General features: G+C 61.8%; 227 protein-coding genes, 1 tRNA gene and 5 pseudogenes (2 of these 233 only partly in view). 135 read left to right on the top strand and 98 right to left on the bottom strand.

Annotated elements, in window-relative coordinates; translation table 11 throughout:
• Positions 1–1,371, bottom strand: the 5' portion of a protein-coding gene (locus tag ACVILL_RS37440) for a LuxR C-terminal-related transcriptional regulator (protein WP_456733611.1). It extends 1,380 nt beyond the left edge of the window; the window shows 1,371 of its 2,751 coding nt (coding positions 1–1,371); it begins with the start codon at positions 1,369–1,371; its stop codon lies off the left edge, out of view.
• 259 nt (positions 1,372–1,630) lie between these two features.
• On the opposite strand from ACVILL_RS37440, the gene ACVILL_RS37435 reads away from it, so the two are divergent.
• The 17 genes and pseudogenes from ACVILL_RS37435 to ACVILL_RS37355 all read left to right on the top strand — a co-directional run bounded on the left by ACVILL_RS37435 (position 1,631) and on the right by ACVILL_RS37355 (position 20,286).
• Complete coding sequence (locus ACVILL_RS37435) at positions 1,631–2,689, top strand: ATP-binding protein (protein ID WP_456733610.1); 1,059 nt, start codon at positions 1,631–1,633, stop codon at positions 2,687–2,689.
• Positions 2,619–4,499 carry an ATP-binding protein gene (locus ACVILL_RS37430; RefSeq protein ID WP_456733609.1) on the top strand — a complete coding sequence of 627 codons (1,881 nt, stop codon included), beginning with the start codon at positions 2,619–2,621 and terminating at the stop codon, positions 4,497–4,499. Before ACVILL_RS37435 ends, ACVILL_RS37430 begins: the two co-directional genes overlap by 71 nt.
• A gap of 128 nt (positions 4,500–4,627) precedes the next feature.
• Positions 4,628–4,825, top strand: a complete 198-nt coding sequence (locus ACVILL_RS37425) for a thiamine pyrophosphate-binding protein (RefSeq protein WP_456733608.1) — start codon at positions 4,628–4,630, stop codon at positions 4,823–4,825.
• Positions 4,753–6,339: a thiamine pyrophosphate-dependent enzyme gene (locus ACVILL_RS37420; RefSeq protein WP_456733607.1), complete on the top strand. Its 1,587-nt coding sequence runs from the start codon at positions 4,753–4,755 to the stop codon at positions 6,337–6,339. The genes ACVILL_RS37425 and ACVILL_RS37420 overlap by 73 nt, the downstream gene beginning before the upstream one ends.
• Before the next feature lie 855 nt (positions 6,340–7,194).
• Positions 7,195–8,350, top strand: a pseudogene (locus ACVILL_RS37415) (OpgC domain-containing protein).
• A gap of 455 nt (positions 8,351–8,805) precedes the next feature.
• Entirely contained in the window at positions 8,806–10,458 is a 1,653-nt protein-coding gene (locus tag ACVILL_RS37410) for a fatty acid--CoA ligase (RefSeq protein ID WP_456733606.1), read from the top strand.
• A 38-nt stretch (positions 10,459–10,496) separates the two neighbouring features.
• A complete protein-coding gene (locus ACVILL_RS37405; protein WP_456733605.1) occupies positions 10,497–10,973 on the top strand; it encodes a MaoC family dehydratase in 477 nt (158 codons plus the stop codon).
• Entirely contained in the window at positions 10,970–12,670 is a 1,701-nt protein-coding gene (locus ACVILL_RS37400; protein WP_456733604.1) for an alpha/beta fold hydrolase, read from the top strand. Before ACVILL_RS37405 ends, ACVILL_RS37400 begins: the two co-directional genes overlap by 4 nt.
• Positions 12,636–13,619 (top strand): poly(3-hydroxyalkanoate) depolymerase, encoded by a 984-nt coding sequence (gene phaZ, locus ACVILL_RS37395; protein WP_456733603.1) that lies wholly within the window; start codon positions 12,636–12,638, stop codon positions 13,617–13,619. Before ACVILL_RS37400 ends, phaZ begins: the two co-directional genes overlap by 35 nt.
• Positions 13,616–14,833, top strand: coding sequence for an acyl-CoA dehydrogenase family protein (locus ACVILL_RS37390; RefSeq protein ID WP_456733602.1), 1,218 nt, complete (start codon positions 13,616–13,618; stop codon positions 14,831–14,833). The genes phaZ and ACVILL_RS37390 overlap by 4 nt, the downstream gene beginning before the upstream one ends.
• Before the next feature lie 140 nt (positions 14,834–14,973).
• The gene (locus ACVILL_RS37385) at positions 14,974–16,047 is read left to right on the top strand and encodes an alkene reductase (protein WP_456733601.1); all 1,074 of its coding nucleotides are present in this window, start codon (positions 14,974–14,976) and stop codon (positions 16,045–16,047) included.
• A 49-nt stretch (positions 16,048–16,096) separates the two neighbouring features.
• Complete coding sequence (locus tag ACVILL_RS37380) at positions 16,097–16,945, top strand: NAD(P)H-binding protein (protein WP_456733600.1); 849 nt, start codon at positions 16,097–16,099, stop codon at positions 16,943–16,945.
• Positions 16,946–16,963: 18 nt separating this feature from the next.
• Positions 16,964–17,329 carry a nuclear transport factor 2 family protein gene (locus tag ACVILL_RS37375; protein ID WP_456733599.1) on the top strand — a complete coding sequence of 122 codons (366 nt, stop codon included), beginning with the start codon at positions 16,964–16,966 and terminating at the stop codon, positions 17,327–17,329.
• A 286-nt stretch (positions 17,330–17,615) separates the two neighbouring features.
• On the top strand, positions 17,616–18,014 hold the full coding sequence (locus ACVILL_RS37370) for a DoxX family protein (RefSeq protein WP_456733598.1): 399 nt from the start codon (positions 17,616–17,618) through the stop codon (positions 18,012–18,014).
• 41 nt (positions 18,015–18,055) lie between these two features.
• The gene (locus ACVILL_RS37365; RefSeq protein WP_456733597.1) at positions 18,056–18,928 is read left to right on the top strand and encodes a pirin family protein; all 873 of its coding nucleotides are present in this window, start codon (positions 18,056–18,058) and stop codon (positions 18,926–18,928) included.
• Positions 18,929–19,043: 115 nt separating this feature from the next.
• Entirely contained in the window at positions 19,044–19,211 is a 168-nt protein-coding gene (locus ACVILL_RS37360; protein ID WP_456733596.1) for a hypothetical protein, read from the top strand.
• 115 nt (positions 19,212–19,326) lie between these two features.
• Entirely contained in the window at positions 19,327–20,286 is a 960-nt protein-coding gene (locus ACVILL_RS37355) for a LysR family transcriptional regulator (RefSeq protein ID WP_456733595.1), read from the top strand.
• Between the two features lie 31 nt (positions 20,287–20,317).
• On the opposite strand, the gene ACVILL_RS37350 is transcribed toward ACVILL_RS37355, so the two are convergent.
• Positions 20,318–20,719, bottom strand: a complete 402-nt coding sequence (locus ACVILL_RS37350; RefSeq protein ID WP_456733594.1) for a DoxX family protein — start codon at positions 20,717–20,719, stop codon at positions 20,318–20,320.
• Between the two features lie 182 nt (positions 20,720–20,901).
• Here ACVILL_RS37350 and ACVILL_RS37345 point away from each other — a divergent pair, with 182 nt between their 5' ends.
• From ACVILL_RS37345 to ACVILL_RS37315, 7 genes are all read left to right on the top strand, one after another.
• Positions 20,902–22,647, top strand: coding sequence for a CocE/NonD family hydrolase (locus ACVILL_RS37345; protein ID WP_456733593.1), 1,746 nt, complete (start codon positions 20,902–20,904; stop codon positions 22,645–22,647).
• 26 nt (positions 22,648–22,673) lie between these two features.
• Positions 22,674–23,462, top strand: coding sequence for an enoyl-CoA hydratase/isomerase family protein (locus ACVILL_RS37340; protein ID WP_456734449.1), 789 nt, complete (start codon positions 22,674–22,676; stop codon positions 23,460–23,462).
• Between the two features lie 57 nt (positions 23,463–23,519).
• Complete coding sequence (locus tag ACVILL_RS37335; RefSeq protein WP_456733592.1) at positions 23,520–25,208, top strand: AMP-binding protein; 1,689 nt, start codon at positions 23,520–23,522, stop codon at positions 25,206–25,208.
• A gap of 315 nt (positions 25,209–25,523) precedes the next feature.
• Positions 25,524–26,207: a TetR/AcrR family transcriptional regulator gene (locus ACVILL_RS37330; protein ID WP_456733591.1), complete on the top strand. Its 684-nt coding sequence runs from the start codon at positions 25,524–25,526 to the stop codon at positions 26,205–26,207.
• Between the two features lie 894 nt (positions 26,208–27,101).
• Entirely contained in the window at positions 27,102–30,404 is a 3,303-nt protein-coding gene (locus ACVILL_RS37325; RefSeq protein WP_456733590.1) for a hypothetical protein, read from the top strand.
• A 232-nt stretch (positions 30,405–30,636) separates the two neighbouring features.
• On the top strand, positions 30,637–30,927 hold the full coding sequence (locus tag ACVILL_RS37320; RefSeq protein ID WP_456733589.1) for a helix-turn-helix domain-containing protein: 291 nt from the start codon (positions 30,637–30,639) through the stop codon (positions 30,925–30,927).
• 266 nt (positions 30,928–31,193) lie between these two features.
• A complete protein-coding gene (locus ACVILL_RS37315) occupies positions 31,194–31,676 on the top strand; it encodes a hypothetical protein (RefSeq protein ID WP_456733588.1) in 483 nt (160 codons plus the stop codon).
• Between the two features lie 1,037 nt (positions 31,677–32,713).
• Here ACVILL_RS37315 and ACVILL_RS37310 read toward each other — a convergent pair.
• From ACVILL_RS37310 to ACVILL_RS37260, 11 genes and pseudogenes are all read right to left on the bottom strand, one after another.
• A pseudogene (locus ACVILL_RS37310) lies at positions 32,714–34,279 on the bottom strand (TraM recognition domain-containing protein); the annotation flags it as partial.
• Positions 34,280–34,727: 448 nt separating this feature from the next.
• Complete coding sequence (locus tag ACVILL_RS37305) at positions 34,728–37,184, bottom strand: hypothetical protein (protein WP_456733587.1); 2,457 nt, start codon at positions 37,182–37,184, stop codon at positions 34,728–34,730.
• A 671-nt stretch (positions 37,185–37,855) separates the two neighbouring features.
• A complete protein-coding gene (locus tag ACVILL_RS37300; RefSeq protein ID WP_456733586.1) occupies positions 37,856–38,428 on the bottom strand; it encodes a hypothetical protein in 573 nt (190 codons plus the stop codon).
• Between the two features lie 397 nt (positions 38,429–38,825).
• Complete coding sequence (locus tag ACVILL_RS37295; protein WP_456733585.1) at positions 38,826–39,077, bottom strand: hypothetical protein; 252 nt, start codon at positions 39,075–39,077, stop codon at positions 38,826–38,828.
• A gap of 128 nt (positions 39,078–39,205) precedes the next feature.
• Positions 39,206–40,672, bottom strand: coding sequence for an AAA family ATPase (locus tag ACVILL_RS37290; protein WP_456733584.1), 1,467 nt, complete (start codon positions 40,670–40,672; stop codon positions 39,206–39,208).
• Positions 40,590–41,327, bottom strand: a complete 738-nt coding sequence (locus ACVILL_RS37285; protein ID WP_456733583.1) for a hypothetical protein — start codon at positions 41,325–41,327, stop codon at positions 40,590–40,592. Before ACVILL_RS37285 ends, ACVILL_RS37290 begins: the two co-directional genes overlap by 83 nt.
• A gap of 237 nt (positions 41,328–41,564) precedes the next feature.
• Positions 41,565–42,155 carry a hypothetical protein gene (locus tag ACVILL_RS37280; protein ID WP_456733582.1) on the bottom strand — a complete coding sequence of 197 codons (591 nt, stop codon included), beginning with the start codon at positions 42,153–42,155 and terminating at the stop codon, positions 41,565–41,567.
• 659 nt (positions 42,156–42,814) lie between these two features.
• On the bottom strand, positions 42,815–43,420 hold the full coding sequence (locus tag ACVILL_RS37275; RefSeq protein WP_456733581.1) for a Uma2 family endonuclease: 606 nt from the start codon (positions 43,418–43,420) through the stop codon (positions 42,815–42,817).
• A 120-nt stretch (positions 43,421–43,540) separates the two neighbouring features.
• The gene (locus ACVILL_RS37270; protein WP_456733580.1) at positions 43,541–43,822 is read right to left on the bottom strand and encodes a BrnA antitoxin family protein; all 282 of its coding nucleotides are present in this window, start codon (positions 43,820–43,822) and stop codon (positions 43,541–43,543) included.
• A complete protein-coding gene (locus ACVILL_RS37265) occupies positions 43,803–44,063 on the bottom strand; it encodes a BrnT family toxin (protein WP_456733579.1) in 261 nt (86 codons plus the stop codon). Before ACVILL_RS37265 ends, ACVILL_RS37270 begins: the two co-directional genes overlap by 20 nt.
• Before the next feature lie 251 nt (positions 44,064–44,314).
• Positions 44,315–44,650, bottom strand: a complete 336-nt coding sequence (locus tag ACVILL_RS37260; RefSeq protein ID WP_456733578.1) for a helix-turn-helix domain-containing protein — start codon at positions 44,648–44,650, stop codon at positions 44,315–44,317.
• 426 nt (positions 44,651–45,076) lie between these two features.
• Between ACVILL_RS37260 and istA (ACVILL_RS37255) the strand changes: the two genes are divergently transcribed.
• From istA (ACVILL_RS37255) to ACVILL_RS37225, 7 genes are all read left to right on the top strand, one after another.
• Positions 45,077–46,597 carry an IS21 family transposase gene (gene istA / locus ACVILL_RS37255; RefSeq protein ID WP_456727992.1) on the top strand — a complete coding sequence of 507 codons (1,521 nt, stop codon included), beginning with the start codon at positions 45,077–45,079 and terminating at the stop codon, positions 46,595–46,597.
• A 14-nt stretch (positions 46,598–46,611) separates the two neighbouring features.
• Positions 46,612–47,373, top strand: coding sequence for an IS21-like element helper ATPase IstB (istB, locus tag ACVILL_RS37250; protein WP_456727991.1), 762 nt, complete (start codon positions 46,612–46,614; stop codon positions 47,371–47,373).
• A gap of 466 nt (positions 47,374–47,839) precedes the next feature.
• Positions 47,840–48,169 carry a helix-turn-helix domain-containing transcriptional regulator gene (locus tag ACVILL_RS37245; RefSeq protein WP_456733577.1) on the top strand — a complete coding sequence of 110 codons (330 nt, stop codon included), beginning with the start codon at positions 47,840–47,842 and terminating at the stop codon, positions 48,167–48,169.
• A 509-nt stretch (positions 48,170–48,678) separates the two neighbouring features.
• Positions 48,679–49,728, top strand: a complete 1,050-nt coding sequence (locus ACVILL_RS37240; RefSeq protein WP_456733576.1) for a hypothetical protein — start codon at positions 48,679–48,681, stop codon at positions 49,726–49,728.
• A 6-nt stretch (positions 49,729–49,734) separates the two neighbouring features.
• The gene (locus ACVILL_RS37235; protein ID WP_456733575.1) at positions 49,735–52,623 is read left to right on the top strand and encodes a hypothetical protein; all 2,889 of its coding nucleotides are present in this window, start codon (positions 49,735–49,737) and stop codon (positions 52,621–52,623) included.
• Complete coding sequence (locus ACVILL_RS37230; protein ID WP_456733574.1) at positions 52,624–53,742, top strand: trypsin-like peptidase domain-containing protein; 1,119 nt, start codon at positions 52,624–52,626, stop codon at positions 53,740–53,742.
• Between the two features lie 27 nt (positions 53,743–53,769).
• Complete coding sequence (locus tag ACVILL_RS37225; protein WP_456733573.1) at positions 53,770–54,156, top strand: YidB family protein; 387 nt, start codon at positions 53,770–53,772, stop codon at positions 54,154–54,156.
• On the opposite strand, the gene ACVILL_RS37220 is transcribed toward ACVILL_RS37225, so the two are convergent.
• From ACVILL_RS37220 to ACVILL_RS37195, 6 genes are all read right to left on the bottom strand, one after another.
• Positions 54,157–55,200 (bottom strand): DNA/RNA non-specific endonuclease, encoded by a 1,044-nt coding sequence (locus ACVILL_RS37220; RefSeq protein ID WP_456733572.1) that lies wholly within the window; start codon positions 55,198–55,200, stop codon positions 54,157–54,159.
• A complete protein-coding gene (locus ACVILL_RS37215) occupies positions 55,178–56,167 on the bottom strand; it encodes a trypsin-like serine peptidase (RefSeq protein WP_456733571.1) in 990 nt (329 codons plus the stop codon). Before ACVILL_RS37215 ends, ACVILL_RS37220 begins: the two co-directional genes overlap by 23 nt.
• A gap of 108 nt (positions 56,168–56,275) precedes the next feature.
• Positions 56,276–57,205 carry a hypothetical protein gene (locus tag ACVILL_RS37210; RefSeq protein ID WP_456733570.1) on the bottom strand — a complete coding sequence of 310 codons (930 nt, stop codon included), beginning with the start codon at positions 57,203–57,205 and terminating at the stop codon, positions 56,276–56,278.
• A 95-nt stretch (positions 57,206–57,300) separates the two neighbouring features.
• The gene (locus tag ACVILL_RS37205; RefSeq protein ID WP_456733569.1) at positions 57,301–59,253 is read right to left on the bottom strand and encodes an ORC-CDC6 family AAA ATPase; all 1,953 of its coding nucleotides are present in this window, start codon (positions 59,251–59,253) and stop codon (positions 57,301–57,303) included.
• A gap of 3 nt (positions 59,254–59,256) precedes the next feature.
• Positions 59,257–60,222: a phosphoribosyltransferase-like protein gene (locus tag ACVILL_RS37200; RefSeq protein ID WP_456733568.1), complete on the bottom strand. Its 966-nt coding sequence runs from the start codon at positions 60,220–60,222 to the stop codon at positions 59,257–59,259.
• 3 nt (positions 60,223–60,225) lie between these two features.
• Positions 60,226–61,575 (bottom strand): DNA cytosine methyltransferase, encoded by a 1,350-nt coding sequence (locus ACVILL_RS37195; protein ID WP_456733567.1) that lies wholly within the window; start codon positions 61,573–61,575, stop codon positions 60,226–60,228.
• Between the two features lie 104 nt (positions 61,576–61,679).
• Here ACVILL_RS37195 and thyX point away from each other — a divergent pair, with 104 nt between their 5' ends.
• The 5 genes from thyX (at position 61,680) to ACVILL_RS37170 (ending at position 67,337) form a co-directional block, all read left to right on the top strand.
• Positions 61,680–62,483: an FAD-dependent thymidylate synthase gene (thyX, locus tag ACVILL_RS37190; RefSeq protein ID WP_456733566.1), complete on the top strand. Its 804-nt coding sequence runs from the start codon at positions 61,680–61,682 to the stop codon at positions 62,481–62,483.
• 176 nt (positions 62,484–62,659) lie between these two features.
• Positions 62,660–64,048: a metallophosphoesterase gene (locus ACVILL_RS37185; RefSeq protein ID WP_456733565.1), complete on the top strand. Its 1,389-nt coding sequence runs from the start codon at positions 62,660–62,662 to the stop codon at positions 64,046–64,048.
• A 176-nt stretch (positions 64,049–64,224) separates the two neighbouring features.
• Positions 64,225–64,710 carry a hypothetical protein gene (locus ACVILL_RS37180; protein WP_456733564.1) on the top strand — a complete coding sequence of 162 codons (486 nt, stop codon included), beginning with the start codon at positions 64,225–64,227 and terminating at the stop codon, positions 64,708–64,710.
• 11 nt (positions 64,711–64,721) lie between these two features.
• The gene (locus tag ACVILL_RS37175) at positions 64,722–65,963 is read left to right on the top strand and encodes a hypothetical protein (protein ID WP_456733563.1); all 1,242 of its coding nucleotides are present in this window, start codon (positions 64,722–64,724) and stop codon (positions 65,961–65,963) included.
• A gap of 81 nt (positions 65,964–66,044) precedes the next feature.
• Positions 66,045–67,337, top strand: coding sequence for a hypothetical protein (locus tag ACVILL_RS37170; protein ID WP_456733562.1), 1,293 nt, complete (start codon positions 66,045–66,047; stop codon positions 67,335–67,337).
• Between the two features lie 11 nt (positions 67,338–67,348).
• Here the strand turns inward: ACVILL_RS37170 and ACVILL_RS37165 are convergent, their stop codons facing one another.
• On the bottom strand, positions 67,349–67,516 hold the full coding sequence (locus ACVILL_RS37165) for an ATP-binding domain-containing protein (protein WP_456733561.1): 168 nt from the start codon (positions 67,514–67,516) through the stop codon (positions 67,349–67,351).
• 70 nt (positions 67,517–67,586) lie between these two features.
• On the bottom strand, positions 67,587–68,879 hold the full coding sequence (locus tag ACVILL_RS37160) for a hypothetical protein (RefSeq protein WP_456733560.1): 1,293 nt from the start codon (positions 68,877–68,879) through the stop codon (positions 67,587–67,589).
• Between the two features lie 317 nt (positions 68,880–69,196).
• On the opposite strand from ACVILL_RS37160, the gene istA (ACVILL_RS37155) reads away from it, so the two are divergent.
• Together istA (ACVILL_RS37155) and istB (ACVILL_RS37150) are read left to right on the top strand one after the other, a co-directional pair.
• The gene (istA, locus tag ACVILL_RS37155) at positions 69,197–70,711 is read left to right on the top strand and encodes an IS21 family transposase (protein WP_456727940.1); all 1,515 of its coding nucleotides are present in this window, start codon (positions 69,197–69,199) and stop codon (positions 70,709–70,711) included.
• The gene (gene istB / locus ACVILL_RS37150; protein ID WP_456727939.1) at positions 70,708–71,520 is read left to right on the top strand and encodes an IS21-like element helper ATPase IstB; all 813 of its coding nucleotides are present in this window, start codon (positions 70,708–70,710) and stop codon (positions 71,518–71,520) included. Before istA (ACVILL_RS37155) ends, istB (ACVILL_RS37150) begins: the two co-directional genes overlap by 4 nt.
• A 696-nt stretch (positions 71,521–72,216) precedes the next feature.
• Here the strand turns inward: istB (ACVILL_RS37150) and ACVILL_RS37145 are convergent.
• The 3 genes from ACVILL_RS37145 to ACVILL_RS37135 all read right to left on the bottom strand — a co-directional run bounded on the left by ACVILL_RS37145 (position 72,217) and on the right by ACVILL_RS37135 (position 75,607).
• On the bottom strand, positions 72,217–72,624 hold the full coding sequence (locus ACVILL_RS37145; protein ID WP_456733559.1) for a response regulator transcription factor: 408 nt from the start codon (positions 72,622–72,624) through the stop codon (positions 72,217–72,219).
• Positions 72,625–72,701: 77 nt separating this feature from the next.
• Positions 72,702–73,328, bottom strand: coding sequence for a response regulator transcription factor (locus ACVILL_RS37140; RefSeq protein WP_456733558.1), 627 nt, complete (start codon positions 73,326–73,328; stop codon positions 72,702–72,704).
• Positions 73,325–75,607 (bottom strand): sensor histidine kinase, encoded by a 2,283-nt coding sequence (locus ACVILL_RS37135; RefSeq protein WP_456733557.1) that lies wholly within the window; start codon positions 75,605–75,607, stop codon positions 73,325–73,327. Before ACVILL_RS37135 ends, ACVILL_RS37140 begins: the two co-directional genes overlap by 4 nt.
• A 489-nt stretch (positions 75,608–76,096) precedes the next feature.
• Here ACVILL_RS37135 and ACVILL_RS37130 point away from each other — a divergent pair, with 489 nt between their 5' ends.
• The 6 genes from ACVILL_RS37130 (at position 76,097) to ACVILL_RS37105 (ending at position 84,596) form a co-directional block, all read left to right on the top strand.
• Positions 76,097–77,074: a formylglycine-generating enzyme family protein gene (locus ACVILL_RS37130; protein ID WP_456734448.1), complete on the top strand. Its 978-nt coding sequence runs from the start codon at positions 76,097–76,099 to the stop codon at positions 77,072–77,074.
• Positions 77,071–78,786: an arylsulfatase gene (locus ACVILL_RS37125; protein ID WP_456733556.1), complete on the top strand. Its 1,716-nt coding sequence runs from the start codon at positions 77,071–77,073 to the stop codon at positions 78,784–78,786. Before ACVILL_RS37130 ends, ACVILL_RS37125 begins: the two co-directional genes overlap by 4 nt.
• Positions 78,787–78,894: 108 nt before the next feature.
• Positions 78,895–80,229 carry a DUF3300 domain-containing protein gene (locus tag ACVILL_RS37120; protein ID WP_456733555.1) on the top strand — a complete coding sequence of 445 codons (1,335 nt, stop codon included), beginning with the start codon at positions 78,895–78,897 and terminating at the stop codon, positions 80,227–80,229.
• Positions 80,230–80,530: 301 nt separating this feature from the next.
• The gene (locus ACVILL_RS37115; RefSeq protein WP_456733554.1) at positions 80,531–81,949 is read left to right on the top strand and encodes a transglycosylase SLT domain-containing protein; all 1,419 of its coding nucleotides are present in this window, start codon (positions 80,531–80,533) and stop codon (positions 81,947–81,949) included.
• Between the two features lie 113 nt (positions 81,950–82,062).
• A complete protein-coding gene (locus ACVILL_RS37110; protein ID WP_456733553.1) occupies positions 82,063–83,961 on the top strand; it encodes an adenylate/guanylate cyclase domain-containing protein in 1,899 nt (632 codons plus the stop codon).
• Between the two features lie 248 nt (positions 83,962–84,209).
• Positions 84,210–84,596, top strand: coding sequence for a hypothetical protein (locus ACVILL_RS37105; protein WP_456733552.1), 387 nt, complete (start codon positions 84,210–84,212; stop codon positions 84,594–84,596).
• A 58-nt stretch (positions 84,597–84,654) separates the two neighbouring features.
• Here ACVILL_RS37105 and ACVILL_RS37100 read toward each other — a convergent pair whose 3' ends face one another.
• Positions 84,655–85,530 carry a LysR family transcriptional regulator gene (locus ACVILL_RS37100; RefSeq protein WP_456733551.1) on the bottom strand — a complete coding sequence of 292 codons (876 nt, stop codon included), beginning with the start codon at positions 85,528–85,530 and terminating at the stop codon, positions 84,655–84,657.
• A 103-nt stretch (positions 85,531–85,633) separates the two neighbouring features.
• On the opposite strand from ACVILL_RS37100, the gene ACVILL_RS37095 reads away from it, so the two are divergent.
• Together ACVILL_RS37095 and ACVILL_RS37090 are read left to right on the top strand one after the other, a co-directional pair.
• Entirely contained in the window at positions 85,634–86,245 is a 612-nt protein-coding gene (locus ACVILL_RS37095; protein ID WP_456733550.1) for a DUF1989 domain-containing protein, read from the top strand.
• Positions 86,246–86,268: 23 nt separating this feature from the next.
• The gene (locus tag ACVILL_RS37090) at positions 86,269–87,198 is read left to right on the top strand and encodes a LysR family transcriptional regulator (protein WP_456733549.1); all 930 of its coding nucleotides are present in this window, start codon (positions 86,269–86,271) and stop codon (positions 87,196–87,198) included.
• On the opposite strand, the gene ACVILL_RS37085 is transcribed toward ACVILL_RS37090, so the two are convergent.
• Together ACVILL_RS37085 and ACVILL_RS37080 are read right to left on the bottom strand one after the other, a co-directional pair.
• Positions 87,179–88,063 (bottom strand): polysaccharide deacetylase family protein, encoded by an 885-nt coding sequence (locus ACVILL_RS37085; protein ID WP_456733548.1) that lies wholly within the window; start codon positions 88,061–88,063, stop codon positions 87,179–87,181. The genes ACVILL_RS37090 and ACVILL_RS37085 overlap by 20 nt on opposite strands.
• Before the next feature lie 36 nt (positions 88,064–88,099).
• Positions 88,100–89,002: an FMN-dependent NADH-azoreductase gene (locus ACVILL_RS37080; RefSeq protein WP_456733547.1), complete on the bottom strand. Its 903-nt coding sequence runs from the start codon at positions 89,000–89,002 to the stop codon at positions 88,100–88,102.
• A 150-nt stretch (positions 89,003–89,152) separates the two neighbouring features.
• On the opposite strand from ACVILL_RS37080, the gene ACVILL_RS37075 reads away from it, so the two are divergent.
• On the top strand, positions 89,153–90,613 hold the full coding sequence (locus tag ACVILL_RS37075; RefSeq protein WP_456733546.1) for a purine-cytosine permease family protein: 1,461 nt from the start codon (positions 89,153–89,155) through the stop codon (positions 90,611–90,613).
• A 21-nt stretch (positions 90,614–90,634) separates the two neighbouring features.
• On the opposite strand, the gene ACVILL_RS37070 is transcribed toward ACVILL_RS37075, so the two are convergent.
• Positions 90,635–91,555, bottom strand: a complete 921-nt coding sequence (locus tag ACVILL_RS37070) for a LysR family transcriptional regulator (protein WP_456733545.1) — start codon at positions 91,553–91,555, stop codon at positions 90,635–90,637.
• 127 nt (positions 91,556–91,682) lie between these two features.
• On the opposite strand from ACVILL_RS37070, the gene ACVILL_RS37065 reads away from it, so the two are divergent.
• Both ACVILL_RS37065 and ACVILL_RS37060 read left to right on the top strand, forming a co-directional pair.
• The gene (locus ACVILL_RS37065; RefSeq protein WP_456733544.1) at positions 91,683–93,038 is read left to right on the top strand and encodes an MFS transporter; all 1,356 of its coding nucleotides are present in this window, start codon (positions 91,683–91,685) and stop codon (positions 93,036–93,038) included.
• Positions 93,039–93,135: 97 nt separating this feature from the next.
• Positions 93,136–94,380: an amidohydrolase family protein gene (locus tag ACVILL_RS37060; RefSeq protein WP_456733543.1), complete on the top strand. Its 1,245-nt coding sequence runs from the start codon at positions 93,136–93,138 to the stop codon at positions 94,378–94,380.
• Between the two features lie 79 nt (positions 94,381–94,459).
• Here the strand turns inward: ACVILL_RS37060 and ACVILL_RS37055 are convergent, their stop codons facing one another.
• Complete coding sequence (locus ACVILL_RS37055; RefSeq protein WP_456733542.1) at positions 94,460–97,582, bottom strand: autotransporter outer membrane beta-barrel domain-containing protein; 3,123 nt, start codon at positions 97,580–97,582, stop codon at positions 94,460–94,462.
• Between the two features lie 498 nt (positions 97,583–98,080).
• On the opposite strand from ACVILL_RS37055, the gene ACVILL_RS37050 reads away from it, so the two are divergent.
• Both ACVILL_RS37050 and ACVILL_RS37045 read left to right on the top strand, forming a co-directional pair.
• Entirely contained in the window at positions 98,081–99,277 is a 1,197-nt protein-coding gene (locus tag ACVILL_RS37050) for an adenylate/guanylate cyclase domain-containing protein (protein ID WP_456733541.1), read from the top strand.
• A 172-nt stretch (positions 99,278–99,449) separates the two neighbouring features.
• A complete protein-coding gene (locus tag ACVILL_RS37045; RefSeq protein ID WP_456733540.1) occupies positions 99,450–99,662 on the top strand; it encodes a DUF2934 domain-containing protein in 213 nt (70 codons plus the stop codon).
• Between the two features lie 124 nt (positions 99,663–99,786).
• On the opposite strand, the gene ACVILL_RS37040 is transcribed toward ACVILL_RS37045, so the two are convergent.
• The gene (locus ACVILL_RS37040; protein WP_456734447.1) at positions 99,787–101,097 is read right to left on the bottom strand and encodes a chloride channel protein; all 1,311 of its coding nucleotides are present in this window, start codon (positions 101,095–101,097) and stop codon (positions 99,787–99,789) included.
• Between the two features lie 158 nt (positions 101,098–101,255).
• Positions 101,256–101,648: an NUDIX hydrolase gene (locus ACVILL_RS37035; RefSeq protein WP_456733539.1), complete on the bottom strand. Its 393-nt coding sequence runs from the start codon at positions 101,646–101,648 to the stop codon at positions 101,256–101,258.
• Between the two features lie 461 nt (positions 101,649–102,109).
• On the opposite strand from ACVILL_RS37035, the gene ACVILL_RS37030 reads away from it, so the two are divergent.
• Positions 102,110–102,406, top strand: a complete 297-nt coding sequence (locus ACVILL_RS37030) for a hypothetical protein (RefSeq protein ID WP_456733538.1) — start codon at positions 102,110–102,112, stop codon at positions 102,404–102,406.
• Between the two features lie 155 nt (positions 102,407–102,561).
• Positions 102,562–102,789, top strand: coding sequence for a hypothetical protein (locus ACVILL_RS37025; RefSeq protein WP_456733537.1), 228 nt, complete (start codon positions 102,562–102,564; stop codon positions 102,787–102,789).
• A 42-nt stretch (positions 102,790–102,831) separates the two neighbouring features.
• Here the strand turns inward: ACVILL_RS37025 and ACVILL_RS37020 are convergent, their stop codons facing one another.
• On the bottom strand, positions 102,832–103,218 hold the full coding sequence (locus tag ACVILL_RS37020) for a VOC family protein (RefSeq protein WP_456733536.1): 387 nt from the start codon (positions 103,216–103,218) through the stop codon (positions 102,832–102,834).
• Between the two features lie 18 nt (positions 103,219–103,236).
• Positions 103,237–103,596 (bottom strand): MerR family transcriptional regulator, encoded by a 360-nt coding sequence (locus tag ACVILL_RS37015; protein ID WP_456733535.1) that lies wholly within the window; start codon positions 103,594–103,596, stop codon positions 103,237–103,239.
• 265 nt (positions 103,597–103,861) lie between these two features.
• On the opposite strand from ACVILL_RS37015, the gene ACVILL_RS37010 reads away from it, so the two are divergent.
• Both ACVILL_RS37010 and ACVILL_RS37005 read left to right on the top strand, forming a co-directional pair.
• Positions 103,862–104,662 (top strand): lytic murein transglycosylase, encoded by an 801-nt coding sequence (locus tag ACVILL_RS37010; protein WP_456733534.1) that lies wholly within the window; start codon positions 103,862–103,864, stop codon positions 104,660–104,662.
• Positions 104,663–104,759: 97 nt separating this feature from the next.
• Positions 104,760–105,167 (top strand): hypothetical protein, encoded by a 408-nt coding sequence (locus tag ACVILL_RS37005; protein ID WP_456733533.1) that lies wholly within the window; start codon positions 104,760–104,762, stop codon positions 105,165–105,167.
• A 148-nt stretch (positions 105,168–105,315) separates the two neighbouring features.
• On the opposite strand, the gene ACVILL_RS37000 is transcribed toward ACVILL_RS37005, so the two are convergent.
• The gene (locus ACVILL_RS37000) at positions 105,316–105,702 is read right to left on the bottom strand and encodes a YciI family protein (RefSeq protein ID WP_456733532.1); all 387 of its coding nucleotides are present in this window, start codon (positions 105,700–105,702) and stop codon (positions 105,316–105,318) included.
• Between the two features lie 490 nt (positions 105,703–106,192).
• On the opposite strand from ACVILL_RS37000, the gene ACVILL_RS36995 reads away from it, so the two are divergent.
• A tRNA-Gly gene (locus ACVILL_RS36995) sits at positions 106,193–106,266 on the top strand.
• 57 nt (positions 106,267–106,323) lie between these two features.
• On the opposite strand, the gene ACVILL_RS36990 is transcribed toward ACVILL_RS36995, so the two are convergent.
• From ACVILL_RS36990 to ACVILL_RS36965, 6 genes are all read right to left on the bottom strand, one after another.
• Entirely contained in the window at positions 106,324–107,595 is a 1,272-nt protein-coding gene (locus ACVILL_RS36990; protein WP_456733531.1) for a hypothetical protein, read from the bottom strand.
• A gap of 42 nt (positions 107,596–107,637) precedes the next feature.
• Positions 107,638–107,790, bottom strand: coding sequence for a hypothetical protein (locus tag ACVILL_RS36985; protein WP_456733530.1), 153 nt, complete (start codon positions 107,788–107,790; stop codon positions 107,638–107,640).
• 3 nt (positions 107,791–107,793) lie between these two features.
• Positions 107,794–108,513, bottom strand: a complete 720-nt coding sequence (locus ACVILL_RS36980; protein WP_456733529.1) for a DUF7168 domain-containing protein — start codon at positions 108,511–108,513, stop codon at positions 107,794–107,796.
• The gene (locus ACVILL_RS36975; RefSeq protein ID WP_456733528.1) at positions 108,513–109,337 is read right to left on the bottom strand and encodes a hypothetical protein; all 825 of its coding nucleotides are present in this window, start codon (positions 109,335–109,337) and stop codon (positions 108,513–108,515) included. The genes ACVILL_RS36980 and ACVILL_RS36975 overlap by 1 nt, the downstream gene beginning before the upstream one ends.
• 786 nt (positions 109,338–110,123) lie before the next feature.
• Positions 110,124–111,392 (bottom strand): hypothetical protein, encoded by a 1,269-nt coding sequence (locus tag ACVILL_RS36970; protein ID WP_456733527.1) that lies wholly within the window; start codon positions 111,390–111,392, stop codon positions 110,124–110,126.
• A gap of 176 nt (positions 111,393–111,568) precedes the next feature.
• Positions 111,569–112,081, bottom strand: a complete 513-nt coding sequence (locus ACVILL_RS36965) for a hypothetical protein (protein WP_456733526.1) — start codon at positions 112,079–112,081, stop codon at positions 111,569–111,571.
• Positions 112,082–112,170: 89 nt separating this feature from the next.
• Here ACVILL_RS36965 and ACVILL_RS36960 point away from each other — a divergent pair, with 89 nt between their 5' ends.
• From ACVILL_RS36960 to ACVILL_RS36950, 3 genes and pseudogenes are all read left to right on the top strand, one after another.
• On the top strand, positions 112,171–112,413 hold the full coding sequence (locus tag ACVILL_RS36960) for a helix-turn-helix domain-containing protein (protein ID WP_456733525.1): 243 nt from the start codon (positions 112,171–112,173) through the stop codon (positions 112,411–112,413).
• A gap of 102 nt (positions 112,414–112,515) precedes the next feature.
• A pseudogene (locus ACVILL_RS36955) lies at positions 112,516–112,934 on the top strand (ATP-binding protein); the annotation flags it as partial.
• A gap of 231 nt (positions 112,935–113,165) precedes the next feature.
• Positions 113,166–113,579 (top strand): integrase arm-type DNA-binding domain-containing protein, encoded by a 414-nt coding sequence (locus ACVILL_RS36950; RefSeq protein ID WP_456733524.1) that lies wholly within the window; start codon positions 113,166–113,168, stop codon positions 113,577–113,579.
• Positions 113,580–113,952: 373 nt separating this feature from the next.
• Here the strand turns inward: ACVILL_RS36950 and ACVILL_RS36945 are convergent, their stop codons facing one another.
• Positions 113,953–114,180, bottom strand: a complete 228-nt coding sequence (locus ACVILL_RS36945; RefSeq protein WP_456733523.1) for a hypothetical protein — start codon at positions 114,178–114,180, stop codon at positions 113,953–113,955.
• Positions 114,181–114,214: 34 nt separating this feature from the next.
• On the opposite strand from ACVILL_RS36945, the gene ACVILL_RS36940 reads away from it, so the two are divergent.
• Together ACVILL_RS36940 and ACVILL_RS36935 are read left to right on the top strand one after the other, a co-directional pair.
• Positions 114,215–114,499: a hypothetical protein gene (locus tag ACVILL_RS36940; RefSeq protein WP_456733522.1), complete on the top strand. Its 285-nt coding sequence runs from the start codon at positions 114,215–114,217 to the stop codon at positions 114,497–114,499.
• A 565-nt stretch (positions 114,500–115,064) separates the two neighbouring features.
• Entirely contained in the window at positions 115,065–115,520 is a 456-nt protein-coding gene (locus tag ACVILL_RS36935) for an Hsp20 family protein (protein ID WP_456733521.1), read from the top strand.
• A 200-nt stretch (positions 115,521–115,720) separates the two neighbouring features.
• Here ACVILL_RS36935 and tnpC read toward each other — a convergent pair whose 3' ends face one another.
• The 3 genes from tnpC to tnpA are packed head-to-tail and all read right to left on the bottom strand — an operon-like array spanning position 115,721 to position 118,166.
• Positions 115,721–117,373: an IS66 family transposase gene (tnpC, locus tag ACVILL_RS36930; protein WP_456728131.1), complete on the bottom strand. Its 1,653-nt coding sequence runs from the start codon at positions 117,371–117,373 to the stop codon at positions 115,721–115,723.
• 47 nt (positions 117,374–117,420) lie between these two features.
• A complete protein-coding gene (gene tnpB / locus ACVILL_RS36925; protein WP_165124204.1) occupies positions 117,421–117,768 on the bottom strand; it encodes an IS66 family insertion sequence element accessory protein TnpB in 348 nt (115 codons plus the stop codon).
• Positions 117,765–118,166: an IS66-like element accessory protein TnpA gene (gene tnpA / locus ACVILL_RS36920; protein WP_166205105.1), complete on the bottom strand. Its 402-nt coding sequence runs from the start codon at positions 118,164–118,166 to the stop codon at positions 117,765–117,767. The genes tnpB and tnpA overlap by 4 nt, the downstream gene beginning before the upstream one ends.
• Before the next feature lie 66 nt (positions 118,167–118,232).
• Between tnpA and ACVILL_RS36915 the strand changes: the two genes are divergently transcribed.
• From ACVILL_RS36915 to ACVILL_RS36905, 3 genes are all read left to right on the top strand, one after another.
• Positions 118,233–118,529, top strand: a complete 297-nt coding sequence (locus ACVILL_RS36915) for a hypothetical protein (protein ID WP_456733520.1) — start codon at positions 118,233–118,235, stop codon at positions 118,527–118,529.
• Between the two features lie 11 nt (positions 118,530–118,540).
• A complete protein-coding gene (locus tag ACVILL_RS36910) occupies positions 118,541–118,969 on the top strand; it encodes a hypothetical protein (protein ID WP_456733519.1) in 429 nt (142 codons plus the stop codon).
• 354 nt (positions 118,970–119,323) lie between these two features.
• The gene (locus ACVILL_RS36905; RefSeq protein WP_456733518.1) at positions 119,324–119,566 is read left to right on the top strand and encodes a DUF6894 family protein; all 243 of its coding nucleotides are present in this window, start codon (positions 119,324–119,326) and stop codon (positions 119,564–119,566) included.
• A gap of 23 nt (positions 119,567–119,589) precedes the next feature.
• On the opposite strand, the gene ACVILL_RS36900 is transcribed toward ACVILL_RS36905, so the two are convergent.
• Positions 119,590–119,850, bottom strand: coding sequence for a hypothetical protein (locus ACVILL_RS36900; protein WP_456733517.1), 261 nt, complete (start codon positions 119,848–119,850; stop codon positions 119,590–119,592).
• Positions 119,851–119,876: 26 nt separating this feature from the next.
• On the opposite strand from ACVILL_RS36900, the pseudogene ACVILL_RS36895 reads away from it, so the two are divergent.
• Positions 119,877–119,981, top strand: a pseudogene (locus tag ACVILL_RS36895) (hypothetical protein); the annotation flags it as partial.
• Positions 119,982–120,086: 105 nt separating this feature from the next.
• Here ACVILL_RS36895 and ACVILL_RS36890 read toward each other — a convergent pair.
• Together ACVILL_RS36890 and ACVILL_RS36885 are read right to left on the bottom strand one after the other, a co-directional pair.
• Entirely contained in the window at positions 120,087–120,806 is a 720-nt protein-coding gene (locus ACVILL_RS36890) for a metallophosphoesterase family protein (protein ID WP_456733516.1), read from the bottom strand.
• Positions 120,799–121,602 (bottom strand): hypothetical protein, encoded by an 804-nt coding sequence (locus ACVILL_RS36885; protein WP_456733515.1) that lies wholly within the window; start codon positions 121,600–121,602, stop codon positions 120,799–120,801. The genes ACVILL_RS36890 and ACVILL_RS36885 overlap by 8 nt, the downstream gene beginning before the upstream one ends.
• 375 nt (positions 121,603–121,977) lie before the next feature.
• Between ACVILL_RS36885 and ACVILL_RS36880 the strand changes: the two genes are divergently transcribed.
• The 4 genes from ACVILL_RS36880 (at position 121,978) to ACVILL_RS36865 (ending at position 126,015) form a co-directional block, all read left to right on the top strand.
• On the top strand, positions 121,978–122,346 hold the full coding sequence (locus tag ACVILL_RS36880) for a nuclear transport factor 2 family protein (RefSeq protein WP_456733514.1): 369 nt from the start codon (positions 121,978–121,980) through the stop codon (positions 122,344–122,346).
• A 170-nt stretch (positions 122,347–122,516) separates the two neighbouring features.
• Complete coding sequence (locus ACVILL_RS36875) at positions 122,517–122,816, top strand: hypothetical protein (protein WP_456733513.1); 300 nt, start codon at positions 122,517–122,519, stop codon at positions 122,814–122,816.
• Positions 122,817–123,923: 1,107 nt separating this feature from the next.
• Complete coding sequence (locus ACVILL_RS36870) at positions 123,924–124,994, top strand: flavodoxin family protein (protein ID WP_456733512.1); 1,071 nt, start codon at positions 123,924–123,926, stop codon at positions 124,992–124,994.
• A gap of 67 nt (positions 124,995–125,061) precedes the next feature.
• Complete coding sequence (locus ACVILL_RS36865; RefSeq protein ID WP_456733511.1) at positions 125,062–126,015, top strand: cation diffusion facilitator family transporter; 954 nt, start codon at positions 125,062–125,064, stop codon at positions 126,013–126,015.
• Positions 126,016–126,094: 79 nt separating this feature from the next.
• On the opposite strand, the gene ACVILL_RS36860 is transcribed toward ACVILL_RS36865, so the two are convergent.
• The 3 genes from ACVILL_RS36860 to ACVILL_RS36850 all read right to left on the bottom strand — a co-directional run bounded on the left by ACVILL_RS36860 (position 126,095) and on the right by ACVILL_RS36850 (position 129,141).
• A complete protein-coding gene (locus ACVILL_RS36860) occupies positions 126,095–126,484 on the bottom strand; it encodes a PRC-barrel domain-containing protein (protein WP_456733510.1) in 390 nt (129 codons plus the stop codon).
• Between the two features lie 101 nt (positions 126,485–126,585).
• Entirely contained in the window at positions 126,586–126,819 is a 234-nt protein-coding gene (locus ACVILL_RS36855) for a hypothetical protein (protein WP_456733509.1), read from the bottom strand.
• 945 nt (positions 126,820–127,764) lie between these two features.
• Complete coding sequence (locus tag ACVILL_RS36850) at positions 127,765–129,141, bottom strand: TAXI family TRAP transporter solute-binding subunit (RefSeq protein ID WP_456733508.1); 1,377 nt, start codon at positions 129,139–129,141, stop codon at positions 127,765–127,767.
• 511 nt (positions 129,142–129,652) lie between these two features.
• On the opposite strand from ACVILL_RS36850, the gene ACVILL_RS36845 reads away from it, so the two are divergent.
• From ACVILL_RS36845 to ACVILL_RS36830, 4 genes are all read left to right on the top strand, one after another.
• Positions 129,653–129,862 carry a hypothetical protein gene (locus ACVILL_RS36845; RefSeq protein ID WP_456733507.1) on the top strand — a complete coding sequence of 70 codons (210 nt, stop codon included), beginning with the start codon at positions 129,653–129,655 and terminating at the stop codon, positions 129,860–129,862.
• Positions 129,863–130,335: 473 nt separating this feature from the next.
• Positions 130,336–130,950, top strand: coding sequence for a phosphatase PAP2 family protein (locus tag ACVILL_RS36840; protein WP_456733506.1), 615 nt, complete (start codon positions 130,336–130,338; stop codon positions 130,948–130,950).
• A 354-nt stretch (positions 130,951–131,304) separates the two neighbouring features.
• Positions 131,305–131,652 carry a DUF3147 family protein gene (locus tag ACVILL_RS36835; protein ID WP_456734446.1) on the top strand — a complete coding sequence of 116 codons (348 nt, stop codon included), beginning with the start codon at positions 131,305–131,307 and terminating at the stop codon, positions 131,650–131,652.
• Positions 131,649–132,125, top strand: a complete 477-nt coding sequence (locus ACVILL_RS36830; protein ID WP_456733505.1) for a DUF3147 family protein — start codon at positions 131,649–131,651, stop codon at positions 132,123–132,125. The genes ACVILL_RS36835 and ACVILL_RS36830 overlap by 4 nt, the downstream gene beginning before the upstream one ends.
• A 19-nt stretch (positions 132,126–132,144) precedes the next feature.
• Here ACVILL_RS36830 and ACVILL_RS36825 read toward each other — a convergent pair whose 3' ends face one another.
• Positions 132,145–132,654: a YciE/YciF ferroxidase family protein gene (locus tag ACVILL_RS36825; RefSeq protein WP_456733504.1), complete on the bottom strand. Its 510-nt coding sequence runs from the start codon at positions 132,652–132,654 to the stop codon at positions 132,145–132,147.
• 88 nt (positions 132,655–132,742) lie between these two features.
• Between ACVILL_RS36825 and ACVILL_RS36820 the strand changes: the two genes are divergently transcribed.
• The 3 genes from ACVILL_RS36820 (at position 132,743) to ACVILL_RS36810 (ending at position 134,428) form a co-directional block, all read left to right on the top strand.
• Positions 132,743–132,931 carry a hypothetical protein gene (locus ACVILL_RS36820; RefSeq protein WP_429021847.1) on the top strand — a complete coding sequence of 63 codons (189 nt, stop codon included), beginning with the start codon at positions 132,743–132,745 and terminating at the stop codon, positions 132,929–132,931.
• A gap of 65 nt (positions 132,932–132,996) precedes the next feature.
• Complete coding sequence (locus ACVILL_RS36815) at positions 132,997–134,067, top strand: ROK family protein (RefSeq protein ID WP_456733503.1); 1,071 nt, start codon at positions 132,997–132,999, stop codon at positions 134,065–134,067.
• 157 nt (positions 134,068–134,224) lie between these two features.
• Complete coding sequence (locus tag ACVILL_RS36810) at positions 134,225–134,428, top strand: DUF3606 domain-containing protein (protein ID WP_456733502.1); 204 nt, start codon at positions 134,225–134,227, stop codon at positions 134,426–134,428.
• Between the two features lie 484 nt (positions 134,429–134,912).
• On the opposite strand, the gene ACVILL_RS36805 is transcribed toward ACVILL_RS36810, so the two are convergent.
• On the bottom strand, positions 134,913–135,515 hold the full coding sequence (locus ACVILL_RS36805) for an inorganic diphosphatase (RefSeq protein WP_456733501.1): 603 nt from the start codon (positions 135,513–135,515) through the stop codon (positions 134,913–134,915).
• A 58-nt stretch (positions 135,516–135,573) separates the two neighbouring features.
• Complete coding sequence (locus ACVILL_RS36800; protein ID WP_456733500.1) at positions 135,574–136,431, bottom strand: SDR family oxidoreductase; 858 nt, start codon at positions 136,429–136,431, stop codon at positions 135,574–135,576.
• 312 nt (positions 136,432–136,743) lie between these two features.
• Between ACVILL_RS36800 and ACVILL_RS36795 the strand changes: the two genes are divergently transcribed.
• Entirely contained in the window at positions 136,744–136,980 is a 237-nt protein-coding gene (locus ACVILL_RS36795; RefSeq protein WP_456733499.1) for a DUF3072 domain-containing protein, read from the top strand.
• Positions 136,980–137,282 carry a plasmid stabilization protein gene (locus ACVILL_RS36790; protein ID WP_456733498.1) on the top strand — a complete coding sequence of 101 codons (303 nt, stop codon included), beginning with the start codon at positions 136,980–136,982 and terminating at the stop codon, positions 137,280–137,282. The genes ACVILL_RS36795 and ACVILL_RS36790 overlap by 1 nt, the downstream gene beginning before the upstream one ends.
• A 226-nt stretch (positions 137,283–137,508) precedes the next feature.
• Here the strand turns inward: ACVILL_RS36790 and ACVILL_RS36785 are convergent, their stop codons facing one another.
• Positions 137,509–137,694, bottom strand: a complete 186-nt coding sequence (locus ACVILL_RS36785; protein ID WP_456733497.1) for a hypothetical protein — start codon at positions 137,692–137,694, stop codon at positions 137,509–137,511.
• 121 nt (positions 137,695–137,815) lie between these two features.
• On the opposite strand from ACVILL_RS36785, the gene ACVILL_RS36780 reads away from it, so the two are divergent.
• Together ACVILL_RS36780 and ACVILL_RS36775 are read left to right on the top strand one after the other, a co-directional pair.
• Positions 137,816–139,090: a hypothetical protein gene (locus ACVILL_RS36780; protein WP_456733496.1), complete on the top strand. Its 1,275-nt coding sequence runs from the start codon at positions 137,816–137,818 to the stop codon at positions 139,088–139,090.
• A gap of 572 nt (positions 139,091–139,662) precedes the next feature.
• The gene (locus tag ACVILL_RS36775; RefSeq protein WP_456733495.1) at positions 139,663–139,794 is read left to right on the top strand and encodes a hypothetical protein; all 132 of its coding nucleotides are present in this window, start codon (positions 139,663–139,665) and stop codon (positions 139,792–139,794) included.
• A gap of 159 nt (positions 139,795–139,953) precedes the next feature.
• Here the strand turns inward: ACVILL_RS36775 and ACVILL_RS36770 are convergent, their stop codons facing one another.
• Both ACVILL_RS36770 and ACVILL_RS36765 read right to left on the bottom strand, forming a co-directional pair.
• Positions 139,954–140,322: an MOSC domain-containing protein gene (locus tag ACVILL_RS36770; protein ID WP_456733494.1), complete on the bottom strand. Its 369-nt coding sequence runs from the start codon at positions 140,320–140,322 to the stop codon at positions 139,954–139,956.
• 200 nt (positions 140,323–140,522) lie between these two features.
• A pseudogene (locus ACVILL_RS36765) lies at positions 140,523–141,203 on the bottom strand (SDR family NAD(P)-dependent oxidoreductase); the annotation flags it as partial.
• Between the two features lie 265 nt (positions 141,204–141,468).
• Here ACVILL_RS36765 and ACVILL_RS36760 point away from each other — a divergent pair.
• The 4 genes from ACVILL_RS36760 (at position 141,469) to ACVILL_RS36745 (ending at position 142,514) form a co-directional block, all read left to right on the top strand.
• On the top strand, positions 141,469–141,720 hold the full coding sequence (locus ACVILL_RS36760) for an ATP dependent DNA ligase (protein ID WP_456734445.1): 252 nt from the start codon (positions 141,469–141,471) through the stop codon (positions 141,718–141,720).
• Between the two features lie 125 nt (positions 141,721–141,845).
• Positions 141,846–142,046 carry a hypothetical protein gene (locus tag ACVILL_RS36755; RefSeq protein ID WP_456733493.1) on the top strand — a complete coding sequence of 67 codons (201 nt, stop codon included), beginning with the start codon at positions 141,846–141,848 and terminating at the stop codon, positions 142,044–142,046.
• Between the two features lie 100 nt (positions 142,047–142,146).
• Positions 142,147–142,356: a hypothetical protein gene (locus ACVILL_RS36750; RefSeq protein ID WP_050420887.1), complete on the top strand. Its 210-nt coding sequence runs from the start codon at positions 142,147–142,149 to the stop codon at positions 142,354–142,356.
• Positions 142,353–142,514, top strand: coding sequence for a DUF2934 domain-containing protein (locus ACVILL_RS36745; RefSeq protein ID WP_456733492.1), 162 nt, complete (start codon positions 142,353–142,355; stop codon positions 142,512–142,514). Before ACVILL_RS36750 ends, ACVILL_RS36745 begins: the two co-directional genes overlap by 4 nt.
• 285 nt (positions 142,515–142,799) lie before the next feature.
• On the opposite strand, the gene ACVILL_RS36740 is transcribed toward ACVILL_RS36745, so the two are convergent.
• A complete protein-coding gene (locus tag ACVILL_RS36740; protein WP_456733491.1) occupies positions 142,800–143,033 on the bottom strand; it encodes a hypothetical protein in 234 nt (77 codons plus the stop codon).
• A gap of 395 nt (positions 143,034–143,428) precedes the next feature.
• Here ACVILL_RS36740 and ACVILL_RS36735 point away from each other — a divergent pair, with 395 nt between their 5' ends.
• Complete coding sequence (locus ACVILL_RS36735) at positions 143,429–144,364, top strand: PAS domain S-box protein (protein WP_456733490.1); 936 nt, start codon at positions 143,429–143,431, stop codon at positions 144,362–144,364.
• Between the two features lie 297 nt (positions 144,365–144,661).
• Here ACVILL_RS36735 and ACVILL_RS36730 read toward each other — a convergent pair whose 3' ends face one another.
• Entirely contained in the window at positions 144,662–144,892 is a 231-nt protein-coding gene (locus ACVILL_RS36730) for a hypothetical protein (RefSeq protein ID WP_456733489.1), read from the bottom strand.
• Positions 144,893–145,115: 223 nt separating this feature from the next.
• Here ACVILL_RS36730 and ACVILL_RS36725 point away from each other — a divergent pair, with 223 nt between their 5' ends.
• From ACVILL_RS36725 to istB (ACVILL_RS36715), 3 genes are all read left to right on the top strand, one after another.
• Entirely contained in the window at positions 145,116–145,319 is a 204-nt protein-coding gene (locus ACVILL_RS36725; protein WP_456733488.1) for a hypothetical protein, read from the top strand.
• Between the two features lie 151 nt (positions 145,320–145,470).
• Complete coding sequence (istA, locus tag ACVILL_RS36720) at positions 145,471–146,985, top strand: IS21 family transposase (RefSeq protein WP_456727940.1); 1,515 nt, start codon at positions 145,471–145,473, stop codon at positions 146,983–146,985.
• The gene (gene istB, locus ACVILL_RS36715; protein ID WP_456727939.1) at positions 146,982–147,794 is read left to right on the top strand and encodes an IS21-like element helper ATPase IstB; all 813 of its coding nucleotides are present in this window, start codon (positions 146,982–146,984) and stop codon (positions 147,792–147,794) included. The genes istA (ACVILL_RS36720) and istB (ACVILL_RS36715) overlap by 4 nt, the downstream gene beginning before the upstream one ends.
• Positions 147,795–148,984: 1,190 nt before the next feature.
• On the opposite strand, the gene ACVILL_RS36710 is transcribed toward istB (ACVILL_RS36715), so the two are convergent.
• The gene (locus ACVILL_RS36710; protein ID WP_456733487.1) at positions 148,985–149,128 is read right to left on the bottom strand and encodes a hypothetical protein; all 144 of its coding nucleotides are present in this window, start codon (positions 149,126–149,128) and stop codon (positions 148,985–148,987) included.
• A 517-nt stretch (positions 149,129–149,645) separates the two neighbouring features.
• On the opposite strand from ACVILL_RS36710, the gene ACVILL_RS36705 reads away from it, so the two are divergent.
• Positions 149,646–149,810 (top strand): DUF6894 family protein, encoded by a 165-nt coding sequence (locus ACVILL_RS36705; RefSeq protein WP_456733486.1) that lies wholly within the window; start codon positions 149,646–149,648, stop codon positions 149,808–149,810.
• Positions 149,811–150,648: 838 nt separating this feature from the next.
• On the opposite strand, the gene ACVILL_RS36700 is transcribed toward ACVILL_RS36705, so the two are convergent.
• The 5 genes from ACVILL_RS36700 to ACVILL_RS36680 all read right to left on the bottom strand — a co-directional run bounded on the left by ACVILL_RS36700 (position 150,649) and on the right by ACVILL_RS36680 (position 153,197).
• Positions 150,649–150,864, bottom strand: coding sequence for a hypothetical protein (locus ACVILL_RS36700; RefSeq protein ID WP_456733485.1), 216 nt, complete (start codon positions 150,862–150,864; stop codon positions 150,649–150,651).
• A gap of 314 nt (positions 150,865–151,178) precedes the next feature.
• Entirely contained in the window at positions 151,179–151,310 is a 132-nt protein-coding gene (locus ACVILL_RS36695; protein ID WP_456733484.1) for a hypothetical protein, read from the bottom strand.
• A gap of 468 nt (positions 151,311–151,778) precedes the next feature.
• Positions 151,779–151,928, bottom strand: coding sequence for a hypothetical protein (locus ACVILL_RS36690; RefSeq protein WP_456733483.1), 150 nt, complete (start codon positions 151,926–151,928; stop codon positions 151,779–151,781).
• A gap of 711 nt (positions 151,929–152,639) precedes the next feature.
• Positions 152,640–152,771, bottom strand: a complete 132-nt coding sequence (locus ACVILL_RS36685) for a DUF3072 domain-containing protein (RefSeq protein ID WP_456733482.1) — start codon at positions 152,769–152,771, stop codon at positions 152,640–152,642.
• A gap of 117 nt (positions 152,772–152,888) precedes the next feature.
• Positions 152,889–153,197, bottom strand: a complete 309-nt coding sequence (locus ACVILL_RS36680) for a hypothetical protein (protein ID WP_456733481.1) — start codon at positions 153,195–153,197, stop codon at positions 152,889–152,891.
• Positions 153,198–153,351: 154 nt separating this feature from the next.
• Here ACVILL_RS36680 and ACVILL_RS36675 point away from each other — a divergent pair, with 154 nt between their 5' ends.
• The 3 genes from ACVILL_RS36675 to ACVILL_RS36665 all read left to right on the top strand — a co-directional run bounded on the left by ACVILL_RS36675 (position 153,352) and on the right by ACVILL_RS36665 (position 156,961).
• Positions 153,352–153,696, top strand: coding sequence for a DUF1236 domain-containing protein (locus ACVILL_RS36675; RefSeq protein ID WP_456733480.1), 345 nt, complete (start codon positions 153,352–153,354; stop codon positions 153,694–153,696).
• 1,487 nt (positions 153,697–155,183) lie between these two features.
• Positions 155,184–156,278 carry a glycosyltransferase family 4 protein gene (locus ACVILL_RS36670; protein ID WP_456733479.1) on the top strand — a complete coding sequence of 365 codons (1,095 nt, stop codon included), beginning with the start codon at positions 155,184–155,186 and terminating at the stop codon, positions 156,276–156,278.
• Positions 156,279–156,604: 326 nt separating this feature from the next.
• Positions 156,605–156,961, top strand: coding sequence for a PRC-barrel domain-containing protein (locus ACVILL_RS36665; RefSeq protein WP_456733478.1), 357 nt, complete (start codon positions 156,605–156,607; stop codon positions 156,959–156,961).
• Positions 156,962–157,094: 133 nt separating this feature from the next.
• On the opposite strand, the gene istB (ACVILL_RS36660) is transcribed toward ACVILL_RS36665, so the two are convergent.
• The 4 genes from istB (ACVILL_RS36660) to ACVILL_RS36645 form a co-directional block, all read right to left on the bottom strand.
• Positions 157,095–157,856: an IS21-like element helper ATPase IstB gene (gene istB, locus ACVILL_RS36660; protein WP_456727991.1), complete on the bottom strand. Its 762-nt coding sequence runs from the start codon at positions 157,854–157,856 to the stop codon at positions 157,095–157,097.
• A gap of 14 nt (positions 157,857–157,870) precedes the next feature.
• Positions 157,871–159,391: an IS21 family transposase gene (istA, locus tag ACVILL_RS36655; protein ID WP_456727992.1), complete on the bottom strand. Its 1,521-nt coding sequence runs from the start codon at positions 159,389–159,391 to the stop codon at positions 157,871–157,873.
• 547 nt (positions 159,392–159,938) lie between these two features.
• Positions 159,939–160,271, bottom strand: coding sequence for a hypothetical protein (locus ACVILL_RS36650; RefSeq protein WP_456733477.1), 333 nt, complete (start codon positions 160,269–160,271; stop codon positions 159,939–159,941).
• Between the two features lie 409 nt (positions 160,272–160,680).
• The gene (locus ACVILL_RS36645; RefSeq protein WP_429021871.1) at positions 160,681–160,836 is read right to left on the bottom strand and encodes a DUF3309 family protein; all 156 of its coding nucleotides are present in this window, start codon (positions 160,834–160,836) and stop codon (positions 160,681–160,683) included.
• Between the two features lie 561 nt (positions 160,837–161,397).
• Here ACVILL_RS36645 and ACVILL_RS36640 point away from each other — a divergent pair.
• The 14 genes from ACVILL_RS36640 (at position 161,398) to ACVILL_RS36575 (ending at position 171,389) form a co-directional block, all read left to right on the top strand.
• Positions 161,398–163,098: an alpha-amylase family protein gene (locus tag ACVILL_RS36640; RefSeq protein WP_456733476.1), complete on the top strand. Its 1,701-nt coding sequence runs from the start codon at positions 161,398–161,400 to the stop codon at positions 163,096–163,098.
• Between the two features lie 419 nt (positions 163,099–163,517).
• Positions 163,518–164,366, top strand: coding sequence for a hypothetical protein (locus ACVILL_RS36635; RefSeq protein ID WP_456733475.1), 849 nt, complete (start codon positions 163,518–163,520; stop codon positions 164,364–164,366).
• A gap of 33 nt (positions 164,367–164,399) precedes the next feature.
• Positions 164,400–164,621, top strand: a complete 222-nt coding sequence (locus tag ACVILL_RS36630) for a hypothetical protein (protein WP_429021877.1) — start codon at positions 164,400–164,402, stop codon at positions 164,619–164,621.
• Positions 164,622–164,625: 4 nt separating this feature from the next.
• Positions 164,626–165,069: a hypothetical protein gene (locus tag ACVILL_RS36625; protein WP_456733474.1), complete on the top strand. Its 444-nt coding sequence runs from the start codon at positions 164,626–164,628 to the stop codon at positions 165,067–165,069.
• Positions 165,070–165,173: 104 nt separating this feature from the next.
• Positions 165,174–165,992, top strand: coding sequence for a mechanosensitive ion channel family protein (locus tag ACVILL_RS36620; protein WP_456733473.1), 819 nt, complete (start codon positions 165,174–165,176; stop codon positions 165,990–165,992).
• Positions 165,993–166,059: 67 nt separating this feature from the next.
• A complete protein-coding gene (locus ACVILL_RS36615) occupies positions 166,060–166,557 on the top strand; it encodes a hypothetical protein (protein WP_456733472.1) in 498 nt (165 codons plus the stop codon).
• Positions 166,558–166,559: 2 nt separating this feature from the next.
• Entirely contained in the window at positions 166,560–167,645 is a 1,086-nt protein-coding gene (locus ACVILL_RS36610) for a YihY/virulence factor BrkB family protein (RefSeq protein ID WP_456733471.1), read from the top strand.
• Positions 167,646–167,706: 61 nt separating this feature from the next.
• The gene (locus tag ACVILL_RS36605; RefSeq protein ID WP_429021889.1) at positions 167,707–167,910 is read left to right on the top strand and encodes a hypothetical protein; all 204 of its coding nucleotides are present in this window, start codon (positions 167,707–167,709) and stop codon (positions 167,908–167,910) included.
• Positions 167,911–167,995: 85 nt separating this feature from the next.
• Entirely contained in the window at positions 167,996–168,556 is a 561-nt protein-coding gene (locus ACVILL_RS36600) for a type 1 glutamine amidotransferase domain-containing protein (RefSeq protein WP_456733470.1), read from the top strand.
• A 10-nt stretch (positions 168,557–168,566) separates the two neighbouring features.
• Positions 168,567–168,896 (top strand): four-helix bundle copper-binding protein, encoded by a 330-nt coding sequence (locus tag ACVILL_RS36595; protein WP_456733469.1) that lies wholly within the window; start codon positions 168,567–168,569, stop codon positions 168,894–168,896.
• 94 nt (positions 168,897–168,990) lie between these two features.
• Positions 168,991–169,464 carry a DUF2231 domain-containing protein gene (locus ACVILL_RS36590; protein ID WP_456733468.1) on the top strand — a complete coding sequence of 158 codons (474 nt, stop codon included), beginning with the start codon at positions 168,991–168,993 and terminating at the stop codon, positions 169,462–169,464.
• Between the two features lie 50 nt (positions 169,465–169,514).
• Positions 169,515–170,807, top strand: a complete 1,293-nt coding sequence (locus ACVILL_RS36585; protein ID WP_456733467.1) for a PQQ-dependent sugar dehydrogenase — start codon at positions 169,515–169,517, stop codon at positions 170,805–170,807.
• Between the two features lie 48 nt (positions 170,808–170,855).
• Positions 170,856–171,200, top strand: coding sequence for a cupin domain-containing protein (locus ACVILL_RS36580; RefSeq protein ID WP_456733466.1), 345 nt, complete (start codon positions 170,856–170,858; stop codon positions 171,198–171,200).
• A 9-nt stretch (positions 171,201–171,209) separates the two neighbouring features.
• Complete coding sequence (locus ACVILL_RS36575) at positions 171,210–171,389, top strand: hypothetical protein (RefSeq protein ID WP_456734482.1); 180 nt, start codon at positions 171,210–171,212, stop codon at positions 171,387–171,389.
• Between the two features lie 119 nt (positions 171,390–171,508).
• On the opposite strand, the gene ACVILL_RS36570 is transcribed toward ACVILL_RS36575, so the two are convergent.
• From ACVILL_RS36570 to ACVILL_RS36550, 5 genes are all read right to left on the bottom strand, one after another.
• Positions 171,509–171,832: an antibiotic biosynthesis monooxygenase family protein gene (locus ACVILL_RS36570; RefSeq protein ID WP_429021900.1), complete on the bottom strand. Its 324-nt coding sequence runs from the start codon at positions 171,830–171,832 to the stop codon at positions 171,509–171,511.
• Between the two features lie 20 nt (positions 171,833–171,852).
• Positions 171,853–173,043: an NADH-quinone oxidoreductase subunit D gene (locus ACVILL_RS36565; protein ID WP_456733465.1), complete on the bottom strand. Its 1,191-nt coding sequence runs from the start codon at positions 173,041–173,043 to the stop codon at positions 171,853–171,855.
• Between the two features lie 359 nt (positions 173,044–173,402).
• Positions 173,403–173,669, bottom strand: a complete 267-nt coding sequence (locus ACVILL_RS36560) for a GMC oxidoreductase (protein ID WP_456734444.1) — start codon at positions 173,667–173,669, stop codon at positions 173,403–173,405.
• Positions 173,641–173,913, bottom strand: a complete 273-nt coding sequence (locus ACVILL_RS36555; RefSeq protein ID WP_456733464.1) for a hypothetical protein — start codon at positions 173,911–173,913, stop codon at positions 173,641–173,643. The genes ACVILL_RS36560 and ACVILL_RS36555 overlap by 29 nt, the downstream gene beginning before the upstream one ends.
• Before the next feature lie 220 nt (positions 173,914–174,133).
• Positions 174,134–174,391, bottom strand: a complete 258-nt coding sequence (locus tag ACVILL_RS36550) for a hypothetical protein (protein WP_456733463.1) — start codon at positions 174,389–174,391, stop codon at positions 174,134–174,136.
• A 269-nt stretch (positions 174,392–174,660) separates the two neighbouring features.
• Here ACVILL_RS36550 and ACVILL_RS36545 point away from each other — a divergent pair, with 269 nt between their 5' ends.
• From ACVILL_RS36545 to ACVILL_RS36535, 3 genes are read left to right on the top strand one after another with little or no spacing between them, the layout of a single operon-like run.
• Positions 174,661–174,870 (top strand): hypothetical protein, encoded by a 210-nt coding sequence (locus ACVILL_RS36545; protein WP_456733462.1) that lies wholly within the window; start codon positions 174,661–174,663, stop codon positions 174,868–174,870.
• 14 nt (positions 174,871–174,884) lie between these two features.
• Complete coding sequence (locus tag ACVILL_RS36540; protein WP_456733461.1) at positions 174,885–175,112, top strand: hypothetical protein; 228 nt, start codon at positions 174,885–174,887, stop codon at positions 175,110–175,112.
• An 8-nt stretch (positions 175,113–175,120) separates the two neighbouring features.
• A complete protein-coding gene (locus ACVILL_RS36535; RefSeq protein WP_456733460.1) occupies positions 175,121–175,276 on the top strand; it encodes a hypothetical protein in 156 nt (51 codons plus the stop codon).
• 215 nt (positions 175,277–175,491) lie between these two features.
• On the opposite strand, the gene ACVILL_RS36530 is transcribed toward ACVILL_RS36535, so the two are convergent.
• The 4 genes from ACVILL_RS36530 to ACVILL_RS36515 all read right to left on the bottom strand — a co-directional run bounded on the left by ACVILL_RS36530 (position 175,492) and on the right by ACVILL_RS36515 (position 179,564).
• On the bottom strand, positions 175,492–175,923 hold the full coding sequence (locus ACVILL_RS36530) for a CBS domain-containing protein (protein WP_456733459.1): 432 nt from the start codon (positions 175,921–175,923) through the stop codon (positions 175,492–175,494).
• A 77-nt stretch (positions 175,924–176,000) separates the two neighbouring features.
• The gene (locus ACVILL_RS36525) at positions 176,001–176,708 is read right to left on the bottom strand and encodes an MgtC/SapB family protein (RefSeq protein ID WP_456733458.1); all 708 of its coding nucleotides are present in this window, start codon (positions 176,706–176,708) and stop codon (positions 176,001–176,003) included.
• A gap of 152 nt (positions 176,709–176,860) precedes the next feature.
• Positions 176,861–177,613: a DUF72 domain-containing protein gene (locus tag ACVILL_RS36520; RefSeq protein WP_456733457.1), complete on the bottom strand. Its 753-nt coding sequence runs from the start codon at positions 177,611–177,613 to the stop codon at positions 176,861–176,863.
• Between the two features lie 163 nt (positions 177,614–177,776).
• Positions 177,777–179,564 carry a thiamine pyrophosphate-requiring protein gene (locus ACVILL_RS36515; protein ID WP_456733456.1) on the bottom strand — a complete coding sequence of 596 codons (1,788 nt, stop codon included), beginning with the start codon at positions 179,562–179,564 and terminating at the stop codon, positions 177,777–177,779.
• A 173-nt stretch (positions 179,565–179,737) separates the two neighbouring features.
• Here ACVILL_RS36515 and ACVILL_RS36510 point away from each other — a divergent pair, with 173 nt between their 5' ends.
• On the top strand, positions 179,738–180,130 hold the full coding sequence (locus ACVILL_RS36510; RefSeq protein WP_429021928.1) for a VOC family protein: 393 nt from the start codon (positions 179,738–179,740) through the stop codon (positions 180,128–180,130).
• Positions 180,131–180,150: 20 nt separating this feature from the next.
• On the opposite strand, the gene ACVILL_RS36505 is transcribed toward ACVILL_RS36510, so the two are convergent.
• From ACVILL_RS36505 to ACVILL_RS36495, 3 genes are all read right to left on the bottom strand, one after another.
• Positions 180,151–181,284: an MFS transporter gene (locus ACVILL_RS36505; RefSeq protein ID WP_456733455.1), complete on the bottom strand. Its 1,134-nt coding sequence runs from the start codon at positions 181,282–181,284 to the stop codon at positions 180,151–180,153.
• Positions 181,285–181,453: 169 nt separating this feature from the next.
• On the bottom strand, positions 181,454–181,990 hold the full coding sequence (locus ACVILL_RS36500; RefSeq protein ID WP_456733454.1) for a DUF4142 domain-containing protein: 537 nt from the start codon (positions 181,988–181,990) through the stop codon (positions 181,454–181,456).
• Positions 181,991–182,001: 11 nt separating this feature from the next.
• Entirely contained in the window at positions 182,002–182,490 is a 489-nt protein-coding gene (locus tag ACVILL_RS36495) for a YciE/YciF ferroxidase family protein (RefSeq protein ID WP_456733453.1), read from the bottom strand.
• A 176-nt stretch (positions 182,491–182,666) separates the two neighbouring features.
• Between ACVILL_RS36495 and ACVILL_RS36490 the strand changes: the two genes are divergently transcribed.
• The 6 genes from ACVILL_RS36490 (at position 182,667) to ACVILL_RS36465 (ending at position 188,028) form a co-directional block, all read left to right on the top strand.
• Positions 182,667–182,870, top strand: coding sequence for a CsbD family protein (locus ACVILL_RS36490; protein ID WP_456733452.1), 204 nt, complete (start codon positions 182,667–182,669; stop codon positions 182,868–182,870).
• Between the two features lie 116 nt (positions 182,871–182,986).
• A complete protein-coding gene (locus tag ACVILL_RS36485; RefSeq protein ID WP_456733451.1) occupies positions 182,987–183,547 on the top strand; it encodes a phosphatase PAP2 family protein in 561 nt (186 codons plus the stop codon).
• 3 nt (positions 183,548–183,550) lie between these two features.
• Entirely contained in the window at positions 183,551–184,159 is a 609-nt protein-coding gene (locus tag ACVILL_RS36480; protein ID WP_429021939.1) for a cysteine hydrolase family protein, read from the top strand.
• 171 nt (positions 184,160–184,330) lie between these two features.
• A complete protein-coding gene (locus tag ACVILL_RS36475) occupies positions 184,331–185,017 on the top strand; it encodes a gluconate 2-dehydrogenase subunit 3 family protein (RefSeq protein WP_429021942.1) in 687 nt (228 codons plus the stop codon).
• 10 nt (positions 185,018–185,027) lie between these two features.
• Entirely contained in the window at positions 185,028–186,806 is a 1,779-nt protein-coding gene (locus ACVILL_RS36470) for a GMC family oxidoreductase (RefSeq protein WP_456733450.1), read from the top strand.
• On the top strand, positions 186,799–188,028 hold the full coding sequence (locus ACVILL_RS36465; RefSeq protein WP_456733449.1) for a c-type cytochrome: 1,230 nt from the start codon (positions 186,799–186,801) through the stop codon (positions 188,026–188,028). Before ACVILL_RS36470 ends, ACVILL_RS36465 begins: the two co-directional genes overlap by 8 nt.
• Position 188,029: 1 nt before the next feature.
• Here ACVILL_RS36465 and ACVILL_RS36460 read toward each other — a convergent pair whose 3' ends face one another.
• The 5 genes from ACVILL_RS36460 to ACVILL_RS36440 all read right to left on the bottom strand — a co-directional run bounded on the left by ACVILL_RS36460 (position 188,030) and on the right by ACVILL_RS36440 (position 191,869).
• Positions 188,030–188,305 carry a cytochrome C oxidase subunit IV family protein gene (locus tag ACVILL_RS36460; protein ID WP_456733448.1) on the bottom strand — a complete coding sequence of 92 codons (276 nt, stop codon included), beginning with the start codon at positions 188,303–188,305 and terminating at the stop codon, positions 188,030–188,032.
• Positions 188,302–188,949: a cytochrome c oxidase subunit 3 gene (locus ACVILL_RS36455; RefSeq protein WP_456733447.1), complete on the bottom strand. Its 648-nt coding sequence runs from the start codon at positions 188,947–188,949 to the stop codon at positions 188,302–188,304. Before ACVILL_RS36455 ends, ACVILL_RS36460 begins: the two co-directional genes overlap by 4 nt.
• A complete protein-coding gene (gene ctaD / locus ACVILL_RS36450) occupies positions 188,942–190,549 on the bottom strand; it encodes a cytochrome c oxidase subunit I (protein ID WP_456733446.1) in 1,608 nt (535 codons plus the stop codon). Before ctaD ends, ACVILL_RS36455 begins: the two co-directional genes overlap by 8 nt.
• On the bottom strand, positions 190,546–191,448 hold the full coding sequence (gene coxB, locus ACVILL_RS36445) for a cytochrome c oxidase subunit II (RefSeq protein WP_456733445.1): 903 nt from the start codon (positions 191,446–191,448) through the stop codon (positions 190,546–190,548). Before coxB ends, ctaD begins: the two co-directional genes overlap by 4 nt.
• A 76-nt stretch (positions 191,449–191,524) precedes the next feature.
• Complete coding sequence (locus ACVILL_RS36440; RefSeq protein WP_429021958.1) at positions 191,525–191,869, bottom strand: hypothetical protein; 345 nt, start codon at positions 191,867–191,869, stop codon at positions 191,525–191,527.
• A gap of 126 nt (positions 191,870–191,995) precedes the next feature.
• Between ACVILL_RS36440 and ACVILL_RS36435 the strand changes: the two genes are divergently transcribed.
• The 6 genes from ACVILL_RS36435 to ACVILL_RS36410 are packed head-to-tail and all read left to right on the top strand — an operon-like array spanning position 191,996 to position 199,049.
• Complete coding sequence (locus ACVILL_RS36435) at positions 191,996–192,652, top strand: cytochrome c3 family protein (RefSeq protein WP_456733444.1); 657 nt, start codon at positions 191,996–191,998, stop codon at positions 192,650–192,652.
• The gene (locus tag ACVILL_RS36430) at positions 192,649–195,555 is read left to right on the top strand and encodes a TAT-variant-translocated molybdopterin oxidoreductase (RefSeq protein WP_456733443.1); all 2,907 of its coding nucleotides are present in this window, start codon (positions 192,649–192,651) and stop codon (positions 195,553–195,555) included. Before ACVILL_RS36435 ends, ACVILL_RS36430 begins: the two co-directional genes overlap by 4 nt.
• On the top strand, positions 195,552–196,907 hold the full coding sequence (nrfD, locus tag ACVILL_RS36425) for an NrfD/PsrC family molybdoenzyme membrane anchor subunit (RefSeq protein WP_456733442.1): 1,356 nt from the start codon (positions 195,552–195,554) through the stop codon (positions 196,905–196,907). The genes ACVILL_RS36430 and nrfD overlap by 4 nt, the downstream gene beginning before the upstream one ends.
• Positions 196,900–197,430: a DUF3341 domain-containing protein gene (locus ACVILL_RS36420; RefSeq protein ID WP_456733441.1), complete on the top strand. Its 531-nt coding sequence runs from the start codon at positions 196,900–196,902 to the stop codon at positions 197,428–197,430. The genes nrfD and ACVILL_RS36420 overlap by 8 nt, the downstream gene beginning before the upstream one ends.
• Positions 197,431–197,445: 15 nt before the next feature.
• Entirely contained in the window at positions 197,446–197,958 is a 513-nt protein-coding gene (locus tag ACVILL_RS36415) for a c-type cytochrome (RefSeq protein WP_456734443.1), read from the top strand.
• A complete protein-coding gene (locus ACVILL_RS36410) occupies positions 197,955–199,049 on the top strand; it encodes a hypothetical protein (RefSeq protein WP_456733440.1) in 1,095 nt (364 codons plus the stop codon). Before ACVILL_RS36415 ends, ACVILL_RS36410 begins: the two co-directional genes overlap by 4 nt.
• On the opposite strand, the gene ACVILL_RS36405 is transcribed toward ACVILL_RS36410, so the two are convergent.
• From ACVILL_RS36405 to ACVILL_RS36360, 10 genes are all read right to left on the bottom strand, one after another.
• A complete protein-coding gene (locus tag ACVILL_RS36405; RefSeq protein ID WP_456733439.1) occupies positions 198,994–199,818 on the bottom strand; it encodes an SCO family protein in 825 nt (274 codons plus the stop codon). The genes ACVILL_RS36410 and ACVILL_RS36405 overlap by 56 nt on opposite strands.
• A gap of 700 nt (positions 199,819–200,518) precedes the next feature.
• Positions 200,519–201,589 carry a hypothetical protein gene (locus tag ACVILL_RS36400; protein WP_456733438.1) on the bottom strand — a complete coding sequence of 357 codons (1,071 nt, stop codon included), beginning with the start codon at positions 201,587–201,589 and terminating at the stop codon, positions 200,519–200,521.
• Positions 201,590–201,795: 206 nt separating this feature from the next.
• On the bottom strand, positions 201,796–202,206 hold the full coding sequence (locus ACVILL_RS36395) for a hypothetical protein (protein ID WP_456733437.1): 411 nt from the start codon (positions 202,204–202,206) through the stop codon (positions 201,796–201,798).
• Between the two features lie 85 nt (positions 202,207–202,291).
• Positions 202,292–202,582 (bottom strand): hypothetical protein, encoded by a 291-nt coding sequence (locus ACVILL_RS36390; protein WP_456733436.1) that lies wholly within the window; start codon positions 202,580–202,582, stop codon positions 202,292–202,294.
• 458 nt (positions 202,583–203,040) lie between these two features.
• Positions 203,041–204,456, bottom strand: coding sequence for a pyruvate kinase (gene pyk, locus ACVILL_RS36385; protein ID WP_456733435.1), 1,416 nt, complete (start codon positions 204,454–204,456; stop codon positions 203,041–203,043).
• An 8-nt stretch (positions 204,457–204,464) separates the two neighbouring features.
• Positions 204,465–205,754: a glycerate kinase type-2 family protein gene (locus ACVILL_RS36380; protein WP_456733434.1), complete on the bottom strand. Its 1,290-nt coding sequence runs from the start codon at positions 205,752–205,754 to the stop codon at positions 204,465–204,467.
• 28 nt (positions 205,755–205,782) lie between these two features.
• The gene (gene oxlT, locus ACVILL_RS36375) at positions 205,783–207,144 is read right to left on the bottom strand and encodes an oxalate/formate MFS antiporter (RefSeq protein WP_456733433.1); all 1,362 of its coding nucleotides are present in this window, start codon (positions 207,142–207,144) and stop codon (positions 205,783–205,785) included.
• Between the two features lie 84 nt (positions 207,145–207,228).
• Positions 207,229–208,011, bottom strand: a complete 783-nt coding sequence (locus ACVILL_RS36370; RefSeq protein ID WP_456733432.1) for a fumarylacetoacetate hydrolase family protein — start codon at positions 208,009–208,011, stop codon at positions 207,229–207,231.
• Positions 208,011–209,030 (bottom strand): 2-dehydropantoate 2-reductase, encoded by a 1,020-nt coding sequence (locus ACVILL_RS36365; protein WP_456733431.1) that lies wholly within the window; start codon positions 209,028–209,030, stop codon positions 208,011–208,013. The genes ACVILL_RS36370 and ACVILL_RS36365 overlap by 1 nt, the downstream gene beginning before the upstream one ends.
• A gap of 79 nt (positions 209,031–209,109) precedes the next feature.
• Positions 209,110–209,523, bottom strand: coding sequence for a CBS domain-containing protein (locus ACVILL_RS36360; RefSeq protein ID WP_456733430.1), 414 nt, complete (start codon positions 209,521–209,523; stop codon positions 209,110–209,112).
• Between the two features lie 237 nt (positions 209,524–209,760).
• On the opposite strand from ACVILL_RS36360, the gene ACVILL_RS36355 reads away from it, so the two are divergent.
• The 8 genes from ACVILL_RS36355 (at position 209,761) to ACVILL_RS36320 (ending at position 216,495) form a co-directional block, all read left to right on the top strand.
• On the top strand, positions 209,761–210,612 hold the full coding sequence (locus ACVILL_RS36355; protein WP_456733429.1) for an IclR family transcriptional regulator: 852 nt from the start codon (positions 209,761–209,763) through the stop codon (positions 210,610–210,612).
• A gap of 178 nt (positions 210,613–210,790) precedes the next feature.
• Positions 210,791–212,578: a glyoxylate carboligase gene (gcl, locus tag ACVILL_RS36350; protein ID WP_456733428.1), complete on the top strand. Its 1,788-nt coding sequence runs from the start codon at positions 210,791–210,793 to the stop codon at positions 212,576–212,578.
• A 40-nt stretch (positions 212,579–212,618) separates the two neighbouring features.
• A complete protein-coding gene (gene hyi / locus ACVILL_RS36345) occupies positions 212,619–213,404 on the top strand; it encodes a hydroxypyruvate isomerase (protein WP_456733427.1) in 786 nt (261 codons plus the stop codon).
• Between the two features lie 149 nt (positions 213,405–213,553).
• A complete protein-coding gene (locus ACVILL_RS36340) occupies positions 213,554–214,450 on the top strand; it encodes a 2-hydroxy-3-oxopropionate reductase (protein ID WP_456733426.1) in 897 nt (298 codons plus the stop codon).
• Between the two features lie 279 nt (positions 214,451–214,729).
• Positions 214,730–214,978, top strand: a complete 249-nt coding sequence (locus ACVILL_RS36335) for a hypothetical protein (protein ID WP_456733425.1) — start codon at positions 214,730–214,732, stop codon at positions 214,976–214,978.
• A 188-nt stretch (positions 214,979–215,166) separates the two neighbouring features.
• Positions 215,167–215,682, top strand: coding sequence for an N-acetyltransferase family protein (locus ACVILL_RS36330; RefSeq protein WP_456733424.1), 516 nt, complete (start codon positions 215,167–215,169; stop codon positions 215,680–215,682).
• 77 nt (positions 215,683–215,759) lie between these two features.
• Complete coding sequence (locus tag ACVILL_RS36325; protein WP_456733423.1) at positions 215,760–216,215, top strand: cupin domain-containing protein; 456 nt, start codon at positions 215,760–215,762, stop codon at positions 216,213–216,215.
• Positions 216,216–216,312: 97 nt separating this feature from the next.
• On the top strand, positions 216,313–216,495 hold the full coding sequence (locus ACVILL_RS36320) for a hypothetical protein (RefSeq protein ID WP_076858305.1): 183 nt from the start codon (positions 216,313–216,315) through the stop codon (positions 216,493–216,495).
• A gap of 6 nt (positions 216,496–216,501) precedes the next feature.
• Here ACVILL_RS36320 and ACVILL_RS36315 read toward each other — a convergent pair whose 3' ends face one another.
• On the bottom strand, positions 216,502–217,437 hold the full coding sequence (locus tag ACVILL_RS36315) for a sugar kinase (protein ID WP_456733422.1): 936 nt from the start codon (positions 217,435–217,437) through the stop codon (positions 216,502–216,504).
• Complete coding sequence (locus ACVILL_RS36310; protein WP_456733421.1) at positions 217,421–218,467, bottom strand: SPFH domain-containing protein; 1,047 nt, start codon at positions 218,465–218,467, stop codon at positions 217,421–217,423. Before ACVILL_RS36310 ends, ACVILL_RS36315 begins: the two co-directional genes overlap by 17 nt.
• 182 nt (positions 218,468–218,649) lie before the next feature.
• Between ACVILL_RS36310 and ACVILL_RS36305 the strand changes: the two genes are divergently transcribed.
• The 5 genes from ACVILL_RS36305 to ACVILL_RS36285 all read left to right on the top strand — a co-directional run bounded on the left by ACVILL_RS36305 (position 218,650) and on the right by ACVILL_RS36285 (position 223,457).
• The gene (locus tag ACVILL_RS36305; protein WP_456733420.1) at positions 218,650–219,357 is read left to right on the top strand and encodes an NUDIX hydrolase; all 708 of its coding nucleotides are present in this window, start codon (positions 218,650–218,652) and stop codon (positions 219,355–219,357) included.
• A gap of 473 nt (positions 219,358–219,830) precedes the next feature.
• A complete protein-coding gene (locus ACVILL_RS36300; RefSeq protein WP_456733419.1) occupies positions 219,831–220,316 on the top strand; it encodes a copper chaperone PCu(A)C in 486 nt (161 codons plus the stop codon).
• A gap of 133 nt (positions 220,317–220,449) precedes the next feature.
• Positions 220,450–222,222, top strand: a complete 1,773-nt coding sequence (locus ACVILL_RS36295) for a PQQ-dependent dehydrogenase, methanol/ethanol family (RefSeq protein ID WP_456733418.1) — start codon at positions 220,450–220,452, stop codon at positions 222,220–222,222.
• Positions 222,223–222,291: 69 nt separating this feature from the next.
• Positions 222,292–222,831, top strand: coding sequence for a c-type cytochrome (locus ACVILL_RS36290; RefSeq protein WP_456733417.1), 540 nt, complete (start codon positions 222,292–222,294; stop codon positions 222,829–222,831).
• Entirely contained in the window at positions 222,828–223,457 is a 630-nt protein-coding gene (locus tag ACVILL_RS36285) for a hypothetical protein (RefSeq protein ID WP_456733416.1), read from the top strand. The genes ACVILL_RS36290 and ACVILL_RS36285 overlap by 4 nt, the downstream gene beginning before the upstream one ends.
• Before the next feature lie 287 nt (positions 223,458–223,744).
• Here the strand turns inward: ACVILL_RS36285 and ACVILL_RS36280 are convergent, their stop codons facing one another.
• Positions 223,745–225,147, bottom strand: the 3' portion of a protein-coding gene (locus ACVILL_RS36280) for a protein kinase domain-containing protein (protein WP_456733415.1). The gene runs 325 nt beyond the window's last position; the window shows 1,403 of its 1,728 coding nt (coding positions 326–1,728); the start codon falls outside the window, past its right edge — the gene reads right to left on this strand; its stop codon occupies positions 223,745–223,747.

The following is a 225,147-nucleotide window of genomic DNA, read 5'->3' as shown; positions in this document are numbered from 1 at the left end:
GTCGGTCGCGAGCTTCAGGGCCTCCTCAAAGCGAAGCGCGAGCGCCAATCCCCAGGCGATCGCCAACCGGACCTCGCACTGCCCTCGCATGAGTTCGTCGGGAAATTGGCGCTGCCATTCCAGAAGGGTGAAGAGATCGCCTCTCTTGATCAAGGCCATCGCGCAATTGTTGATCCAGCCGATCGCACGATCGGAGGCGCCGGCCGCAATCGCGTGCTGAACCGCCTCGGTCCACAATTCATGAGACGCATACCATAGCGCCGCACGCCCGTGCAGTTCAGGAATCTCGAGGCCGCGATCCGTCTCCAGCCGCTGTCTCAGATACTCGGCAAGCAGCGTGTGATAGCGAAACCAGACACCGTCATTGTCGAGCGGCGTGAGCAGCATCTGGCGCTGGGCAAGCGATGCCAAGATCGCACGGCTCGCGCTCGAGCCTGTTACCGCCTCGCACAGGGGGCCGGAGAGCCGGTCAAGAACGGCCGTTCGCAACATGAAGTCGACCAATTCGACCGGGAGCCCATCCAGCATCTCGGTCAGGTAGGCGGCGATTGGACGCTGCGAACCCGAGAGATTGTGGACATACTCTCTCAGACCGGATCCGGACTGCGAAGGCATGGAGGAGATAATTCGAAGCGCCGCGGGCCACCCTTCGGTCTTGCGCTGCAGGAGTTCGACGTCGGGGACTTCCAGAACTCCGGGCTTGGTACCGTCCAGAAATGCCTTTGTCTCCTGCATGTCGAACCGCAGCGCTTCGGCATCGATCTCGATCAGCTGGTTCTGGGCGCGCAAGGTCGCGAGCGGCAGCGGAGGTTCGGTACGGGTCGTCAGCACCACGTGACAGTGGGAGGGTGCATGCTTCAGAAAATACGCAACGGTCTGATGAATGCGAGAAGCGCTGACCCAGTGATAGTCCTCAAGGAACAGGTAAACTTCATCCTCGATCTCGGCCAGATCGTTGATCAGGCTCGACAGGATCGCCGTCGGGTCGATCAGATTGTTCTCGAGAATCAGCCCAATCGCGCCGGCGCCGACGTCCGGGCAGGCGTGATGCAGGGCCTGCGAAACGTAAAACAGAAACCGCGTGGCCTCGTCGTCGTCCGGATCAATCGTCAGCCACGCAACGGCATTGCCGTCTTGCTCGAGTGTCTCGGCCCAGGTGGCCGCCAGTGAGCTCTTGCCGAAGCCGGCCGGAGCCTTGATGACGCCAAGTCGCTTGGTCAGAAGCTCGCGAAAGATCGCGAGCAGCCGGGGGCGCGCGACCAGCCCGCCGAATCGTGCCGGCAAGATCTTGGTTGTGAGAAATGGCAGCTGTCCCCCGCCGGGCAAGGGGCCCGTTCCATGAGCCGGATGGCTGGAGTGCGGCTGGATCAAGGGCTCCCCCTAACCACGTCGGTCCTCCCCCCATTCGGGGGATGCAAACAATAGCGAAAGTGTACGATCTCTGTCGGCGAGAGGGAAGCGCCGGGCATTGTCGGTTGTGTGCAGTCCGCATGCTGGTCGCCGCGCGCTGGTCCCCTCAGATCCGCGCGGGGAGCCGAAAGCAAGCTGATGTCTATCGAGAACGCACGCTTGGGTTCCGCGCGGACCACTGAAAATCCAGGAAAAGCACCCCAAGCCCGTACCAACAGCCATGGCTGACGACGAGCCTCGTGGAAATCTGCGGTTTGGCCCCTTCGAGCTTTCGAGCCAGGAGAGGGCGCTTCGGCGCGACGGCGTGGCGCTGCCGCTCGGTAGCAGGGCCCTCGAGATCCTGATCTACCTTGCGGGGCGGCCGGGCAAGGTGATCGCGAAGCAGGAGTTGATCGATCACGTCTGGCCGGACGTGACGGTCGAGGAGGGGAGCATTCGGGTCCAGGTAGCCGCGATCCGCAAGGCGCTTGGCGACGGCCAATTCGGCAACCGCTACATCGCAAACATCAAGGGACGGGGTTACTCGTTCGTCGGCACATTGGCCTCCCTTGCAGGCGCCACGGAAAGCAGAACCGTCAGGTCCCGGCACCAAGGCAGGCTTCCGATGCGACCGATCATGATGATCGGGCGCGAGACGTTCGTCACTGAGATCGGCGACAGGCTTCTGACAGACCGGTTCGTGACGCTGCTCGGTCCCGGCGGCATCGGTAAGACAACCATCGCTCTGGCGGTCGGCCGCGTCGTCGCCGAGGCGTTCGGTGGCGAGATCTTTTTTGTGGACCTGGAAAGCCTCACCGATCCGCACCATGTTGCCGCGGCCGTTGCGACCTCCTTGGGGTTCTCACTCAAATCGAAAGATCCTGGCTCGGAGCTGGTCGACCTCATCCGGTCGCGGAAGCTCCTCATCATACTCGACAGCTGCGAGCATGTGATCGAGGCGGTCGCCGCGTTTGCCGAACAGCTCTACCAGCAAACGGAAGAGGTTCATGTTCTGACCACGAGCCGGGAATTGTTGAAAGTGGAGGGTGAGCATTGCTGCCGGGTTCTTCCTCTTGATTTTCCGCCAGGCGATTCGGAGCAAACGGCAAATGCAGTGCTGCGATATCCGGCAGTGCAGCTGTTCGTACGGCGCGTCGCAACGAGAGCAGGTCGTGTCGTTCTCTCCGACCAGGAGGCGCCATTCGTCGCGGACATATGCCGAAAGCTGGATGGGATTCCACTCGCGATCGAGCTGGCCGGCGGGGCAGGTCGCCGCCCTTGGCCTCAAGAACACGGTTGAGCTCCTGGTGTCGCGGCTGGAATTGCTGAGACTGAGCCATCGGACGGCAGTCGCCAGGCATCGAACGCTCAAGGCGACCCTGGATTGGAGCTACGATCTGCTGTCCGACGCAGAGAGGATCGTCTTTCGACGCATCGCTGCTTTCGTCGGACATTTCACTCTCGATGCCGCGCGGTCTGTCGCCGGAGAACCCGGTGTGGGCGCCGAGAACATATTCGACGCCGTCGCAGGGCTGGTTGAAAAGTCATTGATAACAACTCGCATCGATGTCGTCCAGGCGCAGTATCGGCTGCCGAACACGACCCGGGCATACGCGCTGGCAAAACTGGAGGAGCATGACGAAGTCGACATGGTCTTCGGCCGGCATGCGGAGTACCTCGCCGGACATCTCGAAGCGCTCAAGGAGGTTCTATCAGGTCTGCCGGGCGCCGAGAAAGTTGCGGCTTATTCCGACCAATTGAGCAACGTCCGTGCGGCGCTCGAATGGAGCTTTGGGGCGCGGGGCGATGCCGAGACGGCGACGAGACTGGCGGCAGCTTCCACGCAGGTGTTTCTGGAGCTGTCGCTGCTGATCGAATGCCAAGCATGGGCGGAGCGCGCAATGGCGGGCCTGCGAGGTCCGCATCAATACTCCCGCTTCGCCATGGAGATCTCCGCATCAATTCCGCTGGCCTTGATGCATACGGAGAGCAACGATCAACGCGTGCGGACTGCTTTCGCGAACGCGCTGGATATTGCAATCGAACAGGGCGATCTCGCTCACGAGCTGAGGGTTCTTAGCGGACTCTTCATGTATTCGCACTGGACCATGGACATCCGAGGTGCGAGCGAGATTGCCACCCGGAGCAAGAAACTGGCGTCGACAACGGGAAATCACGACGACATGGCGCTGGCGGAAGCAATGCTGGCGGCCTCCGAACATCTGTCGGGAAATCACCTCGCCACACAGCTACATTGCGAAGCGGGTCTCCGGCACCTGGCATCCAGACCACGCTCGCGAACGGAGCCATATCTCTTTCACTATACGAGCTTCCTGCTCGTCGGCATGACACGTTCTCTCCTGTACAGGGGCTTGCTCGACCAATCGCTGGACTATGCAAGGCGCGCCAGAGAGGAAGCCAAGAAGTCAGGCAACCCCGCTACATTATGCCGATCCCTGGCTTTGGTTCTTCCTGTGTTTCTGGCCATGGCGGACCTGAATCAATCAAATCAGCACATCGGTGAGCTGAGTGAGCTCTCCGTCGCGCATTCCCTGATGCCATATCGCGCCATTGCGGCAGGCTTGAAGGGCCAATGGCTGCTTCTTCAGGACAAGCGCATCGAAGCGATTCAATTGTTGAAGAAGGCCCTGGAAGAGCTTTACATCCAGCATCATGAGATGCTGAATATGGATTTTACCTGCGATCTGGCCGCCGCGCTTTCGGACCTCGGTGAGCATCAGCAGGCGCTGACCCTCACGGTGAATGCGATCGAGCAACAGCAGCGCGCCGAAAAACTGTTGCACATGCCCGCGCTGCTCAGGATGAAAGGGCTCGTCCTGGCGTCTCGATCTGCGGAGGATCGTCTCGACGCCGAAGAATGCCTGTTGTCGGCAATCGACTGGGCAAAACGCCAGTCCGCCACTTTGTTCGAATTGAAGGCCGCGACGGACCTGGCCGGGCTATTGCTGAAACAGGATCGCGTGCCGGAAGCATATGAATATCTCAGCGCGAGTCTCGATCGCGTGCCGGTCGAAGTTTCATTTCCTGCTCGCAACCGCGCGGTGCAAATGCTCAACCAACTCCAATCCGGAACCAAGGGCGCTGGCTGAGAGGCGCGCCACACGCAGGCGTGTGTCGTCGGCGCAGGCGGGTTCAAGTCGTCACATTCCGATCCAAGCCGCAGCAGGTCGGTCGGGTGCACGCTGTGGCGGAATCGGTACAGCCAGGGTTTGACGTCATGGGCAAGCTTGTCGCGGATATCATTGTCGAAACGTTGCAAAGCGCAGGCGTCAAACATTGTTACGGCGTCGTCGGTGACACCCTCAATCTGATTGCTCGCTCGCTCGAAAAAAGCGAGATCGAGTGGATCTCGATGAGACACGAGGAGGCAGGAGCGTTCGCCGCGCAGGCGGAGGCACAACTCCGGATCGTCTGACGGCGGTCGCCGGTAGCTGCGGACCCGGAAGCCTGCACTTCATCAACGGCATCTTCGAGGCCAATCGCAATCGTGCGCCCGTCATACTGATCGCAAGTCAGATCATTCGCGATGAATTGGGCTTCGATTTCATCCAGGAGGTCGACTTCAAGCAGGTCTACAGGGATTGTAGCGTTTTCTGCGACATGATCCATACCCCGGAACAGGCGCGCCGGAAGACGGTGATCGCCTGCCAGACGGCTCTGGCGAAACGCGGTGTTGCCGTTCTGATCGTGCCGGCGGATATCTCCGCCGCGAGCGTTAATGACAAAATCCCCTATGCGGTACAGGTAGCGAGGCCCATCACCAGGCCGAACGATACGGATCTTGATGAGATCGCAGAGATACTCAACTCGAGCGAAAACGTCGTCCTGTACGGTGGTTCAGGCTGTCAGGGGACGCATCAGGAGATACTCGCGGTCGCCAACAGGCTGAAGGCGCCGATTGCGCATACGTCGCGGGCCAAGGATTTTCTCGAGTTTGACAATCCCTACAACATTGGAATGACCGGGATGCTCGGCAACGAGGCCGGCTACCATGCCGTGCTGGACTGCGACGCGTTGCTGATGCTGGGCGCGGACTTTGCCTGGCGGCAATTCTACCCCGACAAGGCCAAGATCGTGCAGGTCGATATCGACCCGACCCACTTGGGACGGCGTCATCCGATCACGAAGGGCGTCGTCGGCGATGTGAGGGCGACACTGGAGGCTTTGCTGCCGAAGCTGGTCGAGCGCACCGACGCCTCGTTCCGGAGCGCGTATGTGATGCGCTACGCGAAATATCGGGAAGCTGAAGGGGCCAAGGTTGCTGCCGGTCACGATGGCAGTATTCCCGGAAGCTATCTGACGCAGGTGATCAGCCGGCATGCGGCAAAGGATGCGTTGTTCACGGCCGATGACGGCACCCCGGCCGCCTGGGCCTATCGCCATGTCGAGGCGAACGGGCAGCGCCGCATGTTCGCCAGCCTGCTTCATGGAACGATGGCCAACGGCATGCCGTCGTCCATCGGGCTCCAGAAGACGGAACCCGGCCGCCAGGTCATATGCATGGCAGGCGACGGTGGAATTTCGATGCTGTTCGGAGACCTGATGACGGTCGTCTCAGAGGAGTTGCCCATCAAGATTGTCGTCTATGACAACGGCAAGCTTGGCTTTGTCGAGATCGAGCAAAAGGCCGAGGGCATGCTCGATACCTTCACGAAGTTGAAGAATCCGAACTTCGCCGGCGTGGCGCGTGCGCTGGGCCTCTGGGGCCAGACCGTTTCGAACGCAGACGAACTGGAGACCGCGGTCAGGGATTGGCTGGCGCAGCCGGGACCGGCGCTTCTGCACGTACACGTCAACCCGATGCAGCTCGTCATGCCGCCATTCATGCAGGTCGAGCCCGCAATCGGGATGGCGCTCTATTCCGCTCGCGCCGTCCTGCACGGTCGCGGAGGCGACGTCTGGGAAATGGTGAAGGAGACTTTCCTCTAGTCGAGGTCGCCGTCCCTCAGCAGCGGTGTGGCGTGCCGATCGCTTTCGCCGCACGACGTGAGAGCGGCCAGGCATTGCCGTCATGGGTCGATCGAGATTGCCGAAATTGCCGGAGCCGTCGGCTTTGCCTATTGCAAGGTATTTTGCCGTTGTCGGGGGCGCACTCGCCGTTCTTCTGCTGATAGCCGGCTGGTCCTTGCCGGCGCTGCCGGGCAGGTTTTCCGATCGGCCCGACAGCACCGGCGCGGCCGCCATCCGGATTGCATCCGCGCGAAAATGGCCGGAGAAGATCGTCCTGGATACCAGCCAGCCGACATTCTTTCCGCCATCCATCGAAGCGGCGTCGGCCAGGGACCCGGTCGAGCGTCTGCTCGATGACAGGACCGATCAACCGGTCGTCGTCCCTCAGGCCGACGCGGCAGCGAAGCCGGATGTTCGGCTCGTTGCCGAGCATCCGCCCGCGCGAGCCAGGCACAGAAGGTCCAGGGCAATTCCATCGGTTCGTGTGGCAAGAGTTCGCAGTCGCAATGACCTCCAGGGACCGGCCGAGGCATGCTGCTGGTTTGAGCCGATGGACAGGCGGGCACCATCGAGACCTGGCTCGCGCAGTCGGGTAGCGCGTCGTGACTCATGGACAGGCTGGTATTTTCCGGAAGAAAATTGAAACGGATTGCCCCGCCGGCCGCGTCTCATGTCTTTCTGTCGACCTCACATCCAACATGCGCACGATTGTACAATACGGGCAGTCATGGGCCGATATGCTCGGAGTGAAGGCGGGCTCTGAACGCATAAACGGAGGCGCCGCGCAGGCAAATCGTCGGTGGAAGAGATGGGCAAAGCTCCGGTGCATTGACGATGAAGATTCTCGCGACGCTCCCGACGAGGGGCCGGGATTCTCCGGCTCGACCTTTTCCGAGGTGTGGCAAATTGGGGAATCTTCCTCGACCATATCCCCAGCAACATCGTGAACTGGGTGACGACGCGGAACTACGGCTTCAGCGATGCTGCGGATCTGTTCATCTTCATTTCCGGCTACACTGTCGCCTTCGTCTTTGCGCGGATGATGCTCGAACGCGGGTTCATCATCGGCGCGACGAGGCTTCTGAAGCGGGTCTGGCAGATCTATGTCGCGCACGTCTTTCTGTTCGTGCTCTATCTCGCCGAAATAGGATATGTCGCGCAGAGGTCCGGTAACTCCGGTTTCACCGACGACTTCAACATAAGGGGCTTCCTCGAAAATCCCGCGCAGTTCCAGTTCGAGGGGCTGATACTGCGCTTCAAGCCGATGAACATGGATGTGCTGCCGCTTTAAATCGTGCTGATGGGCGTTTTCCCGCCGATACTGTGGCTGATGCTGCGCAGGCCCAATATGACCCTCGCTGCTTCGGGTGTGCTCTATGCGGCGGCTAGGCATTTCGGCTGGAACGTTTCGGCCTATCCAACCGGTCTCTGGTACTTCAATCCATTCGGATGGCAGTTTCTGTTCACGTTCGGGGCCTGGTTTGCCATTGGCGGATCGGGGCAGGCAATGCCGTTCATCCGGTCGCGTACCGCGATGGTGCTCGGCACTGCCTATCTTCTGTTCGCTCTGCTGATGACAATGGCGGCCCGGTTTGACGAACTACGGGCACTGATCCTGCCGGAGATCTACGACGCCTTCAATCCGAACGACAAGACCAACCTCGTACCTTATCGCCTGCTGCACTTCGTCGTGTTCGCGTTCTTCGTCGTTCGTGTGCTGCCACGCGATTGGCCGGGGCTGGAATGGGCGATCTTTCAGCCGGCAATCAAATGCGGTCAGCAGTCGCTCGAAGTGTTTTGCGCCGGGATATTTCTGTCCTTTGCCGCACATGTCGCGCTGGTCGAGGTCTCTGGCGCGATCTGGATGCAGATCGTGGTCGGCATTGTCGGGATCCTGATGATGACCGCGCTGGCGTACTACCGCTCCTGGTCGAAAAGCGCAGACAAAACGCCGGCGAAGGCCAAGCCGGCCGCCGCGGCCGCAGGTTGAGCGCCACGGGGCGCGGAGTTCGGAACACGGCTTGCAATGAAGCGGTCACGATTTCAAGCATCGATCCAGATCGTGCTTCTGTCGTCATTTCGAGGCCGGCCCTCGCATCGCCAAAACGGTGACGGATAGCAGCGTCTCTCGCCTGGTTCGAAGCTTCTGCCACCCGTCGTCCGGACAGGGTAACAGTTTTTCCGATCGCCCGCAGGCTTGGGCAGTCGAGGCTCCTGCATCTCCTGGACGGCAAATTGCAGCAGTTTTATTCAAGACCTCATCCCTGACGACGGGCAACTTGTCCGGCTAGGACCCGCTTGTCGTCCGTTTCAGACCTTCACAAGCACCGAGCCACGCGAGGCTCGAGGCTGGCGTCGTGCGGTGCAAGGCAGACCTAGCGATCCGCCCACTCAGAATGGCGGACGCCGAGACGGCCGGAGGAAGACAACTCGAGGGAGGCTGCCATGGTAGGAAGGCTGATTCAGACCACCAAATCAGCTTATCAATATCCGTTGATCTTCAAGCAATTGTGGCACACGCCGCGCGTGCAGGCTCCAGATCAGGAGATTGTCTATCGCGATCTGAAGCGCTTCACCTACCTCCAGATCAAGGAGCGGATTGGCCGTCTCGCATCGGCCCTGAGCAAAGCCGGTGTCGTGCCCGGTGAAACCGTGGGCGTCCTTGACTGGGACAGTCACCGCTTTCTCGAAGCGTTCTTCGCGATCCCGATGATGGGAGCCGTGTTGCAAACGGTGAATGTCCGTTTGTCACCCGAGCAGATCGCCTACACGATCGATCATGCCGGAGCTTCGACGCTTCTCGTCTACGATGAGTTCGTCGGATTGGTGGCGGGGTTGAAGGCCCAGTTGCCGAAGGTCAAGAGGCTGATCGTGATGTCGGACCGACCTGCGCCAAAGACGGAGAACCTGTCCTTTGTCGGCGAATATGAGAGCCTGCTGGCAGCCGCCGCGCCTGACTACGACTTCCCCGATTTCGACGAGAACACCCAGGCGACCACCTTCTACACGACCGGCACGACCGGGCTGCCCAAGGGGGTCTATTACAGCCATCGGCAGCTCGTTTTGCACTCGATCTGCGGCTTGGCCCTATTCGGTATGGCAGGCACACAGGGCCGGTTCTCGCGTGACGACGTTTACATGCCGATCACACCGATGTTTCACGTTCATGCCTGGGGGTTCCCTTGGTCGGCGACGCTCGCCGGGGTCAAGCAGGTCTATCCAGGGCGCTACGAGCCGGCGTTGCTGGTCAAGCTGATCAAACGTGAAGGCGTCACCTTCACTCATGGCGTGCCGACCATCCTGCAGATGCTGCTCGACGCGGCGGCCGCGGAAAATGTCGACTTGAACGGTCTCAAGATGGTGATTGGCGGTTCGGCGCTGCCGAAGGCATTGGCAAAGCGGGCGCTCGCTGCGGGCATCGATATCTTCGCCGGCTATGGGATGTCGGAGACGGGACCGCTTGCCGCTGTGTCCCATGTCAGGTCGAAGGACCTTACCGGCGATCCGGACGGAGAGGTCGAGTTCCGTGCCAGGGCCGGCATCGCCGGGCCGCTGGTGGACCTGCGCATCGTCGACACCGACATGAACAACGTGCCGCATGATGGCAAATCCGCCGGCGAGATCGTGATGAGGTCGCCATGGCTTACCCAGGGTTACTTCAACAATCCCGAAGGCTCGGAGCAACTCTGGGCTGGAGGTTACCTGCACACCAGCGATATCGCCGTGGTCGACGCCAATGGCTCTGTCCACATCACCGACCGCATCAAGGACGTGATCAAGACCGGCGGCGAATGGGTCTCGTCGCTGCAGATCGAGGACCTGATCTCGCAATGCGCGGGCGTTGCAGAGGCGGCCGTCATCGGCCTCAAGGATGACAAATGGGGTGAGCGGCCGCTCGCCCTCGTGGTCAAGCGGGCGTCCGATGCGAATGGCGTCAGCGACGCCGACATCAAGGACCATCTCAAGGTGTTCGCCGACCAGGGCGTCATTTCGAAATACGGCATCCCGGCGCAGATCATCTTCATCGACAGTATTCCCAAGACAAGCGTCGGCAAGATCAACAAGAAGGAGCTGCGCGAGCGATACGGTAACATGTGACGATCCGAATGCAGCCGCGAACGATCGAGGAGGAGACATTGAGCAACCTCACCCTTGCCGGGTTGGGCGAAAGAGTAGGCCAGGAACTCGGCGTTTCTGATTGGGTTACGATCGACCAGGCGCGCATCGACAGCTTTGCGTCCTGTACCGGCGATCAGCAATGGATCCACGTCGACGTCGAACGGTCAAAACGGGAAAGTCCCTTCCGCGGCCCGATCGCACACGGTTATCTGACGCTCGCGATGGTGGCCCCGCTGGCGATGGAGATCGGTGTCATCCCGAGTGACGCCGCGGCGGGGCTGAACTACGGGATCGACAAGGTTCGCTTCCTGGCGCCGGTGTCGGCTGGTGCGCGTGTAAGGCTACGCGTCGTGCTCGCCGGGATTGAGCCAAGAGACGGCGGACACATTATGAAGACCCTGAACACACTGGAAGTGGAGGGGTCGGAAAAGCCTGCCCTGATCGCCGAGACACTGGCGCTTCTGATCCCTGCAACGGGAGCACGACGGCAATGAGCACGGACAAGCCCGAACAAATCCCGCCAATGGAGGGGATCTTCGAAGAAGCATCCCGAAATACGCTGGCACTCAACCCCCTTGTCGGTATTCGGGGGGAGGACCTCGCCGAGAGCGCCGGCGTCCTGTTCAAGGCCATCGTCAACGAGCCGAAGGTCGCCGCCGAGCAATGGCTCTCTTTTCTCGGCGAACTCGGTGCCATCGTCGCCGGCAAGTCCGAACGAGCGCCGCAAGCCGGCGACAGACGATTTTCCGATGCTACCTGGAAGGAGAGTGCGCTGCACGGCGGGATGCTCAAGGCCTATTTGGCCTGGGGCGATGCCGTCAGCGGCTTCGTCGACAAGACCAGCCTGAGCGACATCGACAAGGCGCGAGCGCATCTGGTTACGGAAATCCTGATAGATGCGGTCGCGCCGACCAATGCCATGCTGACCAATCCGGCGGCGATGCGCAAATTCGTGGACAGCGGCGGCCGCAGCGTCTGGCTGGGGCTGAAGAACTATTTCGATGACCTCACCAAAAACGGCGGCATGCCATCGATGGTGGATCAAAGCGCGTTCAAGGTCGGCGAGAACCTTGCGACGACTCCAGGCGCCGTGATTTTTCGCAACGAGCTGTTGGAGCTGATCCAATACACGCCGGTGACGCCGAAGGTATGGAAGCGGCCGCTGGTCATCACTCCGCCGCAGATCAACAAATACTACGCGCTCGATCTGTCGCCCGACAAAAGCATGGTCCGCTTCCTGCTCGAGAGCGGCATTCAGGTCTTCTGCGTGAGCTGGCGCAATCCGACAGCGGCCAATCGCGAATGGGGACTCGACAGCTACGTCGCCGCGCTCGACGAAGCCGTCGACGCTGCGCGCGAAGTGAGCGGCAGCGACGATATCTCGATGATGGGATCCTGCTCCGGCGGGATCACGTCGACGGCCTATTTCGCAACGCTCGGCAGCGCTGGCGAGAAGATCAAGAATATGGTGCTCGCGGTCTGCCTGCTCGATCCGAACACCGCCGACGAGAGCGCATTCGGCTGCCTGATGACGCCGGAGACGATGCACGCGGCCAAGGAAACCTCCCGGCTGCGCGGCATGGTCGACGGTCACGAGCTGGCACGGATGTTCGCGTGGATGAGACCAAACGACCTGATCTGGAATTACTGGGTCAACAACTACCTGCTCGGCAACCAGCCGCCGGCCTTCGACATACTGTACTGGAATGCCGATACGACCCGGCTTCCAGCCGGTCTGCATGGCGATTACCTGGATCTCTATTTCACCAACCCGTTCGTCAACACCGGCAAGCTCACGCTGAACGGCAAGGCGATCGACATGAGCAAAACCAGGGTCGACAGTTACGTGGTCGCCGGCATGACCGACCACATCACGCCCTGGAAGGGCGTACACAAGACCGCCCAGATCATGGGCGAGGGGACGACCTTCGTGCTGTCGAACAGCGGCCACCTCCAGAGCTTGATCAACCCGCCGGCCAATCCGAAGGCCTCCTTCATGATCGGATCCGTCAATCCAGCCGGCCCGGACGCCTTCGTGGCATCGGCAGAGAAGCACAAGGGAAGCTGGTGGCTCGACTGGCGCGATTGGCTGCAGGCGCGATCGGGCGAGGAGGTTGCGGCACCAGCGTCGCTGGGTAGCGAGCGCCATCCCGTCCTTGCCGCGGCTCCGGGGACCTACGTCTTTGACTAATAACCCGACAGGAGGGAACCGGGGCGCGGCGCTGGAGATCGAGACGCGGCAAATCGCGGTCGACGGTCAGTTGCTCCAAATTGCCATCAGGCACGGCAGCGATCGGCAGCCGCCGCTGTTGCTGTTTAACGGCATCGGCGCCAATTGGGAGTTGGCGAAGCCCTTCCTGGAAGCGCTCACGAGCACGACCGCCATCATCTTTGACGTGCCTGGCGTCGGCGGTTCACCGAGGCCGCTGTTGCCGTATCGCCCATCGACATTGGCCCGGCTTGCCGCGGCGCTCGCGGCGGAGCTCGGCTACACGCAGATCGACGTCGCCGGCGTGTCCTGGGGCGGTGGAATAGCGCAGCAGTTCGCGCATCAATATCCAAAGCTGTGTCGGCGGCTGGTGTTGGCCGCGACCGCGCCCGGTTTCACGATGGTGCCGGCAAGCCCCTCGGTGTTGTGGAAAATGGCGACGCCGCGCCGCTACACCGACAAGGACTACATGAACAGGATCTCTGCGGACATCTACGGAGGAGCCTTTCGCCACGACACGTCCTTGATCGGTCGCCATGCGGCCGCGATGCGTGGCGCGCGCAACCTCGGCTATTTGTATCAGCTCCTTGCGATGAGCGGCTGGACCAGCCTGCCGTGGTTGTGGTCGCTGCCGCAGCCGACGCTCGTTCTGATGGGCCGCGACGATCCGCTGGTCCCTCCGGTCAATGGTCACATTCTGGCGGGCCTGATCCCGAACGCCGAACTGCGGATGATCGACGACGGGCACCTGTTCATCGTGACGCGGCCGGCGGAAACCGCCGCCCTGATCGAGGCATTTCTGGCCGATGCGAGCGAGCAGGTTGAGCCGGTATCGCCGCTCTCACGAATGGCCGATTGGTTCAAAGGTCTCGTTTCGACGTTCGGAGTGCGCTCCGATGTCCAGGCGCAGCGAGAGGGGAGGGACCGATGACGACCGAGCAGGCAAAATCGACCGGAAAAACGGACTACATGCCGCCTCCGATCGAAGGCGATTTCTACCGGATCGCCGCTGTGCTGAACGATGGCGAGCGGGAACTGCTCAAGCGGGTTCGCGCGTTCACGGAAGGCGTCATCGCGCCAGTCATCGAGGATTACTGGGGCCGCGATGCATTTCCCTTCGAGATCATCCCGAAGATGGCGGAAGTCGGTATCGGCGGGGTGGGCTATCAGGGATACGGCGCCGCCGGCGGCAACTGGTTGCTGAACGGCTTGGTCTCGATGGAGCTGGCGCGGGTCGACGCGTCGGTCGCGACGTTCTGGGGCGTGCACACCGGCCTGTCGGCCGGGTCGATCTATTTGTGTGGCGACGAGCAGCAGAAGCAGCGTTGGCTGCCGCCGATGATGCGCTTCGACAAGATCGGCTCGTTCGGCCTGACCGAGCCGCTGGTGGGGTCGGCGACGTCGGGTGGAATGACGACGAGCTGCCGCCGCGAGGGCGACGTCTGGGTTCTCAACGGCCAGAAGAAGTGGATCGGCAATGCCACCTTCGCCGACATCAATGTGATCTGGGCACGCGAGGAAGGCTCGAACCAGGTCAAGGGCTTTGTAGTAGGTAAGGAAAACCCAGGCTTCTCGGTCGAGAAGATCAAGACCAAGATGGCATTACGGGTCGTGCAGAACGGCTTGATAACCCTGAACGACTGCCGCGTTCCCGAGGCCGACCGCCTGCAGAACGCCAACTCATTCAAGGACACTGCCAAGGTTCTGCGAATGACGCGCACCGGCGTGGCGTGGTTTGCGGTGGGTTGCCAGATGGGAGCCTACGAGCATGCGCTGCGCTATGCGACGGAGCGGAAGCAGTTCGGCAGGCCGATCGGCGGATTCCAGCTGGTGCAGGATCTGCTGGTGCGCATGCTTGGCAACGTCACCGCGACCCAGGCGATGATGCTGCGTCTTGCACAGCTCCAGGACGAAGGCGTGATGCGCGACGAGCATGCTTCGCTCGCCAAGGCGTTCTGCACGGTCAAATGTCGTGAAACTGTCGGCTACGCGCGCGAATTGCTGGGCGGAAACGGCATCCTGCTCGAGAACCACATCGGACGCTTCGTAGCCGATGCCGAAGCAATCTATTCCTATGAGGGCACAAGAGAGATGAACACGCTGATCGTCGGCAAGTCGATCACGGGCCTGAGCGCCTTCGTCTAACGCTGGGATGGCAGGGTGAATCTGCGGACGTCGTATCTGACATACCGATGGGTCCCATCTGAATAAGCCGGGTTATCGGATTGCGGTGCGATCCCTAGTTGTTCCTCGTGTGTCATCAAGCGCGCTGTCGAGGAAAAACCATGAAGCAATCATTTACGCCCGTCCGTGTCGGACGCTATACGCTGCCAAACCGTCTGGTCATGGCCCCGATGACCCGCAGCCGCGCGAAGCTAGACGGCACGCCGGGAGAACTGGCTGCCGAATATTATTCGCAACGCGCCGGCGTCGGCCTGATCGTCACCGAAGGTACCCAGCCTTCCGATGATGGCCAGGGTTACCTGGCGACGCCAGGCATCTACAGCCCGGCGCATGTCGCAGGTTGGAACAAGGTGTCCGCCGCCGTGCACGACAAGGGCGGCCGTATCTTCATCCAGCTCATGCACGCCGGGCGGATGTCGCATCCCGACAATACGCCGCATCATCGCCAGGCCGTGGCGCCCTCCGCGATTGCCCCGAGCGGGCAGATGTTCACCGCGACGGGGATGCAGGACATGCCCGCGCCGCGCGCGCTAACGACCGAGGAAGTGCGCCGGACCGTCGGCGACTTCCGCCATGCGGCGCGCAGCGCCATTGAGGCCGGCGCCGACGGTGTCGAGATTCACGGCGCCAACGGCTATCTGGTCCAGCAGTTCTTCGCCCCGAACGCCAACACGCGCACCGATGAATTTGGCGGCTCGATCGCGAACCGCGCCCGCTTCGCCATCGAAGTCGCCACCGCGGTGGCCGGGGAAATCGGCGCGGACAGGACCGCCATCCGCCTGTCGCCCGGCACCCCCACGGGGGGCATCGACGAAGGCGCGGAAGGCCCGGCGCTCTACCGCTATCTGGTCGCCGAACTTGACAAGCTCGGTCTTGCCTACCTGCACGTCTTGCATGCAGGCGACGAGAAACTGGTGGGCGACATCCGCGCGCTGTGGAAGCAGCCGCTGATCGTGAATCGGCCCGGCCGTGCGCGCGACGGGATCGGCGCCGACGTGGCGTCGGGATTGGCCGATCTCGAAGCCTACGGCCAGCTGGTCCTCGCCAATCCGGATTTTGTCACACGGGTGAAGACCGGTGCGCCGCTCAACGAAGCGGATCGCACCAGTTTCTTTGGCGGCACCTCGCAGGGCTACACCGATTATCCTGCGCTCGAGGCGGCCACGGCAGCGTAGGGCGCGTGCTCTCCCGCAAACGCTATTGGAGGTTGACGTGAAAATAGGTGTGAGTGGCGCCAGCGGCCATTTGGGCAGAGCCGTCGTTTCGGAATTGCTACCGCGTGCCGGTGGGCACGAGGTCGTATCCATCACGCGCACACCTGAAACCGTCTCCGGATCGGCTCACGCCCGATTCGGAGACTACGACCAGCACGAAAGGCTCGCGGAGGCCTATGCGGGTCTCGATCGTCTGCTCATCATCACCACCCTAGCTCCGGAGCCCGGAAAGCGCGGGAGGCAGAACGTCGCGGCCATCGATGCGGCGGTGAAGGCGGGTGTCAGACATATCGTCTTCGTGTCGGCGGTGGGCACGCGGCAGGAGGAGGAGCCGGCGCGTGGCGCCTCCTACTGGCGCGGCGAACAGCATCTGATCGCCACGGCGCCGGCGTGGACCATCCTGCGGATGAACTTCTATGCCGAGGCTTTCGTGCAGCTGGCGCAGGCGGCGCTGGGTCAGGGCGTGCTGACGGGGCTGGCCGAGAACCGGGCTGCTTTCGTTGCGCGCGATGACGTGGCGGCCGCCGCAGCCGGAATCCTGATCGGCGACGGCCATGCCGGCGCGATCTACAACGCCACCGGACCCGAGCGCCTGTCGGGTGCGGAGCGCGCGGGCCTCGTTGCCGAAATCACCGGCCGGCCGCTCGCGTTCCGCGTCATCACGGAAGCGAAACTGCGCGCCGGGCTGACGCAGGCGGGTCTGCCGACGGGCGCCGTCAACATCGTCACCGGGATCCAGGAGAGCTTTGCTGCAGGTACGTTCGACATCGTGACCGGCGACGTCGAGCGGCTTGGTGGCCGGCCGCCCAAGCCGCTCCGCGACGTGCTTGCCGCCGCGCTGAAATCTCCCTCGGCCTGAACGAACCGAAGAAAGACCATGCCCCAGACCGCATCGACCTTATCGCTTCGCAATCTCCAAGAGGTGTTCGGTGAGATCGACCCAGTGCGCCGCCGCGCAGCGATCGATGAGATCTTCCACGACGACGCTGTGTTCTACGAACCGAACGGCGCTTACCGTGGCCGTGACGAGATCGACCGCATCGCTGGCGTGATCAAGGCTACTCATCCTGACTTCCACTATCAGCCGCTCTCTCCGCCTGAGGAGATCGGCGATGGCTGTCGGGTCCGGTGGGTATCGGGTAGCCCTGGCAAGCCGCCCGCTTACGCCGGAACCGATTTCCTCATCGTGCGGGACGGCAAAATTGCCGCCCTCTATCTCTTCTTTGACAAGCTCCCGACCTGAATGTCGCGGTGGCGACGTTGCTCTGCCGCCGCAACCCGAATTGACAACCATCATGGCCACCCAAGGCGGACCACGTCCGAACAGGCGTGAGCGCCTTGCGACATCGCGCCTCTGGCCTACCTCTCGATCACGGGCCGTGCGGAAAACATCCTTCACTTCGGGTCGCGCAGCAGCGGTCGTATATCTGTAGAACAGATGGATCTTATCTGAATAAATCGGCTGTTGCGATGAGAGTCGGGGTCTTAGCGTGTCCTCACTTTCAACCTCACACCCAATGGAGATCAACATGAGTGCAGTTTCTATCCAATCATCCCGTCCTTCCCGTCGTATCGGCGCCTGGACATTGCAGGGCATCATCGCCGCAGCTTTCCTGGCCGCCGGCGCCGCCAAACTGGCCGGCGTTCCCTTCATGGTCGACCTGTTCGAGCAGGTCGGACTCGGCCAAGGGTTTCGCATCGTGACCGGCGTCGTCGAAGTGGTCGGCGCCGTCGCGCTGCTAGTTCCCGGCCTGGCTTCGCTCGGCGCGCTGTGGCTCGGCGGCACCATGGTCGGCGCTGTCGCGACCCATCTGTTCATCCTGCATACCAGTCCGATCCCGGCGGTCGTGCTCGGCGTTCTCAACGCGCTGGTTGTCTACCTGCGCCGCGATGAACTCGTTGCCTTGCTTCGCCGGGTCAACGGCTGAGCTTTGAGACCGAGCGATGGTCAAAGCTTAGGAGAACGACAATGAAGACCGATGCAGTGTTCACGCATTCGAACCGCGATGAAGAGATTTCCCGGCAGATTGTTCTGCGCACGCGTGGACACTCGCATGGGCGCGTCACCCGGCTGGTCAGTCCGGGTGACGTCGGGGAACTGATCAAGCCGTTCGTGTTTCTCGACTACTTCGAGGCCGATCCGGCGACCGCTCCCAAATTCGGCTTTCATCCCCATTCGGGAATTGCGACGCTGACCGTCATTCTGACCGGGCAAGCCTTCTACAAGGAGACCACGGGCCGGGAAGGTGTCATCGAGACCGGCGGTGTCGAATGGATGCGCGCCAGCAGCGGCGTCTGGCATACCGGCGGAATGTTTGGCACCGAGCGGATCAAGGGCCTTCAGCTCTGGATCGCGATGTCGCCCGAACTCGAACTTGCCGAACCCGAAAGCCAATACCTCGGCGCTTCCGACTTCCATTTTGTCGGTCCGGCGCGGGTTATCGCCGGCGAATACGACGGTGTGAAAAGCATCGTCGCATCGCCTCAAGGCATCACCTACCTCGATGTGCACCTCAAGGCCGGCGAACGCTGGACCTTTCATCCGGCCAGGGGGCACGAGGTCGCCTGGATCGCGTCGCATCAGGGCATCGTGACGACGCCTGAGCAGGTATCGGCGGGCGAACTCGTTGTGTTCGAGGCGGGCGACCAGGCGATCGCGTTCGAAGCGCTGTCCGATGCCGGCTTCATCCTCGGCTCCGCGGTCAAGCACCCCTACGACCTCGTGACCGGCCACTACTCCGTGCACACCAACGCGGATGCGCTGCGCATCGGCGAGAGCAACATCGCCGATATCGGCCGGCGGCTGCACAACCAGGGTGTCCTGGCGGGCGCAAGAGGCTGAAGCGATTGGCTCGGTTGAAGACGTAAACGAATGGAGCAAACCAATGTTTGGATCAGATCGAGTTCAGCTTTTGCGACGTATGGCTAGGGGCCGGCCGTGGAGCTCCGATCAGCGCTTGCCGCTCCGACCGGACCATTTCCCGGTCGAGGCCAAAGGCCGCGACATCGTCACACCGCAAGGTCTCACGATCGCGGTGGCCAGCGATCCCGCGATGAGCGAGGAGATCGTCCGGCGCCTGAACAACAGCGATCGGAGCGACCAAGAGGATCAATGGGCGCTCTGACCGGAGCCCACGGTCGCAGGAAAGGGCTCACGGTCGGAGTTCACCGGTTGATATGACCGCCAATCGGGCAGTAGAATCTAGGGTTTAGTATCGGTCTGGTCGATAGGTAGGTTCCATGCTCGACACCGTCTCTCTCGACCAATTGCGCACCTTCATCGCCGCGGTCGATGAAGGAAGCTTTTCTGCCGCCTCTCGCAGGCTGCTGCGCGCACAGTCTGTCGTGAGCGCGGCCATCAGCAAGCTCGAGGAACAGATCGGCGTGCAGTTATTCGACCGCGCCGGCCGCTACCCCAAACTCACCGCGGCGGGATCGGCCGTTCTGGGCGATGCGCGCAGCATTATCGCAGGCGTCGACCAGCTGAAGGCCCGGGCGAAGGGCATGTCTGATGGTCTGGAGCCGGAATTGTCCGTGGTGATCGATGTCTTCTATCCGATCGACGCGATTACCCAGGTGGCCAAGGAGTTTCGGCAGAACTACCCGGGCGTCGCGCTTCGCATCTATGTCGAGGCGCTCGGCGGAGCCATTCAGCCCGTGCTCGACGGCCGTTGCAGCATCGGCGTGATCGGATCGCTGCCGGTGATTCCGGATACGCTGGCCTATGAGCGGTTACCCGGCATCGTGTTTCTGATGGTCGCCGCCCGCGACCATGCGCTGGCTTCCTACCGCGGCAAGATTCCCAAAGAGGCGCTTGCCAAACATACTCAGATCGTTCTCACCGACAGGTCGGAACTGTCTTCGGGACGCGAATTCGGCGTCATGTCGTCTTCGACCTGGCGGCTTGCCGACCTGTTTGCCAAGCATCATTTCTTGCTCAAGGGTCTCGGGTGGGGCGGCATGCCGCTGCATGCCGTGCGCAAGGATCTGGAAGCGGGGCGCCTTTCCGCATTGTCGATCGAGGACGTGCCTCCGGATGGCTTGGTGCTGCCGATGTCGGCGGTGTGGCAAACCAAATCACCGCCGGGACCCGCCGGCCGATGGTTTGTCGATCGCCTGAAGCAATTTCCGGCGGATGCCGGCAAGGTGCCGAAGCCGCCGGTGACGAGAAAGAAGGCGAAACGGTCTGCGAAAGCCTAGCCGACCAGCCTCGAGTCAGTCCCTCAAGTCGTCACGCCCTGACAGTTTTCAGATTGCGCGCGTCCAGGCTGAAGCGTCCGGCGCCGAAGTGCGCGATCTGCAACAGCCCGCCGACGATCATGATGTTCTTGAGAAAATGGATCATCTGATTCTGATCGGCGAAATTCCGGTGAAAGAAGATCGCCGTTGCCAATGTGAACACGGCCACGCCGAGCGCAACCGTTCGCGCACGAAAACCAAGCACCAGCAGCAGACCGCCGCCGATCTCGAAGGCAACGGCAATCGCCCAGCCAAGGGGGGCAAGCGGCAAGCCGACACTGCCGATATAGGCCGTCGTTGCCGCATAGGTGGTTAGCTTGCCAACGCCGCTCATGAGAAACGGCAGGCCGATAAGCAGGCGGCCAAGCAGCGGCAGAAACCTCGTAACGTCCATATTCAGCTCTCCTTGCAGGGGTGAGAATTCGATTCCGAACGACCGCACGCGGTCGTGATCAATATTATACTTTACGCTCGTAAAGTAAAGTGCTATGAGTTCGGTTATGCGATGCCGCGGTTGCAAGCTGCGATCGCAAAATGTCGGCGGCCAGCGCCGCGAAAGCCGGGCGGAGACGAGCGATGATCGAGGAACGGGACATTTACGTCGCCATGCGGGACGGCACGCGGCTGGCCGTCGACGTCTACCGCCCGGATGCGCCGGGCAAATATCCCGTGCTGTACGCGTCGGCGCTGCACAACAAGGACATCCAGGGTCCCGACATCGCGGACATCCTGCCGCCGCAGCCGGCGCACGCGCCGCTCTGGTTCGGCCCGATCGAGGCGGGCGACACACGGCGCTTCATCGCCAACGGCTACATTCACGTGATTGCGCAGCCCCGGGGCTCCGCCAAGTCAGAAGGGCATTACGGCCACGAGGACACCGACCACTACGATCTGATCGAATGGATCACGCAGCAGCCGTGGTCGGATGGCAAGGTCGGAATGGTCGGTATCTCCGGATTTGCCGGCGAGCAATGGCGCGCCGCCGCGCAAGGACATCCGGCGCTGAAGGCGATTTTTCCCTATGATGCGTGCAGCGCCTACGGCGGCATGTTCGGATTCCGGGACTTCAATCCCGGCGGCGTCCTGCACGCCTTTCCCTATCTGCTCGACGTCTTCAGCACGGTGCACGAGTCGCGCGATCGGCCCGCAGAACTTCCCGCCGCGGAGGAGGAGCTCTGGCGCCGCGCAATGCGCAATCCCGACTACAAGCAGTACATCAACCTCTACAACGTCCTCACGCAAAAGGGTCAGCGCACGTTCATCATGTATCTCATGATGACGCATCCCTGGGAGCTCGACGGCACCGTCGAGCGCGCCGAAGAGACCTTCAAGAAAATCAAGATACCGTTCTATACCGGCTCGGGAGCCTACGCCTACACGTACAAGCTCCATTGGCTGGGCGCGCAGCACTACTTCGCCAACGTCGATGCGCCAAAGAAGCTGCTCTTCACCGGACCAGCCCACCTCGAGCGGCCCTTCCATCAATTCCACGACGAGATCATCCGCTGGTACGACCATTGGCTGAAGGGGGAAAACACCGGCATCATGGACGAGCCGCCGGTGCGCTATTGGCTGATGGGAGCCAATGCGTGGCGAACCGGAGCGGACTGGCCACTGCCGGAAACGCAATGGACGAAGTATTATCTTTCCCATTGGGAAGGGCTGTCGACCGAACCGCCGCGGCCTGCTTCGGAACTTGGCGCCGCGGCGCGCGAGTCCGATGTCTTCACGCAGATGCCGGTGACGCGGACGACGAAGGTCGAGCGCCTGCGCTATATGACCGATCCCCTGCCGCACGACGTCACCGTCGCCGGCCCGATCACGCTGACGCTGCACGCGGCGATCGATCAGGAAGACACCAACTGGATCATCGTGCTCAAGGACGTCGGGCCCGACGTCTCGGTCCGAACAGCACGTGAAGGAGAGCGCGACGTTCCGTCGACGCTGCCCGAACGCGAGCTGACGCGCGGCTGGCTGAAGGCATCGTATCGGGCGCTCGACGAGAAACGTTCGAAGCCCTGGGAGCCGTTCCACAAGCTGACGCAGGATGCGATCGCGCCGGTGACGCCGGGAGAAGTGGTCGAGTACCAGATCCAGATCCTCGCCACCGCGAACCAGTTCAAGGCGGGGCACCGGATCTGTCTCGACATCACGTCGCTGGATGTCCCGACCGGCACCGGCGCAATGACTAATGTCGAATACATCCCGTACCACGTTTGCAGCAGCAAGACCGTCACGCACCGGATCTATCGCGACGCGGACCGGCCGTCGCATCTGCTGTTGCCGATCATCCCGGAATCCGCTGGCCGACGTCCGGCCTGACGCTGGCACAAGGAGGAAGAATTACCATGACGACAGTCCGATTCGAACGAGACGGTGCCGTCGGAAATCTTGTGCTGGGCGATCCTCCCTTCAACCGGGTCGACTCGCGCTTCGCGGAAACCTTGCGAACCGCCGTGCACCAGGCCAGCCAGAGCGATATCCGCGTGCTCGTGATCCGTTCCGAGGGGCCGCATTTCAGCTTCGGCGGCGAAGTGCGGGAATGGCCGGGAAAAGACGTCAACTGGTTCAGGACGTTCGTGGCGGATGTGAACGCGTCGTATCGCGCAATCGAAATGCTGAAGATCCCGACAGTTGCCGTGGTGCAGGGTATCGCCTTCGGCGGCGGTTTCGAGCTTGCATTGGCCTGTGATTTTCTCGTCGCGGCCGATAACACGATCTTCCGTTGCGTGGAAGTAACGACGGCGATGCTTCCGATCGCCGGCGCCCTGCAGCGGATCGCGGAGCGCGCCGGTCGGGCGCGCGCGTCGCGATTTGCGATGCTGGGCGAACCAATATCAGGCCGCGAAGCAGGGGCACTCGGAATTGCGACCCACGTAGTGCCTGAACAAGAACTCGCAGCGACCGCGGCCGCGCTGACGCAGCAGCTCGCGATCGGGCCAACCCGCTCGTACGCCGCAACACGAACGCTGCTCAAGGCGTGGTCGAGCGGAGGGGTGGCTGCCGCCGACCTCATGATGCTCGATGTCGCCATGGAACTCTACGACGGCAGCGATGCGCAGCGCGGATTCGCGAATACGGCGGCGGCCTTCGACAAAGACATCGAACCCCCGGCGATGGTGTTCGAGGGGAAGTAAGAGGTCGGCGGCATGCAGCCCATGCCGGTCGATTATCAGTGACAGAGGCCATTGGAGGTGGTCGTGCAGCGCGAAAGTTATGTGCATGGCAATAGCGGCGCGCCCTTGATCGGGAAGACGATCGGCGCGCTCCTGGACGAAGTGGCCGCGATCGACGGCTCTCGCGAGGCGCTGGTTGTGACGCACCAGAACATTCGCTGGACCTATTCGGAGCTCAAGGCGCGCTCTGACGCATTCGCATCGGGGCTGCTGGCGCTCGGCCTCGAGCCGGGCGATCGCGTCGGCATCTGGGCCCCGAACTGCGCTGAATGGACCATCGCGCAGTTTGCGACGGCGAAAGCGGGCCTGATCCTGGTCAACGTCAATCCTGCCTATCGCCTGAGCGAACTGGAACACGACCTTCGAACCGTGGGATGCCGCGCGCTGATATCAGCCAACCGCTTCAAGACCAGCGACTATATCGCCATGTTTCGCGAACTGGTTCCGGAGCTGGGTAGCGGAAGCAGCGAACTCAAGAGTGTGCGGCTGCCGGAGCTGCGCTACGTCATCTCAATCGAAGGCAAGCACGACGGCCTCGTCGCGTTTGAGCGGATATTGGAGAACGGAAGGCAGGTCGGTAACGAGCGGCTCGGCTCGATATCGGGGACGATCCAGATCGACGATGCCGTCAATATCCAGTTTACGAGCGGTACCACGGGATTGCCGAAAGGTGCCACGCTTTCGCACCACAATCTGATCAACAACGGCTTCTTTGTCGGAGAAGCCACCGGAATCGAGCCTGGTTCCCGCGTCTGCATTCCGGTGCCGCTGTATCATTGTTTCGGCATGGTGATGGGAAACCTCGGTTGCGTGACCCATGCCGCAACAATGGTCTATCCATCCGAGGCCTTCGATCCGTTGCGGACGCTGGAGACCGTTGAAGCCGAACGCTGCGATGTACTCTACGGGGTACCCACGATGTTCATCGCCCAACTCAATCACGCCGAATTCTCGCGCTTCGATTTGAGTTCGTTACGGCGGGGCATCATGGCGGGAGCTCCATGCCCGATCGAGGTCATGAAGGAAGTCGCCTCAGTCATGCATATGGGCGAAATAACCATCGCGTATGGGATGACCGAAACCAGTCCCGTCAGTTTCCAGAGCAGCCGGGAGGATCCGCTCGAGCTGCGTGTCTCCACGGTCGGCAGGATCCAGCCGCATCTCGAGGTCAAGATTGTGGATCGAGACGGCCGGGTCGTTCCGCGCGGCGAAGCCGGCGAGCTCTGCACAAGAGGCTACTCGGTCATGCTTGGCTACTGGAATGATGAGGCGCGGACCAGGGACGCGATCGATACGGCCGGCTGGATGCATACCGGCGACCTGGCGACGATCGACAATGATGGCTATTGCCGCATCGTCGGCAGGATCAAGGACATGGTGATCCGCGGTGGCGAGAACATCTATCCGCGTGAAGTCGAGGAGTATCTGTATCAGCACCCGGACATCCAGGACGTCCAAGTGTTCGGCGTTCCCGACACGAAATACGGGGAAGAGCTCTGCGCGTGGATCGTTGCAAAGGCCGGCGTCACCCTCGATGAGGAGGGCGTCCGCAGGTTTTGCCAGGACCGAATTTCGCACTACAAGATCCCCCGCCACATCCGGTTCGTGGAGGGCTTCCCGTCCACGGTGACCGGCAAGGTCCAGAAGTTTGCGATGCGCGAGGCGATGATCGAGGAATTCGCCTGCGCGGCGAAGGCAGGCGCATGAGCCCGGCGAAAATGCCATCGAAGCCTTTCAGTACACGGCGTTGCCGGCGCGCGTCGTTTTCGGATTCGGCACTGTTGCGAAGATACCCGATGAGTTGGCTACGCTGGGTCGCAAGAGGGCGTTCGTGGTATCCGATCCGCATCACGCAATGGCGGCCGCCGCGCGCCTGATGGGCGCCCTCGGCAAATCCGGTGTTGGGCTTTCGACGGATGCATACGCCGGTAGCTCCAAGCCATCGATCACACGGCAGCCTCTGTTAGGCTCTTGAAGTGGCAATCTGGCGCTCGCTTGGGATCCATGTTAATCGATGGCCAAATGGCGAAGAAAACTGTCCGGCGAGAGCGCCCGCGCAAGAGGGCCGAGCAACAGCGGGCGCTCGAGACGCGAGCCTCGATCCTGGACGCTGCGATTGCTGAATTCGCGGCGCGCGGATTTGAAGGGGCAAGCATTCGCGAGATAGCAGATCGTCTCGGCCTGCAACATCCGCTGATCACATACCACTATCGCAGCAAGGATATTCTCTGGCGGGCCGCAGCCGAACATGCGTTCGCACAAATCAGGGCAGGGTGGGATAGTTCGGCGCCGGAAAACTCCGACCTTCCGCCGCTCGCCCGATTGCGCGAGGAGTACGCCACGCTGTTTCGCTACACGGTCGCATTCCCGGAGTTTCACCGGTTCATGCGTCAGGAATCGCTTTCGAACAATCCACGGCTGAAATGGGTTGCGGAAACGGTGCTGGCGCCGCTTCTGGAACGATTGATTCCGCAGATCGTTGCGGCCCAGAAGCAGGGGCTGCTTCCCGCGGCCGATCCGATTCTTTTTCATTATATGATGGTCAGCCTCACCGCCACGCTCTCCGGGTTCGGGCCTGAAATGCAGGTTACCAGCGGACTATCTAGCAAGGACACCAAGGTCGTGGAAGCGTATTGGCGCCTGGTTGACGAAACGGTCTTTGGAACACATGCGGGCGGCAAGTCTGCTCGGAAGCGAATGGATTAGTACCAGCCGTCAACGTCCAACCGTTGTCGCGAGAAGGTGCTCCAAACCGGTCGCCTGGCATGCTTCGTCAATCGTACAGGTGTGTCGCTGGGCAAACGGAAGCGAACTCCTCGAAGCGCTGGACCTTGGAAGGGACTGAGTAATTTGAGGCCGGATCATCCTTACGCGCGTTTTCCCATCGGCACCACCTTTCCATCACTCCGCGGCACCAGGGACACGACTGCCGCCCTTGCGAGGTCTTCCAAAGCGGTCGCAATGTATTTCGCGTAGTGCCGCGCGGATCTCCCCGCGATCGCGGCGCTACGTGTTGCATCCGGGAGCCTCACAGGCCGCACGGCATCGTTCGGGCGGCTTGACGCCGGACCGCTGGCGCGACGCCCGGTCTTCTGTTCGGGTTTCCCCCACAACCGGTCGACGAAGGTGCCGGACGGATCGTTTGGCGTGACCGGCATCGGCTGCCACGGCCTGGCACAGTTCACGGATCGCAATCCATTACCATGCACTCACATGGGGGCAGAAGGCGTAAGGCGCTCAAGAGCGAGCCAGCCTGGGCCCTTGGAGGCAAAACGAGCGATAGCCGGAGCTGCAGAGTTTGCAAGACGCTGCCTGGCATGCTCGATCTCTACAAAAGGCGTGCAGCTCCAGCCTAAGCGCTGCTCGACCACTACTGGCGCCAGGCCCATTTGCGTCGCCCAAATCTGGATAGGCGAGCGCTGCACAACTCAGGTGAAACGGCCTGCGCCGGCGCCGCGCCTCCGGCCAGTCCACTGCCTATTCCTGGCGATCGTTCCTTGGGCTTCGCGCCGTGACGATTCACCCCGAAATCTGGCGATAACTCCCTTGCTTGCCGGTTTCCGATTGCCGGGGGCAAGCGATACTATAAATTTCCGCGTCATGAACAAGGGAAGAACGCGCGCGGGAAAGCCAGCCTACAGCCCTTCGGCATTTTTGAGGGCAAGACGCCCGGAGCAGTTTTCCGATTCGCGCGAGGCAGATGCATCACCTCTCGACCGAAGCCTTTTTGAATACCAGCTCGAAACACTTACGAGCAGAAGCGACGAAAAGCCATTCGAGATTTTCTGCCGCCGATTGGCGCAAAAGGAGATCTGTCCCAACCTCATTCCGCAAACCGGGCCAACCGGTGGTGGCGACAGTAAAGTGGACACTGAGACCTATCCTGTGGCGTCAGAAGTTGCCGACCGCTGGTACGAGGCCAATCCGAATGCAGGTTCGGAACGATGGGCGTTTGCCGTTAGCGCAAAAAAGGACTGGCGGACCAAGGTACGCTCCGACGTAAAGAAGATAGCCGAGACGAAGCGCGGCTATTCCTTAATTTACTTCCTTTCCAACCAGTTCATCAAGGACCGGGATCGCGCCGATACCGAAGACGAGCTCACCAGGTCGTTTGGCATTGCCGTTCGGATATTGGATCGGGGTTGGATTGTCGAAAGAGTATTCGATCGAAAGCATTTTAAGCTGGCGATTGATTCTCTCAACATCAGCGTTTCGTCTCCCAAAGAAAGAGTAACGGGACCGCGCGATGCGCAGAAGCGGGCAGATCTTGATGAACTGGAGCGGAAGATTGCTGACCAGGATCGCTACTCCGGCGATGAGTACCAACTGGCGGAAGACTGCCTCGACGTCGCCATTCTCGGGCGCGAGCTGGAGCTGAGCCGCACCGAAGTCGAGGGCCTGTTTGACCGCGCTAACCGGATCGCGCTGAAGGTTGGCTCCTCTCAACAGCTACTTCGCATCCGGTATCAACGCGCCTGGACGGCTTGCTTCTGGTTCGACGACTTCGAAACGGTGAACGAACTTTACAATGGAATCGAGGAGCTGGCTCTCGAGAGTGAGCAAGCCGATGATCTGGAATGGCTTTCAAATGCATGGAATAACCTTCTAACCGGCGTGCGGGTTGGCGCATTGGAAGCCGGGGCGGCCAAACTTCAGGAGCGAACGGAGCGCTTGCAGTCCCGCCTGGTTGAGTTGTCCGAACAGCCGGACCGGCCAAACAACGCGGCGTTAGCCAGAACGGTATGGTGCACGACACGCCTCGCCGTGGAAGGCGGCAATGCTGGTGCTGTAAGCGAAGTGCTGACCGAGCTCGCCAAGATCTTTCGCGAAGCCGAGTACATGGGCGGTTATCCGTTTGACCGAGTTTCCCGACTGTTCGAGGAGTTTGGACAGGCGTTCGGATCGAATCCCGCCTATGACGAAGCTTTCGAAACCCTGTTGCCGATACTTGAACGCCGCCGAAGCGAGGCCGCTGCAGGATTGGCGTTGTTGACGCGTGGACGTCAAAAACTGGAGGCGGATGATAATTATGATGCAATCCGCCTGTTAGGGCGTGCCCAAACAAAGCTGATCAAATACGAGCATCGGCGTGATCTCGTGCACTGCCTGATGATCTGCGCGTTGGCATATCAAAAAATCGGCCTGCTATGGGCCGCTCACTCTATTTTCCTGGCTGCCGCCTCCCATGCGCTTTCCGAGTTTGTCCGCGATGGACATATCGGGCTTGCGGCCCTTCGCGCCATTCAACAACTCGTGTGGATCGAATTGCAGCTGGGCCGTTTGCCTCATGTTCTCAACTACGTGAATTTCGAGCGAATGCTGGCTGACTTCTTCCAGTTGGACGATGATCAAGAAGAGGCGTTCACAGGGCAGTTTCAGGCACAAGATCGCCTGCTCGCGGCACTCTTGCTTCGTTCGTCCATGCCGCAGCTCGCCGCGATGGATCGGCTGCCGAAGACCTTGGAAAAAATGGGGCTGTTCGGCTCGGCAATGGTTCTCCTCTACTTGCTTGGTCACCGTGAGACGTTGCTCGCAGAGGGATATGTGAATGAGGAGGTGTCCGAGGCTGAGCTGAACGAAACGATTGGGCATCTCTCGCAAATGCCTGACAACGAGCATCTGCCTTCAAAGGTCGAGCTCTTTGACGGCGCGATCGTTCTACTGTGGTCTTCTGTCCTGGGATGCCAATGGACGGTAACCGTGGACTCGACCGAGACAGGGATTCGGATTGGCGAGGCATTTCTTGGTTTCATTGAGATGTTCTTCGCGACGAGTCTCGACTATGACGCGATTCCGCATCGTCAGCGTATCGACATCCGGATAGCGGCAAAGGAGATTGGCGATGGCCCCGAATTCCAGATCGCCGTCGATGATCCCGAGTTTCTGGCGCGGATCGATTATTCCACCAAGTATGATTCATCGCGCGAGCTTGTCGAGCGAAAGCTCCGTGACTTCCTGAGGGATACGCTTGCTGTTCTGATACCGCGCATATTGTACGTGCCCGATCTGGAGAAGTATTTTGAGCGCATAGCGATGACGGAAGAAGGGTTTGGCCGCTCGCTTGCCTTTGCTGACGTATTCACCAGCGCGAGCAATGTTGTCGGCGCGACCCCCTTCTATGATCTGTCTTCCTGGCTTGACGAGCAGCATCGGTTCGCGTTGAAGCGCACCTTGATGCCTGCATTCGAACCGGAGACCGAGCTGGCCGTAGAGCCCGGTGAAATAGGCTATGGGGAAGGCGAGCCTCCTCCCGAATTGCGTCGTACCGATCGCCTGAAGCATGGACAGCGCCGGGTGCTTTCGGTGATCGATATGGCGCTGTGGGAAGCGGCAAAATGGCGAGGTATGGCGGTCAGCCTGCATCAAGACTTCCCGCCGGGCTTGATGCTTTTGTTTGAGAACGAAAAGCCCGCGAGACAGATATTCGAGACCTGGCGGAAGGAGTTTGGCCGGAAAGACGAGCAGGGGATTTTGCGCATCAGTCTGGTAACCGGGGTCGATCGCCACAAGCTGTCGTCGTACTCGATTGTTGTCAGCACGAACGTCGAGAACGTGATGAAAGATCCTCAGCCCTTTGAACAGGCGGTTGTCGTCTCTCGTGCGAAACGCATGGATCCGGCGGACCCAAGGGTCTTGGAAATGTTTCTAGCAGCCTACCGGACCTATCATTGCTATTTTGTCGCTCCCGCGATCCTGAGTGGCGAGGGTCGGTCTCCCGAAGTCATCCGTGACCTGCCGCTCTTCAAGGACGATTTGAGCGTGCGCGAGGCTTGGCGTATCGGCGCACATGATCCGGATTTCATTGCGCTATACCCGGACGACGATCCCGTCATTCCCGAGGGGGTGACAGACCCTCCCGTCCGCCGAGCTCTTGAGCGCCATCGTCAGCGTGCGCAACGGTAAGGCAGCGATCCGGCTGCCTGCATCGAGGTATCGGGCTGGCGTCAATGTGACTTGTTGGCGAACGCCACGAGGGTCCGCCGGGGCTTTCCGATGCAAGCAGGCTGTCGTGACCCGAATGATATGGTGGCCTTGCGGGAGGCCGCCAATCCCCTATGCGCCCTTACACGCTCTAACGTGTTTTAAACGCTAAAGCGTGTGGCGTGTCGAGGCGACAAATGCATCATCCTGTTGGATGAGGCGGCGTCATCCGATCCACCTGAAGCGACAGCTTGCCCGCAACCTGCGCCGGTTGCGGCTCGCGCGATCGTGGTCGCAGGATGACCTGGCGGCAGAGGCGAACGTGCGGCAGGCGCTGGTCAGCGCCATCGAGGTCGCGACTGCCAACCCGACGCTGGAATCGCTGGACAAGGTTGCGGCGGCGCTGGGCGTCGACGTGGCGGAACTGGTGGCGGTGCCGGCCGCGGAGCCGCGATCGCCGACCCAGAGGCAGCCACGACGGCGGCCGGTCCGCCGGGGCCGCTGACACGGCCGACCCGCAATGCGTCCGATCGAGCAGATGCGACTCCGATTATCGTGTGGTCGGCGCCGCGCTATCCATGCCTCGTGATCGTTCGGCCGCTGCGCATTGCAAAGAAACCTGTGCAACAGCCCGCCGTAGGGAAGCTAACTGGCGTTAGCTTCCCTACGGCGTTTGAGACTTGCTGGTGCAGCAAATATTGTCGGATCCAGGAACGTCGCGGGGACCGCCTTGAAGCGAACCGCGGCTGCAGCAAGAACCAGGAGTGAGCGATGGTGACCGGGACGTTGACGCCAGACGATGTTCGAGCGTTGCTCGAAAGATTCTCCGCCGCAATCGAGCTCGACCAAAATCACGTCGACGGGCTGCCGCCGGACAGCTTTAGCGTGGCCTATGACGAGGGCATGTGGCGCCAATGGCGGCACGATCACCGCGTCTATGTCGCGATGCTGCTGTCGACCACGGATGCGATCCCGCCGGTGATGCTGTGGCGGTTGACCGGAATTGCGGTCGGTTACGAGCCGGCGCTGGTCGGAAACATTATCGTGGACCTGTTCGCCGAGGTCGTGAGCGGCTGCAGCGCGGAGGATTTTTCCACGGCAGAGCGCTTCTTTGGCGGCTTGATCGCGGAGATGAGCGGACAGCGCAGGGGCAGGTCCTGTCACGGCGGCGCGCGAGCGTCACTGCTGCGGTGGTTGCCGGCGGCCGATCCGCTGCGGATCGCCCAGGATCCGGAGTGCGGTTATGGGCTGTGATGGCTGAGGTCACCGCGCCAGCCATCGCCATCCGGCGATCCGGCTGATCGCGCGCCCTGGCGAAGTTGCCAGCGCGAACTCATGTGAGCTGCGGCCTTAGGTGCCGATCCGGCTGGCCAGGCTGCGCGCGCAGCTGTGTCGCACCGGCGTTCGCCGGCACCCGCCCTGGTAGAACGGCGGCTTTTTGGGCCGGGACGGCAAGTCCTTGAAGAAAGATCGAATCCTTGTCGGCCAAAACATCCGCCTCGGTGTGCGACGCCGTGTCGGCGTCCGCGCGGTCGCCGGCAGCGGGGCCAGTGCCCGGCGTGCGGCCTGTGCACTGGCCGGGCTGCCAATCCTTGGGGCGGCGCGTGGTGCGGCTGCGAAGCTGCGACCGCACGTCGTGTCGGCGGCAAGGATTCGAAGGCAGCCCGCGGCGGCGCCGGTTGTGCTGCGGCGGCGGGGAAGCTCGGCCGGCTCCGAGGCCCTCGCGCCGGCGCGCTGGTGGTGGCGCGACGCGCGGGCGATGCGCGCCACGACATCGCGTTCCGGGAGCTGCGCGGCGCGTGCCGGCGTGCCCCGGAGCCATTGCGGCGCGGCCGGGCCGGCGTCGCTGCCGGCACGATTTTTCGAGAACAGCAAATGTCAGAGGTCGATCACAAATGCGTGAGAAGGCTGAATCCGGCCCGGATCGGGACGCGGGCGAGCGTTTGGCCTCGCTCGCAAGGCGAGGCCATCCGAATCGATCGGGTGGGCGTTGCTGCGCCGCGCGGTCGGGTGGGCGCTGCGGCCAGACGTGAGTTGAGGCGCGTATTCGATGGCGCCGGGATTGGCGTGCGATCGCAGGCGTGGCCGGGCAGGGGCGCCAGACCGAGCCTGGCCGGCGTTGCGTTCGCTGTAGCGCGCGATCGTCCGCAGCCGAGCCGTGCGACGCGCGCCGGCCATCGACGGGTATGGCCGGGCGCGCAGCAGCTCGCCCGGACTTGGCCGACATGACGGTGCGTCAGGCGGTTGGGGGAGAAGGACCGTGCAGCAAAGCGCGCCCGGCCAATTCTCGTCTATCGCTCTTCTTGCAGCAGCTCGGCCAGGAAGGAGGCGGTGGCGTCCTGGGCATTGCCGGACCGGACCGCGGTCTCGAGGTCCGGGATTGGTTCGCGCGGTGCCGCGGCGGGCCGGGTTGCGCGCTCGGTCCACTGCGTCGCGCGCGCCGAGGCGACGTCGGCGCGTTCGATCTCGGCCGGATCCACGGTCTGGGCCCGTGGAGGCGGCGGCGCATCGTCCTCCTCGTCGAAGATCACCGCCTTCTCGATCGCGGCGTCGACGGCGTCTGCGCCCGGTTCGTCGTCGAAGTTCAGGGCTGCCAGGAACCGCAGGGTGGCGTCGTTGCTCTGCAGCTTCTTGGCCATCTTGAAGGTGTCGCGGCCGTCGACGGTGACGCCGTGGTCCACCTTCCGCATGGCCGACGGCGCCTCCGAGCGTTGCGCGGCGATGCGTTTTGGGTCGCTCGGCAGGGACAAATCGGCGCCGGGCTGATCGAAGGCGTCGGCGAACGGCACAATCTCGTCGAAATCGGGCTCGGTCTCGAATTCCAGATCCTCGGCCGGCGGCAGCTCGTCGTCGAGGGGCGGCGGCGGTATCGGGCGGTCCGGCGTATGACGGCTTGCCGCGGCGAGGGGCGCGCCATCCGGCGCGCCGAACGCGGCTGCCGTGGGGCGGCCGCGCGCGGCGCGCAGCGCTGGCGATACCATGCCCGGCACTTCCGAGGGAACCCGCCCCTGGCCTGATCGGGCGGTCGCCGTCAGGCCGCTGGAGAGCGGCACCTCGGGCAGGCCCTCGATGCGGCGGACGTCCCTGGTAAAGACGTTGGCGTCGTTGATCTGGGCGAGCGTAATGGCGGCGAGCGCCGCGCAGGAGGCGGTGAGATAATCGCCCTGCGGGCCGGTCTTCTTGTTGGCGCGCAGGAAGGCGACCGCGGCGCAGGCGATCTCGGACTTCATCTTGGCAGGATCGCGCTGCTGGGTGACGGCCTGCGCGATCTCGGCGCGCGCGGCCCTGGCGCGCTCCTCGACGATGCGAGCGAACTGGATGTCCGCCAGCTTCTCGGCGATCAAGGGTAGCGTCTCTTCCTTCTTGACGTCGGCGGGGTTCGGCCGGGCGACGGAGATGAAGTGGTTCACCCGCAGCTCGAGGCTCGCGAGATTGTCGTACTCGCCCTCCGGGAAGGCGTGAAAGGTCTTCACCTTGAAATACTGGTCGTGCCAGGTGACGTAGGCCTCGCCGACGCCGAGCGCGCGGAGGTCGAGCGCGTTGATGCGGCTGACCTTCTCGATCCGCGCCTCCATGCCGTCGAGGTAGCTGGTGTTGAACTCGCCGGCCTTGCCGGAGAAGCCGCCGGTCTGGGCTTTCAGGCCTTCGCCACCGGAATCGATCGCCAGCTTGGCGGTGGCCTCCAGTTCCTCCACCCGCATGAAGATTTTTGTCGTCGTATTGGCGATGATCGATTTTGCCTCTTTGTCGTTCTCCCGCAGCATTGCAGGTATATCTTGAGTAGCGAATACTAGACTAAACCCAAGAGAGCGGCCCTGAGCGGCCATGATTGCCATCCCATTGACGCAATAGTAGCCGACCTCATCTAACTCTACCTGTGATAGACTTTGTTTTACTGCAAGTCAGATTGCGTTTTGTGATGGCTGGGAATCCGTGGGACACGACAAATTCAGCGCGCGGCCTCGTCTGGCCTCAACCGAGCGAAGTACACTCCGGCCTCGCTTCGGATCTGCTGAATCCTTCGTTCACCTGCGACGATACGAGAGCGGCTTTGTCATTCGGTGGTGGTTCTGCCGCGATCACGGACGCCCCAAGCGGCCGGTCAGAGGGCGTTGCAACTGATCGGCCAAACATGGATGCAACCCGCGCAGGGTGCTTGCTGGCTGCCGGGGAGCCTACGAAACTTGTTCGCCTTGCATGATGATCTGGACCGCTGAACAAGGCTGCCATCTAAGCAGAGACTGGTGGACGGTTGTTACCGCCCACCCGCCGTTCACGTCAGTCAAAGAGAGCCGCACCTCATCTTCAAGTTGACGCTACCTCCTCGACCGCCGGGATATCCCGCTCGATCAGCTGCGTGATCGTCGGGCTGGCCGAGACCGGCAGGATGTCACCGAATTTGGGCCATATCGACCTATCTGGTTCGGGAGCCAACACATCGCGCATGAGCTTGGCTCTCTTCTCCGCATCCACGAAAACCTTACGGTAATGCTTCTCCGTGATCTTCTCGCTGTCGTGGATCGCGAGCGCAGCTTCCGCCAGGCTTCCCTTCTTGTAGTAAACCGCGGTTGCCACAATGTGGCGCATTGCCTGCGAGCCGAACGGTTTCACTCCTTGCAATCCCGTTCCACGGCCCTGGTTCTCCGCGATATAGTTCTCCGTGAATGCGCGAAACAGGATCCCAAACGTGCCTGGGCCGACATGGCCTTCGTTATGGCGGGTCACATAGAAGGCGTTGCTGTGCACGCCGTCGAGGATCCCAGCGCGGGCATGATGGACGTACGTCTCAAGATCGGTGTAGAGGCCCCACTCATCTAGAAGCTTGGCCATGTAGAAGCCACCAACGGTCAAATTCTTAAAGGCTTCGGACTTCTCGTTCTTGAACAGGTCCGCCGGGACTTTGATCCACCACGTTCCCCTCTCTTGAAAGACCATCCCGGTGTTGTTGGGGTGATATGTCAGCCCACAGAACGTTTTCCGCCGAAGCGGTACCTGGGCGTGCAACTTGACCGCGACCGCCTCGCGGATGGCGGTGAACCAGTGAGACGAACCTGGCCTCAATTCCAAGATTTTCTGGTTAAGGCGCGAAACGCCAAACTCGATTGCCATCAACGGGTTTTCGAAGCGGAGGATCGGAAGTATTCGGCTCACACTATCGGGCGCCGTCATGTGCTTACGCATTTTTCGGCGAAGAGTGCGGTATTGCGCCGTGGTTGCATCGAGCTGCTTCGCCCAATTGCAGCTCGCGTCCGAGATTTCCGCTTCTGTCAGAACCGGCCGGATATCGTCCCGCTTACCCTTCCCATATGCGATCTGGTCCGCGACGCGGGGGACGTCGATCGGCGCAAGCTTCTCCAGAAGTGCGCGGCCGCCGCGCAACCAACCTGGACTCTCATCGACATCAGCGGTTGGATGGTCCCTGTATTCGACCCCAAGCTCTCGCCTCGTCAGGCTGGCAGCGAAGATGTACCACTCGGCCGTCGACGCGGCCCAGCGTCGCTCCATACCAACCGACTGCTTTCTATCCATCAGGTACAAGTCATACTCGTGGAGAATTTGACTGAAGGCCAGATAGCCAATCGATAGATTCTCCAGCGGAACCCCCAAGGAATGATGCATCCATCCGAAAAATAGGCGGAATCTGCGGTGGTAAATGTTCTCGGTATCACCGTTCCATGCCTTGGTTAGAGTTGGGACATCGTCTCGAACGATCACGATCGATCGCGATTCGACCAGTTCGTCGAACTCCTGCTTCACCAGGGGTGGCAGATCCTTGAGACCGTACGGCATCTCCAGCCGCAATCTTGTGCGCTTCTGGTCGATCGTATTCTTCGCCGAATGGAAGATTGCGAGCTTCTTGGCCATCAACGCGTGTAGCTCTTCGTCGCTGAGCTGAGCGAGATTGAGATCTTGCTCAAACAGGCGCCTGAACCGCTTCTGCTGTCCTGGAGGCAACAATCGGATTTCCTCGGGCAGGAAACGCTGTTTGACGTTTGCCGATCCGCTGCGATTTGAGCGGTAGACGCTGGACAGATATCCTTCCGCGCACCCAAGTACTTCTTCAATCTCGTCTATTTTGCTCTTGAAGCTGAGAGTCGGGGCTTTGAGGCCCGAACCCCAGTTGATGACCGTCTGCATCGCGGTGGCGGTGGTCCGAGCTACTGCAGAAAGAGAAAATCCGACTAGGGCCGATTCCAGTCTAAGCCGGCCATGGAATGTGTGCAGTTCGAGTTCACCCTTGGTCGCACGCACCACGATGTCCCTGATCTCGACAAGTAGCGCCGCCTCCTTTGCGGAATAAGTCTGCTGCTGCAGCGCCTCGGAAATCGCTGTGAAACTGTCGTCCAGCTTGCCATTCGGACGGTTCCGCGCGATTTTCTCAATGAGGTTCTTCACCTCGTTATACTTCGCTTGGCGCGTGACCCGGGCGGCTTCGCAGTCCGCCTGAATGACCGCCACCGCGATGTTGATGGCCTCCTCCAGAGTGTAGCTCGGACGTACTCTCTCCTTCCGACGAATGTTGATCGGAACGCCGCTCTCCGCTGCGTCTTTGATCAGTTTGCGGCATTGAGACGTGCTCCGGACGAGCGCGAAAAGCGAGACACCGGACTCTTTGGCAACCAGAGGATATGAAATCTCGAATGGTCGGGATGGCATCGCGGGAAGGCCACGGCCGTCGCTCATGATGGCGGCAAGATACGCGTCGATCTCTGCGATGTTGGCCTGGTGCGCTTTCGTCGTATCACCGTTGGGTTTGGACATTTGAAACTCCTTGCACTTGCGCTTTGCTGTTGACGTCAGGGCCGCCTGCGCAGAGCGACACTCGCTTTTTGATTCCGTATCTCGCGTCGAAGAGTCAATCTGCGGTCACGCCGTGCCGAGAGCGGTTCGCTCGCTGCGACTCATCTCAAGACCGGTCGACATGTCCTCATCTTCCTGTGCGCAAACTTGACGATGCCGAGCGTATGGCACGCCGGATGATCCGGAGATTGGCCCCGTGACCAGCCGGCGCAGCGTGGTGGATTTTGCCAGCGCAAGTGACTCGTCCGACTTGTGCCGCGAAGGATACGGCCTGCGCTCAATCCTTGCTGACGGTGGATTGCTCGTCGTCGCTCTCTCTCCGATGTTTTGCAAAGAGAAGTTCGTCGACGCAGCGTGCGCGAGCACTTGGATGAGTCCTATGTCTCTCGAGCCGCTGACCAAGGATTGGATTGCGGGGTCGGATCGACGCGCCGGTCCGCGCACAGACGCATTGCGCGTCCAATGCGGCGAGTCTCGTTCAACGTTGCGATTTCATCGACAGGTTGTGCAGTCGGACGTGTAGGATTCGAGAACCTTGATCACTCGGCGGCCGGAGCAGCCGGCTTTCGCCGGCTCTCCCCTCGCCACGCCGGACCTTGCCCTACCTCGCCGGACCACGCCCCGCCACGAACCTAGTCCAGACACTCGACCCGGAAGCGGCCAAACTTCGGCCTCCAGTCGCCAATGCCACGGGCAGAACCGCTCTCCGCGAAAATGTCTGCGATCATTGGCGGGCTCAGGAGGCTCGGCAGGTACGACGCTTTGAAATCGACGTTCCATGTATCAAACCGTGGCCGCGTCCGCATAGTTCGCGCGGTGCCGATACGAACCGGAACGCGCAGGCGAAAGCGTTCTTGTTCCCACAACTCGTCAATATCTTGCGGCCCGTCATAGAACAGCCGGGTGGGGCTATCGACCTCGATGCCCGCAGCCGCCTGCTTTCCGCGCCGCATACTTCTTGCTCCCGCGATGAACGCGGCCTCAATCGCGTCGGCCGGAATGCATGGCACACCCTGGTCAAGCCACAGTGCGCCGAACCATTCGATTCGGGCAATCTCTCGATGGTCAGATGCGGTTTTCAGGCGCTTGCCAGTAATCTTCGCGAGCTCGCGTGAGATCGGATCCAGCGGGTCGGAGAGGCGGGCTGAATGCATGAGCAGCGGGCGAACGCCGATCAAGCGCAAGGAAACAGACTCGGTGATCATGGATCTCTCCATATTTGTCAGTTGGTTTCCGGATCGGACGGGCGAGCGGGCGGATCACATCCGCTCGTCGCGGGACGCGAGCGGAGTATCGCCGCTCGCGTAATAGCGCCGTTACGCCGAGATGGCAGTCGGCGCATAAGGTCGTCAGATCGTCTGCAAGCTCGGAGCCGAGCCTTTCGTAAGTACGATGGTGGACCTGTAGCCGCAGCTCATCGCCGCTCGCATTGCAGATACGACAGCGGTTACCCGATGCTTTCAACTCGGCGAGCCGAGCGGGGTTGCTACGCCAGGCGTTGCTGGTGATGTACTTGACGTAATCCATGTCGTTTGGCTTCATCCCAAGCGAGGAAGGGTCGACATCGACCGTGGCCGATGTCGCGCTTCAAGGCCTGGTCGATCACGCACTGTCCATCTCTGTGAGGATGCGTGCGATGAGCTTCCAGACGCTTTGGCGTCGCGCGTGATGGCGGACGATAAAGTCGCGAGTTCGGGGTGGGGTTTCCGCCAGGGGATTATCACTCTCCGTGACGCTCACTGAATAATCGCTGATGTCGGCAAGATTGCTGATATTGCCGATGATCATCGACCCGATCGTACGTCGCGACTCTTCCGCGCCGGCTGGCAAAATCTCGATGGTCACTCTGAGCATGTGCTGGATCTCCACTGCTGAAGGTGATTGTCACTGCGACGAGCGGATTTAGCCGCCCGATATCTCGGCGTTCGTCAGGAGAGTTATGTGCCGGGCAAGAGCACGCGACGTGGGAGCAGGATGTTTCGTCAAGAAAGACCGGCAGGTTGCGGCGACCGACAGCCATTTTGCATGATTGGCTCTGTCTTTCGCTGTCGCAAGGGATGTGCTTTCAACACCTCGTCGATCGCAGCGCGATCCAGGTAGCTCTTCGCCTCCAACCGTTGTGCCACAGCCTCGACGGATGCGCGATTCTCCGTCACCAGTTCGCGCGCCTGCGCGAGGCAGCGATCGAGGCGCTTTACGATCAGGGCCAGAATGGACGAGTCGTGCATCAACATTTCAGCTGCTTGATCGGAGAAATGTGCGACGCCGAGTGCTCCGAATCCGAAACGGAGCTCGAGATCAACGGCCGCACGCGTCGCGAGCGAGAAATCGCTATCTTCGCCGTGGCCAGCTCCAACTGTTGCCTTGTGGACGCCCAAGATGACCTCCTCCGCGGCGCGTCCCGCTAGGAGCGCCGTGATGCAGTTTTCGATTCCGATCCGGGTCTGCAAATTTGCCCAAGAGAGTCTCATGCGTGTGCTGGCACCGCGATCGAGAATCGTCAGCGCCTGCGGCTCGAACACGGCGAGAGCCAAGCCGACAACGAGGTGGCCCGCTTCGTGCACTGAAAGCGTCCGCCGGAGATCATCGGGCAGTCCGTCGCGCCCCGACCTTACCTCGTGCAGCACGTCTTCGACCACAAGATCGCGCTTGGCTCGTCGGGCACGTGATTTCGCGCGCCGGACCCACGCCTCGACGTCGGCACCCGTTTTGCCAGCAGCGGCGAGCGCGATGGGCGTCAAATCCTGATTCGGGAGGAGATCGGGTCCGAGGTGAAATCGAAAGATGGTCGCGAGCGTCTCGTTGTCGGGTAACGGGATTTCGATCATCCGATCGAGGCGTCCCGCGCGCCGCACAGCAGCGTCAACGTGGTCGGGATGGTTGGTCGCCCCGATCACCACAACTCCGGCCCGCTCCTCGATCCCAGCCAGCAATTCGAGCAGCAAGTTTACGATCTGAGTCCAGTACTCCTTGTATTCGGCAGTAAGGCTGGCCCGATCCGAAATCCCGTCGAGCTCATCAATGAAGAGGATACACGGCGCGAGTTGGCGCGCCTGCGAAAACGAGTTTTTGATCGCCCCGAGCGTACCAGAGAGGTAGGCCGCCGAGTTCCAGTCGGCGACGGACGTGCTGACTAGAGGCACATCTGCGGACTTGGCGAGTGCTCGCGCGTATTGCGTCTTGCCAACGCCCGGTGGCCCGACCAGCAGCAGGCCCTTCTCAATGCAGCTCCAGTCGAGCCGACCGGCCCGATACTCGCGCAGATCAACAAGGTTGAGCCCCCATTCGCGTGCCTCGCCATAGCCGGCCAGTTCTTCAAGGCACGGCCCGTCATGAGTGAAGAAACTCTTCGTCGAGATGATCCGTTCAAGCCGTTTCAGGCAGTCGTCCGGGCTGCGATCGGCGCGGACCGAGAGGGCGAGGGTCCGAGATGTCGATCGCGCGCACAAGTTGTTCGTCCGGCGCGGCGTGCGGCCGCTTTCCGGTCACGGCTTCGATCACGAGGACAATCGCGGACGCGTCGAGCTGGTTCAGGGCAAGGTTGTACTCCGCGGCGCGAAGCAAGTCGCGGGGCAGGTGCCGGCGAGGGTCCGGCGCGACGCCGAAGATCGGGGCACGGGCGTGCAGGGCGTCGGCAACGATGACATTTCCCCTGTCCGGTCGATGCTCGCTGAACGTCCCGTCCCGACAGAGCAGCAGGACCGGGCGACCGTAGCTATGTTTGTCGAACGACCGCTCATCAAGCACTTTTGCTTCACTGCCGAATGCGCAGGTTTTCAGGACTTGTCTGACGAGGGAGGTCAACTCGGCGCGGTGCGTGGCGAACGATACTACAGGACAGCCACGACGCAGTTCGCGTGTCAGCCCGTCAACCTCCTCGATAGTGCGGGCGACCAGGATCGCGACCGCGGCGAGATCCGCTCGGATCGACGTCCGTCCGATAGAATCGGGCGTGGTTGCCAAGTCGTCGATCAGCTTCTCGATGGGGTCGTCCCGATCGGCGTTACGCAGAAGCGGCCCGCTGTTCGCGCCGGCTTCAGTTGCCAACATGTCGAGGTAGGCGCGTCCGAGCAGGTCGCGTGGGCGTGATAAGTGCGGGTTCATTTCGTTACTCCGTCGGTATGTATGGCTTGGGCAGGCACGAGCTACGGGCGGCGCCATGGCGATCGCGCCCGCGCTGGTTCTTATCGACATTCGATGAGTTTGCAGCTCGGTCCCGGGACACATCGCGGGCTTTCGGTTCGCCCGGCGACGTAGGCGGCGCCGGGCGATTGACGCTTGCTGCCGCAGGCGTCGAAGTGTGTCAGTTCCGTTGACGTGCCCGACGCAAGATGTTCCGCTCTAACGAGCGCGCACGATGGTGCGCGAACCCAAGGGCACATCCTTGATGTCGAGATCGACGAGTGCTTCGCATGCAAGTGCGCAGACGGCCGAGATGATGTCACACGTCGGGCGAGCGCGCTCCTCCAGTTCGAGGATTGATTGCGGTCCGTCCTCGGCGAGCGCCGCCGCAATCTTCAGTCTGTTGTGCACGGATACCGGAAAGCGATTATTGTACCAGATTGCACGTGCGTTGGAACACAGCGGCTCACACCTGATGTCGGCAGCGTCTCGTTCAAGTAACCGCAGTCCATTGGAGTCGAGAAGTGCGGCCAGACGGACTTGCTGCTCGCCGGCTTTGTCTGACCGCGTTACGCAGACGGCAAGCAGGAAATCGCCGTCTATCCGTTCAAGCACGACGCTCTTCACCGTGGGCGGCGTACCATATGGGTTCGGAGCCTTCCGATAGTGAATCGCGCGAACCGCCGGGTCAAGGCTCGCTTGGAGGAGCGCGTCACGTTGAAGCTCACTGTAGACGGGAATTGCTGCTTTGCATTTTGAGTTCGTGAAGAACGTTGAGACAGTTTTGCGAGAGATTTGATTGCCGTGCATGATGTGATGTCCTGACCACGTTGTAGGAAGGAGTTGCCGTGATCGGGACGGTGATGATCGATGAACATATCTGGCTCCGCGTCTGATTTGAATTCAGAAGTGCGCTGGTTCCGTTTGCGCAAAGACGGTCGTCTGCGGCGCGGTGTGGATCCGCGCAGCTCGCTTGCTCTGGACGAGCGCTCCGCCAGCAACGAGTGGATCGCCTGGGAGCTATAAGGTGCGTTGGATCGGCGAGGGGGCCTTGGCATCCGGTGTTCTGCCGGGTGCGGTACGTACGACGAGAGCTAAAGTAGAATGCTACGCTCAGCGAGGCTTCGTCGAAGGGGTGGGCGGTGACCCTATACGTTATAGCGTGTCATAAGAATGCGCCGAAGATATGGCGCAATCGGGCCTCACTTCGCATCGCGGGGGAATGGCTGCGGCGTGTGTAAAGTAGTTCCCCCACAAGTACGTCCCTTAGTCGGGGTAAAGTGGGTCCCCAATCTGAAACAGAAAAGCCCCACCAGCGATGGAGGCTGTTTGTTTCTGATGTCGCGGGTCGAGGAGGAACGTCGACCGGGCCTATGTCCGCTTTCTCTCCACGAGCCGTCAGTGCATTGCAGGCGCTGCCTGGCCTCGGAAGCGTAGCTGGAACCAATTGTGTCGACGCAAGTGGCGAGTCAACGGTTGGTGTGTTCGTTTCTTGCGACTTGGAGACGCGGTCGAGGCGTCACCTTAAGCGTATCGTAGATGTCGTTCAACATGATGGTCGTTCCCAACGCAGGGAGCGGAATTGGGACGTCAAATGCTTCAAACGTCTCCTTGATCCAGGTTCCATCTTTCTGCCGTCGGTGAACTTTAACGAGGGCAAACTCGGACTCAATCTGCAAGACGGTGTCGACGCTCTCCACGCCTTGGTATTCTTGCAACTTTGCCCCGTAGTCGAAGACGGCGGTGCCCGGTGAAGAGACGTCAACGATGATTGTTGGTGTGGAGGCTGTCATTGCCGAAGCATTGGCAGGGCCGCGGTCTACCACGACGTCCGGATATCGCACCGAATCCGGCCCCGTGCGGACGGCCGTATCATTCGATGTGGTGCGACAGCCCTTGCGCTTTCCGGCAGGGACAAAGGCAGTCTGAACGTTGCTGCAGATGACGTTATGCCCTTCGTTGGCGCCGGCCACGGCATAGGCTATGCCGCTTACGAGCTCGTAGCGGACCTCGCTGCCTGAAATGGCATCGAAAAATTCATCAATCGAGAGCTTCTCCTGCTTGAGAATACCCATAACGACACACCAGACGTTCGCCGCGTGTAATATAAGCCGCTCGAGTTGATAGGAAAGACCAACAGCGACGGGCAAGCTCGTAGTGGTTACGAGTACGACTCCCGTATTTGTTGCGTCCGACTATCCGGCCTTTCGCTTGACGATCTTCACAAGCGCTTCGTCAATTCTGCTCTGCCAATTGGGGCCGCCGGCCTTGAAATGATCTAGGACAACGGGGCTGAGCCTCAGCGAAACTAGCTTCTTCGTCGGCGCCTTATTGGGGCCGCGGCCTTTGCGCATCGTTGGGAAGACCTCATCGAAGGCTTTTGCCTTTGCAAAGTCACTCTTGGTCCATTCCGGGTTATCGCTTACAGCACGCATATCTCTGGCCGTATAGCGCTTCTTAGCGACGGTTCGCTTCATAGAGCTCCCTTTCTGTCTTACTGGCGGGACGCACGCTGATGATGCTGACGGCTTCCTTGCCGTATACCGCGAAGATCACCGAAATGACGCCGCGAATGTTCACGCCGATTGCGCGATAACGGTCTCGCTTGGCTTGCAGGACGATGGCAGTATCGAAGAACTTCTCGTTGAGATCAGCGAAATCCATCCCGTGTTTGTCGAGATTGGCGAGCCGTTTTGGTTCGTCCCAGATGATCTTCACGGATTATTTTGTAGCTACAAAATGGTTCGACGTCAAGGGTGAGAAATGGCCGTGTCTGTGGTGGGACAGCGGCGTTCAATTTGAGTGACGCACTTTGCGCAGCAGGCACCGTTTCGCTGTCAACGCGCCAGGGCGTGCGTGTGGGATCTAAACGGGTTAGAGGGAGCCTGGGAAACGTACTTTGCCCGTCGCTGCACCCAAACGCCGCTGATCGCTTCGAGCGTACGACCGAACGCATAAGCGGCGAACGACTAATCGCGGTTCCGACGACTAGGATCTTGGTTGGGGGTTCCATCGAGCAGGTCCGTCAGGCTGACACTCAGCGCTACTGCGATCTTCAAAAGTGAGTCGATGGTTACGTTTGCTTCACCACGCTCGATTTGGCTGACAAGCGCTTGGCGAACTCCGGCCTGGTTGGCCAGATCGCGTTGGCTCATTCGGGATGTCTGGCGTAGGTCTCTAACCCTGCGAGCCAGTGTGTCGCGCAGTTCGGACTGGGTTCTGAGAAAGGACTCAGACACTGCCACGGCTGCTCCAGGAATCCTTGCGTGCAGCTTGCGCGATAGGGCGGGCGGGCATTGTGCCATTTTAGGTGGAGCTCCGCCATGTTATTCGGGGGCAAGGATTCGATAGCTGACCAAGCAGTGCCGAGTTGGGACGAACGGGCCGATGATATTCAACACTCTGTCGGTTCGGCGCCGCGCCGAGTAGAAGTCCGTCCCCAGCTTCTCTGCGAACGTTCATACCCACAAGCTAAGGTGCGTCGAGCGATCGCTGTGGGCATGGTCTGCCCTCGCTTTCCGAGGCCAGGATGCGTAATCCGAAGCAAGCCGGCCACTGATTCCGACGCAACCCGGCCACCGATTCCGACGGAAGTCGGCCACCGATTCCGATCGAAGCCGGCCACCCTGTTGAGACCGGCCTGACGCTCTCGAAGACGGCGATCGAATCGCGGACCAGCCCCCCTTTGCGGCCGAGCAAGGGGAGGTCTGATGCCCGCCGAGAGAGCGCCGATGCGGAAGGTTCGAGAAGTTTTGAGACTGCGGCACGCCCTTGGCGTGAGCGAGCGGCAGATCGCCGTCACCGTCGGCATCAGCCGATCGACGGTTGGCGAGTATCTGCGGCGGGCTGCCGTGATCGGCATCACCTGGCCGGTGCCGGAAGGGATGGACGACGGCGAGCTCGAGCGCCGGCTGTTCACGCCGCCGACATTCGAGGAGAAGCCGGCGCGGCCGTTGCCCGACTGGACGGCGGTGCACCGGGAGCTGAAGCGGCGCAGCGTGACGCTGCTCTTGCTGTGGGAGGAATATCGCGCGGAGCACGCGGACGGCTATGGCTACAGCCGGTTCTGCGATCTCTACCGGAAATGGAGCGAGACGATCTCGCCGACCATGCGGCAGGCGCATGGGCCTGGAGAGAAGCTGTTCGTCGACTTCGCGGGCGACACGGTGCCGGTGTTCGACGCCGCTACCGGCGCGCAGCGGCTGGCCCATGTCTTTGTCGCCGTGCTGGGAGCATCCAACTACACCTTTGCCGAGGCGCGCTGGTCGGAGGGGTTGGCTGACTGGATTGCGGTGCACGTCAATGCTTTGCGGGCGATCGGCGGCGTGCCGAAGGCGATCGTCTGCGACAATCTGAAATCCGGCGTCACCGCCACCTGTCGCTATGAGCCGGGCATCAACCGCACCTACCAGGAGCTGGCCCAGCATTACGGCACCGCGATCCTGCCCACGCGTCCGCGCAAGCCGCGCGACAAGGCGAAGGTGGAAGTGGCGGTGCAAATCGTCCAGCGGTTTGTGCTGGCGAGGCTGCGGAACCAGCGCTTCTTCTCGCTTGACGAACTCAACGCGGCAATCCGCGAGGCGATCGCCGACCTCAACGCCAAGATCATGCGCAAGCTCGGCGTGAGCCGCAATGAGCTGTTCGCGCAGATCGACAAGCCGGCGCTCAAAGCCCTACCGCCGATGCCGTATCAGTATGCCGAGTGGAAGAAGTGCCGGGTCGCGCCCGACTATCACGTCGAGCTCGCCGGTCACTACTACTCGGTGCCCTCACGTCTGATCCGCGAAGAGCTCGAGGCGCGCATAACCGACAGGACGATCGAGATCCTGCACAAGGGCATCCGGGTGGCCAGCCACGCCCGCTCTGACGTGCCCCATCGCCACACCACGATCCCGGAGCACATGCCGAGCGCGCACCGGCGCTATGCCGAATGGACGCCGGCGCGGATCAAACGAGAAGCCGCCAAGATCGGCCCCGCCACGATCGCTCTCGTCGAGGCGATCATGAGAGCCAAGCCACACCCCGAGCAGGGCTTCCGGGCTTGTCTCGGCATTCTGCGGCTCGCACGCAGCTACGGCTCGGCCCGCATCGAGGCCGCCTGCCAGCGCGGCAACGACATCGGCGCGACCACCTACGGCTCGATCAAGTCGATCCTGCAGCACGGGCTCGATCGCGCCTACGCGAATGAACAGCCGCCGGACGGGCCACCAATCCGACACGGCAACATCCGCGGCACCGATTACTACCACTGAAGAAAGGAGAGACGATGTTGACACATCCCACTCACGAGCGCCTCGTCGCGCTCGGGCTCAATGGCATGGCGAAGGCCCTCGACGAACAGCAACGACAGCCTGACATCGCCGCGCTGGCCTTCGAGGAGCGCCTCGCGCTGCTCGTCGACCGCGAGGCGACCGAGCGCGAGAACAAGCGCCTGGTCGCCCGGTTGCGGTTCGCAAGCCTCCGGCAAAACGCCGTCGTCGAGGATATCGACATGAAGGCGCCGCGCGGACTCGACAAGCCGCTGTTCCAAAAGCTCGTCGCCGGCGAGTGGATCGACCGGCATCAAAACCTGCTCATCATCGGCCCGACCGGCGTCGGCAAGAGCTGGATTGCTTGCGCCTTGGGCCACAAGGCCTGCCGGGACAACCGCTCCGTGCTCTATCAACGGCTGCCGCGGCTGTTTGAGGCGCTCGCCCTCGCGCGGGGCGACGGCCGCCATGCTCGCCTCCTCAGGACCCTGGCGCGCGTGGAACTCCTGATCCTTGACGACTGGGGGCTTGCCTCGATGACGGCCGAGCAACAACGCGACCTGCTGGAGATGATGGAGGATCGCCATGGCCGCGGCTCAACCGTGGTGACAAGCCAGCTCCCGGTCGAGCATTGGCATGAACTCATCGGCAACCCAACCATTGCCGACGCCATCCTCGATCGCCTCGTGCACAACGCCCACAGGCTCACCCTCAAGGGCGAGAGCCTGCGCAAAGCCGCCGCCAAGCGTCAGACGCTTGACGACGAGGCCGCCAACTGACCTGATGACGACGTCGTCGCGAGAGCCCGCCTCGGCAGGCGGCCGGGATCATCGGAATCCCCGGCCGGCTTCCATCGGTACAGGCGGCCGGCTTCGCTCGGAATCCACGGCCGACTTCATCGGAATGCGCAGCCAGGAAGGGTACGTGCCGTACTGTGAGCCTTCCTGATCGATAGGCTCGTCTAATCCCTCCGGTTTTTGACGAGAAGCCAGCGGACCCGAGTCGTTAACCGTTGGTAAATTGGTTGGAAGATTTGGCAGGCGGCGTTTTAGGCGACTCACGATATGCCGTCTCTGCACTGTCTGGGATGAGGCCTGTCGATCATGGTGGTCCAAGAACCAATGAAAAGCCGCACGGCGGGAGCGCGATGCGTCGCCTATACGGTTGTCGCAGGCTCGATGCTTGCGAGCATGGCTTTGGTGCTCGTTCGAGCGTTACCTGCCTTAATGCACGGATTCGGTTGAGATGAGTTCGGCCGGACTGCGTCAGGCCGGCGCTGCCGCTACAGGAGCTGGCCCGCTTTTGGTGAATCGTTACTTGAACAGGGAATCCAGCCGGGACACGCCGCTCCTTCGCACGCCGGAGGCGGGTGCGGACTATTTGAATAATGCTCTCGCCGATGGCGATCCCGCCGAAGTCCGTGACGCCCTCAATCTCGTTGCCCGAGCATTGGGCATGAGCGAGGTCACGAAGGCCGCCGGTGTGACCAGAAGGGGGCTTCGCACGGTGTTCGGAAATTTGCGCGAGTTGCTCATCGTTGCGCGCGACGTCTGTTCTCTGTCGAACGTCGCGTAGACCTCAACGGCGTACGCGTTGCTGCAGAGGTGGTGCGGCCTGCGACGAAGTATCGATCCGGCTGATTGCGCTTGTTCAGGGTTGGGTTTATTTCGGCCAGGCAATCTGACGCACTTGGGTTTATCCAAGTCGATGCGAGGAGCGACCTAGGGTAGCATATTAAAATGCCGTTTATTTCTGCGGATCAATACGAAAGATAGCTTTTCACGTTGGACCCGGACAGTATGATTGCCACCGCACGTTGTGGTAATATCCGCTGTGATCTTTTTCAACCCGGGTATTCGGGCTAATGGATTGATTTTACTACGTCTTATCAAGGTTTGGGGCGACTCGTGAGATATTTGCCCGAGCGATCTGAGCCGATAGCGGGCGGAATCGGGGCAAAGGGGCTGGTCTATGGGCTGTTGGTTGACATGGCGCGGCCTCGCGCCGTGCGTCGGTGCAGCGGCGCGCGCTGGAGAACTCGCGTGCCGGTGGAGCGTGCCCGTTCGATTTCGAGACGGGTTTGCATGCTGACGGTGGATGAGCACGAATACATTCGGGAGCAGCTTTATATCAGGGTCGGGGGCGTGGGGTCGGTCAGGGCGACCCTGGCTGGCGCCCTGCCGGTGCGTCTCCGTATAAAGCTGCCGGACTCGTTGCTGCCCGAAGGGCTCGTGGCGGAAGCGATACAAATCTGCGTCACGGACGATCGGTCCGACACGCCTCCGGCAATCTGCTTCTTCCTGCGTCAAATGTTTCCGACGGACGCTCGCATCAAGCTGATCATTGCGAAGATCGAGCAGACCCCGCTAGATACCACGGCCGGGGCAGACCCTTTTGCGGCGAAGGTGCTTTTCAATAGGATACCGTTCTTGGGGCGCCTCGTGGCGCGCGGGTATCTGCGGGCGCTATTGGAAGATATGCCTCAACAGCCCATTGTCGTCATCAATGGACCGCATGATAGCGGCAAGACCTACACCACCGAGTTCGTAAAGCACATTCGCTGGTTTCATAAGGGCATATTGCCGTGCCACATCCGGGTCGAAAAAGGGCAGGGTGAATCCATCGGAGCGGGCGAACTCGCCCGAGATCTGACGACCTTGCTGTCAGGCGACATTGCCGCACTGCCGCGGAAAGAGGATACTAATGCGTCGCGGTGGCCACAGGAACTGGCCAACCAGATTGTCTCGTTCGCCACAAGAACTCAGCACAAGTGCTGGCTTATTCTGGATGGCTTCAACGATGTGGAGCTCGAAAAGAGCCCTGAAACAAGGCAGCTTATTGCAAGTCTTTCGCACGTGCTTACATCAGGAACAGCTCAGAAACTTCACCGGCTTGTCCTCCTGGACTTTACTGCCGCAAATCTGCTCAATCCCGTCGGCACGCTGGCGATCGAGAACATTCCCGCTCTTCCGCTTTCGTTTGTCGAAGAGTTCGTGAGGGAGGTGGCGGCATCGAAGTTGCCGGATGACATTCAGCTCCTGATCGCGTCAGTAACGCAGGGACTTCCCGACCCGGTGGTAGATCTTACTGAGCTTGGACGCCGGTTGACCGACTTGATACAACTCATCGGATAACTCGCCATGCAGTCGGAAAAGCTTTCGACTTCCCAGATACTGGCCGAACTCGACCGCAGAATGAAGCTGAGGGCAACCGAGCGTCCCCCAAACGCCGTTCTGCCATATTTGCTCTCCGCTTCGGTACTTCATGTTTTCCAGCCCGCGAACTTGAAGCCGTGGCTTGGACTGTCGATGCCCATCGATCCGTTGCAGGCGGTCTTTGACTTCACGATGCCAGCGATCGGATATCGTCATCTTCGGCTGCGGAGCCTGAAGCCGGAGATCAGACGACCGGCACTGTGGTGGCTGTGGCAATTCGGCGAACGCCGCGCGATGAGAGATGTGCTGAACTTGAATGAGAGAATTCCGACCGAGGTTCAGAGAATGTTCGAGCGCTGGATAGACGAGCGTTCGTTTGACATCTCCTCATTCAACTCCGACGAACTGCGTGCGCTTGGACAACTCTATGACTGGGGCCTTGCCGAGCACGGCGGGTTGCCCGAGCGCGGGCACTTCGATCGGTTCGTAAGGCGACGATCGGCCGTCTCACTCTTCGAGCACATGGTCGATGACACCTTCGTCGGCCGCGAGGGCGAGCTTCAGACGCTTCGCAACTATGTTGGCGTGGTGGCGCCGTCGATCTGGGAACGATTGCGTGCTTTCGTGGGGCTGGAGCCGCAGCCGCCGCTCGTGATCTGGGGCCCCGGAGGTATTGGAAAAACTGCTCTCGTAGGCAAGTTTCTTCTCGAACACGTCGATGCGCCGAAAGCAGGCTGGTTTCCGTTCGCGTACATGACGTTCGACTCGGAGACGATGAATATACGCGAGCCGTTTACGATCCTCATCGCAGCCGCCGGCCAGCTAGAGTATCAGATATCCGAGGGACCGTTTGGAAGTGCAGCGCGAGCAGCGATTTCCGGATTCCGTAAGCAAGTGAGTCGGTATCGGGGCCGGCGCGTCGATCTCAAGCGCAGAGCCGGCCGAACCATGAATCGCGGTGCCGTTCTTTCCGCGGCCGAGCGTAATCTGTATGAAGCTTTTGGGGCGATGCTTCGGGAGATCGCGCAGACCGCGGGCGCAGAGCAGGGCGCGTCGAGGGTGCCTGTGCTCCTGGTTTTTGACAGTTTCGAGGAGGTCTACTACCGAAATCGCGAGGAGTTGCTCGGCTTCTGGAGAATGCTGGAGGCGGTCCAGAGAAGTTTTCCTCTCCTGCGCATAGTGATCGCTGGACGTGCCCAACCTCGCCCAAGCTGGATCGGCAACTCGAAGATACTCGAGCAGCCGCTGGACACCTTAAGCCCGCCTGATGCGCAGCGACTGCTACTCAAGCTTGGTGTCCAGGACGCCGCCGTTGCACAAGCGATAGTCAAGCAGGTCGGCGGAAGTCCGCTGACGCTGCGGCTGGCGGCCCGCGTGGCACAAACCGAAGACGCCTCCGACGGAATCAAGGGATTGGAGACTAAGCGCTTCTGGCTTTTCAACGTGGCACAAAGCATCGTGCAGGGGCAGCTGTATCGGCGAATACTGGATCACATCCATGATCCGGACGTGCGAGCCCTGGCCCATCCCGGGATGGTGCTGCGACGGATTACTTGCGGAGTGATTAGGGAGGTTCTCGCGCCCGTTTGCGGTTTGGGAAAGATAAGTCGCGAACGCGCGGAAGAACTGTTCGAGTGTTTGCGACTTGAACATGGGCTGGTCAGCATCGATGGCGATAATTCACTGAAGTACCGAGAGGAGGTCCGGAAACCGGTACTGGTCCTTTTAATGAATGACAAACCTGACCGGGTAAGGGCTCTGCAGGAAGCTGCTGTGCGGTACTACGAGGGCAGATCGGAGCTCGTCGATCGAGCGGAAGAGATCTACAATCGGCTGATGCTTAAGCAGCCGGAATGGCAAGTCGCAGAGCGATGGCAGTCCGGTGTGGAGGCTTTGCTTGCGTCGACCGTGACCGAACTACCCATCGAGCAGCAAATTTGGCTCGCCTCGAGAATGAGTATCGAGCTCCCTGCCGAGACGTACGAGCTTGCCGACCAAGCGAATTGGGAAAGACTCATTGGTCGCAAGGCGCTGGAGGCGTTCCGGTATGCGGGCCCCAGGGAGACTATCGAAACGCTAAGGAAGCGCACGGAACGTAGCTCTGAGAGCCCGCTTTTCGCTATCGAAGCTCGCGCTTGGCTGGCTCTCGAACAGCCGCGGGAAGCGGCTGCACTCCTCGACCGCGCACTCAACAATTATCCCACACTTGGAAATCCAGGGAGATTGGCAGAGCTGCTGTGGTTTAGGGCGCAGGCGGCTCTTCGATTGGCGAAGGAGGACGAAGCCTACGCGTTTCTCGAGAGATTGGTTGTGTTGTCGAGCACGCTTCCATCGCCACTGACGAGCATCCAGGCGCTTTGCGAAATATTCACCGTTTCACTGGCCGCGGATCCGACCGGAACCGCTCTAGCCGAGCAGAAGCGATCGCTCGCGTTCAGAATGACAGGTTTGGCCGATGTGGATATCCAGAAGGAGAAAGATCTTCTGCGCCTGGCTCTTGTTCGTCTCGGGACCGACTTTCCGACCACAATCTCCCAGATCGCGCCCCGTGTCGCTGATCAGTTTATCGATCTCTGGAAGAATGGAGAAATTAGCTCGTCGGAAATCATGAGCAAGCTGGCACAATACCCTGAACTGCCGGGATATCTGTCCGTTGACACAGGCAGGTTCTCTTCGTCGCAAGACGAATTCCTTGAGCACGCGATCTGGCAGATCGTCGAAATGGTCGAACGAAGCGAGGTGCCCGAATTCGAACGACTTCTTCTCGACATTTTCGCTACTGAAGGAGCGTCCTTGTCAGGTGCGGGTTTGGCCGGTCTGGATACATACCGTGAGCCGTGGGAGCTCGAGGCTGCTTCCGAGATGGTGTCCTGAATGCCTTTCGAGTATTTCAACCAGGACAGGCTCATCGAGATCGCCGAAGCTGTTATCACCTCGGTCGGCTACGAAGGCGCTACGCGCTCCGCCTTGATGACGGGCATCGTACCGCTTTTCGTTGCAGCGTTGCCTGGTTCCCTGCCGGTGCCACCGATGCAGTCGATATCTCTGGACCTTGGCGTGCTGAATTCCACCAATCGTCTGACGGATGGCACAGTTCCTCTAAAGATATGGCTGCGTAACGCGGCTCGATTTTCAGGTGGCAAGGCCGAAGCCGAACCGCTGCGTGCTGCTCTCGAGGAGATTGAGATTTTGTCGACGGGGGCTCCCCGTCTGAACGTGACCGGTGTCGCAGAGCTACGGGAAGTCGTGGTGCATCATGACGACATGGTGCCTCACGAATATATGCGTGCGGGTCTTGCCGCCGCCAATGCGGTCGCGAAGCTGTCGGTTATCCGTTACGCCAACGGGAAACCCGAACTCGGCGATACGGGAGAACCACTGATCTACCTTGGTACAGGCTGGCTGATCGACAAGGCTCTTCTATTGACCAACCATCATGTTGTGAACGCACGGGACGATAGCGAACGCGACGCTGCTGAGGCGGATTTGCACGAGCAAGCAGCCTCGACCACAGCCTTGTTCGACTACAATTCTGACGCATCGTCGGGGCACCCGGTCGCCGTTAAGGAGCTGGTCGCGTGGGATCCGAAGCTCGACTATGCGCTTCTCCGTATTGAAGCTGTCGAGCGGGACCCACTACAAATCGGGGAGGCGCTTGCTCCGGTAGATAATACCCGGGTAAATCTAGCTCTGAACATCATCCAGCATCCGGATGGTAGGCCAAAAAAATTCGCTATAAGAAACAATCTGTTAACCGCTGCTACAGACACTGAGCTGAGGTATTTCACGGATACCCTTGGAGGGTCCTCCGGATCGCCGGTATTGGATGACCGCTGGCGGGTGGTGGGCCTCCATCGGGGAGCCACGCGAGTTCGTGATGTGAAATTCAACGGCCAGAGCGTTGCGTACGTGAATGTGGGTAGCCAACTGAGCGCAATCAAACGTGATCTGTTGCTGCGGTACGCTGGTCACATTCCGGAGTTGGGTATATGAATCCAAGTCCGCGCTGAGAGAACGAATATGGCAGTTTTCGACGATTTTGGCGGCACGTTCAAAGGTCTGCTCGGTCAGGTGGACGAGCGTGGGATTCCTGATCTCTTGGAGCCGGTTCTCAATAAGTCCTCGATTGGTGGTCTGCAGGGGCTTGTGAACCGCTTGGAGACGCAGGGGTTTGCTGACCGCGTCCAGGGATGGGCGAACCATGGAAGGTCGTCGCCGATCTCGGCCTTGGAGATCGGGTCGGCTCTCAAGGCGGAGGAGGTCGGCCAGATCGCGCGTGCGGTTGGGCTGCCAGCGGAATCGACCCTCACGCTTCTTGCGGACAACCTGCCGGCGGCAGTGGATGCTGCGACGCAGAGTGGCAATGTCGTGGTTCACGGCGTCCGAAACGTCGCCAAGGCGATTTGATCAGCGCAGGAACCGTACCTGCTCGAGCGTATCGAGTTCGATACCCTCGGAGCCGAAGCCCTCTTCGGCTCCGAGTAGGGGATCCAGTCTTGCCAGATTGTCGAAGCGGATGCCGCTGCGCTTCTCGATGGAGGCAATAGAGACTTGGACGGACGTCGAGAGCTGCGGAGAGACGAAGTATCCGAAGACATACTCCTTGTCGGAGACAAACGTCGTTTCTTGGTTCATTTCGTATCCGGTCGCGCAGAGTTCGTCTGTTTCGTCGTGAACGAACGCGATCACCTTCCAAAAGGCGCGCGGGACCCTAATTCCGAATTTCTCCGGATCGTCTTCCCGTAGGTACGGACCGGTAAACACGGAAATTCTCATCTTGTCCTCTCGCGCATGATCTAGTGCGTGGTCCTCGAGAGCCAGCCAGATCGGGGAGTTGAATTTCTGCATCTGGGGTGTTGTGTTCGTGACATGCATGGAGTCCTCGTTGCCGCGCCTTGCCGTTTTGGCGCTGCCCCAGCCCGGATCTTCGCGTCTGGTCATGTGACCGCGGCTGAACCTCGGCGGATTTCCGTAGCACTCGTTCATGATCTGCTGCGACTTCGGTATCCGCGGATCCCATTTCCAGCCGGCGCGGCCATTCTTCTTCGACTGCTTCCCGTCAATGTTCACGGCACTGTAGAAACACAAGCGACGACTCTGGCTCATGACGACCGAAAAGTGCTCGTAACGAAGAACGGTCTCCGGACCCTCCTTGCCTGCAAATCTAAGCACGTCGTCTGAGAATTCACGTACATCCGGCAGTGCCACCGCGAACTTTCGCCCCAGAAAGTCTGCCTCATACCCTTTTCTATCGTCGTAGTCCGCAACCACCGCTTCGTCACCCGCGATGTCGCCATGGTCGGCCGCGGGCCTCGCGGTATTTCGCGTCGTCGCCGGATCACCGACGTCCACCGATACAGTGACTTTCAGCGGGATCGTGAGACTGACCGACGACGTAACGCGTTGGACCTTGGAAACGGACCCAACATTAAACGCTCGCTGGCGCGGCAAGTTCGAGCCGCTTCCGGCCGGCGTGCACGTCGGAGACTATCCGTTTTACGATGTCAGATCGGACGGCATAGTTTGTCCTGAGGAAGCTGCCGCTGAAGTGGAGGCCCAGCGCTTGACCGCTGTCGAGGTCGAGAACAACCGACCCCGAGCTTCCTCCGAGTGTGGTGCAGTTGTGCAATAGGTTGACCTCTTCAACCCGCGTGACGGCCCCGGGCGCAAGCCGCTTCTTGTCATACACGCCGTCGAAGATGCGGTTCATGAGGTCCAGCTCGGGAATCCGGCTGTCATAAGCGGGGTAGCCGATGGTCGCTACATGCTGGGCAGCGACCGGCCTGGCGGCAAGCTCGATGGGCAGCGCGAGCTCGTGATCGCCGCTCGTGAGCTCAACCTCAAACAAGGCGAGGTCGGGGCCTGCCTCGCCTTCCACATGCACTGGCCTTACGAGACTGAAGAGCAGGGTGTCCCGCCTGTCGATCTCCTGCAGAAAATCTACGCCCGCGGCGATGGGGCCATCCATCCCGGTCCTAAAGACGAAACCATCCCCTTTGCGCCTGGTAAATTCCTCTGCCACGTGTCGGTTCGTGACGATCAGGTTTTCGTCGACGAGCCATCCTGTGCCGACCCAGTCGAGCCTGCCACCCTTCAGGTCGATGCGGCCTACCGCCCGGCTGGCTCGTTCGAGAAAATCGTTTGCCCGCGTCAGGATGGGCTCCCAGACCTCGCTTTCTGCTCGTTCCCTGATGTCGGCAAGCCGGGGCTTATTGTCTTGGATTGCAAGGACTGGTCGCTCACGTCGCAAGATGATGCTTTCCCGCTGAATCTGGCGCTCGACGATTGCTGGCGATCCTCCGGTTTCCCTAATGACCGGTGAGCGGTCCGCGCACTCGGTATCGAGATCGCGATCGCTCCCCTTGATCGATGCGTTGAAGGCCTTCAATCGGGTGAGCTGCTCCTCGTTCGTCGTCATGCTGCTGCTTTCCTCCAACGGGTCCGACGGAAGAATGGCGAAGAGCCAGGGCTCACGCAAGCCGGAGTTGTATCCAGGATAAAACGTCGCAGCCAGGCCGCGAGAGGATCACGCGATCTGATAGAGCTTGTTGGAATTGAATTTGATGCAATAGGCCTGAATGTCCATCAGACCATCGTGCTGAATTCTTATCCCGGTCGAATAGTCGGACATGTATCGCTTCGGCTGTGCGTAGTAGACAGGCACTCGGGTCTTACCGGCATCTCTGGCCGCCAGAGCGAACAAGCACATCGCAAGCGACATCGGCTTCGGGCCATAGGGGGCAAGCGCGGAGGTAAGTAGTCCGTTCTCCGTCATGCTGCACAGGGCGTCGAAGATCTGAGGGCAGTCGTGCATATGAAGCTGAATACGGTCGAGCGACTTGTTGCCGCGTTCCTTCGTCATGTCGTCGATAGTTTTAACGAAGGCCCAATTGCGCTGAAAGCCGGGCGGCCCGGGCGGAAACGGAAAGAGCAGCCTTATTCTGTCGGGTTTCACCTGGTTGAAGAGAGACGTTAGTCCGAGTGGCTCAAAGCCTATGCCGACCGCCAGAACATCGTGCGACGTGAAACCGTCTGTTTCGTAGTAGCCCGGAAGGACGCGAATGGGTTCGGCGTTCTCGGCCAGTACCGGCCCATACCCTGCGGGCGAAGCGTAAGTTACGACTACGTTCTGTGTCCTCGGATCGTCGAGCAGGAGTTGTATCAGCGCGAAAAACCATCGTTTCGGCATCGCCGATATATCGAGGATCACGTTCGGAATGTTGCGACTAAGACATTCGTCGACTTGGGCCTGGATGACGTCAAGTTCGCAAAGCAACGGCAGAGACGGTATATCTTGGGCTGTCAAGCCGGACGCCAATAGCTCTAAGCGGTATGCCCCTGCCAATCGTTCGAAAGCCGGCTCGTCCACGGGGTCGGGATCGTGGATGCAAAAGAACCGTCCCGCGCTGACCTTGTCCTTTGCGTACCGCAGCGTAGCTAGCGAGCGCTCCTCCACGGAGTTGCATCCAATGAGATACCAGCTATCTTTCTTAATGCGCGGCAGGAGCCAGTCGATTGGCCCCCACGGGCGGAATACGCTTCCGGGTATCATCAGGCGTCCCTTGCGAAGAACGAGAGCTGTTCAGGAGCCGACCTTGGCTTGATGCCAGCATCCTTCATCCAGTCCGCGACCTCTGCCGCTGACACGTATTTGGGCTCCTTGAGCCTCTTGTAGGGAAGCTTGAATTGGGGGCAGAGGATGGGATTGAGGTACCACTTCCGACGGCTGCGACGATCCTTTTCCTTTGTGGTGTGCCGCAGCATCAGCAGATTTCCGTAGTCAGTCAATTCCTCCAGAAAGTCCCTAACATCGGGCGCGCGCTCGAGGTCTTCATCCGCGACGGAAAAACCGTTGTGTCCAGGGTTGCTCAGCTTTTGATTGGAGAGGAGGGTGGCGCTGAACTTGTCCGCGATGCCGCGGACAAAACGCAGCCGTTCGCTGCTGCGTCCGGTCTCTTGCGAAATCTTCTTGAGCCAATATTGGCTTGCTTGCAGGACACCGACAGCTTGGGCATCAGGCTCAATTTCCTTGAGTTCGACCCTTTCGGCATCGCCACTTCCGATCTGCAGCCACATGTCCCAGATGATTTGGCAAATGCTCATGAAGATGAGGATATTGCCGCCGCTGAGATCGATGACTTCGCTGCGGCCGCACCAGAATGGCCGTTGAGCACATCGCCCGGCTATTTGAAGAAGCGCAAGATCGATACGCTCTTTCTTCCACCATTGATGGCTCTTGTCGTTCCAAGGCTCCTCGAGAATGTTTGCAATGATGCCCTTCTGCAGGATCCAAGCCTCGCCGAGGCGAGCCGATAGCGGACTGTTTTGCGCAAGACTCTTTAGGTCTGTACGGACAGACGGTGGCCAGGTCTCGAGCGGACGCACGGCCCTCGATCGGTTTTTGCCGCCGTATCGAAGCCCCTTCTGCTCAGGGGTCAGACCATCACCGAACACCACGTGTAGGAGGGCCGCTCCATCGTCGGATTTTGTCAGATCCGCATAACGAAGACGCCGCGCGAACACGTCTGCGGCGAACTTGGGGAATATCCAGTTCTTCGCGTTCTCGTCACGCCTGAGCTTCTCGTCCAGATCGATGAACTTGTAGTCGCGCTCCTCCTCTAGTTTCGCCTGGACACCAAAAATTTTGGCGTGGCTGTGCCACGCGTGCCCCCGGGTGCCTATACGATACGAGACGAAGCGATCACGTTTTGCGAGCGCGCGATTTATCACCGCCCGGTAGTCGATTGTGGAGTCGGGTCCATAGGTGATGTTTGCTAGCTCTTCGTACTGATCAATATGCACGAACACGTTCGTGCGCTCTCCGATGATCTCGGTTTCGATCATGCATCGAACGAGCGCCGATATCGGGTCACCGATTGCGGTCTTCGTCTCGCGGATCTCCTGTTTGAACTCCTGGTCGTTCATGTGAAGGAAGCTCCGGTACGAATTTATCCGGAGGCGCATCCTAGACTCGATGTCTGCGAGGTCTGTGCAATCTCTCAGGTATCCCTCCCAGACGTCGTCGCGGCAGATCGCCTTCGCCAGCGCGCGCTGGTGCTGGTTGTCGAACCTGATCCCGACTTCCGCTGCTGTAGGCTCCGCCCTCGCCAGTCTGCGCAAGGACGAAAGCAAATCCAGCGTAATGGAATAGTTGACGAAGTCGCCGAAAAGCAGGGCAACTTCGGCTTCCTCTCCGGCGAACTTTCGGTAGCCGAAATCAATCGCATTGCTGTGGGCGAGGTTAATCCCGGCTCCTATGAAGTTGCGCATTCGTTTTGCGACGGGAAAATCCTTGCTACCTTCTGCGTAGGCCAGTCGTATGTCCGGCTTCAGAAGACTAAGTAGCATGCTTTTGCCACTGCCCTGGACACCCGTGACGACTATGTTTCCCGGCAGAAAAAGGGCCTCTGCGAACTCGACCAGGAACGGACTGAAGATGGTGACGTACTCTTCGCTGGAGAGCCGGTCGCCGACGTAGAGTTCGAAGAATGGGTTCGAAGCCATGTCTCAACCTCTCCGGATACGGGGAAAGAGCGGTCGCCATGTGTCCGCGGTTTCGTGAATGATTGGCAGGCTGTTGTCTGGGCAGTTCGAGTAGAGAACGACGGTCGCGCCGCTGTCCATGAAGCCGAACGGAGTCTGGGGCACGACTTTTGGGGACAGTCTCGGAGCGGTCTTTCTGATGAGCTCGCGCACGGCAGTGTGGGTCGGAGGTTCCGGCCGCTCGGCCGCCATCTTGATGAACATGGATGGCGGAAGTGACATCACCTGGGCAAAGTAGACGTTCTTGTGCTTCTTCTTGAGTTCGAGCGCCTTCTTCACCCCCTCGGGGCAAATGATGAGAGGGCAGACGAGGACCTGTATCTGCTCTCCCAGCTCTGCGGCAAAGGTGATTGCCTTGCCCATCTGCATCCCCGTACCAACGAAGTCTTCCAGGAGTACGATGCGCCTTATGCCGCTAGTTTCGATGTAGTCGCGGATCTTGGCTGTATCGCCGAACTTGCGGAGTGATCGCCAGTCCGGTTGCAGTTCACGACCGTTGACACCAACGACCTTGAAGAAGGCGTTGATCCTCATGCTGTCCGTGATCGGACAGAACCAGGTCTCCTCCATCGCCGCTTTATATTTGGCGGAGATGTCGGGATCGTCTAGTGCGACGTTCGCGGTGTCGAGAAGCCAGCGCATGATTGGACCGTGAAAGGCCGCCCGGCAGAGTGACTCGAACTCACGTCGGCCTACAAAGAATATCTGCTTCAGGAGCAGATATAGGGTCTTCCGATCGTCATCGTCTTCAACGTTGGCCAGCCAGGAGTCGAGACGGTCAGCGAAGCGCTCAACTTGGCAAGGTTCATAGTCTTCGTACAGCTTATCCGCCAGATACGCAGTCAGGCTTTGGATGTATTCGAGCTCTTCCGTATCGTCGTTGGCTTCAAGCAGCCATCTGCTGACGAGCTGGTTGGCGAATCTGCGCATGGATCAGAGCAGTGCTTTCTGGACAAAGGCGGCCAGCCGTGTGCCCATCGGTGGGGGCACCGCGTTCCCGATCATTTGGAATTGTGCGGACCGGCTGCCGGGGAGCCGGAAGTCGTCACGAAATCCCTGGATGCGGGCCGACTCGCGCGGCGAAAGGCCGCGCTGTTCGTCGGGATGGAGGAATAGTGCCGGATCGCCGAAATGCGTGTCGACCGTGGGCGAGGGCTTTTCCCAGTCTAGCCTTCGGTATTTGCCATTGTAAGTGTGCCGAAGCTCGATGCGCCTTTTGATCTGGCGGACGTAGTTCTTCTTCAGCAGCGACCTGAGCGCCGGGCGGCAATCACGGCCGACGTACTTGCTGATCGCCGACGGGAGAACAGGATCGCCGTCTCCGTAGTCCCGGGTCCTGTCCCGGCGCCGAAGCCGGAGAATGGAATTCAGCACCGCTATCTCGACTTGCGACACAGAGCCGAACACCTCTGGGATATCCCATGTGTGAACGGCATTTGGACTGCTCCTCACATTGGACAACCTCTCTCCGGCGCCGATGTGAAGAGCGATCTTGTACTCGCGAGATTTCGGATCGAGCGATAGCGGTGCGTGGTCTGACAGCGTTTCCACGCCAGCCAAGGCCTCGCGGAGCGAAGGCGCAGGCATGGCCGGAGGCTCTATGCGGATGCAGTCACTTCCGAGCCACGCGATCAGGAATAGTCGTTTGCGTAGTTGCGGCACGCCGCTTTCGACACCCTGTGCCATGAATCGCCTGACGTTGTAGCCGTGCCAACGCAACATATCCTCGACCAGCCGCCAGTGCGTTTCATGCTTACCCGAGATCGCCGCAGGCACGTTCTCCAGGACGAAGACTTTTGGGAAGAGATCTACGGCGATCTGGCCAGCCCTGACCAGGAGATTGTTTCTGGGATCCGAAATCAGCCGCTTCCCCGCGGTGGAAAAGCCTTGACATGGCGAGCCGGCGAGGAGGACGTCGGGGCTTCGGATATCTGGATTCGCGGTGCCAAGATCAAGAATTCGGCCGACTTGGGGCAGGTTGATGTTGTAGGTCTCGACCGCGTTCTGATCGATGTCGAAAGCAGCCACGGGACGGATTCCGCACGAACGGAATCCGTCGTCGAACCCACCGCAGCCGGAAAAGAGGCTTGCGAAGGTGGGGTCCGACGGTCGTCGCAGCCTGAAATACCGTTTGGCCCGCCTCATCTTGAACTCCGCGCCGACCCAAAAAAGGGGGGCGCCGGAGCATTGGGATAATGCCAGTGTTTTCAGGCGCTTTTGGCGATACAACTTGTATAATTGGCGATCGCCCACTAAACGGTCAAGCAGCAATGTCCCCATCATCCAAGCAATCAACACCTGTCGAAAGCCTAGGGCGTCCGACGGTCCCGGCGATCGATGGGATCCTGGGCCGGGAAATCCCCGTACTGGACTCAGGATTCATCCGCGTGATCGACTACATGGGCAACGATGATGCGGTCGTCCAGGCGGCTCGCGTCTCTTACGGCATCGGCACAAAGTCGGTCCGCGAGGACGCCGGCCTGATCAGCTATCTCATGCGGCACATGCACACGACGCCGTTCGAAATGTGCGAGATCAAGTTTCATGTGAAGCTGCCGATTTTCGTGGCACGGCAATGGATCCGCCATCGCACAGCGAACGTGAACGAGTACTCAGCGAGGTACTCGATTCTCGACAGGGAATTCTACGTTCCGTCGGCGGATCATGTGAACGTCCAGAGCTCGTCGAACCGTCAGGGCAGGGGCGCGCGCGTTCCGGAGGACGAGGCTCAAAGGGTCCTGGACATCATTCGCGACGATTCCCAGCGGTCGTACGACCGGTACATAGAGCTGCTGAACGAAGGGGCCGACGGCAGGCCCGTCGATCCCAACCGGTCCGGCCTCTCACGAGAGCTGGCCCGGATGAATCTCACCCTCAATTTCTACACCCAGTGGTATTGGAAGACTGACCTCCATAACCTCCTTCACTTCCTGCAGTTGAGAGCCGATTCTCATGCCCAATACGAGATTCGCGCGTACGCCAACGCCATGCTGGGAGTATTAGAGGCATGGGTGCCGAAGACCTACGCTGCGTTTTTGGACCATAGGCTCAATTCGGTGCGCTTCTCCGGATCGGCAATGACGGTGATCAGGAAATTACTGAGTGGCGAGAAGGTAACTCAGGAAAGCAGCGGTCTTTCGAAGCGGGAGTGGGACGAGCTGCAAAAGGCCATCGCACCCAGCGACGGCTGACGCCGCTTCGTCGCGATCCAAAGCGAAAGCAATTCGTTCCGGTGGTCGCGTTCATAGCATCGCGGGCGTCACGATCCTTTAGGAAAAATCCTGCGCTTGGCTTCACGGGGACTGGCCAGCCTCTGTATCTTATGGTTGTATTACCCCTTTGATACTTCCATTTGAGTTGGGGATTGATGAGCAAGGGGTCTTACACCTACCCGGACCATATTCTGTCCATTTTCCAGTCTGCCGCAGCGCAGATTTCGCGCGAGGAGGATCCCGCAGATAAGATCGGTGCGGAAGCTCCCGCGTCGGGGCAGAGTGGTCTGCTGCAAGCCGCCACGGACGTTGCCGGGATTAGAATGGAAGGGCGCGTCGACGAGAAGGCCCGGGCGCCGGCAGAAGATGAGGTGCAGTTGGAGGCGCTGTCTCCGGCTGGTCTTGCGAGAGTGTGCGCATCCCTAGGCTTGCAGTATCTCGAAGCCAAGCTGAAGGGCGACCAATCGACGGCAGACAGGCTGCGTAGTGAGCTCAGCGACTCGAAATGCGACGTCCGCTGGGCCAGCACAATAGACCAGTATCTTCGTTACTTTGGCCCCAATGGAACGCGAGCCGAGATACCATACGTAACGCCCGCGAAGGCGGGCGAGACCGTGATAACTATTCCGGACGAGGTTGCGATCGGCCTTATAGGCGACTGGGGTACCGGTGGGGACAAGGCGCGGCGACTGCTGCGACAATTGAAGGACAAGAAGCCCGACATCATCGTTCACCTGGGCGACATCTACTACTCCGGCACGCCGCAGGAGTGCGAAACAAACTTCGAAGCCATCATTGACGAGGTGTTCGACAGAGATAAGACGGGCATCCCCGTATACACGCTGGCGGGCAACCACGACCTCTACTCTGGAGGTGTCGGATACTACGGCCTTATCGAGCGACTGAACCCGAAACCGTTTACGCAGCTGGCAAGCTTCTTCTGCCTTCGTACGAAGAGTGCAAAGTGGCAGTTGCTTGCGATGGATACGGGGCTGCACGACTACAATCCGTTCAAAGTCAACGACGCTGTCACGTTCGTAGAAGCGGAAGAGGAGAAATGGCATCGCCGGCGAATGGAGGAGTTCGCCGGCAGCACGATTCTTCTGTCACACCACCAGCTTTTTTCAGCGTTTTCGGAGATCGGTAAGGCTGACGATCGGGCGCAACGGGCGGCCTACAATCCCAAGCTTCGTCAGACTTTTGAGATGCTTCAATCGATCGGGAAACCAATTCCGGCCTGGTTCTGGGGCCACGAGCACAATCTGTGTCTTTACAAGCCTTACATCGGTCTCGCTAAAGGACGGTGCGTCGGATGTAGCGCGATTCCGACCTTCGTCGACGACGATCCGTATGACGTGATCGAGGGGTTGAAGGATCCGCCAGCTCTCATTGACGGCACAAAGCTGTCGATCGCCGGAAACGTGTTCGTGAACGCGTTCGCGACTTTGTCGATCACCAAGGAGGGAACGATCGATGCTCGCTATTTCGAGGACATCAACGGAAGCTGCGTAGAGAAGTACTCGGAGACCATAAGCGGCGAGTAGCACTGCACTCTCCATGCTTGCCATGGAGCCATGGCTGGGCTCCGCGCTCGCGGCCTTTGTTCGGAATTTTGGTACCTCTCGTCGTGCCGGGTGCTGCGCCAGACGAACAAGGCTTGCTGCGCGCGTTGCGCCATCGAAACAGGACCTAATCTTTGCCAAAAAATGGGGGCGTTTGAATGGCTAAGAAAGCGAAAGCAAAGAAGGCAAAGAAGGCAAAGAAAGCGAAGAAAGGCACGAAGAAAGCAGCGGCCGCGCGCCGGCATCCGAACGCTGATCTCAGGTCGGCCATTGAGGATCACGCTGAGGCACTCAGAGAGCACGCCTACGAACTCCGGCGGAATTCACTGATGCTCCGGGCGTCGCTACCGGACGTCGTCGACGCGGATGCCGAACTCGTTCGCGAAGTGACCTCTGCCGGGAGACCGTCCAACGATGACATCAGGCGCAGGCTGGCTTCGGCAACGGGTAACAGCCCCGCAGCTCTCCGTGACGATTTCAAGGTCATCTGGATGCTCGCGGGCGGCCCCGCAATCCGGGACAACCTCATGAGCAGGATCAACAATGAGTTTTGGCCCGGGGCGGAAATCCCTCATCTGAGGTTCAACGACATCAAGGGGCTGAACATAGGCCAGCTGATCGCAAAAATTCGGGGAATGCTTTGAACCGATGGGGGATGTCCGTGCATAGCAAGTCATCGATTTTGATAGGTGTTTTGGCAGTCACATCTGTATCGTCAGCGGCAATGGCCGGAGTGGAAGGGATCTCCTCGCATCGACAGCGACGGGTGGGGGAGAAGGACGTTGAGCTCATTGCCGCTTGCAAGGTTCTGGCGAAGCGAAACGTGGCTCTTCCAACTGAATGCGCACAGTTCGTTCCGGCTGCTGCGGCTCCTCAGGCGAGGCCGAAAGCGGGTCCCCGCGACGCGCGCGCAGCGATTCCTGCTGCCTCCGCTGTCACCACCGCGGCGGCAACACCACTCACCGGCGACGGGGCGCCGGGCGATCCGTTCCTCATGATGAGGCAGGACCAGTACGACCAAGTGTCGTATATCTTTCCCTACGAAGGCTATCAGGTTCTGCAGGGTGCATCGTTTTCCTACACCGACGACTTCAAGGCCAAGTCGCAGTCGGTGAGTGTCAAGGCGTTTGCGGGCTATTCTGCCTACAACTGGGAGGCCACGAGAGCCGAGACAGGCTGCGCGAGCAACCGCGGACCCGGATTTCTCGCCCGGTATGGATTCGGTCCGTTTTTACAGGCGAACGGGACCCTCAGCGAGCCGATGTCGGCCAGCGAAAGGAGTGCGCTTCGCGCGGGCTTCGACGCGGAGGCTTATTTCTGTGACACGGCCGTGTTTCAGCAGCAAGATTTCCAATTTCTTCCGTACGCCCAGACGGACTTTCGCGGCAAAGGCACCATTGGCGGTTTCGATGCACTTTGGGAGCCCTATTTTGTGAATGATGGCATAAACCTAGGCGGACGGCTCGACGTCCTTTCGCCTAAGACGGTCGGGTACTATTTCCGGTTATTGGGGGAGGCCAACGTCTTCAGAGTCAATGATGCTGGCCTGACGAACTTCTTGCCTCACACCAACTATGCGCTGATCGGCGGAAATGCCGAGTTACGGGCGGTCCTCTTCGAAAATGACCCCAGCGTCGGTGCGGCTCTGTGCGGCACGGTTTCTTTCATAGGAAGCGCGAAATACCTTTGGGATGCGGTGTCGCAGAAACCAATCAATCAGTTTGGCGCCGAGATAGATTATCGGCTGGGAGGCAAGAGCGCTTCTACAGCTAACTGTCCGAACCCGTCGATAGGCAATGGCAGCACTTCTGTGGCGTTGTCGTATAACAAGGGGACGGATCCAATGACTTTCGTGAAGCAGGACGTCTATAGGGCGTCGCTGAAGTTCGCGTACTGATCAGCCACGTGAGAGAATGACAAGCGGCATTTGTTGTGCGGCATCTCCTTGGAGAGAGGCCCCCCTGGGTCGTGACGATTCGTGGTTCAAGACCAGTTGCTGCCATTCGCCCAGCGCCGTTATCGCAGCGCCGGAGTCGCGGAAGTCAATCCAGAATTGGTTTCTCCAGATGCAGTCGAACGTGTTGGCTACGCGATGATTCACCGAGATGACCCTATCTACTCGTTCTTGCTCATTCCCGGGACTTGGCACGGGGCGTTTGCTCGGATGTCGCGCGCAATTCCATGGTATAAGTGTGGTTCGGTGTTCCATCTGCACCTGTCGGCGGAACTAGCCAAGGCGGGCATTTCATTCGAGGTGGGTCACTTCGCCTGGAGCGGCAAGAACTCGGTTTTTGCGAGGAAGGAGGAGGCGCTTCGTCTCGCAGCTAAAATCAAGGAAATGGACCTAGTCGGTCGAGAATTGGTCCTCGTTGCCCATAGCTACGCTGCCAACTTGGCGCTTCTCGCTTGCAAAGAATGCCCTGAGCTTCACTCACGAATTCGCGTGATTACACTAGCGTCGCCATTTCTTCAGATAGAGTGGAATGGTCTCGTTTCTGCTCAGGTGAACACGCTCGATACGGCGTTCCTCGCGCTTCCTGTTTTTGCGTTGTTGTCTACATTTTACTTTCTGACGACATCAGCAACCTACAAATATATCGTAGTTCATACGAGTGTGCTCTTGGCCACCATACCGGTTATCTGTGCGGCTTTGGCCCTGGCGTTAGTCCCATCTATCCTGAAACGAGCAACCGTGATTCTGAACTACCGGTTTCCCCGCAAAGTCCTGCAACTCAAGGACGCTTCGCTGTTCTCGATGAAGGAGATGAGTTCGTTGAGGGTTCTCGTTCTGCGAGGTATCGATGACGAGGCCGCCGCAGCGATTACGATCGGGGCCATGTCCACGCAGGCCGCGGCGCTCTTTCTACGACCCATGAACGTCCTTTGTGGATGGGCGTTCGTCTTGTTTTTAGTTACGGGCCTTTTGTTCCAGTTCGAGCAGATAACCTCGTGGCGTATCAGTTGGGTCCATGCATTCAATAGTTGGGATGGCCATCACGGTTCGGCTGTTGTTTATGTGGTCTCAGGCTTTTACTTTCTGTTCTTGCTCGTGGCTCACCTGCCTCGTGCGGTGTACGGGAGAGAGGTATTTGTAAATTCGATCCGCTGCGACGTCGCCGTAAATTCGGTCCCAGACATCAGCACTGAAAACGATATCTCGGTGGTAACCTTGAATAATGCTCACTCAAGAGACCTGTTGCGTCACGGAATCTATAACGAATGGGAGTGCGCAGAGCAGATAAAGAAGTGGCTCATGAAGGCACGCTCTTGACTCTCTAGCCCCTAGGCGACGATCACGCAGTCAGCTTCCGAACCCTGGGCACGGTGGCATGTGAGGGCGTAGCCGAACGACAAGTCGACCAGGTCCTCGGCGAGGAAGACGTGCTCCTCTCTGTCAAAGGTGGCCGTGATCTGGCGCTCAGTCCGATCAATCCGCTGCACGGTACCCATGGAACCGTTGAACAGGCCGCGCTTGTCGCAATTGCGCCGATGGACGATCGGCTCGCCAGGCGAGAACAGGTCACTCGGCTGCCTGCAAGAGATTGCCCTTTGCTTCGCCGGGAGGGCCCCAAAGCGGCCAACCACGCTTCTTTCGGAACTTGATGCGCTGCTCCAGTCGCTGGTCGCCGTAACGTTTCCGGAATATCTCTTCGAGCATATGATCGCGATCCAATAGCAGCGGATCCTCTGCTATTGCGCGAGCAGCCCAGCTGTCGCACCAGTCGATCCATGCCCGCACCATTTCGCGCTTTCGCCCAATCTGCGGGTCGGAGGAGTAGAACTGGCCAGTCACGTCGTTGGGTTCAACTCCCTCGAGGTGGTCCAGGATGAGTGAGGCTTCTCCGCGTTTGAATCCAAGGTCGCGCTCTCCATAGGTAGCGAGGGCATACCGCGCGTCATGTGGAGAGAGGCAGACCCCGGGCATGCATGAAAAGTAGTCGTTGAAGAGGCCAGCCTCCGCATGCCCTCGGTTCGACCTCGTGCGCGTTGCTGCAGGAAACAGCCAGCCTTGGCTGCCTTCAAAATCTGAAAGGCGATCCAGACGATCGACGGCACGAGCTGCGAATCCAATACAAGGGACAAGATGGGAGCGCTTGCCGCGTTTCGTTCCGCTCTTTCGGAAATAGGGGGGCACGTACCATGCCTCTTCGCTGAGCACCTCCTGATACTTCCGGAAACGCATTCTATGCGCGCCCGTGATCGCGCGCCGGCGCTGGCATGTTCCGATCATCAGCTCAATGCCAAGGCAGATGCGCTCAGGAAAATAGCCTTGCCGTGCCATGACGAGAGCTCGCCCGATCTCGATCTCGGGTGGCGCGTCGCCTTGCTCTTCTTCCGGATCGAATGCTTCTTCCCCAATTTCGATGCGAGTCCGCTGGGGGGCTTGCAGCTTCGCCATTCTGGCATCTTCCACGCTCGTTTCGTCTTGGCGCACGGCTTCGGCAAGCCAATTCCAGAACCGTTTGATTACCCGGACCATGCCCTCCGACATGGATTCGGCTCCGCGCGCGTGGACCTCGGCGATGGCCGCGGCCATCTCGTTCCGTGTGATGGTATTGACCATACGATCGTCGAACCGCGAAAGCTCACGGGGCTGTAGCTTCTTGCGATAGTCCCCGTGTGTGGCTTCGCGGTTTGCGCGCTCTACGTCGGCCAAAAACTCCTTCTTTGCCTGCTGCCACGTCCAGGAGGGCTTTGGGCGAGCCGCTTCACGATTCAGGTAGGTTTGAATGGACAGGCCAGCTGCACGGGCGGCAAGAAAATGGGTCGGATTTTGGCCCTTGCGGGCCATTTCACTGACGGCGTTAGCCATTGCGCGGGCGTCGTCCAGCGACAGGCCCCCAATACTCTCGGCCCCATCTACGACGAGACCGAGGTCATAGCGCTTTTGATTACCATGGAGCATGACCCGGACCGACCAGCGGACCGTTGTGTGCGGCGCGGCAATCAGGATGGAAGTGGAGCGTCAATCAGGATGAGAGAGCTTCGCCGGGCTCGTGACGCAGGGAGGGCGTAGCCCGACCTGAGTTACGAGCCCGGCGACGGCGCGATCCACAGGGGACCGCGCCGTCTGGTGATCGCGGCCGGCTGGTTATGCAAGTGGTTCTTCCGCCAAGAGGAATCACTCGCGTGCCCGGCCGACACATCAATGATCACCAGATGAGGCTCTACATGAAGTACCGTCAGACCGATAGCCCGCCAGGGGCCGCTGCCAAGGCGTCGTTCAGTCCGTCAACCGCGTATCGGATCGAGAAGGATCCCCGCCTGCCATCGCAGAAGAAGGGTGAGCGCGGCCGTCGCCGGCCGGACCCGTTGGCCGATGTGTTTGAGACAGAGGTGGTGCCAATGCTCAAGGCCGCCCCCGGCGTGCGGCCGGTTGCGATCTTCGAGGAGATGTTGCGGCGCCATCCTGAGCTCGGAGCTGGAATCCGCCGCACGCTGGAGCGCCGGATCCGCGCCTGGCGGGCGATCCACGGCGAGGAGCAGGAGGTCATCTTCCGCCAGACCCACGAACCGGGCCAGGTCGGCCTGTCCGACTTCACCGACATGGGCGAGCTTGGGGTCACCATCGCTGGCGTGCCGCTCGATCATCGCCTCTATCACTTCCGGTTGGCCTATTGCGGGTTTGAGCACGCCCATGTCGTGCTTGGTGGCGAGAGCTTCGTCGCTTTGGCCGAAGGGCTGCAGAATGCCCTGTGGTCGCTCGGTGGGGCACCGCGGGAGCATCGGACCGACAGCCTGTCGGCCGCCTTCTGCAATCTCGATCGCAATGCGAGGGACGATCTGACCCGGCGGTACGAGGACCTCTGCGCCCATTACGGCATGCGGCCTTCCCGCAACAATCGCGGCATCGCCCACGAGAACGGGGCGATCGAGAGCTCGCATGGCCATCTCAAGCGGACGATCGCCGATGCGCTGCTGTTGCGCGGCACTGCCGACTTCGATGATCTCGCCGCCTACCGCGGCTTCATCGACGAGATCGTCAGCCGCCGCAATGCCCGCAACGCCAAGCGGATCGACCACGAGCGCGCCACCCTGCAGGCGTTGCCAGATCGCCGCACCTCGGACTACGAGGAGGTGATTGTCCGCGTGACGTCAAGCGGCGGCTTCACCTTGCGCAAGGTGTTCTACACCGTGCCGTCACGCCTGATCGGCCACCAGCTGCGGGTGCGCCTTTACGATGATCGTCTCGACGTGTTCGTCGGCGGCACTCATCTCGTCACCCTGCCGCGTGGGCGGCCGCATCCCAACGGCAAGCACGACCAGGTCGTCGATTATCGGCACGTGATCCATTCCTTGCGGCGCAAGCCGATGGCGCTGCTCAATCTGGTCTACCGTGATCGGCTGTTCCCGCGCGAGGCCTATCGTCGAACCTTCGACTCCTTGCGCGAACGGCTGCCGGACAAGAAAGCCTGCCGGCTCATGGTCGATCTGCTCGCGCTGGCGCATGAGCGCGGTTGCGAGGCCGACCTCGCCGGTCAGCTCGCGGCTGACCTTAACGCTGGCCAACTGCCCGACCTCGGACGGCTGCGCGCCCACTTCGCGCCCGATCCTGCCTGCGTGCCGCAGGTCATGGTGCAGCTTGCCCCGCTCGCCAGCTATGAGTGCCTCATCGGCGCCGGCCAGATCGGAGACGCCGCATGAACACGGCCAACACAGTCGACACTGGGCGCCTCAATCTGTTGCTCAACGAGCTGCGGCTACCCGCCATCAAGGTGCTATGGCCACAGTTCGCCGAACAGTCCGACAAGGAAGGTTGGCCGGCGGCCCGCTTCCTCGCCACCATCGCCGAGCATGAGATCGCCGAACGCGGCCGCCGTCGCGTCGAGCGCCATCTCGTCGAGGCGCGGCTGCCCGCCGGAAAGACCTTCGACAACTTCGACTTCGAGGCCGTGCCGATGATCTCCAAGGCGCAGGTGACTGCGCTCGCCGCCGGCGACAGCTGGTTGGGCAAAGGTGCCAATCTGCTCCTGTTCGGCCCGCCCGGCGGCGGAAAGAGCCACTTGGCGGCAGCCATCGGTCTCGCCCTGATCGAGAACGGATGGCGCGTCCTCTTCACCCGCACCACCGATCTCGTCCAGAAGCTCCAGGTGGCGCGGCGCGAGCTCAACCTCGAGGCCGCCATCAATCGTCTCGATCGCTTCGATCTCATGATCCTTGACGACCTCGCATACGTCACCAAGGATCAGGCCGAGACCAGCGTGCTGTTCGAGCTCATCAGCGCACGCTACGAGCGGCGTTCAATGCTGATCACTGCCAATCAGCCATTTGGCGAATGGAACAGGGTCTTCCCGGACCCCGCCATGACCCTCGCCGCCATCGATCGCCTCGTCCACCATGCCACCATCGTCGAGATGAACGTCGAGAGCTATCGCAGGCGCACCGCGCTCGAACGAAAGCGCGGTCCAGGACGGCCGCCTTCGCACGCGACACCCAAAACTGTCGCTGATTGACGCTCCGCGACAATCAGAGTTCAACAAAACTCTTGCGCGCGACAATCATCGCGGCAATCATCACCACGCCGCGACACCGACTCGCCATCCTGATCGTCGCGCGCTTCCCACCCAGATTGTCGCGCTATACGTTGTGGGCTTCACACGAAGCTGCAATCCATGGCTCTTCGAGTCCGTCTTGTCATACCGCTTCGTGCCCTCGCGCTGATGGCGTAGGGCGGCTTTCACGGTATTGAGGGTGAGCAACTCAGGCACTTTTCGTTCCGGGTCAGGAGCAAGCTTGTCCGCAAGCTGGGTCAGTCCTGGGTCAAGGAATGTCCAACCTGACCCGGAGTCAAGATGAGGCCCATCGACAGCGTGGGAGGGAGCTGATTCTAGGTTAAGTCTCTGGAATCCTTGGGAAGCTAACTGCGGATCACTTCCCAATCCTTGTGTTTGGAGAAGCTGATTTCAATGACCCAGGGTAACTGTAAATCAGCCGCCTCATGGCTTCGCAGGTTCGAGTCCTGCCTCCCCCACCAGCCTTCGCTCGCTTCGCGAGCTACGGCTAGGCGGGCCTGCAAAATTCCATCGTAGCGAAGTGAGCGAAGGCTGCCGCGCCGAAGCCCAAAGGGCGAAGGCGGGCTGTATCCGTGATTCCGTCGGCTGGTCGACCCTTGCCTTCATCGTGTTCCTGTGACCTTCGGCTGCGCAGAGTTACCGCGAGCGCGTCGATCGGCTGCCCTTCGCTCGGATCGCGTTGATGGCATCGAGCAGGGACGTATCCTCGAGCGGCTTGAGAAGGTAGGCCTCCGCGCCAGCCGCCGTGCAAAGATCTCGCATGTCGCTCTCGGAATGCGCGGTGATCACGATTGTCGGAATTCTAAATCCTGCATCATTGAGATAGCGTTGCAACTCGAGCCCAGTCATGTCGGGCATCTGCAGATCCAGGATCAGGCATTCGGGCAGCCCGTCCGTGGTGTTCTCCGACAGCGAGCCGATGAATTCGCCGGCCGACTCGTACGTCCTTGTGTTGATGGCGCGGGTCCTTAGCAGCCGTGACAGAGCCTTGAGCACGGACGGGTCATCGTCGACGATCGCTATCCAGGGCGATGGAGCCACCATGGCAAAACTATCAGGCGCGAAATGGCGGCCTGTCGAGTTGGCCCAAGGGCCAACGGAACCGCTGGCCAATGGAGCCATTAGGATCCGACGCCGGTAATTCCGGCCTTTTCTGCCAGGCGCACGAGATCAGCAACGGAACGAACGCCAAGCTTGTGCATGACCCGGCCACGATGAACCTTGATCGTCTTCTCGACGGTTCCGAGTTCTCCGGCAATCTGCTTGTTCAGCCGGCCGGCAATGACCTGCTTCATCACTTCCTGCTCCCGCGGCGTCAGCATCGCGAGCTTGGCGGTGATTGAATTCAGACTGGCAGCTTTCGCGCGGATCTCGCTATCTCTCCTCACGGCCTCCTGGACGGCCCGCAATAGGTCAGCATCGTTCACGGGTTTGGTGAGAAAATCGATGGCGCCGGCACGCATGGCGCGCACGCTGGTTGGTATGTCGCCCTTCGCCGTCAGGAAGATGACCTGCCGTTCCGATCCGCAGGCGCTCAGCGCCTCTTGCAGCGCCAGTCCGTCCAGATCGGGCATCGAGAGGTCGAGCAGGGCACAGCCGGGGACGGACACGTCGTGGCTCGCCAGGAATGCTGTTGGCGAGGTGAACGGCTGAACACGGTAGCCTCTCGCCCGCAACAATCGACCAATCGCCTTCAGCACGCCCTCGTCGTCGTCGACCAGGAAAACTGTAAATCCATCATCGGTCATTGTGCCGCCGTGAGCATGAGACGGGCGGGGAGCGAAATCTTCGCAACGGCGCCGCCCATGTCGCCGTTTTTCAGATTGATGGTTCCCCCATGCTTCCGGATGATCGTGGAGCAGATCGTGAGGCCAAGGCCAAGTCCATGATCCTTCGTGGTGTAGAACGGCGTGAACAGCCGCTTACCATCCTGGGGGTGGACGCCGTGTCCGTTGTCGCTGACGAATATCTCGGTGGTTCCGGTCTTCGTCTCCCGGGTGCCAATGCAGATGCGCCGCTGCTTCTCAGGCGTCGAAGCCATTGCATCCATCGCATTGATGATGAGATTCAGCAAAACCTGCTGCAATTGCACGGAATCGCCGAATACGGTTGGCCTGCTGGCTGACAGGTGTGTCTCGACCCTCACGCGCCGGCTGATCAGCTCGTTGTGAAGCAATGCGGTGGCCGAACCGATCATTTCATTGATGTCGATCAGCTCGGTGCGAGATTCTCCCTTCTTCAGCAGTCCGCGCAGGCGTCGAACCACGCTGCCCGCCCGGTTGTCTTCGTTGACGATGTCACGCAGCGCCTCCCGCACTTCTTCGAGATTGGGGGGATCCTGCTCAAGCAGGTACAGCGCCGCCTGTGCATTCGACATGATCGCAGTGAGGGGCTGGTTGACCTCGTGGGCAATCGCGCCTGAAAGTTCGCCGAGCATCGAGACGCGCATCAGATGCGCGACTTCCTGACGGTGAAGCTCGGTCTCGCTCTCGGAAGCTTTCTGGTCGGTGATGTCGACGAAAGCGCCGCTGACTGGGTTCGATTCCGATGCTTCGTCAAGATGCGCACGCGAGCGGATCCTCACCCATCGAACCTCGTCGCCTGAAGCTCCGACGCGAACGTCGGCCGCGGGCGTATGGACTTTCAGGTCTCCTTCCAGGGCTGCAGCTGCCAGCGGGCGATCTTCCAGCTGAACAGCGGCGAGAAACGAGTCCCGGGTCAACGGCTGTTCCTTGGCTGCATTGAACATCACGCGGCCATGTTCGCTGATCCACAGCGCGCCGGTTGATCGATTGAATTGCCAAAATCCGATGTTCATCGACGTGGCCGCGAAATTCATCCGGTCCTCGCTCTCCTCGAGCGAGCGCTGGGTTCGACGGAGTTGGCGCCGTTGGAACAGCAACGCGATCAAAAGGACCGATTGAATCAGAAGCACCGACGCCACGGCGACCACGAGCAGACCGTGCTGCTCCCAGAGACCAGGTTCATGGAATTGGACAATTGTGCCGGGCGGCAAGTCGGACCGCTGCATCCCCCATCGATTCATTGCCCGTGCATCGACCAGAAACGCTTGGCGGGGGCTTGCATGGGGCGCAATTTTTGCTGGATCTGCTCCGGAAAGTATCTCGATCGCGACATCCGCGGCGCTTGCGCCAAACGAAGCATAGGTTTCGGTGTATCCGCCGACGACTCCCGAACCAAGGAATGTCTCGAATGGGCCGTAGACCGGCGCGGACGCAGCCTTTGCGATGTCGGTCGCAACGACACGAGGAATCAGCGACCGACCATCCGCGTCCGAATAGGCGGTCAACAACAGCACGATCGTGTCTGAAGGAAGATGCGAGACCTCTGCCAATAAAGCGTCATAGGAAAAATCGTAGCGCGTGATGATCTCGAGCCGTTTTGCCCGACGTTCGATCGCCTCTCGCGCCGACCTTTGCCAGGATCGATCATTCTCGCTGCTTCCGCCGATGACCATCAAGCGGCGCGCGTTCGGCTGCATGCGTTCCGCCAGTTCCAGGATCTTGTCGGGATCAAAGCCGGAATAGACGCCGGTCATGTCGTTTGGCAGCTTCAGCGCAGCGAAATGATCCTTCGTTCCTCCCGCGAATGCGACCGGCACATTTGGCGCAAATTGATCGCGATATTTAATGATGAACGGTACGGCGCCGGCGCCGATTGCCAAGATCAGATCAAATCGCATGGCATGATATTTGTCGTGGAGAAACTGCGCGGTGCGGGCGGCGTTCGCATCGCCCGGAAACCGCGCCAGGTCGAGAAATTCAGCTTCGATTTCGATCGGCCGCGATGAGTGTTCGATCAGTTGCCTTCGCGCGGCCTCGGAGGCGATGGTCGTCGCAGGAAACGTATAGTTATAGGCGTGAAGAATGAGCACGCGCTGCGGCGCATCGCTGGCTAGGCAATGCGCGCTCATGAAAACCAACAGGGCGATGGTCGCAAGGAAGAGTTTGCGTACGCGTGTGTCGCAATAGGCGCTTGTCCGACTCTGCCGATCGCCCGAATTCACCAAACACGATCCGGTTTGATATGCGACTGTTATGAATAGAAACCTTGGATTGAGGATTGTCCAGTCCAACAATCGAGGCGCTTGCGCGGAGGACCCACGATTTGGCCTCAATTCGCCGGCGTTGCAGCGTTGGCCGTCAAGACAAGAGCTTGGCTCTGTACATGCTTCGGTGTTCGATCGCTCCGGCCTTTTTCCCTTAACGCCGTGCGGCACTTGGCCGCGAAGCGCTCTCGAATGATGGACCAAGGTCCAACTTGGCCGAACGTCAGGGCGCTTTAGATTTCCGGCTTCCGATCGGCTGTCTTCCAGACGAGCATTGGTCCGACCGAGACAGGAGAGCCCGATGACGCTTTCGCCAGCTTGTCGATCATCGGCATCGTCTCGGCAAATTTGGCACAATCTGCATATCGGCGGACGCGTGATCGGCGCAGGGATTCACGGAACCCGGGCGAATCTGACTACCAGCGCGAACGGCTGGAGGCAAGGTTCGTGAACATCGCTCAGAGACTGGTCGCGAACGTGGACAAGACCCTCGCGTCAAACAGTGTGTTCATTCCGGGCGGCACGTTTCGGATGGGATCGGATCGCCACTATCCCGAGGAAGCTCCATGCCATACGGTGAGCGTTGACGGATTCTGGATTGATCGAACGCCGGTGACGAACCGGCAGTTCAAGGAATTCGTGCGAGCCACCGGGCATGTGACGTTCGCCGAAGTGGCGCCGGATCCGGCGAACTATCCCGACGCACTGCCGGAAATGATCTTCGCCGGCTCGCTCGTCTTCACGCCTCCGGATTATCCCGTCGATCTGCGCGACTACAGCCAATGGTGGACGCTGCTCAAGGGAGCGAATTGGCGTCATCCTTACGGCCCCAGGAGCAAGATCAAGTCGCTCGACGACCATCCGGTTGTCCATATCGCCTACGCCGATGCGCTGGCCTACGCGCGATGGGCGGGCAAGGACTTGCCGACGGAAGCGGAATGGGAATTTGCCGCACGCGGCGGCCTGGACGGTGCCGAGTTTGCGTGGGGCGACGAGTTCGCTCCCGGCGGAGTCCATCGCGCCAACACCTGGCAGGGCCGCTTCCCGTTCGAGAACAGCGGCGATGACGGCTTCGAGCGTACATCTCCGGTGACGTCCTATCCGCCGAACGGTTACGGCGTCTACGACATGATCGGCAATGTCTGGGAATGGACCAGCGACTGGTACGCGCCGAAGCATCAGGCCGACGCGGCCAAGGCGTGCTGCATTCCACAGAATCCGCGCGGCGGCGCCGAGCATGACAGCTACGACCCGCTACAGCCTCTCATCAGGATACCACGCAAGGTCATCAAGGGCGGCTCGCACCTTTGCGCGCCGAGCTATTGCAGACGCTATCGACCCGCCGCGCGTCATGCCGAACCGGTCGATACCTCGACGAGCCACCTCGGATTTCGCTGTGTAACCCGATCAGGGAGAGAGACATGACGGAGAAGACCACCACAGACACGTTCAATCGTCGTAACCTGTTGCTCGGGTCCACCTCGATTGCCGCCGCCACGGCGATTTCGGCGGTAGCTCCGGTTCAGACCGCCCAGGCGCAGCAGTCGCAGTCACCGCAGCCTGCGACGGCATCGGGTGCAGGAAAGCCCAATATCATCTTCATCGTGTCGGACGATTTCGGCTACGGCGACGCCGGCTGCTATCTCGGCGGCGAGAACCGCGGCATGCCGACGCCCAATATCGACAGGCTGGCGGCCGAGGGCATCCAATTCCTGTCGTTCTACGCGCAGCCGAGCTGCACGCCCGGCCGCGCCGCGATGCAGACGGGCCGGATTCCGAACCGCAGCGGCATGACCACGGTGGCGTTCCAGGGCCAGGGCGGTGGCCTTCCGGCGGCGGAATGGACGCTCGCCTCGGTCCTGAAGACGGGCGGCTACAAGACGTTCTTCGTGGGGAAATGGCATCTCGGCGAAGCGGACTATGCGTTGCCAAACGCGCAAGGCTACGACGAGATGAAATACGCCGGCCTGTATCATCTCAATGCCTACACCTATGCCGACCCGACCTGGTTCCCGGATATGGATCCCGAACTGAGGGCGATGTTCGTGCGGGTGACCAAGGGGGCCATGTCCGGCAACGCCGGCCAGCCGGCGAAGGAAGAGTTCAAGATCAATGGCCAGTATGTCAACACGCCAGACAAGGGTGTGGTCGGCATTCCATTCTTCGACGACTATGTCGAGAAGGCATCGCTCGACTACCTTGAACGCAACAGATCATCGACGCAGCCGTTCTTCATGAACGTCAACTTCATGAAGGTGCATCAGCCCAACATGCCGGCGCCCGAATTCCAGGGCAAGTCGATGTCGAAGTCCAAATATGCTGACTCGGTTGTCGAAAATGACGCCCGGATCGGCAGGATCGTGGATAAGGTGCGCGCCCTCGGGCTCGACAAGAACACCTATATTTTCTGGACGACGGACAACGGCGCCTGGCAGGACGTCTATCCGGATGCCGGCTATACGCCGTTCCGCGGCACCAAGGGCACGGTGCGCGAAGGCGGCAATCGCGTCCCGTCGATCGCATGGGGCCCCGGCATCAAGGCCGGTACGAAGAACGCCGATATTGTCGGCGGCCTCGACTACATGGCGACCTTCGCCAAGCTCGGCGGCGTGAAGCTGCCCGAGACCGACCGCGAGGGCAAACCCATCATCTTCGACAGCATCGACATGTCGCCGGTGCTGTTCGGAACCGGCAAGTCGGACCGCAAGAACTGGTTCTACTTCACGGAATCCGAGCTCTCGCCGGGCGCCGCCCGCGTCGGCAACTACAAGGCCGTCTTCAATCTGCGCGGCGATGACGGCACCAAGACCGGCGGTCTGGCGGTCGACAGCAATCTCGGCTGGAAGGGACCGGAGTCGTATGTGGCGACCGTCCCGCAAGTGTTCGATCTCTGGCAGGACCCGCAGGAGCGCTACGACGTCTTCATGAACAATTATACGGAGCATACGTGGTCGCTGGTCACGATCAACGCGGCGATCAAGGATCTGATGCAGACCTACGTGAAGTATCCGCCGCGGAAGATTCAGAGCGAGACCTACGCGGGGCCGATCACGATCCAGCAGTATGAGAGATTCAGTTTCTTCAGGGATCAACTCGCCAAGGACGGCTTCCATATCGGTTTGCCCACGGGCAACTGACCCACGCGCGCTGAACGGCTCCGAAGCTTCGGAGCCGTTCTGCTTTCGTCACTATCGCCGGCTTGTCCGGTGGCGTGACCCGGGTGCAGAACGAATTGAGGAGGCACGATGAAGGCTTTTCTTCCAAAATTGTCTGGACTGACCTTTCTGAGCGGGGCCCTGGCCGCCGGCCTGATGTTGAGTATCCCGGCACGCGCGCAAGCACCCGCCGACCAGAAGCCGGCACAAGATCAGGCCGCCGCGCCGGCGCCGGCCCAGACAGCCAGCAAGCTTCCGGACGGACAGATCCAGCAACTGGTCGCGCCGATTGCGCTCTATCCGGACGCGCTGGTGTCGCAGATCCTGATGGCATCGACCTATCCACTGGAAGTCGTGGAGGCGGCGCGCTGGTCGCAGGACAACAAGGGCGTCACCGGCAAGGCGCTGGAAGACGCGATGCTGAAGCAGTCGTGGGATCCGAGCGTGAAGGCGCTCACATCCGTGCCGCAAGTGCTTCAGATGATGAACGACAAGCTCGACTGGACCCAGCAACTGGGCGATGCGTTCCTCGCGCAGGAGCAGGACGTGATGGCGGCGGTCCAGACCCTGCGCCAGCGCGCGGAGGCCGCCGGCAATCTCAAGTCGACGCCGCAGCAAAAGGTGATCAAGAGCGCGCCGCCCGCCGGTGTGACCGCGCCGGCCGGCATGACGCAGGCGATCTCGATCGAGCCGGTCGATCCCGATACGTACTATGTCCCGGTCTATGATCCCGGTGTCGTCTACGGTGCCTGGGATTATCCCGCCTACCAGCCGTTCTATTGGGAACCGCCGGGCTACGTCGCCGCAGGTGTGATCGGCTTTGCCACCAGCGTGGCCGTCGGAGCCGCGATCTGGGGCGGCTGCAATTGGTGGAACCGCAACGTCTACGTCAACGTCAACCGCTACAATCAGTTCAACCGCACCAACATCGTCAGCAACAACTGGGCTCACAATCCCGTTCATCGCGGCGGCGTTGCGTATCGTGACGCCGGCGTGGCACGGCGCTTCGGCAGCGGCAACACCGCCGCCGCGCGCGAGGCGCTTCGCGGTCGCACCGGTGCTCCCGGCGCCAGGTTCACGAATGCGGGGGCAGGGCGGGCCAGGACGGCAGTCACGCAACGCGCCGGCAATCGTGGCGGCGCCGGCGTATCCCGGCGAACCGCCAGCCGGAGTGTCACCCGCGCCCGCACGGGCGCCGGCAATCGCGCTGCGATCTCGCACAGAAGCGTGACGCGCGCGCACACCCGCGTCAGCGGACGCGTCGGTCGCAGCCGGTCGGCTGCGGTGCGTGCCGGTGGCATGCGGGCAGGCGGTGTCGGCTTCCATCGCGCCGGCCGCGGTGGCTTCCGCGGCGGTGGCGGTTTCCACGGTGGCGGGGGCTTCCGTGGCGGCGGCGGATTCCATGGCGGTGGCCGCCGGCGCTGATTGCAGCGCGAGCAACGGCGCAGATTTCATTGATCCTGATCAAGTCGGGGGCGGACAATCCCGTCCACACGGATTGTCCGTAAAAAAAAGAGAGGCGATGTGATACGCTCCGGCCGGAGTTCGGCGCTGGTGCGACGTCCCTGACGGGTGGATCAGCATCAAAAGATTCGTGCCTCCGGCACCTCGGGGGCATGCAGGCATCTCCACGAGACTTCATCTTTTTGCGACGCAGATAGTTTGGATTTGAACGATGACAGGTTACCGGGTTTGCCCAAACGCGCGGCGTTTGGCGGGAGCCCTGATGGCTGCAATCGCAGCCCTGGGCTTCGCGACCGGTCCGGCGGCAGCCGGTCCGCAGGTCCTGGCGCTTCCCTCGTTGAAGGTCTGGCAGGGGGATTTCGACGGCATGCTCAGGCGCAAGCTCGTGCGCATCCTGGTGCCGACCGACCGGACATCGTTCTTCATCGACAAGGGCGAGACGCTCGGCTTCGAGGCCGAGCTCGGCGCCGAGTTCGAGAACTGGTTGAACAAGCGGCACGGCCAGAAGAAGCAGAAGATCTATGTCGGCTTCGTCCCGACGCCGCGTGACAGGCTGCTGGGCGACCTGGCCGCGGGGAAGGGTGACATCGCCGCCGGTCTGCTCACGATCACGCCGGAGCGGAGCAAGCTCGTCGACTTCGCCGATCCCTGGGCAACCGGCGTTCGCGAGGTGCTCGTGACCGGATCTGCGGCTCCGAGTGTCGGCTCGCTGAACGATCTCGGCGGCAAGACGATCCAGGTCAGGGAATCGAGCAGCTATTTCGAGCACCTCAATGCGCTCGATGCGGACCGCACGGCCAAGGGGCTGGAGCCGATTGTCGTCAAGGCGGTCGACAAGAACCTCGAGGACGAGGACCTGCTCGAGATGGTGAGCACCGGGCTGCTGCCCTGGGCGGTCGTCGACCGCTTCAAGGCGCAAGCCTGGGCGGGCCTCCTGACAGGTCTGACGGTGCGCGACGATATTGTCATCAACGAAGGCGGCGACATTGCCTGGGCGATCCGGAAGGATAGTCCGGGGCTGAAGAAGGAGCTCGCCGAATTCGTCAGCACGCACAGGATCGGCACCGAGTTCGGCAACGATCTGAGGGCGCGCTACTTCAAGACCGCCAAGCCGCTGAAGAACGCGCTCGCCCATGCCGAGGCGGAGAAGTTCAAGGCGTTGCGCGCGTCGTTCCAGAAATACGGCGCGGAGTATTCGATCGACCCGGTGCTGCTGGCGGCGCAGGGCTATCAGGAATCCGAGCTCGATCAGGCCTGTCATAACGCTTCAGGCGCCACCGGCATCATGCAGATCAAGCCCAGCACGGCGAAGGGGAAGCCGATCGAGATCACCGGCGTTGCAGCCAGCGCGGACACCAACATCCATGCAGGCTCGAAGTATCTGCGCTACCTCGCCGATACCTATGTCGACGCCACGGTGGTGGACCCGCGCGAACGCGTGTTCATGGCGCTGGCGGCCTACAATGCGGGACCGGGCAATCTCAAGCGCTTCCGCGATTATGCGACCAAGCACGGTTTCGACTCGACCATCTGGTTCGGCAATGTCGAGAACGGCGCGGCCGCAATCGTCGGCCAGGAGACGGTTCAGTACATCGGCAAGATCTACAAATACTACGTGGCCTATACCTCGCTGCGGCAGGAGCAGCCGGCCAGCGCCACTGCCGATCCATCGCGGAAATAGGCAGGTGTCACGGCGTCATCGCAAACGCCGTGTCGTGCTCCCGTGCAGATCGGGAGGAGGCCGCCAATGAGGCCGCCCGCCAGGCTCTCGAACGGCAAACCGCCGGGTCAATGATGAGTTTTCGTCTCACTCTCACCGCCTGTGTGATGGTCATCATCGGCCTTTTGGCCGCGCTGCTGATGTTCGTCCAGATCCGGACGCTCGATCTCGTCACCGAGCAAGCTGCGACCGCGACCATGGACTCGGCGAGCCGCGCGACGGTCTCCTCGCTCCAGCTCCAGGTCGAAATGCTGTCGCGCATGACGCGGGCGTTGTCGTTCAGCCCATCGATCATGGATTCGTCCGATCCCGGCGATGCGAGCCCGACCGCGCGGCTCATGAAGGAGAATCTGGCGCAATGGCCGGCCCTGGACAGCATCTATGTCGGTTATGACAACGGCTATTGGCTTCAGGTGCAGCGGCTGGACGGGCTGAGCGGAGTGCAGCGCGACCGCGTCGGCGGACCCTCCGACGCGGTGTACGCGACGACGACGACCCAATGGGCGAAAGGCGAGGAGCTGCCGACGACACGACTGTTCGAGAACAAGGCCGGCAATCGGATCGCGCAGGCCGAGATCCCGCAGCGCGGCTACGATGCGCGCGACCGCAACTGGTATCTGGACGCCCGCAAGGCCGGCAAGTTGGTCACCTCTGCACCCTATCTCTCGTTCAACCTCGGCGTTCCCATGATCACCTTCAGCGTGCCGTTCGATGGGAAGGCGCACGGCGTGGTCGGACTTGACCTCAAGCTCGACAGCTACAGCAGGTCGGCGCCCCTGATGAGGTTCGGCAAGAGCGGGTATCTGCTGATTTTTGACGACGCCGGCACGCTGATCGTGCATCCCAAATATGCGGCGCTTTTCGAGCAGTCCTCCGGGAACGCGGCGGGTCCGCGGCTCCCGAGCGCAAATGACCTTCACGATACGCTCGAAGGTCGGATCATCGCGGAGTGGGACAAGAGCAGTCCATACCGGCGCAAGCTCGTGTGGAAAGACGGCAGGGAATATTTTGCTCGCCTCGAAGCCATCGCGCTTGGCTCGAATCTGGCGGCGAATGTGCTGCTGGTTGCGCCCGCCGACGAATTCGCCGCGGGAATCAGGGAGCTCAATCGCAAGGCCAGGATATTCGCGTTTCTTGTCTGTATCCTGTTCATTCCGGCGGCATGGATATTCGGCACGCGCATGTCGACGACGATCGGCCAGATTACGGCTGAAGCAGACCGCTTGCAGACGATGGCGCCGCCGCCCAAAAGCTCGATTCGATCCTTCATCCAGGAGCTGGACAGGCTCGGCCTGACGATACACAAGTCCCAGCGCGCCATCTGGTCGTTCTCCCGGCTCGCCCCCCGGGAGATCGTGCGCGGCGTCCTCGACAATTCGATCTCCACGGAGCTTGGCGGCATCCGGCAGGAGATCACGGCGCTGTTCACCGACGTGCGCGGCTTCACCACCATCGCCGAGAATGCCGATCCCGACCTGCTGATGCAGCAGACCTCGCGCTATTTCACCGCGTTGACCGACGTGATCATGTCGCAGGGCGGCACCGTCGACAAATTCATCGGCGACGCCGTGATGGCATTCTGGAACGCGCCCCATGCGCAAAGCGATCATTGCGAGCGGGCATGCCGCGCGGCCTTGCACGCAAAGGCGGCCAATGAGGCGATCAACCGTCAATTCGAGGCGGAAGGGCTGCCTGCGTTCTACACCCGCTTTGGCATTCATGTCGGGGAAGCCGTCGTCGGCAACCTCGGTTCGTCCGAACGCATGAATTACACGGCGCTTGGCAACGTCGTGAACCTCGCTGCCCGGCTGGAAGGATTGAACAAGCAGTACGGCACGCAGATTCTCGTGAGTGAAAGCGTCTATTTGCGCGTCAGGCAGAGCTTTCGCTGTCGATATGTCGATGCGGTGGTGGCCAAGGGCATGGCGGCCGAAACCAAGGTTTACGAGCTCCTGGACGAGCAGGCTGGCTAGCATCGTTTGACGCCGCGGCTCGGGCGGTTCACGGCCATGTCCCGCGATAGAGCGTCGGGATTCACGCTGAGGGCGCGCGGGCTGGCGTCGAGAGCAGCCGAGCAGCCGCGCAATATCACGCGATCGTCAGCGCGCATGGTGCTGCAGGATCTGGCCGAGATGCCCGGAATTCGCAACAATCCGCAGTTGAGCAATCTGCCGTGTTCCCGGCGCGGGGACGGTCGCGCAGCCTCATGGGGAGCTCGAACATGCGCCTTGTCACAGCGATTGCATGCCCAACGCTATTATTGCTGGTTTCCACCGCGGCGCAGGCTCAGGTCATCTTCAATACCACTCCCCCGCCTCCGCCTCCCGGCTTCATGGAAATCACCGTGACGCTCAAGAGCGTCGCCGTGCCTCCCGCGCCACTCCAGGGCAGCGACCGTGACGTCGCCCTCAACGCGATCAGGCAGGATCTCTATGAGGAAGCGAAGGCGCAGTGCCCGATACTGTCGCAGGTGTATGCTGCAACCTGCAGAGTGACCTCCGTCAACATATTTCGATCGCAGGCTGCGGCGAAGGACGGCCCTCCCAGCTTTTCGATCACCGGGACCGCCAAATATGAACTCAAGACAAGCGATGGCGACAAGCACTGATCGGGAGCGGAATCCTGAATCCTCGCGCCAGCGTTGCTCGCCCGGCACCACGCGATGATCACGCCCGCAAGGCGCGTCGCAGCAGCTTGATGAAATCCTGCGCCACCTGGGACAGCGCTTCGTGTGTCGGGGACAGGATCGCGATCTGATACTGGATCCTCGGCTTGAACGGGCGCAGCGCGAGGCCTTCGGTGAAGGGCTTGCTCACCACGGGATCGACGATGCCGACGCCGTGGCCCTCCGTGACGAGCTGGCATGCGGTCGAGAAGAATTCGGTCTCGGCAAACACGTTCCAGCGTGCGCCATATTCGGAGAAGGCGGACGCGAGCTGCTGATAGATCGGGTCGCCGCGGAACAGCGTCACGAACGGGACGCCGTCGAGATCATCAGGGGTGATCTGCTTGAGCTTCGCGAGCGGATGCGCGCCCGGCAGCATGCACATGCAGTCATAGGAAAACACCTCCATATGCGCGGTCGGATAGTCGAGCGGCAGCTCTGCGACCGCGAGATCGAACTGCTGCGTCGAGATCAGCTCGCGGACCATCGCGGAATTCCGCGTGATGATCTTGATCTGCAGCTCGGGCTTATTCACAGCGAATTGCGAGAGCAGCCGCGGCAACAGGTTGATCGAGATGCTTGGATAGGCCGCGATCGCGAGGTGACCGCGCCGGCCGGACCTGATCTCGGCGGCGACGCGGGAAGCGTTCTCGGCGGCTTCCAGTGCACGCGCGGCCTCGACATAGAACAGCCTGGCTTCCGGGGTCGGTTGCAGGCGGCCGCCGCGCCGTACGAACAGGTTAAGACCGGTCTCGTGCTCGAGGCCTGCGATCATCGTGCTGATCCCGGGCTGCGACATGCCGAGCAGTTCGGCGGCCCTCGTCATGGTGCCGTGGAGCATCAGGGCACGGAAGCATTCAAGCTGTCTGAGGCGCATGGGACGACTATACGAATATGCTATAATGCACACAATTATTATTATTAGAATTGCATGACCCGCGGTGCTCCAATGGCGCGACCGAGCCTTGAGGAGACATCACGTGACCGCCGCAACCGCCGATCTCACCCGCGCCCGTCTGATCCCAGCCCGCAATGGTGTGGCGGCGCGCCTGAAAGCCGGGGAGACCGTCACGGTCGTCAACACCCATGGCAAGCAGGTGGTCGACACCTGGGCCTTCAATGCCGGCGATACCGGCGAGTTCATGTCGATGGAGCACAGCCGCGCATCGATGCTGCGGCTGATACCCCGCGTCGGCGATACGCTGACGACTAATAGGCGCCGCGCGATCCTCACCTTCGTCGCCGACACGACGCCGGGAATCCATGACACATTGATCGCGGCCTGCGACATTCACCGCTATCGCCAACTCGGCGCCGCCGGCCATCACGACAATTGCACGCAGAATTTGGCGCACGCGCTCGAGGCGGTCGGCCTGTCGGCCGCGGTGACGCCGGCCCCGCTGAACCTCTTCATGAACGTGCCCGTCACCGACAATGGAGAGTTGGACTTCAAGTCGCCGGTCAGCGAGGCCGGGCAATATGTGGCGCTGCGTGCCGAGATGGACCTGGTCATCGTGTTCTCCGCCTGTCCGCAGGACATGGTGCCGGTGAACGACATGCGGCCGACCGACGCGCATTTTTTCATCGCCTGACGCGGCCGCGTGGAGAACCGATCATGCGCAAATTGCCGCCGCTCAATGCCGTCCGCGCGTTCGAAGCCGCGGCGCGCCACGAAAGCTTCACCGCCGCCGCCAACGAACTCTGCGTCACGGTGACGGCGATCAGCCACCAGGTCCGGCAACTCGAAGCGATCCTTGGACGCAAGCTGTTCGAGCGCTCCGGTCGCGCGGTCGTTTTGACCGCCGAGGGACACGCGGTGTTTCCATTGCTGCGCGACGGCTTCGATCGCATGGCAAGCGCCTTTGCGGCGATCCGGCCGCCGGCCGAAGGTGACGCAATCACCGTGTCGGCCACGCGGGCCTTCGCCGAGCGCTGGCTGATGCCGCGGCTCGCGCGCTTCAACGCGGCATTTCCGGCCCTGATGGTCCATATCGATGCGACCGAGGAGATGAGGACGCCTAATGTCGACGGCGTCGATCTGGCCATCCGGTATGGACGCGTTGACCGCACGAGCGAGAAATCGGTGCTGTTCAGTGATCGTTACATCGCTGTCGCAGCGAGCACGATCTGTCCGCCAGGGGCCCGTCTCGCCATTGATGACATCCGCTCGCGATCGCTGCTGGCTTTCCGCTGGAAGAACGCTGCGCTGGATTCGCCTGCGTGGTCGGCGTGGCTCGCGGGGGCCGATCATGATCCCGCGCGGGATTTTCGCATCTCCTGGTACAGCGAGGAGCCGCCGGCGTTGCATGCCGCCGAGCGCGGGCTGGGGCCGCTGTTGTGCAGCGATGCGCTGGTCGACGAGCAACTGCGCCAGGGCACGCTGCGCCGGCTCGACGGACCGGCGCTGCCGGGCTTCGCCTATCGTCTCGTGGACGCACCGGCTGCCGCCAGGCGCAAATCGGTGACGGCATTCATCGATTGGCTGCACGGGGAGGCGGCTGCATTCCGCGCCGCGCCGGCACAGGTCATGACACGGGCTGCGTGAAGTAGGGCAGGTCCTCGACACGGACCTGGTAGGTACCTGCCTTGACCAGGCCGTCGACATGCGCGGCGATCTCTTCGAGCGATGCGAACCAGACCTTGCGTTCGGCCACGATCCGCTCGAGCCAGCGCTCTACCACGCGCCAGCGGGCAAGCCGGCCGGTCAGGAACGGGTGCCAGATCCCCATCCAGAATCCGCCGGCCTCATAGGCGGCCTCGAACTCCTCGAAGGACGCGGCAAGACCCTCGCTCGGCGATTTGACCGGCATCATGTAGCCGATCTCCGCGTAATGGGCGAAAGGCGGCCAATCGTCCGATCCCCAGTGCGGCGGCATCTCGTAGAGCAATCCGCGCGCGGTGCGCATCTGGTACGGGATGTCGTCGGCCATCAGCGACGAATCGTAGACAAAGCCATGCTCGATCAGGAGATCGATCGTGGTCTGGTTGGCGTTGTAGACCGGCGCGCGGTAGCCGCGCGGCTTGCGTCCGGTCATCGCGACATGAATGGCGAGGGCACGTTCGAATGCCTCGCGCTGCGCCGCCGAGGAAATCTCCGTCGGGTCCTCATGGATGTAGCCGTGATGGCCGATCTCGTGGCCCGCTTTCAGGATCGCTTCCACCGCCTCGGGATAGCGCTGCATCGTCCAGGCCGGCATGAAGAACGACTGCTTGAGGCCGAGGCGCCGATAGGTTTCCAGGATGCGCGGGACGCCGACGGTCGGCCCGTATCGCCCCATCGTGATCGGATAGAGCCGGTCGAAGGAATCCTTCGGCCGCGCGATGTGAATCAGGCTGTCGGCGTCGACGTCGAAGGTGATCGCACAGGCGCAGCGCGCGCCGTTCGGCCAGGGGATGGGATTGCGTATCATCGGATCATCCTCGTTCAGCCGGCAGGCAATGTCGCTTCATTCCGCTGCGATACTAGAGCCTTTTCCGTTCCGATTTAAATCGGAACGGGGCTCTAGATTTTTGTTTGACGCGTTTTCTTCACGCGAACCGGTATCCACTTCGCTCGAAAACGCTTTAACAGGCCCGTCGATTCCAAGACACTGCCGGACCAGCACCGGAATGGCGGCCAAGGCGTCGGCGAGCGATCGCCGGTGGCGCTCATCGCCGAACTCCTGGTAGTCGACCGCGATCAGATGGCTCTCCTGCACGCCCAGATAATGCGCGCAGGTGAAGATGTGGGTTTCCAGATGGTTCATGGTCTCCCGCACCCCGCCGGGGCCGAAGCCGAATTCGCCGCGCGAGCTCAGCACCACCAGCGTCTTGCCGCGCATGACAGGCTCCAGCGGAAAGTCGCCGCGTGCGAGATCGAAGGTGAAGGTCTTGTCGATCCGGATCACCTTGTCGAACCATGACTTCAATGCCGCCGGCATGCCGTAATTGTGCATCGGCGCCCCGATCACGACCACGTTGGCGCGTTCGAGTTCGTCGATCAGCTCGTCGGAGAGGCGCAGCTCGTCGTGCTGCTGCGCGGTGCGGTCGCCGGGCGGCGTGAAGGCGGCGGCGACCCACGCCTCCGTGATCAGGGGAGGCGGGTCACGGCCGACATCGCGCGAGATGATGGTGGCGGCGGGCTCGTGCGTCAGCCAGTGCTCGACAAACGCCTTCGAGAGCTTCCGGCTGACCGAACGGTCGCCGCGCGGGCTGGCATCGATATGGAGCAGTGTCGTCATTTTCTGACCTCGGTTGCAATGCGTTGGCTGCACCATGACCGAGTGCCGGCTTCGGCGTGAATGACGAATCCGGCAAGTGCGTTGAGAAAATTTCAACAATGAAACAGCACGCCGTGGTGACGCGGTCATCGCGGCGCTCTTGGTCGATCCTCGGTGCGCAAACTTCACTGTCGATGTCGCCTCAACCTCGCTTGAGCATTTCTCATTACCGCCTCGCGGCTATCCGCTGCTGAGATGCCTATCCCGGCCCAAATCAATGCGCCGGACAACGGGGGAAACATGTTGCTCAAGCAAACACAGCTTTCGGCACAGGATGAGGCCGGCTTCGATACCCATGGAATTGAGCCGGTGCCGGCGGCGCACCGCACGTCGTCTTCATCAGATCAGTTCTGGATCTGGACCGGCGCGAACATCGCGCCGATCAACTGGGTGCTGGGTGCGCTCGGCATCCAGCTCGGATTGAGCCTGCTGCAAACGCTCGCCGTCATCGTTGTCGGCAACCTGTTCGGCGCGGCGCTGTTTGCCGGCTTCTGCCTGATGGGGCATCGCACCGGCGTGCCGCAGATGGTGCTGGGCCGCCTGGCGTTCGGCCGCCGCGGCGCCTACCTCCCGGCGCTGGCGCAGGTGCTGATGCCGATGGGATGGGTCGCGATCAACACCTGGATCGTGCTCGACCTCTGCATGGCCGCGCTCGAGCGGATGGGGCTTGGCGGTGGCGTCGAGCTCAAATACGGGATCGCGGTGCTGCTGATGCTGTTCCAGGTCGGCATCGCGGCCTGGGGCTTCAATGCGATCAAGGTGTTCGAGCGCTACACCATGCCGGTCATTCTGCTGATCATGGCCGTCATGACCGCATTGGCCTTCCTGCGCGTCGATATCAAATGGCAGTCCGCCGGTGTGACCGGCATGCCGGCATTCGCCGCGGCGACGCAGTTGATGACCGCGATCGGCATCGGCTGGGGCATTTCGTGGCTCACCTATGCGTCCGACTATACGCGCTTCACAAGACCCTCGCTCGGGGCCGCCAAGGTGTTCCGCGCGACATTCCTCGGCATGTTCCTGCCGACGGTCTGGCTCGCGTTCCTGGGAGCTGCTATCGCGTCCGCGGGCGCCGGCTCCGATCCGTCGAAGCTGATCATTGCCGCGTTCGGCACGATGGCGGTGCCGGTGCTGCTGGTGCTGCTCCATGGCCCGATCGCAACCAACATCGTCGTGATCTATTCGGCGGCGCTGTCCTCGCTCGCGCTCGATCTGCGGCGGCCGCGCTGGGTGATCTCGGTGGTCTCCGGCCTGATCGCCTCCGCCATCCTCTACGCCTTCCTGCAGTCGGGCGATTTTGCCCACGCCTTTGACAACTTCATGGTCGCCTTGATCGTCTGGATCAGCCCATGGGCCGGCGTGACGCTCGCCGATTTCTACCTGGTGCGGCGCGGCCGGATCGACATCCCGGCACTCTATGAAGAGCCGGGTCGGGGTCGCGATTTCAACTGGGCGGGGCTGATCGCGTTCGGCGCCGGGCTGGTGGCGGCGTGGGCGTTCCAGATGGGCACGATCAAGGCCATGCAGGGTCCGCTTGCGCTGGCGACCGGCGGGGTCGACCTGTCCTGGCTCACGGGCATCGGCGTGGCGGCGGCGAGCTATCTTGTGCTGCACCGGCGGCTCGGACGGCCGCTGGCGCGGAGCGCCCGGTTGCCGGCCACGGACGAGGCGTCGATCGAGCCCGCGCCCACGTCGACCTGACGGGGCAGTCGTTGCGCCGCCTCATTCGATCCGCGCGAACAGCTCCACCAGCGTCTCGCGCAGCCAGCGCTGCGCGGGCACGGTGTCGTTGCGCTGGTGCCAGAACAGGCTGACGATGCGCGGCGGCGCCGGCAGCGGCACCGGCATGGCGTGCAGTTGTTGCGCCTGGCGGGACTGCGCGCTGAGATCGCGCGGCAGCACGGCGATCAGGTCGGACTGCCGCACGATCTCGTAGGCGGCGTTGTAGTGATTGACCGTCGTGACCAGGTTGCGCGACAGCCCGCGCGAGGCCAGGAACTGGTCGTAGGTCGGCAGCGTCTTGCCAGCGAGGCTGACATCGACATGCTTGGCGTTGAGGAAGCTCCGGGTGTTGAGCCGCTTCTGCTTTGCCAGCGGATGGTCCCGCCGCATCATGCAGGCATACTCGACGGTCCACAGCGAGCGTGAGCGGATCGCGGCCGGCGGCTGCTGCGCCTCGTTGACATAGACGCTCAGCACGCAGTCGACCCGGTTGTCCTCGAGCCGGTCGCCGATCTCGAGAATGGTGTTGGGCAAGGTGTGGATGCGCGCCGAGGGCGCCACCTCGCTAAAGCGGTTGAGCAGCCGCGGCATCACTAGCGAGGACACGTAGTCCGACATCGACAGGCTGAATTCGGCCTCGGTGCGCCGCGGATCGAAGGCGTCCTCGTCGAGCGCGTGGCGGACGTGCTCCAGCGCATCGCCGACCGGCTGCCACAGTGCCACCGCGCGCTGCGTCGGGCGGATGCCGTTCGCCGTGCGCACGAACAGGGGATCGCCGAGCGCGTCGCGCAGCCGCGCCAGCGCATTGCTGACCGCGGGCTGGGTCATCGTCAGCGCGCTCGCGGCACGGGTGACGCTGCCCTCGGTCATCAGCGCCTCGAAGACTTTCAGCAGGTTGAGGTCGAGGGTGCGGAAGGACACGGAAAATATTCACAATGGTGATGTGGCAGATAACGATTATAAATTATTCGGATAATATTGATTTGTCTATCATTGCCCGGCTGACCTCGCCGGCGCGTGCCGACCGCGGGGCGGAGGGGGGACTTTCATGTCGACGATCTCGGCGCGCATCGAGCGCCTGCCGTTCGCGCGTTTCCATGTGCACCTGCTGCTGATGGGCGGCCTGGGTTATCTGTTTGACGCGATGGATGCCGCGGTGCTCGCGTTCATCCTGCCGGTGCTGCGCACCGCCTGGGGGCTCACCAATGTCGAGACCGGCGTGCTCGGCAGCAGCACCTTCGTCGGTTATCTCTTTGGCGCGCTGCTGGCGGGGACGCTGGGCGACCTGATCGGCCGCCGCGCGGTGATGATGTCGGCACTGGCGCTCTACAGCGCGGCCTCGCTGGTCAGCGCGGCGGTGGATAGCTGGCCGGCGTTCTTTGCCGCGCGCGTCGTCGCCGGCATGGGCACCGGCGCGGAAAGCGCGATCATCGCGCCGTATTTGGCAGAATTCGTGGCGCGGCGTTACCGCGGCGCCTTCACCGGCGCGCTCGCCGGCTTCTTCTCGTTCGGCTTCGTTGCCGCCGCCTTGCTCGGCTATTTCATCGTGCCGGCCTACGAGAACGGCTGGCGCATCGTGCTCGTCATCACCGCCATACCCGTCGTGATGCTGCTGTGGTGGCGGCGCTCGCTGCCGGAATCGCCGCGCTGGCTGGAAAGCCGGGGCAGGGCGAAGGAAGCCGAAGCGGTGCTCGACAGGATCGAGGCCAGCTTCGCGCGCGAAGGCCGGGTGCTGCCGGCACCCGTCGCCGAGCCGGCCGCGCCCGCAGCACCGTCGGGCACGCTGCTGAGCAATTTTGCCGCGCTGCTGGCCGGCCGGCAGGCGCGCATCACCACCATGACCTGGATCATGTGGCTGTCGATCACGTTCAGCTATTATTCCTTCTTCGTCTGGATTCCCGGCCTCCTGGTGCAGAACGGCATGAGCATCACCAAGAGCTTTGGCTACTCGCTCGCGATGTATTGCGCGCAGGTGCCGGGCTATTTTACCGCCGCCTTCTTCAATGAACGGATCGGACGGCAGGCGACGATCGCGACCTACATGCTGCTCGGCGGCGTCAGCGCGCTCGGGCTCGCCTTTGCCAAGAGCGATGGCGAGATCATGACGGCCGGCCTGCTGCTGTCGTTCTTCATGAACGGCACCTATGCGGGCGTCTATGCCTACACCGCCGAAGTGTTCCCGACATCGATCCGGACCACGGGGGCCGGGCTCGCATCCGCGATCGGCCGGATCGGCGCGATCGCAGCACCGATCCTGGTCGGCTACCTCTATCCGAATTTCGGCTTTGCCGGCGTGTTCGGCGTCACCACGTCCGTCCTCCTGATCGGCGCGCTGACCGTCGTGCTGATGGGCGTGCCGACGCGCGGCCGATCGCTGGAAGACATCGCAAGCGAAACGGCGTGATCACAGAGCATGATATCCGGAAAAGTGTGAAGCGGTTTTCCGAAGAGATCATGCTCAAATAACAAGGCGCGGGCCGCGTCCTGAACAGGAGACCAACATGCCCACCATCCTCTTCAAGAACGCCGCGCTGCTCGATCCGCTGCGGTCCGATCTGCTCGAAGGCCACCACGTGCTGGTCGAGGATCGCCTGATCAAGGAGGTCTCCGATCGGCCGATCGAGGCCTCAGCGGACCGGGTGATCGACCTCAAGGGCAAGACCCTGATGCCCGGCCTGATCGACCTCCACGTGCATGCGGTCGCCGTCGAGCTCGACCTGTCGCAGCAGGCCCGCATGGCGAACGTGCTGGTGACGCTGCGCTCGACCATGCTGTTGCGCGGCATGCTGAAGCGCGGCTTCACCACTGTCCGCGATGCCGGCGGCGCCGGCTATGCGCTGAAGCAGGCGATCGACACCGGGCTGACCGACGGTCCGCGGCTGTTCGTCTCCGGCCGCGCGCTCAGCCAGACCGGCGGCCATGGCGACGGCCGGGCCCGCTCGGACTATCTGAGCGACCCGACCTGCTCCTGCTGCGTGCGGGTCGGCGCGATCGCGCGCGTCGTCGACGGCGTCGACGCGGTGCGCAAGGCGGTGCGCGAGGAATTGCAGATGGGCGCCGACCAGATCAAGATCATGGCCTCCGGCGGCGTCGCGTCGCCGACCGACCCGATCGGCGCCTACGGCTATTCCGAGGACGAGATCCGCGCCATCGTCGCGGAGGCGAAGGCGCGGCACACCTATGTGCTGGCCCACGCCTACACCGCGGAGGCGATCGAGCGCGCGATCCGTTGCGGCGTGCGCACCATCGAGCACGGCAATCTGGTCGATCTGCCGACCGCGCGGCTGATGGCGGAGAAGGGCGCCTATGTGGTGCCGACGCTGGTCACCTACGAGGCCTTGGCCAACGAGGGCGCGAAGTATGGCCTGCCTGCGGCGAGCGTCGCCAAGATCGCCGATGTGCGCGACGCCGGGCTGCGCTCGCTTGCGATCTATCGCGAGGCCGGCGTCAAGATGGGGTTCGGTACCGACCTGCTCGGACCGTCGCAGCGGCTGCAGAGCGACGAGTTCCGGATCCGCGCCGAACTGCTCGGCCCGCAGGCGGTGATATCAAGCGCGACGGTCGTCGGCGCCGAGGTGCTCGGCATGGAAGGCAAGCTCGGCCGCGTCGCGCCGGAGGCTTTCGCCGACCTCCTGGTGGTGGAGGGCAATCCGCTGCGCGATGTGGCGTGCCTGCTCGGGCAGGGCGAGCAGATCCCGATGGTGATGAAGGCCGGCAAGGCCGAGGTCGACCGGCTGGGCGGGTAGGGCTTGGTTACCTTACTCCGAGGGGGCCGCGCACTCCACTTCACCTCTCCCCGCAGGCGGGGCGAGGTGGGGTAAGCCTTCACCACACCACGCGCAAACCGGCGGTGCCCTTGTAGCTGTGGTTGGCCGACGCATCCTCGAGGCTGGCGCGATAGGTCGCCTCGCCGAACAATGTGTAGCGGCCGTTGGCCCAGCTATAGCTGCCGCCGCCGCCGATAGAGCCCCACAGGCGGTCGTTGGTGCTGGCGAAGCCGGTGCCCGCGACATCGACATTGCTGCCGTCGAGGAATTCGTAGTGCAAATTGCCGATCGCGTAGAGGTCGGAGCGCGCGATGCTCGCGCCGTCGGTCCAGCTCTTCTGGTGATTGAGCATCAGACCGACGCGGCCGAGCAGGCTATCGGCATTGCCGAGCGCGACCTGCGCGCCGAAGCGGTCGGCGAAACCGTCGAAGTCGACCTTCGAATAGGCAAGCTGCGCCTGCGGGGTCAGCGAGAAGCCGTTGCCGACATTGAACCGCCTGCCGCCTTCGACGCTGAAGGCATAGCCGAGGCCTTCATTGCCATGGGCCATGCTGCCGACCAGATCCGACGTCAGGTCGCCGCGATAGAACATGGTCTGCATCTGGCCGTCGAGGTAAACGCCGTTGTCGCCGTACCAGGTGGCAGTGGCGCCAACGCCGGTGCCCTCGGCGCGGATGCGGCCGTTGCCGAACAACGAATTCACATAAGCCGTGGTCAGGCCGTATTGCAGCGTGAGGCCGACGATCAGGCGCCCGTAGCTGTTCTCGAGCGTGAGGCCGTCGAGCCCGGCCTGCGCCTTGAAGTCGTCACTGTTCATGGTCGCGCCCGTGGTGTTCGACGGCCGCAGGTTGGTCTGGCCGCCCTCGACGCGGCCCCAGAATGCCGATTGCGCCCATGAACTGTCGGCCTGCGCCGCCGGCGTGACGCCCATTCGCGCCATCGCATCGCTCGGGCCGCCATTGCCGCCCCAATAGCGGTTGCCGACGCGCTCCTGCAGCGACGGCAACGCGTTCATGCCGAGCAGCACCTGGGCGTAGCTCTCGTAAAGCGGCACGCCGGGCTGGTACAGCGGTCCCGCGGGCGTCGCCGGTGCCGACAGATTGACCAGGCTGGAGCGCAGATACCAGTCGCCATCCGCAGGCGTCGCGATGCCGTTCTTCTGCAACGTATAGGCATAGGCGCCGGCGACGATCGCCTGCTGGCCATTCAGCGCATAATTGCCCACCAGCGTGAAATTGCCGTTCGAGGCGCCGGTGACGTCGATCAGCTTGATGCCGTCGACCGTCTGCGCGCCGCCGCCGCCGGCATTGTTGATCCGCACGGTCGAGGTGCCCGACGTGCTGCCCGCGATCAGGCGGTCGGTCGCGGAGCCGTCGCCGCCGAGCACGGTGTTGAACAGCAGCGTGCCGCCGTTGCCGGCATAATTGCCTGATACCGTCAGCGTGGTGCCGGGCGCTGTGCCGAACCTAATGGTGCCGGCATTGTTGAGCGCGCCCATGGTCTGGTTGAAGCCGTTGAGGTCGATGGTGCCGCCGGCGCCCGCGACTGCGGCCGAGGCCGCGCTGAAGGCATTGGCCGCGCCGGCTTGCAGCGTGCCGCCGGAGACCGTGGTCGCGCCGCTATAGGTGTTGACGCCGGACAGGATCTGCGTGCCGCCGGTGACCGCGAGCCCGCCGGTGCCGCCGATCGCGCCCGAGAAATTGTCGCTGCCATTGGTGATGGTCAGCGTCTTGGCGCCGAGCGCGACATTGCCGCTGCCGGCGAGACTCTGGATGCCGGTGCCGGTGCCCGCGAGGCCGGAGATGTCGAACGCCGCATTCGCGACCACATGGCTCGAATTGCTGATCGACCCGGTGCCCGACAGCGCCAGCGTGCCGGCCGAGATCGTGGTCACGCCGCCATAGGTGTTGGCGCCGGACAGCGTCTCGGTGCCGCCGGCGAGCGTCAGTCCGCCGCTGCCGCCGATCGCGCCGGCGAACGTATCGTTGGCGGCGGTGAGCGTCAGCGTCTTGGCGCCGAGATCGACCGCGCCCGAGCCCGACAGCCGCTGGATGCCGGTGCCGGCGCCGGATAGGGCGGCGATCGAGAAGGTGCCGTTGGCGATCACCTGGCTGGACGCGGAGATGTCGCCGGCGCCGGATAGCGCCAGCGTGCCTGCCGTGATCGTGGTCGCGCCGGTGTAGGCCTGGACGGTCGACAACATCTGCGTGCCGCCGGTGACCTGCAGCCCGCCGGTGCCGCTGATCGTTCCGGCAAAGCTGTCGTGCGCATTGGTGACGATCAGGTCCTTGGCGCCGAGCGTGACGCGACCGGTCCCGGCCAGGCTCTGGATGTGCGCGGCGGCGGGCGTGATGGCTGAAATGTCGAACGTCGCGTTGGCGACGACCCGGCTCGACGTGGCGAGCGCGTCAGCGCCGGAGTTCGCGGGCCCTGTGAGGGCCAGCGTGCCCTGCTGGATCACGGTCTCGTCGGTGAAGGTGCTGCCGGCGCGGAGCGACAGCTTGCCGGCGCCGATCTTGGTCAAGCCGCCGACGCCGCTGAAGCCGAGCGTGCTGACGGTGTGCCCGTTGCTGTCGAAGGTCAGCCCGCCCGCGGCGATGTTGTTCTGACCGACGGTACCGCCGAAGAAATTGGCGCTGTCGGCCGTCGCCCGAACAAGGGCATTGTCGAAGTTTACCTGACCGCGCGAATTGCCAACGCTGATGCCGAGGCTTGTCTCCAGCGTGGCATTGCTGATGTTGAGGGTGCCGGTGCCGTTGGCCGGCGTCGTGACGACGACCCTGCTTGCAGTGATCGTCGCGCCATCCGCGATGTTGAGGATACCCGTGCCGGCAATGCCGACCGTGATCGTACCCGTAGGGGCGTTCCAGTGCGACCCGGCCCCCGTCACTGTCACGATGGCTGTACCACCCGCGATATCGCCCATCGAAACGGTGCCCGTGCTGGTCAGCGTGCTGCCGTTTTGAATGGTGAGAGTGGTCGTTCCACCGACGACGTCGCGAACGTTCAGGCTGCCGGTCACGCCTGTCGCCCCAGGGATCACGCCGAGCACGACATTCGAACCGGCCACGATGTTGACGGCCCCGCCGGCCGCCGGCGCCGCGCCGCCGGACCAGTTCGAGCCCACCGTCCAGTCGTTGCTGGTGGCGCCGGTCCAGGTCTGCGCCGCCGCCGAGCCCACAGACAGCGCCGACAGCGCGACGACCGAGGCGCTCAGCAGCAGCAGCCGATGGAAATGCGCGCGCGGGTGCGGGACGGCGGTTCCGTCCGGCGTGAATTGAGTGGGTTGTCACCAACGTGTCGTGCGATCGTCGTAGCCCCGATGCATTCGCGCATGGTGCCGAGCCCCTTGTTCTTGCCGCCGCCCGGCAGGTTTGCATTCCGGCAAACCTTCGCCAGTCGCGGATGTGCGTCACCCTATGTGACTCACCGTGAGCTGACAAATGAAGGTTAGGTCGCCCGCAACGTTACGAGGGGCGGTGTGTTCGCGATGCAACGTCCGCGCGTTGCAATTAATCGATCGCTAACCAGTTGAGTTGCGTTCGGCTGGCCGGAATGGGCCGGCAGCCGACCCGGCCGCCACCCGATGCCCTGCGATCACGTTAGCGCTGGCGGCGTTGACCTTGCCGGGCAGAAGCACGACATACCGCCTGTCCAACCCGCCGCTCCGGAGCCAGCCATGAACGCCCCCAACATCTCGTCCGTCACGCCGCAGTCCGACGGCGACGTCGTGGCCTGGCTGACCAACGAGACCCGCGACCAGCGCTTCATCGACAACATCTTCGCCGAGCTCTGCATCCGGCTGCAGAACACCGGCATTCCGCTCAAGCGGGCGACGATGAATCTGCTGATCCAGCATCCGCAATGGCTCGGCGCCCGGATCATCTGGGCCGACGGCAGGCGCGAGGCCGAGATCACGCGGGTCGACTACGACGTCCAGCAGCGCTCGGAGTATATCGGCAGCCCGGTCTACGAGATCCATCAGGGCGCCGCCGAGGTGCGCGAGCGGCTCGCGCGCGATCCGGCACAGGGCCGCAAACATGCGCTCTATGACGAGATGCGGGCGCAGGGCCTGACCGACTATGTGGCGTGGCCGCTGCTGCATACGCTCGGCAAGCGGCATGTCGTGACGTTTGCGACCGACCGTGCCGGCGGTTTCGACGATGCCCAGATCGCCAGCCTGATGAAGGTGCTGCCGGTGCTGGCGCTGGTCAGCGAAATCCGGATGAAGAACCGGCTGGCGCGGACGCTGCTCGAGACCTATGTCGGCGCCCATGCCGGCGAGATGATCCTGGCGGGCGCGACGCGGCGGGGCAGCGGCACCACGGTCCGCGCCGCGATCATGATCTGCGATCTCAGGGATTTCACCCGGATCTCGGACTCCTGGCCGCGCGACGACGTCATCGATCTCCTCAACGACTATTTCGACGCGATGTCGGAGCCGATTGCGCGACATGGCGGCGAAATCCTGAAATTCATCGGCGACGGCCTGCTCGCGATTTTCCCGCTCAGCGAGCCGAGGGCCTGCGCCAATCTGCTGCACGCCGTGTCCGAGGCGCGGGAGGCGATGGCGGCGCTGAGCGAAAAGAACAGCCTGATGGGCCGTGCGCCAATGAACTACGGCATCGGCGTCCATGTCGGTGACGTCATGTACGGCAATATCGGGTCGCGCACCCGGCTCGACTTCACCGTCATCGGTCCTGCGGTGAACATGGCCTCGCGCCTCGAAGCCCTCACCAAGCAGTTGAAGAGGAACGTGCTGCTGTCGCGCGCATTCGCCGATCTCGTCGAGCACGACTTTGCGCTCGAACATGTCGGCGAGCATCAGGTGCGCGGCTTCAGCGAGCCGATCGAGCTGTTCGCCTATAACGGCTGAAGCAGCTTGCGAATGTCACGGTGAGGTGCCGGGCCCGGTTCTTGACGACCCGAGTTTCGCTGCCGGTCGCGCATATTGACCAATCGTTCCGTCACTGAAGACTGGTTCCACTGGAACGACTCCGGCCGGCAGCAAGTTTTCACTGCAGCATTCGAAGGTCAGGAGCGGAACCATGCGTAGCTTGACTGAGCAGAATATTCGAACGCGGGCCTACCGGCTTTGGCAGGCCGCCGGCGAACCCAACACCAAATTTGATGCGTTCTGGTACCAGGCAGAGAAGGAACTGCTGGAAGAGAGAACCCGAGAGACAGCCGGGCCTCGTCGACCGAAGTCGGCGCGTCAGGTCGTGCGGCGTCGGACCGGGGCCCTGACGGGCGCTCACTAAAGCATGATCCGGAAAAGTGCGAAGCGGCTTTCCCTCGCGACAAACGCCAAAGGCGTTTGCGCGGAGATCATGCTCGAACAAGGACCTGAAGCGCGCTGACGATTCAACCTGATCCCATCGCGCTTCAGACCGATGTTGGCTGCGCCGGCGAAGCCCGGTCGATCAACCCCTTGGCGAGGGCGTGATACACGCCCTCCTTGCAGATCAGGCGCGAACTGGCGTGGGCGATCAGGGCCGCGGCCATCAGCGGCACGACCATGGTGTGATTGTCCGTCATCTCGGTGACGATCACGAAGGCCGTGATGGGGGCCTGAACCACGCCTGCGAAATACGACACCATGCCGAGCAGCATGATGGCCGGCAGCGGCGCGCCGTGAAACAGCGCGGCGATGTTGGAGCCGATGCCGGCGCCGACCGCGAGCGAAGGCGCGAAGATGCCGCCCGGCATGCCGCTGATCGAGGCGAACGTGGTCGCCAGGAATTTCCACACGCTGAAGCTCGCAGGCAGTTGCGATCCGGCTTCGAGCGCGGTTTTGACCTGCTGATATCCGGTGCCATAGATCGCGCCGTCCGAAGCGATCCCGCAAATCGCCGCCGCAAGTCCGCAGATCGCGGCGAAGCCAACCGGATAGAGCTTGATCGCGCGTCCGACCGGATTGGCAAATCCGCGTGCCATCACGATCAGGATGCGGCTGAACAGGCCGCCCGCCAGACCTCCGGCAACGCCGCACAGCGGGACCGCGAGCCAGTCGGTGCCGTTGCGCAGGGCCGTCGCGCTGGTGCCGAAATAAGTATAGTTGCCCATCAAAGCGAGCGACGTCAGACCCGCGGCGATCACCGCGCCGATGATCAGGCTGCTGGTTCGTGTCTCGAACGCACGGCTCATTTCCTCGATGCCGAACACGATGCCAGCCAGCGGGGTGTTGAAAGCGGCCGCGACACCGGCCGCCGCGCCGGCGAGGATCAGGCCGGGCTGACGCCGGGGCGAGAAGCGGCCGAGCGCAAACATGATCGAGGCGCCGATCTGCACCGTCGGTCCCTCGCGCCCGACCGAGGCGCCACATAGCAGGCCGAGCAGGGTCAGCAGGATCTTGCCGACCGCGATGCGCAGCGAAACCAGACTTTCGCGCGCGCTCTGGTCGGTCAGATGGCGCGCTGCGATGGCCTGCGGGATGCCGCTTCCTTGCGCGTTCTGAAAGAAGCGGTTGGTCAGAAAGACCGACAAGGCGAAGCCTGCGGGCGTCAGCACCAGCGAGGCATAATGGATACGCGACACCACCGCGGAGAAGGCGACCTGCGCCAGATCCGCGAGCTGTGCGAGCGCGACGGCGGCCGCACCGACCGCAATGCCGCCCAGCAGGAAGATGGCGCGGCGTTGCCAGCGCGCGGAGACGATTTTGAATAGCCGCTTGTGGCGGTTGGAGGGGAAGGCCATTCTGACGGTATTCTGGCTGATGTCGTGGTCCGATACGAAGCGGATCACGTCCTTCTTAGCACGCGTCGATGCTGCGCAAAGCTCAAGAAATCAGCAAGCGGTGCCGTCGAATTGCGAGGCCGAGCCAGCGCTCTCCCGCTCCCGCAACATCCCGCCGGCTATCTCCGGCGCGGTTTTCTCGGAAACAGCCGATCGCGGATGTAGCGCGAGGTTGCGGTCAGGCGAATTCCGCGGGGCTTCTGCCAGGCGGCGCGGTCGATCTCCTTCTTGTCGCCGATCGCCAGCCGTCCCTTGGCGTTCTTGGCGATGAAGATCGCGTCGCTCATCCTGCGGCCGGAACGCTTGTTCTTGGCCGTCACTTCCTTCCAGAGGCTGAGCCGGCCGAGCTTGAGCTTCGGCAATTCCTCCTTGATCTCGCGCTTGAGGCAGTCCTTGACGGTCTCGCGCGCGCGCCTGCGGCCGCCGGGGAACATCCACAGCCCGTCAGATCGGCGTCTAACCAGAAGAACCTTGCCGCGCTTCGCGGCAACCAGTTTGGAGGACTTGGTCATCTACTGCGCAAAATGATCGAAAACAGAATCGAGGCCATTCTAACTTGTCTATTCGGGTAGACAAGTTTTATGGCGGATTGTTCCACAGTCATGTGTCGGCTGTTTGTCTTGGACTGACGGCCCGAGAGCCGGGAAACGCTGACGACGTGCAAGACCCGGTTCGGAGGAGAAGGCGGCGAATGAGAGGTCGCTTGCTGCGGCTGACTGCCGCAACTTTGTCGAGATGCTCGGGTGCGGGCGCCGTGACCCTCGTTGCACGCGCTTGCATGTCGTTCCATTGATCCCGCGTCATGCAACATCCTCACGTTGAACTCGTGGAAACTGCTGTCGTGCTGGTTCCCGTGCCAGGAAATCCGCCAGATCGCGTTTCGAAGACAAAGCCCCACGACGGACGGCTCCGCCGCTTGACATTGTGTTCTTGTTTTGTTCTTATCGCCCTCCACCGGGAATAGGAGGTCGCCATGGACAACCGTATCAGCGAAATTCGCAGGCAGATCAGGGCGCTGCGCGTCAGCATGCTCGAGGCCGAGGCCATCGTGCGCCAGCAGATCGACCGGGATGAGGACTGCGCCTTCGTCGCCGGGGACCTCTTGAAGATGCGGCTGGTCATGAGCCGTCTGGTCGAGGAGCGCAGCGTCCTTGGCGACCGCGATCCGATCATCGTGCATGCGAGCGTTGCTCCGCGCCGTCGCGCCGCGACACTCGCGTTCGTTCGCGCGGCGAAACGCGAACCGGTCGCCGGCGAAGTGCGTGCGTGATGACGCAGTCAGGATGCAAAGGCTGCGCGCCGAGTTGCGCGCGCTCGACGCATCGGTGAATCAGCTCAGGCGAGCCGGGCGCGACAGCGCGTCTGCGCAGCTCCTGCTGTCGCGCAAGCGCGCCGAGTTGGAGGACGTGATGTGCCGGAGGAAAGATGAGAGAGCCGCTTCGGTATTTCCACGACAGCGATGATCACGCGCCCTGGATCAAGGCGCTGGCCGAGGTCCGGCACAGGGCAACGCGGGAAGGCTGGTGCTTTCACCACGTGCAGGCGATCATCGTGGCGATCGACCAGTATGCCGAGGCCGCGCTCGGCAACCGTGAGTTCTTCCTCAACCGGCCGCAGACCGTCGGCCCAAAGCGGCAGGGCGAGGTGCCTTAGGGCCCACCGACACGCGCGGCCGGCGCGCCGCAAGCGCTGCGCTCATGGCACTACATCGGCCGGATGCTTGTTGCGATGCTCGACATATTCGACGCGGGTCTGGTCCGGATGCCGCACCAGCATGTTGCGGCCGGTCGGTACCGGCTTCGGGCCGTCCAGGATCGTGGCGCCGACGTGGGGGAGGTGCGTGGCGAATGCGTCGATGTCATCGACCAGAAACGTCAGATGCGTCGCCGTGAATGGTTTCAGGCTCCGTTCGGTGCCTGCAATGAACAGGATCGAGGCGACCTGCGCGAGCCTCAGATCATACTCCGGATAGTCGAAGCGAAGACGCGCCGCCTGGCCGATCAGGGTCTCGTGGAAGGCGACGGCCCGATCGAGGTCTTGCAGCGGCAAATACCGCCGCACCAGGATGTTGAGTATCTTCATTGCCAGCTCCTCATGCCCTCATGCATTGCGGCGGTTGCGATCCGATCCGGTCAACCGATGCGACAAGGCACGGCGCCGCATGCGCAGCGCCGCGATCGCACGGTCGATCTGGTCGAGCTTGGCCTGCATCACTGCCGAGCAGCTCACGCGTGCGCCGCGCCTGCCGTCTTCGAGCGCGCTCAGGAGATTGCGAAGCTCGCGGGTCGAGAAACCCGAGGCGATCAGGTCTCTCACCCACGCGGCCCGTTCGAGCTCCGACGCCGAATAGCTTCGATAGCCGTTCGACGTCCGCCGCGGCGCGATCAGGCCAGCCGCTTCATAATGCCGAAGCGCCCGGGCGCTCACGCCAAGATGACGAACCGCCTCCTGAATTCTCATCGCGATCTCCTGTCGAGGGTCGGCCTAGCACCCTGTCATTAACGTCAATGTCAAGCGCCGGGTTGCGGGAGGCCGGGCCGGCTGCGGGGCCAAATGTCCCGGCCTGCCCGAAGTGGCCGGGATGGCTAATCCGCCGCCGGCGACATATCGTGACGATCCGCAGCCGAATCTGAGGCGGATCGTTCATCGCCGGGTCATCTATATCCGGCCATCGTCAGCGCCGCGCCCGGGAGGGCCGACGGCCCTTTTGCGGAGGAGGTTTCGGATGATCAGGGGCTGGCAGATCGCGACGTCGGCGCTCGCCATCGTCGTGATGGTTGCAACACTGGGCGCAGAGGCGAAAGCGGCGCAGTGCGGCAACGGGCCGGGCGGGTTCGAAGCCTGGAAGCAGCAGTTTGCCGGCGAGGCGAGGGCCAAGGGTATCGGTGCCGCGGGCGTCGACGCGCTGATGCAGGCGCACTATGCCAGCGCGACCATCGCTGCGGATCGCGGCCAGCGCAGCTTCGGCCTGTCGCTCGAGCAGTTCATGGCCAAGCGGGGATCAGCGACCATCGTGGCGCGCGGCCGCTCGCTGAAGCAGTCGCAGGCGGCGATGTTCGCCTCGATCCAGCAGCGCTACGGCGTCCCGCCGGGACCGCTGATCGCGATCTGGGGCATGGAGAGCGGTTTCGGCAGCCAGCGCGGCAACCAGAACATGCTGTCGTCGATCGCGACGCTTGCCTATGATTGCCGCCGTCCGGACTTCTTCACCGACCAGCTCTATGCAGCACTGAAGCTGATCGACCGCGGCACTTTGTCCGGCGGCACGCGCGGCTCGATGCATGGTGAGATCGGCCAGACCCAGTTCATGCCGAAGAACGTCCTCAACTATGGAGTCGGCAATCTCGACGTCGCCGCCAACGCGCTGAGCTCGACGGCGAACTTCCTGCGCGCGCATGGCTGGCGCGCCGGCGCCGGCTATCAGCCGGGGGAACCCAACTTCGCCGCGATCGAGGCATGGAACGCGGCTGGGGTTTACCAGAAGGCGATCGCCATCATGGGACGGCAGATCGACGGCGGCCAATGAACGCAGGCAATGAGAAGGCCCGAGTTCCTTCACCCCCTGTTAACGCAACGGTGCCCAGATCGTTTGCGATGAAACGGAGCAGATGGAGACAGGCTCCATGCTCAAGAACGGCACCTATGCGGCGTGGTTTCGCACGTCGCTCGCGGATGGTACCGGCATCGTGCACGTCGCCGATGGCAGGCTGTGGGGCAGCGACGCGGTCATGCTCTACAGCGGCACCTATGAGGTCGACGGCGAGCGCTTCTCCGCGGTTCTCACCACCAAGCGGCACTCCGAGGAAGGCTCGACGGTGTTCGGCACTGACGACCTCGTGGTGCGGCTCGAGGGCGCCTGGAGCGGCCCGATCGCGATCTGCAAGGGCAGGGCCGATGCGGTGCCGGATCTTGCCTTCGAGGTGACGCTGATGCCGAGCCAGGACGTGCCGCCCGAGCCGCCGCCGGACCTGCCGCTGCCGAAGTTCGATCCGAGCAAGCTGCCGAAGCTGCCGAAACGCTCGAGTCGCTGAAGCATGATCCGGAAAAGTGCGAAGCGGTTTTCCGAAAAGATCATGCTCGAACAGGAGAAGCGGTTTCGAGCGAAGCGGGCACCGGTTCGCGCGACGAAAACGCGTCAGAACGAATCGGAGCCCCACCCGGATTCCATCGGAACAGCTTCTACGCGTCGCTCGGGCCCGCGGTCTCCGGAAACGGTGCACCGGGGATGAAGAGCTTCAGCGCGCGGATCTCGTACACCGCCGACGGATTGACGCTGCGCAAGTCGCGCGCCGCGGCGATCGCCTCCGCTTCATCGGCGCAATCGATCACGTAGAAGCCGAGCAGCTGCTCCTTGGTTTCCGAGAACGGGCCGTCGATCACCATGCCGTGGCCGGGCCCGCGCAGGGTGCTGGCCCTGCGGGTATCGCCGAGCCGTGCGGCCGGACCGAGCCGGCCCTTCAGCCGTTGATGGACCTCGCGCAGGCCCGCCATCACCGCTGCGTCCTCTTCGGCATTCCAGGACTTGACCTCGGCTTCGACGTGATAGGCCAGGATGGCATAAAGCATCTATCGTGCTCCTGATTTCTGATGCGCAGGCCCAAGGACGTCCGGCGGACACCCGCGCCGACATTTCATGTAGCGGATCGGACCGTTCTTGTGCTGCGACAAGGTATCCCGCCGGCCGCATGGCGACGGCGAACCGCGCGGCTCGAACGGCAAAAAAAGGCGCGGCGGAATGGCTCCCGCCGCGCCCCCGGTTTTGATGTCTCGCTGGTCCAGGGCTGAGAGCGCCCCGATGCCAGGCTGATTACTCAAGGCCTAGCGGGCGATCCCAGCGAGGTGACAGCGCTTGAGACAAGACACTGGATCACCTCCTTTCTTTGTTGATGGGACCAGCAATATAGGTGGCGATTCCGCCGCTGTTAAGGCCGCCATCCGTCCCATCCGCGCCAGGGAACCGGCGAATTGCGCTGGAATATTTTCGTTTACCGGAGGCTCAGGACGCGCGCCGGGGCAGTTGAGGCGGCCGTTCGGCCGTGTTAGGTGATCGCTCGATGCGGGTGTAGCTCAATGGTAGAGCAGCAGCCTTCCAAGCTGAATACGAGGGTTCGATTCCCTTCACCCGCTCCAATGTTTTCAATCACTTGCGGCACGGTCTCGACTCCATTCTGACAAGCGGGCTGTCGCTCATTCTGACATCTGGCCGGTTTTTGTTCGCGAAGCCCGGCGCTTCCTGGTGCCGGTCGCTATCTGCTTCGTGGTGCGCTTCACGTATTTCGGAAGCACCTTGACGGTGGTGTGCCGGCTCTGTGCCAATATCTCGCGGTCGGTCAGCTCGGCGTCCCCGGTCTCGGTCAGGCCGCCGTGCCGGAAGCTGGCGAATGACAGTTCATCGCGCATCTCTGCAGCGCGGATGATTGCCTTCACCTTGCGCGACATGTGGGTGAAGTCCGACACGTCCGGTTGCGGCCATGTCGGCCATGGTCCCTTGCTCCCCCAATCTCGCCGCAACATCAGACCGCCGATGCGATCGCGCTTGATGGCGTCAAGCTCGGCCATCAGCTCGGGGTAAAGCGGAACGCCGGTCTCGGGATCGAATAGCGGAATCCAGCTCTCCGAGCCGGTCTTGGCGTCGACCACCCGCACCATGTTGGGGCGCTCCTTAGGCCGGTAGTGCACGACATCGAAGGTTGCGAAGATGTCGGTCTCCCGCTGCAACCATTCCCAGCCGATTAGCGCGGCGGTTGCTAGCGACGGCAAGCCCAGCTCGAGGGCCTTGGCGCGGAAGGTGGTCAGCTCCTCATAGGTCGCTGTCGGAGTTTGGCGGTCGGAGGATTCCAGCCCCATCTTGGCGAACGGGTTAACCAGCGGAATGGTGCCATCGACAACCATCTTCGGATTGCGGCGCGCGCAGATGAACCATGCCCGGCGGCAACTCTTCATGGCGTGGTTGACTGTGGTGCGACGCTCACGCTCCACCACGGTGCCGCGCTTGTCGGTGATCTTTTGGACCAGCAGCTTTTCGTAAAGCTCATCGGCCAGCGCAGTATCGATCGCAGTAAGGCGTCTCGTTCCAAGACGTGTGCCGTCCTTCAGGATGTAGCCGCCGACCAGCTTGAAGCCGTTCTCGTGGTTACGCCTGTGCTTGGCGGACAGTTTCTTGTAGCGACGATCAGCGCGATACTCGGCAAACATCCAATCAAGCGTGCTGGGCTTGGCGATGGCGGGCGACTCGGCTGGATTGTCGCCGCGCGTCCGCCATGCATCGAATGCCGTTAGTAAAACCCTCTCGGCGCGCTGCACAGCTTCATCATAGTTTGTGCCGAGGGCCTCGGTCTCGATCGGGCAACCATTCTTTCTTGCCCACGTCGGCGGGTTGAAGAAATAGGCAGGCCCCGTCTTCAACGTCTTGCGTAGGGTATACCGCGGCAAGGGCAGGGCGGAGCGAGGCGGTTTCATTAGAGCAGCCCCCTGAGGTCATCGGACGTTTCGCCGACGCCCTTATACTGGTCCCTGGCCGGCGTTGCCGACAATAACGACTATGCGCCCATCCGTCAGAATCTCCACCCGCCCGACTGACACACCGGCCGCTACCACGGCCTTGACGGCCTTGGTGACATCTGTTGCCTTGAAGGTTTGGTTGGCGCGACTCATCGGTCAGCTCTTGCCAAGCCGCAGAGTCGCATCGGCGCCTGACACCGGCCTGCCAAAGCTTGCGCGATCGCCAGCGCTTTGCCCGGCAGCCATGGCACTATCACTAAAGCCGGCGCAACTGTGGCTGCTCGATCGCAGACATATTCCCTCAGCTTTGAGCAGGTCTTTGATGGCCTGGTCCTTGGCGACGACCAAAGCGTTGCCGTTTGTGGTGCGCTCGGTCCTTGACTGATCGCACATCTTAATCAGGCGATCAGTGAGACGCCCGGTGCATCCAATGACGAAGCCGCGGATTTCCGCCTTGCGCTCTTTCCCATCGGGGGCCAAGCAATCAAGCAAAAACTCGAATAGCGCATCGTGTACGAAATTTGACAAGTGTTCGAGCAACCATGTCGCAAAAGCAATATCCGATTTGAACCCGGCGAAGGTAAGCCCGACCCTGGTGTGGTCGCGATAAATCCTCACATTGCAGTACTGACTGACGGCGAAGGCTAACTGCCACTTGATTTTATGGGTGTCGCGAGCGTCCGCTTCGCTCTCGTTGTGAAGGATAGCTTTCTCTTCCCGGCCTAACTGCAGCTCGTCATCCGTTATCTCGTGCGCGTCGATCCAGGCCCGCGCCTTGGCGAGTGCGGATAGCTCCTCTTCCTCGGTACAGCCGTTCTCCCGCGTCTTGAGCAGCAGCGCCTTGATCTTCTCGATGATTGAATCACGGTCGGCCATCAGCGTGCCTCCGTCGTGATCGACTCGGCGGCGCGCTTTTTGGTGGCCTGCTCGGTAGTGCCGGCGTTCTGCTTTCGATCGAGGCATGCGGGAAGGTCGAGGCCGTCGTCGGTCGACGTGGTGCTGATCGGCGCAGTGGTCGGCGTGTCGGGCACGGGCACGGTCTCGATCTTGCTGGTTTCGAGATCGATGACGGCCTTCAGGATCGCCGCGGCCTCGCGCAACTCGGTCAGTGTGTGTGTGCCCTCAAGCATCGCGATAGACTTCCCGCGAAACATCCGGAGCCCGCCGATCGCGCGGCTGAACACGGAACGCTCAGCCAAACCGCTCGACGTCGTGGCAGCCTGCTCGTCGATCTCCTTAGCGGTGATGTCACCGACTGGCTCTACCTTGTCGGACCCCGTGGTTGCTGACTGCACGGGTCCGTCTGCTGCATTACGTAATGCAGCGTCCGCTTTGGGTTTCGGCTTGGGATCGGTTTTTGGCAGCGCCGCCTTCTCCTTCTCCCGCTCGATCTTCTCGGCCTTCAGCTTGTCCCGATGCCGCTGTTGCGCGGCGGCGTTTTCAATCCGATGCTGCTCAAAGTCTTTGAGCCCAAGAGCGAAGCCGATCAGGTCATGTGCGCGGCGCACTTGCACACCGCCAGCAAGTTGAAGGAATCTCGCGAAGGCCATTTTTGTTGGGTGCCGCTTCTGGGCCTCGGCAAGCAACCTGCCTGCCGCGACCGCTTTCTCGTTCCGCATTTCCGTTGCAACGCGGTAATCCTCCATAGCTTTGACGATCTTCGCCGCAAGCTTTGCATCGTCTTGATCAGCGTTGGACATTACTGCACCGCCTTCTCGCGCTGTTCGCTCTCGCGGACTACTACGTGCATACGATCGCGAACCGATCGCACGATTTCGGCGGTGATGGACGATGCGTTATGTTTCGCTTGGCCTTCCAGCCACGAACGGACATCGGCTGGCAAACGGACAAGTGTTTGGCGTGCATCTAATCTGTTCATTTTGAGCAATCCCAGGAACATTTTATATTTAAAATATTGGGACTGAATAGCGCAACGGAAGGGATGTAAACCGCTGAAATCCTTCACCAAACTGGTGAAACGATGTGCCCGTTAGGTACATCATTGTTGGATCAATGGTTTATGGGCGAATTCTGAAGAACATTAACTTTCAGACGGGCACCCAAAAAAGAAAAGGCCGCCCGAAGGCGGCCTCTGCATTGGTGATATGCGACGATACGCGGCGACGGCGCCGAACTCGCGCGCGAGCCTCATGACGCGCCTTGACCCGCACACGGGTCGATAGCCGTCAACCATACGCTCGGCGAATAGCCGCTGCACGTCGATGTCGAGCCGGTCGACTTTCCCGGCGAGCTCGAACGCGCCCCGGTTATCGCGGTTCCCGAGATGACCTTGCATTTGGCGCGGAAGCCCCGCGCACCGTGGTAACCGGTGAAACAGATGCGCAGCCTTGTGAAGCAGTGATCATCGAAATTATCATCGTCGAGATTCTAGAGCCTGTCGCCGTCGCGCTCGACCTCGGCGAGACGGTCGGCCATGGTGAATAGGTTGGCGTCGACATTGATGATGGTGGCGCGTTTGGTGATGGTCATGCGTCGTGCCCGTCCATTTCCCTGATGCGCTGTTCAAGTGGTGACACCCAGTCATTGCGCCGCTTGATCAATTTCCATCGGAAATGTTTGGCGATCAGAATCGCTGCATCCATGTCGTCGGTGCCGCGTACGAAATGCGAATAGATCTCCGCCTCGATCAGGACATTCAGTGGCCTCCTGTATTCTCTGGTGATGTAGCCGCTGACGCTTTCGCGGTACCTGTCCCACACTATTCGGTGCGCGATCTCGGCGGCTGCTTGCGAGGCTGTTACGCCCCAGTACGGCAGGAGGCTGTGCGCGGCGTTGTTCTTCCAGTGGTGAAATAGCCGGTGACGCCAGTCCTTGCATTCCGACAGTATGGCGCCAACGTCCTGACACCAGCGCGCGATTTCGTCGGGATCGCCATTGATTCCGGGGTTCGAACTCAGCCATTCATTGACCTGTCGCAACGGCTCGTGCAGCCGCCAGTCAAACGCCTCCATCTCGGCGCGACGGTTGGCATCGGGCAGCCATTCGAACAGCACTCGGAACTTGGTGTCGAGTTGCAGCGTCGAGCGCACATTGAATGACAGGCGCGATTTGCGCGCCCGCAGCAACCGTAGGACCTCATAGTAGCCGTAGCTCAGGCGCGGCAGCAAATTCAAGGTCTTGCCGCTATTGTCCGCACGATATTGCGACTCAGCGACATGGTCATTGCGGCGCGGCTGGATTTCGACCACGAGGTCGATGTCGCCGAGATCGTTGCTGTCAGTGAGGTACGACCCGAACGCGGTGATCTTGTGAACGAAGAACACCAGCTCGTCGCGCATGTTGATCTCGTTCGCCCGTGTGATCAGGGCAGCTACCTCGTTGTCTGCCTTGGCGCGATCGAAGCGTTTCGTCAGGTTCGCAGCCGCAAGCCGCCGTCCCTTTATGCTGGTCTGATATTTGGCTTTGTCGAGCTTGTTTTTCGGTTCGTTCGGTTCGAGGTAGCCCTCGGCGAGCAGCGCCGCGAAGACGCGCTTCGCCTCGGCGGGCTTGATCGACTTGAACTTGAAGCCCCAGATTCTGCACACCTCCTTGCGGTCATAGTCTCGCGTGCGAATGCTGGCGGGGATTCTCGGATTAACCGTGCGGGCAGCGTCTACCGAGCTGCGCCAATGCTCGGTATTGAGGAATTCAAGGACCGCCTCCGCGTCGGGGCGGCATTCGTTGAGGTGGCGCATCAGATCGCGCGCTGTCTTAACTGGCAGCCCGGCGATGCTGGTGTTGGGATTGAGTTTCATTTGGTTTGTGTTGCTCCTGCGTCCGGAAGGAAAGCGCCCAACGAATCCCAAGAGATCGCTGCAATGCTTTGCCACATGGTCGCCCGAGCAGGCGTTTCAGCTGCGCCTTGATCTCAGCGAGCGGTTGCAGCGCTGCACGGCGGTTGCAGCGGCCCGGTTCTTGTCATGGTGGGTAGTTATTTGGCGCCGCCGCCAAGGGCATGCAGAGCTGCGCCTAAAGCGGCGGCAACTTCACGGAAAGGCGCAGAGCGTGATGTCAGCATCCTTCTCCTGACAAGCTCCATGCACGCGACGGCGTTGGTCATCTCCGTTTGCTCTGCGATCCGCCGCAATCGGTCCATTTCCCGAGCGTCGATCCGTCTTGCGTCGCCATACCAAATATCTTTCGTTCGATTGAAGGACATTCCCAGCCGTCGCGAGGCGCGTAGGATCGCCGTCTTGACGCTGTCGCCGACGAGCCTTGGTTCGGCGCAGAGATGCACTAGGTCCCGTGCTTCATCGACGGGTGAGCCGCAGGACGAGCGAGATAACTCTGGTGGCGAAGGTTCAATCGTCGCGTCGTAAGTCGGGTACATATAGCTTGGGTCATTCTTTTCTTTCGGACATTCACGTTCTCCTTGAGATCGTAGGGCGCGAAGGTCAGAGGGGGCCGAGCGGGCATAGTTCCGCCGTTCACCGGCAAGGCGCATTGGGTTGCTCACGGATTGATTGTTTGATAGAAAATCTATTAACGTGTCTGAGATCGGAAATCAATAGAAATTCTATCATTGGGGCAAAAATGATTTCGGTTCGTCAGTTGAAAGCCGCACGCGCGCTATTGGCGTGGTCACAGGGGGATTTGGCTCAAGCCTCGGGAATATCTGAGCCGACAATTGCACGCCTTGAAGCGACTGATGGACCTGTTCGGGGGCGGCCAGGTACGGCCGCGGCCTTAGTCGGCGCCCTCGAGAAGGCCGGCGTCGAGTTCATCCCGGAGAACGGGGGAGGGGCTGGGGTGAGACTTGAAAAAAAGAAGCGTTAGGGTTTGGAGTGTCCTCATGAAGATGCGCTGCCTAGTGAACCACGCTCCTCCCCAATATGTAGGAGTTCCATAGTATTGGTGGGTTCGTGTCTCCCAAGCTCGATCGTGCCAACTGCCGTGAAGCGCCAGCACGAACCTCAGCGCATTGTCGGCGACCTGCTTAACGTCGAGATCAACGAGAAGCAGGCCCGCTCGATCAAGTACCAGCTGACCATTGCCAAGCTGCCGCTTGCCAAGGACATCGCCGACTTCCAGTTCGACGGCACGCCGATCAATCAGACTCTCGTCATGATCTCGCTGGCGGCGGCTTCATCGCCCAACAACGCAATGTCGTGCTGGTTGGCGGCTCCGGCACAGGCAAGACCCACCTGGCCATTGCCATCGCCAGAAGCTGCATCTAATCCGGTGCCCGCGGCCGCTTCTTCAACGTAGTCGATCTCGTCAATCGCCTCGAGACCGAGACCCGCAACGGACGGCAAGGACGGCTCGCCGAGCATCTGACCCGGATGGGCTTTATTTTGGCATTCGGTGATACACGCCGAAACTAGAAAAGCCCTTTAAAACAAGCCTTTTTCGATTAGCCTGTTTCGGGGCGCTTCGGCGGGTTTCGCCAAATCTAGGGCCCGGCCCCAAAGGCCGGCTCTATTGGTCAAACCCTTTAGGAGCCTGAAGCCTAAAATGGATACTACCACGACCACCCAACCTGCCGGCAAGCGCGGCCGCAATGGCAATCTCATCCTGACCGATCGCCTGTGCGAGAAGCGCGTCGCCAAGCGCGTCAAGATTTACGCCGCAAATGCCCGGGCCTCTACGTCAGCATCATCCCGGCGGGCGTCGCGACCTTCTACTTCAAGTTCACCGATCCTTCTGCTGGCAAACAGCGCACCGTCCGGCTCGGCGTCTACAATCCTGAAACCTTCGCCACCGACGATGCCCGCAGCAAGGTCTATGCCTTGAAGGCGCTCGACCCGGCCATGCTGGTCGAGCAGATGCGCCAGACCAAGGCGGCCAGGGGCAAGCATGGCAAGACGGTCGCGAAGATCATCGAGGCGCGCATCGACTGGATGAAGCAGGATGAGGTGAAGGAGGACGGCGAAAAGCGGTCCCGATCGAGAGTTGGAAGAATGTCGCTAGCCATCTGCGACGCTTCGTCAAGCCGAGCTTGAGTGCCAAGATCGCCAGCGACGTGACGCGGGACGATATCGCGAAACTCACCGACGACATCCTCGACGGCGAGTTCGGCAAGCCGTCCAAGAGCAATGCCCGCCACATGCGCCGCGCGGTCTCGGGCCTGTACAATTGGGCCGCGCAGCCGGGCCGCAGTTACGTTCCAGAGGCTGTCGGCCCTGCTCGAACCTGCCCAAGCTGCCCAAGGAGCATGCCGGCAAGCGGGTTCTGTCCGAGGACGAGATCAGGACGTTGTGGCATGGTCTCGACCGCGACGATCTGCCATGGGATCGGCGGACCCGGTTGGCGATCAAGTTCGAGTTGGTCACCATGCTGCGCACGGCCGAACTGCGCGCGGCCCATCGCGACGAACTAATTGGCCTCGACGGCGAGATGCCGCAGTTTCGCATTCCCGCCAAGCGGGTCAAGAAGCGCTGGGTCATCGAGCAGCCGCTGTCCTCTCTCGCGGTCGAGATCATCCGCGAGGCGATAGCGGGCGACGATCAGCAATTCGTCTTTGACAGTCCGGTCTATCCCGGCCAGCCGATCCACCGCACCGCGCTGGCGACGGCCCTGCGCGGCACCAAGCACGAGAAGCATCCCGACAAGTCCCAAGACGCCGGGCCTGTGCGAATTGCTGGGCTTGAAGCCATTCACGCCGCACGACCTGCGCCGGACCGCCGCGACGCTGGCCGGCGAGCTTGGCTTCTCGGAGGCCGCGATTGCCAAATGCCTCGACCACGCGGTGACCAAGGACGACGGCGAGAGGATCAACCGGGTGACGACCACCGTCTACAATCAGTCCAAGGGGATGCAACAGAAGCGCGCGGTGCTGGATGGCGTCGCAGCCGAGTTGCGGAGGATCATTGGCGAGCCTCCTGCAAAGGACATTGTGCCGAAGCTGCGACTCGCGGCCTGATCAACGCAAGTTCCCAAACTTTGGGGCTTGAGCAGCCCGGTCAGCGCCACGCTGGCCGGGTTTTCGCATCTTGCGACGCCGTTTGGTGTCGCTTAGACGTTGGGCTGTCGAGAGCGGGGTGTTTATGGACCGAACAACCTTCCTCTTTTGGCTTTCGATTGTTTGGCTTGTCGTGCTCTCAGGCGCGATGCTCTTCTCTGTCTTTGCGCATTAACGGGTAGGCACTTCGTTCCTTGCCGAAATTGGAACGCGCAGAACGCGCCATTTGGCCGCTGGTGCATTCCCCGGGCGTCCGGAAGTTGGGCCGGGCTCCAACACGGCACGATCCCTACGCGCGTAGACGTTGTTCGCCGCGCGGCGACAACCGGTCAGCCTAGCCCGGGCCGCACCCCGTCTGCTGCGACAATTTTTCACGCTAGAGGTCTTGAAACCAGTTCGGACTTTTCTAATTCTTTTGGCGCCACCCACGGTGGCGTCCGGGCGCTCCTTCGGGGGCCCGGGCGAGACGGGCGCCGGTCGTGTCCGGTGCCGTTCATATCCATCTTGCTCTTTGGAGGATTTGGCTATGCGCACATATGACTTCTCCCCCTTCTTCCGATCGACGATCGGCTTTGACCGCCTGTTCGATCTGGCCGAGACGGTCCAGCGGGCCGGCGAGGAAAGCTATCCGCCCTACAACATCGAGCGGCTTGCCGAGGATCGCTATCAAATCGCCCTAGCGATCGCCGGCTTCTCCCCGAACGAAATCTCGGTCACAGCAGAGCAAAACGTCCTGACGATCGAAGGCAACAAGGTCGAAAAGGCTGAGCGCGAGTACCTCTATCGAGGAATATCGACCCGGCACTTCAAGCGTCAGTTCAGCTTGGCCGATTACGTGCAGGTGAAAAGCGCTTCCTTCGACAACGGCCTGCTGTGCATCGAATTGGCGCGCGAAGTGCCCGAAGCGATGAAGCCGCGGCAAATTGCTATCAATGACGCTGCGAGGACAGGGCCGCGCCAGATTGAGGGCAAGGCGGCTTAGCAATTGACGCCGCGCGCCAATTTCGGGCGCGCGGCACCAAGGTTCTGATCAACTCGTCTAACGAATGGAGGCAACCATGCGGCCGACGACCGCGCTTGATACCAATGTCTTCGATCTCAATGCGTACGCATACGACGAGGACCGCGTGATGGACGCATGCGCGCGGGTACGGCGAGCTCTATGATGGCGTTGCGTGAAGGTCAGGCGGCCTGCTGATCGGCGGGCTTGTCGGCTTGGCGCAGGAGCTTCCATTCCCAGGGCAGCAATTCGTGCAGACGCGATGCGGGAAGATCGGCGATACGGGCGAGGACGTTGGCGAGCCAGGCTTTCGGATCGACGTCGTTGAGACGACAGGTCGTGATCATCGTCAGCATGATGGCGGCACGGTCGGCACCACGCTGGCTGCCGGCGAAGGTCCAGTTGCGCCTTCCCAAGGCGATGCCTCTCAATGCGCGCTCAGCACAATTGTTGGTCAAGCAGATCCTGCCATCGTCGAGGAAGCGGGCGAAGTCGTCCCAGCGCCTGAGCATGTAATTCATAGGCTTCAGGACCTCGGAGGAGCGAGAGAGGGTTTCGCGCTCACGCAGCAACCAGGCGTGCATGTCCCCGAGGAGCGGCTTGCTCTTTTCCTGGCGCACGGCGCGCCGCTCTTCGGCGCCGCAGCCGTTAATGGCGCGCTCGATCTCGAACAACACATCCAGGCGCCTGACCGCCTCCAGCGCGATCGGAGAGACCGGTTTACCTCTCTTGCCTTCCCGGGCATTCTTCTCGATGTCAGCCAGCTCGAAGAAGCCCCGCCGCGCATGGGCGAAGCAAAACGCCGGCGTAATCGGCAGCACCTTCTTCTGCGGGTCGAACAGCGGCTCGAAGCCGTTGTAGCAATCGGCTTGCAGGATGCCGGCGAAGGCGGCCAGATGCTTCTGCGGATGCTCGCCTCGTCGGTCGCTCGAGGCGTAATAGACCGCCGCCGGCGGCGCAGGCCCGGCAAAGGGCCGGTCATCCCGCACATAAGTCCAGATCCGCCCGGTCGTGCACTTGCCCTTCGCCAGGATACGGATGGTGGTGTCATCGCCATGAAGGCGCTCAGCAGCGAGCACATGGCGTTCGATCAAGTGGAAGAGTGGCATGACGGCGAAGGTCCCGTGGCCGACCTGGTCGGCCAGCGTCGACAGCGGCAAATCGATCCTCTCGGCCTTAAAGCGCGCACTCTGGCGGTTGAGCGGGATATGCATGCCGAACTTGTCGAACAGGATCGTCGCCAGCAATTGTGGGCCGATGAAGCCGCGCGGCGTGGCATGGAACGGCGCAGGCGGCTGGCTGATCTTCTCGCAATCGCGGCAGGTGAACTTCTCGCGCACTGTCTCGATGACCTTGAAGCGACGCGGGATCTCCTCCAGCGTCTTGGTCACATCCTCGCCGACCTTCGCCAGCCGCGATCCGCCGCAGCAGGCGCAGCTCGTCGGAGCGTCAATGACGACGCGCTCGTGTTCGATGTCGTCCGGCCAAGGCTTGCGCACCGGCCGCTTGCGCGTGAAGGGGCGGACGTTCTGCGTCTTCGCCGCTGCGGCCTGCGCCGCAAGCTCATCCTCGCTCGCCGTGGCGACGAGGTCTTCGAGCTCCAGTTCCAACTGCTCGAGCAGCCGCGCCGTGCGCTCGGAGCGCTGCCCGTACAGTTCGCGTTTGAGCTTCTCGATCCGCAGCTCGAGATGCGCGACCAGCGCCTCGTTGTTCGACAGCTCCGCCTGCGCGCTGGCAGCCATCGCCTCAGCTCGCAGCCGCGCCTCACGCTCGGCCTGCAGCGCCGCCAGGGCACTGACAAGGTCCGATGGAAGATCGTCCGGCTTTGATATCACGAAGCCATTGAATCAGATCAAGCAGCAGATTCAAACCTGCAAAACGACTAACCGACCCGCGTCGGACGCTGGGTTTCTTGAGGGTTGCGCCAATCGATCCCGGACAACAGATAGCTCAATTGCGCCGGAGAGATCGTTACCGATTCACCGGCAACCGATGGCCAGATGAACCTTCCTCTCTCGAGTCTTTTGGTAAACAAGCATGCTCCCTGGCCATCGTGCCAGATCATCTTCACAAGATCGCTGCGGCGACCGCGGAAGACGAACAGATGACCGCTGAGCGGGTCTTTGCGCAACACCTCCTGCACTTGGAGTGCCAACGACGGAAAGCCTCTGCGCATATCCGTGTAGCCTGTCGCGAGCCACACTCGCGCGCCTGTCGGAACCGGGATCATCGGCGCACCAGGGCATCGAGAACTCGCCGCAGCGCGTCTCCATCAACGTCACCGTCGACCCGGATGCGGTGTCCGCTACCGAGATCAATCTCGATGATGCCCTGGCTCCTCCGTCGACGCGCCGGCGCCGTCGTCAATGGCGCTTCGGCCACATCCCGCGGCGGCACAGACGGCCCAATCTCGACCGGCACCAACGGCGCTACACTCGTTTCACCGTGCTTGCAAAGCTCTTTGCGCCACCTGAACAGCTGGCTCACATGAAGGCCGGCCATGCGAGCCACCTCGGAAACAGTGGCTCCGGGCTCGAACGATGCTGCAACTAGCCGTTCCTTCTCATCCTGTGACCACCGACGCCGCCGCTCGACCGATGTGATCACCTCTGCCCGCGAAATCGTCATAGCGCTTCTCCTAGGATTACCCCTAGGACCTGCAGCGCTCGCGTCCGTCAAACAAGGCGGCCCTCAATGGAGGGATACCTCAATGCTCTATTGCATCCCGGCACAACTTTCGATCACCCCAATGACGTCTTGGCGCATCCTTCGCTCTCCGTCGCCGAGAAGAAGGCCATTCTGGCGTCTTGGGCTTCCGATGCGGCAGCTATCGCGTCGTGCCCCTCACTACGCGCACCCGAGGGACTAAGGGCCCCCGTATCGATCGACGTTATCCTGGAAGCTCTGTGCACTCTCGATGATCCTCCACGTCACCCACCGGGCGGCAAGCCAAATCCGCTTTGCTCGACGGACAGAGCGCTAGCGGCTTAGAGGAGGTGTTTATGGATCGGATCAACCTGCCCAACCATGTGGTCGATAAGATTGAACGTCGCTGGGCAACGAAGCTCGAACAGTCGCTTGGAGATGGCTCCCGGATGATCATCGACAAGAATATGGCCCGTATGCGCACGCATCAAAGCAATATCCGCCGGTATGACCGCCTGCTGCAAACAAACTTGTCGGATGTCGAGCGCCAGTACGTCGGCAAGCGTCTCGCGGAGGAGCGGGCAGCCTTGCAACGCCTCGCCGATGCTACCTTTCCGATCGCGTTCAACATGCCGGGCACGACACCAGCCGGCATAGTGCGCGGATGGGTACTGGCCGAAATAGGCCACTCAACAGAACGAAACAGGCCACTGACTGGAATCGAAAGGGGCCGCTTCACGCGCGGCCCCTTGCCGGTTTGCGTATCAGTTCGTGATGAAATCTAGCCCCGGCAAGAAGAGACTAGAGTTTTCCACAGACGATTTGTATTCCGTGGAAATACGGTGTTTCACCGCAGGAACTTTCTGGCGTGCGGAGCCAATTCGCCAGAACAAAACAGGCCATTACACGGGAACGACTCCAGATCGGGAAAATTATGAATGCAGAGGAGAGGACAGCGGAGGCGCGTCCTGCCCTCTAATTGCCCTCCGGACGCGCACTCGCTTGTATCAGTCCCAGCGCGAACCTTCCCCGGGGCGCTGGGACTGGTCTTTTAGGACAAGGCTACTCGCCATAAGCGGGCCACTAGGAACGCATGCTGGCGGTTTGCTTTGGGGTATCGGAAATGACATGAGCGTCCGATGCCTCGATACTACTTCGACCTGAAAGACAGTACCGGCACTGCCGTTGATGAGGAAGGCTTAGACCTGCGGGATTTGGAAGCGGCGCAGAGCGAAGCCGCGCTATCCTTGGGAGGCATGGCTCGGGATGCGGTATCCACCGTCCATGGAAACGGGAGTGACCAAATGGAAATCGCGGTCCGCGACGACGACGGGCCTGTGATGGTCGTGCGCTTTTCCTTTGAGATCAGCCGGAAGAATTGAGGCGACGGCCGGACTGCCCGACCTTATTGCGTGACCCCGGGCCAAAGCGAGGCGATCTGTGAGCAAGCGCTTTCGACCTCCTTCAACCTCTGCTTGATCGATTTGATGCCGGGGTAGACCTTGCCGCTGGCGAGGTCGATCACCATGCAATACGCAGGTTGTGGCATCCCGTCTTTCCATAAGTGATCTTTGCAGAAGGCGTTCATCATGGCGGAGACAAGGTTTGCCTGTTCTTGGTCCATGGGTTCGGTTTTAGGAAAGTGGAGCTTGATACCTCCAACCAAATCCTCTCCCGTTCAAAACGGGCGGCCTTCACATGAACTCCAAAGAGCCAGCTAATACCATTGGTTCAGTGCTCACCCGGCGCATGGCCGAGGTCGGGGACGTGGTGCGTGTTGGGCGCGGAACGTGGGGACTAAAGGAGTGGTACCCGAACCGCAGCTTCCGCGAGCTTCGGGCTGAGCCCCCAGACCCGCCACCGGCCCGTGGTTGGGTGCAACAGCCTCCGCAAAGCCAACAGCTAGACCGTAATCATGGCATAAGGCAAGCAATCAGGCTTCTGTACGTGCACGGCGACATTGTACACGCGCGCTCCAGCCGGGGTGCGCCCCTCATACTTGCCGCGGTGTGCATGGCCATGCACCACCGCGCTCACTCTAAAGCGGTCAATGGTCTCCGCAAGGCGCGAGCATCCGAGAAACGGATAGATCTCCAGCGGTTCGCCTTCGACAGTTTCAACGATCGGCGCGTAATGCAGGACGACAACTGCACGCTGACTGTTCACGGTGCGCATGATATTTTCGAGTCGCATCGCTTCGTTCACTGCTTCAGCAACGAACGTCTTGATCGCGGGTTCTCCGAATGAACTGAGCATGCGCGGTCCGAACCCGCCCGCGAAGCCCTTTACTCCCACAAATGCCACACCATTTACTTCGGTCGCCTGCCCGTCCAGCAGGCGTAGGCCCGCATCGCAAAGAATCTGCTTCACCTCGTCGACATGCCCCGACTCGTAGTCGTGGTTTCCGAGAACGCCGATCACCGGGACGGTGCATGCACGCAGTTCCTCCGCCAGAAGGCGCGCCTGACTCGGAGTCCCGGTATCGGTAAGATCGCCGCAAAGAACCAGTGCCCCAGCGCTCTTTGAGATTTGGCGGAATACTTCGCGAAGCGAGCCCGGCTGGCCATCCTTCACATGAAGGTCGCCCATGCTCGCGAATGTGAATGATGCGTCATTAGTCATCGTCGCATTTGCCTTTGGCGTCCAAAAATCCCCACACTTCGACAGCGCTCTGGTAATCGGAGCGCGACAACAATCGACCGCGGCACATCCTGGCTGCTGTTGGCGGAAGTTCGCGCTGTCGATTCAGTCGTTCGAGAAGCTCGTCGAGCAGCCATGACGGAATGGCATTCCGCTCACTCGGGTAGATCCATCGGAAGATCAGCAGATGAGAGAGCAGCACTTCCCAATGAGCATCGAAATAGACCATGAGGCGTTGCCAATCGATTTGGCTACTCTGCTTCAATATGATGTTCGCGATATCCGAGCCATCATGGCGAAATCGCTTTTGGATAAAAGCCTTCGACCAGATGAGCTCGGTAGGATCGATAACCAGTACGCCAAGCCCCAGTACTTGAGCTTCGCGAGCGTGGTGAAACCATCCTTCCTGGACCGGAACGATGCCGTTGCTCGATCCGAAGATGACATCCACAAAGTACTCGCCGTAGTGGATCTTTCCGAGCCACTGATCGTCGGCGATTGACACTCGGCGACCACCGCGATTCAGGTGAGCGAGCAGTCGTTGCAATTCAGCCCTGGTCGTGAAGATGTCCAGGTCCTTCGTCGGTATTCGTGCGCCAGTGTAGGTATTAACGGCGTACCCGCCCCCAACCAGGAACGGAAGCTTGGCGTCAAGCAGTTCCGCGAGAATTTCCCTGTAGAACCGCTCCGCCTGCGCTCGACGAACTAGCCTGTCCTTCTTGCTATCCTCCGATGGCTCCGAAGACAGCCTTGGAATGTGGGGACCTCCGACGCGCACGATCTCTCTTCCAGTCTCTTGGCCGACGACTCGTCAATCGATGCCAAGAATGGAAGTTCCTCCCGGGCGAGGCGCCCTAGAGTTCCCGTCCGCCGCCCTTCGCACTCACCCCCGCCATGTCGACCCGAATCTTGACCGGAATGGAAACATTTCTGCGCGGCTTAGAGATGCCTCCGAAATACTCAGCCTGAGTTTTTGGCTTCGTTGGCGCGAGTGAATGAAGCCACTTAACCGGTTCGCCGGCGTGTTGGAGGCTGACGTTGGGCGACGCGAGAAGGCCGCGCTACAGGTGCCGACCGCCCTAATGCGGTTCAGGCTAAGTTCATGCTCTCATCCTTAGCCTGCGGATGGGGCGTTGGCAGAATGAGGTCGGTGATGTCAAACACATCAGAGGCTTTCGATGCTGTAGCGATCGTCGTCGATTGGCTGGACGCTTGCAGACATGGGCGCCTGCCGGACCTGCTCGAACTGTACGATGACGATGCCACGGTGGACTGCGGCGAAGGCGGCCGGTTCGAAGGACGGTGTGCGTTGCGCGCGTACTGGACGCTGAAGCTGCTCGATCAGGATCCTGGCGCCTTCGAGATCAAGGCAGTCGTGCCGGAAACGAGCGGCGTTTGTCTCGAGTACCGCGCTTGCGGTGGGCAGACCTTTCGGATGCGCTTCCGTTTCAACTCTGCGGGAAAGATCGCTCATACGACCTGCGGTCCGCTGGTCAGCAAAGGTGACGCGTTGGCCGCCTGACGCAGCGATCCGCTGCCGGTAGATGACCCGCGAACTCCGGTCTGCGGGCGGGAATTGTTACTGTTGGCCAGGCTGACTCGTCGATGCTTTATCGGTGCTGCGCTCACTGATCTTGTGCCAGTGTCGATCGACCACGAACGACGCCAAAGCGCCATCTGCGAACCACGGCGATGGGCCAGCGGACCCGTTTGCTCGGGCATCGCGCTGATTTCTTCCAGCAATCGAATGACCTCATCAATGGTCAAGATCGCTCGGGGATGCATGACCTGCGGCTCATCTACAGCGGCTCAACCAAGACCGTCTTGATGTTGCAAAACTCGAATGCCGAATTCTGCGAGTTCTCGACCATAGTCGGACTCCTTGATGCCACCGAATGGCATGAGCATGCGAAGCTCGCGACGACTCCAGCAAATGACGGCCCCGGCGGGCCCCCCGCTGAGGCCGTTTTGGTTCCCGACGGAATAAGGTAGCTTGGACAGTGTTGGGCGGGTGGAAGACGACTTCGGCCCCGAGCGCTCGTCCCCAATCCCAACGTACTGCGGGGCTCTTTTTATGTTTCGCGCGTTGTTTGATGTGGGGCCAGACCGCCCCGGCGCCGTCCCCATTGCCCCCGGCGCTGGGGCCGTTCTCGTTTGGTGGCACTGCAGGGGACTGGGACGCGTGTCAAAGCGGGTAACTCCAGATGGACCATCACCCGACCGTTCCAATACAATATGATTGCGCTCTAAGTATGAGCGCTAGTATGGGATGGCTCCGACGCCCTCCGTCTTAGGCCCGCGGCGCCGGGGTCGTCCCGTTGGTGAGAAGCTCAGGTAGGACACCCGTCCTGACTGACCTACGTAAATGCAGTCGCGCCAGTATCGGCACAGATTGCATACATGTTCAGATCAGATCGCCACCTGGACGCGGTGGACTACACCTTCCTCGGCTTTGCCGGGGCGTCGTTTGTCGCGTTCGTCATCAGTTTGACCTGGCTTCTGATCGGATGACGATCCACGCCTTATGGACGGGGACTTTGGCCTCAGCTTGTGCACTCCGCTGGGGCCTTTTTCCTTAAGACGCGCGAGAATAGCGGAAACACAAAACGGCCCCAACTGGAGGCCACCAACCCGCTTGGCGTCGGGCTTTCCTCTAGCAGTCCGGGGGGCACATAGTGGCTGGCTGGGGGCCCGAATCAGACGCACTGTTCCTGATCACGCCAGGCCTGAAAGTCCGCCTCGGTTCGTGTTGACAGCACCCATGTGCTTTCAAACGCTGCTAGGCCATTCTCGAAAAGTGTCAGCTGAGCCGCTGACGGACTGTCCAGGATCGCAGCCCGGATAGAACCCGCATTTCTAACCCGCCGATCGACGTGCTCCGGCACGCCAGTGCGCATCCCAATCGAGCCGACACAGACGTCGTCATAGTAGATATTCCATCCCTCGTGGGCTGCGTCCCGGTTGCGGCGGCGGGTAACGGTTCAGTCCGGTGCGAGTTCCTATCTTGGTGTCGGATTCCACGAAGCGCCATCGCCCGTTCAGGAACTGGAGGCGAGAACCTCGGTTGGTCAGATTGCACCGATGTATCAAGGAGACAGCATGATGGATGTCCGCAAGGGGATGCCGCCCGTCAAGCTGCCGCGTGAAGAGTTCGAGCGTCGCTACAGGAGCCAATTCGTCGATCCCGCTTTCGCGCAGTTCCAGCACCAGCTCGATGCCATCGTGGGCGCAGCCTGGGATGCGTATAGCCACTCGCGCAAATCGCCGTTGACACGGAAGGCTGGCGTGGGCTTCGCCGATCCCGATTACGATCTCGCTGTGGACTGGCTCGCCGCGCGCGCGGCCGTCACCGAAGCGCAGCGGCGCCACGACGATGCCGGGGCGGTGCCGCGAATCCTGATCGTCAACGGCTCGGCCCGCAGCGAGCACACGTGTCCCGGCGAGATGTCCAAGAGCTGGCGCATGGTCAAGCTTGCCGAACCTATTTTCGTCGAGATGGGACTTGCCGTGGACATTCTCGATCTGTCCCGGCTCGCGTCGGAGTTCGGCAAGAACATCCATCCCTGCAAGTCCTGCGTCGCCACTGCCATGCCGCTGTGCCACTGGCCCTGCAGCTGCTATCCGAACTACTCGCTCGGCCAGACGGATGACTGGATGAACGAGATCTATCCACTCTGGGTCGCAGCCCATGGCATCCTGATGGTGACGCCAGTGAACTGGTATCACGTGCCTGGCGGGCTCAAGGCGATGATGGATCGCCTGGTCTGCGCCGACGGCGGCAATCCGGATCCGACCTCGACTCACGGCAAGAAAGCCGCTGAAGCCAAGGTCCTCGAACTGAAGGGCTGGTCGTATCCGCGCCATCTCGCCGGCCGGCATTTCGGCCTGATCGTTCACGGCGACAGCGTCGGCGCCGAGGGCGTGCGCCGAACCCTATCCGATTGGTTGACCGACATGCACTTGATCTCGGCGGGCCGCTACGGCGAGCTGGACGGGTATGTCGGCTACATGGAGCAATATGCCCTGTCGCATCGCGAGCTGGATGAAGACAGCAAATTTCAGCAGGAGGTGCTGAACACTGCGCGCGCGTTAGGCCGTGCCGTGAAACTGGCCCGACATGGGCGGCTTGAGGATCCCGGGGCGGGGATATCTGATCCGGTTCCGAAATGAGGGCTTCCGGACCGATTGATTTGCGTCAGCCGCGGATTGTTCCGACGATGCGAAGATTCGGATAAACATGGCGACGGAAGGATCATCGAAGACAATCGTCTATGCCGCGCTTGCCGGCAACGTTCTCGTCGCGGCTACCAAGATCGGAGCCGCAGCCTGGACGGGAAGCTCGGCGATGATGAGCGAGGCCGTGCATTCCGTGGTCGATAGCACCAATGAGGTGCTGCTGCTCTATGGTTACCATCGCGCGAGCCGTCCGCCCGATGAATCCCACCCGCTCGGCTATGGGCGCGAGCTATATTTCTGGAGCTTCATCGTCGCGCTGCTGATTTTCGCGCTCGGCGCCGGCGTCTCGCTTTATCAGGGTGTCTTCCACGTCACCGCGCCCGAGCCGATCGAGGACCCCATTGTCAGCTTCGTCGTGCTCGGACTGTCGTTCCTTTTCGAAGCCGCCTCGTGGCTTCTTGCTCTGCGCCGCTTCCGGTCGGAGCATGCGCAGTTCGGCTGGTACGAGGCCTTCGTCCGCAGCAAGGACCCTCCTGCCTTCATGGTGCTGCTGGAAGACAGCGCCGCGCTGATCGGCATCGTGATTGCGGCTGCCACGACTGCGGCGGCGGTGCTGCTGGCACAGCCGGTTTGGGACGGCGTCGGCTCGATCCTGATCGGGATTTTGCTCGGGATCGCGTCCATCGGGCTCGCCAGGGAGAGCAAGAGCTTACTGATCGGTGAGCCAGCCCATTCCGAGCTGTCGCGTTCCATCCTCGACATCGCGCGACAGTCACCCGGCGTGCTTCGGGCCAACGGGCTCCTGACCATGCAATTGTCGCCGGCCGAGGTTGTCGCGGCGCTGAGCGTCGAGTTCGCGGACGACAAGCGTGCCAACGATATCGAGCATTGCGTCGTCTCGATCGAAAATGAGATCCGCAGACAGCATCCGAGCGTCGCGGCTTTGTTCATCAAGCCCCAGACCAGCGCGAGGTATCATGCCGTTCGGGCGAGGCGTCGGACGGCGAGGGCCTAAAGCTTCGTCTCGGAGAAACGGACGCGGAAGCTCCAGCCGACGCCCGTCTCCTCGTCAGCGAGGAGAGGGGCTTTCAGTGCTACTTGCTTTCGGGCTTCCAGGTCGTGCTCGCCCGATCGTATTTGAAACCTGGCGCAGCCTTTAGGCTGTCCTTGGTCTCGTCGAGCGTGAGCCACCATTTGTCGTCCTTCTTTTGGGATTTGACCGCCGTGTACGGCACGATCACATCCTTCTCACCGGCGCCGAGAAAGCCGCCGACGCCGACGACCAGGCCGGTCACCTTGCCGGACTTGTCGACAAGCACGTCGTCGATCGTCCCGATCTTGGATTCCTTCGGGTCATAGACGTTCTGCTTGTAATAGTTGCTTATAGTCCAGCTCTCCGTCGGAGCGGAGGGCATAGTGTTGGCCGCATGCACGGCGGAGGCAAACGCCGCAGCCATAATGCAGCCGATAGCAAACTTCATCATGAGAAGACTCCTCATCTTTAGTGCAGATGCCGATCAAGTAGATGCGACCGCCCACGATGGCGGTTGCCGGCATGGCCAGAGAATGATCACTGGTATGTAACTCAGTTGGAGCTGCAGACCTTCACACTCTTCATGCCGGTCTCGGCCTCGGAGTGCGTCTTGTAGACAGTCCCCGACGGACTCACGACAGTGGTCGTTGCGTCAACCGGCTTCTTGTCGACGATCGTGCATTTCTTCGTCTTCACGTCCTGCACGACATAGAATTCGTCCGCCGCAAGTGTCGGCGTGATGAAAGCGGCAAGCAACGATGCCGCGATAATCGCTTTAACGTTCATGTACTCCTCCAATAGCCGTACCAATCGGCGGAGGTGGAACGGAAAAAAATGGCAAAGGTTCCTAGATATGAACCGGCAGGCGACGCAGACCCTGCAAAAGGCGGCGCGCCCGGGCGCTGCGAGGCCTGAACGCGCAGCGGCATAAGTTCGTGTCAGTTGCGCGATCTAACGGTCACCAGGCAACAGCGAGCGTCAGCCCGAACGTCATCGCGACGTTGCCGAGCCGAGCAGCGGCTGTTCTATTCGACCTTCGGAGCATTCGGGAAAAAGCGGAAACTTTCGCCGACGGGCTGAGTTGCCACCGCATGATGTTTTCCTCATCGGAGCTTGAGGATGGTCGAAAAGTCCCCATTACGAGAGGCAGTAGATACGGCGTGGTCTGTCTACTTGGCAACCCACGACGGAGTTGATTCTGCGGACGACCGCCGATGCCTGCTCGAACGTCATCTTCAAGGGAAAAGGGAAGGCGATGCCGAGGAGCTCGCATGTCTTGGCTTAGCTTATCTCGAGCGACTCCCCGACGACCAGTGCTGAGGCGAGTTGAAGATCTGGTCCGGCGCGTAGCGGTCAGTAGTGCAGGGCCGAACCAGACATTGCTCGCCATTTCGTATCTTATGTCCGCGGCGATCGTGCTTGTCCTGCGATCAATTTTGCGGAGCTAAGGATCGCCCCCATGCGCATCGTCCAACTGGCTCCTTTGGGCAGAGAGCGGCCCTCCAAAGCTTTATTGTGACACCGAGCGGGTGGTCGCGTGGTTGAGGCCTGGCTCACAAGGTCTGCCATAGTCGCCGAGGCGTCGCGGGTATAACGGCGGTGCTGTCTTGCCCTTGGGCTCTTACGATTGCGACGTTGATTACGCCAATGCCAATCGCGGTGTCAGTTTTTGCCTAGCCGGGTCATCCTCGCGGCGTGAGGCTGAGCCTAACGCCCTCCCGCGAACTGGTTTCAGGGTGCACCTTGCAGCTCGGCTCGCCTCTCCACGATGGCATGCCTCAACAATTCGAGCACAAGGCCAAAGGACACGAGTTCAGCCTCCTCGATCGTGCCATCATCGTAGCATTCGAGGGTTTCACTGATGATGGCATCAGCCTCTTGCTGCAGAGCCAGCAGTTCCTGATTTGATTCCGCGGCCCGCGCGCTCGAGACCATCGTCAGGATTCTATTGCGATCGCCGGCATTTTCCTTCCTTTCGTCCCGATTCAAATAGCGCCGCAACCAAGCGCCGGCCGAACCTATGCCTGAGAGAAGCAGGAGCGCGAACCAGAAGTAATCGCCATACCTGTCGAGGAAGGTGCGTTCGTTGCCGTCGATGACGGCCGCCGCTCCCCGATGTACCGGCAGCTCAGCATCTTTCTCGGTGTCCGGCTTGGTGATGTGTGCAGCACCAGGCACTTGCCTTGCAATCGCTTGACGAACAGTGAATAGTTGCCGGAAAAAGGCCGCCACGATCGCTTCAGATAAAGTCTTTCGCGCCACGATCAGGTGGCTGACGCTGACCGTCTCAACTTTGTCATCCGGCCAGGCCGGATCTGCATTGAAGACGCTGGGCGGAATTTCCTCGGATTCATAACGCGGGTGCTTCAAGGCGATGGCCTCGGAAGCGTCGATCGGGAGAAACTTCGGCTCGCCTCGCGCCCGGGCCGTTGCGGCGATGGCATCGGACGTGATTTTGCTGTCGAGCGGACCGACCGCCATGAACGCATCGACGGTCGGCTCGCGTGCCAGCTCCTCGATGCGGTCCGTGCCAAAGTGCGAAATCGCGACTTTGTCTGCCTCAACGCCCGATGCCCTCAGGACGACCCGCAGCAATGCGGCGTTCGCCGAAGTCCGGCCGATCACACCGACGCGGTGCCCTGCGAGGTCGGCGATCTCCTTGACTTTCGGTGGGTGCCTTCTCTTGGGACTCTGGCCCGCAGGTCCGGAAGGCGACCAGAGCACAACGAAGTTCTTGCGCACCGTAGCAACGGTCTGCGCGTCGGCCGGCATCTCCAGGTCTCCTCGGCCGACCGCAAGGTCGACCTTGCCAGCACCAAGCAGAGCGAGGGCTTCGACTGCTCCGTCAGCTGCGATCGGAGACAACCTGACAGTTCTGCTTTCGCTGGCGAAAGCATCGGCCATCGCCTGAATTACTTTGTGATCGTTGCTTCCCGGCGGTCCGACCGCAATCCGGAGAACTTCCGGCCGCAACGCATAGTACAATGCACCCGCAGCGGCGCCAAAAACAAGAAATCCAAGGGCCAAGACCAGCAGCAGCGAGTTGCTCCTTCTCCGCCATCGGCGAGCCGCGTCACTGATTTTATTTGTATCGCCTGACGAGGACATTCCCGCTGCCAGTCGGAGATCCAAGACGCTTCCTGCTTCCCAGCTACTGTGCTTATGCGAGAATAACGTCGTGGCGGACGCCTTGGTTCATGTTCATCTGGCGGCGCGAAAATGCGACTGGCTGGCCTATCCATCTTCGTCTTGAAGCCGCGGCCGGCGGCGAAGATCGTGAGGCTTTCGGATGGGTTTGGCGGCGACTTGCCCCGGGGGGCCACGGGAGGCACTCCTCTGCTAGAATGAGCGCAGTGGCTTGTGCCGTAGACCTATTGAAGAAGTCGGCGAACGGATTCGAAGACGCAGACGATGTCGAAAGACCTCGGGATTGCCGAGGAAGCGGCTAATGAAGCAATTAGGCGCTCGACGGAATGGAACCAACAGGTTTGTCGGGCGTCGAATCTCTGCCTCCGGCCACACCCCAAAGCCCCAACCGGAGGAAAACCTACCACTAGGTTGGCGGTCCTGACGCGCATTTTTGGCGCTCGGACCGTTTGTGCCCGAACGGAGGGAGCAAATGCGCGATCACACATCCGAATCGAGGACAACAACTGCGGCGGAACGCGAAGCTCGCAAGGTTTTCAGAGATGCGGACGCCAAGAAAGCCTTGCCGGATCACGAACGGGAACAACGGGCATTCCACGCAAACCGCGAGCGCCTGAAGGCGGAGCGACTAGCTCGCGAAGCTGCGTCGAACCGCGAAGCCGCACGGAAGCCCAGCACTTGAGAGAGTTCGCATTCGCAAGGCCGGGCGGCTTAACGGGTCGACCGGATTAATGCTCAATGTCTTTCCGCTGAATATTTACTCGCCGGCACGTTTCGTTGGATGCAGAAGAGTACGACCCGCAGCGCAAGACCAAGACGGCAATGAAGCATGCCGTTGCCACCGGCGGCCCGGAGCGCCAACGATGGCTTCGCATCGCTCAGGCATGGAGCGGCCTGCCGGGACGCGCCAGTCGCGCGCGGCGCCGGCGTTGAAGCCGCTTAGTCGGCATCGAGCGGACATTTCCGGACAGATGTCGCCGATCGAATCCAACACAAGTGATCGCCATTGGTTTTCCTCCTCGGGTAGCTGACGATTAAGGAGGCGGTATGCGACCGAGGAGGTTGATGGGCAGCGAATCCAGCCGTCGGAAGGCATCATAGATGAACCGATGCCGCCGTGACGCGTTGGAAGGTATCTACTTTAGTTCCTAGGCGATGCGTACCGTAACCAGAAGTCGAAGCAGCCGCTTTCCGATCACCGTCAGGCCGACCGGGACAGACATCGCGGTCGCAGACCTCATTGCCCGCAATACCAAACCAGTTCCTGAAATGATCGCCCGGGGCCTGACCTGGGGCGGCGACGAAAAAGTGCTTCTGTTTCTGGTCGCGGTCGGATGGCTCGTCTCTCGCCGTGGCAGCGCAGCCCAGCGTCGGGCGGGAGATCATGCGCTGCTCGTCACGGTCGCTGCTTCCCTTTTACCGTACCTCATGAAGTCGCTGTTCGACCAAAGGCGCCCCGATCGAGTCATGGTGCTCAGCCACCTGCGCGGAGTTCCGTTGTCCGGCAAGCGCGACAACGCCTTTCCGTCCGGCCACGCGCTGCACATGGGCGCGCTGGCGTCGGGGGCAGGCAGCTTGCCTACCCGATCACGGAGAGCGATCCGAGCATTCGCGATCGGACTTTCGCTGACGCGCCTAGTCGTCTTGGTCCATTGGGCGAGCGACGTCCTCGCAGGATTCGCGTTGGGAGCAATTCTAGAGCGGTTCATGCGCCTATGGACCGGCTATCCGGCCGAAGCTTCGAACGAGGACAAGCATGCCAATTCCTGAAGACCTGAAGGGATACGTGGAGCGCGCCACCGGCCTGAGACTCTGGGATCCATGAGGTGCTCGGGATCGCGCGCGGAAGAGGGCGCTTCCGCTTTGGCGGCAACAAGGGTCCGGATTTTCACTATGAAGGCCGGCGTCGCTGTCCTGCCGGCCGGCACGGGCCACCGATGCCTGTCGGCAGATGATGACTTCTTCGTCGCCGGCGCATACCCGTCGGCCGGAGTGTACAATGAATGCAGAACCGTCGAAGATCACCCGCGGGCTCTGAAGACCATTCCGAACGTGCCGCGACCGCGCAAGAATGATCCGGTCTGCGGGACGGGGGGCTCTGGAGAAACTCTGGAAGCAACCAAGATGACCGAATACGTGGTGCGATTCCTCGTCGGCGGCGCCGTTGTATCGGCCTTTGCGATGCTTGGAGACGTGCTGCGACCGAAGAGCTTCGCCGGGCTGTTCGGGGCCGCGCCATCCGTCGCGCTTGCGACCCTCGGAATCGCGATCTATCAGCATGGCGCCGCCCATGCCGGCTCGCAAAGTCTCTCGATGATGGCGGGCGCGATTGCGCTGGCGGTCTACAGCGTCGTGGTCTGCCACCTTCTCGTCCGCGCGCGCATGCGGGCGCTGCCCGCCACAGCTCTGTCGCTCGTTGTCTGGTTGTCCGCGGCCTTCGGCCTGTGGGGCCTCGCCGGAGCACAGACGTGACGACGCCGATCCGCTTATCGACCTCCTCGCTGAAGCAGGGCCGTTGGTACGAATATCTGATCCGCTTCGTGCTCGGCGGCGCCGCGACGGTGTTCACCGGTTTCATCAGCAGCCGCTACGGTGCCCCTATGGGCGGCCTCTTTCTCGCGCTTCCCGCCATCTTTTGCGCCAGCGCCACGCTAATTGAGAAGCACGAAGTCCGCCACAAGCGGGAGGCAGGCTTTGACGGCGAGCGGCGCGGGCAGGGTGCGGCTGCGCTCGATGCGGCGGGCGCCACCCTCGGTGCGCTCGGCATGCTGACGTTTGCGGCCGCATTCTGGATGGCGGTCGAAAGGAGCGTGGCTGGCGCGTTCATCGGAGCGTCGCTGGCGTGGCTGCTGGTCTCGGTTGCGGCCTGGTTCGTCCGGCGCAGGGTGCGCTTCGCGCGTCGAGCAGGACGAACCGCCGCCCCCGCGGTTCCGCGGAGCCGCTAGGACGGTTCGGGTGACCGCCTCAAGCCGATGCCTTGGCATTGACGCCCTTGCGCAGCGCCACCGTGTTCAGCTTAGTGTTTGCGGCTTTCTCCTCGTTCAGGTTGGTCGTGAGAAAGCGCACGATCTCCTCGTGGTCCAGCTGCTCGGCCCATGCGATCAGCGTCCCGTACCGGCATATTTCATAGTGCTCCACGGCCTGCGCGGCCGCAACAAGCGCGGCATCCAGCACGGCCTTGTCTTCGATCTCGGCGGCGGTCTCGTCCGCCTCTTCGATGATACCGTCGATTGCCGGGCACTTCGCGCCGCTTGGCTGCTTGCCGAGTTTGGCGAAAACCTTGTCGAGCCGCTCGACCTGGTTTTTGGTCTCTTCGAGATGGTTCTTCAGGCCCGTTGCGAGATCCCGGTTGGTGGCCTTGTCGATCATTTTGGGCAACGATTTGAGGATCTGCTGCTCCGCGTAGTAGATGTCCTCCAGACCGTGGATCAGCAGGTCCTCCATCGATTTGATGTCTTTGGTGAAGATACCCATTATCATCCTCTCCTTTCGCAAATGATGGCATTGGAACGCCGCCTGCCGGCCGCCGTTCCTCTCTATTCCTCCGATAGGGAACGCCGAAATGACGCATGACCACTTCGCCGAGTTGCTTGGAAAGGCCGCGATGGACGTGTGGGGCAGTATGCCGCGCGACATCCAGGAGGCCATTTTCGAGCTGGCCATGAAGGGGCGTGAGACGGAGCGCGAGAACCTTGCGCGCCTGCTGCACGATCGTCACCCGCGCACATTGCACCCGGCGAAGCCCGGCTGAGGAACTGAGGATTTGGCGGCGCGTGTTAATGCGGGCCGGCACGAGTGACTTGTTCGAGGTTCAGGATGACAGACGAAACGATCGGCCCCACCGGAATCGCTGGCCACGGAGCCTCGCACCTGCCGTTGGTGGAGATCGACAGCTTCAACATTGAGCTAAAGGATGAGGAGGGATTTATTGGGGACCGCGCCAGCCAGGGCGCCTTCCGGGCGATCCTGGACAAGTGGCGGAAGCCGCTGCGCAAGACGGGTGAGGACCCGTTCGGGAAGGAGCCTTCCGAGAGCATCAGCAAGAAGGTGCTCGACGCCATACTGGTCGGCGACGACACCGAAGTGTCCGCAGTCGTGCATAGCGTTGTTGAAGATTTCGCCCACGAGCTCGCGCACGTGACCCGACGGTTCCTGAAATCGAAGGCGTGGGAGAAGACCGAACGAATCGTCCTGGGTGGTGGCTTCCGCGACAGCCGACTCGGTGAGCTCGCGATCGCCCGCACCGACATCATCCTCAAGTCGGAGGACTTCAAAATCGAAATGAATCCGATTCGCCATCATCCGGATGAGGCGGGGCTGATCGGCGCGTTGCACCTTGCTCCGTCCTGGATATTCGATGGCCACGACTCGATTCTGGCCGTCGACATCGGCGGAAAGAACATCCGCTGCGGTGTCGTGGAAACGCGCCGAAAAAAGTCCTCGGACTTCTCCAAGGCCGCTGTTTGGAAGTCCGAGTTCTGGCGTCATGCCGACGACGACCCGAGCCGCGACGGGGCAGTCAAACGCCTGACCAAGATGCTCAAGGACCTGGTTACCGAGGCGGACAAAGAAGGGCTCAAACTTGCGCCGTTCATCGGCATCGGCTGTCCCGGCGTCATCAAGAGCGACGGCTCGATCGAGAAAGGTGCGCAGAATTTGCCCGGCAACTGGGAGAGCAGCAAGTTCAACCTGCCTGCCAGCCTGGTTGAGGCAATCCCGCAAATCCGCGATCACGATACCACCATCGTCATGCACAATGACGGCGTCGTGCAGGGATTGTCCGAGGTGCCTTTCATGCAGTACGTGAAGCGCTGGGGCGTTCTGACGATCGGCACCGGTCTCGGCAATGCTCGCTTCACCAACCGCAACGGCAAAGTTGGGCGGTAAACCACCCCAGCTTCCATCAGTACGGCACGCAGCATCGGACCCATTGCCTTCGGCTGATCGCTTTCCGACCACGCATTGCCCAAGTCCTTGGGAAGCGCCAGCGCGATGATAGGAACATCGCGAGTTTGCTGTCGTTTCTTCACTAGGAGGAGCCGTCGTGGGCAATCTGACCAAGAAGGAGCAACCCGACCGTTCGCATATCAATATCGATCGAGCCATTGAAGTTAAATACTGGACGCACGCCCTCGGCGTGTCTGAGGAAGAGCTTCGACAGGCCGTTGATAAGGTCGGCAATTCGGCGGCCGTCGTACGTAAGGAGCTCGGAATCGAGTGGAGGGATGATGATGGATCGCGAGACTGAGGAGCTGGCAAGTAAAGCCGCGCAATGCGCGAGAGAGGCACGCCATCAAGCCGCGCTTTTACCGGATGGTCCAGTTCGCGATGCACTCCTGGAAAAAGCTAAGCAGTACGAAGCGCAGATTCCCGCCGACACTACGTACACGACTGTTGCTCCTCACTGATGTGAAAGCGATCAGCGACCTGCAGCAGGTTAGGAACACGGACGCGGTAACAAGGGTTGTCCTTTTCCATGAAATGTGAAGAGGAAACGAAAATGGGACGAGGAGTCTTGCTTTGGCTTTTGGGCGTGCCGATTCCTGTGATCATCCTGCTGTGGTTGTTCTTCGGCCATTAATTCGACGAGCCGTGATTTGGCGTTCTTTGCGGCGCCCCGAAGGCGTGTTCGTGAACCTTTGAGCGCCGCGAGACTAGGCATTGCTCGCAGCGTGCAACGTGGTCTTGAAGGGATACTGGCTCTGTCGCGGAGCCAAGGCGCTCCATGCGCCTCACACCGATAGGCGCTTGATCGCCCTGACAGCCGCGCCGGGCCCGCGCCACCCTAAAAACTCAAGCTCCTTGTTTTCGAGCGCGTCTGTGGCGCGGAAGAACTGCTCGAGCTCTTCCACGGCGCGGGACGGCAGGTGCCTTACATCCTTGAGATTGGTCTCGAATGGTGAACGATCCGGCGCGGCAAAGATGCGATCGTTCCTTTCCTTTCTGCCTTTGCGGATTTGAAGGATTTCGAGAATTCCGATCGGCCGACATGGCAGCACGACGCCCGGGTATGTCTGGGAATCGTGAATGACGAGGACATCAAGTGGATCGCCATCGTCGGCTTTTGTCGAGGGAATGAAGCCCCAATCATAGGGATATGTGAGCCCGACCATCAAAGGTTTCGCAAGCGTGAACGCCTTCAGATCCGGGTCGAACTCCAATTTGCAGGTGCTTCCGCGGGGCGTCTCGATCACGGAGTAGATGTTCTTCTCGTCGGCCCACGTCGGGAGCTTCATGAGGTTCGTCATGGGTTTGCAAATGGCAACCTGATTCGTTTGTTCCTTGCTTTGCTTGACCTCCCAGCCCAGCCCGACCGGCTGCTGCCTCTGTGGCATCGAGAGCCTCACACCCCCCGGACGGGGTTTGCGATCGAATGCCGCTGAGTTCAAGGTCCTAGATGAACGGCTTTCCGCCGGTGACCGCGACCGTTGTCCCGGACGTATAACTCGAGCGCGGATCGGCGAGCATGACGTAGGCCGTCGCAAGCTCGGCCGGCTGGCCTGCTCGCTTCAGCGGAACCTGCTTGCCAAAATGCCTCACTGACTCGTCTGGTAATGTCGATGGGATCAGCGGAGTCCAGATCGGCCCCGGCGCGACGGCATTCACGCGAATGCCTTTCTCGGCCAGCATCTGCGCAAGTCCTCCGGTAAAATTCTGTATCGCGCCCTTGGTCGTGGCATAGGCCAGCAGAATCGGATTCGGCATGTCCGAATTGATCGACGCCGTGTTTATGATCGCGCTGCCGGGCCGCATATGCGGCACCGCCGCCTTTGCCAGATAGAACATCGCGTGGATATTGACGTCGAAGGTCAGCCGCCACTCCTCGTCGGAGATATCAGCAATATCCTTGAAACTGGCCTGGTGAGCGGCGTTGTTCACGAGGATGTCTAGTCCCCCGAAATCCTCGACCGCCCGTTCGATCACGGCGCGGCAATGCTCGGGGCTGCGAAGGTCTCCGGCGACGAGGAGGGCCCTGCGCCCTTCCGCCTGGACCAGCGCCTTCACCTCATGCGCGTCGTCGTGCTCATTGAGATAGGAGATAAGAACGTCGGCGCCTTCGCGGGCGTAGGCGATGGCCACGGCGCGGCCGATGCCGCTGTCGCCGCCGGTGATCACCGCTCGCTTGCCCGCCAACTTGCCGGAGCCCCGATAACTGGACTCGCCGTGGTCCGGATGCGGATTCATTCTGGCGGTGATGCCGGGCATCGACTGCTTCTGGTCGGGGTAGGGTGGCTTTGGATAGTCCGACATAGCTCTCTCCGCAAACTGATGGATTTCAATTGCCCAGTTAAGCGAGCGTTCCTGGAGGCCGGCCGAGGATAACGATAGCGAGACGAACATGCCGTGCGGGACCTTTCTCTCCTCGATGGACCGGCGTAGCGCGTCTCAGGAACCAAACGTCATCGCCGACCGGGATCGACAGTCGCCGCGGACGATGGCGAGTAAAGCCGGAACCCGGCCTTCGCGACCGTGTCCGGCGCTCTGGGATGAGTGCAGTCAAGGATTCGTGGTCCTGCAGGAACACCTCATGAACTCTGCCGTTTCTAGCGCAAGGAGGTATTCATGAGCACCAAGGAAGGCGCCACAAATAGCAACAAGCACTGTGACTGGTTGTCGGGAAACGAGCCAATGACCGATGCCCTGGCGTCTGACCTGCAAATCCTCTCAGAACAAGCACGCCTGCCTTTCACTCTCGGGAAGGATCTCACCAAGGTTGAGGCGTTTAAGCTAATTGGTGAATTACGTAGGAAGGCGGGCGTCGAAGATACAGCACACGAAACTTGGCAAAGGAGGCGGTAATGCCCCGTGGAGACAAATCCAGCTACACTGACAAGCAGAGGCGAAAGGCCGAACACATTGAGGAAGGCTACGAAGCCAGAGGCGTTGACGATAAGGAAGCCGAACGGCGGGCATGGGCAACGGTCAATAAAGAAACGCATGGTGGCAAGAAGAGCGGATCCGGCAGAGGTGCCAAGGAAGACCATTCGCCATCGCGTAAAGGTGGAAAACTCGGCGGGAAGGCATCAGCTAGTCGGCCGACAGCTGAACGTTCCAGGTCAGCCAAAAAGGCCGCGAGAACTCGCAAACGCCGCGCAGCGTGAACAGGCGAGCAGGGTTCTTTGCAACGCATGTAGCGATAGTTCGTGGACCGAGGTCCACTTCGGCCGCCGCACGATCAACAGCAGCACAACCTGCGTCAGTCGATCATCTCATTATCCGCGAGTTCGCGCTCGGCCTGAAAATTCAAGTCCTGGCCCTCAGGCCGGCCAGCATCCTCCCAACGCTGACGCGTGCGAGCGCGTTGCGCAGGTCCGCGTGGACGAGACATCAGTCACTGGAGCTTTTGCCTTGGCTCATCGGCAACATCGCATTTGGCGAAAGAGTTAAAGACAAGGCCGAAATTTTCTCCGTCTGGGCCGGAGCGCGATCTTTTTTTGCAGAAGCTCGGCCAAATCGATCGAGCGATGCAAATTGAGAAATGGCTGAACTGTCCCGGGCTGCAGCTTCCAGCATAGACCCGATCCGAATCGGGAGCCGGGGCCGCTCGCTATCCCAGTGAAACCCGAGGCTAGGCAAATTAGGAGCCAAAGCCGAAGTCGAACGTTCGAGGTACTGGACGATCGGCGAGAGTAACATGGAGACGATTGAAGCCTATCTGCGTCGGAAATCAAATGAGCTCAGTCTCCTCGATGGTTGCTTGGACAAGCCGCTCGCATTGGCTCCCCCGCGATCGATCGATCAAGTGATCGAACATAAATTCAGGCTAACGGCTGCTCTTCGAGCTCAACACGATCTGAAGGATTGGGCCACGACAGAAACTGCATGGTCACTTGGGAAGCAGGGCGGCGATGGCCCGTTCAAGTTCCGATATGATTATCAGCGCGCCGATCTCGACGTGACAGGGCCATCGTTCTACGGGGTCGAAGGGGTAGCCAGATGCGAAACCGTCTACACCTCTTCGGGCATGGCCTCCATTTCGGCGCTGCTCTTGGCCTCCTCTCATGTATTCGATCGGGCGGTTATCGTGGTCCTGCCTGGGACATACGGTGAAACTTTGGAGTTCATCAAGGCATACGCCCCCCACTTAGGGATCATCACGGCCGAGGGAGCATTGGATGAGTCCGTCTCTCGCTCGCGATTGCCCCGACTCCTGCTGCTCGATTCCTGCGCGACGGCGAAAAATTTCGAAGTCTGCATGCGATCGTGCTGGGCAGAGTTCGACCTTCTGATCTTCGACACCACTTGCTTTTCTGGCGGATCTGGCCGGATAAGGCGGGTCCTACGACGGGCACGAAAATCCGAGGTGCCAACGGCGATGATCCGAAGCCATACCAAGCTAGATTCGCTCGGGGCGGAATATGGACGGCTGGGGTCCACCGCGTTCATGCATCCAAAGAACGATCCATGGAGCCGCTCGCACCTTAGGAAGCTGCCGAACGAGATGCGGAATGCGGTCAGGCTCCTCGGAGGCGCCGCGTTACCGGCTCACTTCCCGCCCTTTGTTGGAAGCTCGGATTATCGGTCGCTGACCAGCAGGCGAGTGGCTGCCATCCTTCGCAATGGACGCCGCACTGCGCGGCTTTTTCGAGACGCACTCGGCGGGCTCACCGGCGAACTGAACTTCGCCCATGGACTTTATGTCACGCTGAAGTGCAGGCATCGGCTGGATGAAGAAGCGGCGAGGAAAGCGGCCTCAAAGATGAGCGCAGATCTCGGTCGAGCCGGCTTTCCGATCCGTCACGCCGGAAGCTTTGGCTTCGACTTCGCCGCGGCGGAATGGTTTCACGACGCAGCGACCGGCGACTTCAGCGTCCGCATATCGGTCCCAGATCTACCTACGGCGCTTTGGGACGAACAAACTTGCGCAATGGCTCGATGGTGGGCCGAGTACAACCGCTCTCGGTCCTGACAACGGAGTTGAGCTAGTCGCTCTTAGGAAGTCCGGGTCTAAGGGGACCGCCGGCGCGAAATCCGGGAGCTCATCGACATCGCGGTAGCAATTGGCTTCGATCCCTTGCAACCCGCTGAGCGCCCTCCGGTCCGAATAGCGGACCAATGTGCAGTGCTCCGGCAACCGGCGTCACGGCAAGAATCGCGAAAGCAATTGCCGAACTCCGCGGCAAATACAGCTGTCGCACCGCGACGCCGCCAAGCGATACGTATGGCGCTAAAGCCTTGCAGCGCGGAGCATCGCTTGCGAGCGGTGCTCCGCCGGTCAGGACGAGCGAAAGCCATTTAGCTGAGTAGACATGGAGCGCGCTGGACGCTCATCGCGATAGCCGCGGAGGGCGTCGCTTCGGTGGAGCCCGACTTTGTTGACCGAATGCTCTATCGCAGTTGGTCAAAGCGAACTGAACTCCTTGTTGTGACCGCATGAAGCGGCGATGCCGTCGGCTGAGTCTCATCTCCGCACGGCGTCCGCTCGTCCGCACAGGAATTTTACCTTCGCGGCCAGATTGTCAGAAGTCGAGCGGAGGAAGCTTGCATGGACGCGCTTTGCAGCTCAATCAGAGCCATGATGCGCTGTTGCAGCCTTATGCCCAACGGTTCAGCATCCAGATCGAGGTCGCGTCCACGGCCGACATCCTCTGGATGTGGAGCCTCAACGACTGAGGCGGATGCGTGCGATCGGTGGAACTTAGAATCCGCATAGTCCGAATGCATCATCGGGCAGCGCCGGTAACGCCGATTCAAGCTGCCGATTACTCTGGCGACGCTCGAGGTCACGCCCGGAGGCTTGCGCCCGAAAATCCGCGACCTTGGAGAGGGCCCTTAGAGAGGTGGCAAGCGCAGGTGCGGCTCCTTGGGCAACATGACTTTAATCGGATCCTTCGATGCAATCACGCCGCCTACTGAGACGACGGCCATCACGCCGGCCCTGAATGGTGGCCCCGGCGTTGTGTTTAGCAGCCGATTCTTCAATCCGGCCTGGAAGCGATCGATGAGCACACATGGTGTACGGAGGCCGGTAAGACGAATGACTGTGGTGGCACCGATCCGGAGTTCGGTGTCAAGCGGCAGGCTTTCGAGATCGAGCCCTGACGTCGTGATGTTCTCGCCGATATCGCCGGGGCTCACGTCGTAACCTTCGACCCGCAACGCGTCAAACAGTTCGCGCGGGATGAGGTGAACTTGGCGCAAATTTGGCGCTCTCGGATTCCGAAGGGCGAGATACCTGTGCCGGACGTATGGCCCATAGTGCGCATCGCCTTCGACCCCATGACCTGCCGTGAGGACAATGGACGGTCGAGGCGTCTTGCTGAATCGGTGTTTTGCGCCGATGGCGACGGCAACGACCGATCCGTCCAGAGCGGGCGCCCCTTGCGCTGGCTGGAGGGTGCTCAATTTTGGGGTGGCTGTCCGTTCGAGGCCGAAACACCGCCATCGACAGCAACGTTCGCGCCAGTCATGAAGCTCGCGTCGTCGCTCGCGAGGAACGCGATCACGGACGCAATCTCCTCGGGCTCGCAGACCCGTCCGAGCGGGACACGCTCAGCGAACCTTGTCAGAATGGCCTTGTCCTCCATCATATCGGCTGTCATGCCCGTGCGCGTCAGGGTGGGGCATACAGCATTTACCCGGACGCCGCGTTTTCCGAGATCGAGCGCCAGGGCGCGTGTCAGGTTGACCACTGCGCCCTTCGCAGCATTGTAGGGGCTCATCCAATCACCGCCGGTTCCCGAGACTGACGCGGTGTTCACGATCGACCCCTTGGTTTTCTCGAGATGGGGCAAGGCGGCGCGGCAGCCGAAGAACACGCCATCGACATCGGTGGCCATCACCTTGCGCCACTGGTCGTTCGTGATGTCTTTCGGCTCACCGCCCTCGTGAACGCCGGCGTTGTTCACCATTACATCCAACCTTCCGAAGTGCTTCACAACCGTCGCCACCATCTGGCTCACGGCCTCTGGGTCAGAAACGTCCGCCGCGTGAGCGAGCGTGCGATCGCCCTCGAGTTCTTTAGCCACTTCGGCGAGCGGTATCTCATCGCGATCGATCAGCGCAACCTTCGCCCCCTCAGACGCAAAGCGGCGCGTAGGAGGACAAGGCGAGGCCGGCTGGGCCCGGCTTCGAGTGCGCTAAGGACTAGGGCTGGCTCGAGTCCCACGAGAGTTCGCGAGGATGACTCGCCGGCAAATCCTAAATACGTGCGCCATGCGAGGAACCATCGAGGGGGACCAATCATCACACGCCCGAAGCAGCCAAATACTTGTGAGGCGCAACGCGTCAAGCTTGCCACCGAGCTGCAACGGGCGCAAGTAGCGCCGCCTTGAGGGCACAGGCTCCATCGGTACAGTTGCCGCGCATAACTTGGTCTACATGGGCAAGGTCGGGACGGGCCGGAATCGAACGACATCCAGCAAAATCAGCAAAGCACTAGACAGCGTAGTTAGTCCAAAGAGCAAATTGAGTAAGCCGCTCAGGAGATCGAAAGCAACGTGGGTTGATCCTGTTTTACAGCGGAGATCGAATACCGCGGACATAACGTCCGAGGGCTTGCTGCGCGCGAGCTCGTTCAAGGGAGTTTCAAGAAAGTAACACACGTTGTAGAAAGTATCGTGGTCCGACATTACGTTTGATCCATCACCGTGCGGCCAAAGGTAACTACCGGTGATGAGAACGCCATCACGGCGCTCCCGCCATACACAAGCAGGGAGCACGCCATGAAGAAACGGCGTCGGTTCAAACAAACAGAAACGCTTCAGGCGCGGCTCAGGAAGTTCGCGGCCGATAGCCGTGAACAAGCCAGTCAGATGCCGCCAAGTGCTGAGCGAGACCAACTCGTGAAGAAGGCCCGGCAGGCTGACACGGCAGCCCACCTGGATGAGTGGATGAGTTCACCGGGACTACAGTCGCCGAAATAGGGCTTGGAAGAATCTCCTCCCTCCGGGTCCTCAGGGCCTCCGTATCCGGCGGAGGCCCTTTGCTTTAGGAACGGCGCCCTTTAAGCCGCGTTCTAAACTCATGAGTGAAGTACATATCCTCGTGGAAGAGTCTGTGCAGATCGCTTGGGATTTCCTCGAACGCTCTGGCGAGATCATCAACGGCTACGAGACCAGCCAATTTCTGGTGAGTATTGTTGGCCGAATGGCTCTCGCTGGGGAACGACGCAAGCTGATGTTGGCGAACCGCGCCATCGACTTCTATCGGGCGACCAGGCGAGAGGCCGCATGAGCAAACGCATTGACGAGGCCGTTGCCGCTCCCGCCTACGAGCTATGGGAGAAAGCGGGAAAACCGGAAGCACGAGACCAAGAGTTTTGGCACTTGGCCGAGCAGGAGCTATTGAACGAGGATAAGTCCTCGCCGCTGCGGACCCCCGACACGCTGTGATCAACCCCAACTGCTCCGTTTGCCATGGTCTCGGCTGGGTGTGCGAAAACCATCCGCACCTGGCCTGGACTGCCGACCCCGGCGGATGTAGATGCGGCGCCGGCATGCCTTGCGCTTGCAATCGGTCGGACGAGATTGACGCGGGCATCGAGGCGCCTGATGTTGGCCACCTGGTGGACAGTGAGGCACCGAACAGGCATTAGCGGCTTGCGCCGGGGACGCCATCCGCTCCTCCATCAAACCATTCAACAGCTTGAATCCCCATCACTCAGCGGCTTTATCCGGTCAGCTGATTTTGTGCACGTCTCCAGGCTGAAGATTGAGTTCTTCGAACATTTTCTGCTGCTCTGACGTCACGCTGATATCCAGAACTTCGGCAGTCCAACCTTCCGGAACGGAAGCGAGTATTAACGTAATCGCTTGACGCGGCTTGGCGCGCGCAATCCAGATTTGCGTCGCCCTTGTGTCGTCTGCAGACACTTCGACGACCGTGAACTTGTTGCCGAACGACTCTGCCATGCCGTCCAATTCGGAGGCCCGACGCTGGTTGCTATCGTCTTCAAGATAAATGTACTTAGCCGAGATAGGCTCCTCGCGCAGAAATCCTTAACGATTCGAAAGCCTTGATGTTTGGGCAAATGTCCAGAGCGCCTTCGTCGGATAAACCCTAATTGATGCCTCACCGTCCTTCGCAGATGCGCGCCGCACGGACTTGCCCGAAGTTCGGCGCAGACCTGAGTGTCAACTGAGTTAAACCGACGCTGTCAGACATCGCGGCCTGTATGTTTGGTGCTATGATTAGGGCACCAACGGCAGTGCCGCATCTTTTGGGGATTCTTTTGGCGTCTAAAAACAAGTCGGGACTTCAACCCCAGCCTCTTGTCAGCGAGCGGCCTCTGGAACGCGCCGAGCGCTTGGCCAATCTGCTGGCCTCCATAGTTGAAACCAGCGACGACGCGATTATAAGCAAGAATCTAGATGGCATCATTACAAGCTGGAATAAGGCAGCCGAGCGCATCTTCGGATATGCGGCAACCGAGGCGATTGGGCAGCCCATTACACTCCTGATCCCGGAGGACCGGCTCAGCGAAGAACGGGAGATTTTAACCCGCATCCGACGAGGTGAGCGCATCGACCATTTTGAGACTGTCCGGCGCCGTCGGGATGGCAGCTCAATTGTCGTTTCGCTGACTGTTTCTCCTGTCAAAGATGCCCACGGCAAAATAGTCGGCGCATCAAAGATCGCTAGAGATATCACCCAGCAGAAGCGCAATCAGGAGCACATTAGCATTTTGGCGCGCGAGGCGGAGCACCGAAGCAAGAACATCCTCTCAAACGTACAAGCAATCATCAATCTTTCTCAATCCGATACCGCCGAGGGTCTGAAGGAAGTAATCAGCGGGCGCATCCAAGCGATGGCAAATGTTCATTCGCTGTTTGTTGAGACGCGGTGGATAGGAGCCGAAGTCTCGGCGATCGCCAAGCAAGAGTTTGCTCCTTATCTCGAAGAGAGCGACGAGAAGCGGATTGTGATGGACGGTTTGCAAACCATGTTAGAGCCCGCCGCTGCGCAAGCGATCGCGGTGGTTCTGCATGAACTCGCTACCAATGCCACAAAATATGGAGCGCTATCTATCGCGAGTGGACGGATAGAATTGGCCTGGTCGCAGACCGAGGATAGACGGTTGACGCTCCGCTGGACCGAATTGGGCGGACCGGGAATAAATGCGCCGCGGCGCAAGGGATTTGGTAGCCGCCTCATCGAAGGAACGATCAGCCCGCTAGGCGGGAAGGTGCTCTTCGAGTGGCGCGCGGAGGGGCTCGTTTGCGAAATCGTCCTTCCGACATGAAATCCAATCGAACTGGGTTTCCTGCTCTCACCTGGCGCTGCGGCAACTCATGGCTTAAGCCGATTTGCGGCCTGGCAAAGCCACACACCTGATGCGAAAGCAGATGGCGAGCGATACACTTCGGCGGCTTAGGTTGTCATCCGTGAGGAGAGCGCTGTCGCTTAGGTGCTAGGCCGCGCGCCTCAGGTGTTTGCGCGAGGTGCACGCGCGGTCGTTGAAGGGCCGCCCAAAGTTGCACTCGATGGCGACCGGTGTTGCGGAGCCCGTCGACTCATGACCCATCGCCAGTGCATGCGCTCACCAATCGAATCGTACCAAATATCGCTGCTTCAGCCTGTTTGTGATGGCTGTTGCAGCTTCGTGGATGCGGTCGTTGTCGGCGCCATCACGAACGACCGCCACGAGGGTCCAGTCCGTGTCGGTCGGTTCAATTTCGATATGGCAGACGTATTCTCCGCCGGGCAGGCCGCGGATTTCTCGCAGCGCGATGAGCTCAAGGTCTTTGGGGCATATCATCGTTATGGGCACCGGAGTGCTCCTGGCCTTCCAGCGCAGAATCAACGCGCACCGCGCGGTGCCGTTCCTAGGCTGACGGCCGAGCGCGAAATGGGGTCGTCCGATGCCCCCAAAACAGTAGCACGCCATTCTGAAGGTCGCGATCAGGCGTGCGGGATCGTCGTCTTAGATGCGCTCGGCGACAGCAAGATGCGATGACTGAACGTCTCGCAGGTCTGGAGCAGGGCAACCGAGGATGCGACGCTGGCTCACGGCTACAATGAAAGTCGTGCCTACCGCTCGAGAGATCGCCCAGGCCGAGATCGTCGCCGATTGGCCGGCGTGGCTCGGGCATAGCACGATGGCCGGAGTGGGCGCCGCGGTTGGCGGCGTCGGCTGGATGAAGGACGATGGCTGCGGCGCGGCAATCAGGATGGAAGTGGAGCGTCAATCAGGATGAGAGAGCTTCGCCGGGCTCGTGACGCAGGGAGGGCGTAGCCCGACCTGAGTTACGAGCCCGGCGACGGCGCGATCCACAGGGGACCGCGCCGTCTGGTGATCGCGGCCGGCTGGTTATGCAAGTGGTTCTTCCGCCAAGAGGAATCACTCGCGTGCCCGGCCGACACATCAATGATCACCAGATGAGGCTCTACATGAAGTACCGTCAGACCGATAGCCCGCCAGGGGCCGCTGCCAAGGCGTCGTTCAGTCCGTCAACCGCGTATCGGATCGAGAAGGATCCCCGCCTGCCATCGCAGAAGAAGGGTGAGCGCGGCCGTCGCCGGCCGGACCCGTTGGCCGATGTGTTTGAGACAGAGGTGGTGCCAATGCTCAAGGCCGCCCCCGGCGTGCGGCCGGTTGCGATCTTCGAGGAGATGTTGCGGCGCCATCCTGAGCTCGGAGCTGGAATCCGCCGCACGCTGGAGCGCCGGATCCGCGCCTGGCGGGCGATCCACGGCGAGGAGCAGGAGGTCATCTTCCGCCAGACCCACGAACCGGGCCAGGTCGGCCTGTCCGACTTCACCGACATGGGCGAGCTTGGGGTCACCATCGCTGGCGTGCCGCTCGATCATCGCCTCTATCACTTCCGGTTGGCCTATTGCGGGTTTGAGCACGCCCATGTCGTGCTTGGTGGCGAGAGCTTCGTCGCTTTGGCCGAAGGGCTGCAGAATGCCCTGTGGTCGCTCGGTGGGGCACCGCGGGAGCATCGGACCGACAGCCTGTCGGCCGCCTTCTGCAATCTCGATCGCAATGCGAGGGACGATCTGACCCGGCGGTACGAGGACCTCTGCGCCCATTACGGCATGCGGCCTTCCCGCAACAATCGCGGCATCGCCCACGAGAACGGGGCGATCGAGAGCTCGCATGGCCATCTCAAGCGGACGATCGCCGATGCGCTGCTGTTGCGCGGCACTGCCGACTTCGATGATCTCGCCGCCTACCGCGGCTTCATCGACGAGATCGTCAGCCGCCGCAATGCCCGCAACGCCAAGCGGATCGACCACGAGCGCGCCACCCTGCAGGCGTTGCCAGATCGCCGCACCTCGGACTACGAGGAGGTGATTGTCCGCGTGACGTCAAGCGGCGGCTTCACCTTGCGCAAGGTGTTCTACACCGTGCCGTCACGCCTGATCGGCCACCAGCTGCGGGTGCGCCTTTACGATGATCGTCTCGACGTGTTCGTCGGCGGCACTCATCTCGTCACCCTGCCGCGTGGGCGGCCGCATCCCAACGGCAAGCACGACCAGGTCGTCGATTATCGGCACGTGATCCATTCCTTGCGGCGCAAGCCGATGGCGCTGCTCAATCTGGTCTACCGTGATCGGCTGTTCCCGCGCGAGGCCTATCGTCGAACCTTCGACTCCTTGCGCGAACGGCTGCCGGACAAGAAAGCCTGCCGGCTCATGGTCGATCTGCTCGCGCTGGCGCATGAGCGCGGTTGCGAGGCCGACCTCGCCGGTCAGCTCGCGGCTGACCTTAACGCTGGCCAACTGCCCGACCTCGGACGGCTGCGCGCCCACTTCGCGCCCGATCCTGCCTGCGTGCCGCAGGTCATGGTGCAGCTTGCCCCGCTCGCCAGCTATGAGTGCCTCATCGGCGCCGGCCAGATCGGAGACGCCGCATGAACACGGCCAACACAGTCGACACTGGGCGCCTCAATCTGTTGCTCAACGAGCTGCGGCTACCCGCCATCAAGGTGCTATGGCCACAGTTCGCCGAACAGTCCGACAAGGAAGGTTGGCCGGCGGCCCGCTTCCTCGCCACCATCGCCGAGCATGAGATCGCCGAACGCGGCCGCCGTCGCGTCGAGCGCCATCTCGTCGAGGCGCGGCTGCCCGCCGGAAAGACCTTCGACAACTTCGACTTCGAGGCCGTGCCGATGATCTCCAAGGCGCAGGTGACTGCGCTCGCCGCCGGCGACAGCTGGTTGGGCAAAGGTGCCAATCTGCTCCTGTTCGGCCCGCCCGGCGGCGGAAAGAGCCACTTGGCGGCAGCCATCGGTCTCGCCCTGATCGAGAACGGATGGCGCGTCCTCTTCACCCGCACCACCGATCTCGTCCAGAAGCTCCAGGTGGCGCGGCGCGAGCTCAACCTCGAGGCCGCCATCAATCGTCTCGATCGCTTCGATCTCATGATCCTTGACGACCTCGCATACGTCACCAAGGATCAGGCCGAGACCAGCGTGCTGTTCGAGCTCATCAGCGCACGCTACGAGCGGCGTTCAATGCTGATCACTGCCAATCAGCCATTTGGCGAATGGAACAGGGTCTTCCCGGACCCCGCCATGACCCTCGCCGCCATCGATCGCCTCGTCCACCATGCCACCATCGTCGAGATGAACGTCGAGAGCTATCGCAGGCGCACCGCGCTCGAACGAAAGCGCGGTCCAGGACGGCCGCCTTCGCACGCGACACCCAAAACTGTCGCTGATTGACGCTCCGCGACAATCAGAGTTCAACAAAACTCTTGCGCGCGACAATCATCGCGGCAATCATCACCACGCCGCGACACCGACTCGCCATCCTGATCGTCGCGCGCTTCCCACCCAGATTGTCGCGCTATAGATGGCAGCATAAGGCGGCTCACTTCGAGGGACGCCGATGATCGATCTTGCCGACTACACCAAGCCTGTTCGCGATCTTCTGCGGAAGCGCGAGTATGCCGCGGTCTATGTGGCGACCTCGGCGGTCGGGATCTCCCTACGGAGATGAGCCGGGTCGGGCAGACGCGAACGCTGCATCCCCGCTTAGGATCGAGCACGCTTTGAAGAATCGGACCTCTTTTCCGGAATGCATGCACTTCGGACAGGTCTTCTCTTTCGGAGCGTTGTCTAAGCCAGCCGGATGTTCTCCGAGTTTAATGAGGCATGTCCTCCCGCTGGAGATCTGGCTGTTGACCTGCGGGCGCGATCCGGCTGCAACAAACTGGTACAGAACGTGATACGCTTAAGCGCCAAAACTCACCTGCGTTATTTTCGGAACATATATTTCCGGGTTTCATCGCCAAACGGGCAGGTGATTTTCATTTCCTAGTTTTTCAGCCCTAGCACGGTCCCGCTGGCTACGATGCTCCAGCGGTTGCCGTTGAATCTGGAGGCTCCAGCCACAGTCCCCTCGCTGGAGCCTTTTCTTTGCGGAACGAGGGGCGACCAGCGCGGTTGAAGTCTCGCTCTAACGAGGAGTGGGACAAAGATGGCACCGTCGGGCAGGTCCAGCGCGTCGACCTCCCAGATGACCTCGCGTACGCGTTCCTTGGACGGGGGCCCGTCCCCGCATGATCGGCGGCTTCTTGAAATCACAATGTGAATCGGCCGATCTATTCACTTAGGTTAATTGACTGGCTCAGCTTTGATTCGATCATCCCGGCACCGGGCAGGGCGATTTCATTTAAGGACATCCTTTTTAGGCCCGGGGGGCTCGCCCAATTAGCGACAGCGGCGGCTGGGCGACCTCGGAATGGAAACGGCCTCAGCACCACCTCCCTCAGCACCACCTCCAAGGGTGCTGGCCGTTTCTCTTTGCGTTATGCTCCAAGGAACCAACGGCTGAGTGCTGGTTTTGGTGTGAAGCTAATCATGGCACTCGGCCTCGGCGCGGTTGACCGCGCTGGGGCCGTTTCTGGATATCAGGAGCGCCTTTTGCCGATCTCAGTTCGCTGGTTCGACAGCAATTCCGCTAAATTCTCAGCTTGTTCTTTGGTCAGCTTCTCTGCGAAGGGACCGTCTTTCCGTATTTGAGCTGGACCTTTGAGTTCGCTGTCGTAGACCATCCAATCAGTGCTTCCTCTTCGAACGAGAAACCGGCCTCGCATCGGGCGTCCAATAAGTTCCATTGCAATCACCATCTGTGAAGACCAGCCCAGCAAGCAGCCCCAACCTGGGGACCGCCAACCCGGGCGCTACGGGTTTTCTTCTGGCAGTCGGGGGGCGTTGACTGACCAGAAGCGTCGATTAGATGCTTCCGTCCCCTCGATGGTTCCTCGCATGGCGCACGTATTTAGGATTTGCCGGCGAGTCATCCTCGCGAACTCTCGTGGGACTCGAGCCAGCCCTAGTCCTTAGCGCACTCGAAGCCGGGCCCAGCCGGCCTCGCCTTGTCCTCCTAAAGCATCGGATCTGATCTTCTCGTACTGGTCGAGATAAGCCACTCGCCATTTCAAAACAGACCTGGGAACGCACCCCGCTTTTTGCTTTTGGATTTTCGGAAATGGAAAGAGCGAGTGTCTGATACCCAGATATTATTTCGACCTCAAAGATAGCCACGGAATTACGGTCGACGAGGAAGGCGTGGAGCTCCGAGACTTTGAGGCCGCGCAGAATGAAGCCGGGCGAGCTTTAGGGAGTATGGCCCGGGATGCGGCGTCCTCGGTCATCCGCAGCGGGATCGAACAGATGGAAATCGATGTCCGAGACGAAGCTGGCCCGCTGATGGCCGTTCGCCTTCGTGTTTGAGGTCAGCCGGGACAGGAAGCGCTAACTCTGAGTTCTGTCCTAGTTTGGACACTCTCGCTGGAACTAGGACACTGTTGCAACCGCGCTATTGCGTGTGGCTCAGAGAGGGGCGAAGTATCGAGCGTGCCGCCAGACATAAGATCGGCGGATCAAGTGAGGGCCCCAGCACCGGCCTCTAGGCCCCCAGAGGTGCTGGGGCCCCTTCTATGATTGCTAGGAACGAACGTGGCCGAAGCTTGTTCGTCTGGCGAATGCGGCAATCATCAGCCCCACAACCGCATTCGGACAGTATGAACGGAAGGCTCCAGCGTTTTCCCCAGCGCTGGAGCTATTCCGTTCGTGGAACCACTCACAGTTATCGCAGTTTAAGATTCGGTACGACGAGAAGTGGGACTAACCTACCGGCCTCAGTGCTCTCCCCGGGGCACTGGGGCCGGTTATCTGAGGCGAGACCGCCCGTGTTCAGACAGGATCACCGGGACGCAGTGGACTATAGCTTCCTTGGCTTTGCCGGCGCTTCGTTCATCGCACTCATCATTAGCATCGGATGGCTGTTGATGAGCTGATGGACTACCGGCAGCAGTCTAGCTCGCGAGAGGTAAGTTCAACAATTAAGCTTGGGTCTGCGGAGGCTGCAACCTGATTTCCGGCGAGCAGAGCGTGAGATTGGCGAGCAAGGGGGAGTGATGGAGTGTCCTGCCAAGAGTAGCAGCGCGAGGCTAACGGAAATACGTGAGTCCTCCCGCCACGACCGCTAGGACGAAGGCCAAAACGGCAGCCGCAACGATCCAGGGCATGTCGCGGCGTTCTGGTGGGGTCATCGGCAAATCCTTGTGCACTACGGAAGCAGAAGCGAAAGCAGCCGTTGACTGTGCTGCTCGCGGTCGAGCTGATTTTTACGCATCCTATCTAGCTCGGCTTGAGCCTTGGTAGTGTCTTCATTCAGCCGATTCAATTCGACTAGAAGCGCCTCGACGTCTGCGAGCCGCCGTTCGCCTTCGACCACATCGAGCTCGATCTGTCTTAACTCGTCCATGATCGCGTCTTTGTACATTGTCGATTCTTGCGCCTTGGCTCTAATCCGGCTTTCCGATGGGGCTCGATCCGCTCTTGGTTTCCCGGGCCAAACGCTCAGCCTTTAGCCTTTCGCGATTTTCGTGGAATGCTTTTTGCGCTTTGGCGTAATCACTCAAAGCCTCCTTCGCTTCCGTCTCTCGGAATACCTTGCGGGCTTCTCTTTCCGCGCCTACAGGCGTTCTCCTCCGCTCTCGAACATTGACCATTGCCCAACCTCCTTTCGGGCTAAACCTGTTCAACGCTTGGGATTGTTTTTGGATCCTACGGCAACGAGGCTCCTATGGTATTCGGCTAGGCGAACACGACCTTGCCCGGCTGCAGCATCCGCACGAACGTCCCGCTCTCGTGGTACTCGAGCGAGCCTTGGTCGATCGCATACCGAAGGCCATCCCAGTAATCGGCCGGCGTGGCCTGGTAGAGCATCGGATAGTTGATCTTCTCGATGTAGATTTCCGGCCGTCCTGGATCGGCTCAAACGGCTCTCGCATGCTCCATGATCCTGCGCGCCGCATTCTCAGGGTCGGAGTAGGGGCGGACAGCCTTCATTATCATCGTCACGGTTCCTGCTCGCACCGGCCGTTCTCGCAGGCTCTCTCATGCGCTGTCAGACGAGCCTGAGCTTATCTTTGAGCTTGCGATTGATTAGCATTTCGGCCCGTCGCTTGGCCAACTCGGGCAGCCTTGAGCGCACGGTGCTGCGTATCAGTTCATCGTCAAGCTCAATGACGATTTCGAACTGGTCGTCGTATTGCCTGGTCACGCTGAACGTGACGCCTCTGTGGCAAAGTCGCGGGCATGCGCACGACTCAGCAATCGAAGTGCGCGGCTTGCACCGGGAAGCTACGGATAATCGTCCCACTGTGGGAATGGGCTTATGCAGATCGTCGCGGACTACATGCCCGTGGCGATATTAATTCCGTACTGCGCGAGGGCGATAGACAGCACCAGACCGAAGAGGCTGAATAGGGTTACTGCGACAAATCCCGAAACGGGCCGGCGAGCAGCTTGGATCTCGGCTTTAGCCTTCGAAAGCGCGATCATTGAAATTCTCCCCAAATCAATGAGGAGAGCTTAGCAGCTAGATATTAACTGCGATTTTCGTCGATCGTTTCAATCGAGCTTCGCCCGCGGGCTCGAAAGAAAACCCCGCAAGGTCTCTCCCAGCTGACAAGCTGGAGATCCAGGGCCTGACGCGCCAGCTGTACCGCCGCAAAAGAGGACAGCGTCGACGAGACGGAATATGCTCGCCTCGCGACGCTGGCTTAATCACTGGGCCCTGACTCAGCACTGCTTGTGTCTGGCGAGATCGAGAAAGGCTCAAGAAAAAACCCCGCCTTCGCGTGGCGGGGTTGTCAGCCAACCAGCCTTGGGGGCGGATATGGTCGGCGCTCCCATAACGCGAAGATGCGCGCGTGGCTCCTTGGGACGATGAGGGCGGGGGCCTACCGTCGTCCGTACCCATTAAGACCGCTGGTCTTCAACAGCGCCTGAGGCGGGGCGAGTGGAATCCGGGTACTTGCGGTGGATGAGCCTAACTCGCTCTCGCATGGCAATGCCATGTAGGCGCTGCCTGACACCCTCCTGGGATCGACCCAAGATCTTGGCGATTACCGCGGTCACCTTTTTCTGTTGCTTTAGGTCAACAAGCTTTCTGTCCTCGGCTTCTGACCATGGTTTGGCGGGTTGCGCGGACATGCCGAACGCTCGTGGAAACTTAATGACGCAAAGACGCTCTTGACGGGAGCGCCGTTCCTAAAGTCCTGCCTTTATTCGCAATTTGTCGATGAGTTCCGAATTCTCGGCCTTGATCGGGTCCTTATCGGGCAAGGGATGGTGAGCCTGGTTGGCGAGGGTCTTCAGGTAAGAGGCTTGGGCATCGGTCATCGGATCGTCTCTCTGGAAACCCAATGCTCGGGTCCTTTTGAGTGTTGCTCATTGAGGACTCCCTTTTTACCCAACCTCAGTCGGTCGGGCAGGGACTGGCAGCGCTGTCCCACGGGCTCATGCTAGGCCTCCGCAGCGCCGCCCCTTCGGCCGCAGAGCGCCGGCTGGCCGGCGCTCTGCGTTCAGGCGGCTTTGATAGCGCCCGTGCGGACTACGAAGGGCACCGCCCATGGCGCCGTCGAATTGCCCGAGCACCACCATGGCCGAACGGCCTGCGTGAACATCATGGTGTGTTCTCTGCGGCGCGGCGGTCCAAGGCCGCCGCAGCCGCATCGGGACATCGCCGGGCTGCGGCGGATCGTCGTCCTCGCCGTCGAGGCGGCGCAGTGCCGCGAGAATGTCGGCGAGCCGAATCGGATGATCCATACCCGGGATCTCGCGCAGCGAGGGACGACCGCGAACATATGCCGCCGTCCGGTCCACGACACCGAACCATCCTCTTCGGAAAGGAGCGCAACAAGGAACATTCCTATTCGTTCATTGTTCTCGAAAGTCCGCATGGAGCGGTTAGGAGGACATTATGAAGAAGCTAGCAATGATTTCCGTTGCGATCCTATTGGCATCGACGGGAGCGTTCGCCCAGACGACGGTGGTCGGTACAACTGGCGCCGGGCATAATGCTGCGGTTCAGATCGAGCCGGAGTATCGGACCCGAATCCACAGTTACGTGACCGAGCACAAGATTCGTCCCGTCGAAACGCGGGAAAAAATCGTTGTCGGTTCCCCAGTGCCGCGCGACGTCGAGCTTGAAGCCGTGCCGGCCGATTGGGGACCGTCGCTCACGCGGTATCGCTATGTTTACTCGGGCGAGCGGGTGATGTTGGTTGATCCCGAGACCCGGACTGTCGTCCAGGAAGTCGACTGACAAACGCTTTCCGATCGACCTCATGCAATGGGGAGGCGGCCAGTTCAGCGGTCTCTCCCCGACGCCACGGCCATTACCGCGATCAGTGTGATGAGGGTTTTCCTAAGCATCGCACACTCCCAGCTTTTGGAAAGTCGCCCGATTTGAAAACCTCCCCAGGAGGTCGTCCGAGGAAAGTCTCAAGCCTCCATCGACCTCCCTGGGCCGGCCATCGGCGCCTGGCACCGGCCTCGCCGGTCCCGTCAACGAGCCAGCGCTCATGGTCCGCCGGTCGGCCCCGCTCCGTCGTCGGCAGCCGCATAGGAACCAGGCCTCCAACGGCCTGTTGCTCCTTTGCGACCATGGGAGGACTGGCATGGACATGAGGGAAGCCTCTGCGATGACCGAGGCCTCCGGCCTCGTGGACGATCTGGAGACCAAGCGCGCTTCCGCGACGAGGCCGGGCCGAGAGGCGGAGGTGGATGCTCTCTCGTTGCCCTCGCCTTTGCGACGTCTTTCGGAGCATCTGCGAGGGATAACCCTAAAGGCTCCACTGCAGTCGCTGTTCGTCGCGTTCCTCCTAGGAGTCTGGGTAGTTCGTCGGCGCTAGAAGAGCTGCGAACCGCACGAACTTGTTGCCGGGGAAGCTAGCCGGGCTTCTTGATCTTGCCTATCTCTCCTCCCTCGATGAAGGCGGCTCTGGAGGCATCGTGCGCCGGCAGCAATCTCTGCCTTAAGGGCCGCCGAGTAAACCGACGACCCCATGGCGACGCATAGCGGCAGGATCGAACAAGGTGCAAGCGGTCCTCGACGAGGCCAGACGCGAGTATCAGATGAGGGGGATGAGTCGAGTCTGGGCGCGCCGCGTTCGACGATCGCAGCGGAGGAGACCCGCAGAAGGCAACCAGAAAGGGCGCGACGCAAGGCTCGGGAGCAGATCAGTGAGGGTCGACTGAGCCCCAGGTATCGCGATCTCGATCGAGGGCGATGCCGCTGGATGGACACCGAGCCGCCGAATTCAGGTCGAACGTCATCGCGATATCGAACGTTGCCGAAACGGCGCGCGTCATCGACCTTCGGGGTACTCGGCAAGAAGTAGCAACTTTCGCCGACGGATCGAGTTGCCACCGCATGATGTTTTGCTCATGGGAGCAGAAGATGGTCGATAAGAGCCCGATGCGAAAAGCAGTAGATACTGCGTGGTCTATTTACCTGGCTACCCACACCGGAGTCGATTCTGCGGACGACCGCCGATGCCTGCTCGAGCGCCACCTCCATGAGAAACGGGAAGCGTGTGAAGGCGATGCTGAGGAGCTCGCATGTCTTGGATTGGCTTATCTCGAGGGGCTCCCCGACGACGTATGCTGAGACGAGTTGAAGATCTTGTCCAGCAGGTAACGGCCAGTAGTGCAGGGCCGAACCGGACATTGCTCGCCATTTCGTATCTAATATCCGCGGCGATTGTGCTTGTCCTGCGATCAATTTGCGGGGCCTAGGGATCGGCACCCATGCGCATCGCCCAGCTGGCTCCCTTGGCAGAGAGCGTCCCTCCAAAGCTTTACGGCGGCACCGAGCGTGTGGTCGCGTGGTTGGTGGACGAGCTGGTCGACTTGGGACATGACGTCACGCTGTTTGCGAGCGGCGATTCCCGGACACGCGGCACCCTTCATCCCGTGTGGCCGCATGCACTGCGCCTTGGCCGGAAGGGTGCCGACCCGAGCGCCGCCTGCACCCTGCTGCTGGAAGCGATCGCGAGACGGGCGAGCGACTTTGATGTGATCCACGCTCACATCGACTGGCTGCCACTCCCGCTGCTAAGTCGGCTCGGCGTACCATTTCTGACCACCGTGCATGGCCGGCTCGACCTGCCGGGACTGCACCACGTCATCCAACATTTTCCGAATGCCAGTTTCGTGTCGATTTCCCAACATCAGCGCCTGCCGCTTGCTGACGCGAACTGGAGCGGTACCATCCAGCACGGTCTACCGGTGAATCTGCTCCGGCCGTCGTATGAAGGAGGCTCGTACCTGGCGTTTCTCGGACGCCTTTCAGCGGAGAAGGGTCCAGAAGATGCGATCCGCATCGCACACGCTGCCGGAAAGCCGCTACGCATCGCGGCCAAGATACCGCGCGCCGAGACTGCATACTACAAGAAGAAACTTCAGCCCCACATCGACGGCGAGAACGTTCGGCTCGTCGGCGAGGTCGATGATGCAAAGAAGCAGCCATTCCTTGCCGGCGCCGCGGCCCTATTGTTTCCGATTGACTGGCCTGAGCCCTTCGGTCTCGTGATGATTGAGGCGATGGCTTGCGGCACGCCCGTCATCGCCTATCGCTCCGGATCAGTGCCGGAGGTTATAGATGATGGCGTCACCGGCTTCATCGTCGACAGCGAGGAGCAGGCTATCAGCGCGGTGAACCAACTGGGACGGCTGGACAGACGAAAGGTGCGCGCCCGGTTTGAGGAACGTTTCTCGGCGAGCCGGATGGGGCGCGATTACGAGGGGCAGTACCGCAAGCTGATCGCCGCGGCCCGGGCCGGCAAAGCTGCACTGCAACCATCGGCAACGCGAGAACAGGACCTCGGCCAGAACGCGACCTAGCCTAGGTCGTCCCGTTGCCAGTGCACGAGGAAGTTGATTCTGCGACGACCTGCTTTCCTCGCGACTGCCGCTGCTCGGGCGATAAAGGCGCCAAAGGGATCGGCCCGGAGTTGCTTTCAGGTGATGTTGGGCCATGCCTCGTTTGCTTGCTTTCAGGCTTCGGGATCGCCATCCAGTCGAGCCAGCCGACCGGATCACTGCGGATCACTGCGGCCATATGCATGGATGATCGTCGAGATCTTTGTTGGGTGATACAGGCCTTCTAGACATTAGGAACATTCGGCCGACCGTCCCTGTTGGCTTTGGTCTAACTACTGGAGGATGACATGGCAACAGAACAACGAGAGACCGGCACCCTGATTGGCAGCGACAAGGTTGAGGGCACCGCCGTTTATGGCGCCGACAACCAGAAGATCGGCTCGATTGAACGGGTGATGATTGACAAGGTAAGCGGCAAGGTTTCTTACGCGGTGCTCGGCTTCGGCGGCTTTCTCGGCATCGGCGACGAGCATTATCCTCTGCCGTGGCGAACTCTGAAGTACGATGTCAATTTGGAAGGCTATCGCACCAACGTCACCGAGCAGCAGCTCAAAGGGGCGCCGAAGTACGCCAATGAGAACAGCTGGAATTGGGAGGATTCGGCCCGCACCAAGACCGTGAACGACTACTACGCCGGATACTGACCTGCGCATTCCGATGAAGTCGGCCGTGGATTCCGAGCGAAGCCGGCCGCCTGTACCGATGGAAGCCGGCCGGGGATTCCGATGATCCCGGCCGCCTGCCGAGGCGGGCTCTCGCGACGACGTCGTCATCAGGTCAGTTGGCGGCCTCGTCGTCAAGCGTCTGACGCTTGGCGGCGGCTTTGCGCAGGCTCTCGCCCTTGAGGGTGAGCCTGTGGGCGTTGTGCACGAGGCGATCGAGGATGGCGTCGGCAATGGTTGGGTTGCCGATGAGTTCATGCCAATGCTCGACCGGGAGCTGGCTTGTCACCACGGTTGAGCCGCGGCCATGGCGATCCTCCATCATCTCCAGCAGGTCGCGTTGTTGCTCGGCCGTCATCGAGGCAAGCCCCCAGTCGTCAAGGATCAGGAGTTCCACGCGCGCCAGGGTCCTGAGGAGGCGAGCATGGCGGCCGTCGCCCCGCGCGAGGGCGAGCGCCTCAAACAGCCGCGGCAGCCGTTGATAGAGCACGGAGCGGTTGTCCCGGCAGGCCTTGTGGCCCAAGGCGCAAGCAATCCAGCTCTTGCCGACGCCGGTCGGGCCGATGATGAGCAGGTTTTGATGCCGGTCGATCCACTCGCCGGCGACGAGCTTTTGGAACAGCGGCTTGTCGAGTCCGCGCGGCGCCTTCATGTCGATATCCTCGACGACGGCGTTTTGCCGGAGGCTTGCGAACCGCAACCGGGCGACCAGGCGCTTGTTCTCGCGCTCGGTCGCCTCGCGGTCGACGAGCAGCGCGAGGCGCTCCTCGAAGGCCAGCGCGGCGATGTCAGGCTGTCGTTGCTGTTCGTCGAGGGCCTTCGCCATGCCATTGAGCCCGAGCGCGACGAGGCGCTCGTGAGTGGGATGTGTCAACATCGTCTCTCCTTTCTTCAGTGGTAGTAATCGGTGCCGCGGATGTTGCCGTGTCGGATTGGTGGCCCGTCCGGCGGCTGTTCATTCGCGTAGGCGCGATCGAGCCCGTGCTGCAGGATCGACTTGATCGAGCCGTAGGTGGTCGCGCCGATGTCGTTGCCGCGCTGGCAGGCGGCCTCGATGCGGGCCGAGCCGTAGCTGCGTGCGAGCCGCAGAATGCCGAGACAAGCCCGGAAGCCCTGCTCGGGGTGTGGCTTGGCTCTCATGATCGCCTCGACGAGAGCGATCGTGGCGGGGCCGATCTTGGCGGCTTCTCGTTTGATCCGCGCCGGCGTCCATTCGGCATAGCGCCGGTGCGCGCTCGGCATGTGCTCCGGGATCGTGGTGTGGCGATGGGGCACGTCAGAGCGGGCGTGGCTGGCCACCCGGATGCCCTTGTGCAGGATCTCGATCGTCCTGTCGGTTATGCGCGCCTCGAGCTCTTCGCGGATCAGACGTGAGGGCACCGAGTAGTAGTGACCGGCGAGCTCGACGTGATAGTCGGGCGCGACCCGGCACTTCTTCCACTCGGCATACTGATACGGCATCGGCGGTAGGGCTTTGAGCGCCGGCTTGTCGATCTGCGCGAACAGCTCATTGCGGCTCACGCCGAGCTTGCGCATGATCTTGGCGTTGAGGTCGGCGATCGCCTCGCGGATTGCCGCGTTGAGTTCGTCAAGCGAGAAGAAGCGCTGGTTCCGCAGCCTCGCCAGCACAAACCGCTGGACGATTTGCACCGCCACTTCCACCTTCGCCTTGTCGCGCGGCTTGCGCGGACGCGTGGGCAGGATCGCGGTGCCGTAATGCTGGGCCAGCTCCTGGTAGGTGCGGTTGATGCCCGGCTCATAGCGACAGGTGGCGGTGACGCCGGATTTCAGATTGTCGCAGACGATCGCCTTCGGCACGCCGCCGATCGCCCGCAAAGCATTGACGTGCACCGCAATCCAGTCAGCCAACCCCTCCGACCAGCGCGCCTCGGCAAAGGTGTAGTTGGATGCTCCCAGCACGGCGACAAAGACATGGGCCAGCCGCTGCGCGCCGGTAGCGGCGTCGAACACCGGCACCGTGTCGCCCGCGAAGTCGACGAACAGCTTCTCTCCAGGCCCATGCGCCTGCCGCATGGTCGGCGAGATCGTCTCGCTCCATTTCCGGTAGAGATCGCAGAACCGGCTGTAGCCATAGCCGTCCGCGTGCTCCGCGCGATATTCCTCCCACAGCAAGAGCAGCGTCACGCTGCGCCGCTTCAGCTCCCGGTGCACCGCCGTCCAGTCGGGCAACGGCCGCGCCGGCTTCTCCTCGAATGTCGGCGGCGTGAACAGCCGGCGCTCGAGCTCGCCGTCGTCCATCCCTTCCGGCACCGGCCAGGTGATGCCGATCACGGCAGCCCGCCGCAGATACTCGCCAACCGTCGATCGGCTGATGCCGACGGTGACGGCGATCTGCCGCTCGCTCACGCCAAGGGCGTGCCGCAGTCTCAAAACTTCTCGAACCTTCCGCATCGGCGCTCTCTCGGCGGGCATCAGACCTCCCCTTGCTCGGCCGCAAAGGGGGGCTGGTCCGCGATTCGATCGCCGTCTTCGAGAGCGTCAGGCCGGTCTCAACAGGGTGGCCGGCTTCGATCGGAATCGGTGGCCGACTTCCGTCGGAATCGGTGGCCGGGTTGCGTCGGAATCAGTGGCCGGCTTGCTTCGGATTACGCATACTGACCAGCCGGCTTGATGACCAAAGTGCGGTTGGAAGACGGGCCCGGTGTACACCGCGGATCGTCTGCTTTGGCTAGATAGGCGGACGAGCCGGCTTCGGGTGGGCGTGCTATCGTGGGTCTCCGTGCAGCCCAAGTCCACTTCGGTTCTCGTTGCAAATGACGAATGAATAGTCGTCGCTACTTGCAATCCATATCTCCAGATCCCCAGTCTCAACGCGGCTGAAGTGCAGGGCCATTTCACCCTCCACGTCGGAAGTCATGACCACCACCTAGATCAGCGGGAGGCGCGCTCCGCCGCTAGCATCGTCGTGGTTCATCTTAGTGGGCCGGCGGCTTCGCTCCTAATAGCAAGCATATGCATTCTGGCTGGCTGTTGCGACGCAGTAGCCATAACTGGCTCGGTACGGGTAGCCGTAGCCATAGGGGTAACCATAGTCGTAACCGTAGCCGTACACGGGGTAGCCATATCCGTAAGGGTAAGCGTAGGCACCGGCCAAGCCGAGCCCTATCCCAAGTCCAAGAGCGGCGGCGCCAAATCCGCCTCCGCGCCAGCCGCCGCCACCAAATCCGCCGTGAAAGCCGCCGCCGCCGAAGCCACCCCGCGCAGAAGCAGCGGTCGGCGCAAACGCCGCGGTCATAACCGCGATGAATATGATTAGGATTTTCCTAGGCATCGGACTCTCCAAGCTTTAGAAAGCCGCCCAATCTGCAAAACGCCTTATGTCCGGTTTGGTTGCTGAGTACGGCCTCCGATCTCGACAAAGCGCGTGACGGGCGAAATTTCGCGAAATTCCAACTAGTGGATCGCTAATAGGTCAGCGCCAGCAGCCGTTGCACGATAGCGCCGAGACACATTAGCACTACCAGAAGCTTCAGGAGCTGTGCTAGGCGACCGTCAGCGCGACAGAACCATTTCTTCAGTCGCGCTGGCTCTGGAGCAATCGCGCGAGCGGCTGATTGGCGGTCTCGCTGATTGGCGGTCTCTGGGACCATAGCAATGAACAGCAGTCTCACAACTTAGATCAGTGCAAACACCGGCGGCGGCGAGAAGCTAGCTGGCTTGAGCTTGCAGAGCAGCCAAAATCAAACGCGCCCGGTGAGCGCTAAAACGAGCACGATAATGAGGATCAAACCAATACCGCCGCCCGGGTAGTAGCCCCAGCCAGAGCTGTAAGGCCACGTTGGCAAAGCTCCAATCAACAAGAGGATCAAAATGATAATGAGGATCGTCGACAGCATCGCGCGCCTCGCGCAGTTGTTGTGATAAGCTAAAGTGGCGAATTGCGGAATAGTTCCTATCGTAGGCTACCAGTCAGGTGGGTGCGAACGTCCTGCTCGGTGCGACGCGAACGGGCCGACACCGGGCGCTGGATAAGGTTGAACAGTCGGGCCAAATCTTCCCGCGAATGAACTCCGTGGGGACCAAAGCCACGCAAAGCCAAACGGTCATCCTGCAACCTCGCTCCTCATTTCCTGAGATAACGGCACTCGGGGCAAGCGTCGAGGAAGCTCGTCGGCGACATCGGCCGAACCGCATCGTTATGCTGGTTTACCAGGAGACGGCGGATCAGCGTCTCGCGACCGGCTGGTAGGGCAGGGCGATCGCTGCACGGCCCCGAGGGATTTTGGTCTTTTTCATACCCTCAGCAGGAATGGGCCACCGTAGCCCTCCAAGACAGACGCCGCCGCTGTTTGGCAGTTTGCGCGGAACCCATAGACCCCATACCGATTGTCCCGTGGAAGTGCGATGGGTTTCTCTAACACAGGCCGCCCAGACACCCGGGCGGACGGGGGCAGCCTTTGATCGACGACCTCTGGTACAAGAATGGTGTTTTCTATTGCCTTTCCGTCGGCACCTATATGGACGCCAATGGCGACGGCATCGGCGATTTCAGAGGGCTGTTGCGGCGGCTGGATTATCTACACGGACTCGGCATCACCGCAATCTGGCTAATGCCGTTCCAACCCTCGCCTGGCAGGGACGACGGCTACGACATCTCAGATTATTATAGCGTCGATCCCCGCTACGGCACGCTCGGCGACTTTATCGAATTTACCCATGGCTGTCGGCAGCGCGGCATTCGCGTCATCATCGACCTCGTCGTCAATCACACGTCCGACCAGCATTCATGGTTTCGTGAGGCGCGGCGTCACAAGGATTCGCCCTATCGTGACTGGTACATCTGGTCCGATAGGAAACCTGCGAATGCCGGCAAGGGCATGGTGTTTCCGGGTGTTCAGAAATCGACGTGGACGCATGACAAGGAAGCCGGCGCTTGGTATTTCCATCGCTTCTACGACTTCCAGCCTGACCTTAATACCTCGAACCCGTATGTGCAGTCCGAGATCCTCAAGGTCATGGGCTTCTGGATCCAGCTCGGCGTCTCCGGCTTTCGCATGGACGCCGTCCCGTTCGTGATCGCGACCAAGGGCGCCAAGGTGCGCAATCCCGTTGAACAATATGACATGCTGCGCGCGTTTCGCGAATTCCTGCAGTGGCGGCAGGGCAACGCCATCATCCTTGCCGAAGCCAATGTGCTTCCAGAAACCGACATGGAATATTTCGGCCGCGACGGCGACCGGATGCACATGATGTTCAATTTTCATGTCAACCAGCATCTGTTCTACGCGCTCGCCTCTGCGGACTCCCGGCCGCTTGCAAAATCGCTGACGGCAACCAAAGTACGACCAGCGACCGCGCAGTGGGGCCTATTCCTGCGCAACCATGACGAACTTGATCTCGGCCGTTTGACACAGGCGCAACGCAAGGCTGTATTCAATGCGTTCGCTCCCGAAAAGAGCATGCAGCTTTACGATCGCGGCATTCGGCGGCGGCTTGCGCCGATGCTTAAGGGCGATCGGCGGCGGCTCGAGCTAGCCTACAGCCTGATCTGCACGTTGCCGGGAACGCCGGTCATTCGCTACGGCGACGAAATCGCGATGGGCGATGACCTCGATCTGCCCGAGCGCGCATGCGCGCGCACGCCGATGCAATGGTCGACCGAACCGCATGCCGGCTTCACCGAAAGCGACCGTCCATGCACACCTGTGATCGACAAGGGGCCATACGGATATGAACATGTCAACGCCGCCAAGCAACGGCGCGATCCTAATTCGATGCTGAACTGGACAGAGCGCATTATCCGGATGCGCAAAGAAGTCCCAGAAGTTGGCTGGGGCGATTTCAAGGTAATCGCAACGCATGATCCGGCCGTGCTCGCGATCCGTTACGACTGGCGCAACAATTCGGTACTATTCATACACAATCTCAACGAGAAGCCACGCGAGGTATCCTTTGCGGTCGGGCTGACCGGCAAGGCCGGTAACCTTTTGGTCAATCTATTGACGGAAGACCACAGCCGCGCCAACGAGCGCGGCCATCATACGCTACTGCTCGAAGGCTATGGCTATCGATGGTATCGTGTCGGTGGTCTCGATTACTTGCTCAAGCGCAGCGACATCGATGCAGATGCCGCGGGTAAAACCGGCCATGCCGCGTGAATGATTGCATTTGCAAGCACGCGCTCTCCGTGGGCCCGCAACGTGGCGACCGTGAACCAAATGCGCAAGTAGGCGAGGTAGCTGTGAACTCCGTCACGCCAAGTGTCGCGGAACGCCTTAACCTGCTGTGGTCAGCTTTCCCATCTTTCACGTCGCGGTTTTCAGCGACCATTGGATGTACGGCCATATGATGCATCTAGGTAGATGAATTGAACCTTGCCGCGCAAACCTTACGCTCCGCTTGCCACTTTCATGTCCGCATCGCGCTCGCTCATACGGTAGGAACTTTGGCTCGTTTGGCAGATTGTCACAAACGATTGACCGGGAGGAGGCTTGCATGAACCAGTTGATTTATCTGGTGGGACTGATTGTGGTCATTCTCGCCATACTGTCGTTCTTCGGACTTCGATAGGCACGTCATGGATAACGAGCAAGGGCTTGCCGTGTCCGCCGACAACAGGACCGGCCTACAGCTGCAATGGAGTCCGGTGTTCGCCGGTGCGCTGGTCGCGGCAGCGCTATCGGTGATATTGATCAGCTTCGGCGCGGCAGTTGGATTGGGCGTGAGTTCGAGCTCGCCCTCATGGCGCGATGCATCGGCCGCGCTCGCGCTGTTGTCCGGGCTTTATCTGGTCCTGCAGGCGCTGGTGAGCTTTGGCGCCGGTGGCTACATCGCCGGCCGCGCGCAGCGTGCGATTGGTGCGACACCTTCCGATGTGACCGAAGGCCGCGACGGACTTCATGGCCTGACAGCGTGGGCGTTCGCCGTCATTCTGGGCGCGGCGATTGTCGCACTGGTCGGCCTGTCGACCGCGCGCCCGGTGGTGCAGAACCGGCCGTCCACGACGGCTGCTGAGCCGCTACTGAGTGCCGAGCTCGATCACCTGTATCGGTCGCTGCGGCGTCCGGCCAATATCGATCTCAGCTACGAACGCGCTGAAGCAGGGCGCATCCTGCTGACCAGTTCAAGTCACGGAGGCGTCAGCGCCGACGATCGCGCCTATCTGGTCCAGCAGGTGGCGGCCTCGACCGGGATGGCCGCTGTGGAGGCCGAGAAGCGCGTCGACAGCGTCATCGGTGATGCCAGGACCGCCATCCAGCGGTCGCGACGCAGCGCGGTGATCTTGGCGTTCTCGGTTGCCGCGGCGCTGCTGTTCGGTGCGGTCGCCGCCTGGGCGGCGGCCTGCGCGGGCGGCCGGCACCGCGACGGTGCCAGGTTGCCGGAGTGGATGGGCGGCACGCCTACGACGGCCGTGCCGGTCGTGTGATGAAGTGGTGAAGGTGCTTCAAGGGAGATGATGATGGCAGCGATCTTGGTCATGGATCACACCGGCGACACGACGCAGCATTTCGATCCGAACGACAGCGAACAGCTGGCTTGGGCGAACGCGCGGTTCAACGAGCTGACGGCGGAAGGCTACACTGCTGCCGTGCGGAGGTCATCCGGCGAAGCCGCGCTGGTCCGCGCGCTGGATCCGACCGCGGAGGAGACCCTGTTCTATCCCAGGCTGGTCGGCGGCTGACCCCATGATGGTCCGTCTGTGCGACGTATCCCTGCGGTCGTTGCTCGGGCGCGCCGCCAGCACGGTGCGCGCGATCCTGGTTGCGATCCGGGATCGCTGGAATGCCTATGAGAAGATCGAGGCACGCGGGATCGTGCTGTTGTCCGCATGGCTTTCGCCGGAACAGCGGTCGCAATTCGAGAAATACCGGCGTTTCGACGTCACCGGCTCCGACTCCGGCAAGCGTTACCGGATTTGCTACGGGACATCGACCAATGTCTATGAGATGGACGGCCGAGACCACGCTGTGCTGGGCTGGTGCTTCCGGCCGGTCGGTTCTCTGGTGCCCGGCGACGTGATGCTTGCCCAGAAGATCGCATTGGAAACCAATGAGCGTGCGACGCTCAGGGTGGCTCACCCGTTCCCCAGCTCCCTTCCACCACGCGCACATTTCGGCCCAGCCGGCTAGAGGCATTGGGCCTGCCGGCCAAGCCATCGGGAACGCGATTTTCTCCGGTGCGTTTGGCTTGCTTGCGGCGGCCACACCGGTCGGTTTCGTCAAATGGAGGGCAGATGGCGCTCAATTTCGAAACATTGAAGGCGACGCTGGTCCTTTACGGCCTCAACGCCGTCTTTGCGATCCTGCTCCTGGTTCTCGGATGGTATGCCTCGGGGATCGCCCAGCGCTTTGTGTCGCGTGTGCTGACCGCCATGCATCGTGTCGACGCGCTTGTTACGGTATTCCTGTCGAGCCTCGCCCGCTATGCGGTGCTCGCGGTGGTCGGCATCGCCGTGCTGCAGCTGTTCGGCATTCAGACGGCAAGCCTGGTCGCGGTTCTCGGCGCGACGTCGCTAGCCATCGGGCTCGCCTTGCAGGGGACGTTGTCGAACCTTGCGGCCGGCGTGATGCTGCTGCTGTTCAGGCCGTTCCGGATCGGCGACGACGTCGAGGTCGCCGGCAAGGCCGGCAAGGTGCAGGCCCTGTCGCTGTTCATGACCGAGCTGATTACGGCTGACAACACCCAGATCCTGCTGCCCAATGGCTCGGTGTGGGGCAGTGCGATCATCAATCACAGCGCCTATCCCGGCACGGGTGAGGTCAAGGTCTCGTTCCCCGTCCGCGCCGGGCGACCGATCGAGCGCATCGGCGAGCAGATTCTGACGCGCCTGCGCGAGGACTCCCGGATCGAGCCGCGGCCCCCGCCGGAAGTGCATGTCTCCAAAGTGGTCGACATCTCCGATGCGGTGCATCCGATCGTCGAGCTCACAGTCAGCGCCAAGGCCAAGCCGGCCGATGCGGACGCGGTGAAGCAGCGGCTCATGGACCTCGTCAGCACGATGCTGACCGACACATGCGCTACCCGGCGCGAGCCATCTCGCGTGGCCAGGTAGGGAACGTCGTTCATCCTGCCGGGTTGTCGGATGCCGACTTGCAATTGATATTGCCAAGGATATTGCTATGGGCGCCAACAGCCGTTCGTCTTCGCTGAGCCTGGTCTTCGGCTCCTACCTTGCAGATCTGCGGCAATGGATCGGACAGGTGATGACCGGCTACGCGCTGGCGGGCGCCTTCATGCTGGTCGGCGCGGCGTCGCTTCTGATTGCGATCGGGATAGGCGTTGCGGCCGGCTTTCATGCCCTTGAGGTGCGTTACGACATCTGGATCGCATACGCCGTGGTCGCTGGCGCCTTTCTTGTGCTCGGGCTCGCGGGGCTGGTGGCCGGACGCGCGCTGCTCGCACGTCCTGCGCCGGCGGTGCCGCGCCCCAGCCGGCAGGCCGACATGCTCAAACGGTCGATCGCAGTGCCTGTTGCGGCGCGCCTGATCGCCACGTCCCGGGCGGGAGTGAGCGCCGATAGCACGACCCAGGCACTGGCCGTCGGAGCGGCTGTCCTGCTGGTTGGCTGGTTCGCCGCATCGCGCTTCAGGCGTCGGCCGAACGCGATCCAGGAGTAGCGATGGCGCCGCGCTCCAACTGGCCAAACGACCTGATGCTTGCCGGTGCAACGGCTCTGGCGACCCTGGCGATCTATCGACATGTGTCCCGGTCGGAGCCGCCGGTCCAACGGGAGCCCGGCGCCGCGTCGACGCCGGCCGAAGCGCAGGATCGTGGGCGACTGGCTGAGACGCCGCTGCAGATTCCGGCCGCCGGCTGGAAGGACATTCTGCTGCGTACCTATCAGCAGATCGACGAGGATCGGTTGCTCGCGACCGCCGCCGGTGTCGTGTTCTACGGCCTGCTGGCGATTTTCCCGGCCGTCACCGCGCTGGTCTCGAGCTATGGCCTGTTCGCCGATCCGTCGACGATCTCATCCAATCTGCAGAGCCTCGCACTGATGTTGCCGGAAGGCTCTTTCGCCATCGTCCAGGACCAGATCGCCCGGGTTCTGGCGAAGGGCACCTCGACGCTCGGACTGACCTTTGCGATCGGTTTGCTGATCGCGATTTGGAGCGCCAATGCCGGCATGAAGGCCGTCTTCGATGCGCTCAACGTCGTCTATGAGGAGAAGGAAAAGCGCGGCTTCCTCAAGCTCAATTTGATATCTCTCTCGTTCACGATCGCGGCCCTCGCTTCGATCATGCTGATGGTGGGCGCCGTGGTGGTGGTCCCGCTGCTGCTGCAGCAGGTCGGACTGGGTACGCGCGCCGAACTCATCGTCCGGTTCGGTCGGTGGCCCGTTCTGATGCTCCTGCTACTCATCGCGCTCGCCGTGCTCTATCGCTATGGCCCCAGCCGAACCGAGCCGCGCTGGCAATGGCTGAGCGTCGGGGCCGTCGCGGCAGCCGTGCTGTGGCTGATTGGCTCCTCGCTGCTCTCCTGGTACCTTGCGAACTTCGGCAATTACAGCGCGACCTACGGCTCGCTTGGCGCGGCCATCGGCCTGATGACCTGGATGTGGATGTCCGCCATCATCGTGCTGTGCGGCGCGGAGCTGAATTCGGAGATCGAGCATCAGACCGCGGTCGATTCGACCGAGGGGGGTCGCAAGCCCTTGGGTGCACGCGGAGCAAGAATGGCTGACACGGTCGGCAAGGTGCCTTAGCCGGACCTCTGTATGCGGCACCCTGTGTAGGAACCAACGACATGGCTGCGGCTTAGCCAAAATGGTTGAGATCAACGTGCTGGAACGACCGATCGAGCGGATCAAGGAAACCTGCGAGCTGACAGGCATCGCGGACAAGTTCGATCGCGCGCTTCCCCAGCTCGAGACCTTCCTCGAGGCGCGGGTCGCGCAGGGCGAGATAAGCGAGTCGAAGCTGACCTTTGACGGGCTCTGCTACCTGCGACGGCTGCTGACGGCGGCGTAGTGCCTGTCAGGCGGCTCGTCGGTGATTGGTGGCCGTCGTATCGCGCTGATCCCGAACCTTCAAGCAAGCGCCAACGGAGCAGCTCATGGATTTGAAAGGCAAGAAGATCGCTATCCTCGCAACGAACGGTTTTGAGCAGTCGGAGCTTGAAGTGCCGCGTGATCACCTGAAGAAGGCCGGTGCCGCTGTCGACGTCGTGTCGCTCGCCGCGGGCGAGATCAAGGGATGGGACAAGAAGGACTGGGGGCGTCCAGTCAAGGTCGACAAGACGCTCGATCAGGCTACCGCCGCCGATTATGACGCGATCGTCCTGCCGGGCGGGCAGATCAATCCAGACCTGCTGCGGGTCCAGCCCAAGGCGCTGAAGTTCATCAAGGATATTTTCGACGCGAAGAAGATCGTCGCCGCGGTCTGCCACGCGCCATGGCTCCTGATCGAAACCGGGATCGCCAAAGGCCGCAAGATGACCTCCTACACGTCGATCAAGACCGACGTCATGAATGCCGGCGCGACCTGGCAGGACGCCGAGGTCGTCGTCGATCAGGGCGTCATCACATCCAGAAACCCCGGGGATCTCGAGGCCTTCAGCGCCAAGATCATCGAGGAAGTGAGGGAAGGGCGGCATACCAAGCGTAGTGCGGCGTGAGGGGGCAGCCATGGCATTCTCGAAGGAAATGAACCGATGTGTTGAGAGCTGTCTGTCCTGTTACAAGACCTGTCTCGGCACCGCGATGAACCACTGCCTCGTCACCGGCGGCAAGCATGTCGAGCCGGCGCATTTCCGCCTGATGATGGCTTGCGCGGAAATGTGCCGGACGGCGGCTCACTTCATGTTGATCAACACCCCGCACCACAAGCACACCTGCCGCGAATGCGCGGAGATCTGTGGCGAATGCGCCGAAGATTGCGAGCGCGTCGGCGGTATGGACGAATGCGTGGCGACGTGCCGTGCCTGCGCGGAATCCTGCCGGAAGATGGCGGCCTGACCGTCGGTCTTTCTCTCGCAGCGATCGCGCCAGCCGGCTGCGCTTAGGAACATCGCTCCGAACACGCCGTTGAGGCCTTTTCGGAGGCACGTCAATGCAAGAGGTCGTCACAGTCACGGCGCATTCGCTCAATCCGACTTCCACGGCAAGGATAGGTACGCACCCCATCCACCCGATGTTGGTGCCGTTTCCAATCGCGTGCTTTGTCGGCACGTTGGTGACCGACATTGCCTACTGGCAAACGGCCGAGATGCAATGGGCCAATTTTTCCGCCTGGCTGCTGTTCGCGGGGCTGATCATGGGCGGTCTCGCCGCCATCGCCGGCCTGATCGACTTCCTGAGCAATCGCCTGATCCGCGGACTGACCTATGCCTGGCTTCACATGATCGGCAACGTGATCGTGATGCTGCTCGCGCTGTTCAACGCCTTCATCCACAGCCGCGACGCCTGGACCTCCGTGGTGCCCACGGGACTGGTGCTGTCGGTACTGACGGTGCTCGTCATGCTGTGCACGGGCTGGCTCGGCTGGGCCATGGTCTATCGTCATCGAGTCGGAGTGGCAGAGTGATGCAGATTGATCTGACACACAACGGCGCTGGCAGACTCGCGGTAGCACTAATGGCTGCAATGTGCGTTGCAGGGTGCAGCAAGGAGACAGCGCCAGACCCGAAAACCCAGATCGGCGCGCGTCCCGATTTGCCGGCGCTGGAGCAGTATCTGATGCCGCCCATGCACGTGGCCTCCGTGGTTGGCTGGAAGCAGGGCGAGAAACCCAGGGTACCGGACAGCCTGCAGATCAATGCGCTCGCGACTGGCTTGCAGCACCCACGCTCACTCTACGTGCTTCCCAACGGCGACATCCTGGTCGTCGAATCCAAGGCGCCGGGGACCGAGCCGATCAAGCGGCCAAAGGACTTCATCATGAAATGGGTGGAGTCGTGGGCGACCTCCGGCGGCGATACCGGTGAAAGCAATCGCATCACGCTGATTCGCCCTGGCAACGGTGACGGCAAGCCGGAGACGCAGAGCACCTTCCTCGACCATCTTCATTCGCCGTTTGGTGTCGCGCTGGTCGGCAACGATCTCTACGTCGCGAACACCGATGCCATCGTTCGATACCCCTATCACGAAGGCGAGACCAAGATCACCGAGCCGGGTCGGACCTTGACCCAGCTGCCCGGCGGGCCGATCGACCATCATTGGACCAAGAGCCTGGTGGCAAGCCCGGACGGGACGCTGCTTTATGTCGGTGTCGGCTCCAACAGCAACATCACCGAGAATGGCATCGAGGCGGAAAAGAACCGCGCCGCGATCCTCGAGGTCGACCGCGCCACCGGCCGTTGGCGGATTTTCGCCAGCGGGCTGCGTAACCCCAACGGCCTGACCTTCGAGCCGCAGAGCCACGCGCTGTGGACCGTGGTCAACGAGCGCGATGAGATCGGCCCCAACCTGGTGCCCGACTATCTGACGTCGGTGAAGGATGGCGGCTTCTACGGCTGGCCCTACAGCTATTTCGGCCAGAACGTCGATCCCCGGGTGCAGCCGCCGCGGCCGGATTTGGTCGCGAAGGCAACCGTTCCGGACTATGCGTTGAGTTCGCACGTCGCGCCGCTCGGGCTTGCCTTCTACACCGGCGATAGCCTGCCGTCATCCTACCGGGACGGCGCCTTCATCGGCGAGCACGGCAGCTGGAACCGGCCGCAGCTCAACGGCTATAAGGTCGTCTACGTGCCGTTCGCAGACGGCCATCCGAACGGGCCGGCGCAAGACGTCGTCACCGGATTCCTGAACGAGGAGGAGAAGTCCCGCGGCCGGCCGGTTGGATTGGCGATCGACAAATCCGGCGCGCTGCTGATCGCGGATGACGTCGGCAATACGGTGTGGCGCGTGACCGGCTCGGGGCGGCTCTGACCGCCGATCGGCGATCTCGCCCGCACCTGCAAGCGATTGGAGAACACCATGAACGATAGCACGATCAAGAAAGTTTCCGTCAGCACGTCCCCGAAGGGGACTATGGGCCAGACCTATCTGGTGTCGGGCAAGCGGGTTGCGATGCGGCTCTGGGACAGCGAACAGCCGCAACCAGGCGTTTCCGATCAGCGCGACTACGAGACGGTTGGATATGTCATCAGCGGTAGCGCCGAATTGACCCTGGCGGGCCAAACCATCCGCCTGCAGCCGGGCGATTCCTGGCTCGTGCCTGCAGGAGCGCAGCACCGATATCGCATTCTCGAACCGTTCACCGCGGTCGAAGCCACCGCGCCGCCGGCGCAGGTGCATGGCCGCGACGAGGTCCAATCCTAGAGGCAGACAGTGTCGAACATGCTCGAGGAAAAGCTCAGGGAAGCGATCACCGGCGAATTGAAGCGGCAGGCGGCCAACCGGCCGGATCTGCTTCGCGTACAGGATGCTGGGGAACTGGTGGTCAACGGCACGATCGATCTGGATGCGCTGGTCATGGTGATCGCGGGCTCGGTTGCGGGTGGCCCCTGACGGGACCGACTTAGGAACCCGACCTACGAACCCATCGCCGCGTCTGCGCTCTTGCGGCAAGCCGCGCCTAGCGTTTTAGCCGCGCTCAGCAGGCGCCGCGCTCAGCAGGCATCGCCTTGCTATTTGTCAGTGAGAAACTCGGCGACCTCGTACAGATGAGGATCGATGTCGTCGGTTAGCCGTTCGAACTGGCCCCACGCCTTGCGAAACTCTGGGGATCGGTGCGCGGCCTGCAACTGGTCGCGGCTTTTCCATTGAATGTAATTCACGATACGACGACCATCGAGACTGCGATGCAGGCTGATCGAAATGAACCCCGGTTGACCCCGCATGAATTTGGCTCGCTCTTTCATGAGCGACAAGGCTTCGGTCTGTTTGCCCGGTTCTGCCTCGATGATGGTAATTTGGGTGACTGGCTGTTGGCCGGCTTGGTTCTGCGGCATGACGATCTCCTTTCACGACATTATCGATCGATCTCTCCAAACACGATGTCCAGCGAGCCGATGATCGCCGAGACGTCTGCCAGCAAATGGCCGCGGCTGAGAAAGTCCATCGCTTGCAGATGCGCGAATGAGGGAGCGCGGATCTTGCATTTGTAAGGCTGGTTCGTGCCGTCGGAGACCAAATAGACGCCAAATTCGCCCTTGGGGGCTTCCACCGCGGCGTAAATCTCGCCGGCAGGGACGCGGAAGCCCTCCGTGTAGAGCTTGAAGTGATGAATTAAGGCCTCCATCGAGCGTTTCATCTCTCCGCGGCGAGGGGGAAAGACCTTGTTGTCTTCCGCGGCGACCGGCCCCTGTCCGCCGGGAGCCCGGAGTCTTGCGATGCACTGTCGCATGATGCGCACCGACTGGCGCATTTCTTCCATGCGGATCAGATAGCGATCGTAGCAGTCGCCGTTCTTGCCGACAGGAATGTCGAAATCCATCTCCGGATAGCACTCGTAAGGCTGAGCCTTGCGCAGATCCCAAGCTGCGCCGGAGCCCCGCACCATGACGCCGGAAAAGCCCAACCCCCAGGCTTGTTCCAGCGTTACCGTTCCGACGTCGACATTACGTTGCTTGAAGATGCGGCTTGGCGTCAGCAGCCGGTCCAGATCGTCCACCACGCGAAGGAACGGATCGCAGAATGCGTCGATGTCGTCGATCAGCTTCAGCGGAAGGTCTTGATGCACGCCGCCGATCCGGAAGTAGTTTGCGTGCATGCGAGCGCCGGATGCGCGTTCGTAGAATACCATGAGCTTTTCACGCTCTTCGAATCCCCATAACGGTGGTGTGAGCGCTCCGACGTCCATCGCCTGGGTCGTGATGTTGAGAAGATGCGAAAGCAGGCGTCCGATTTCACAGTAAAGCACGCGGATCAATTGCCCGCGCCGCGGCACGTCGATTCCGAGCAACCTCTCTGCCGCGAGACAGAACGCATGCTCCTGGTTCATCGGCGCGACGTAATCGAGCCGGTCGAAGTAGCCGATCGCCTGCAGATAGGTCTTGTGCTCGATCAACTTTTCAGTGCCGCGATGGAGCAGGCCGATATGAGGATCGACGCGACGGACGACCTCGCCGTCGAGTTCCAGCACGAGACGAAGCACTCCGTGGGCCGCGGGATGTTGCGGACCGAAATTGATGGTGAAATTCCGAAGGCCTGCTTCCGCCATGGTGAACTCACGTACGGCGCGCCCGGGGTTCGGCGGCCGGCGTAGCTTGACTCTGTGTGAGCGATCTGCCGCGCAGCCCATTGTGGCTGACGCCGCTGGACATCCACTCACGCATCCCTCCCGTGAGATGCGCGTTGCGCAGCATAACTTGGCCTCGTCCGAGAGGCGCTCGTCGACTGGTCGAACGCGGTCCAAACCGCGATCGTTCCTAAATGCCTTCCCGTCTTATTCAACCTTGCGCGAGGGAAGCACGGTTCAAGGGTTGGTGGGGCTCGCTCTTTGCGCGATCAAGCCATCGTCTGGAGGCTATCGCAAACCCTCCAATTCCGGGTCTTGCGATCTGCTCGCATCTGCATTCGTCATGATGTCGCGATGATCGCCTTTGCCATCCGTTCCGCCAGCATAATCACGGTGAGGTTGGTCGGCGTCGATGGGATCTCCGGAAAAGTCGAAGCATCAACAACCTTCAGACCTTGCACGCGACGAACCGTTCCGCCGCCGTCCACAACAGCGGAGGCGTCGGCATTGCCACCCATCGGCGCCGTTCCGGATCCGTGATGGTAGGTGTCGAGTTTCGAGCAGAGAACATCACGGCCATCAGGCTCTAGCCGTTCGTGCTGGTCCAGAACCCGGCGACAGTTCGATCGTTCGCGAATCTCGATAACGTTGGTAGGCTGCGATGGCGCGATTTGCGAGCAGCAGCTTGTTGCGCTGACCTTGCGCGATCATGAACTGCAGGTTGTTGACGACGAGCGCGCGCGTCTCGGTGTAGTCATCGATTGCGCCCGCGCGATCGAGATATTCGAGCGCAATTTCCGCTGCGCTCTCCGTCAAGAACATTATATCGTCATCCCTGAACCAGACTGACATTTTTAATCCTCATCCAAATTCAGCGGACTCCGAGAGAGCGCAAGGGTCCGTTACCGATCGGCTACCGATCGAGGTTTGCGCCGCAGCGGGGGCACACGAACGATCGACACCTTACGATTTGCGACATTGATCAACCTTGGGGATCGAGCCGGGTTTTTGCTCAAGCAGGGCAAGGAGGCCACGGGTGGAGTGGCCTCCAAAGCGACGTCCGTGCCTGGGTCTACCATTCCTCCCAGGTGTCGCCGCGCCAATAGCCTCGTCCCTCGTGCTCGCGAAAAACGTAGTGCTCGTTGGGACCCCATCGCCAGTCATCGTCATGAACGACCACGCCGGCTGTCGACGGATAGGTATATCGCTCGTGGGTGTGCCAGCATACGTTCCCGCTGCAGACGACGGCGGCCGATGCGCTCATCGCGGAGGCCGACAAAACCCCGGCGCCGATCGCAGCGATTGTTAGCCCCTTGTGCAATAGGTTCATGCGGTTCTCCTTTCGGTTTTCATTGCCGAAAGGCCAACCGGCAATTTCGGCACGTGTTCCTAACCAGCCATGGGAAGCGATCACCGGCGAATTGAAGCGGCAGGCGGCCGGCCGGATCTGCCTCGCGTGCCGGATGCCGGGGAACTGGCGGTCAACGGCGCGATCGATCTGGATGCTTGGTCACGGTGATCGCAGACTCGGTTGCTGATGGCCCAAACGACTTAGGAACCCATCGCCGCGTCTCGGCTTCTGTTCCCAAGGAGATCGATATGAACAGAAAACCCGTGACGCCGGATTCCGGCCGCTCGAGCGACTGGGGTTCGCATGCGCAAACCGACAAGCCCTGGAAGGGCAATCCCGAGAAGGAGCAGCGCTCCGGACACGCGCGCACCGGCGACGCGAAGCGCTCGGGAGACGCGAAGCGCTCCGGAGACGATAAGCCGGACCTGGAAAAGTGGCATGAATCGAACACGCACTAATCGGCGAGGATACGATGGCTGCCTTTCACTTTGCGATCGTCAACGACAAGCGTGTGATCGACCAGACCGGCCAGCCGGTCGACGATCGTGACCAGGCGATTGCGATCGCAAAACGCCTTGCCATCGACCTGGCCGAGACCCGGCAGGAATATTTGGGGCGTGGCTACTTTGTCTCCGTCATTGGTGTCGACGCACGGGAAATTCACCGCGAGAGCATCGACAGTGCCGAGAAGAGCGGGTGAGGAATCCGATGGATATGGGCTTGGAAATTATCTACGGCATCGGAGCGCTCATACTCCTGACTGCCTTGATTTTCGCGGTGCTGCAACATCACTTCCGCAATAGGCGGGCGGTGCAGAGAGGTGATGAGATCGTTCGCAAGCGATACGAGCGGAACGAGACGTGATGCCCGTGCGCAGGCCGTGGCCGTCTTGGCTAAGGCCGGTCTGGTCAGCTCAACTCAATCTGAGCTGACATAGTTGGCGCGCCAGAGCAGCACAATGACGATCAGCGCGATGATCGCAGCGGCAATCGCGATCCACGGTACGTAGTCGGCCATTGGCTCACCTTCCGCGCCCGCTCCGGGGGCAGAAGCCACGCGAAGCGGCGCAAATCCGGAATCTAGAGTTGCGCGTGTTGGGTCGTCGGTCTTGAGATCTGGCTCAGAGCCGCGCCCGTGCCATCGTTCGGCTGGATCTGGGCGATATCCCCAAGTGCAATGATGCCGACGAGGCGCTTGTCCCGATCCAGCACGGGCAGGCGGCGAACTTGGATCGCCCCCATGTTTTGGGCGATATCTTCGATCTCCTGATCCTCGAAACAATATTTCACCTCGGTGGTCATGATGTCGCCGATCCGTGACTCCGGCCCTCGGCCCATGCCGATGCCACGAACCGCGATGTCGCGATCCGTAATCATCCCGACCAGGCGATCATTGTTGGCAACCGGCAGCATGCCAACCCCCAGCGTTCCCATGGCTTCGGCGACGTCGCGGAGCGTGTCGTCGGGCGTGCACAGCTGGACCTCCGGTGTCATCGCGTCGGATATCTTCATGATCGCCTCTCCATTTGGCTGGTTTTTCAACGGCCCAACGAGGCGGGCAGGATCGTCGTTCCTAACTTTATGCCGTGCTACCTGCCGTTCTCGGTGGTCAACTCGAACGACCTGACGACAAAGTGTTTCTCGACAACACGCAGCAGATCGACCGGCGGAGCGGCGTTTTCCGGACGTCGCCACGAAATCTCAAAGAGATATTCTGCGTTGACCGAGCCATCGTGGCGTCGCTGTTCCTGGAATCGGCCCTTGTAGTGCAGCGGCTTGATCAATGCCGGCAGCGCGTCGATCACGTCGAAGTTGGCTTCGCAGCTCACGGTGAGGGCCGCGCGGTGGCGTCGCGGGATATTCACGTCAACCCATTTGAGGATCGAGAGGGTGACGACCCCAATGGCGGTCGCGACGCAGCCCAGCGCGAGCTGGCCACCGCCGAGACAAAGGCCGATCACGGTGATCAGCCAGAGTGTAGCAGCAGTGGTCACGCCGGTGACGAGGTCGCCCTTCTTGAGGATCGTGCCGCCGCCAATGAAGCCGACACCCGTCAAGATCCCCAGCGGGAGCCGCATCAGGTCCATGACCGCGAAAGAGCCCGAATCCTTCCCTTCGAGGGTGAGAAGCAGATTGGCCTGGATCATCGAGAGAGAGGCGGCGAGGCCAACCAGGATCGTGGTTCGCAGGCCCGCGGCATGTCCGCGGGCACCACGGTCAAACCCGATGATGGCGCTGGCGAGAACTGTCAAAGCGAGGCGGATGGCGATGTCGGTCCAGGTTGGATGAAGCGGCATGTCCCGCTCCGGGCCTAAGATGCGTGGATGGAGCAGGGGGCCTTGCCCGGCCGCTTGAGCGTGCGGTTCAGGACAGTGGATTTCTGCGTATCGTACGGCATCGCATCGGTTCCATTTTCTCGAGAGCCAATGCCGGACGCAAATATTGGTTCCTATGGCCCGCTCGGACGCGGACCGGCCGATCCGAGTAACTTGCAAAGCATCTTGGCGTCGGCTGGCGCCGCGCTCTTCTGATCATTATCGAAATAGACGTAGACGTCACATCCATGCCGCTTCCAGCTGCGGATGCGCCTTGCCCAATCCAGGAGCTCGGCCGGCTTGTAGTGGCCGCGGTATCGGCCGCCCGGACCGTGGCCGCGGACATAGACAAAATCAGCTGTGCGTTTCCAGGGCGCGGGCGCGTCGTGGTGATCGGAAATGCAGAGCGCGATATTGCGCGCCGCCAGCATCTTCAGGATGCGCGTCTCGTACCAGCTCGGGTGACGAAACTCGAAGGCATAGCGTCGCCGTCCCTTCAGCAGCTTGAGGAACGACGCCAGCCGGTCGGCATCGACTGAAAAATTCGGCGGCAGCTGAAACAGGACCGGACCGGCCTTGTCGCGCAGCAGCGACAGGCGGTCTTCCAGCAATTCGAGACTGTTGACCGAATTCCCGGAGAGACGCTTCCAGTGCGTGATGAATTTCGATGCCTTCCAGGCGAACACGAAATCCTTCTCGGTCGCATCCCGCCAAGCTCTCACCGCCTCTTCCGTCGGCGTGCGATAAAAGACGCCATTGAGCTCCGTGGTGTGGAACTGGCTCGCGTAGTAGTTGAGTTGTCGCTTGAGCGGCAATCCCTTGGGAAAGAACGGACCGCGCCAGGACGGATAGTGCCAGCCGGATGTGCCAATCAATACGCGCGCCATGCAGTGGTCCGAGCTTTGGATCAAACTGTCTTTCACGCCGCCGCAACCCGCGCCGCGTCACAGGCCGGCTTGCCAGCCAAGCCTTTCCAGCCGGCCATCGAGCGGCGGTCGAGCGCCAGAAACGGGCGTTGCCTTCGTTCGCGGCGAATGGTTCAGAGACCGTCTACTCCTTGCCTGGAAGGATGGTCTCCAGCACCTGCCGGGCGGCGCCACGAATCACGCCAACCTCATTGGGGTCGCCCTTAGCCAAGGCAATGGAGAAGTTCTTGGCCTGCTCCAGCGTGATGTGTGGCGGGAGCGGTGGCACCTCCGGATCGGTCTTCACCTCCAGAACCACGGGGACATTGCTCTCCAATGCCTGATCCCAGGCCGGTCCAACGAGGTCAGGCCGATCGACAAAAATGCCGCGTAGCCCGATCATCTCGGCGAACCGCGAATAGGAGACGTTAGGGATGCGCTGCGATGCATCGAACTTCGGATCAGCGTTGATGATCCTTTGCTCCCAGGTCACCTGGTTGAGATCCTCGTTGTTGAACACGCAGACGATCCAGCGATGATCCTTCCACTGTCGCCAGTATTTTGCGACCGTGATCAACTCGGCCATGTTGTTCATCTGCATCGCGCCGTCGCCGACCAGTGCGATCACCGGACGGTCGGGATCGGCATATTTGGCGGCGATCGCGTAGGGGACGGCTGCTCCCATCGATGCCAGGCCGCCGGAGAGCGAGGCATTGATGCCGCGTCGCATCTTGAGGTCCCGCGCGAACCAGTTGGCGCAGGAGCCGGAGTCACTGGTGATGATGGCGCGGTCAGGAATCCGGGGCGACAACTCCCACGTGACGCGCTGCGGATTGACCGGCTTGGCGGGCTGCCGGGCGCGATCCTCGAGCGTCTTCCACCATTCACGAACGTTGTTCTCGATCGAGTTGCGCCAGCCGTCCGCGGGCTTCTGCTTCAGCCTTGGAAGCAAAGCATGCAGCGCCTCGGCGGCATCGCCGACCAGACCAACCTCCATCGGAAAGCGGATCGACAGCATGCTGGCGTCGATATCGATCTGAACGCCGCGGGCGCTGCCCTCCTTCGGCAGGAATTCGGCGTAAGGGAAGGCGGAGCCTACCATCAGCAACGTGTCGCATTCCATCATGAGGTCATAGCTCGGCTCGGTGCCAAGCAGCCCGATCGAGCCGGTGACCCAGGGGAGATCGTCTGGCAACACGGCCTTGCCAAGCAGCGCCTTTGCACACCCTGCCGATAGCCGATCCGCGATTGCGATTACCTCGTTGGTCGCACCAAGCGCGCCGGCGCCGACCAGCATGGCGACCTTTTTGCCGGCGTTGAGAACCTCGGCGGCGCGGTCGAGGTCGGCCTCGTGCGGGACGACACGCGGGCGAGCGTAGCCGATGCCGGAGCGCAGCGTGCCATGGGCGCGGGGCGGGTCGTCGTAAGGCTCCTCCTGAAGGTCGTTGGGAAGGATGACGGCAGTCACGGTACGTCGCGCCAGCGCGATACGCGCGGCGCGGTCGATCAGATGCCGAACCTGCGCCGGCGAGGAGGCTTGGGCGACATAGGCGCTGGCGACGTCCTTGAACATTGAGACCAGGTCGAGCTCCTGCTGATACTGGCCACCCAGCGCGTTGCGCGCCTGCTGACCAACGAGCGCGAGCACGGGCTGGTGATCCAGCAGCGCGTCATAGAGGCCGGTGGTGAGATGCGAGGCACCCGGGCCGGAGGTCGCGATGCATACCCCGAGACGTCCGGAGAACTTTGCGTAGGCCGATGCCATGAACGCGGCCATTTCCTCGTGACGCGCTTGGATGAACTCGATATCGCCTTTTGCTCGATTGAGCGCGCCGAACACACCGTTGATGCCATCGCCGGGATAGCCGAAAATGTGCCGCACACCCCAGTCATGGAGACGGCGGACGACGAAATCGCTGACGGTCTGGGGCATGGAAACTCGCTGGATAAGGTTGCGCTTGCAATCCTGAACCGCCTGGCCCGCGAGGTGTTCCAATGTGCCGGGCGATGCGGGTTCGGTCGCGCTATAGGAACACGCGGTCCAAAGCGGCGTTCGAGTTCAAACGCGTCGGGCATACGTGCCGAGCAAGCCACGGGGCGAGCATCATGGCGATTGAGTTCAATCACACGATCCTGTCGGCGCGCGACAGCAAGGCCTCGGCTATTTTCCTGGCCGAGATGTTGGGGTTGCCGGCGCCACGGCATTGGGGACCCTTCCAGATGGTGACGACCGCCAACGGCGCTAACCTTGATTATAAGGACACCCAAGCCGACTTCTCGCGTCAGCATTACGCCTTCCTCGTCAGCGAAGATGACTTCGACGCGATCTTCAAACGCATTGGTGAGCGGAAGCTGCCTTACTGGGCGGATCCCGGTCAACAGAGAGCCAGCGAGATCAACGACCACGATGGCGGACGCGGACTCTACTTCGAGGAGTTGAACGGTCATCTGCTCGAAATCATAACGCGTCCTTATGGCAGTGGCGGCTGGAATCCCTAACGGATCGCAATCGCAGCGGATCAACGCTGATAGAGCAGGCCGAAGGTCAGCGCGATCGCCGCGAACGCTGCAATCGTGCAGGCAAACGCGATGTCGGCGACCGTCGTGTTGGTGAGGCTCGACAGCACGCCGACGCCAATCACCGGCAGCGCGTTGCCGATGAAGCAGCAGACGAAATAGGTCGATACGACCGCGGCGCGCTGATCCGAAGGTGCGATCTGGTTGACCACCTGGAGGCTGCCGCGATAGCCGAGTCCGGTGGACACGGCGACGACAATCGTCGCCGCCAGCATGACCCAAAGAGACGCCGAAACCTGCGCGACGACGATTGCCGCGGCTGCGGGGATCATCAGCGCCAGCGACCACAGCATCGAGGTTCGACTGGCGAGCATCTGCGTCGCTACGATGACCAGCGCGACAACGAGGGCGAGCTCGAACAGCAGCGCTCCGCCGGCGGCACGGTTTTCGATGCGAAGGTCGTGCAACAGGATCGACGGCATCAACGAGGCATAGAAGCCGACCAGTGCCATCAAGCCGAAGCCGGTGATGGCAGGAGCTACGAATTGGGCTTGGATCTTACGCGGCAAAGCCAGTTTCGGTTGAATCTCGATCTGCCCACGATCCGGATGTTGCACGGTTTCCCGGGTGAACCAGATCAGCCCGGCGACCGCGCACGCGATAACTAGATAGACCACAAACGACAGCTGCAGCGGCCATGGCGCATATTGCGCGAGCAGCCCCGACAGCACCGCCGCGACACCGAGACCAAGGAAATTGGTGCTGGTGCCGATGATGGCCGCGCGTCCCTTGTCGGCTTCGCCGACCAGCTCGGCGAGCCAGGCATTGCCGGTGCCGCTGGCAAGCCCGATGCCGAGACCGCTGAGGATGCGGCCGGCATAGAGCCAGGTGGTACCGCGGGCGAACAGGAACACCAAGGCTGCGCCGATCAGGACCGCGATCGCTGATAGTGCCGTGGCCCGCCGGCCGGCGCGGTCGGAGGCGCGGCCGAACAGCAGCAACGCTGCGATATTGCCGATCGCATAGACCGCATAGATCAGTGTCAGGGTGATCTGCGAGAAGCCAAATGCCTTCTGATAGATCAGGTACAGCGGCGTGATCAGGGTGCTGAGGCCGAAGGCCGTGGCAAGCAGCATCCCGACCGCGGTTAGTGCAGCTGTGTTCCGAAGTTCCAACCGATGGTTGCGCACGGCGGCGAAATGCGCCATTCGAATTGCCTCATAAAGCCGGATTAGCGGGCCATCCACGATCGGACCGTTCGTTCCAGGCCCGGCAGCCGGATCGGCGGCTGCCGGCGGTCGATGGCTACTTTCGGTCCCTGTCGAGGTCCTGCGCCATTGCGAGATGGTGCTGCAGTGCCGGCAGTGTCTTGCCGGCCCAATCCTTCAGCTTCGGATCGTCGCCGCCCTTGGCGTAGCGTTCGAACAGCGAGACCGCGTCCTTGTGGGCGCTGATCTGCATCGGATCGTATTCGCTGGCGAAATCGTCTACCTTGGTGTTGCGCAGGACGTCGAGCTTCTTCCGGGAACTGTCGTCCAGCCCGGTCGGCAGCGCCGACTTCATCTCGCCGCTGACCATCGCCTTAAGCTCTGTACTGGTCTTGGTATGGTCAGTCACCATCTGATCGGCGAATTTCTTCTCCGCCGCATTGCCTTTCTGCTGGGCGATCTTGGCCGCCTCGATCTCCAGCATGTCGCTGGTTGCGGCCTCCTTGATAAAGTCCTCGGTCTTCGGCGCGACTCCAAGTACGGAATTAACGCCGGTCTTCTCACTCACCGATTGGGCTAGTGCGGGCGAAGCCAGCACACAGCTGATGGCAATTGCCAGAACGGTTTCCTTCATCGCGCGTCTCCTCAGGCCGCTTCGGCGTTGATGGCGCTGACGGCGAGCTTGGTCAGCGTTTCGTCCGTTTTCTTTTCCTCGGCCAGGGTCTCGTCGATCAGCTTGACGGCGTCCTTCATGCTGAGCCGGGCCGCCCATGCCTTCAGCGTGCCGTAGCGGGCGATCTCGTAATGCTCGACCGCCTGGGCCGCGGAGACCAGGCCGGGATCGAGCGCCGGCGTGTCGGCATACTCCTCCATGATCTCCTTGCCTTCGTCGAGGATACCCTCGATAGCGTCGCACTTCTTGCCGCGCGCCGGCTTGCCCATCAAATCGAAGATCTGCTCGAGCCGATCGATCTGGCCTTCGGTCTCGTCATGATGTTTCTCGAAAGCGGCACGCAGCTGGTCGGAGCCGGCGGCCCTGGCCATGCGCGGGAGCGCCTTGAGGATCTGCTTTTCAGCGTAGTAGATGTCCTTGAGGGTATCGAGGAAGAGGGCACTGAGGTCTTTCTCCGGCATCGGGTTGCTCCGTAACTGCGGGTTGATATGCACCCACAACCTGCGCTCCGGCTCCTCGTTCCTATCTGCGATGCACGTAGGTCACCGGCGGCTGCGCAGCTTTGCCGCAAGGCTATCAAGGAACGAAGCGTCTGCGCATCTGTTGGACGGTCTCACCGTTCAAACGGAGAATCGCGATGGACTGGAATCGTGTCGAAGGCAACTGGAAGCAGATGAGGGGCAAGGTCAAGGAGCAATGGGGCAAGCTCACCGACGACGACCTCGACGTGATCGCGGGCAAGCAAGATCAGCTCGAGGGCCGTCTGCAGCAACGCTACGGTTATGCCAAGGACCAGGCCGCGAAGGAAGTGAACGACTGGTACGGCCGCCAGAAATGGTAAGCGAGACCGCGCAGCAGGCCCCGCCCTTGGCGGGGCCTTTTGCTTGGCGCGGGTTTGGAACGGACGCCGATACGAGACGTTGGAAAATGCTGTTGTCGCTTCAGCCGTGGATATCAATGCCGATCACGGTCCGACCGACCAAGCCTGATATCGCGATTTCACGCGCCATCTCGCGCAACACGACGCCGCCGGCCGAGCGTGCCGCCTCGATCCTGACATGGGTGGCTGACGAGCACGTCGTTTGTGCCCTTACACTTGGGTGGTGGTTGTGGTGCCGCCGGAAACCCGAGCCGCAGCGCTTGGCGAGCGACCATCTTCTGATCACGGCGCTGGCCGCGTCGCTCGTTCCACATCTGCTCAAATCAGCCTTCGACCAGGAGCGGCCGGACCGGCTCACCGTTCTCGGGCATCTGCATGGCATTCCCATCTCCGGAAAGGCGAAGGATGCGTTCCCGTCCGGCCACGCCATTCAGGTCGGCGCCATCAGCTCGGCCGCGAGCCAGCTTCCGGAGGGACAGCGCCGAATGGTTCGAGTGCTCGGAGCGTGCCTGATATCGACGCGCGTGCTGCTGCTGGCGCACTGGGCGAGTGATGTCGTCGTGGGGTCGGCGATCGGGGTGGTGCTCGAGCGGCTGATCCGGCGCGCCACCGGGTATGGCCGCCGCAAGCGAGTGTGATCGATGGGGCAGCTTCACAGCCAACCAGGTCCGCATGCGGTGCATCTCTGCATCGACATGCAGCGGCTATTCGAGCCTGGCGCACCGTGGGCAACGCCTTGGATGAACCGCGTGCTGCCGTGGATCGTCGAATTGGCACGACATGCACCTGAACGTGCCGTGTTCACCCGCTTCATTCCTCCGCGCTCCAAGCATGACGCGCGTGGGATATGGCGTGCCTATTATGAGAAATGGGAATGCGTCACCCGCGAGCAGCTCGATCCGGGGCTGCTTGAGCTCGTGCCGGCACTCGCCGCCTATGTCCCGCCGGCTGCCGTTGTCGACCGACAAGTCTACAACGCATTCGGCAATGGCCGCCTGCATGCCCATTTGCATACGCTTGGAGTGGATACGATCATTGTCTCCGGTGGCGAGACCGACGTGTGCGTACTCGCTACCGTGCTCGCAGCGGTCGATATCGGCTATCGCGTGATCGTGGCCGAGGACGCGCTGTGCAGCTCATCCGATCGGAGCCACGACGCGCTGTTGCGGCTTTATGCCGAACGATTCAGCCTCCAGATCGAGGTGACGTCCACAACCGATATCCTGCGGATGTGGAGGCTCGACGACTGAGGTCGGGCGCGCGGTCGACGCCTGGGCCCCCGCGACTCGCATGGTTCGAAGGCATCACCCTGAGACAGCCGCGCCATAGGAACCACTGCAAGCGACGCACGTTGCCGGGAAGGGGGCGATAGGTTTCCCATGCGGCGTCGATCATTCCTGCTTTCGCTTGCAGTCTCCTTGGTGAGCACGACATCGCTGAGCCGAGCGGCCCTGATCCACGATCATATGCCGTGGGCTCCATACCCGACCTCGACGCCGGAGATCGAGCGGCTGGGTCCCTGGCAGTTCTTCACGGCGGACGAGGCGCGCGCGATGGAAGCGATCGTCGACCGGATCATCCCTCCTGACCCCGAGACGCCAGGCGGCAAGGACGCCGGGTGTGCCGTGTTTATCGATCGGCAGCTCAAGGGCGCGTACGGCGTCAATGAGGGTCTGTACACGCTCGGTCCCTACATCAAGGGCACCAAAGAGCAGGGGCCCCAATCGCCGATCTCGCATGCAGAGCTTTATCGAAAGGGGCTTGCCGGCCTCGACGCCTTCTGCCGCTCGAACCACAGCGACAAGCCATTTGCCGAGTTGAGCGCCGACGAGCAGGACGTGGTGCTCAAGAAGGTCGAGGCCGGCGAGGCCAAATTCGACGGCGTCGAAGCACAGGGGTTTTTCGATGCGCTGTTGAAGGACGTTCCGGAAGGCTTCTTCTCGGATCCGATCCATGGCGGCAACCGCGACATGGTTGGCTGGAAGATGATCGGCTTCCCCGGCATTCGCTACGACTACCGCGATTGGGTGCAGCGGCACAACGAACGCTATCCCTATCCACCGGTCAGCATCGCCGGCCGCGCCGACTGGACCCCTGCAAAATCGTGAGCACCAGCCAATGGCCCGCAAGCTGCCGCGCAAGGACGTCGTGATTGTCGGTCTGGGGTGGACCGGTTCGATCATGGCCTACGAACTCGCGAGCGCCGGGCTTGACGTGATCGCCATCGAGCGCGGCCCGTGGCGCAACACCGCGACCGATTTCCCGCCGGGTTACGCCGCGGACGAACTGCGCTACCGGATCCGTCACGAGCTGTTTCTCCGTCCGGACCAAACCACTTTCACCTTCCGCAACAAGATGAGCCAGACGGCGCTGCCGATCCGCAGCTGGGGCGCGTTCATGCCGCCGAATGGTGTCGGTGGCGGCGGCGTGCACTGGAATGCGGAGACCTGGCGGTTCCTGCCCTCGGATTTCGTGCTGCGCACGCATCTGACCGAACGCTACGGCGCGAACTTCCTGCCCGAGGATATGACGATCCAGGACTGGGGCATCACCTATGATGAACTCGAGCCGCATTACGACAGGTTCGAATATCTGTGCGGTACATCGGGGCAGGCCGGCAATGTCAAAGGCAAGATCATCGAAGGCGGCAATCCCTTCGAGGGACCGCGCTCGAGTCCTTATCCAAATCCGCCGCAGGATCAGCCATTCGGCCCCACGCTGTTTGCCAAAGCGGCCCGCGGCCTCGGCTACAAGCCGTTTCCCCAGCCGTCGGGCAACATGTCGCGTGCCTACCAGAACCCGCTCGGCGTGCGCCTCGGGCCCTGCACCTATTGCGGGTTCTGCGAGTGGTTCGGCTGCGGCAACTATTCCAAGGCCTCGCCACAGACCACGATCCTGCCGGCGCTAATCCGCAAGCCGAATTTTTCGGCGCGGGACAACAGCGAGGTGGTACGGATTGACCTCGACAGCTCCGGCAAGCGCGCGACCGGCGTCACCTACGTAGATACCGACGGCAACGAATGGGAACAGCCGGCCGATCTGGTTGTGCTGTCGGCCTACACGATCTTCAATGTGCAGCTCCTCCTGCTGTCCGGGATCGGCAAGCCCTACGATCCGCAGGCCAACACTGGCGTGATCGGCCGCAACTTCACCCATCAGACGATCTCCGACGTCGTCAGCTTCTTCGACCCGGCCAAGTTCGTCTTCAATCCCTTCATCGCATCAGGAGCGATCGGGATGTGCATCGACGAATTCAATGGCGACAATTTCGATCACGGGCCGCATGGCTTCGTCGGCGGCGGCTATATGGGGCAGGTGCAGACCAACGGCCGGCCGATCGAAACGACGCCGATCCCGCCGGGAACGCCGCTGTGGGGTGCACAGTGGAAGAAGGCGGTCAAGGAGAACTATCAGAGTGCATTGAAGCCCGGCACCGGCGTGCACGGCAGCATGTACAGCTACCGCGACGTGTATGTCGACCTCGATCCGACCTACAAGGACCGGTTCGGGCGTCCGCTGGCGCGCATCACCATGGATTTCCATGACAACGAGATCAAGCAGAACAGGTTCTTGACCGACAAGTTCGCCGAGATCTTCCAGGCGATGGGCGCGCGGCAGGTGCACAAGGAATATCGCAACGGGCCCTACGACATCACGAAGTACCAGACCACGCATCTGTGCGGCGGTGCGGTCATGGGCACCGATCCCGCGACCTGCGCGCTCAACCGCTATCTGCAGAGTTGGGAGGTGCCGAACCTGTTCGTGCTGGGCGCAAGCGCCTTTCCGCAGAACGCCGGCTACAATCCGACCGGCACGGTCGCGGCGCTGGCCTATTGGGCCGCGGATGCGATCCGCGGAAAATATCTCAAGCACCCGGGACAGCTGATCAATGGTTAGAGGCGAGCTGCTCGCGCTGATGGTTGCCGCGCTCGTCGCAAGCGGCGGGGCGGCTGTCAGCGCGGGTCTGCAGGACTTCGCGGCGGTCGAGCGCGGCCGCTACCTGGCCAACGCTGCTGATTGCGGCAGCTGCCACACGGTGCCGGGCGGCGAGCATCCCTTCGCCGGCGGACGGCCGATCGAGACGCCGTTCGGCGTGCTGGTCGCGCCGAACATCACGCCCGATCGCGATACCGGGATCGGCGCCTGGAGCGATGAGGAGTTCGACGCGGCCGTGCGACAGGGCATCCGCCGGGACGGCAAGCGGCTGTATCCGGCGATGCCCTACCCTTACTTCACGCGGATGTCGCGCCAGGACACCAAGGATATCCGCGCCTATCTTTCGACGATCGCGCCAGTGCACAACGCCGTGGCTTCCAACAAGCTGCCATTTCCGCTGAACATCAGGATGGCGATGTTGGCCTGGGACAAGCTCTACTTTTCGCCGGGCGAGTTTCACGCCAATCGCGACAAATCCGCGGAGTGGAATCGCGGCGCGTATCTGGTGCAGGGACCGGGCCATTGCGGTGCCTGCCATACGCCCAAGACATTCCTCGGCGGCGACAAGGCGTCAGCGAGCTTGCAGGGCTACACGCTGCAGGGCTGGGTGGCGCCCGACATCACCAGCGGAGAGGGACCGCTCGCGTCGTGGTCGACAGACGATCTCGCGCGATATCTCAAGACCGGCCACAATCGGTTCGCGGCGGCCGCAGGCCTGATGGGTGAGGTCGTCGATCTCTCGACGTCGAAGCTGACTGACGCCGACGTCAAGGCGATGGCGACGTATCTGAAGGATGTCACCGGACCAAAGGCTGCGGCGAATAGCTCGGCCGACCAGAAGGTGCTCGCTGCCGGCGGCGCGATCTACCAGGACCTCTGCTCGGCCTGTCACAAATCGGACGGGACCGGTGTCCCGAACCTGATCCCCAATCTCTCGCGCGCAGCTACGGTCGATACCGGCGACCCGACGACGGTGTTGCGGGTGATCCTGCAGGGCGCACAGAGCGTCGCCACCGATCAGGAGCCGACAGGCCCGGCGATGCCGGCGTTCGCCTGGCAGCTCAACGACGCGCAGGTCGCTGCCGTCGCCAGCTATGTCCGCAATCATTGGGGCAAGGGTCCAGCGGTCAGCGAGGAGCAGGTCAGGACGGAGCGAGCGGCACTCCACGCTAGGACAAACTGATTCACGTGCGGGTCATAAAATCCATCAGGCCGAGCCAGAGCAGGATGCCGAGCCAGAACAATCCGGCGCCGGCAAACAGCAAGGTCAGTGCATCGCGATGCCGCAGCTCCATGAAGATCGCGGCGACCAGCGCCGCCTTGATGATGCCGATGCCGAGCGCCACGACGGCGTTGCCCGCGCCGAGCGGCACATAGGCCACCGTTACGGTCAGTGCGAGCAAGCCCAGCAGGCCAAGCCAGGCCGCGATCAACGGAAGCGATGGGCGCCGTTGGGTCATGAGGCCGACCTTCCCGGCAGGTAGATCAGTGCGAACAGGAAGATCCAGACGACGTCGACGAAATGCCAATACAGAGCTGCGCTGTGCAGCGCTGCACGGTGCCGTGTCGAAGCGGCGCTGCGGCAGAGCAATGCCAGCACCGCCAACAGGCCGATCCCGATGATTATGTGAAGGGCGTGGATTGCGGTCGCGATGAAGTAGAAGATGAAGAACAATTGCACGCCGTTGGCGAGGGCGCCGGTGAACCCGAAATTGATGCCCGGTACGAGTTGTTCCTCATACTCGCCGTGATATTCGACGCCCTTCAGCACGAGGAAGACAAGCCCGAGGCAGATTGCGCCGGTGAGAAGCCAGGCCGTCAATCTGCGCGTTTCCACCGCGAAGATTTCGACGGCCCAGGCGACCAGGAAGCTGGAGGTGAGCAGGATCGCGGTGTTGGCCGTGCCGATCACGATCTCGGTGTGCCGGCTGCCGGTCGCAAAGCCCTGCGGGTAGGCGTGCCGGTAGACGAAATAGGCGAGCAGCAGACCGCCGAACAGCAGCACTTCAGTGGCGATGAAGACCCACATGCCAAGCTCGGCGGTCTCATCATCGCGATGGGCGATCGAGGCGAATTGCGGGGCGACGGCGGAACTATCAGGCATTCTGCGGCTCCGCCTCGAATTTGCGCGAATATTGATAGGGCGCGCGTGTCACGACGGGCTGGACGTCGAAATTGTGCTCGGGCGGCGGCGACGAAGTCTGCCATTCGAGCCCCGGCGCGTTCCAGGGATTGGCCGGTGCGCGGGCGCCAAAGAACACGGAATAGCCCAGATAGAACAGCGGTAGCAGGTAGGCGGCGGCCAGGATGGTGGCGCCGCCCGACGACAGTACATCCCACAACTGGAATTCTGGCGGATAGACGTGGTAGCGCCGCGGCATGCCCTCGGCGCCGAGCACGAATTGCGGGAAGAATGTCAGATTGAAGCCGAGGAAGATCAGGATCGCGGCGGCCCGCGCCCAGTATTCCGAATAGAGCCGGCCGGTGATCTTCGGCCACCAGTAATGCAGCCCGCCGAAATAGGCGGTGACCATGCCGCCAACCATGATGTAATGGAAATGCGCGACCACGAAATAGGTGTCGGTGGCGTGCACGTCGAAGGCAAGGCAGGCAAGAAACAGGCCGGTCAGCCCGCCGATCGTGAACAGCCCGATGAAGGCCAGTGCGTAAAGCATCGGCGCGTCGAACCGCAGTGATCCCTTGTGCAAGGTAGCGGTCCAGTTGAACACCTTGATCGCGGAGGGCACTGCAACGACGAAGCTCATGAAAGAGAACACGAGGCTCGCGAGCAGGGACTGTCCGGTGACGAACATGTGGTGACCCCAGACCAGGAAGCCGAGCGCAGCGATCGCAAGGCTCGCCCAGGCCACGAATTTGTAGCCGAACACCTGCTTGCGCGAGTAGCAGGAGATCAGCTCATTGATGACGCCCATGCCGGGCAGGATCATGATGTAGACCGCCGGGTGTGAGTAGAACCAGAACAGGTGTTGGAACAATAGCGGATCGCCGCCGATCAGCGGGTCGAAGAAGCCGACGCCGAAGAAGCGCTCGACCGCGATCAGCACCAGGGTGATCGCCAGCACCGGCGTGGCAAGAACGAGGATCACCGAGGTCGCGTAGAGCGACCAGATGAACAGCGGCAGCCGGTACCAGGTCAGTCCCGGCGCACGCAGCCGGTGAATGGTGACGATGAAGTTCAATCCGGTCAGGATCGACGAGAAGCCCGCGATGAAGACGCCTGCGGCGGCGACCATGACGTAGCTGTTGGAATAGAGCGTCGAGAACGGGGTGTAGAAAGTCCAGCCGGTGTCGATGCCGCCAGCCAGGATCGCAAACAGCGTCACGCTGCCGCCAAGCATGAAAATGTACCAGCTCAGCAGATTGAGTCGCGGGAAGGCGAGGTCGCGCGCGCCGATCATCAACGGCACGATGAAATTGCCGAGGGTGTTGGGGATCGAAGGAATCAGGAAGAACCACACCATGATGATGCCGTGCATGGTGAACAGGCGGTTGTAGATGTCGTCGCTGACGAGGTCGGCCTGCGGCGTGGCGAGCTCGATCCGCATCGCGGACGCCGCCGCGCCGCCGATGAAGAAGAACAGCGTGAGGCTTGCGAAATAGAGGATCGCGATCCGCTTGTGGTCGGTTGTGAGGAACCACGAACGAAGGGTGTAGTTGGCGTTGAGGTAATCTGCTTCCGTCATGGCTGTCGACCCAGCGATTTGATGTACAGGATCAGGCGAAGCAGCTGATCCTCGGTGACCTTGCCCTCGAAGGACGGCATCAGTGGCTCGTAACCCGCGGCGATCTGGCTGCGCGGCAACAGAATGGAGTCGCGGATGTACTTGTCGTCGGCGATCACGGTGCTGCCGTCGGATAGCGGCACCGGACGGCCGTAGACGCCTTCCAGCAGCGGTGCATGGATCTTGCTGCCCGCGCTGTGGCAGCCGCTGCATCCGAGCTGGCGAAAAAGCGCCCCGCCTTCATCCGCGAGCGGACTTGCCGGCGCCTGCTGCACAAGCCAGTTGGCAAAATCGGCTTCCTCCATCACCACGATCTCGCCGGTCATTCCGGAATGCGCGGTGCCGCAATATTCGGCGCAGAATAAATGATAGTGCCCAGTCTTCTGTGCGGTGAGTTCGAGGTCCTGATAGCGGCCGGGAACCACGTCGTGCTTCAGCCGGAGAGCGGGAATGAAGAAGCTGTGAATGACGTCCTGCGAGGCCATCACCAGCCGGATCGGACGGTCCACCGGCATGTGCAATGCATTGATCTCGGATTGACCGCCGGCATGCTGGACCTTCCACATCCACTGCTTGGCGACCACGAAAACGGTCAGTTCGTCGCGTGGCCTGCGGTAGATCTCGAAATAGACGCTCGCCCCCCAGACGAACAGGGCAAGAAAGCAGAGCAGGGAGGCCGTGGTCCAGCTGACCTCCCAGCGCCAGCTCTTGGCCTCGTGGTTCTCGCGCTCGACCTCGTTGCCGGCGCGATAACGGACGCAGAACAGCGCCATCAGGAAGAATAGCAGACCGAGCACGAGCGCGCTGGCGATCAGGAGCCCGGCGAACAGCAGATCGACGTCGCCGCCTTCCGGGGACACGCCGGGGTGCCAGAACGGTATCCACTGGCGCCACATGCTCAGGCCACTGCCGATGGCTTGGCGGAGAGATCGCGATTCACGGGGTGGGCCATCCTGGCAGGCCCTTTCGCAGCAGTAGTTCGGTGGCGCGCTTGACCGGCACGCGCACGATTCCGTGGTCGCGATCGACCCAGCCATAGGTGCCGATGATCTCGGCATCGTCGCGCTGCGCACGTGCAAGTTCTTCAGACGGTGCGACTTCCAGCGGTGGAGCGTTCGAGCTCAGCGCCGGTCGCGCAACGGGGCTGGCGTAGTGCAACGATTGCGGAAAGATCAGCGGCATTGCGAGCGGAACGATCAACACGAAGGCGCCAAGACCGGCTGCGATCCAGGCGATGGCATTGGTTGCGATGTCCGACCGCTCGAAGTCGAAGCCGCTCATCTGAGCCGTGTTCCCGGGTCCTTGCGCCCATAGTCAATGCGGAACAGGTCCCGGTGTTCCTCCGCTAGGAACCAATCGGCTGAGGCGAGATTGACGATCAGGTTACCCGCCAGCTGGTCGGCCCGGATGGCTCAGCTCTTTTCACCCGCCGCCGATACGTGGATTCGGTTGTTCCTCGTTGGAAGTCTTTCGCTGATGGCCGGTGGCACGGTTGGCATCATCGGTTTTGCGCGGTCCGCCTACATGACCTCGACCGATGTCCGCCCGCAGCAGCCGGTGCCGTTCAGCCATCGTCACCATGCGGGCGAACTTGGGATCGATTGCCGCTACTGCCACAGCGACGTCGAAAAGGGCCCGCAGGCCGGCTTGCCTCCGACGGAAACGTGCATGACCTGCCACTCGCAGATCTGGACCAATGCGGCGATGCTGGAACCGGTCAGACAAAGCCTTGCTCGCCACACACCGATCCAATGGACCCGCGTCGCGAAGCTGCCGGACTACGTCTATTTCCGCCATGACATTCACATCGCCAAGGGCGTCGGCTGCGAAATCTGTCACGGCCGCATCGACCAGATGGCGCTGACCTATCGCGCCAAGCCGTTCACCATGGAGTTCTGTCTGGATTGTCATCGCGACCCCGCACCGAGGCTGCGGCCACCGGAGCACATCACTGACATGGCGTGGACGCCGCCGGCCGACGCGCGCGCCAAAGGCGAGGCGATCGCCGTGCACGAAAAGATCCGCTTCGGCGAGCTCACCCATTGCACCGTGTGTCACCGATGAAGCGCGACCTTCGACGGTTCAATAATCACGTGGTGCCGCCGCAAGGCGGACCACGCCAATGGTCGGCTATCGAGGAACTGTCTGACGATCCAGCGTTCCAGGCCTTCGTCGATGCCGAATATCCGGCCGCGCAGCAGTTTTCGCCGACCGCCCGGCGCCAGTTTCTCAAGCTGATGGGGGCGTCTTTCGCGCTTGCCGGGCTTGCCGGCTGCGAGAAGAGCCCGTTCGTGGCGGCGTTGCCCTATGTCGACCAACCCGACGACGCGACGATCGGAACCCCACGCATCTACGCCACCGCGGTCGTGTTCGACGGACATGCGCAGCCGGTGATAGCGACGACCTATTCGGGGCGCCCGACCAAGCTGGACGGCAATCCCGAGCACCCGGTCACAGGTGGCCGTAGCGACGCCTTCATGCAGAGCGCGGTACTTGGACTCTACGATCCCGACCGTGCCCGCGCACCGACTCGCCGCGGCGAACCCGTGAGCTGGAAGGACGTGGTCGCGGCAATCGGCGTGCTCCGCGAGGGATGGGGCCGGGATGGAGGCGAGGGACTGCGGCTGCTGGTCGGCCCGATCACGTCGCCGACATTGTTGCGACAGCTGGATGCGCTGCTGAAGCAGTTTCCCAAGGCTCGCGTTCATCTCCATGCTCCCACGGAGGCTGCCGCGCAGCAGCAACTTGCCGGCGCGGCGTATGGCAAGCCGTTGGATCTGCATTACGCATTCGAGCAGTGCGACGTCATTGTCAGCCTCGACGATGACATTCTCGGCCCAGGCCTCGATCAGGTGCGTAATGCACGTGCCTGGGCAGCCTCCCGGCATCGCTTTGCCGATCGTCCGGGCAATCGCCTGTTCATGGCGGAATGCGCGCCGACGGCCACCGGCGCGGTGGCGGGCAACCGGCTGATCGCAGATGCGTCGCGCATGCCCGTTCTAGCGGAAGCGCTGGCAAATGCGTTAGGCGTTTCCGGCGCTGCCACGGGAGAACTCGCGGAGCGTGAGCGCGATTGGATCAAGCGCGTAACTAATGCCTGCGACAAGGCGCGCGGTAAATCTTTGGTCGTCGCCGGCGCGGTCGGCGGCGAGGCGGCTGCGATCTGGAGCGCGCGGATCAATGACGCCCTTGGCAATGCCGGACGGACGCTGAAATTCACCGACCCGATCGCCGGCCCGGCGTGTGCGGGGACGCTTGCAGAACTGGTCTCCGACACCAACGCGGGACAAGTTCATTCCGTGATCGTGATCGACTGCAACGCGGCGTACAGCGCCCCTGGCGAACTCAAGGCGGCGGAAGCATTACAGCGCGTGCGGACATCGCTTCATCTCGGTCTGCAGCGCGACGAGACCGGCGCGATCTGCGAGTGGCAACTTCCGCTCGCGCATGCGCTTGAGAGCTGGAGCGACGCGCGAGCGGTTGACGGAACGGCCACGATCATCCAGCCTTTGATCGCGCCGTTCTATGACGTGAGGACCGTTCATCAGATCCTCGCGATGCTGCTCGGCGAGATCGATCCCACGTCCGATGCCGCCGTGCGCGCGACTTGGCAGGCCGCATTCGGCGACGCGTTTTCGACGCGCTGGAAACAAGCACTCAACGATGGTTTCATTGAGGGCGCTGCCGCCTTTGTGGACGCAAAGCCCGTCAGCGGAGCCGTCGCCGCACCGCCAATGCTTGACGAAATCGACGTTGCGTTCCGACCCGATCCGACCGTATGGGATGGTCAATTCGCCAATATCGGCTGGCTGCAGGAGCTGCCGAAGCCGTTGACGACAGTCACCTGGAGCAATGTCGTCGCGGTCGCCCCTCATCTGGCGAAACGCATCGCGGTCGCCAACGGCGATCACGTGGAGGTGGGGATTGGCGATCGCAGCGTCACAGGTCCGGTCTGGATCATGCCGGGACAGGCCGGCAACACGGTCGCGCTCTATCTCGGCTATGGCCGGACACGGGCGGGGCGGGTCGGTGACGGTCTTGGTTATGATGCTTACCACGTGCGGCCGCCGGACCGGCCGTGGCTCGCCAAGGGCAGCCTGCGCAAGATCGGCGGTAGCGAAGCGCTCGCGGTCACGCAGCTCCATCACCGCATGGAAAGCTTTAATTTCGTTCGAGAGCTAACCCCCGGTGAGGCCGCGAGACCGGCATCGTCCGAGCAGGCGAGCTTCTATCCGAAATGGGCGTCATCGGAGAACGCCTGGGGCATGGTGATCGATCTTGATGCCTGTATCGGTTGCAATGCCTGCGTCGCCGCCTGTACGGCTGAGAACAACGTTCCGGTCGTGGGGGCCGATCAGGTCAAGGTCGGCCGCGAGATGCACTGGCTGCGGATCGCCCGCTACTATGACGGCAGCATCGAGGAGCCCAGGAGTTTCTTCCAGCCGGTGCCCTGCATGCATTGCGAGGACGCGCCATGCGAGATGGGATGCCCGGTGCATGCGACCACGCACAGCCCGGAAGGGCTCAACCAGATGGTCTACAATCGCTGCATCGGCACCCGGACCTGCTCGAGCTACTGCCCCTACAAGGTGCGGCGCTTCAATTTCTTCGACTACCGGGCGCCTTTCGAGTCCCCGACGCAGGCGGCGCACAATCCCGAAGTGACCGTACGCTCGCGCGGTGTGATGGAGAAGTGCACCTATTGCGTCCAGCGGATCGAGGCGGCCCGCGTCGTCGCCGACAAGGAGAGCCGGCCGCTGCGCGACGGCGAGGTCGTGACCGCCTGTCAGCAAGCCTGTCCGACCAAGGCGATCGTGTTCGGCGACATCAAGGATCCCAATTCCGAGGTGGCGCGGCTGAAGCGCGACGGCCGACACTACGTCCTGCTGGAGGAGCTCGGGACACGGCCGCGCACCACCTATCTGGCGCGCTGGCGCGATGACGGGTCGGGGAGCGGACAGGGATGAGCGATCACTCCGATATCCTGCCGAGGCGGCAGAGCATGGGCGGCATCGCCGACCAGCTCACCGGCATTCCGCTGCACTTCCCGGCGCAGCGCCGCTGGGTGATCGCGATGGCCTTCGCGAGTGCGCTGTTGTTGCTGCTGATGATCTCGGTCACCGAGCTGTTCACCCGCGGCGTCGGGATCTGGGGCATCAACATTCCCGTCAACTGGGCATTTGCAATCCACAATTACGTCTGGTGGCTCGGGATCGGTCATGCCGGGACGCTGATCTCGGCGCTGCTGCTGTTAACCGGCAGCGAATGGCGCAACTCGCTCAACCGTTTCGCCGAGACCATGACGCTGTTCGCCGTGATCTGCGCCGGCATCTACCCGATCCTGCACCTCGGCCGACCCTGGTATGTCTACTGGATGTTTCCCTATCCTGCGACGATGGGCGTCTGGCCGCAGTTTCGCAGCCCGCTGGAGTGGGACATCTGGGCGGTGCTGACCTATCTCACGGTCTCCCTGGTGTTCTGGTACACCGGGCTGATTCCGGATCTTGCCGCGGCGCGCGACCGCGCAACCAGGCGCGGCTGGCAGATCTTCTTCGGCATCACCTCGCTTGGCTGGCGCGGCTCGGCGGTGCACTGGCTGCGCTGGTCGCAGGCCTATCGGGTGACCGCTGCGCTCGCCGTGCCGCTGGTCGTGTCCGTGCATAGCGAGGTGTCGCTGCTGTTCGCATCCGGGCAGATCCCCGGATGGCACTCGACGATCTTTCCGCCCTATTTCGTGCTCGGTGCGGCATTCTCCGGATTCGCCGTGGTCGCGATCATCGCCGTCGCGCTGCGCTCCTGGTTCGGGCTGCGCAATCTCGTCACCGACGATCATCTCGACGTGCTCGGCAAGGTCCTGTTGGCGACAGGGCTGATGACGGCCTATGGCTACGTGTTCGAGGTGTTCGACGCGCTTTATTCCGGTGAGGCGCATGAGATACGAACGCTGATCGACCGTGTCGCCGGCGTCTACGCCTGGACCTATTGGGGTGCAGTGCTCTTCAACTTCGTGCCGTTGCAGGCGCTGTGGTGGAGGGGCGTGCGGCGCTCCGGCTGGGCGCTCCTGCTGATATCGATCTCGGTTGCGATCGGGATGTGGCTTGAGCGGGATATGATCCTCGTCACCAGCCTCTATCGTGACTTCCTGGTGTCGTCGTGGAGCAAGTTCACGCCGACCTTCTGGGACTGGTCGACTTATCTCGGCACGATCGGCCTGTTCCTGGTGCCGTTCCTGATCGCGGTGCGCCTCGTCCCCATGATCTCGATCTTCGAGACCAAGGAGCTTCTCCATGAGGAAAAGCGGGAGGCGCAGCATGGCTGAGCGCACCTATGGAATGCTTGGAGAGTTCAATAGCCCGGAAGCATTGTTGGCTGCCGCACGCCAGGCGCGTGCGGCCGGCTACCGTGACATCGACGCGTTCACGCCATTCCCCGTCGAGGGACTGGCGCGCATCCTGAAGCTTCAGCGTCCATGGATCTCCCTGGTCGGTTTGATTGGAGCTTTTGCAGGAGCGGGCATGGCCCTCCTGATGCAGATGTTCGTCAACTACGACTATCCGCTGAATGTCGGCGGCCGGCCGGTCTACGCGCTGTCGGCGTTCGCCGTGATTACGTTCGAGCTGACCATCCTGTTCTCCGCGCTTGCTATGGCGGTCGCCATGCTCTGGCAGAACGGTCTGCCGCGGCTCAACTATCCCGTTTTCGCAGCGCCGCGCTTCCACCTCGCCAGCAAGGATCGCTTCTTCCTTTGCGTCAAAAGCGAGGATCCGATGTTCGACGACCGAGAGACGGCGGCGTTCCTGGTCGGCGTGGGCGCCTCCTCGGTGGAGCGCGTGCCGCCATGACCAGATGGGCGCTCACTGTCGCGCTCGCCTTGTTGCTCGCAGCCTGCGACCAGAACATGGACGTTCAGCCGAAATACAGCGAGTACTCCCGCGCGCCACTGTTCCGCGGCAGCATGTTGCGCCCTTCGCCGGCCAACACCGTGGCGCGCGGCGATCTGGAGCGGGAGAGGGCGGCGACGACCAAGCCCGCATTATCGGCTGAGCTGCTGGATCGCGGGCCGGCGGCGGTTTGCGATCTTCTGCTCGCCGTGCCACGGCGCAGGCGGCGACGGCGATGGCATCATCGTTCATCGCGGGATGCCGCACCCGACCAGCTACCATGTCGACCGTCTGGTGACAGCTGACGACCAGCATTTCTTCGACGTCATCACCAACGGCTATGGCGCAATGTACTCCTACGCCGCGCGCGTTGGTCCGCAGGATCGCTGGGCCATCGTGGCCTATATCCGCGCCCTGCAGCTCAGCCGCCGCGCCTCGATCGAGGATGTGCCGCCAGATGAGCGCGCAAAGCTCACGGGGCAGCCATGAGCATGCGCCGTGATCTCGGGATGGCCTTTCTGCTCGTTACGGGATTGGCCCTTGTGGCCGGCTTCATCCTCGACAGCCGATCCACGGCATCGGCCTATCTCGTGGCCTGGGTGGCGTGGGCTGCGGTCCCGATCGGTGCGCTGGCACTGTGGATGACGAGCTATCTGGTCCGTCGCGTCTGGACGGAAGCGCTCCACGCGCAATTCGCCGCCGCGGCGGCAACGCTGCCGGTCATGGCCCTGGCATCGCTGCCCATCCTGCTTTTCATGAAGCATATCTATCCGGCAATGGCCGAACCGTCTGCATTGCCGCCGTTCAAAGCGTACTACCTTGCGCCATGGTTCCTTGTTTTACGCGGCGCGATCTATTTTGGGCTCTGGATCGGGCTCGCGGTGTGGCTCCGCCGGGCATGGCGTGACGAAGCCGCCATGGTGCGCGCGGCGTCGGTCGGATTGGTCGTCTACGCTTTGACCGTCTCGCTCGCCGGCATCGATTGGATGGAATCACTCGAGCCGGACTTTCATTCCTCTATCTACGGCCTTCTTTTCCTAAGCTTTACGCTGCTCAGCGGTTTCGCATTCGTGCTCGGCATCAGCCTCTTGTCGGGGCGTCGCATCGGCCGTAGCGCCGGCTACAGCGGACTGCTGCTCTCCCTGATCCTCCTGTGGGCGTACCTTCACGCCATGCAGTACATCGTGATCTGGTCGGGCAACATCCCGGACGAGGTGTCCTGGTATCAGGCGCGGTCGGAGCATGGGTGGCAATATCTGCTGGCTGTGGTTGCGCTTGGACAGTTCGTGCTGCCGTTCTTCGCGCTGCTGAGCGCGAGGGTGCGCTCCGGCCCCCGCGCGCTCATGATGCTCTGCGGGCTGACCCTGCTGATGCGCTGGTGCGAGGCCACGATCCTGATCCTGCCGGCGATTCGCGGTATTGCGCCGCTGACGACGACGCTGATGCTGCCTGCTGCAGTTCTCTTTCTTGGGACGCTGCTATGGTTGGCTTTCGGCGCGGCGCTGGCGAATGGTGGCTTTATCTTCAGCCAGACTTGGGCAAGACGTCCCGCCGGATCAGAAGCGCCACCATCGCGATGAGCGCGACCATCGTGATTACGCCGGCCCCAGCCAGTATCCGCCAGACGTCGAACGTATAAACTCCGGTTGTCGGATCGAAGCCATAGCAGAGCAGGCGAACCTGGCTAGACCATCCTCCTATGCGGCCATGACCAGTGTCGACAAGCGTCCGCCGAAGATTTTCGGGATCGAGAGCGATACCGGTCAGCGCGTGCGCAATGCGGCCCTCGGACGTGACGACGAATACCGCGGCAGGATGCGCGAACTGATCGTGTTCCGCGTCGTAGCTTGTCCGAATGCCAAATGCAGTCAGCAACTCACCCACGTCAGCCGAGGTCCCTTGCAAGAAGATCGATTGAGCTGGCAGATCGCCACGGGGGCTGACCTGTGCAGCCTTCATGGCCAGAGCATCATCTGCCGTATCCTTCGGATCGAGGCCGAGCACGATCAGCCTGTAGTCGAGCCCCGCTCTCAGTCCGGTATCAGCGAGCGCATTTGAGACGATGGATATCAGCGGACCACAAAGGGTGGTGCATGTGTAATCAGCACTGATCCAGACGGTAGGCATACTACCCAGCCAATTCTTCAACGGCCTGGTTTCGTTCGCCTCGCTCGTGAGTGGCACTTGCAATGGCAATTGTTGGCCCGCGTTGGTCGCGAGGCCAGCTCGCTCGAACTGCGCGCGGTTGAGACCCGCATGCGCGCAGCCCGGGGAGATGATTGCGAGAGCGATGATCGCTCCAAGCCAGGTGGAGATGAGATTACATGCGGCTTGCTGAACGAACGCCATGAGCAGCCTTCGGATGCTCGTTGAGAACCGCACCGGATCAGGTTGGTTCCAGATGGTTGCGATTGAGTTTTGTCGTGATCTGCACCGATAGGCGCAGGCCGGACCATGCAAACCCCATCAGCGACCGTTCCTAGCTCCTTGACAATTTTACCGCCTTAAAAAAGAGAAGCTGGCCAGTCAGCGCTACGAGCCAGCTGCATGCCCGAAGGGGCAGAAAAGTCCGTCATCCTCAGCAGCGATGAGCTCTATTTAGGCATGTGCTCGAGGAGCAAGTGCCTCGTATCCGCGGCGGTCTCATCCCACTTGAGCGGGCTGTATTCGGCATGGAAAAGGCGCATGTTGGCCGCGAACTTAAGGGCGACCTCCGACGGGATTTCCTTACATAGTTCCTGCGATCGTTCCGCAACTGCTCTGTGAGATCGACCATGTTCATTATCAAACTCCCTTGAAAAATTGACATGGATTATCGAACGTCTAGGTGGTTGTGGCTTCGTTGATCGACATCGAAAAGGGACAATGCCGGGACGTTTGGGACATTGAATGTCCAGTAGCAAACGTGGCGCACGGCCGGCGTAGCTCAAGCGGAGCCGCGCCGAGGCGCCGGTGGGTCATGTTTGCGGATATCGGTGGTGACAGCCGGGCTGCGTGACAGGCTGCGCGCGGGCTTTTGGCCCGTGCTCGCCCGCCGGTCAACATCTCGCTATGCGGACGGACACCATTCCCTGATGGTGCGTGTTCTGGACATCACCTTGATGGCGACGATGCCGAACCTCTCGAAGTCGATACCGTCGAGATGGCTGATCGTCGGCGAGATCGCCCGCATCCTGATCGGACGTGTCGCAGGTTGCTCGGCTCTATAAGAATCCTTCCTTACAGAGGCGACTGACTTGCGACATTCTTGAGTCTCACTGAGTGCAGCGGCCTTCTTGATGTGCCGTTCCCACGTGCGCCGGCATTTGAAGCCGGCCGCCAGCCATGGTTCGGTGCGGCTCTTTGATTGCGCCAGATATTCTTCGCGAGTAACGGCACCCTCACCGCGGCGCTTGGCCTTCTTGGCCTCACGGTCATTGGTCTTACGCCGTTCCCGCTGATCTGCGCGAACCTCGGCCGTGTTCCATGTGTGAGGCCACCACGAGGTGATGCCGAGCAGCTTGTGTTCCGCCTCGGTCAGGCCGGTCAGTTCACCGAGCTTCTTGGCGGTGTAGCGGCGCGGCCTTTTCAGGATGAGCGCGATCAGCTCGTCCATCTCGGTATCGCTCATCCAATAGGTGACGCGACTGGCGCCGTCGCCTAGCGGTACTGTGCACCGAGCCCACACCTTGGCGGTGCCGCGCATCCTGCAATAGACGCTCCCGATGTCTCCGGCCTGCGCGATATGATTGAGCAGGATGGTCAAGTCGTGCCGGCCGGCGTCGTCAGGCAGCGTCCTACCGTAGCGGTGCGCCATGTAGCGCTCGAACTCTTCGATCCGAACCGCCACGAGGCCGCGCCGGCAAAGGCGCGGGCGCTGGTCGTCGCGATACTTCCGGGCGATCGCGGCATGCGCGCGGGCGATGTTCGCCTTGTCATTCGGATCAGATCTGATGATTAGACCAAATTCGCCGTGGTCGGCGCCGACAAGCATTGCTGTCATAGGCGCACGATCGGCACGCACGGCGGCGTCGATCTCGGCGCGGCGATCGGCGTGGAGCGCGGCCTTCGCTTCTTCGCGCAGAATCTCGGCGATGTGATCGTTGATATCTTCGAGGGTGTGGTCGGCGGTGTCGCTCATCGTCGACACCGTCTAGATCGAGATCACGAGAGCAGACCTCTTTGTCTGTCCCGGTCCCTGTTTGCCTTGACGCACTTCGAGCGTGGCACTAGATACGAAGTACCCCTTCATTTGGTTTGGTGTCCTTATGTTTGGGTTGATCTTGGCGGATCATTCGGAATACGAAGCCTCGGCTGCAAACCGAGGCTTCTTCCGTTTCTGGTCATCTAATTATCGTTTGTCGGTTCCCCAAGCTTCGCCAAAATTGCCAGCGCCTTCGCCTTCTGCCGCTCGCTCAACGTGGCGTCGGTTTCGTGCATGATGCTCATCTCTTCGCAGAAGGTGCGATCCCTCACATCGAGATCGCCGCCGCGCGCAGCGGCGGCGAGGCGATCTAGCAGCTCGCGATCACGCGCCCGGCGCAGATCGTCGCAGTGGCGCTGCTCGGCCAGCTCGATCTCGCGCTGTTCCTCGGCCTCGGCCTCACGCTGGGCGTCGAGTGCGGCCATCTGCGCTTGATATTCGGCCTCGGCCTGTCGACCTTCCCAAAAGGCATCCTCGGCCGCGTCCTGCATGGCCTGCCAGTAGGCCTCTCCGTCATCGACCTCGGCGAGGCGATCAGCGGGCTTGTCGGTCATGGGCGCGCCGCGCCGGAACGAGCGGGAAGGGGAGTCATCTGGGCTCCTTCACCGGCAGGAAGGCGGGCAAGGGGACGATTGCTTTTCATGCGCCGATGACCGCATGTTCTGACACGTCGAAATAACCGTTAGCGCTCAATGGGCAGGTTAGGGGCAATTTGTCAGAATTGTCGTTGAAAAGACTGGCGGAGCGTCGGCCTTCCAAGCTGAATACGAGGGTTCGATTCCCTTCACCCGCTCCAATGTTTTCAACCGCTTGCGGCACGGTCTCGACTCCATTCTCGCGCCGATCTGCGTGGTCGCACTGGGCGGCTTTATCTGGTTCGCGTTTCGACAGGGGTTCAGGGTCAAGCCGGACGAGAACAACCGCGACCATCCGACATTGCCCCTTGGGCCGGACGGGTCGTGGCGCTGAGGGCGGTGTCGAGCGGCAGGCGCTGCCGGCACCACACCCTGTGGCCGTGATCGAGGTGAGATCATGATAGAGCCGAGGGTGCCAAGGATGGTCTCAATGGCGTCCTTTGCGATCGGCGATTCTACACCCTTTGGAGTATGCCAATCGTCACGTGAACTTTCAGCCCGGCTGTGTAGACCTAATGGCCACCGGGATTTTGCATTTCCTTCCTGGGGCTAGAGCCGACGCCGTCCGCATGCATTTTAAGCGGGCGGTGTTGTGCTGATGTGAACTACTGCCCCGTCGCAGCATCCCGCTCCCGCGCGCGGAGGCGGACCATGAAGCAAATACCAACGAGCGAAGCGATCATCACCGTCGCCCTGCTGGTGATCTTCGCGCTCGTGATCTGGTTTGGCGCCATGCCCTGAGCGACACCCATCTCAGGGGAGCGAAACGACGCGCAGATTGTTCGTGCTTCCTGCCTGCGCAAAGGGAATGCCGGCGACGACGACCAGCAGGTCGCGGCTCGAGGCAAATTGCTCCGCGTGCGCGAGAGTTGTCGCACGCTCGACCATCTCCTCATAGCCCTGGACGTCGTCGGAAAGGACACTGTGAGCGCCCCAGAGCAGGCACAGGCGGCGCGACACTTCGCGGCTCGGGGTGATGGCGAGGATCGGGAGGCTCGGCCGCTTGCGCGCGACGCGTGCGGCCGTGGTGCCGCTCGACGTGTAGGCCACGATGGCTGCGGCGTGTATGACGGAGGCGAGGTCGGCAGCGGCCGTCGCAACGGCGTGCGGCGGCGTTTGCTCTTCGCCGGGCTGGGTCGCCTCGACGATCGAGCGGTACATCTTGTGCTGTTCGGTGCTGCGGATGATGCGGTCCATCATCTGGACGGCCTCGCGCGGATAGCGGCCCGTCGCCGATTCCGCCGACAGCATCACGGCGTCCGCCCCGTCATAGATGGCGGTCGCAACGTCGGAGACTTCCGCACGTGTCGGCGTGGGCGCGGCGACCATCGAGTCCAGCATTTGCGTGGCGACGATCACGGGCTTCACCGCGAGACGGCAGGCCCGCACCAGCTCCTTCTGCCGCCCCGGCACGTCCTCATCCGGGATTTCGACGCCGAGATCTCCCCGCGCAACCATGATGGCGTCGCACAGCTGGATGATGTCGTCGATCCGCTCGAGCGCCGCCGGCTTCTCGATCTTGGCCATCAGGCCAGCGCGGTCGCCGACGAGGCCTCTCGCCTCGATGATGTCGGAGGGTTTTTGCACGAACGACAGAGCGACCCAATCCACGCCGAGCTTCAGACCGAACTCCAGATCGAGGCGGTCCTTCGCGGTCAGCGGTGACAGATCGAGGACGGTGCCCGGCAGATTGACACCCTTGTGGTTCGAGATCGTGCCGCCGACGATCACCTTGGCTTCGATGAAATCGTCACCGAGACCGGTGACGCGAACGCGGACCCTGCCGTCGTCGATCAAAAGGTCGTGGCCGGGAGCCACGGCCGCAAAGATTTCCCGATGCGGGAGGGGGATTGAGGATCGGTCGCCGTCCGATCCGGACAGCACGAAGCGGATGGTTTCTCCGGCCGCCGCAGTAATTTTTCCATCGCGCAGGGTGCCGACGCGGATCTTCGGACCCTGAAGATCCATCAGAATGCCGATCGGCCGGCCGACTTCCTGTTCCAGCCGCCGGATCGCGGCGTGGACGTTGGCGTGGTCGCCCTGGGTCCCGTGGCTGAAGTTCAGACGGAACGTATCGACACCTGCCAGCAGCAGGACCTTGAGCATCTCGGGGGAACTGCTGGCTGGGCCGACGGTTGCAACGATCTTGGCTCGTCGATGACGACGCATGGATCACCTCATTGCTGCTTGCCGGCTGCGATCAGCACGGCTCTGACATCGTTCACATTGGTAAGCGTCGGCCCGGTGCGCACGAGGTCTCCAAGGCGATCGAAGAATGTGTAGCTGTCATGGGCCGCCAGACAAGCGCGCGCGTCGAGGCCGTCGGCGGCGGCGCGCAGCAGCGTGTCCGGTCCAATCAAAGCACCAGCCGCGTCTTCGGTTCCGTCAATGCCGTCGCTATCTCCGGCAATGGCCCAGATGTCGGGCGCGCCGGCGAGGGCGACGGCAAGCCCGAGCAGGAACTCGGTGTTGCGGCCGCCGCGGCCGGCCGGGCCCCGGCCGATCGTAACCGTCGTCTCACCTCCGGAGAGCAGAACCGCAGGGGCCGAGCCCGGTTGCGCCTGCGTCACGACCGAGCGGGCGATACCCGCCATCACCGTCCCGAGTTCGCGTGCCTCGCCCTCGAGCGCGTCCCCGAGAATGATCGGATTGAGGCCTTCATCGCGGGCCGCACGGGCGGCAGCATCAAGCGCGATGGACGGTGCAGCGACGAGCCGCACGTCGGCATCGATCTCGCCGGGCTTCGGCGTTTCGTCGCCTTGCGCGAGGATGCGGCGCGCCGCATCCGGCAGGTCGATCGCAAACCGCCTGACGATCTCTTGCGCATCGGCTCTCGTGCTGGCGTCCGGGAGTGTCGGGCCGGAGGCGATTGCCGTCGGGTCGTCGCCCGGAATGTCCGAGATCACGAGCGTCGTGAGCCGCGCGGGACGGGCGGCAAGCGCCAGCCGCCCGCCCTTGATGGCGGACAAATGCTTGCGGACGACATTCATCTCGGCGATCGTCGCTCCGCTTGCGAGCAGCGCGCGGTTGACCGCCTGCTTGTCGGCGAGCGTCATCGGCGATGCAGGAAGGGTCATCAGCGCCGAGCCGCCGCCGGACATCAGCGCGATGACGAGATCATCGGCCGACAGCCCGTCAACGGCGCGCAGCATGCGAAGGGCGGCAGCCTTGCTCGTCTCGTCCGGCACGGGATGGGACGCCTCGAGCACCTCGATGCGGCCCGCCGGAACCGAATGACCATGGCGCGTGACGATGACACCTGAAAGCTCGACGTCAGGCCATGCCGCGTCGAGGCCCGCCGCCATCGCCGCCGAGGCCTTGCCTGCGCCGACGACGATGCACCGGCCCTTCGGCTTCGCCGGCAGGGCGCCGGCGATCGTGATCCTGGGGTCGGCGCTGGCGATGGCGGCGTCGAAGATTCGCCGCAGGGCAGTCCGGGCTCGCAGGTCGGTCCATTTGTCGTTCAATCGTTGCGCTCCGCCGTCAGGTCCCGTGTTATGGCGCCTTCTTGAGACCGTCGTAAGACACCGGTGCCTCCAGCAGATCGCCTCCGCCGGGGACCGCCTTTGCGCGGGCGATTGCGGCGCCTGCCGCGCCTTCGCTGCCGAGAATGAAGGCGCGCCGCAGCGGCCTGATCACGAACACGGCCATCAGGGCCGCGGTGGCGTTGAGCGCAACCGCGACGACAAACACGGCCTGCCAGCCATAGCGGGAGGAGATGATGCTCGCAAGCGGCACCAGCAGCGCCGCCGTGCCCTTCGCCGTGTAGAGCATGCCGTTGTTCGTGGTGGCGTATCTGGAGCCGAATGTGTCGCCGGATGTCGCCGGAAACAGGCTGTAGATCTCGCCAAACACGCCGAAATAGACCGCCGTTGCCAACACGAACACGAGTGGAATGTGGCCGTAGGCTGACAGCGTCAGCAACATCAGCGCCGCGGTGGCGAACGCGATGAACATCGTGTACTCGCGGCCGATGTTGTCGGACACCCAGCCGAAGAACGGACGGCCGAAGCCATCGAAGATGCGATCGAGCGAGATGGCGAAGGTCAGCGCGGCCATCTGGAAGCCCGCCAGCGTGACCGGAGTGCTCGCGATCCCGAAGTCGTGGGCGATCGGCCCGATCTGGGCTGCGGTCATCAGCCCGCCGGAAGCCACCATGACGAATACCAGGTACATGACCCAGAAGATCGGCGTGCGCAGCACCTGAGGCGGCGTGAAGTCGATTGCGCTCTGCGGCAGGTTGAGCCGCTTCTTCTTGGGCGCCTCGGCGGTCCCGGGGGAGCGAACGAACGAGGCAAGCAGCAGGACGATGAGCCCTTGTCCGATGCCGAACGTCAGGAACGCGCTCTGGTAGCCGTGAGACGCAATCATGTTGGCGATCGGCACGACGGTGAGGGCAGCGCCAGCCCCGAACCCGGCGGCGGTCGCGCCCGCGGCGAGACCCCGCCGGTCCGGAAACCATTTCAGCGCGTTGCCGACACAGGTGCCGTAGACCGCGCCGGCGCCGATGCCCGCGACGATCGCTGCCGCATACAGCGTGACGAGAGACGAGGCGTAGGAGTTCAACACCCAGGCTAGGCCGATCATCAGCCCGCCGAACATGATGACGATGCGGGGGCCGTATTTGTCCACGAACCAGGCTTCCACCGGCACAAGCCACGTCTCGGTCATCACGAAAATCGTGAAAGCGAGCTGGATGGCCGGACGGCCCCAGTGAAAATTCGCGTCGATCGGGTCGACGAACAGCGTCCACCCGTATTGCAGGTTGGCGATCATCGCCATGCAGACGATGCCGATGGCCAGTTGAAGCCAGCGGGAGCTACCGCCCGACGACGCCCCGTTCGTGCTGGAGATCATGAATCCTCCCAATGCAGGTGTTGGTTGTTCAATTCGCGGTCAGTCGCGCTTCCCAACTCGTCGTTGTTCTATGGAGCGCGCCGCTTACTGACGAAATTCGTTGGTCAGCTCGCCGATGCCGTCGATCGCCACGGTGACCGTATTGACCGGCTCCTTCATCACGCCGACGCCGATCGATGTGCCGCAACAGATGAGGTCACCCGGCAGCAGCGTCATGTCGTGCGAGATCTTGCTGACCAGCCCTTGCGCGCTGACGATCATGTCGGCGATCGGATAGTTCTGCCGCTCGACGCCGTTGAGGATGGTGCGCACCACAAGGCTCGCGGGATCGAGGTCGGAGGCGACAACGGGGCCGAACGGACCGTATCCATCGAAGCCCTTGGCGCGAGCCCATTGGGCGAAGGTCGGGTCGCGGTTGAGAATGTCGGCTGCGGTGATGTCGTTGGTGCAGGTGTAGCCGAAGATGAAGGCATCGGCCTCTTCAGGAGCGATGGCGGTGCAGGTCTTGCCGATGACGATGCCGAGCTCGCCCTCGTAGGTGGTCTTGCCATCGTAGGTCGAAGGACGCCTGACGACCGTGCCGGGTGCGGTGACGCTGGTCGGCGCCTTCAGCAGGTACAATGGTTCAGGCGGCTCCGGCGATTTCAGCTTGGCTGCGAGCGCGTGAAAATTGTTCCAGAGCGCGATGATCTTGGTCGGCTGCGTCGGGGCGAGCAGTTCGACATCGTCCAGCGCCAGCACCTGTCCGGTCGGCTGCGCGTCATCGAACATGTCACCGGCGTGCACGGAGATGCCCGATGCGGTGAGGTGTCCGAAGCCGATCGTGGCGTCGTGGCGGAAGCGGACCCAGCGCGTGATCCCGGCCATCACGCCACCGCCAGCGATTGCGCGGGAGCGACTGCGGCGCTTCCGCTGTACAGGCCCGCCAGCCTGGTGCGCTGTGCGACCAGGGCCAGGACCGCGTCGAGGGCAGGCGTCGCAATTCCGGTCATCCGACCCATCTCCTGGACCACCGTGATCAAGGGATCGATTTCGACGGGACGGCCGCGCTCGAGATCCTGCAGCATCGATGTCTTGTGCGCGCCGACCTTGCGCGCGCCTTCGATGCGGCGTTCGACATCGACGCGAAACTTGACGCCGAGACTCTCGGCAATGGCCTGCGCCTCCAGCATGATCGCCTTGGACAGCGCGCGGGTGGCGGGATCGGTGCAGATCACGTCAAGGGTCGCATGGGTCAGTGCGCTGATCGGGTTGAAACAGACGTTGCCCCACAGCTTGAGCCAGATCTCGTCGCGGATGCGCTCGAGCACCGGCGCCTTCATGCCCGCGACCGCGAACATGTCGGAGAGGCTCTTGATGTCAGTCGTGACTTCGCCGGAGGGCTCGCCGAGCGGGAAATTGTTGCCGTAGACGTGACGGATGACGCCGGGAGCTTCGATCTCCGTCGCGGGATACACCACACAGCCGATGGCGCGCTCGGGGCCGAGCTCGCGCCATTGCCGGCCGCCGGGATCGATGCTCTCGAGCGTCGAGCCTTCGTGCTGGCCGCCATGCTTGTGGAAATACCAATAGGGAATGCCGTTGACGGCGGTGACGATCCGGGTCCGCTGGCCGAGCAGGGGCTGCATCTGTTCGATCACACCGGTGATCGAATGCGCCTTGAGGCAGATGATGACGAAATCCTGCTCGCCGAGCTCAGTGGGATCGTCGGTGCAGCGGGGATGCACCACGCGTTCCTCGTCGCCGATCAGGAGCTTCAGCCCGTTCTGCCGCATCGCGGCGAGATGCGCGCCGCGCGCGACGAGGCTGACATCGGCGCCAGCGCGCATGAATTCGACACCGAGATACCCGCCGATAGCGCCGGCGCCGTAGATGCAGATCCTCATGAAACCCTCGCAAGCAGAGTGAAGACGCACGAACCGTGCCGGCTCGAGCCGATTTGCATGTCAATGATCGAGAAGAGTCCTAGGCCGCGCGTGTTGCGCCGGCGGCAGCCTCATCGAGGACGAAGGCGATGTCCCGCATGCTGACGACGCCGGCAAGCCGGCCGTTGTCGATGACGGGGACGTGCCGGATCTGGTGACAGCCCATGAGATGTTCGACATGAGCGAGCGTGTCCTGCGAACGGCAGGACACCAGCGGCCGCGCCGTGGCGAATTGCGCGACCTTCATCGAAAGGCCGCCCGCGCCGCGCTCGGCGATCGCGGCGACGACGTCGCGCTCGTAGAACATCCCGACCACCCCGTAGGAGACATCCCTGACGACGAGCGCGCCGACATTGCTGGCGCGCATCAGGCCGGCCGCAATGCCGATGGTCTCGCTCGAAGCGATCACCACCGTGCGCGGGCTTTTGGTGCGCAGGATGTCTGCGACGTACATGGCCGTGTCCTCCGGATCGAGTGTCGAGCTTGTCTGAAAGGATCGTGGTATACATTATCCCAGATTGTCAAACAGAAAATCATGCCAGATATCGATATTATGCGGCACTATTGCTGACCTATCGGCGGGTTCAGCAGCTTGACTCCCGTGCTAATTGGTATGCCATATACCACTGTAATTGCTGCGCATCGTGTGCTGTAGTGAGCTCCGAACCGCAATCGCACAAGGCAGGTCGTCATGAAGAGAGAGCTGGTCCAGCACAAGCCGAGCGATCCCGGCTCTCGCGCCCAGCTGGGACAGGATGCGCGAGACGGCGGCGTGCAATCCGTCGACCGTGCGTTGCAGATCATCGAGACACTTGCGGAAGACGACGAGGGCTACCGGCTCACCGACCTTGCGATCCGCACGGGCCTGTCGCCGTCGACCGTTCATCGCTTGCTGACGACACTCGAGAACCGCCGGTTCGTGCAATTCGATCGCGAGGAATCGAAATGGCACATCGGCGCGCAAAGCTTCGTGGTCGGCTCGACGTTCACGCGCCGGCGGAATTGCGCGGCCCAGGCGTTGCCCTATCTGCGCAAGCTGCGTGACCAGACCAAGGAAACGGCCAACTTCGCCGTCGTCGACGACGAGTCCATCATTGTGGTGTCCCGCATCGAGAGCCGGGAGATCATGCGTTCGCTGACCAAGGTCGGCGGACGCGTCGCGATGATCGCGTCGGGATTGGGCAAGGCGGTGCTGGCCGCTTATTCCGACGATGACGTCAACGCGATCATCCGGCGGCAGGGCATGCCGCGCCTGACGGAGAGGTCGATCGTGCGGCCCGGTGAACTGTTCAGGGAGTTGGGCATCGTGCGGCGCCAGGGCTACGCGCTGGATGACGAGGAGGCGCGGCTCGGCCTGCGTTGCGTCGCCGCGGTCGTCTTCAACGATTGCAGCGAGCCGTTCGCGGCAATCTCGGTATCAGGCACGGCGGCCAGGCTGACGGATGAGCGCTTGCCCGAGATCGGCGCAATCGTGCACCAGGTCGCTGCCGAGTTGACGGCCGAATTGCGCGGAAGCCGCGACGCGCGGCCGGAACAGGCGTGACGCCTGCGGTTTCCCATCGCTGCGATTTCCATCGTCGCGTCGGCGCTAATCGTTTGAAGACGCGAAGGAAGTCCCGAGCGCTGCCATAGCGTGGAAAATAGAATCGTTTGCGTTGAGATCGATGCGCACGGGCTCGATGATCCCCTTACGCCAACTCGTAACGAAGCGGGGTCGTCGAATGAAGATGCGAGCAGTGGATGCAGCGGTACGAATTCTCGAGCGGGAAGGGATCACCTGCGCCTTCGGCGTTCCCGGCGCCGCGATCAACCCGCTTTACTCAGCGCTGAAGCAGCGCGGCTCGATCCGCCACATCCTGGCCCGGCATGTCGAAGGCGCCTCGCACATGGCGGAAGGCTATACCAGGGCGGCGGCGGGCAATATCGGCGTGTGCATCGGCACCTCGGGGCCCGCCGGCACCGACATGATCACCGGTCTCTATTCGGCCATCGCCGACTCGATCCCGATCCTTTGCATCACCGGGCAGGCGCCGCGGGCGCGGCTCTACAAGGAAGACTTTCAGGCCGTCGACATCGAGGCAATCGCAAAGCCGGTGACGAAATGGGCCGTCACGGTGCGCGAGCCTGCGCTGGTGCCGCGCGTGTTCAGCCAGGCCTTTCACATCATGCGGTCGGGACGGCCGGGACCGGTGCTGATCGATCTTCCGCTCGACGTGCAACTGGCCGAGATCGAGTTCGACGACGAGGTCTATTCGTCATTGCCGGTCTACAAGCCGACGGCGACCGTCAAGCAGATCGAACGGGCGCTCGAGATGCTCAACGCCGCCGAGCGGCCGCTGATCGTGGCCGGCGGCGGCGTGATCAACGCCGATGCATCCGAGCTCCTGGTCGCCTTCGCGGAGGCGGTCAACGTTCCCGTGGTCCCGACGCTGATGGGGTGGGGCGTCATCCCCGACGATCACCCGTTGATGGCGGGCATGGTTGGCCTGCAGACCAGCCACCGCTACGCCAACGCCACGATGCTCCAGTCCGACTTCGTGCTCGGCATCGGCAACCGATGGGCGAACCGGCACACCGGCTCGATCGAGACCTATACGAAGGGCCGCAAGTTCGTGCACGTCGACATCGAGCCGACCCAGATCGGGCGCGTCTTCAATCCCGACCTCGGCATCGTGTCGGATGCCAAGGCTGCGCTGGAATTGTTCGTGAGCACTGCCAGGGAGTGGCGCAAGACGGGCAGGCTGCGCGACCGTCAGGCCTGGCCCGCCTCCTGCCGTGACCGCAAGCGCTCGATGCTGCGCAAGAGCCACTACGACAACATCCCGATCAAGCCGCAGCGCGTCTACGAGGAAATGAACAAGGCGTTCGGCCGCGACACCTGCTACGTGACCGTGATCGGGTTGTCGCAGATCGCCGGTGCTCAGTTCCTGAACGTCCATCGTCCGCGCAACTGGATCAATGCGGGGCAGGCCGGCCCGCTCGGTTGGACGCTGCCGGCCGCGCTCGGCGTGCGCGCTGCCGATCCGGAGCGCGAGATCGTCGCGCTCTCCGGCGATTATGATTTCCAGTTCCTGATCGAGGAGCTGGCGGTCGGGGCACAATTCAATCTGCCCTACATCCATGTCGTCGTGAACAATTCCTACCTTGGGCTGATCCGGCAGGCGCAGCGCGGCTTCGACATGGACTATCACGTCCAATTGTCGTTCGAGAACATCAACGCGCCGGAGATCGGCGTCTACGGTGTCGACCATGTCACGGTCGCCGAGGGATTGGGCTGCAAGGCGATCAGGGTCACCGACCCGAACGATGCGCAGGCCGCATTCGCGACCGCGCGCGAGTTGATGGCCAGGCATCGGGTGCCTGTCGTGGTGGAATTCATTCTCGAACGGGTCACCAATATCGCGATGGGAACCGAGATCGACAATATCGTCGAGTTCGAGGAGGTGCTTGATCTTCCGCTCGATGAGGTGCCGAGCGCGCCGCGATCCGGCACGCTGCTGCCGGCCTGACGCAACCCTTCAGCGCTGCCCCAAAGCGGAGACAACGGACGTGCCTCAATTTGCCGCCAACCTCACCATGCTCTTCAACGAACTGCCGTTCCGCGAGCGCTTCGCGGCCGCCAAGGCCGCCGGCTTCGGCGCCGTCGAGTATCTGTTTCCCTACGACCACGACAAGGCCATGCTGCGGGAAGAGCTGACGCGGCACGGCTTGACCCAGGTGCTGCACAATCTGCCGGCCGGCAACTGGGGCGCCGGCGAGCGGGGCATCGCGATCCTGCGCGATCGGGTCGACGAATTTCGCGACGGCGTCGTACGCGCGATCGATTACGCCAAGGCGCTGGATTGCCGGCAGCTGAATTGCCTGGTCGGTATCGCGCCGTCCGGGTCCGATGCGGCCGAGCTGCACGAAGTCCTGGTGTCGAATCTGCGCTTCGCCGCGAGCGCGCTCGCCCAGCATGGCATCAAGCTCCTGATCGAACCGATCAACACGCTGGATATTCCCGGCTTCTTCCTGAACCGGACGGAGCAGGCAGTGCAGCTGATCGCCGAGGTGGGCTCACCCAATCTGTTCGTTCAATACGACATCTATCACATGCAGATCATGGAGGGCGATCTCGCACGAACCGTGCAGAGGCACCTCGATCGGATCGCGCATATCCAGCTCGCCGATAACCCGGGCCGGCACGAGCCCGGAACCGGAGAGATCAACTATTCCTATTTGTTCAAGCATCTTGACAGCATCGGATATCGCGGTTGGATCGGATGCGAATACAAGCCGCGGACCACCACGGTCGAGGGTCTCGGCTGGCACGCCGCGCATATCTTCGAGACCTGAGCTAGAGCATGATCCGGAAAAGTGGAAACCGGTTTTCCCTCGCGACAAACGCGAAGCGTTTGCGCGGAGATCATGCCCAAACAAAGAGATGAGATCATGATGCGATTCCGTGGAAACGCATCATGATCGAGCAGACGGGAGCGACAACAATGAAAAACATTGGATTCATCGGGCTGGGCATCATGGGACGCCCGATGGCCGGCCATATCCTGGCTGCCGGTTACGGCCTGTTCCTGCACGACATCGCACCGCTTCCGCCGGAGCTGATCGCGGAGGGGGCCGTCGCCTGCAAGTCGGCCAAGCAGGTCGCGCAGGAATCCGATGCTGTCATCATCATGGTGCCGGATACGCCGCATGTGGAAGCCGTGCTGTTCGGCCGGGATGGCGTCGCGGAGGGGCTTTCCAAGGGAATGATCGTGGTCGATATGAGCTCGATCTCACCGCTGGCGACCAAGGAGTTCGCGCGGAAGATCGAGGAGCTGGGGGCCGACTATCTCGACGCGCCGGTGTCGGGCGGCGAGGTCGGCGCACGGGCGGCAAGCCTGACCATCATGGTCGGCGGCAGCGAGCGGGCGTTCAACACGATGAAGCCCCTGTTCGAGCGAATGGGCAAGAACATCACGCTGGTGGGCGGCAATGGCGACGGTCAAACCACCAAGGTCGCGAACCAGATCATCGTGGCGCTCACCATCGAGGCGGTGAGCGAGGCCCTGCTGTTTGCCTCCAAGGCCGGCGCCGACCCTGCGCAGGTGCGCCAGGCCTTGATGGGCGGCTTTGCCGCGTCCCGAATTCTCGAAGTGCACGGCGAGCGGATCCTGAAGCGCAATTTCGAGCCGGGCTTTCGCATCGAGCTGCATCAGAAGGATCTCAACCTCGCGCTGGAAGGCGCGCGAGCACTTGGTCTGGCCCTGCCGGGCACCGCCGCAGCCCAGCAATTGTTCAATGCCTGCACCGCCATGGGCGGCAAGGCCTGGGACCATTCGGCCCTGTTGCGCGCGCTGGAGGTGATGGCGAACCACGAGGTGCGGCAGCCCGAACCTCGGTAGCACTCGCCCGACCGCCTTTCAGATCGGCAACCCTGAGATCGGTCTGTCGTCCAACGGAAACAGACCAAGTAGACATGGAAGGCAACGGAGCGCGCCTGCGTGGCTACGCCAGCCCGGCTGGAGGGGATGGTTCCCGGGGCAACCTTCGAACCCGTCAAGCCTATAGCCCACCGGTCTGGCCGAATCTGAACGTCCCTTCAGGAAAGTTTCCGTCGAGTTCCTGCAACATCGCGAATTGGCAGTCGTTAACCCCTGCATCAACGATGCAAGGAGGAACAGATGAAGAAGCTGACTTACGCTCTGGCAGCGGTTGCGACGCTTGCCATCGGTGCCCCGACCATCGCGAATGCTGCTGGTATTGGCGTTTATGTCGGCGGCGACCGAGGCTATTACGGCGACCGCTACGACGGACCGCGCGTGCGGTTCTACGAGCATGACCGCGGCTGGCATCACGGCTGGTACCACCGTGACCGCGACTACGATCGTGGGTTTGTGATCCGCCGCCATCACTGGGACGATGACGATTAATGCCCGGTGTGTATCTGGCACGGCAGATGGGCCCCGCGTCGGCGGGGCCCTTTCTCTTTCTGCTGCGTTGATGCGGTCGCGCGGAGCCATCGAGCGGATGTTGACATGTGACGCGTGTGAGGCGCCTCATCCCGTTCCGGACTTATAAGTAGCCGCCGTCGGCTGCCGCCACGGAAATGAGCCACGCGATGAACGCGCCTTCCATCGAGATCCGCCGCCTGCTGCCTGCCGACGCTGCGCTCTATCGCGACATCCGGCTCGAGGCGCTGCGCTTGAGCCCCGAGGCGTTCGGCAGTGCCTATGAGACGGAGAGCGCGCACCCCGTCGAATGGTTTGCGGCACGGCTCGCGGGCGGCACCGTGATGCTTGGAGCGTTTCGGGGCGGCGGCCTTGCAGGCATTGTCGGCTTCATCGCGGAGCAGGGACCGAAGCGGCAGCACAAGGGCGCGCTGGTCGGGATGTATGTGCGGCAGCAGGCGCGGCGTGCCGGTGTCGGCCGCGTTCTGGTCGAAGCCGCGCTTGAACTTGCCGCGCAAACGGTCGAGCTGGTGCAGCTCATCGTCGTGAAAGGCAACGAGCCGGCCTTCAGGCTCTACCAGAGCATGGGCTTTGTCGCGTACGGGCTGGAGAAGCACGCGCTGAAGATCGACGGCCGCTACTATGACGACATCCTGATGGCGAAGGATCTGGTCGGGCGCGGCTGACTGCGCTGCCGTGACACAATTCCGGCGTGCCGTTGCGATAGCGCGTCGGCCTGCTGCCACCGCCCCGGGGAAACGCCATGCCGAAGCTCGATCTGACAAAGGTGCCGGAACGCAAGGGGACCGGCTATCCGGCTGAATTCGCGGCAGTGTGTGCCGAGCGGGTGCGGCAGCGTCTCGGCGATGCCGGCGGGCTCGCCGACTTCGGCGTCAACCTGATGCGGCTGCCGACCGGCAACTGGTCGAGCCAGCGCCACTGGCATTCGGACGAGGACGAGTTCGTCTATGTCCTCGCGGGCGAGGTGGTGCTGGTGGAGGACGGCGGCGAGACGCTGCTGCGCGCCGGCGATTGCGCGGCCTTCCCAAAGAATACCGGCAACGGGCATCACATGATCAACCGGTCGCAGATGACGGCGATCTATCTCGAGATCGGCTCGCGCTCGCGCGCCGATGTCATCACCTGCTCGGACATCGACATGATGAGCCCGAGCTCGGACGGCCGCTTCCTGCACAAGGACGGCAGGCCCTACGAGTAGAGTCCGGACCGCAGGCAGCCGCGCCGGCGCGAAATCGGCGTTGCGGATTGGCCGGCGAAGGACCAATGTTTCGGTAAGGGAGCTTTGGTCGCGTGCTATGACGGAATGGTATTTCATCTGGATTGACGGTCCACGCGGACCCGAGCCGCAGAAATGGTCGTCGGACGCGCTGTGGGGGCAGGTCGCACGTCAGGACATCATTGTCCGTTTTCCATTGAGCGACCGCGAGGCCACCTTGTCGCTCGACCAGCTGGCGCGGCTGCACCCGGTGCCGCAGTGAGCGGCTTCACACCACCAGCCGCCCCTCGCGATCCGCGACCGTGATCTGGGCTTCCGTCCCCGAATTGAAATCGAGCCGGTCGGCCTCGATGCCGTCGCTGAAGATCACGCCGTTCTCCGGCATCAGCGAGCGCACGCTGAGGCGCTCGGCGCGCGCGAGGCTGCCGCAGACCAGCGTGACTTGCGAGGTGCGGCTCGGAAACGGCTCGCGCACCGCAAAGCGCAGCGCGCCGGCGTCCCACGCCTGCGGCAGATAGGGCGGGCCGTCGCTGCCGCCGCCGAAGGCGCCGGCGATCGCGAGCGAACCGGTGACGATGCTCTTGAACCAGGCGGTCGAGCCGAGGCCGGTCGCGACGATCAGGCCGCTCGAGGACTGCCGTTCCTTCTGCCCGGCCAGCGCGATCTCGTAGACGGCAGACGTATGCGTGCGTGCGCCGATGAAGAGGTCGTTGACTGCATAGAGCACCTGGCTGTTGGTGAGCTCGGCTTTCGCCATCGTCACCGCCTTGTGGCCGCGCCTGTCGGAAGCGACCTCGCGCAGCAGGGCAGGGAGGTCGCGCGGCACGAAGGGCAAGAGGATGCCGTCATAACGCTTGGCATCGGGATTGAGCCCGATCAGCGGATGGCCGTCGAGATACTTCATCGTATTGGCGACGACGCCGTCCTGGCCGAGCGCCACCACGATGTCGGAGGGGCCGAAGATGAAGTTCGGCAGAAAGCTCCGATCGATGATCTGGTAGCGGCCCCATTGCTCCAGCGCTTGCACGGTGACGTGGCGCTCGACCTGGTAGACATCGTGCTCGCGCTGGTAGTCGGAGAAGTCGGCGCCGAGATGCTCGACATAGAAGCGCGCCTGCGCCGCCGTCAGGTATTTCGCGATCAATTCCTCGAGCCGCGTCTTGCGGGTGACGAGGACGATCTTGCGGTCATTGTCGGCGGGCACGGGGAGCCTCCACGGCGGCGGGCTTGTCCAAGAGCGTGTTGAGCAGGTCCGGCGAGACGTTGAGCTGGCCGATCTTCTCGGCCTTTTCGGCGATGCCGCTGAAGGCCTGCGCGATCAGTTGTCCCGGCTGCATGCCCGCAGACGCCAGCGCCTGGATCACGCGGGTGTCGACGCCCTCGAAGATCTTCATCAGCGCGCCGACCCGATAGGCCTCGGCGTCCGCGAGCGTGCGGGTGTTCTCGGCGTTGAGGCCGACGAAATCCTTGCGCTTGCTCTCCAGCGTGATGTCGGCGACCATGCCGGCCTCGCGCAGCTCGGCCTGCTTGGCCGCGACGCTCGCTTCGGCGTCCATCTGGGTCTCCCGGATCGAGCGCTTCTTCTGCTCGACCGCGATCTCGGTGTCGAGCTCGCTCTCGCGGATGGCGCGTTCCTGCTCCACGGCAAAGTTGCGCCGCGCGAAGATCGCTTCGTCCGCGCTCTTGAGGATCGCCTCGCGCGCCTCGGCCTCCAGCGCCTTGGCGGTGTCGGGCGTCGGCTTGACGCCGCGGATCGAGACGCCGAGGATTTCGAGGCCGAGGGAAGCGATATCGGCGCGACCGCGTAGCCCGCCCTCGATCAGGCCGGCAATGCAGTCGGAGGCCTGCAAGGCTTCCTTCAAGGTCAGCTCCTTCACCGCCTGCTGCGCCAGCACCTCGACGGTCGCCAGGATCCTCTGCGGCAGCTTTTCCGGGTCGTCGGACTCGTAGCTCTTGCCGTCCGCCTTGAGCGTGAAGTTCAGCATCGCGGCGGCCTTCTGCGGCTCGCTGATCCGGTAGGTGACATGGCCCTGGATGGTCAGCGCCTGAAAGTCGCGCGCGATCTGCTGGAAGATGAAGGCGGCATCGCGGCTGCCGATCGGGACCGCGACCCACGAGGTGACCGGGCCATAATAGAAGCCGGACAGGCCGGCGCCCTGCTTGGTCACCGCTCCGCCGCGGTATTTCATCAGATAGGTGGTCGGCTGGGCCTTGATGAAGCGAAGGCCAAACATGACGGTACTCCTTAATAAGTGTGTCTGAACAACTAAATTAGTTGGACTGTACAACTAAGTATGCTATTGTCAAGCCGGGGCGTGAGCAGGTTCACGCATCAGAGCGATTTCGAGCGAACTGGACACCGGTTCGCGTGAAGAAAACGCGTCATGACCAGAAGCCCTAAGGGAGCGGCGAGAGCATGCCCGAGAAACCTGAACTCGACTTTCCGCGGCCGCTGACGACGGTGGACGTCGTCATCTTCGCCATCAGGTCAGACGCGCTCCAGGTCCTGCTGGTTCAACGCCCGAGGACCGAAATCGAGCCGTTTCCAGGGGCTTGGGCGTTGCCCGGCGGCTTCGTCGACATCGCCGGTGACCGCGACCTCGAAGCCTGCGCGGCGCGCAAGCTGAAGGACAAGACCGGCGTGGTCAGTCCCTATCTCGAACAGCTCGGCAGCTGGGGCAGTGCCACGCGGGACCCGCGCGGCTGGTCTGCGACGCATGCCTACTTCGCATTGCTGCCCGAGCATGCCGCCGGCGGCGCGCTGGCCTCGGATGCGCAATGGTTCTCCGTCGAGGGCGAGAGGGTGCGGCCGAAGCTTGCCTTCGACCATGCCGAGATTTTGCAGGCGGCGGTGCAGCGACTGCGCAGCAAGGTCGAATACACCTCGCTGCCGGCCTATCTGATGCCGCCGGAATTCACGCTGCCGGAATTGCAGCGGACTTTTGAGATCGTGCTCGATCGTCCGCTGGAGAAGAGCGCGTTCCGCACCCGCATGCTTACCGCCGACCTGATCGAGCCGGTTGCCAGGATGCGCAAGGGGCCGAACCGGCCTGCGCAGCTCTACCGGTTGAAGAAGGCCAAGGCGCCGGTGTTCTTTGCGCGGACGTTCAACCCGCCGGGATGAGCGTCACTCCAACAGATCGAAGGCGGGCATCGCGACGTCGGAGCGGCTGCCGCCGCACTAGAATCGATCGCCGCCACGCGCGATGTCTCCTCCACCATAATAGAGTCGCGGGCGCCGCCGGCGTTAGCGGCAATTCCGAGTGAAACATATTGATACGGATTGCGCGGCGGGCTCGGGCGCGCCCTCGATTCGGAGGAGATCATTCTCGCCGCCTGCATCGATCCGGAAGAATTGTGCCGACGTTGCGCCACCCGAAACGGATGTGATGGCGTCGATCGCTGCGGTGCCGATCACCTGACGCAGTGCGGCATGTGCTGCGTCGCGCTGGCTTATCGAGAGCGCTCATGCACAAGAAGGCAGCATGGCCGCCATGCGTGCCGAAACTGCATTGATGCAGCGTTCTCGATGTATTGCTGGCAGCGCACGATGAAGCGTGAAACAATGCTGCAAAAATCACGTTGGGAGAGAACTTGATGCCGTTCGAGCGGGAGTTGCATTGCGCCGTTGCGTGCCGGACCGTTAAGTGCAGATCTTGGATCGCGTTGCCATTATTCTGCCTGATCGGCGCGTTCGGAGTGATGCACAACGCCGTCGCGAACGAATCCTTGCAGATCGTGGATGCGCGCGTACCGGCGGTCGACACAGCGGGCGGGGACCTTCCGTTGATGATGACGATCAGGAACGAGGCCGACAGCGCCGATGCGCTGCTCCGCGTCCGCTGCCCGGTCGCGAATTTTTCCGAACGTCACATCGTCGATCGCGGCGAAGGCGCGCCCGCGATGCGCTCGATATCCAATATACCAGTCCCGGCCAAGGGAACACTCGAACTCAAGCGCGACGGCTATCACGTCATGCTGCTGCAGTTGCGTCAGGCGCTCACGCCCGGCGAGACGTTCAAATGCGCGGTCGTTTTTCAGAAAGCTGGCACCATCGAGACGGAGGTACAGGTCCAGAAGTGACCCAAGACGAGTGACTAAGGAAGGCGGCGGATGGCACAGCCATGCGCCGGGACTCAAGGCTTCTCGCGAGACTGCCCGTATGTGACGGGCGGTTCGATCAATGAAGAATGCTAGATCCGGAGGAAATGCATCTATGACAAGGTTGAATTGGGTAAAATTCCATATGCTCGCGGCGGCAGTAGCATCCGCTGCGACCTTCGCTGGCTCGTTCGCGCTTGCGGACGATGTCAACCAGGACCGTCTGCTCAATGCTGACAAGGAAGCGGGCAACTGGTTGCACCATCACAAGAACTATTCGGCGACCCGCTTCTCGTCGCTGACCGACATCAACAAGGACAACGTCAAGAACCTCAAGGTCGCCTGGACCATGCATCTGGGCGGCGTCGAGGGCGGCGGCATCTGGGCGCATGGCGGCCTGGAGGGAACTCCGATCGTCGAGAACGGATTCATGTACGTCACCGACGGCTGGGGATCGGTCTACAAGATCGATGCACATGGCGGCAAAGGCGTGCTGGTCTGGAAGATGGATCCCAAGACCGACCACGACTGGGCCGGCGCGGTCGCCTGCTGCGGCGTCGACAACCGCGGCGTCGCGTTGTGGGGCAATCTCGTCGTCTCGCACACGCTCGACGGCCGCCTGATCGCGACCAACAAGGAGACCGGGCAGGTCGCCTGGCAGCGTCAGGTCGCCGATCCCGACAAGGGTGAGGTGATCACCGGCGCGCCGTTGATCGTCAAGGACATGGCGATCTCGGGCGTGGCGGGCGCCGAATACGGCATTCGCGGCTGGATCGCCGCGACCGACCTGAAGAGCCAGAAGGAAGTGTGGCGTACCCACACCATCCCGGGCAAGGACGAGCCGGGCCACGAGACCTGGAAGGACGACAAGAACGCCAAGGCGAGCGGCGGTGGATCGACCTGGGTCACCGGCAGCTTCGACCCCTCGACCAACACCATCGTCTGGGGCGTCGGCAATCCCGGTCCGGACTGGGACAACGAATATCGTCCCGGCGACAATCTCTACACCGATAGCTCGCTTGGTCTCGATGCCGACACCGGCAAGATCAAGTGGCACTACCAGCACACGCCGAACGACCCGTACGACTATGACAGCGTTGCGGAGAACGTGCTGGTCGACGTCCCCGGTCCGAACAACACGACGCTGAAGCTCGCGCTCGAAGCCGACCGCAACGGCTTTGCCTATGCGGTCGACCGCAACAGCGGCAAGTTCATCTGGGGGCTGCCCTTCGTCAAGAAGGTGACCTGGACCAAGGGGCTCGATCCCGAGTCCGGCAAGCCGGTGGAGTATGATCCGAAGCAGGGTGTGCAGAAGTACAACGCCTCGGTCACGCCGAGCCGCACCAACAAGGAAACGGACATCTGCCCCGGCAACATGGGCGGCAAGAACTGGCCGCCGACTGCGTACAATCCGAACCTGAAGCTCTGGTACATTCCGGTGATCGAGAGCTGCAACCATATCAAGGTCGAGGAGTCGCAGAAGGAGAAGCTGAAAGCACGTGAGTTCTGGACGGGCGGCGGACCGAGCCAGAACGTCAAGATCACCGGCAGCGTGACCGCGATCGATGTCACCACCGGCAAGGTGGCTGGGAAGGCGGAGACGCAATTCCCGAACCTCGGCGGCATCCTGGCGACGCCGGACCTCGTGTTCTCCGGACAGCCGTCCGGCGAGGTGATCGCCTATGACGCGAAATCGCTGCAGCAGCTCTGGCAGTTCAACACGGGCGGTGGCGTCAACGCGCCCCCGATGACGTTCTCGGTGGACGGCAAGCAGTATGTCGCGATCCTGGTCGGCCTCGGCGGTGCCTGGGACAAGTGGTTCATCGATGCCACGCCCGAGCTGAAGCGGATGCAGCCGGGCTCGATGCTCTACGTGTTCGCCCTTTGACGTCGCACGCGCGGGAGGCTTCGGTGAGGGGCCTCCCGCGCAATTCTTGGTTCAGAGAAACAAAAGCAAATGAAGCACAACTGGCTGGTTGGCGCGTGGCTCGGCTGCGCGCTCGTGACGGGATTTATCGGTACGGCGCAGGCGCAGTCGGCGAGCGATCCGACCGATGCGGGCAAGGCGGTGTTCAAGCGCGGCAATTGCGTCGGTTGCCACAAATGGCACGGCAATGGCGGCGGCGGCTATGGCGGCGACGCGCTGTCGCTGCGCAAGACCGAGCTGACGCGCGAGCAGATCATCGAGACCGTGACGTGCGGGCGGCCGGGCACCGGCATGCCGTTCTTCGTGCGCGGCTCCTACGACACCACGAAATGCTATGAGATGACCCGGCAGGACGTCGCGGAGCGCATGCCGCCCGAGGCCAATGTGTTCCTGCGGCCGAATGAGATCGAGTCCGTCGCCGATTACGTGCTCGCCCATGTCAAGGGCAAGGGTGAGCCGAACTATGACGAGTGCATCGCCTTCTTCGGCGACGGCTCGCGTGTCTGCAACATCTACAAGGAGGCCGGCCACGCCGCCGCGCCCTCCGACCAGAGCGAGAAGAAGCCATGAGCAAGCACAGATCGGCAATCCGTGGACTGGTTTTTGCCGCCACCGTCACGGCCGCCGTGCCGGCGATGGCGACGGCGGGCGACCTGCGCGACATCGATGTCGGAATGGAAATCAGCAAAGTCCCGGACGCCGGATACATCAACCTGACCTGCGCCGGAGAGAAGACCACCCACAGATTGGCTGACTGGGCGCAGTGGCCGAACTGCCCGGAAGGTCCGGACCGGCTGCGCGGCATCCGCTTTGAATATGATCGCGAGACCGCGCGGGAGGGCACCATGGTCGCCGGCCATCCGGCGATCCTGACCGTGATGATCGACAAGGACGCCAGGATCGCTGCGCTGACGATCGAGACCGACCCGAAGGCGCGGCTCTATCTGCGCAAGAAGGCGTTCCTGCTCGGCCTGCAGGCGAAGTCGCGCTATGGCGAGGACGGCTGGACCTGCTCGGAGGCGAAGCCAAGCGGCGGCAAGCAGGAAGTGGGCGGCGTCTTCGTCGACGAGAAGTGCAGCAAGACCACCGACGGCCGGACCGTCGAGATCGAGCGTCATCTCTACCGCGAGCCGAACAAGGAGCTCAAGGATTTCACCGACGAGAGCCGGATCACGATCCGCCGCGCCGGGTCGTGAAACCGTCTCCCTCATCCTGAGACACCGTGACGGTTCGCACTGTCGTCATTGCGAGGAGCGATAGCGGCGACGAAGCAATCCATTTCTCCGCTTGCGGAGCGATGGATTGCTTCGCTTCGCTCGCAATGACGTTGATGTAGCGGCTCATCCTGCGTAGCAGGCGTCTCAAAGGATGTAGGCCACGGACGAGCCTCATGGTTCGCCTGGTGATGCGAAGCATCGTACAGAGATGCGCGTTCCGCGCTCCTCACCATGAGGAGCTTGCGGCGCTGTGACGTAGGACTGGATCAGTGCCGCGCCAGCAGCACCACGATGACCAAAGTCAGGATCGCGCACAGCACTTTCCAGAAGGTCACGGGATCGCGGTCGTGCAGCGATTTGCGGGTGGTGACGGCGGGGCCGGCCCAGGTCGCGCCGTTCTCCAGCTCGTGCGCGAACTCGATGGCGTCGCCATAGCGTTGCGCGGGCTCGACGCTGAGCGCCTTGCCGATCACGGCATCGAGCCAGGCCGGCAGGTCCGGCCGGTAGCGTGATAGCGGTGCGGGCTTGCCGAAGCGCGGCCGCGAGAACGGCTCGATCTCGCCGAACGGATAGTTCGCGGTGAACATGCGGTAGACGGTGACGCCGAGCGCGAACAGGTCGGAGGCCTCATCGCCGGCCTTGCCGCCGAATAGCTCCGGCGCCATGTAGCTCGCGGTGCCCGGAATGTCCTCGGCGGGAAAATCCTCCAAGAGCGGCACGCGCGCGACGCCGAGGTCGACCAGCCGCAATCCGCCGTCCTTCAGGAGGATCACGTTGTCCGGCTTGATATCGCGATGGATGATGCCGGCGCGATGCAGCGCCGTGACCGCGCGCACCAGCTTGGTTGCGATCGCGATTCCCTCGGTGAGCGACAGCCGCGGCGCGCGGTTGAGCCGCTGCTCCAGCGTTTCGCCCTCGTAGAGCGGCATGGCCGAATAGAGCCTGGTCTGCCGCTCCGCCGGCACCTCGATGATCTCGCCGATCCACAGGCTGCGCACGCGCGCGGCAACCCAGGCCTCGCGGACGAAGGCGAGGCGGTAGGAGCCCTCGCTGGCGACCCGCGGATGCGGAAATTTCAGCACGACCTCGCGGCCGGCGCGCTCATCGACAGCCTTGAACAGGCGGCTGTAGCGTCCGTCCGACAGCACGTCGCCGAGCGCGAAATCGTCGACCGTGTCGCCGCTCTGCGGCAGGTCGAGGATCGGCAGCGTCGCGATCGCGTGCGTAAGATCGTCGCGATCCGCCGGGGGCAGGTCGACGACGTCGAGCACCAGCGCGGTCGTGTTGTCGCTGCTGCCGGCAGCCAGTGCGCCCTCGACGATGCTGCGCGCCGATTCGTCGGGCGGCGTGCGCTCTTCCAGCAATTGCTGAAGCCGGGAATCGCCGAGCGCGCCATGAACGCCGTCGCTGCAGATCAGGAGACGATCATGTTGCCGGAGTCCGACGGACGTATAGTCGAAGCGGGCGAACTCCTCGAAACCGATGGCGCGGCTCAGCATGTGGGCGAGGTCGCCGCGGCCGGCGATATGATCCTGCGTCAGGCGTTCCAGCCGACCGTCGCTCAGGCGGTAGGCGCGGGTGTCGCCGATATGAATCACATGACACTGCCGCCGCGACAGGATGATCGAGGAGAAAGCGCAGGCCATGCCGCTGCGCGCGGCATCGACGC

The sequence above is a fragment of the Bradyrhizobium sp. USDA 3364 genome (assembly GCF_054056355.1).
Note: the sequence above shows the minus strand (reverse complement) of the source record. Positions and strands in the feature narration are given on the sequence as shown.

Excerpts from the sequence above, each read along its gene's own strand:
- ACVILL_RS37115 (WP_456733554.1), top strand. The coding sequence starts at position 80,531 with ATGGCTGCAATCGCAGCCCTGGGCTTCGCGACCGGTCCGGCGGCAGCC.
- istA (WP_456727992.1), bottom strand. The coding sequence starts at position 159,391 with ATGCGGAAGGTTCGAGAAGTTTTGAGACTGCGGCACGCCCTTGGCGTG.
- ACVILL_RS36570 (WP_429021900.1), bottom strand. The coding sequence starts at position 171,832 with ATGCCGCAGAACCAAGCCGGCCAACAGCCAGTCACCCAAATTACCATC.
- ACVILL_RS36520 (WP_456733457.1), bottom strand. The coding sequence starts at position 177,613 with ATGGCGCGCGTATTGATTGGCACATCCGGCTGGCACTATCCGTCCTGG.
- ACVILL_RS37330 (WP_456733591.1), top strand. The coding sequence starts at position 25,524 with ATGGCGAAGAAAACTGTCCGGCGAGAGCGCCCGCGCAAGAGGGCCGAG.
- ACVILL_RS36355 (WP_456733429.1), top strand. The coding sequence starts at position 209,761 with ATGAAGAGAGAGCTGGTCCAGCACAAGCCGAGCGATCCCGGCTCTCGC.
- istB (WP_456727991.1), top strand. The coding sequence starts at position 46,612 with ATGTTGACACATCCCACTCACGAGCGCCTCGTCGCGCTCGGGCTCAAT.
- ACVILL_RS37345 (WP_456733593.1), top strand. The coding sequence starts at position 20,902 with ATGATCGAGGAACGGGACATTTACGTCGCCATGCGGGACGGCACGCGG.
- ACVILL_RS37045 (WP_456733540.1), top strand. The coding sequence starts at position 99,450 with ATGCGTAGCTTGACTGAGCAGAATATTCGAACGCGGGCCTACCGGCTT.
- ACVILL_RS36680 (WP_456733481.1), bottom strand. The coding sequence starts at position 153,197 with ATGGATCATCCGATTCGGCTCGCCGACATTCTCGCGGCACTGCGCCGC.
- ACVILL_RS36505 (WP_456733455.1), bottom strand. The coding sequence starts at position 181,284 with ATGCTGCTTGCCACGGCCTTCGGCCTCAGCACCCTGATCACGCCGCTG.
- ACVILL_RS36945 (WP_456733523.1), bottom strand. The coding sequence starts at position 114,180 with ATGCTTCTCGTGCTTGGTGCCGCGCAGGGCCGTCGCCAGCGCGGTGCG.
- ACVILL_RS37400 (WP_456733604.1), top strand. The coding sequence starts at position 10,970 with ATGAGCACGGACAAGCCCGAACAAATCCCGCCAATGGAGGGGATCTTC.
- ACVILL_RS37140 (WP_456733558.1), bottom strand. The coding sequence starts at position 73,328 with ATGACCGATGATGGATTTACAGTTTTCCTGGTCGACGACGACGAGGGC.
- istA (WP_456727992.1), top strand. The coding sequence starts at position 45,077 with ATGCGGAAGGTTCGAGAAGTTTTGAGACTGCGGCACGCCCTTGGCGTG.
- ACVILL_RS36500 (WP_456733454.1), bottom strand. The coding sequence starts at position 181,990 with ATGAAGGAAACCGTTCTGGCAATTGCCATCAGCTGTGTGCTGGCTTCG.
- ACVILL_RS36465 (WP_456733449.1), top strand. The coding sequence starts at position 186,799 with ATGGTTAGAGGCGAGCTGCTCGCGCTGATGGTTGCCGCGCTCGTCGCA.
- ACVILL_RS36590 (WP_456733468.1), top strand. The coding sequence starts at position 168,991 with ATGCAAGAGGTCGTCACAGTCACGGCGCATTCGCTCAATCCGACTTCC.
- ACVILL_RS36975 (WP_456733528.1), bottom strand. The coding sequence starts at position 109,337 with ATGTCCAACGCTGATCAAGACGATGCAAAGCTTGCGGCGAAGATCGTC.
- ACVILL_RS37215 (WP_456733571.1), bottom strand. The coding sequence starts at position 56,167 with ATGACGACGAACGAGGAGCAGCTCACCCGATTGAAGGCCTTCAACGCA.
- ACVILL_RS36860 (WP_456733510.1), bottom strand. The coding sequence starts at position 126,484 with ATGATGAAGTTTGCTATCGGCTGCATTATGGCTGCGGCGTTTGCCTCC.
- ACVILL_RS36725 (WP_456733488.1), top strand. The coding sequence starts at position 145,116 with ATGCGACGCTGGCTCACGGCTACAATGAAAGTCGTGCCTACCGCTCGA.
- ACVILL_RS36880 (WP_456733514.1), top strand. The coding sequence starts at position 121,978 with ATGTCAAACACATCAGAGGCTTTCGATGCTGTAGCGATCGTCGTCGAT.
- ACVILL_RS36625 (WP_456733474.1), top strand. The coding sequence starts at position 164,626 with ATGATGGTCCGTCTGTGCGACGTATCCCTGCGGTCGTTGCTCGGGCGC.
- ACVILL_RS37195 (WP_456733567.1), bottom strand. The coding sequence starts at position 61,575 with ATGATGGGGACATTGCTGCTTGACCGTTTAGTGGGCGATCGCCAATTA.
- ACVILL_RS37235 (WP_456733575.1), top strand. The coding sequence starts at position 49,735 with ATGCAGTCGGAAAAGCTTTCGACTTCCCAGATACTGGCCGAACTCGAC.
- ACVILL_RS36910 (WP_456733519.1), top strand. The coding sequence starts at position 118,541 with ATGGATCGGATCAACCTGCCCAACCATGTGGTCGATAAGATTGAACGT.
- ACVILL_RS36330 (WP_456733424.1), top strand. The coding sequence starts at position 215,167 with ATGAACGCGCCTTCCATCGAGATCCGCCGCCTGCTGCCTGCCGACGCT.
- ACVILL_RS37165 (WP_456733561.1), bottom strand. The coding sequence starts at position 67,516 with ATGGGTACCGTGCAGCGGATTGATCGGACTGAGCGCCAGATCACGGCC.
- ACVILL_RS36410 (WP_456733440.1), top strand. The coding sequence starts at position 197,955 with ATGAGCATGCGCCGTGATCTCGGGATGGCCTTTCTGCTCGTTACGGGA.
- ACVILL_RS36480 (WP_429021939.1), top strand. The coding sequence starts at position 183,551 with ATGGGGCAGCTTCACAGCCAACCAGGTCCGCATGCGGTGCATCTCTGC.
- ACVILL_RS36870 (WP_456733512.1), top strand. The coding sequence starts at position 123,924 with ATGATGGATGTCCGCAAGGGGATGCCGCCCGTCAAGCTGCCGCGTGAA.
- ACVILL_RS37375 (WP_456733599.1), top strand. The coding sequence starts at position 16,964 with ATGCCCCAGACCGCATCGACCTTATCGCTTCGCAATCTCCAAGAGGTG.
- ACVILL_RS36685 (WP_456733482.1), bottom strand. The coding sequence starts at position 152,771 with ATGACCGATGCCCAAGCCTCTTACCTGAAGACCCTCGCCAACCAGGCT.
- ACVILL_RS36915 (WP_456733520.1), top strand. The coding sequence starts at position 118,233 with ATGGAGGGATACCTCAATGCTCTATTGCATCCCGGCACAACTTTCGAT.
- ACVILL_RS36285 (WP_456733416.1), top strand. The coding sequence starts at position 222,828 with ATGAGCAAGCACAGATCGGCAATCCGTGGACTGGTTTTTGCCGCCACC.
- ACVILL_RS37325 (WP_456733590.1), top strand. The coding sequence starts at position 27,102 with ATGAACAAGGGAAGAACGCGCGCGGGAAAGCCAGCCTACAGCCCTTCG.
- ACVILL_RS36710 (WP_456733487.1), bottom strand. The coding sequence starts at position 149,128 with ATGGTCTACGACAGCGAACTCAAAGGTCCAGCTCAAATACGGAAAGAC.
- ACVILL_RS36670 (WP_456733479.1), top strand. The coding sequence starts at position 155,184 with ATGCGCATCGCCCAGCTGGCTCCCTTGGCAGAGAGCGTCCCTCCAAAG.
- ACVILL_RS37175 (WP_456733563.1), top strand. The coding sequence starts at position 64,722 with ATGTCCGTGCATAGCAAGTCATCGATTTTGATAGGTGTTTTGGCAGTC.
- ACVILL_RS36545 (WP_456733462.1), top strand. The coding sequence starts at position 174,661 with ATGAACAGAAAACCCGTGACGCCGGATTCCGGCCGCTCGAGCGACTGG.
- ACVILL_RS37030 (WP_456733538.1), top strand. The coding sequence starts at position 102,110 with ATGGACAACCGTATCAGCGAAATTCGCAGGCAGATCAGGGCGCTGCGC.
- ACVILL_RS36800 (WP_456733500.1), bottom strand. The coding sequence starts at position 136,431 with ATGTCGGACTATCCAAAGCCACCCTACCCCGACCAGAAGCAGTCGATG.
- ACVILL_RS36290 (WP_456733417.1), top strand. The coding sequence starts at position 222,292 with ATGAAGCACAACTGGCTGGTTGGCGCGTGGCTCGGCTGCGCGCTCGTG.
- ACVILL_RS37080 (WP_456733547.1), bottom strand. The coding sequence starts at position 89,002 with ATGACCGCGTCACCACGGCGTGCTGTTTCATTGTTGAAATTTTCTCAA.
- ACVILL_RS37200 (WP_456733568.1), bottom strand. The coding sequence starts at position 60,222 with ATGCGCAGATTCGCCAACCAGCTCGTCAGCAGATGGCTGCTTGAAGCC.
- ACVILL_RS37180 (WP_456733564.1), top strand. The coding sequence starts at position 64,225 with ATGGCTAAGAAAGCGAAAGCAAAGAAGGCAAAGAAGGCAAAGAAAGCG.
- ACVILL_RS36300 (WP_456733419.1), top strand. The coding sequence starts at position 219,831 with ATGCCGTTCGAGCGGGAGTTGCATTGCGCCGTTGCGTGCCGGACCGTT.
- ACVILL_RS36585 (WP_456733467.1), top strand. The coding sequence starts at position 169,515 with ATGGCTGCAATGTGCGTTGCAGGGTGCAGCAAGGAGACAGCGCCAGAC.
- tnpA (WP_166205105.1), bottom strand. The coding sequence starts at position 118,166 with ATGACGATTTCGCGGGCAGAGGTGATCACATCGGTCGAGCGGCGGCGT.
- ACVILL_RS36980 (WP_456733529.1), bottom strand. The coding sequence starts at position 108,513 with ATGGCCGACCGTGATTCAATCATCGAGAAGATCAAGGCGCTGCTGCTC.
- ACVILL_RS37160 (WP_456733560.1), bottom strand. The coding sequence starts at position 68,879 with ATGGCTAACGCCGTCAGTGAAATGGCCCGCAAGGGCCAAAATCCGACC.
- ACVILL_RS36605 (WP_429021889.1), top strand. The coding sequence starts at position 167,707 with ATGGTTGAGATCAACGTGCTGGAACGACCGATCGAGCGGATCAAGGAA.
- ACVILL_RS36320 (WP_076858305.1), top strand. The coding sequence starts at position 216,313 with ATGACGGAATGGTATTTCATCTGGATTGACGGTCCACGCGGACCCGAG.
- ACVILL_RS37435 (WP_456733610.1), top strand. The coding sequence starts at position 1,631 with ATGGCTGACGACGAGCCTCGTGGAAATCTGCGGTTTGGCCCCTTCGAG.
- ACVILL_RS36665 (WP_456733478.1), top strand. The coding sequence starts at position 156,605 with ATGGCAACAGAACAACGAGAGACCGGCACCCTGATTGGCAGCGACAAG.
- ACVILL_RS37000 (WP_456733532.1), bottom strand. The coding sequence starts at position 105,702 with ATGCTTTATGCCATCCTGGCCTATCACGTCGAAGCCGAGGTCAAGTCC.
- ACVILL_RS36420 (WP_456733441.1), top strand. The coding sequence starts at position 196,900 with ATGGCTGAGCGCACCTATGGAATGCTTGGAGAGTTCAATAGCCCGGAA.
- ACVILL_RS37230 (WP_456733574.1), top strand. The coding sequence starts at position 52,624 with ATGCCTTTCGAGTATTTCAACCAGGACAGGCTCATCGAGATCGCCGAA.
- ACVILL_RS37090 (WP_456733549.1), top strand. The coding sequence starts at position 86,269 with ATGCGCAAATTGCCGCCGCTCAATGCCGTCCGCGCGTTCGAAGCCGCG.
- ACVILL_RS36795 (WP_456733499.1), top strand. The coding sequence starts at position 136,744 with ATGAGCACCAAGGAAGGCGCCACAAATAGCAACAAGCACTGTGACTGG.
- ACVILL_RS36525 (WP_456733458.1), bottom strand. The coding sequence starts at position 176,708 with ATGCCGCTTCATCCAACCTGGACCGACATCGCCATCCGCCTCGCTTTG.
- ACVILL_RS36690 (WP_456733483.1), bottom strand. The coding sequence starts at position 151,928 with ATGATCGCGCTTTCGAAGGCTAAAGCCGAGATCCAAGCTGCTCGCCGG.
- ACVILL_RS36435 (WP_456733444.1), top strand. The coding sequence starts at position 191,996 with ATGGCTCAGCTCTTTTCACCCGCCGCCGATACGTGGATTCGGTTGTTC.
- ACVILL_RS36460 (WP_456733448.1), bottom strand. The coding sequence starts at position 188,305 with ATGACCCAACGGCGCCCATCGCTTCCGTTGATCGCGGCCTGGCTTGGC.
- ACVILL_RS37050 (WP_456733541.1), top strand. The coding sequence starts at position 98,081 with ATGAACGCCCCCAACATCTCGTCCGTCACGCCGCAGTCCGACGGCGAC.
- ACVILL_RS36395 (WP_456733437.1), bottom strand. The coding sequence starts at position 202,206 with ATGACCGACAAGCCCGCTGATCGCCTCGCCGAGGTCGATGACGGAGAG.
- ACVILL_RS37075 (WP_456733546.1), top strand. The coding sequence starts at position 89,153 with ATGTTGCTCAAGCAAACACAGCTTTCGGCACAGGATGAGGCCGGCTTC.
- ACVILL_RS36865 (WP_456733511.1), top strand. The coding sequence starts at position 125,062 with ATGGCGACGGAAGGATCATCGAAGACAATCGTCTATGCCGCGCTTGCC.
- ACVILL_RS36555 (WP_456733464.1), bottom strand. The coding sequence starts at position 173,913 with ATGTCAGTCTGGTTCAGGGATGACGATATAATGTTCTTGACGGAGAGC.
- ACVILL_RS37245 (WP_456733577.1), top strand. The coding sequence starts at position 47,840 with ATGAGTTCGGCCGGACTGCGTCAGGCCGGCGCTGCCGCTACAGGAGCT.
- ACVILL_RS37355 (WP_456733595.1), top strand. The coding sequence starts at position 19,327 with ATGCTCGACACCGTCTCTCTCGACCAATTGCGCACCTTCATCGCCGCG.
- ACVILL_RS36700 (WP_456733485.1), bottom strand. The coding sequence starts at position 150,864 with ATGTACAAAGACGCGATCATGGACGAGTTAAGACAGATCGAGCTCGAT.
- ACVILL_RS37010 (WP_456733534.1), top strand. The coding sequence starts at position 103,862 with ATGATCAGGGGCTGGCAGATCGCGACGTCGGCGCTCGCCATCGTCGTG.
- ACVILL_RS37205 (WP_456733569.1), bottom strand. The coding sequence starts at position 59,253 with ATGGCTTCGAACCCATTCTTCGAACTCTACGTCGGCGACCGGCTCTCC.
- ctaD (WP_456733446.1), bottom strand. The coding sequence starts at position 190,549 with ATGACGGAAGCAGATTACCTCAACGCCAACTACACCCTTCGTTCGTGG.
- ACVILL_RS36615 (WP_456733472.1), top strand. The coding sequence starts at position 166,060 with ATGGGCGCCAACAGCCGTTCGTCTTCGCTGAGCCTGGTCTTCGGCTCC.
- ACVILL_RS37270 (WP_456733580.1), bottom strand. The coding sequence starts at position 43,822 with ATGAAGCGAACCGTCGCTAAGAAGCGCTATACGGCCAGAGATATGCGT.
- ACVILL_RS37015 (WP_456733535.1), bottom strand. The coding sequence starts at position 103,596 with ATGAGAATTCAGGAGGCGGTTCGTCATCTTGGCGTGAGCGCCCGGGCG.
- ACVILL_RS36990 (WP_456733531.1), bottom strand. The coding sequence starts at position 107,595 with ATGAAACCGCCTCGCTCCGCCCTGCCCTTGCCGCGGTATACCCTACGC.
- ACVILL_RS36325 (WP_456733423.1), top strand. The coding sequence starts at position 215,760 with ATGCCGAAGCTCGATCTGACAAAGGTGCCGGAACGCAAGGGGACCGGC.
- ACVILL_RS37120 (WP_456733555.1), top strand. The coding sequence starts at position 78,895 with ATGAAGGCTTTTCTTCCAAAATTGTCTGGACTGACCTTTCTGAGCGGG.
- ACVILL_RS36750 (WP_050420887.1), top strand. The coding sequence starts at position 142,147 with ATGAGTGAAGTACATATCCTCGTGGAAGAGTCTGTGCAGATCGCTTGG.
- ACVILL_RS36370 (WP_456733432.1), bottom strand. The coding sequence starts at position 208,011 with ATGGCCGGGATCACGCGCTGGGTCCGCTTCCGCCACGACGCCACGATC.
- ACVILL_RS37060 (WP_456733543.1), top strand. The coding sequence starts at position 93,136 with ATGCCCACCATCCTCTTCAAGAACGCCGCGCTGCTCGATCCGCTGCGG.
- ACVILL_RS37005 (WP_456733533.1), top strand. The coding sequence starts at position 104,760 with ATGCTCAAGAACGGCACCTATGCGGCGTGGTTTCGCACGTCGCTCGCG.
- ACVILL_RS36550 (WP_456733463.1), bottom strand. The coding sequence starts at position 174,391 with ATGAACCTATTGCACAAGGGGCTAACAATCGCTGCGATCGGCGCCGGG.
- ACVILL_RS37315 (WP_456733588.1), top strand. The coding sequence starts at position 31,194 with ATGGTGACCGGGACGTTGACGCCAGACGATGTTCGAGCGTTGCTCGAA.
- istB (WP_456727939.1), top strand. The coding sequence starts at position 70,708 with ATGAACACGGCCAACACAGTCGACACTGGGCGCCTCAATCTGTTGCTC.
- ACVILL_RS37020 (WP_456733536.1), bottom strand. The coding sequence starts at position 103,218 with ATGAAGATACTCAACATCCTGGTGCGGCGGTATTTGCCGCTGCAAGAC.
- ACVILL_RS36890 (WP_456733516.1), bottom strand. The coding sequence starts at position 120,806 with ATGACTAATGACGCATCATTCACATTCGCGAGCATGGGCGACCTTCAT.
- ACVILL_RS37340 (WP_456734449.1), top strand. The coding sequence starts at position 22,674 with ATGACGACAGTCCGATTCGAACGAGACGGTGCCGTCGGAAATCTTGTG.
- ACVILL_RS36960 (WP_456733525.1), top strand. The coding sequence starts at position 112,171 with ATGATTTCGGTTCGTCAGTTGAAAGCCGCACGCGCGCTATTGGCGTGG.
- ACVILL_RS36470 (WP_456733450.1), top strand. The coding sequence starts at position 185,028 with ATGGCCCGCAAGCTGCCGCGCAAGGACGTCGTGATTGTCGGTCTGGGG.
- ACVILL_RS36825 (WP_456733504.1), bottom strand. The coding sequence starts at position 132,654 with ATGGGTATCTTCACCAAAGACATCAAATCGATGGAGGACCTGCTGATC.
- ACVILL_RS36595 (WP_456733469.1), top strand. The coding sequence starts at position 168,567 with ATGGCATTCTCGAAGGAAATGAACCGATGTGTTGAGAGCTGTCTGTCC.
- ACVILL_RS36405 (WP_456733439.1), bottom strand. The coding sequence starts at position 199,818 with ATGGCGTTCGTTCAGCAAGCCGCATGTAATCTCATCTCCACCTGGCTT.
- ACVILL_RS36985 (WP_456733530.1), bottom strand. The coding sequence starts at position 107,790 with ATGAGTCGCGCCAACCAAACCTTCAAGGCAACAGATGTCACCAAGGCC.
- ACVILL_RS37260 (WP_456733578.1), bottom strand. The coding sequence starts at position 44,650 with ATGGCACAATGCCCGCCCGCCCTATCGCGCAAGCTGCACGCAAGGATT.
- ACVILL_RS36485 (WP_456733451.1), top strand. The coding sequence starts at position 182,987 with ATGCCGATCACGGTCCGACCGACCAAGCCTGATATCGCGATTTCACGC.
- ACVILL_RS36845 (WP_456733507.1), top strand. The coding sequence starts at position 129,653 with ATGCGCGATCACACATCCGAATCGAGGACAACAACTGCGGCGGAACGC.
- ACVILL_RS37225 (WP_456733573.1), top strand. The coding sequence starts at position 53,770 with ATGGCAGTTTTCGACGATTTTGGCGGCACGTTCAAAGGTCTGCTCGGT.
- tnpB (WP_165124204.1), bottom strand. The coding sequence starts at position 117,768 with ATGATCCCGGTTCCGACAGGCGCGCGAGTGTGGCTCGCGACAGGCTAC.
- ACVILL_RS37425 (WP_456733608.1), top strand. The coding sequence starts at position 4,628 with ATGGGCAAGCTTGTCGCGGATATCATTGTCGAAACGTTGCAAAGCGCA.
- ACVILL_RS36455 (WP_456733447.1), bottom strand. The coding sequence starts at position 188,949 with ATGCCTGATAGTTCCGCCGTCGCCCCGCAATTCGCCTCGATCGCCCAT.
- ACVILL_RS36905 (WP_456733518.1), top strand. The coding sequence starts at position 119,324 with ATGCCTCGATACTACTTCGACCTGAAAGACAGTACCGGCACTGCCGTT.
- ACVILL_RS36565 (WP_456733465.1), bottom strand. The coding sequence starts at position 173,043 with ATGGCGGAAGCAGGCCTTCGGAATTTCACCATCAATTTCGGTCCGCAA.
- ACVILL_RS37065 (WP_456733544.1), top strand. The coding sequence starts at position 91,683 with ATGTCGACGATCTCGGCGCGCATCGAGCGCCTGCCGTTCGCGCGTTTC.
- ACVILL_RS36340 (WP_456733426.1), top strand. The coding sequence starts at position 213,554 with ATGAAAAACATTGGATTCATCGGGCTGGGCATCATGGGACGCCCGATG.
- istB (WP_456727939.1), top strand. The coding sequence starts at position 146,982 with ATGAACACGGCCAACACAGTCGACACTGGGCGCCTCAATCTGTTGCTC.
- ACVILL_RS36630 (WP_429021877.1), top strand. The coding sequence starts at position 164,400 with ATGGCAGCGATCTTGGTCATGGATCACACCGGCGACACGACGCAGCAT.
- ACVILL_RS36785 (WP_456733497.1), bottom strand. The coding sequence starts at position 137,694 with ATGCTGGAAGCTGCAGCCCGGGACAGTTCAGCCATTTCTCAATTTGCA.
- ACVILL_RS37385 (WP_456733601.1), top strand. The coding sequence starts at position 14,974 with ATGAAGCAATCATTTACGCCCGTCCGTGTCGGACGCTATACGCTGCCA.
- ACVILL_RS36335 (WP_456733425.1), top strand. The coding sequence starts at position 214,730 with ATGAAGAAGCTGACTTACGCTCTGGCAGCGGTTGCGACGCTTGCCATC.
- ACVILL_RS36745 (WP_456733492.1), top strand. The coding sequence starts at position 142,353 with ATGAGCAAACGCATTGACGAGGCCGTTGCCGCTCCCGCCTACGAGCTA.
- ACVILL_RS36600 (WP_456733470.1), top strand. The coding sequence starts at position 167,996 with ATGGATTTGAAAGGCAAGAAGATCGCTATCCTCGCAACGAACGGTTTT.
- ACVILL_RS37280 (WP_456733582.1), bottom strand. The coding sequence starts at position 42,155 with ATGCACGGCAATCAAATCTCTCGCAAAACTGTCTCAACGTTCTTCACG.
- oxlT (WP_456733433.1), bottom strand. The coding sequence starts at position 207,144 with ATGATCTCCAGCACGAACGGGGCGTCGTCGGGCGGTAGCTCCCGCTGG.
- ACVILL_RS36650 (WP_456733477.1), bottom strand. The coding sequence starts at position 160,271 with ATGCCTAGGAAAATCCTAATCATATTCATCGCGGTTATGACCGCGGCG.
- ACVILL_RS37040 (WP_456734447.1), bottom strand. The coding sequence starts at position 101,097 with ATGGCCTTCCCCTCCAACCGCCACAAGCGGCTATTCAAAATCGTCTCC.
- ACVILL_RS36310 (WP_456733421.1), bottom strand. The coding sequence starts at position 218,467 with ATGTTTGGCCTTCGCTTCATCAAGGCCCAGCCGACCACCTATCTGATG.
- ACVILL_RS36635 (WP_456733475.1), top strand. The coding sequence starts at position 163,518 with ATGGATAACGAGCAAGGGCTTGCCGTGTCCGCCGACAACAGGACCGGC.
- ACVILL_RS37285 (WP_456733583.1), bottom strand. The coding sequence starts at position 41,327 with ATGAACCCGCACTTATCACGCCCACGCGACCTGCTCGGACGCGCCTAC.
- ACVILL_RS36970 (WP_456733527.1), bottom strand. The coding sequence starts at position 111,392 with ATGAAACTCAATCCCAACACCAGCATCGCCGGGCTGCCAGTTAAGACA.
- ACVILL_RS36935 (WP_456733521.1), top strand. The coding sequence starts at position 115,065 with ATGCGCACATATGACTTCTCCCCCTTCTTCCGATCGACGATCGGCTTT.
- ACVILL_RS36305 (WP_456733420.1), top strand. The coding sequence starts at position 218,650 with ATGCCCGAGAAACCTGAACTCGACTTTCCGCGGCCGCTGACGACGGTG.
- ACVILL_RS36835 (WP_456734446.1), top strand. The coding sequence starts at position 131,305 with ATGACCGAATACGTGGTGCGATTCCTCGTCGGCGGCGCCGTTGTATCG.
- ACVILL_RS36360 (WP_456733430.1), bottom strand. The coding sequence starts at position 209,523 with ATGTACGTCGCAGACATCCTGCGCACCAAAAGCCCGCGCACGGTGGTG.
- ACVILL_RS37105 (WP_456733552.1), top strand. The coding sequence starts at position 84,210 with ATGCGCCTTGTCACAGCGATTGCATGCCCAACGCTATTATTGCTGGTT.
- ACVILL_RS36430 (WP_456733443.1), top strand. The coding sequence starts at position 192,649 with ATGAAGCGCGACCTTCGACGGTTCAATAATCACGTGGTGCCGCCGCAA.
- ACVILL_RS36530 (WP_456733459.1), bottom strand. The coding sequence starts at position 175,923 with ATGAAGATATCCGACGCGATGACACCGGAGGTCCAGCTGTGCACGCCC.
- ACVILL_RS36535 (WP_456733460.1), top strand. The coding sequence starts at position 175,121 with ATGGATATGGGCTTGGAAATTATCTACGGCATCGGAGCGCTCATACTC.
- ACVILL_RS36675 (WP_456733480.1), top strand. The coding sequence starts at position 153,352 with ATGAAGAAGCTAGCAATGATTTCCGTTGCGATCCTATTGGCATCGACG.
- ACVILL_RS36695 (WP_456733484.1), bottom strand. The coding sequence starts at position 151,310 with ATGCTCTACCAGGCCACGCCGGCCGATTACTGGGATGGCCTTCGGTAT.
- ACVILL_RS37185 (WP_456733565.1), top strand. The coding sequence starts at position 62,660 with ATGAGCAAGGGGTCTTACACCTACCCGGACCATATTCTGTCCATTTTC.
- ACVILL_RS37320 (WP_456733589.1), top strand. The coding sequence starts at position 30,637 with ATGAGGCGGCGTCATCCGATCCACCTGAAGCGACAGCTTGCCCGCAAC.
- ACVILL_RS37365 (WP_456733597.1), top strand. The coding sequence starts at position 18,056 with ATGAAGACCGATGCAGTGTTCACGCATTCGAACCGCGATGAAGAGATT.
- ACVILL_RS37035 (WP_456733539.1), bottom strand. The coding sequence starts at position 101,648 with ATGACCAAGTCCTCCAAACTGGTTGCCGCGAAGCGCGGCAAGGTTCTT.
- ACVILL_RS36740 (WP_456733491.1), bottom strand. The coding sequence starts at position 143,033 with ATGGCAGAGTCGTTCGGCAACAAGTTCACGGTCGTCGAAGTGTCTGCA.
- ACVILL_RS37025 (WP_456733537.1), top strand. The coding sequence starts at position 102,562 with ATGAGAGAGCCGCTTCGGTATTTCCACGACAGCGATGATCACGCGCCC.
- istB (WP_456727991.1), bottom strand. The coding sequence starts at position 157,856 with ATGTTGACACATCCCACTCACGAGCGCCTCGTCGCGCTCGGGCTCAAT.
- ACVILL_RS37240 (WP_456733576.1), top strand. The coding sequence starts at position 48,679 with ATGCTGACGGTGGATGAGCACGAATACATTCGGGAGCAGCTTTATATC.
- ACVILL_RS36390 (WP_456733436.1), bottom strand. The coding sequence starts at position 202,582 with ATGGTCGCGGTTGTTCTCGTCCGGCTTGACCCTGAACCCCTGTCGAAA.
- ACVILL_RS36580 (WP_456733466.1), top strand. The coding sequence starts at position 170,856 with ATGAACGATAGCACGATCAAGAAAGTTTCCGTCAGCACGTCCCCGAAG.
- ACVILL_RS36440 (WP_429021958.1), bottom strand. The coding sequence starts at position 191,869 with ATGAGCGGCTTCGACTTCGAGCGGTCGGACATCGCAACCAATGCCATC.
- ACVILL_RS37275 (WP_456733581.1), bottom strand. The coding sequence starts at position 43,420 with ATGGGTATTCTCAAGCAGGAGAAGCTCTCGATTGATGAATTTTTCGAT.
- ACVILL_RS36790 (WP_456733498.1), top strand. The coding sequence starts at position 136,980 with ATGCCCCGTGGAGACAAATCCAGCTACACTGACAAGCAGAGGCGAAAG.
- ACVILL_RS37370 (WP_456733598.1), top strand. The coding sequence starts at position 17,616 with ATGAGTGCAGTTTCTATCCAATCATCCCGTCCTTCCCGTCGTATCGGC.
- ACVILL_RS37100 (WP_456733551.1), bottom strand. The coding sequence starts at position 85,530 with ATGCGCCTCAGACAGCTTGAATGCTTCCGTGCCCTGATGCTCCACGGC.
- ACVILL_RS36365 (WP_456733431.1), bottom strand. The coding sequence starts at position 209,030 with ATGAGGATCTGCATCTACGGCGCCGGCGCTATCGGCGGGTATCTCGGT.
- ACVILL_RS36510 (WP_429021928.1), top strand. The coding sequence starts at position 179,738 with ATGGCGATTGAGTTCAATCACACGATCCTGTCGGCGCGCGACAGCAAG.
- ACVILL_RS36755 (WP_456733493.1), top strand. The coding sequence starts at position 141,846 with ATGAAGAAACGGCGTCGGTTCAAACAAACAGAAACGCTTCAGGCGCGG.
- ACVILL_RS37390 (WP_456733602.1), top strand. The coding sequence starts at position 13,616 with ATGACGACCGAGCAGGCAAAATCGACCGGAAAAACGGACTACATGCCG.
- ACVILL_RS37085 (WP_456733548.1), bottom strand. The coding sequence starts at position 88,063 with ATGATACGCAATCCCATCCCCTGGCCGAACGGCGCGCGCTGCGCCTGT.
- ACVILL_RS36780 (WP_456733496.1), top strand. The coding sequence starts at position 137,816 with ATGGAGACGATTGAAGCCTATCTGCGTCGGAAATCAAATGAGCTCAGT.
- ACVILL_RS37295 (WP_456733585.1), bottom strand. The coding sequence starts at position 39,077 with ATGCTCAGAGTGACCATCGAGATTTTGCCAGCCGGCGCGGAAGAGTCG.
- ACVILL_RS36965 (WP_456733526.1), bottom strand. The coding sequence starts at position 112,081 with ATGCGCCTTGCCGGTGAACGGCGGAACTATGCCCGCTCGGCCCCCTCT.
- ACVILL_RS36515 (WP_456733456.1), bottom strand. The coding sequence starts at position 179,564 with ATGCCCCAGACCGTCAGCGATTTCGTCGTCCGCCGTCTCCATGACTGG.
- ACVILL_RS37110 (WP_456733553.1), top strand. The coding sequence starts at position 82,063 with ATGAGTTTTCGTCTCACTCTCACCGCCTGTGTGATGGTCATCATCGGC.
- ACVILL_RS36855 (WP_456733509.1), bottom strand. The coding sequence starts at position 126,819 with ATGAACGTTAAAGCGATTATCGCGGCATCGTTGCTTGCCGCTTTCATC.
- ACVILL_RS36805 (WP_456733501.1), bottom strand. The coding sequence starts at position 135,515 with ATGCCACAGAGGCAGCAGCCGGTCGGGCTGGGCTGGGAGGTCAAGCAA.
- ACVILL_RS36875 (WP_456733513.1), top strand. The coding sequence starts at position 122,517 with ATGGGCCAGCGGACCCGTTTGCTCGGGCATCGCGCTGATTTCTTCCAG.
- ACVILL_RS36620 (WP_456733473.1), top strand. The coding sequence starts at position 165,174 with ATGGCGCTCAATTTCGAAACATTGAAGGCGACGCTGGTCCTTTACGGC.
- ACVILL_RS37300 (WP_456733586.1), bottom strand. The coding sequence starts at position 38,428 with ATGATCACCGAGTCTGTTTCCTTGCGCTTGATCGGCGTTCGCCCGCTG.
- ACVILL_RS36645 (WP_429021871.1), bottom strand. The coding sequence starts at position 160,836 with ATGCTGTCGACGATCCTCATTATCATTTTGATCCTCTTGTTGATTGGA.
- ACVILL_RS36495 (WP_456733453.1), bottom strand. The coding sequence starts at position 182,490 with ATGCCGGAGAAAGACCTCAGTGCCCTCTTCCTCGATACCCTCAAGGAC.
- ACVILL_RS36850 (WP_456733508.1), bottom strand. The coding sequence starts at position 129,141 with ATGTCCTCGTCAGGCGATACAAATAAAATCAGTGACGCGGCTCGCCGA.
- ACVILL_RS37305 (WP_456733587.1), bottom strand. The coding sequence starts at position 37,184 with ATGTCCAAACCCAACGGTGATACGACGAAAGCGCACCAGGCCAACATC.
- ACVILL_RS37410 (WP_456733606.1), top strand. The coding sequence starts at position 8,806 with ATGGTAGGAAGGCTGATTCAGACCACCAAATCAGCTTATCAATATCCG.
- ACVILL_RS37430 (WP_456733609.1), top strand. The coding sequence starts at position 2,619 with ATGGGATTCCACTCGCGATCGAGCTGGCCGGCGGGGCAGGTCGCCGCC.
- ACVILL_RS37125 (WP_456733556.1), top strand. The coding sequence starts at position 77,071 with ATGACGGAGAAGACCACCACAGACACGTTCAATCGTCGTAACCTGTTG.
- ACVILL_RS36815 (WP_456733503.1), top strand. The coding sequence starts at position 132,997 with ATGACAGACGAAACGATCGGCCCCACCGGAATCGCTGGCCACGGAGCC.
- ACVILL_RS36400 (WP_456733438.1), bottom strand. The coding sequence starts at position 201,589 with ATGAGCGACACCGCCGACCACACCCTCGAAGATATCAACGATCACATC.
- ACVILL_RS36610 (WP_456733471.1), top strand. The coding sequence starts at position 166,560 with ATGGCGCCGCGCTCCAACTGGCCAAACGACCTGATGCTTGCCGGTGCA.
- ACVILL_RS37145 (WP_456733559.1), bottom strand. The coding sequence starts at position 72,624 with ATGGTGGCTCCATCGCCCTGGATAGCGATCGTCGACGATGACCCGTCC.
- ACVILL_RS36295 (WP_456733418.1), top strand. The coding sequence starts at position 220,450 with ATGACAAGGTTGAATTGGGTAAAATTCCATATGCTCGCGGCGGCAGTA.
- ACVILL_RS36820 (WP_429021847.1), top strand. The coding sequence starts at position 132,743 with ATGACGCATGACCACTTCGCCGAGTTGCTTGGAAAGGCCGCGATGGAC.
- nrfD (WP_456733442.1), top strand. The coding sequence starts at position 195,552 with ATGAGCGATCACTCCGATATCCTGCCGAGGCGGCAGAGCATGGGCGGC.
- ACVILL_RS37350 (WP_456733594.1), bottom strand. The coding sequence starts at position 20,719 with ATGGACGTTACGAGGTTTCTGCCGCTGCTTGGCCGCCTGCTTATCGGC.
- gcl (WP_456733428.1), top strand. The coding sequence starts at position 210,791 with ATGAAGATGCGAGCAGTGGATGCAGCGGTACGAATTCTCGAGCGGGAA.
- pyk (WP_456733435.1), bottom strand. The coding sequence starts at position 204,456 with ATGCGTCGTCATCGACGAGCCAAGATCGTTGCAACCGTCGGCCCAGCC.
- ACVILL_RS36490 (WP_456733452.1), top strand. The coding sequence starts at position 182,667 with ATGGACTGGAATCGTGTCGAAGGCAACTGGAAGCAGATGAGGGGCAAG.
- ACVILL_RS36840 (WP_456733506.1), top strand. The coding sequence starts at position 130,336 with ATGCGTACCGTAACCAGAAGTCGAAGCAGCCGCTTTCCGATCACCGTC.
- ACVILL_RS36540 (WP_456733461.1), top strand. The coding sequence starts at position 174,885 with ATGGCTGCCTTTCACTTTGCGATCGTCAACGACAAGCGTGTGATCGAC.